We start from the raw sequence: 186,214 nt of genomic DNA on the forward strand, positions 1-186,214 counted from the left end.
GTCTTTAAGAATGCTTTGTGGGTGGCTGGTTTCTCTTTGGTCTTGTTGCAATGCACTTCTTGATAAAGTGTGACGGGCCGACCTTTTAAAGATATTGCCGCGCGTAAAAGAAAATGCGCTTTACGGTCGTCTAAATCTGACCAGTCGATTGAGATAACAGGGCGTGTTGTGTTGCCGCAAAATAGTTGGCATATAGATGCATAGATGAGCGGTGTTTCACTTACTAAATGCGGGTTTGAGAGCAAGCGGTCAGCACGTTTAATCCGATGTTTTTCAAAGGCTTTAGTCTTAATTCCTCGACCTATGCTGGTTACGGTCGCAGCGCTTCCATTAAGCAGACTTTTGACGCACGCCGTGACCGCACTTAGACGAGTTTTATGCATATTGTAGCTGACAAGCGATACGACATTGTTCACAATAGATAGAGCATTCATGGCTGTTTGGCCTCGGTGATTTTTGGCGATTGATCTGATCACCAAACGTCATGAATGTTCCTATCTTTTTTATCTCGCTGATATCGTTATATTATTTGTGGGGATACCTCAGACTCTGACCCCATTATTCAAGTTGGCTACCGATGGGTTTATTACCCTATTAATGTACTCTGACCCCATTATTTGGGTACAAAAAAGCCCCAACCGAGGTTGGGGCGTTTGAAAGCGTTAAGTACTTATACGCGCTTAACGGCTACATTTGCTTCGAACTTAGGCTTAACTGCCAAGTCTTCAGAAGGTGGAGCAAACTTAGTTAGGTCAATACCTGCAACTGCTTGCTTGTACTCTTCTGTCGTTGGGAAACGACCAAGAACCGTTGAAAGTACTACTAGCGGCGTAGAGCCTAGTAGTGATTCACCTTTCTTCTCAGCAGAGTCAGCTACAACACGACCTTGGAAAAGACGTGTAGATGTCGCGATAACTGTATCGCCTGGCTCAGCCTTTTCTTGGTTACCCATACATAGGTTACATCCAGGACGCTCTAGGTAAAGAATGTTGTCGTACTTAGTACGCGCCGCTTCTTTAGGCTTAGCATCATCGAACTGGAAGCCTGCATATTTCGCTAGAACGTCCCAATCGCCTTCCGCTTTTAGCTCGTCAACGATGTTATATGTAGGTGGAGCTACAACTAGTGGCGCTTTGAATTCAACAGAACCGTTAAGCTTTTCTAGGTTACGCAGCATTTGTGCGATGATTTGCATGTCGCCTTTGTGCACCATACAAGAACCAACGAAACCTAGGTCTACTGGCTTACCATCGTAGTAAGAAACTGGACGGATAACGTCGTGGGTATAACGCTTAGATACGTCTTCGTTGTTTACGTCTGGGTCAGCAATCATTGGCTCGTCGATTTGATCTAGATCGATAACCACTTCTGCGTAGTACTTCGCGTTGTCATCTGGCGCAAGCGCTGGCTCTTCACCAGACTTGATTTCAGCAATACGCTTATCAGCTAGGTCAATTAGGCCTTGAAGCATGTTCGCTTCGTTGTCCATACCCTTGTCGATCATGATTTGGATACGGCTCTTAGCAAGTTCAAGCGACGCAATCATTGTCTCGTCATTTGAGATACAGATTGATGCTTTCGCCTTCATTTCTGCAGACCAGTCAGTGAATGTGAATGCTTGGTCAGCCAATAGAGTACCGATTTGAACTTCAATTACACGACCTTGGAACACGTTCTCGCCAGAGAATTGCTTAAGCATTTGCGCTTGAGTCGCGTGAACCACGTCACGGAAGTCCATGTGCTCTTTCATGCTACCTTTAAAAGTAACTTTCACAGACTCAGGGATTGGCATTGCCGCTTCACCCGTTGCAAGTGCTAGTGCTACCGTACCTGAGTCGGCACCGAATGCTACACCTTTAGACATACGCGTGTGCGAGTCACCACCGATGATAATGGCACGATCGTCTACTGTAATGTCGTTAAGCACTTTGTGAATAACGTCAGTCATTGCATGGTAAACGCCTTTAGGATCACGTGCAGTGATTACACCAAAGTTGTTCATGAACGACATAAGCTTAGGAATGTTAGCTTGTGCTTTTTTGTCCCATACTGATGCCGTGTGACAACCAGACTGGTAAGCACCATCTACAACAGGAGAAATCGTTGAAGCGGCCATTGACTCAAGCTCTTGGCACGTCATTGGGCCAGTCGTATCCTGCGAACCTACAATGTTTACTTTAACGCGTACGTCAGAACCAGCATGAAGCGGAGCATCTGAATTTACGCCAACTGCATTACGGTTAAAGATTTTTTCAACCGCTGTTAGGCCTTGGCCTTCGTGAGACACTTCTTTCGACGCTGCATATACGGCTGGCGCTTTTGTACCTAGAGTACGTGCTGCGAAAGACTGTAGCTGCTTACCGAATACAACTGCGTAAGAACCACCGGCTTTCATGAACTCCATTTTTTGAGGAGTAAATGATGCAGATACGTCAGCAAGTTCTTCTGAACCGTTGTAAAGCTTCTTCGCCTTAGTATCGATAGTTAGTACAGTACCAGTTGCTACTGAGTAAGCTTCTTCAAGTACTGGGTCACCGTTTGCATCGCGAACGATTTCACCGTTTTCATCAGTTTTCTTAACCCAATTCTTAAGGTCAAGACCAATACCACCGGTTACGTCAACGGTAGTAAGGAAGATTGGCGCAATACCGTTAGTACCAGCAACAATTGGCGCTTTGTTTACAAATGGAATGTAAGGGCTTGTTGGCTCACCTGCCCATAGTGCAACGTTGTTAACACCAGACATACGAGATGAACCTACACCCATTGTGCCTTTTTCAGCGATAAGCATCACTTTAGCATTCGGGTGCTTCTTACCAAGTTCAACAATTTCTTGCTGCGCTTCAGGAGAGATCATGCACTGGCCGTGAAGTTCACGGTCGGCACGTGAGTGCGCTTGGTTACCTGGAGAAAGAAGGTCAGTTGAGATATCACCTTCAGCGGCGATGTAAGTCACAACTTCAATTTTCTCTGGAACATCAGGAAGCTTGGTAAAGAATTCAGCTTTTGCGTAGCTTTCTAGTACGTCTTTAGCAATAGCATTGCCAGCTTTGAATGCATTTTCAAGACGCTCAGTGTCAGCTTCGTATAGATAAACTTGAGTCTTCAATACTTCTGCCGCAGGCTTAGCAACCGCTTCGTCATCAGAAAGTGCTAGGTCTAGTAGTACTTCTACAGACGGACCACCTTTCATGTGTGAAAGTAGTTCAAGCGCAAACTCAGGGGTAATTTCTTCTACTTTTTCTTCGCCAAGTACAATTTCTTTTAGGAATTGTGCTTTAACACCCGCCGCAGGTGTAGTACCTGGAAGCGTGTTATAGATAAAGAATTTTAGAGAGTCTTCGCGATGCTCGTTTGTTGTATCTTTAATTTGAGCAATAATTTCAGACAGCAGATCTGCACTGTCGATTGGCTTAGGGTTAAGACCTAGTTCCGTTTTACGGGTTTCGATCTCTGCCAGATATTCTGAATACAAACTCATATAGTTCTCTCGGTCTTAGTTTTACTTGGGCGTAGTGTTAAGTCGGTCTTAGCTATACGCATATAAAAATGAGGGATATTTTAACCGATTTTTAGCGGTTACGTAATGACTGAAAGTAAACAGTTAGGTATTCACCCGCCTAAACTGTCGTTGTGTTAAAGCAATTACATTTTTACTAGAAAAACGAATTTTAATTAAAAGCAAAATTAAACTAACCATTTCAGACAGTTAGAAGCAAACCATTTGAAATCAATGACAATATTTAGCTTGAATGGTTTGACCAATAAAGATAAATAATAGTGTTGCACTTATGACAGACATTCATTTTATTTATGGTGCTACCAGTACAAATTACCATCAATTTTGAAACAAAATTTCATTTATTAATGTTTTCTGTGCCTAATTTCCTCTTGGCGATACTTCGATCACTCTTCCATTTTCACCATCGGTCAAAAGAAGCAGGTTACCTTGATGATCAAGCGCAATATCCCGCAGCCGTTCCCCAGGTCCCTCAAACATTTTTGTAGAGATATATTCGTTCGATACGGCTCTAACCGCATACAAAGCTTTGGCTTTCAAACTGGTAACAAGTAACGTATTAGCTAGCATCGGGAAACGCCCATGGGAATAGTAGATCATGGAAGATGGCGCTATAGAAGGTGTCCAGTCTACAATGGGGCCAGTCATACCCGGATAGGTCGAAAAAGGCGAAATTCTAGCGCCGGAATAGTCTTTGCCTAGTGTAACAACTGGCCAACCATAATTTGCGCCTTGTTGTAAAAGGTTTACTTCATCACCGCCATCTGGGCCGTGCTCATGCAAAAACAGGTTGCCGTCACTCCCCTTTACAAGCCCTTGGGGATTGCGGTGTCCAATACTAAAAATAAAGGGGTTATCAGGAAAAGGAGAGTTGGCCAACGGCTTGCCGTCTATTGTAAACCCTAGCACTTTTCCTAGTTGTGAACTGATAACTTGTGCTTGCTCGCGATAATCAAAGCCATCTCCTGTCGTAACCAAAAAGCCCTGTTTTGTGTTTAAAGCACTGCCCTCTAGTTGAAGCAGTTTCCCACCGTAGTGCACAGGCGTGTCTTTGGCTTGTGCCAGTGCTAACACTGGCTGAATGTTAGTAATGCCAGAAGTAAGGGAAAGCTGTCCTTTTACTATGGCAAGACGGTTTGCACTATCGCTCCCCTTGGAATAACTCAGCAACACGGTTCTGTCTTCAGGGAATTGCGAGGGTATAAGAAGATCGAGTACGCCTCCTTGCCCTTTAGTGTACAAGTCATCGAGCATTAAAGAAAACCGCGCACTTTCCCCCTTATTGTCAATAATTACCAGCTCACCATCTCGCGTTACTATCAATATATGGGTGCTTGCCTGAGCCTTATCAATAACCGTCGTTAAGGCCTTGGGAAACGCCAGTGAGGTAGCGATATCTTCTGTCATGACATGCTGGTCGAAATTTTCATAGGCCGTTAGATTTGAGCTACCTGCTTCACGTTGCTCAGTATTAGATGCGTGCTTTTGAGTGAGTTCAGAGGCCGTAGTTACGGCAAAAGCAGGAGCCAAAGCAGCTCCCAGTAAAGAAAAAGCCAGTAAACTGATCATCGTACGCCATGACCTCATTGTGATTGTCCTCTTTTACTTAACATACTATGGTATACCCTATTGCCACGCTCAAACCATTTGAGGCCTGTTGAGTTTTGTTCTAATGCACTGTGCGACAAATCTTGGACTACAAAAATGAACAACCTAATACGACGCACTATTTTCCATTTTTTACCATCATGGGCCGTCGGCTTTCTACTAGCAAGTACGTTTCACTCGTGTGCCGTTTTAATCGGACTCATTCGAATTGATGTTGATATGAATCCAAGCGATTGGTTTTTCATGATATGGCAAGATGCACTAGGCCTTTTGCCTACTTACGGCGTGATTATTGCTGTTACCTTATTGTTGGCGTTCTTGGCGACACATTTCATTGTTAGGCGTCTTAATCAAAATGCTAGTGGCTCTTCCAACCGTACCCGATTTATTCTTTTCACAATAGCGGGAGGCCTGTCGTTCTTATTAATGCTCATTGCCATGCAGCCCATATTGAATGTGACCCTAATTGCAGGCGCTCGCACTACCTTAGGACTTTCCGCACAATGCATGGCAGGCATCTGTGCTGGTGGGCTATATAGTTACTTAAGTAATAGTTCTACAAAAAATTAATAACTAAAAATTATAATACTAAATAACCCAACCCTAATGTAAATGAAAAGTTAAGTTTGCTACTGTAAGGCATAAACACCCTTTTTACTTTGCCCTACTAGGAACAAGCAACATGATAACTTATCCTGATAACGTGACCTGCTTAGCCGATTATATTGAAAGCGTTTTGCAAAAATTTGCCGACAGGCCAGCGTATACGGCGCTTGGACAAACACTTACATTTGCCGAGATAGACCGTAAGTCATCAGCGTTAGCCCGCTACTTTGTTCACGAAGCTAAATTGTCTCCTGGTACCAAAGTCGCCATACAACTTCCTAATTTAATTCAAAACCCTATTGTTGTTTATGCTGCCTTACGCGCAGGCCTTGTTGTAGTAAATACAAACCCGCTTTATACCGAACGCGAGATGAAGCACCAGTTCACTGATAGTGGCGCGAAAGCTCTGGTTATTCTGGGTGATTTGCTCCCCAAATTCACTAGCATAAAAGATGATACTAGTATCGAAACCGTTATCACCACGTCGGCAACAGAGCTTTTAGACCCTAACACTGCACCAAACCTTGAAGGTACGGTTTCATTCACACAAGCAGTGGAGCTAGGCAATACACTGCCTGCATTTGCACGTCCTTCTATTGCTCTAGATGAACTCGCCATGTTGCAATACACCGGTGGTACTACAGGGGTATCGAAGGGCGCAGCCTTAAGTAATAAAAACGTTTTAGCTAACTGCATCCAAATGCTCGACCGTATTGGTGAGGGCTTCAAAGATGGTGAAGAAGTATTGGTATGCCCATTACCGCTTTATCATATTTATGCATTTACGGTTGGAATGATGGCGCTCTTTGCCAAAGGTACTCAGATAATTCTTATACCCAATCCGCGGGATATCGACGGTTTCATTCAAACACTCAAGCCCCATAAAATTTCAGCATTCATGGGGATCAACACCTTGTTTGTTGGTCTTGGAAGACACCCTGAATTTGCAAAGTTAGACTTTTCTAAATTACACCTCACGATGTCTGGCGGCACCGCACTTACTCAAGCCGCAGTATCCATTTGGCAAGACGTAACCGGGAACACCATCACCGAAGGCTATGGGCTATCAGAAACTGCGCCAGTTGTATCTTTTAACATTCCAGGTAAAGAAGAGATTGGCACGGTGGGGCACGAACTAGAAGGCACTGAAGTTGCGTTACTGGATAGCCATGATAAGCCGGTGGCCGAAGGCGAGTCAGGGCAAATTGCAGTTCGCGGACCTCAGGTTATGCTGGGTTATTGGAACCGAGACGACGAAACTGCCAAAGTCATGACCCAAGATGGCTTCTTTAAAACCGGGGACATTGGCATTCGCACCGAGTCTGGGGCAATTAAAATTGTAGACCGTTTAAAGGATATGATTATTGTCTCTGGGTTTAATGTCTATCCAAACGAGGTTGAAGATGTTCTTACAACGCACCCTAGCGTGATGGAAGCCGCAGTTGTGGGTAAACCCGATGAAAAGACCGGTGAGCGAGTGTGTGCATTTATTACTGTTTCAAGCGATGTATCAACACAAGACGTCATTGATTTTTGTAAACAGCACCTCACAAATTACAAGATCCCTAAGTCGATCACGATACTTGACGAGCTACCAAAATCTACCGTCGGAAAAATTCTACGTAGAGAGCTTCGTTCGGCTTAATGACTCCCCCACTTGCGCCGCACATTCAGCGCGGCGCTTAATACCCAGTTTTACGCGTTTTCCATCGAAAAATCAGATATTTTTGTTTCACTATCTCAAGGCAAACCTGGCAAGGCGAAGTACATAGTCTGACTAAGTTGGGCGAGCCTTGGTACGTATTCACCACTCTGGTTCCCGTCATCAAGTCGTCGCCGCGGGTAGACCACCTAATTGCTATTGCCACCGATATATCAGAACAAAAGCTCCAAAAAGCGTACGACGAAGCCCAAAGTGCTTTTCCCTAGCGCATAAAAAAGGGTCGAATATTATTCGACCCTTTTAAATGATGTATTAACGAAAGTACGATTTTTAACTTGTACCTAGCTCAGCTGCAATGGCGTCTGCCTGACGCTTTTCGCCCTGCACAAACTGCTTCCACTGCTGTGCCATAGCACGACTTTTTTGGTGCTTTTCTGCTTCAGCTAGCTGATTAAGCGCAAGGGCATATTGCTTCTTGTTGTAAAGTGCCATGCCTTTAATCAGGTAAACCAAACCAGGGTTTCTCAAATCGCCCTTTTCAACCGCTCGGTCTGCCGCAGCAATTGCATCGTCGAAACGCTCTTCATTAAGAAGAATTTGCGCTAACTGTGCATCTAACTCACCGTCTTCAGACAGTTCAGCAGCTTGCATCATAACGGGTATGGCTTTGTCTTGCTCTTTGGCTAGCGACCAGCTTTGACCTAAGAACTTAAGGTTGCGCAAGTTTTTCTCCAGCACACCGTCGTTCATCGCCTGCTCCATCAACTTGGCACCTTTGTATGGCACGCGATGATAGTAATAAAGCTGCGCCATATTGAACACATCAGCAGATGTATTAACGAACCCGCGCTGATAGGCGGTTTCCATGATAGCCAACTGCTTGCGCTCTTCGCCTAGCTCACCGTACATACCAGCTAGCTGGATCCAATACTTAGGCTCGTCAAACAACTTCACCATTTTAATAAGAACGTCTTTAACCTTTTGAGGCTGCTTGAGTTCGTAAAAAATAGCACGTTGAAGAATTAACCACCCTTCATCAGGGATCATGCCTTCTGCTTCGTGATCGGCAACGGCTTCAGAAATCCACATTGCAGCTTCGTCGTACTGTTTATTTTGGTAGTACGCCTGGGCCTTTATCACTTTATTTTTAACCGGTACAGGGCCTGTATTTAGGCTTTCCCAACGTTCCAAATAAGTGATGGTGTCGTCGTAATTACCTTGCATAAGGTTAAGCTGAGCCAAACTGAAAAGCGTGGTCATTTCAAACTTTTCAGGAATAGGCTGTTGCTCTACGACTTTCGCGAACGATTCTAACGCCTTTGTATAGTCTTCGTTGTTGTAATAAATGAAGCCGAAAAAGTTGTACATCATGGCTTTTTCGTAGGCGTTCATAGAATCAGACTTATCTTCTACTTCTTTCAAAATAGAGATAGCTTCTTCAACATTACCCGCTTCATCTGCCGCTGTTTGTGCACGAGCCAGCTGCTCGTAAACCTTGCCGCGCAATGTAGGCACACGACGAGTTTTCTTTTCGCTCGCTTTTTGCTCTTGCGCAACAGCGTCACTAGCAACCAACATAGAAGGTACAGATACCGTGGCCGATGCAAATGCAAACGCCAGTGCACTAAGCAATGTATTCGTCTGTTTTCTCATCATGTTCTGTTACCCGTCAATTTGGAACGAAATGCGGTTTTGCACACCAGACACTTCTGTTGCTTCGCCGTTAACCACGCGAGGCTTATATTTAAACTTCATCGCCGCATCAATGGCCGCTTGTTCAAATATGCCTTCTGGGTTAGCTTCAACAACAATTGGGTCGCGCACAGCGCCTTGCTTGGTTACTGTAAATTCAACAATAACGAAACCTTCAATACCCCGTTGAAGAGCACGCCTTGGATAAACTGGCGCAACCTTAACGATAGGAAGATATTCACCGTCACCGGATTCGAGGGCCAACCCGCCTTCTAACGAGATGTCGTCTCCTACTTCAGCACCAAAGTCCATCGACGTACCTTCTGCATCCGGAGAAGGCGAGTCCATTTGAGGCTGCTCCATTTGCGGTGGCGGCTCTTCAGGCTTAGGTGGCTTCTTCGGCTTACGATCTTTTTTCTCAACCTGTTCATCCTGCTTAACCCTTACGAAGTCAAGCACGCTTCCCTTAGGCGGCTCAGTTAGTGCGCTGCCACCCATCTTGATAAGCGATTGCATCAAGAAGAACAGGCCTAACGTGATCGCAAGGGAAATAACAAATGCGATTAAATATCGTGGCATGATTTATTGCTCTTGGGCTGCAATCGAAACATCGTAAACGCCAGCGGCTCGCGACGCGTCCATAACCTTAATCAGTGTTTCTGTTGTGGCTTTTTTGTCAGCCTGAATTACAACAGAACCCTGTGGGTTTTCTGCGCGAAGACGCTCAATGTTCGCTTGTACTGCGCGAACGTCGATACGGCGTTTGTTAATCCAAATTTCGCCTTTATCTGAAATAGCGATAAGGATATTAGCGCGGTCCTTTTTCACAGCAGTGGCTGCTTCAGGACGGTTAACATCGATACCCGCTTCTTTCACAAATGACGCAGTCACGATAAAGAAGATCAACATGATAAATACGACGTCCAGCATGGGCGTCATGTCGATGGCTGCTTCTTCTTCATCGACTAAGTTTTGAAAGTGCTGCTTCATAATAAATACCTTACCTTAACGCTTAGCTAGCATTAACGTTGAATAATCAATGCATCCTCAAGATGCGTGCGTTCTGATTTCACCATACGAGTTAACCAGGTAGCGGCGAATACGCCTGAAAGTGCGCCAACCATGCCCGCCATTGTGGGGATAGTGGCTTTCGATACACCTGACGCCATTGAACGAGCATTACCTGAGCCCGCAATCGCCATTACATCGAACACTTCAATCATACCGGTAACCGTCCCCATCAAGCCTAGCAGCGGACAAAGCGCAACCAGTGACTGGATAATTGGGATGCTGCCGTTTAGGCGCATGGTTAACTGTGAAATTGTTTTCTGACGAACCTGCTCTGCGAACCAAGAAGAGCGATCGGTACGTGCTGTCCACATTGCTATCGCTTCTTTCTTGGCTTGCTTGTGCCAAACCATCAGATACATCGCACGCTCGAGGATCAAAAGCCACATAACGAATATCAGCAGACCGATGACCAGGAGAACCTGGCCACCCGTTTCTGTGAAATCGCGAATTGCTTCTAGAAACTCGATCATGATTAGCCTCGCTCAGCGCGCTCTGCAATTACGCCAGACGCCTGTTCTTGTAGGATGTACACAATGTTCTTAGAACGTGTGTTAAGCATTGCATAAAGCAGTGTCATTGGAATCGCTACAACTAGACCTAGTACCGTTGTTACAAGTGCAGTTGAAATACCACCTGCCATCAGTTTCGGGTCACCTGTACCAAACAGGGTAATAGCCTGGAAGGTGTTAATCATACCGGTTACCGTACCTAGTAGACCCATAAGCGGTGCTACAACAGAAATAATCTTAATGATAGTCAGGTTACGACCTAACTTAGGCACTTCGCCTAAAATCGCTTCTGTAAGGTGAAGTTCAAGCGCTTCAACGTCAGCGTCTGGGTGCTCGTCACGTACTTTAAGTACACGGCCAAGCGGGTTGTTAGTGTTAACTTCTTTGCTCTTAAGTTGCTTGTTCACTTTCATGCGAATAAGCGACAGCGTTACAAGACGCTCAAGGGCAAGTAGAAGACCGAACGCACCAACGATAAGAATGATGTAACCTACTACGCCGCCCTGCTCTACACGCTCTTGAAGGTTAGGCGCTTGAACAAGAAGACCTAGGATTGAACCACCCGTTGGGTCGATACCGAACTGTACTAATTCACCGCTTGATGCTTGTAGTTCAGCAGCAGAGTCCATGTAACGGTCAGCAGGCTGACGTACAAGTTCAGACACCGTACCTGTTACACCGTTGTATTCTAGGTATTTACCATCAGCAACAAGTGCAAAAGGACCTACGCGAACAACAGACTTATTCACTTTTTCACCGCCAGCTTCAACAACGTCTGTCTTGAACGTAGTGACTTTGCCGGCTTCAGTCATTTCACGCTGCATTTCAAACCAAACGCGCTCAATTTCTTCAATTGATGCAAGTTTTGAGCTTGAACCCATATCTTGTGCCATTTTATCAAGGAAGTCAGCACGGCCAGGGATTTGTGCAGAAACCACTGAGTTATAGAATTTGTTTTTGGTGTCGCCAGCGATTTGCTGAAGTACACCGAATAGCTCTTTAAGTGAACCAAGACGTGTGTCTAGTGCACCGTTAAGATCTGCTAGTTTGAATTCGTTTTCTTCGAACTGAGTTTCAAGCTTTTCAGATTGCGCAAGCATCTGGTCGCGCTTCTCACGAGTTTCGCGAAGAATGCGATCTTGCTCTGCACGTTGCGCTTGGAAATCACGCTCACGCTGTTTGTTTTGCAGAGACTGTGCGAACTGACCTTCTTCTAGTTGCTTAAGAAGTGCGTCTAAGTCCATGGCACGGTCGCTTTGTGCGAAAGCACCAACGCTGATGCTAAGGGCTGCTAGACCAACAGCGATACGTTTTACTGTGTTAAACATTCTCATCAACCTCTTAGTCTGTAATTGCCACTGGCAGCATTAGCAAGTCTGGTGCAAGTTGCTTCTTCGCCATGCGCAGACCTTTTGTAATTTGTGTACGGTAGCTGCTATCAAGCTCTTCCCACTGACGAGTTTGCTTGTTCCAAACACCCTGCATGCTTGCATCACGTGTTTGATAAATTAGCGCTGTGCGACCAAGGCGTAGGAATTCAACGTCACGCTCTTGACCGTTAATTGAATGAATACCGCTGTACGCTTCCATAGTGCGGCCGTAGTCCATTTCTACTTGATACGCTTCCATTACGCGGCGGAATTTCTCAGACGCAGCAACGTCGGCACGGTCCATCATAGCGCGAAGGTCAGCAACGCGATTTGCGCGCTCTTCTGGAAGGAATGGTACGTCTAGCGCAACAAACTGCTCTAGGCCGTCAATCATGCGCATCATTAGTGGCGTGATTTGACGCTCAACAACAGACACTTCATCGATAGCAGCATTTAGATCTGCCATTTCTTGTTCTTGGTTATTGATTTGCTTACGAAGCTGAGTGTTATAAACCTCAAGGCCTTCGATTTCTTTCATCAAAGTTTTGAACTGTTGAAGTTTGCTGTCGATTTGATCGGTAATACCGTTAATCTTTTCTTGCGATTTCGCCGCTGACTCGTTTATTTTCGCTGCCTCATCGACAACGGGTTTTAAGACTTCATCGTCTTGTGCAAGCACGGGTGTCGCTGCTAGCGCACCTGCCACAAGCAAGGCATTGATAAGCTTCATACATTCAAACCTTTAAAGTTAAAAGAAATCGGTTGTATCCGACTATAAATTTCTGCGCGTAGGATAGGAGTTTTCTGTGACAGTTTTATTACGAAACTGTCATAAATAGACCAAAAGTGTCATCTATTGCACATAAAAAAGGCCGCTGGTTAGCGGCCTCTGTAATAAGTTAAGGTTTAGAAGTCATATTTATATGACAACCTAATACCTGTACCCCTTGTCTCCGACCTAAGCAACGTATCATTGAATTCAATTTCACGATCTTCACCTAGGATATTTTGAACGCGTAATGTGACAGTGCTATTAAAGTCTGGGTAATACTTGTACACCATATCAAGTGAATGGAATGGTTGTTCGAAGTTATCGTCGAAACCGTCGATACCGGGAATTAGAATACGCTCACCAAATACGTTGTAGACGAGTGAGGCAGAGTGTTCACCGTTATCTGAGTCATAACCCAACTGCATGTTAAGTACATACTGAGAGTGACCCGTCATACGACGCTCAACATTAGTAATCGCCGCAGAAACACCGGTTTGCTCAACAATATTCTGACGATCTAACACGATTTCAGAATCACTGACAGTGATGTTACCTGTAGTAAACAAGTTGTCCCAGATACCGTCGCCAATAAAGGCCAAGTCTTGAAGGAATTCAACTTCGACACCATAGACCTCACCAGATTCTGCATTAGCGATACGAATTAGCGGTGGACCATCCTGAGCTGGAGATTGTACCGATTCAATTGGCGCTTCCATATCTTTGTAGAATAAGCCTACCGATACGTTGTTGCCTGCTTCACGGTACCATTCCCAACGTAAATCATAGTTAATGATATCTGTTGTGCTTACACCAGGTGTACCCGCAATCGGGAAGTTAGTTAATGGGTCTAGGTAAGTTGCTGATGACACTTCACGAAGATCCGGACGCACAACTGTTTGACCTATGCTCGCTCTTAACTGCATATCGTCTTCTAAGAAGTAAGTTACAGCAAGCGCTGGATAGAACCCGTCTTCTTGAAACGCTAACTGTGAACGATCCGCTTCGTCACTCAAGTCAAATTGGTTTGTACGCGGATCTAATGGCGCCACTACCTGACGGAAGTCTTCATAACGAGCACCACCAGTGAAGCGCCATTTGTTGTCATAGAAGAAATCAGCTTCTAGATAGTACGCATCAATTTTCTGACCCGCTACATAGTCATCACCAGCAATAGTCGTATCACGAATGATAGGTCGGCTAGACAAAGACAAGGTGTCTAAAACGCTGTCGCTGAAGATTTCGCTAAAGTCGTTACCATCTAATATTGAACGGTCTTCAACACCTAACGTATTGATATCGAAACGGCGGTTTTCTGCAGTACGAGTTTTGGTTACAAAGCTTGCACCCACTTTGTACTCAGTTTCCCACTTACCCATTGTCATTGGGTAAGTCACGTTATAGCCAAAGTTCTCCAAGCGGTCGTGAAGATTTTGGAAAGTATAACGAGCAGCAGTTTGTGCATCAGATAAGAAGATTTCGTTTTCATCGTCAAAAATACCATCTTCATTCACATCTTCCATAACGAAGCGTGCATTGAAGTTACCTGGCGCATAGCGTACCGAGCGGCCTAATGAGTATGTCCAGTCAATACCCATGAAGTTTAGCTCTGGGATGGTATGCTGGCCTTTAAGCTGATTGGTATATAGCGAGCGTTCTTCGTACTGAACATCAATATCTCTAATACGCAAGCCTTCTGCTTGGTTTAGGTTTTCAGTATTACCGAACATCTCGCGGATTTCGTCGCGCGTATCGTTTAGCACGATAAGGCTGTAATCAATACGATGTTGACGGTTATAGTCTACACCTAGTGTTAATAGTGAAGACCAAGTCACCGTTTGCTCTGTACCTTGGATATCGTCAAAGAAGCGTACATTGATAATGTCATCGCCGACTAAGTCAGGGTCTTGTAGCTCGTATTCTTCAGAAGAGCGGGTTTGGGCTGAATAACGTGAAGTTACCAAAAAGCCAAAGCGCCAGTCTTCATCGTAATCATAGCTGTCACCATAAGTGACATTCACGCGCATGTCAGGATCGGCAGACTCTCTTTCTAGCCCGTATTCTCTATTAACACCTTTGAACAGTTCCAATGCTTCTTCTGGCTCAAGATCGTCTAAGAAATTTTTTGAATCCCAACGTTCTTGAATAGCCGCTGAAACGCCACGAGTACCGTCGTCTTCACCTGTCCAATCGCGACCACCACCAGCATAATCTAACACATCACCAGAGTTTTCCGTATCGATACCAACCGCAGCTGATACGTTGAAAACACGCTGTGTAGGTATAGATTTCAATCGGATATTTACGTTACCACCACCGAATGCCGCGGGCATAGATGGTGAATACGATTTCTGAACCGCAAGGCTTTCGATAATGCTCGACGGGAACAAGTCGAGAGGTATTACGTTACGCGTTGGATCTGGGCTTGGCACGATTGCGCCGTTTAATTGTGTTGATGAGTAACGCTCACCAAGACCACGAACGTAGATGAAACGACCATCTACCAGTGTTAGACCAGTTACACGGCGAAGTGCACCCGCAGCATCACTGTCACCAGTACGAGCGATCTGCTCAGCACCCATGATGTCAGCTACGAAAGCTTGATTTTTTCGTTCTTCCATTACTGCCGTTGCCGTGCCCTTAAGGCGCGTACCGGTAGCGACAACTTCCTCAATCACTTCTTCTTCATTTGATTGAGCGAAAGCCATAGACGTTGGAAGCACAATGCTCGCTGCAACGGCTAGGCTGATGGGTTTTAGAAGAAACCTGTTAGCAGGTCTGTTCATGATGAACCTCTTTAGAAAGGAATACATTCACGAAAATAATTCGTGTCTTACAAACTTAAAAGCAAGTGCGCCACTGTTGCAACGCACTTGCTTGTTTTTAGCTATGCGAACTGTGTCTTATTCAAGACCAACAGTCCATCCCGCAGTCCAGTCATTATCAGCGTCTTTAACTGCGCCGATAAAGTCTACTGAAGAGAAGAAGCTGTCTAGCGTAGATACGTCAGTCGCTACTGTTGCATCTACTGTGTAAATACCGTTAAGTACTGTTGCAGTGTTATCAAGTAGGCTGTTACCTGCCTGCGCAGTGAACCAATCTTCTTGACTAAAGTCGCCAGAGTCTTTGATGTTTTCAGCACACGCTAGTACAGATGTTTCAAAAGTAAGCTGAGGCGTGTTGGTACCATCCATGTTAGCAAGTAGCGTAGTATCGCCATCGCTTAAGTCGGCTTCAAAACACTCACCCATACCCGCTGGACCAGTTACAACAAAGTTGTAAAGTTGTGCATTAGTTTGGTCGCGAAGTAGAACACCTTCAGAGTCTGCATCAGCAGTGTCGAACTCGTTACCAATGATAGTCATGTTAGCAACCATTGGGTTAGAGAACGCTGTGCCGTCGCCGCCGTCACCGTCGCCTTCAATTGCGCGGTTAGCATCAGAGTTATCTTCAGCGTGCTTAACAAGTACAAACTGAAGCTTACCTACGTAGCCGTTATCCCAGTCTACTGAGTCATCTTGAATGCCTGTTAGCGTAAGATACTTAACGTTTACTGCACCACCGAAGAACTCAACACCGTCATCTGCGTTTTTGTGAACTTGTACATACTCAACAGTAGTACCAGAACCCACACCGCCAAACGTAATACCGTTTAGTTCGTTATCTGGTGCAATTTCAAAACCGCCGTGCATTACGCGAACGTAGCGAAGAGTACCAGAGCTATCTGTGTTGTCAGTTCCGCCGAATACTGCACCTTCTTGTGCACCTTCAACTTGAAGTGAACAATCGGTACCGTCTTGAGGACACTTAGTAGATTCGCCGTTACCTAGAACGATCATGCCGCCCCATTGTCCCGCTTCACCCGCCTCAAGACCGCCAACAACGTGGTCACGTGATGTGAAAGTAATTGGGTTTTCAGCAGTACCGTTTGCATTGATTTCTGAATCACGGCTAATTACTAGGTAGTCATTACCAGATGCGCCATAAACAGTTACGCCTGGCTCAACAGTAAGGGTTGCGCTGTTTTCTTTATCACCACCTACGAATACTGCACCTGAAAGCGCGTAGAAATTACCTTCTGTAAGCGTTAGGTCAGACGTGATAGTACCAGACACTTCACACGTAGTAGTTGAACCGTCTACTGGCGTAATTGACGTTGTACCTGATGGACAGCCAGAAGCAGATTGTGCTAGTTCGATGTTACCGCCACCAAAACCAAAAGCCCAACCTTGACGCCAGTCATCTTCACCAATCGCACCGATGAATGTGTTTGCTTCAAAGAAAGTATCAAGCAATGTAGATGCGTCGCCACCAGCAGTAAGAAGCGCACTTTCTGCTGTAAGTGTACCGTCTGGGTTAAGACCAAGATTTGCACGGTCTTCAAATGCGATTAGCTGATTACCTTCTTGGCCTGTGAACCATGTTTCAAGGTCTACTGCACCCTCTGGCGTGTTGAACGGCTCAGAACAAGCAATCGCTGAGTAAGTCATGGTTAGATCACCGTCAGAAAGGTTAGCTTGAACCGTTTCGTCTGTGTCCATTTCTAAACACTCGCCCATTGCTTCTGGACCAGTGATTAGGAAGTTCATTAGGTTTGCGCCAGTTTGGTCGCGAAGTAGAAGACCTTCAGAGTCAGCGTCAGCAGTGTCGAAAGTGTTACCGATAACTGTCATGTTAGCGAGCATTGGCTTAGAGAATTCTAGACCGTCACCACCGTCGCCGTCACCTTCAATACCGCGGTTTGCGTCAGAGTTGTCAGCGGCATGCTGAACATAAACATACTGAAGCTTACCTTTATAACCGTTGTCCCAGTCTACTGAGTCATCTTGGTTAGCTGTTAAAACTAAGTGTTTCGCGTTTACCGCGCCACCGAAGAATTCTACACCGTCATCAGCGTTGCTGTGTACTTGTACATAATCAACTTCTGTACCTGAGCCAACACCACCAAACGTAATACCGTTAAGTTCGTTGTCTGGCGCAATTTCAAAACCAGCGTATTTCACTACTACGTATTTAAGGATACCAGAGCTGTCTGTATCGTCTGTACCACCAAATACTGCACCCTCTTCTGCACCTTCAACCTGAAGCGCACAATCAGAACCGTCTTGCGGGCATTTAGTCGATGTACCGTTACCAAGAATAACCACACCACCCCATTGACCAGCACCAACTTCGTCGCCTACAACATCATTGAATGAAGTCATGATGATTGGAGAAGATGCTGTACCTTCTGCTTCAATTTTAGAGTCACGGCTAACTACAAGGTAATCTGCACCAGTGCGACCAAAGATGACTGTACCTTCTTCGATTGCTAGCGTTACGCTGTCTGCTTTGTCGTTACCAATAAATACTGGACCTTCAAGTGCCCACACTGTGTCATTAGTTAGCGTGATAACGCCTTGATCGTCAGCATCATCAGCTGTTAAACGACCAGAAAGAACGCGTACTTCAACCGACTGGCCGAACGCATCAGAAACTTCACCACTTAGGAAAGAGCTTACTTCACCTGGAGCTGTATCATCTGAACCAGTATCGCCACCAGTATCGCCACCAGTGTTTCCACCGTTATTATTAGTTACGCTGTTATCAATATCACCTTCACTGATATTAATATCGCCGCCACAGCCTGCTAGAACAAGTGCAGTAGCAATAGCTGAAGCCTTGAAAAGTTGCTTAAGTTCCATGTGTTTCTCCAGGTACGGTATAGTTATGGATTTTGAAAACGCGGAAACTTTAACTGAGGTAGATGACACATTTGTTACATTAAGTCGCTGTAACAAAAGTTTCATAGAAAAAGTTCAATTTTGGGCTTAAAAAACGTTTAGAAGACTTACTTTGGCAACTGGGGATTTGTTTTTTGTATATTTTTCCAAAACTTAATTGGTAAAAACCTGAATTTATTGACCGAACGTAGACTCTATTTTTTGTCAACCGCCCCCTTCTTTCAATCCCAATTAGTCAGTTTTCGTCAATATACTCTTTTGATTTGTGACGCAATTATGACATAGCAGGTAGAGTGAAGTAGACTTTAAAAAGGCTTCCACCTAAAAAACTTGTTGATTTGTTCAGCGGCATTAGAGTGGTTAGCGTTATTCTGAATGGCACTTTTTATTCGTCAAGCAGTCGACGTTGGCGTACCAGTACGTCTTCACGAATGGGGAAATATCCGTCTCTTAACACCTGCTGCTGCCCTTCCTTTGACAAGATATAGCGCAAAAACTCCCTTTCCAGAGTAGGTAAAGGCTCACCGGGCTTTTTATTTATCACTAAATAAAGAAACCGGGCAAACGGATACGTTTCGTTGCGCACCGTATCAATAGAAAGAGGGATTAGGCTATCTAGCGACTCACCTAAAGGCAGAGCGCGAACTCCTGCGGTTTTATAGCCGTAAGCGGCATAGCCAATCGCGCCTGTACCGCTGGCCACGGACAATACTACAGATGCAGAGCCTGGTTGTTCGTTTACCGTATTCTTAAAGTCACCATCGCACAGCGCCATCACTTTAAACAAGCCGTAAGTACCCGATACTGAATTTCGACCGTACAGCCTGATAGGAGAACGATAGCCTATATCGTCAACGCCGAGCTGAGACCAATTGGTAATGGCTGTATTGCTGCCACAAAACTGGGTTTCAGAAAACACCGCGTCAACTTGCTCAAGGGTCATACCCGGCAGCGGATTGCGTCTATCCACAAAAATGGCGATGGCATCCATTGCCACTTTTAATACCGTAGGCGGGTAACCATGGGTTCGCGTAAAATCCCGTATTTCACTAGGCTTTAATTCTCGGCTCATAGGGCCTATGGTGGCAGTACCTTCAATAAGTGCCGGCGGAGCGGTAGATGAACCGGACGCCTGTATTTGAAAGCCGACCTGAGGATAAAGGGTTTTAAATTCCTGTGACCAAAAGGTCATTAAGTTTGCCAGCGTGTCTGAGCCAACAGAGGATATTTTTCCTGCCACCCCAGGCTTACGTTCATAGGCAGGTACTTGATAGCTACCAGAAGCAGATGACGAGCTTTGAGTATTTTGAGAATCAGCCAGGGTTCCAAATGGTAACAATAAGCCTATTACTAAAAGTAACGTTGAAAGGCGATAGCGTTGCTCTTTCATCTTGTCATGCTTTTTGCTCACCAACACTTCTCGCCTCTTAGGGTTACAGTTGCTCTGCAATCAACTCGTTATCCAGTACAAACGAGAAATTGCTGCCCTCACCCAATGTACTGGTTATATCTAAACGAGAATTATGATGACTTAGTACATGTTTTACAATGGAAAGGCCTAAGCCAGAGCCACCGGTTTTGCGAGAGCGCGCTTTATCCACGCGATAAAAGCGCTCGGTAAGGCGGTTTAGATGATTTGGCTCAATACCATCACCGTTATCTACCACAGAAAATTGCGCGCCATTGGGTTTACGTCGCCAGTACACATTAATTTCGCCACCAGCAGGTGTGTAGTGCACCGCATTAAACACTAGGTTTGAGCAAGCACTTCGAAGCTCGGTCTCTACACCGAAAACATAGAGTTCTTTGTCGATGTGGAAGTTTATTGTGTGGTTTTTCTCTTTATTAAGCGCCTGCGCTTCTCTTTCCACTTGCGCAAGGACCACAGGAATATTCACAACATTTTCGTAGATGCGTTCCGAGCTTGCTTCAATGCGCGACAACACCAGCAAGTCTTCTATCAAGTTTTGCATACGGTGGGTTTGCGATGTCATTTCTTTCATCGCTTTTTGCATGAATGGATCGGAGTCTTCATCAATAGGAAGAATTTCAAGGTATCCGTTAATGACCGTTAGCGGTGTACGCAATTCATGAGACACATTTGCCACAAAGTCCTTACGCATCTCTTCAAGCTGAGACACTCGCGTTATGTCACGGGCAATTAGCAGCAAGTGCTCATCGCCATAAGGCATAATCCGGTATTCGAAGGTTTTGTTGGGGTTAGTAGGCGACGGTACTTCTATAGGGTATTTATAATTCCCCGCGTGAAAGTACTGAATAAATTCAGGGTGGCGCAACAAGTTGTCGATTCTACGCCCAGAGTCTTGTGGCCATTTTAGCCCTAAATCCAAGCGAGCAAGGCGGTTACACCAAATAATGCAGGCCTTAGCATCAACCACCACCGCCGCATCAGGCAAGGCTTCAGAACCCTCTCTAAAGCGTTTTACTAATTCGCCAAGCTCTTTACGCTTATTGCGATTACGACGCTGCAGGTAATAAATCCCCTCATAAATATGTTCCCACACGCCACGCACGGTAGGTGGAGACATTTTACGACTGTGCCATAACCAGCGATTTAGCTTGTAAAGATGCCAATAGTTAAACAGCAAAAGCAGTGTTGCACCAATAGCAACAGCGAATAGCATGTCATCCAAATACCACCCGACCAGCGCAAAAACCACAAGGAATAGCACTAAGCGCAATGTACTTCTCAACCAAGAGAACGGGTAATACATGAAATAGCTCGCGTTGTTAAAGGTGGAATTGGGCGCATGCCCAGATGGCGCAGCGGCATCAAGGGAATAACACTATGTTACTCCCTAAACACTACATTTATTACAGCTTAGTAGAAAAACGGTAACCCGCGCCGCGTACTGTTTGGATCATAGCATCATGTCCGTGGCGAGAGATAGCTTTGCGTAGACGTCGAATATGTACATCTACCGTTCTGTCTTCTACATAAACATTGGTTCCCCAAACATTATCCAGCAATAGCTCTCGGCTATAGACACGTTCTGGGTGCGTCATAAAGAAGTGCAACAACTTAAATTCAGTCGGCCCCATGTCTAACGGTTCTTCATTCGCCATTACGCGATGTGATACCGGTTCAAGTTTAAGCCCATTAAATTCAATGGGCTCCTCGCTTGATGTAGGCGTAACTCTTCGCATCACTGCTTTTATTCTTGCCACAAGCTCTTTCGGCGAGAATGGTTTAGTAACGTAGTCATCAGCACCAGCATCCAGGCCGCGAATTTTGTCTTCTTCCTCGCCACGGGCTGTAAGCATGATGACGGGAATGTCACGAGTAAACTCGTGCTGCTTTAAACTTTTAGCTAGCTGTACACCGCTTCCTCCCGGCAACATCCAATCTAATAAGATTAAATCTGGGTAAGGTTCGCAAATTTTTTCTTGCGCGATGTCGAAATCTTCGGCTTCAATAATGTTAAAACCAGATTGCTCAAGCACAAACTTAAGCATTTCACGGATAGGCGCTTCGTCCTCAACCACCAACACTGTACGAGACATCGTAATATTCCTGCTCATTTTTAAACGCCGTTATTATTAATGTGGTCTGTGACAGTTTTATTAAAACGATTACATTTATGTGTCAAGTTTAATACAAGCTTGTTCCAAAGTTTAAATACATAATCTTGTTTATTCATACGATTACGCATATTCTTGAAATTACATAAAACCGACTGTTATTGTTGCAAAGGTGAGCAACTACCAAGCGTTGTCGGTGATTTAAAAGGTCTGATGTAACAGGGGTGTGTTTATCGATGGCTGCGGTCAAGACAGGGTTATCAAGGAAACTCTTAGCCAGAGTGTTGTCAGTGTACTTTTCTCTCACGCTGCTAGTGACGGTAGGACAGATCTTTACAGAATACCTCAGCACGAAAAATCACGTTGAAGGCGAGCTTCAAACGCTAAAAAACACCTTTTCTTCTAGCCTGACCCGCGCTTTGTGGGAACTTAACCACGACCAAGTGCGTGCCATCGCCGAAGGCCTTATGTCATTGCCTATTGTTGAAGGGCTTCAAGTTCGTGGTGAAAACGGTAACTACATTGCCGAGTACGGCATCCGTGCTCAGCGCTCTCCTGCTCCGGTTGACCGTGAAATAATTGAAGATCATCCCGGCGGCGTATTTAGCTACAGCTTCCCACTAGTATTTAAATTCTCAGGTCGCGAATCTACGGTTGGCGACGTTACCTTGTATTCTAGCTTTGATACTATTTTTAGCCGTATTGAAGTAGGCGTATTTTTTCTTATCGGTAATGCGTTAGTAAAAACCACCTTTCTGGTCTTCTTGTTCATGACCGCATTTCGCACCATGCTTTCTGAACCGCTGCAAACCATTACCGAGCAAATGGGTAATTTCGATCCTCAGCACCCAGAAGAGAGCAAACTCAGTATAAAGCTCGATGATGACAACGAGCTATTACAGCTTAAGGAATCTTACAACCACGTTATTGACGACCTGATTATTTCAAACAATAAGCTGAAAGACGCGCAGAATGAACTCACTCTTGCCAACAAGAAGCTAGACGACCAAAACCTGATTTTAGAACAAGAAGTGGCAAAGAAAACAGCGTCGTTGTCTCAGATCATGCTCGACTTAGAGCAGCAAAAAGACGAGCTTATTGCCCACCAGCGAGAGCTTCGCCAGGAAAACGAAAACCGTCAGTATATAGAAGCCGAACTGCGCAAACGTAACCAAGAGCTAGCCAGTTCGATGGATACACTTCATCAAGCGCAAGAGCAATTAGTCGAGTCGGAGCGCATGGCGTCGCTTGGCGGTCTTGTGGCCGGCATCGCGCATGACGTAAACACGCCATTGGGCGTGAGTGTGACCGCTGCCAGCTTTCTACAAGAGAGACTTAACAATTTAAAGACCGACTTCGAAGATAAAAGCCTGACCAGTAAGAACATGGCAAGCTTCATCGATGAAGCCGAACAAACTGCGCTATTACTTTTAAGTAACCTAGAACGCGCATCTGATCTTATCGCCAGCTTTAAACAGGTGGCCGTTGACCAGACCAGTGAAACCGAGCGCGAATTTGTGTTGGGCGACTATATTAACGAAATTATTCAGTCACTTAAGCCAAGTTTTAAGCATACAGAACATCAAATTAACGTATCCTGCCCCGACAATTTAGTTGTGACCTGTGCACCCGGCGCCATCGCTCAAATCGTTACCAATATGGTGGTTAACTCAATTACGCACGGCTTTGAAGGCAAAGCGGCCGGCTCTGTAACACTAGATGTAAAAGAAGATGGTAATAATGTTGTGATCCACTACCAAGATGACGGAAAAGGTTTAAGCGAAGAAGAGCTCAGTAAGTTGTTTGATGCCTTCTTTACTACCAAACGCGGAGAAGGTGGTAGCGGTCTAGGCACACATATTATGTACAACCTAGTTACACAGTCACTGCATGGACATATAGAGGCCGACAGTACGCTTGGCAACGGCTTACAGTACACCATTCGTTTTCCGAAAAAGAGTGCTTAACCTTTCTTGCCACTATCAATCTAAGGTGCCCGCTTTCTAGGGCCTTTTATTCAATTGCACCGCGAGTCTTACGTTGGTAGGCTTGCGCCCTATTTTTATCAAGAGAATGCTTACACTATGTGGTTTAAAAATGTAAAAGCCTATCAAATTACTCAGCCGTTATCGCTAGACGAGGGCGATTTAGAACGTGCCCTTAACGAACACGCTTTTCGCCCGTGCGGTAGCCAGGACTTAGCAACCATGGGGTTCGCCTCTCCGTTTTCTCAGGCGGGTAAGCAAGGCACCATGTTCCATGTTGTTCAACAGCGTTTTTGGATAACCCTAAAGAAACAAGAAAAGATCTTGCCCGGCGCAGTGGTAAATGCCGAGCTTGACGAAATGGTGGCCAAAATTGAAATGGAAACCGGTTCGCCGGTTGGTAAAAAAGCCAAGGCAGATCTTAAACAAGAAATTCAAACCCGCTTGCTGCCCCAGGCATTTACGAAAAACACCTACACTCACGGCTTTATTTCGCTCGCTGACAACTTAGTCGTAGTTGACGCATCATCTGATGGCAAAGCCGAAGCCTTTTTGGCCATGGTAAGAAAAGCCATAGGCTCACTTCCAGTAGTGCCATTTACGCGCAGAAGCCTTCAAAGCGAGCTTACGCACTGGGTTACTGAGTCAACACCAGAAGGTGTAGGTCTACTTGAAGAAGCTGAGCTTAAATCTACCGATGACACTGGCAGCGTTATTCGTTGTAAGAACCAGCCGCTAGACAGCGAAGAAATTAGTATTCATTTGGATGCCGGTAAGCTGGTTCAAAAGGTTGCATTCGAATATGCAGAGACGTTGACGGCTATTATGTGTGAGGATGGCGCCATTAAACGTGTTAAGTTTACCGATCGCATTAAAGAAGAAACTGACGATGTGCCAAAAGATCAGGTTGAAGCGCGCCTTGATGCAGAGTTCGCGCTTATGTCAGCCGAAATTTGTACACTGCTTAACTTCCTTCGTGGTGCGCTTAATCTTAACGACGATAGTTTATAAACTTATGGCAAATAAATATTAAGCCGATGAAAAAGATAGCCTAGCGCTATCGAAAAGCCTAATTACCTTGGGGTAGTTAGGCTTTTTATTAGGTCCTGTTAATTAACTTGCTTGTTTGAACTGGCAACCGTCATTTAGCGCAAATACTTCTTAGCTTTTTTCCTAGCCTTTTTCCTAGCCTTTCTCCTAGCTTTTGCAAGAAAGTTGCCCAACCGCTTTAAGTGGGATAGTGAATGACCACAATAAAGCGCGTTTCTCCTACTTCATCTCGATAACCGTGGTGCTGGTCTGCGCGTAATATACACTGCTCTTGCGCTTGATAGGTTTGCCATTGACCATCTTGCAAAACCCCTAACTTTCCTTGTAGTACGTGAATATGTTCGGTGACGCCTATTTGATGCGCCGAAGAGTGCTGCTCATGAAAGTCCGTTAAGCATAGTTCAAACATTTCAAACTGGGTGGCTGAGTTAAACGGAAATAGCGTTTTTATGGTTACGTTTGGGTCGTTAGCGAACTTGTTGTCGGCATGTTGGGACGTAGGTGCGGTTTCATCACCTGACAAGAAAGAAGAAAAAGAACACGCAAGACCAGTTGCTATCTTCCACAAGGTAGCGATTGTGGGGCTAGACTCGCCTCGTTCTATTTGCCCCAACATGGCTTTAGACACTCCCGTCAACTGCGCGGTTTTATCAAGGGAAAGCCCCCGAGCTTTACGAACAGACTGCAGGTGGTGTGCAATACTTCTTGAAATAGCAGAAGGCTGCGCATTTGCTTTTGTCATGTAATGAAGGCCTTTTATTTTGACGCTGAGTTTAATAAACCAGTTGTGCGCTATAACGCACAGATGTTAAGTTAACTATTGTACGTTATAGCGCACAAAAAGGTAGAGTAGCACATTCGATAGACACTAAAAGCGTGTTTCATCGCTCGGTCGATTCCAAATCGAAATTCCATCACGAGGGTTTTCATGAGCAAGTGGAAGTTAAGTCATATCAGCGCAGGGCTAACCGCGGTTACAGTAGGTTACAGTAGCTCTGTTGTCATTATCATTGATGTAGCGCGTAAAGCCGGCGCCAGCGACGACATGGTAGTGAGTTGGTTGTTGGCGCTTGGGCTCGGTATGGGCATTACCTGCATTCTGTTTTCGTGGCTATCCAAACTGCCCGTTGTTACCGCTTGGTCTACCCCTGGCGCGGCTTTTTTGTTAACCAGTATCGGTGACTACCGTTTAAGTGAAGCCATTGGTGCATTTATACTATGTGCCTTGCTTTCTCTTGTAACTGCGCAAAGCCGTAGCCTGCTCAAACAAATAAGTCGGATTCCCCCTGCAATCTCATCGGCGCTTTTGGCCGGCATTCTCTTACCTATATGCCTTGCGATATTCAGTGATGTTAATGACGCACCGTACTTAGTTGCGTTATTTATCGCGGCTTATTTAGTAGGAAGTCGACTATTTCCCCGCTATCTTATGCTGTTGTTGCTGATCATGTCGGTGACCATTAGCTTGTTTATGAGTAGTGCAGATGGTGTGGTTGCTCTATCAAGCGACTCACCAGGGCTGCCATCAATATTCACCCTGCCCGAGCCTATTTGGGTAACGCCCACTTTCTCACTGAGTGCTGCCATTGGATTAGCATTTCCCCTTTTTCTTATCACCACGCTTTCTCAAAACTTGCCAGGCATAGCTATTCATCACGCCCATGGATATACGCCCGACCACAAACCCATTTTGTCAGGCATTGCCATTGTTCAAGCCTTATTAGCACCTTTCGGTGGTTTTACCTTTAACTTAGCGGCGATAACAGCAGCGCTATGCATGGGCGAGCAAGCGGATGATGAAAAGTCGCAGCGCTATAAAGCCGCTATAGCAGCGGGGGTGGCGTATTTGTTCATGGGGTTATTAGCGTCTGTGGTCGTTGCGCTATTTGTGAGTATGCCCAGTATCATTATTCATCTGCTTGCTGGACTAGCCCTATTAGCTACGCTGCAAGGAGCGGTGGTTCGCGCCATGGAAGTAGAGCACCACAGGGCTCCTGCGTTGCTTACCATGCTGTGTACGGCGTCAGGATTTAGTTTATATTCCATGACTTCAGCGGTGTGGGGATTGGGGTTAGGTTTATTACTGCTTTACGTTCAAAAGAAGCCTGTTAGCGCGTAGCGGCATTTGTTTGCTTTGTGCTGTTTCATTGTCAGCTTTCCATAACGAAAAGGCCGGTACTGAAGTTATGCTTCAGTACCGGCCTTTGCAGTATTTTGTCGCTTAAAACACTTACAAGAAGATCTGCTTCGCTGCGCTTGCAAGCTCTTCAAACTCATCAGAGTGAAGCTCGCCCATATCTTCAACCACACCGCGCTGAATAGCTAAGTTTAAGATCGCATCTTTTTGACTGTCTACCGCACCTGAAACTGCAGCGCCAACACGAACGAAATCAATGTAGGTTAACTCTTCTGGCATGTAGCTTAGGTCTTTCCAATTTTTTGAAACATTAACGAAGGTTTCTCCGAAGCCCCACTCTGTCATAATGCTTGCACCAATACGGCCAGCTAATTTATCGATTGCCACTTCAAGGAATGAAGGGTTCGCAAAGACTTCAGGGTGACGCTCAGCCTCGGTCAAAATAGGCAGTACACCAATGTTGTGAACCAGTGCCGCTAGTGTCATGGTATCCATGCTCATTTCACGCTTTTTGGTACGCGCTATGTAAAGCTGAAGCACCGCCATAGAGTTAGCCACGATATTAACTGTATTTGCCCACTCTTGTTGTAAATAGCGTGCAACTACATCGTTTTTAGAGACGAATAATTGCTCCATAGCGAGTGCAGTAGAGATGTTTTTAATTTGGCGTAAACCAATTCGTGTAACCGCTTGGCTGATAGAAGTAACTTTTACGCTACGTCCCATATAAGCACTGTTCGCAATTTTGATCATTCTTGCGCTAAGTGATGGATCTTGACCAATAACATCACCCATCGCGTTTAAGTTAATATCGGGATCGTCTGCCGCTTTGCGGACTTTCAATGCAATAGCAGGAAGCGTGGGAAGGACGAGTGTGTCATTGTTAATTTTTTCAACCAAAATGGTTGAAAGCGCGTTCTGTGTAGACATATTTCTACCCTTAGAAAGTTCCAAATAGCCTCGTGAAGGCGATAGGTTGCTTTGCCAGTTAATCATCTCGACCACCAGCAAAACTGATGACTAAAATAGATTCGATGTTTGTGCGTTGCATTCCGTGCGTTAACTTACATAGGCCTCTATGCTTCACGCTAAAATACAAACCGTTTATTGTTTTATTATGGTATTTCTATCACCATACTATAGTAGCTCTTTAGTTTCGACCAACTAAAAAAATACAGTGTCGATGCGAATTATTAGCAACGGTAGAACCACCAGAGCTTTTTTTAAAGTATAGTCAACTGGTAGCAAACCACTATTGATATTAAGCAAATATTTTTCATACTTTTGTATTAAATCAAAAGCATAGCTATAGTGAGCTATCTATTCACCGCCCCGCATACTGTAAATCAATGCGGTTAAACCACACGGTAAGAGTCATTATGAAAAAAACAATTACAACTTATTCTCCTATTGCAGCTGCAGTAGCGGGTTTATTTATGCTGACCGCGTGCAGCAAAAGCGCCGATACAACACCAACTCAAACAGCAAAGCCTGAAACCGCTTCCGAGCAAACCTTACTTGTTGATGAGTCTCGCTTGTCTATTTATCACGGCGTAGATCTCACCAGCGATTTGTCACACCTGAGTGACAATCAACACAAAATGCTTTCACTGTTAATTGATGCATCGAAAATCATGGACGACTTGTTCTGGAAACAAGCGTTCTTTGAAGATAAAGATGCATTTCTTTCGTCAATTAGTGACGAAAAAGTTCGCCACTTTGCAGCGATCAACTATGGACCTTGGGATCGCTTAAATGGCGATACACCTTTTTTAAGTGGCTATGAAGACAAAGCGCTGGGCGCTGAGTTCTACCCCCATGATATGGAAAAAGAGGAATTTGCCACGGCAGATTTTGGCGACAAACAAGGCCTTTATTCCATGGTGAAGCGCGATGAAGCGGGCAACCTTTATTCGGTTCCTTATTCTGAAGCCTTTAAAAGCGAATTAATGAAGGCGTCTGACTTACTTAAAAAAGCGTCAGAGCTTGCTGAAGATGAAAGCTTTAAACAATATTTGCAGCTGCGTTCTGAAGCCCTACTATCAAACGACTACCTGGCTTCTGACATGGCGTGGATGGATATGAAAACCAACCCTGTTGAGCTGGTTATCGGTCCTATTGAAAGCTACGAAGATCAATTGTTTGGCTATCGCGCAGCATTTGAAGCCTACGTGCTTATTAAAGACTTAGCATGGAGTGAAAAGCTAGCTAAATACGCGGCCTTCTTACCTGAATTACAGCAAGGCCTTCCGGTTGCTGAAGCATATAAAGCGGAAATGCCAGGTTCTGATGCAGACCTTAACGCTTACGACGTTATTTATTATGCAGGCCACTCTAATGCTGGCAGTAAGACCATTGCAATTAACTTGCCCAATGATGAGCGAGTACAGCTAGAAAAAGGTACCCGCCGTCTGCAGCTTAAAAACGCAATGCGTGCAAAGTTCGATACTATTTTGGTGCCTATTGCGGATACGTTAATTGTACCAGAGCAACGTGAACACATTACGTTTGACGCCTTTTTCGCGAACACCATGTTTCATGAAGTGGCACACGGTTTAGGGATTAAGAATACTCTAGATGGTTCAGGGACTGTGCGCGGAGCACTTAAAGAGCATGCGTCGGCTCTTGAAGAAGGCAAAGCGGATATTCTAGGTTTGTACATGGTACAAAGTCTTCTTGAAAAAGGTGAAATCACTGAAGGAACACTAGAAGATTATTACGTTACCTTTATGGCTGGCATTTTCCGTTCTGTGCGTTTCGGCGCAAGCTCTGCACACGGAAAAGCGAACATGATCCGCTTCAACTTCTTTGCCCAGCAAGGCGCCTTCGAGAAAACAGAAGACGGCATGTATCGCGTAAATATGGAGAAGATGGGCGCCGCAGTAGAAGCACTATCTGAACTAATCCTTACGTTACAAGGTGACGGCGATTACGATGGCGTAGCGAAGCTAGTAGAAACTATGGGTGTAATTAAACCCGATCTTGCTTCAGATTTAGCGCGCCTAGAGGCAGCGAGCATTCCAGTTGATATTCACTTCAACCAAGGTAAGAAAGTACTGGGGCTTGCTAACTAAGTAAGTACTGTACTCATAAAATAAAAATGCCGCCCTGAGATAACTATCAAGGGCGGCATTTTTGTATTCCTATCTTTCCACGCTACTCTACGTGTTGCTTCATATTTTCAGTATACGGAGGCCAGCCTAGCGGTTTGCCTGCCAACACGTGAAGGTGAATGTGATATACCGTTTGACCACCGTATTCATTACAGTTCATTACCGTACGAAAGCCTTGGTCAGCAAACCCTTGCTCCTTTGCAATTTTTGCTGCAACAAATGACAAGTGCCCCACCACTTCGCGATCTTCTTCGGCTATATCATTTACCGTTGCAATTTGCTTTTTCGGAATAACCAGAAAGTGAGTCGGTGCCTGAGGGTTTATATCTTTAAACGCCAGCGCCAATTCATCTTCGTACAATATGTCCGCTGGAATTTCCTTGCTGATGATTTTGTCAAATATTGTTTCTGCCATAACTCACTTCCCTTACCAATTAGGTGATTACCAATTATGTTAGCGGTGTTAAAACATTTGCCTGCGAACATAATTAAAAATTAAGTGCTATTGTGCGGCGCAGGGGCATCTCATGCGAATAGCACCCTCATACGAAGCCCCCTCATACGAAGCCCCCTCATACGAAGGACAACGCCCTTTTTCTTTACTTAAGCGAAAACAAACCACAGTAGTATTACGCCCAACGCCAAGCGATAGATAACAAAAGGCAGCATGCCGATACGCGATATCCAGCTTAGGAACAAATAGATACAAAGGTAGGCGCTTACGAATGAAAACGCCGCGCCATAAAGCAACGCATACCAGTCTACCGCTTCGTTGGCACTAAGCAGGTCGAGAGTGGCCAAAAGCCCCGCGCCTAAAATAACTGGAATAGACAGCAAAAAGGAAAAGCGTGCACACGCTTCGCGCTTAAGGCCTAACATCAAACCTGCGGTCATCGTAATACCTGAGCGAGATGTACCAGGAATGAGTGCCAATACTTGGGCTAACCCGATATAGATGGCTTGCTTAAGTGTCAGTCCTTCTAACTCTTGTTCGCGTTTTGCAGTGGCATCGGCGTACCATAGCAGCAAACCAAAAATAATAGTGGTACCCGCTATTACTAGCGCCGTACGTGCGTTTTCTTCTATCCAGCCTTTCATTAAAAAGCCAATAATAACCGCTGGAATAGTTGCCACAATAACGTACCAAGCAAGCTTACTGTCGGTAGATTGTTGCTTGCTAAACCCTTGTGTTACCCAAGCTACGGTCATCTGAGCGATTTCTTGACGAAAATAGATCATAACCGCAAGCAGGCTTCCCACATGAACGGCGACATCAAACGCTAAGCCCTGACTTACCCAACCAAAAAGTTCAGCGGGCAACAACAAGTGTCCAGAGCTACTGATAGGAAGAAATTCAGTAACGCCCTGAATAATTGCTAAAATAATAATTTCAAAAAGTGTCATTCCTTTGCTTAACTCCAAGTAAAGTCAATCGGCCATAATTGCTGTTTCTGTTTATCAAAGTTTTGCCACATTTTGGCATAGGTTTCTTGCGTTTCAGGGTGAATGTCGTTGGGAACAAGTTCAGCTAACGGCCAAAGCACAAACGCGTTGTAGCAAATCTCTTCGCGAGGTAAAACCACAGGGGTTGTGGTCACCTTACTATCATAGGTAAGCAAGTCGAGATCAAGGGTTCTGGCACAGAATTTTTTGTCTGTATGCACCCTGCCATTGTCTTTTTCAATGGCTTTAAGAATTGCGCACACTTCCTCAATACTTTTTGACGTCGTCGCACGGGCAGCAGCGTTATAAAAAGGGCTTCCATTGAAGCCCACCGCTTCGCTCTCGTAGACCGAAGACACTGCAACATCTGAGAAGTGCTGTTTCAGGGCAACTAAAGATTGCTTGGTGTAATGCTCACGTTCAATATTAGAGCCAATGCTGATTAAGATGGTGTGTTGTGACATTAATTGCGCTCTTTACGCATTTCAACAGCAACCGTTTGCGCATTGGGAAGGATATTAGGCTTAACAATTTTAAGCGTTATTGACGCAACGGTGAAATTATCAAGAACGGCGTCCATCACTTTATTACCTAGAGCTTCAAGTAGCTCAAATGTGCTTTCTTTGCCTACTTCTACAATACACTCTGCCACTTTTGCATAGTCTACAGTGTCTGCAACATCGTCGCTTTGCATCGCAGCGCTTAAATCAACATCAAGTGTTACATCAAGAAGTAGCTGGGTGGTTCTTACTCGCTCCCAATCATAAACACCAATCAGGGTGTCTACTTCAAGCCCTGTTATATAAATTTTTCCCATGGAATTTTTCATCTTGTACTGTTATCAAACCAGTTTATCGCCGTTTTTATTAGCCCTACTACTGGTCTTACTACTGCGCTTTCACCCACATATTGCTGGTAAACGGTGGTATATCGCGTTTGGATGGAGTAGCTTTACGCTTGTGTGGCACAACTATACCGCTGTATGACAACTGGGAGCAACCAAGGTTTCACAATTTAATGCGACTAAAGCCCATTGAACTTGCACACACCAAATTTAACGTAATAAAAGGCAATATTTTTAATAATTAGAATGACAAAATGATTTCGCTAACTCTTTTGATGATCGCTGTTGCCTATCTTTTCGGTTCACTTTCAAGTGCTGTGGTTATAAGCCAGCTGTTTGGTTTACCAGACCCACGAACCGCCGGCTCTAAAAACCCAGGTGCTACCAATGTGTATCGACTGGGCGGTCGTGTTCCAGCACTCCTCGTGCTTGTCATGGATATACTAAAAGGCACTATTCCCGTTTACGGCAGTTACTTTCTGGGCATAGAGCCAATCATGTTAGGCGTCATTGCTATTTTCGCGTGCTTGGGGCATATCTTTCCGCTCTATTTTGGTTTCAAAGGTGGAAAAGCCGTCGCCACTGCGTTTGGCGCTATGCTCCCTATAGGCCTCGATTTAGCAGGTTTGCTTATTTTGAGTTGGGTAGTAGTGGTGTTTCTTACGGGCTATTCTTCATTAGGCGCGCTTATCGCAGTATCTCTTGCGCCGTTATTTACATTTTTGATTAAGCCTTTATATACCGTGCCCGTGGCAATGCTTTCGCTGCTTATCATTCTACGCCACAAAGACAACATTGCCCGTCTTTTAGCGGGCAATGAAAGTAAAGTATGGGATAAGGGAAAAGTTAAAGAGTAAGCGCCTCTTCCAGCACATCTAACTTACCATCTATCGGCGTAACCGGCGCAATGCCAAGTATTTTGGCCAACGCAGGATAAACCTCCAGGTTGCTAAACACAGGTAGGGTGGTATTCGTTTTAAACGCAGGTCCTACTGCTACAAACGTCGCCCCCATATCAGGCAGCGTGTTCATGTAGCCATGCCCACCTTTACTAATATGCATGCTGTTGGCGTTTTTAAAGCGTGCTGGCGGGGCTATCTCAATAATAATATCGCCGGCTCTATTTCCCACTTCCATATGTCGCTCAGCGCGCTGGGTATCGTTAAGCACAATGTAACGGTTTTCGGCTATATGGGTAAGACGTTCTGTTTCTTCGGTGATTTGTTTATCGTTCACGCCCGCTTTGGCGTAAAGATGAACTTGCGCTCCCTCATTTTCAATAATGAAGCTATCAGGTATAGATAAAGACTCAACTTCTATAAGCTGACTTTCATCAATGGGTGTCATGCCGTGATCCGACACCACTACCAAGTTTACCGGCAAATCTAATGCGTTAATGCGTTCATAAAGTTGACCAATAAGCGCATCCACTTCCTGCACCGCATCATTGGTTTTGTCGGCAAAAGGTCCTTCATCATGTCCAACCGAATCGGTAAGCGAGAAATAACCCGCAATAAAGCGAGGGCGCGACACCTCAGGCAGTTTCAACCAAGTTATAATTTGATCTACCCGCTGCTGGTAATCGGCGTATTTAGAGTAGTGATAGAAGTAGCTAGGCAAGGTACCTGATATGCGTGAATCAGACTCTGGCCAGAAGAAGGTAGCTGCCTTCATGCCATGATATTCCACTAAGTTCCATAGCGGCGTTGCCGTAATCCACGTGCTGTCCATGCCGCCGTAACCCAGCTTGTACTGCGCGTAGCCTTCTTTCGTTGGGCGAGACTTATCAAAAAATCGATTGTTCACGATGCCGTGGTGTTTCGGTAATAACCCAGTGATAAGTGAAATATGGTTGGGAAAGGTATTTGAAGGATAAACAGGGGTCATAGACGACGCTCTTACCCCTTTCTTTGCAATAGCACCAAGGTGTTGCGCGTTGTGTAATTCGATATAGTCGTGGCGAAATCCATCAAGAGAAATGAGCACGACATACTGATCTTGCTGCTCTTGCTTCAGGCCTTTTACAAGGTCATTCAAGGGTGCTTTGCTTGATGCAAATGCATTGGACGCAGTGAGCGCTGCAAAGGTAAGCGAAATAAATAACGACAATGCTAAATAGAATAGCAGTGCATTTTGTTTTGTTCCGTCTGTTGCTAAGCGCATGGTGTTTAACGTCCTTACTCAATGTTCATTTTAGTAAAACAAAAGGCAATGGAATGCGCTCCCATTGCCTTTTATTTATGCTTTTTTGTTTTACCTGCTTGCTATGCTCAATATTTCCCCAGTGAACTTAGGGAAGACATAGTAGCGTTTACAACGAGGTGTGGCGCCTAATTACCGGTTTTTTATGAATACCTAAATCGCCGATAAAGTATCAAGGGGCCAGCGCGGCTTGGCTTGTGAAGACAAGGCCAAGGTTTCCCCTGCTTTCAAACGCTGCATGCCCGCATAGGCAATCATGGCACCATTGTCTGTACAATACGCTAAGCTAGGATAAAACACCTCACCTTTTAGCTCTTGCATCAGGGCTTTCATCTCACTGCGCAACATCGTATTTGCACTTACGCCGCCAGCAATAACCAAACGCTTCATGCCAGTCTGCTTTAATGCTCGCTTACATTTTATAATAAGCGTATCAACTACTGCTTCTTGAAACGCGTAGGCAATATTCGCTTTTATTTGCTCAGCATCACCACCGGTTAGGTCAGCATCGCGAATGGTGTTCGCCGCAAAGGTCTTTAAACCACTGAAACTGAAATCTAGTCCTGGTCTGTCGGTCATCGGGCGAGGAAACTTATAGTGTCCCGCTTCTCCCTTTTCAGCCAATCTTGCTAAAAGAGGGCCGCCTGGGTAATCAAGGCCAAGTAACTTGGCGGTTTTATCAAAGGCTTCACCAGCGGCATCATCAATAGACTCACCAAGTACTTCATATTGACCAATGCCTTCGACTTTAACTAGCATTGAGTGGCCACCTGAAACCAATAAAGCAACGAAAGGAAATTCAGGTGCGTCGTCTTCAAGCATAGGCGCTAATAAATGCCCTTCCATATGATGAACGCCCACTGCTGGCACATTCCACGCGTAGGCCAATGAACGCCCGACAGACGAACCCACTAACAATGCGCCCACTAAACCGGGGCCTTGGGTAAAAGCAACGCCGTCGATCTCTGATGGTTGGGTGTTAGCGTCTTCCATAGCCTTTTCAATTAAAGGAATGATCTTTCTCACGTGGTCCCGTGACGCAAGTTCAGGCACAACACCACCGTAGTCTGCGTGCAGCTTTACTTGGCTATATAGTTCGTGCGACAGCAACCCTTTTTCATCGTCGTAAACGGCGATGCCAGTTTCGTCACAAGATGTTTCTATTCCTAAAATACGCATGGGGAGTAACCCTTTTACTACTAACTTCAATGCTTCGTTTTTGGATTTGCTGTCGTCTTTTTATCACAACACGTGTTCACACAATTGTTGAGAGCCATAATGACTAAGCAAATATCAAAAACTGAGAAAATAATTCTGGCGATCTGATGCGATCATCTTTATGATCCCGCCGCGATCATAACACTACCCTAGTCAGGATCATCTGATTCCACACTTTTGATCACCATTTTTCAAAAGGGAATTAAGCAAGAGAACATTCTGAAAAGGGCGCTTATACAAGCCGAGTTAAACAACACGGTGCTTAACGAGCGCAGAGTTTACCTTTAATCCTGCATTCATGGAATGCCAGTGAACAGGTAAATGAACGGTAAATGCACAATATTGGCTATTTTTTGGCAATTCATCCTTTACTTTCTCTGTAGATATGATTAGAATTTCGCACCATTTTTAACCCGGGTGGCCTTTTTAGCGCACAATTTTACCCGGATTTACACAGTAAAAGTTTTGAGGTGAGTGTTTAATGCCTATCGTTAAAGTTAGAGAAAACGAGCCGTTTGATGTGGCGCTGCGTCGTTTTAAGCGTTCTTGTGAAAAAGCAGGTGTTCTTTCTGAAGTTCGTCGTCGTGAATTCTTCGAAAAGCCAACTTGGGAACGCAAGCGCAAGAAAGCTGCCGCTAAGAAGCGTCATCTTAAGAAGCTAGCTCGTGAAAACGCACGTCGCGTAAAACTCTACTAATATAGGGTTAAGTAACGAGTCTGAAAGGTGTTGCAATTGCAGCACCTTTCGCGTTTCTGGGCCTCTATTTTTTGGCCTTATTCTTATCGACTCCATTTTTTCCTTTTCAAATGGTTGCATTTGATTTTCAACCTGGGGCTTAATAATACCAGTCCGCATAGATGATTATCCACTCAGCGAGATTTAAAATGTTCGTAATCGCGGCGTGTTACCGCAGGTATAGTGGTTCTACATCAAGGTGACACAACAAAGAGTACGGACATTTTAAACTCGCCCTTCGGGAAGGTCTGGCAAGCTTCCTAGCTTCATTCTGGGAATTTGAAAGGGAACAACCATTCCTGCATTCCCACGCTTCGCTAGGAAACTTGCCAGCGCCTTCTGAGTGGGCAATGATCTATGCGGATTGGTATAAACTCTACTAATAAAAAATCAGGAAACATCATGGCACTAATTGATGATTTAAAAGCAGCGCAAAAAGATGCGATGCGTGCAAAAGAAAAAGTACGTCTTGGTACTATTCGCATGGCAATGGCTGCCATTAAACAAAAAGAAATCGATGAACAAATTACGCTAGACGACAGCGCAATCTTAGCGGTACTGACCAAAATGGTTAAGCAGCGCCAAGACGCCGCCGCGCAATACGACGCAGCCAATCGCGACGACCTAGCTAGCAAAGAGCGTGAAGAAATCACTTACATTGAAGATTTCTTACCTCAGCCTTTGACTGACGATGAGCTAAATGCACTTATCGACGAAACCATGGCTGCGACCGGAGCATCGGGTATGCAGGATATGGGTAAAGTCATGGGCGCCTTGAAACCTAAGGTTCAAGGCCGCACCGACATGGGTGCTTTGAGTGCAAAAATTAAGGCGCGTTTGAACGCTTAAACTCTGCCCTTTCGTAAAAGAGAAGCGTGTAGAAGGTGTGCATTGTCACACCTTCATTGTTCTCATTTTTACACTTCCCTGTTAAAGTAGATTACTGTTTTCATAATGTTGTAGCCTGTCGCTTGAAGCGCAGTTACGACTTGTGCTTTTCTCATTCTTTTTGAACTGAATCTTTTTTAACTAACCCTTTTTGAAAGTACCCTCATGGCTGGAAAGATACCTCGCGATTTTATAGACGACCTGCTGTCACGTACCGATGTGGTAGAAGTAGTAGATAGCCGAGTTAAACTTAAAAAAGCAGGTAAAAACTACCAAGCGTGCTGCCCTTTTCATAACGAAAAGTCGCCATCTTTCACTGTTAGTCAAGACAAACAGTTTTACCACTGTTTCGGCTGTGGCGCTCACGGTAACGCTATCTCGTTTATTATGGAGTTCGACCGCTTAGAATTTGTCGAGGCCATTGAAGAGCTAGCGCGCTATCACGGGCTTGAAGTCCCCCGTGAAAAGGGCAGTCGCCCTGCCATGAGCGAAGAGAAAAAGCAGCAACAGCAAGACGATTATGCAGTCATGGAGCAAGTTGCGCGGTTCTTCCAGCACCAGTTACGTCAAAATGGTAATAGCAAAAAAGCCATCGACTACTTGAAAAACCGTGGATTAAGCGGCGATATCGTTAAGCAATGGGAAATTGGCTACGCACCAGACAGTTGGGACGCGTTGCTAAATACCTTTGGCAAAGATCCACAGCGCATCAAGCAACTGGTCGACTTAAAACTGGTCAATAAAAACGACCAAGGGCGTACCTACGACTTCTTCCGCGACCGCATTATGTTTCCTATCAGGGACAAACGGGGTCGTGTGGTGGGTTTCGGCGGCCGAGTATTAGATGACGGCGGCCCTAAATACTTAAACTCACCAGAAACCCGCATTTTCCACAAAGGCAGTGAGCTCTTTGGCTTTTATTCTGCCAGACAAAAAAATCGTAGCCTGGATACCGTCGTTATTGTAGAAGGCTATATGGACGTGGTGGCGCTAAGTCAATTCGACATTAATATTGCTACTGCTGCGCTAGGTACAGCTACCACACCTGAACATATTCAAATGCTGGTTCGCGCTACGTCTCACATTGTATGCTGTTATGACGGTGACCGCGCAGGGCGTGAAGCTGCATGGCGCGCGTTAGAAAACGCCCTACCCGCATTAAAAGACGGCGTGCGTATTTCGTTTTTATTCCTACCCGATGGCGAAGACCCTGACACTATGGTGCGTCAGGTGGGGAAAGAAGCGTTTATGGAGATGCTAAATGACGCTATGCCGTTATCCCGCTTCTTCTTTGAGAACTTATTAAAAACTCACAACGTGGGTACGCCTGAAGGCAAGATTGCCCTTAAAAAAGCGGCAATGCCACTTATCGAAAGTACGCTTGGTGATGATCAAAAACAAATGTTGCTGGAAGAGCTGGCCAAGCACACCGGTGAGTTTGACCGATTTAAGCTTCAGCAGGATATCACCAAAGCCAATCAAGGTACGAAGCAGGCTTACTCGCCGAATCGCAACCAAGTGAATAAGCCTAAGCTATCGCCACTTCGCATGTTAATTCGTTTACTGTTAGATAAACCTGAACTAGCTACCCTCTGTGAAGATGTCCAAATTGATATATTCGTAGGTAGCAACGCTGCTGGCATGGATTTATTACGCGATGTGCATCGCTATTGCGTAAGTCACCCTCAAGCAAAAACCGCGCAGCTTGTTGAAAATTTCCGCGACCATCCCCATTCTTCTACTATCGCGAAATTATTGTTACAAGAACACTTGGTTAAAGACGAGGATGCTGAACGGGTTTATAACGACAGCTTCGCTCGCTTACTGGACGGGCATTTCGATAGCCGCATTGAAACCTTAATTTCACGCTCGCGGGTTCAGCCGCTAACTCAAGCGGAAAAACAGGAACTGAATCTGCTTATGAGGGAAAGACAGAAGAGTTAACCTTGGGCAAACTGACCTAGAGGTTAGCCTGTTCTTCTGTAGGCTTTTGCACAAGGCTTTTTTAAACACTTATGTTGGTGAGATTAAGTTTACAAGATTAGTTTAGCTAGAATACGCGCTGTCTGGAATACGCGCTGTAAGTATGCGCTGTTTTATAGCTTAAAAACACTGGCTAAAAAATCGGCCATCAATCTGGTAAAACCACCGTTTATTCTGCTATACTGGCTAATTCGCTGTGGGCACAGATAAACGTGTCTCATTCACTATAAAGTGAACAAAAATACAGCAGCACGAGTAGCAAAGATATAGCCGAACATAACGGGCAGATCCGAACCCGAGCAGATGTGCATCGCAACATAATGGTTTAGACCAGCGTGGCATCGAGCATTAACGGCCTTGATACAAAAGCAGTACTACAGCAGAACGGGGAACATACCTAGACGTATGTTGTCTTTTCTATTGCAAACTAATTGAATGTGAGAAGTGTAGGTTATATGGCGCAAAGCAAGCAGTCTCAGATTAAACTCCTGATTGCAAAAGGTAAAGAGCAAGGTTACTTAACCTTTGCAGAAGTAAACGACCACCTGCCGCAAGATATTGTCGATTCTGATCAAATCGAAGACATAATCCGCATGATTAACGACATGGGAATTCAAGTTTCTGAATCAGCTCCTGATGCAGACGAACTTCTCATGCAAGAAGCGAATGCTGATGAAGATGCTGCAGAAGCGGCAGCTCAGGCACTAGCTACTGTAGAAAGTGAAATTGGCCGTACGACCGACCCAGTTCGCATGTACATGCGTGAAATGGGTACGGTTGAACTTCTTACTCGTGAAGGCGAAATTGAAATCGCTAAACGAATTGAAGATGGTATCAACCAGGTACAATGTTCAGTTGCTGAATACCCAGAAGCTATCACTTATCTATTAGACCAGTGGGATCTTTACGAAGCAGAAGAAATTCGCTTGAGCGACATCATCTCTGGCTTTGTTGATCCTAACGATGAGCAAGACCTTGCTCCAACGGCTACTCACGTTGGTTCTGAATTATCTGAAGAAGAGTTAGATGATGAAGACGACGATGAAGATGATGACGATAGCGACGAAGACGATAGCGGTGTTGACCCAGAGTTAGCCCGTGAGCGTTTCACTGAGCTTCGTGAGCAATACCTTAAAACTCGTGAAGTTATCGAGAAGAAAGGCCGTGCTCATGCTGACTCTCGCACGCAGATCAATGCATTAAGCGATGTTTTCAAAGAATTCCGCTTAGTTCCAAAACAGTTCGATCGCATGGTTAAGAACATGCGTGAGATGATGGACAAAGTGCGTATTCAAGAGCGTCTAGTAATGAAGTTCTGCGTGGTTAACGCGAAAATGCCGAAGAAAGACTTCATCAAAGCATTTGCGGGCAACGAAACGTCTAATGCATGGTTACATGAAGCAGTTAAATCAGGTGCACCATACGCCGCTGATCTTGCTGTAAATCAGGAAGAAATTGAGCGCTGTATTAGCAAGATGAACCAAGTTGAACAGGAAACTGGCTTGGTGATCGCAGATATCAAAGACATCAACCGTCGCATGTCAATCGGTGAAGCGAAAGCACGCCGCGCGAAGAAAGAAATGGTTGAAGCTAACTTACGTCTTGTTATCTCAATTGCTAAGAAGTACACCAACCGTGGTCTTCAATTCCTAGACCTTATTCAAGAAGGTAACATTGGTCTAATGAAGGCGGTGGATAAGTTCGAATACCGTCGTGGTTATAAGTTCTCAACTTATGCAACGTGGTGGATTCGTCAGGCGATTACTCGCTCTATTGCTGACCAGGCGCGTACTATCCGTATCCCTGTTCACATGATTGAGACGATCAACAAGCTTAACCGTATCTCTCGCCAAATGCTTCAGGAAATGGGTCGTGAGCCTACTCCTGAAGAGTTGTCAGAGCGCATGTTAATGCCTGAAGACAAAATTCGTAAGGTACTTAAAATTGCTAAAGAGCCAATCTCGATGGAAACCCCTATCGGTGATGATGAAGATTCACATCTTGGCGACTTTATCGAGGACAGCACGATTATTCAGCCCCTCGACTCAGCAACTGGCGGTAGCTTGAAAGATGCAACGCAGGAAGTACTAGCAGGCCTAACAGCCCGTGAAGCAAAAGTACTTCGTATGCGCTTCGGTATCGACATGAATACTGACCACACCCTTGAAGAAGTAGGCAAGCAGTTTGACGTAACCCGTGAGCGTATTCGTCAAATTGAAGCGAAAGCACTTCGCAAACTTCGCCACCCTAGCCGTTCTGAGCAGCTACGCAGCTTCTTAGACGAATAGAAAAAGCATTGCTTAGACTAAAAATCCCCAGCCTTGGCTGGGGATTTTTTTATGCCTTCGTTTTATTCTATACCCCGTTAACTTGCGCGGCACGACTTGTTGTTTATGTTTATTGCGCCCACAAAAAAGCCTCCTTTCGGAGGCTCTTAATAGCTTTTGACAAACTAGTGCGTGTTACACTCTGAATTGCTTCGCAATTGACTCAAGGTGCTGCGCCAGGTCAGCAAGCTCATTACACATGCTGCCTAATTCACCTGAACGGCTCGCCGTTTGCTCGGTACGCTCATGAATTTCATCAACGTGACGAACTATGTCAACCGCTACAGTGCGCTGGTCTTCGGTATTGTGCGCAATTTGCTCGTTCATTTGATTGATGCGCCCAATAGTACTGGTAATGGTTTCTAGACTGCTTCCCGCTTTATTAGCCGTCTCTACACTGCTAGTTGCTTGTTCAGTACCACGAGACATTACCTCTACCGCTGAGTGAGCAGCATTTTGAAGCTGTTCAATAGTACTTTGAATTTCTTCCGTAGACTGCTGTGTGCGCGATGCTAGCGTTCTTACTTCATCAGCTACCACTGCAAAGCCTCGACCTTGTTCACCCGCCCTAGCTGCCTCGATAGCGGCGTTAAGCGCTAATAAGTTAGTTTGCTCTGCAATGCCTTTAATCACATCCAGCACCGAGCCAACTTTATTAGAATCAGACTCTAAACGAGCTATAACGTCAGCGGTTTCGCGTACGTTCTCAGCAAGCTGCTGAATACTGGTAACGGTTTGCTGTACGATTTGACGTCCTTCACTGGCCGCTGTTGTCGCTTCGTTAGCGTCGCTTGCCGCCTGCGCTGCGCTATGTGCAACACCGTCAACAGAGCCACTCATCGTATCTACCGCACGCTTAGCATTGGTTGCAGACTTTTGCTGTACATCAATGGTGCGCTGGGTTTCTTCCGTTACACCGCGTAAGTTCTGCGCTAGGTTTGATAGCGGTAAACTCGCTTCTACCACATCACGCACTACGCCTTGCAGCTTGTCCATGAATTGGTTGAACCAATACACCAACTCGCCAATTTCATCTTCGCTTTTGGTTTCTATGCGAACCGTCAGGTCACCGTTTTCTTGAGCAATATCTTTAAGGGAACGAACCACGTCATCAATACTTTGCTTTATGCCGCGAACAATAGGTACCGCTGTTCCAAACAGCAATATAGTCACAACCACGGCTAAAATGACGCCTGTGCTAATTAACGAGGTATTGGCACTGTCTGTGTTTTTAAATGCTTCTTCAAATGCCGCCTGTTGAGCATCACGAAATTGAGACATCGCAGCGATGGCACCATCGTATGACTGATTCATTTGGGCTGAGAGTTCGCCTAGACGACTGAAGTCGGCAGTGCCGTTGACCATAGACTGTGATACGTCGTAGGCAACATCGAAATAATTATCAAAGCCTGAGGAGATGCGAGAAATTTCACTACGAAACTCAGGGCTAATAGAAGCAATTTGGTTTAAGCCGCTTTTTGCTTCTTCGGCGAGCTCTTGCGCCATAGTAAGGGTGTCTTGATCACCAGTGGTCACTGCGCTCGCAAGGGTATCGCGAACCTTTTGCATATCAACTAAGGTCGATGCTGATAGTTGAAGGGCAGGAAATTGAACTTTCTGAACTTTTTCTAGCGTTGCACCATTATTGAGTGCGGTATAGACAGTGATAAGCAAGTAAATAATAAAACTTAGCGCTGCGATCCCCGGTATGAGGAAAATCTTTGTCGCAATTGGCATTTTTTTTAGAAAGTTCATCAGCTATCCCACTGTTTTTTATAATTGCTTAACTACGTTTCAGTTTTACCTGAAAAAACATCATAACTAATTTATCTACCCAATAGCTAAAATCTTTAATGAAATTATGGCCTCGCACCAAAATACAAGGCCATAACGAGTAGTTAGAACGTATAGTTTACGCCTACTTTGAGCAGTGTTGCATCATTTAGATCGTTTAGATCATCTGAATACCAAGTTACGTCAGTTTTAAGTGCAAAACCTGGCTCAACGTCGTAACGAAGACCAACAGTAACTGCAGATACATCTAGCTCCTGTTGAGCAGCAATACCTGCCGCAGTTTGGTAAATACCCGGCGAGCCATTTGCGCCGTTCCACGTAGCATCAACCACGGCATCACCTGTCGCAATCGTAGCAGGCAATGCAGCAATTAAACCTAGCTGAGTACCATTATCCGCTTCTTCAACTTCGTAAGTAATATGTGGTGTAAACTTGCCAAAGCGCATACCCGCCGTAACGTACCATGCTTTATTATCGGCAATAACAGAGCCATCAACTTCTGTTTGGGTAAATTCTGCACCCACAAACCAATCGTACTTATCGATATCAACAGCAACTTCAAAGAAGGTACCTGTATCTTCGTTAACACTCAGGCCTTCAGCGGCTAAAGACGCCGCAGGAATAAAGGCACCATATTGATTTAAACCACCAACAAATGTGTCAAAGTCAGCATTCGCAGCACTTGTTTTACCACGTGCTAGCAAAGTACGCGCACTGAACCAATCACGTGTTGCTTCAAATGAAACAGCGACCACGTTTTCCAACTCTAACGCAGCAGGCGTTCCTGAAATGGTGGTATCAGCCTCAACACGACCAACGGTAAACTGTGCACCATATTCCCAGTCACCTGAGTAGTTCATGTAGTCAACACGAACACCGTCAATGTTGTTGAAGTCAATGCCGTATACAGCATCTGGTGGTGTTAGCCAGTGATACGAGTAACCGATATCTAATGAAGCAGAGTACTTAAATAAAGGCATGCGCAGACGGCCTGCACTGATGTTGAAGTTGTTGTTCAACATATAGGTCATGTACGCCCATTCAAAATCGGCGTCGTAATCTTCACTACCACGGCCAACTAGCTGGGCGGTCGCAGAGAGCTTATCGCTAACATCACCACGAACCTGAAGGCCAAATACACTTGCAGGGTCGAAGTTAAAGTCGCTGTCGTAATCGTACACTGACTCGTCATCGTCTAGTGTCATACCACCAATAAGGTTTGCAAAGCCGTTGATTTGAATATCAGCCAGTGCCGGAGTAGCTAACAGGCCAGCCATAGATAAGATAGCAAGTTTGGTTTTCATGCGTGTTCCTTAAATTCTTTGTATAAACGGTCAGTTAAAAGGTAGCGACTACTCGTACGCTGTCGTTAACAGCGCCAGCGTCGACGTAACCAATTGCGCCAGGGTTTCCTGCTACTGCAGATACAACTTCTGCATCGCTACCCAGAGCTTTTGGTGGTTGACCTTTACCGGTAAATACTAGTTTTGACCAAAACGCAGTTAATTGTGCTGCGGTTTTGTTCAATACCTTGCCGTTAAATTCATCAGTGGCAGATTGGCCTTCAGCTAACGCAAGTGGCTCGGCTTGCGTACCGCTTGGAAACGCCTTTGCTTTATTTAGAAATAAACGGCTAATACTATCTTTATCGAGGGTGTCAGCGTTACTTGGATGAACAATAACTGCTACATCGGCAAAAGCTACGTTACAGCACAATCCTGCTGCAAGTATCCATTTCTTCATGATATGTCCTCTAGAGTCTGTTGAATGCTTGCTCTTCGCTTTTAACTTTCTTGCTAACCCGTTTGCACGGAAAGTGGAGCTTTTAAACGGCTTGAGACAAACATGTGCGTGTGTGCTCATACTCATACAACGGGGTAAGTATTGGTCACAATTGCCATATTCGCCAATTTGAGCGTGAAAATTTTAGCGTCTAAAAATTAATGACTTATACAAGCGTTTGATTTTGGCGCGAAGTGTAGATGAAGTTGTAAGTTAAGCAACTATACAAATGTCTAATACATACCTTTATGCATTATGGCTACAAATAAGAATTAATGATGAGAACAATAAAAAGCAAATTATTTTATCTTATTCAGTAGGTTAAGGGATTTCACCACAAAACGTTTAGTGATAAGCGATGATATTTACGTATATAAAAACATACGCAAAAGATAATCCTTACAGCCCCTTCCTGTATATTTTTGAATCAGCCCTTGTTGAGCATGTATTGAAGAAAATAAAGGATAAGCGGGGCTTGTACCCCGCTAATGGTTACGATTCGCCTTTTTTATAAGGAATCGACTGCTCCAGCTTCTCTATCTCCATTGTTCGTTGAAGTGGAGAACCGGTGTTTCTTGCCAGCCAACTATAAGCGGTGGGAACAACATAAAGTGTCATGAAGGCAGAAACGAGAACACCAGAGAAAATGACCATGCCTATAACCATTCTGCTTTCTGCTCCTGGTCCAGACGCGAGTACAAGTGGTAAGGAGCTAAATACCGTAGTGAAGCCCGTCATTACGATAGGACGTAGGCGCTGCGCGGCTGCGCGTTTAAGCGCATATTCAAACTCCATACCGGCATCCCGTAGTTGGTTTGCAAACTCGACAATAAGAATACCGTTTTTTGCGGCAAGTCCAATTAGCATAACCAAACCGATTTGACTGTATATATTGATTGTCATATCGCTAAAGAATAGCCCGATATAGGCTCCAACAAGCGCCAACGGCACGGTCAGCATGATGACTAACGGGTGCACCCAGCTTTCAAATTGCGCAGCCAATATTAAATAAGTGACAGCGAGTGCCAGCATAAATACATATACAAATGAATTACCCGCTTCCTGATACAGCTGTGACTCGCCTTTGTAATCTATTGATACATTGTCAGGCAGTTCTGTACTTACAATGTTTTCTAAATATTCAAGTGCCTGCCCTAGCGTATAACCGTCCGCCAAGTTGGCAGAAATAGTGACAGCACGCATTCTGTTGTAGCGGTTTAACTGTGCTGACGTGGCTTGCTCTTCAAACGTGAGTAAATTGTCCATAGGAATGAGCTCGCCAGTACGGGATGAACGCACGTACAAATTTTCTATGCTGTTAGGGCTTCGAAAATCTTCCTCTATACCTTCCATGATGACATCGTATTCTTCGCCCCTATCAAGGAATGTTGACACCCTACGCTGACCCAGCATCACTTCCAGTGTGCCGCCAATATCACTAATTGATACCCCAAGATCAGCGGCCCTGTCGCGGTTAATATTCACCAATAGCTGTGGTGAGGTTTCTTTATAATCGGAGTCTAGTCTAATGAGTCTTGGGTTCTGCGCTGCCTTTTGTAGAACAATGTCTCGCCATTCAACCAGATTTTCGTAGGTATCGCCTTGTAAGACGAACTGAACAGGACGGCCGAGGCCTCCTCCAGAAATCCCGCTGCGCATGATGGCAAAAGCACGAACGTCAGGCACGCTGTTGAGTTTGGTGCTGATTTCATCCATGAGCGAAAATGTACTGAAATCTCGCTCATCCCAGTCTGCAGACCCCACAATTGCGATACCCGCATTACCGCCGAAACCAGGTGTTCTAACCAAAAGGCGATTGATTTTCCCACTCTCGCGGTAAGGCATTAAGATACTTTCAATCTTTTCGAGATTCTTTGCGTTACTTTCGAAACTAGCCCCTTCCTGCGCGTTCATCAAAATGAAGAAATTGCCTCTGTCTTCTTTGGGAACGAACTCGCTAGGCACTTTTTCAGAAAGCTGTACCAATGCAACGATAGCAATAGCAAGCATAAGCAGCATCAAAATAGGCTGATGCAACGTTTTACCTAGCGTATTGAAGTAGCCGTTCTCTAGTTTAGAGAACTGCTTGTCCATCCAACTTCCAAAGCCAGACGACCGCGTTCTTTTTTTAAGGATTTTCGACGCCATCATGGGCGACAACGTAAGTGCGGTAAAGCTTGAAAACGCTACCGCAGCAGCTATGGCCAATGCGAACTCCGTAAATAGCCTTCCAATGTTGCCCTCAAGGAAAACCAACGGTACAAACACAGAAATAAGCACCAGCGTTGTTGCAATAACCGCAAACCCAACTTCTTTAGCGCCGCGGTAGGCGGCCAAAATAGGTGGTTCGCCCATTTCTATGCGTCGGTAGATGTTCTCAAGCACAACTATGGCGTCATCCACCACCAAACCGATGGCTAGCACCATAGCAAGCAGGGTAAGAAGGTTGATCGAAAACCCCAGTGCATACATCACGATAAAAGCGGCAATAATAGAAACGGGTACGGTAACTGCCGGAATCAACGTGGCGCGAATATTACCTAGGAAAAGGTAAATAACGATCACCACCATAAGCATCGCTATACCTAAAGTCTCATATACTTCATCAATCGACGCCTCAATAAATACCGACGAATCATAGCTGGGTACAATAAAAATATTATCAGGAAGGGTGGCTTCAATTCTTTCAATTTGCGCTTTCGCTGCACGGGCAACGTCTAAGGTGTTGGCTTTGGACTGCTTAATAATACCGAGTCCAATCATATTGACGCCATCACCACGAAACTCGGTTTCGTCATCTTCTGCGGTTAATTCAACATGGGCTATTTCGCCAAGCCGCACAAGATAGCCGTTGTCGCCTATCGCAACCGTCAGCGCGGCAAAGTCGTCAGGTGTAAGAAAGGTTCGCGCAACCCGTACTTCAAAGTTACGGTCAGTACTTTCCACTTCCCCCGCCGGCAATTCCACATTCTCGGCGCGAATGACTTGCTCTACATCGTTTACCGTAATACCTCTTGCCGCCATTGCATTGCGGTCTAGGAACACTTTCATGGCATAGCGCCTGCCTCCCCCAATTTGAACTCGGGCGACACCATCGACAATTGAAAGCCTATCCACTAATACGCGCTCGGCGTAGTCAGTTAGCTCCATGGTATTTAGGTTTGTGCTTCGCAGGTTGTACCATACCACGGCGCTTTCATCGGAATTTGCTTTAGACACCTCTGGAGGATCAGCTTGGTCAGGCAAGTTATTGAGTGCGCGACTTACTCGCTCGCGCACGTCATTCGCGGCAGCATCAATGTCGCGAGAGAGCTTAAATTCAATGGTAATGTCTGAACGACCATTACGAGAGGTCGAGGTAACGTTTTTTATCCCCTCAATACCCGATATTCTATCTTCCAATAGCTGGGTGATCCGAGTCTCAACAATATTAGCCGATGCCCCTGTATAGGTCGTACTCACCGATACAATCGGTGGGTCGATATCAGGGTATTCACGCAAACTCAACATGGTAAAAGCGACAATACCGAAAATGATCAGCAGTAAATTGATAACCGTTGCGAAAACAGGGCGCTTTACGGAAACGTCTGACAATAACATGACGATATGCTCCCTTAGCGGTTTAACACATTAACCGGAGATTGGTCGCGTACCCGAAGCGTGCCTTCGGTAATGACCTCATCGCCTTCGTTTAACCCACTAACAATTTGTACCAGCCCGGGACGACGCTCACCAATTACCACTTCGGTTTGATGTGCAACGTTATCTTTAACGACATACACATACTGCTTGTCTTGAACGGGAACCAGCGCCTTTTCCGGCAATACCAAAGTATTCAGCACGCGCTTTTCAACAATTACGGTAAGCAGCATACCTGGGCGTAGACGATTATCTTGGTTGTCTATCGTTGCACGTACCCGAATGGAGCGGCTAATCGGGTCAAGGCGCGTATCAATGTTAGAGATTTTCCCTGTAAACTCTTCTCCGGGGTAAGCCACCGAGGATGCACTTAATGCCTGCCCTTTAGCCACGCTTGCAAGATGGTTTTCAGCGATACTGAAATCGACCTTAATTAGACTGATGTCATCTAAAGTCGTGATAGTGTCACCAGGTTGCACCAAAGAGCCGATACTGATTTCGCGATTACCAAGTAGTCCGCTAAATGGCGCGCGTATCTGCAAGTCGTTTAGCTGAGCTAGCGCAATATCTAGCTGAGCTTGTAAGGCTTTAACCCGTGCTTGCTGCTCGTCAAGAAGTTGTTCAGAGGTAGCGTTTGACTGACGCAAGTCAGAAATTCGCGTGAACTGGCGTTTGGCCTCATCAATATTCGCCTTAAGTTCCTCTACCCTGGCGCGTTCTTCCGTATTGTTTAGCTGAACCAGTAACTCGCCTTCGGTGGCTTTATCGCCGTCTTCAAAATTAATCGTTTTTACGGTATCGGTGACTTGTGCGGTAATATTCACCGACTCGTTGGCGGTAGCAGTACCTAATGACTCAATCGTAATGGGGAATGCCTGTGATGATACCAAGGCTGTTTTTACCGGCGTCGCCCGCACGCTACTATTACTCGCGCTCTCTTCTTCGGGCATATTCAAATACACTACAACACCTGCAAGTAGTACTACGCCAAGCAACAAAGGCGATAAAGATAATCGTGAAGACATAACCTTTCCTATAGGTAAAAAAGTATCCCATCACGTATTTTTCAAAACGTTTAGGATACTCAAGTACACAAAATCGGCTTACGATTCTTCGCAAGCGCCGCTATACGTTAAGATTGTGTACTGCGTTATTATTGTTAGTTGTGTTATTTTTGCGTAGAGTCTGTCATTTAATATTGATTATTTTTAAAACAATCACAAACAGCTTCTAGAGTATTTTACCCAAATCGATGGTCATCTTATTTCGCTTATCAGCTATATTCGCTGTTTTAACGCTTTTCGCATGTTCACAGTCTTCACCCAACGCGCCGGTTTGTCGCGTTTCCGATAGGCTTTTATCTCAACAAAACCAAGCTGGAGAAAACAGTCCAGCCCCTTTGATTGCTGCCGCGTGCCTAGTCAAAACAAATAATAAGGTACTGTTAGTAGAACACCGTCTTTCAGGTAAATTGGATTTTCCTGGTGGAGGGGTGCTTGAAAATGAATCGGTCGCCTGTACTGCACACAGAGAAACGTGGGAAGAAACTGGGTTCAATGTTGAAGTTACCCAATATTTATCCACCACATCTAATGGACTGGCTATATTTGGTTGTGATTTAGATGCTGGTATTGAGACCCTTCCAGACGCCTTCGATGCGCCTCCTTGGGCCAAATTAGAGATAAAAAAGCTCGTAAAAGCCGACCCCTTTACCCTTGACCACGACGCAATGCGTTTCGCTGACGATCTTATTCCCTTGCGCGATGGCTACACCCAATTCGATATAACGCAGCACTGACAAAGCATTGTTCATTGTTGCGGGTATTGGTAAATTGTCACCATGAAAAGAATAGGAGAAGTGGCTTGTTTTCACTGCCAACCTTAAGCCTTAAAGGCAAAGTATCTGAACAAGAATGGCAAACTCGTGTCGATTTAGCAGCATGCTATCGGTTAGTGGCAGATATGCGATGGGGCGACCTTATTTACACGCATATCTCAGCTAAGGTACCGGGCACTGATCATTACTTGGTTAACGCCTTTGGCCTGACGTTTGACGAGGTTACCGCCTCTAACCTGGTTAAGGTCGATTTAGAGGGTAACATCCTTGACGATACACCTTACGGCATCAACCCCGCTGGCTTCACCATTCACAGTGCTATCCACGAAGTGCGCCACGATGCCCAATGCGTTATTCACCTGCATACACTAGCCACAATCTCAGTCGCATCTGTTAAAGGCGGGCTTAAGCCCTGGAGCCAGTATTCAATGTTTTCGCTACCATCACTTTCTTATCACAGCTACGAAGGTTTAGCCGTTGATGATAGTGAAAAGAAACGTTTGCAGGACGATCTTGGCGACACTAATCACATGCTTTTGCCTAATCACGGCGGTCTAACCCTTGGCCCCACCGTTGGTGACGCCTTTATGCGCTTTTATGATTTGCAGCGTGCGTGCGAAATTCAACTTGCCCTGATGCAGTCTAATGAAGAGGTTATCGAGATACCGCAAAGCATTATTGATGGCATATACGCACAGGCTAATGTGGTTCACAGCGGCGAAACAGGCGGCCAAAAAGCATGGCCTGCCATGCTTCGCAAAGCTTACAAACTAGACCCGGGCTTCTGCGAATAATTTAGCTTAGCCAGCTAAACGCCAACTTATTTCAAACAGGAATTGTTTATACATTATGAAAGTCACCAAAGTAGAAATTTTTGATATCGAATGCCCTAAGCGCCCTCAGTGGAACCCGGTTTTCGTTCGCGTGTACACCGACGAAGGTATTACCGGTGTGGGCGAAGCAGGACTGGCTTATGATTGGGGTCACAGCGCCGCTGCACACATGATTAAAGAAATTGCCGAAGCCATGCTGATTGGCTTTAATCCTTTTCACACTGAACTGCTGTGGTCGAGAATGCTGCGCGAAGGCTTTTGGGGATTAGGCGGCGGCCCGGTTATTTATGCTGCGATGAGCGCTATTGATACTGCACTTTGGGACATTAAAGGCAAAGCGCTTGGCTTACCGGTTTACGAATTACTGGGTGGCAAAACTAATGGCAAGCTCCGTAGCTACGCTAGCCAGCTACAGTTTGATTGGGACAAAGAAGTGACCAAGCTTAACGACCCCGCTGACTATGCTCGCGCCACTGAAAAAGCACTTAAAGATGGTTACGATGCGGTTAAAGTTGACCCCATCGTTTACGATAAAGATGGCAACACCCATTTCGACAGAACCAAACTATTCACTAAGCCCGAGCTTAAACTTTTCAAAGCCCGTCTTCAGGCGATTAGAGACACAATGGGCGAAGATGGCGACATCATCTTTGAATGTCACAGCTTATTAGGTGCATCAACGGCTATCCAGCTGGGTGACATCGTTGAAGAAATTGACTGTCTATATTACGAAGAGCCAGTGAATTACCTTAACTCGAAGCTTCACGACAAAGTAGCGAAGAACGTGAATGTGCCTATTGCGGGCGGTGAGCGCTTGTACCACCGCTGGGATGTACGCCCTTACCTTGAAGACCAATCTATTGATGTACTTCAGCCTGACGTTGGCCTTTGTGGTGGTTTCACCGAAGCGAAAAAGGTGTGTGATTATGCCGACATTTACGATGTACGTATTCAGGCTCACGTTTGCGGAGGCCCTGTAGCGACAGCGGCAAGCCTGCATCTAGAAACGGCCATTCCAAACTTCTTAATTCACGAGCACCATACCTACGCTATTAAAGACTGGAACCGTGAACTTTGCATTCAAGATCCTCAGCCAGTAAACGGCTTCATTGAAGCGCCTGACACACCGGGAATTGGTATCGATCTAAACGATGAGGTGGTTTATCGCTCGCCGCACATGACGGTAACTGCGCTTAAATAAAGCTGAAACCCAACGGGTTTATTGAAGGCAATAAACCCTAGGCTAGTTCAGCAGCTCAACTAAGCTAGCTTTATGCGATGTCGTACCATCGCTTCGCATTTTCGTACAGCAGCGCCGCTTTTTGAGTTACAGAAAGCGGCGTTGTCATATCAATGAATCCATGCCAAAGCGCGGCATACGGCATTCGCCACTGACACAGCGGAAAGTTGCTGGCAAACATCATGTGATCTGTGCCAACGGTGTCCAGCAAGGTTTCAAAAATATAAGACGCACGCTGCCACAGCCAACGGCGATCTTGCATTTCTAATCCTGAGAACTTAAACACAACTTGCTGCGTTTCATTCAAGTCGCGAATACTCTGCCGCCATGTTTTAAACGCAAAGCTATTTACATCAATCGGCGCTATTGCGGCATGGTTTATAGCCACTTTTAGCGAGGGTGTTTGTTCTAGTACCGTTAGCAACGCATACACAGCATTGCTATCTGTAAGATTTAACTGCGCTTCAAAAGACAAGCCTTGCGACGCCATATGATGAAGCCCCCATTTAACTTTAGGGGTGCGTAAAAGTACTTTAGCATCGTCATCTAAAATGTGACGAAGCCCACGTATTGAGTGGTACTGCTTTAGCTTATCGATATGACTGCCAACATTATTTCCTGTTAAATCGATACACCCAACTGAACGGAATGGCAGCGTACAATGACGCTCCAAGAACGCAATTTCACGCCAGGGTCTTTCGTTATCGTAACCCGCTTCAATGTGAACAAAACCGCCTAACTGCCCTAACGACGCGCGATAGAGCATGTGCTCTGTAGTATGTTTTGCAATCGCTTTTTTATCTGGCCAAAAAGGGGCATTGGCTGGTTTCAGCCAATTATAGTGCCCTTCGTTTAAGGCAAAGAAGTGAATATGAGGGTCTATCCAAGTGATTGAAGGCTTGCTCATCTTTGTTTATAAAACCTTGGTTTATACTATTGCCGATAAGGCATTTCGCGTTGCTTTTCTGTTCAGCTCTTTCTATTGTGCTGTGTAGCCCCCATCCACCGCATACAAGCTACCCGTGATGAACGACGCTTTGTTGCTGCATAGGAAATAAGTCAATTCAGCTACGTCTTCTGGCTGACCAAGGCGTCCGATAGGTTGTGCAGCGGCTTCTTCGGCAACCACTTCACTTTTGTCTGCCCCAGAGCGAGCCACATAATTATCAATGGCGTTATGAAATAGAGGGGTTTCGATGGTACCCGGGCAGACCGCGTTAACGCGGATATTATAGGGTGCGTAGTCAAGCGCGGTGGTTTTCGCCATAGACGCCAACGCACCTTTGCTGACCCCGTAGGCGAACGAATTGCGCTTTCCAATAAAGGACTGATCTGAGCCCATCACCACAATCGCGCCGCTGCCCTGCTCTTTCATGGTCGGCAGGCAAGACTTAATCGCGCCATACGCCCCTTTTACGTTCAAGTTTAGTACCTTATCAAGCAGCGCTTCATCAGTGTCTTCAATGGTTGCTGAAACATGTATACCGGCATTACACACCAATGCGTCTATGCGTTGATAAGAACTAATAACCTCATTCACCGCGGCTTCAATATTACGCACAACACTTACATCACACGGCTTCCAGATAGCATTAGGTAACGCTTGCTCAAAGTCTCTGATATCTAAATTAATGACTTGATAACCGTTTTGACTAAACAGCTTGCATACCGCAAAACCGATACCCAAGCTTCCCCCCGTTACAATGCAAACCGGGATCTGCGCATCATCACTGCTATGTTTAAGGTTTTTCTTCGCGCTTTCTGGATTCATGTTTTTATGTACCGTGTTGCTTGTGCGTATGTGAACGGGTTATTTCAATGTAGGCTAAGCATGCCAGTGAGAATTTGAATTGCAAGCGAGCTTACCACTTGAGTTCACTTTTCTATATTAACATCAATGCGTCAGTCATCATCATCAGAGCCTGTGTGACCTTTACTGCACATTTAAAGTCCACGAGTCTTGGTAAACCTATGTGTTTCTCTCATATCAGTCCGCATAGATCATTACCCACATCATCCAAATTTATTATTAACTTTCCTTTAACGGACTATTCGGACTACGCTTTTTGTGACTATAATAGACAAAATTAAAACACTTGTTTGAAAAAGGAGTCATCCATGCCTCTGTACCACGCCCCTACGACTGATTTTCAGTTCTTGTTAAAAGACTGGCTTGGACTTGATGCTCACTACGAAAAGCTCGGTATCAGCGACTTTGATAGCGAACTTGCCAACGAAATTATTGCACAGGGTGCAAAGTTTGCTTTGGATGTGGTTGCCCCTCTTAACCGTGAAGGCGATGAAGAAGGCTGTACGCTAAAAGACGGCAAAATTACCACGCCTAAAGGCTTCGCTGATGCCTATCAGGAATATGTTGCTAACGGCTGGAATGCAATGCTAGGTACTGCCGAGTACGACGGGCAAGACTTGCCGTACACCATGGCTGTGCCTGTTCACGAAATGCTAAACGCGGCGAACTTAAGCTGGCGTTTAACCACCATGCTTACTGAAAGCGCAACACTTGCGGTTACTAAGCACGCCAGTAAAGAATTAAAAGATATCTACCTTGCTAAGCTAATCAGCGGTGAGTGGACAGGTACCATGAACCTGACCGAACCTCACGCAGGAACAGATTTGAGCTTGCTTAGTACCAAAGCTGAGCCACAAGGCGACGGCAGCTATAAAGTCACCGGTAATAAGATTTTTATTACCGCAGGCGATCATGATTGGAGCTCGAACGTTATTCACCTTGTTCTAGCTCGTCTGCCTGATGCTCCCAAAGGCGTTAAAGGCATCAGCTTATTCTTAGTGCCCAAGTTCCTTCCAGATGCCAGCAATCAGCCTGGCGAGGCGAACAGCTTGTCAGTGGGAAGCATCGAACACAAAATGGGGATCAAAGCGAGCCCGACTTGCGTGATGAATTTTGACGGTGCAACGGGGTACCTTGTAGGTGAAGAAAACCAAGGCCTAGCATGTATGTTCACCATGATGAACGATGCACGCTTCCAAGTAGGTCTGCAAGGTTTAGGGGCGGCAGAAGCCTCTTACCAAGGCGCGCTGACCTATGCCCGCGAACGCGTTCAGTCTCGCGCACCTCAGGGAATTCAAAATCCAGAAGGCAAAGCAGACCCGATCGTCTTTCAACCTGACGTAGCGCGTATGTTACTTACGCAGAAATCACTGATTGAAGGCTGTCGTGCACTTTCACTTTTCTATGCCAAGTTTATGGACGTTGAGAAGCTTGGTGAAGGTCAAGAAAAAGAAGATGCCGACAAGATACTTCAGTTTTTAACGCCAATCTGCAAAGCTTTTATGACGGATATGGGCCTTGAGACCACCAGCCTAGGTGTACAAGTATTTGGTGGTCACGGCTTTATTCGTGAATGGGGTATGGAACAACTTATGCGCGACGTGCGCATTGCTATGTTATATGAAGGCACCAACGGTATTCAGGCGCTAGACCTTATTGGTCGTAAGCTTACCCGAGATGGCGGTCAAATGATGGAAGCGACCTATAATGCGTTTAACGCTTTGGTCAGCGACATTCAAGACAGTGAGGCGAAGGGTCTGGCTCAAGGAATTCTTGATGACTGGCGTGCATCTTCAGCCGATTGCTTAGGTATGGATGCCACCACCGCTGCAGCTGCTGCTTGTGATTACTTGGCATACAGCGCCTATTCATTGATTGGTGTACTGTGGTACAGCATGGCCGACAAAGCGCAGGCATCAGGTAATGCAGTACTTGCAGCGTCTAAGATGAAGACACGTGACTTCTACATGGAACGTATATTAGTACGTCGCGATGCGCACAAAGCCGCTTATAAAGCTGGCCCTGGAAGCACCCTTGCAATATCAGGTAATGAGTTTGATTATCTGTAGGCAGCTTATTCTGCTATAGCCCGTGAAATATGGGCTATGAACGCAAAAAAGGTCACTATATGTGACCTTTTTTATTATGATTTGAACGAAACTATTAGTCGTTTGCTGCTACTTGGGTTGAAAAGGTATCTGAAAACCAATCGTTAAGCATCGCTTTTTCATAAGAAAGCGATTCCGTGCGATTGCGACGAATATTCGACTCCATAAAATCCATATCTTTAAGTTTCACATCTTCACCACTTAAAATGACCTGACCGTCGGCATTAGCCAACGAGTAGCTGAATGTCATTCTAGGAATATCAACGCGCTTAATGATACGGACGTCGCTACCGGCACCGTTACCGAAGCCGACAAACTGGCTTGGCCAAACTTGGCCAGCTAAATCAACATTTGTTACTGTCATTGACAGCACTTGCGACTCAGGTAAATCACTGGCCAAATCTACAATGTGTTCTTCAAGCTCTTGTAGCGTTCGTTCGCGGAACCGTTTACGAGATTCATTGGTTGGTCTTACATCGCTATAAGACTCAGGTTCTTCCCACGTTATCTTCACCTCAGCGGCTTGAGTGGGAGCAAAAACGGTAAGGAGTCCCACCGCTGTGGCGCAGCTTAAACAAGAAAAAGTACGTAATTTATTCACTTTTATGCTCCTAAATTCAGTCGTTTAAACTATGAGTTAGCAAGACATTTAGAGAAAGCTTAGCATGCAGCAATTGTCGGCTTTTATATCAGCTTTATATTTAACCAACCTGGTTAAAATTGGCTAGTCTCGCTTTGCTACTTGCATAACTGACGACTGTTTAATGATTAGGCATAGTTGAACGCGTTTAGTTCCCGTAAAGTTGGGGTTTATATCGTCCTTTTCACAATAGGTGTGATAAAAACGTTTAACGCTTGCGCTATCAGCGGTGATTTGCTGAACATATGTTTTCTGGTAAGGCTTTAAGGGACTCAGCTGGACATTAATTTTATCTTGTAAACTACGCAGTTCTTCTCGCTCCGGTAAGGTTGCGATTGAAACTAGCCATTCAGAAAGCGAGTTCTGGATATCTTCAAAGAGATACTGAACAAAAGGAGACCGCAGCACAATTACCAAAACAATAATTTCAGCAGCGATGATAAAGAACCTTAACATGACTTCTCAGCTAACTTTGACAGACGTTTACTACAGATAGCGCCAATTTTTTTAGCACCTTTCTTACTATGTGCTCAACTACACTTTGCCAAATTACATTTTCACAATGCTCACTGTACACGATTCAAACAGTAATTGACCACATTATTATCGACGATAATAGGGTCATATCGGTTTACCTGTAAATACAGTAAACTATACTCATGTATAGTAGGTAACGCCTAATCGTCAATGTTGGGTATCAAATGGCATCTGGCCGTTATATTAATCCTCATTATTCACGTAGCTGTATTTAACTATTTATAAAGTTACATAGACTGAGGAAATCAAGATAAAAAACGACTTATGTTCTGAAGTTTCAGTATTGACTGAAACTTTAAAAAGATACACCATACGCTGCATTATTGATCTACATTAAATATGACGTTTTGAACGCAGTTTTACTGCACAGGCAGTTCGTTACGTCACATAAGGTTAAGCTATGAATGAACAAATACCGGTAAAGACCGTTACACCGGTAAAAGTACATAAACCCAAAGGTAGACCTGAGGGTAAACGCCACGACTCTCGTAGCCGTATCTATGTGCGGGCTGTACAAGGCCCTTTAGAGACGTTTAGACGCATGTTTGGCCTTTTCTTTTTGGGCCTCTTTGCCATCATTCCATGGATTCAGTATAACGGGCATCAAGCCGTGCTACTCGATATTGGTGAGCAGCGATTTACTATATTCTCACTAACCTTGTGGCCTCAAGATCTCACTTTACTGGCCTACATATTTATTGTTTCCGCCTTTGCTCTGTTCTTCGTCACCACTTTCGCTGGTCGAGTGTGGTGTGGATTTATGTGTCCTCAAACAACGTGGGTATATATTTATACGTGGTTCGAAGAGAAATTCGAAGGCCCGCGCAACAAGCGTATAGCGCTGGATGCACGCAAAATGGATGCAGATAAATTTTTGCGTAAAACAGCTAAGCACACCGCTTGGGTATTGGTAGCGCTGTTAACGTCTTTAACCTTCGTTGGCTATTTTACGCCAGTTGATGAACTGTTTATCGATTTTGTGACATTTAACACCAGCTTCTGGGCAGGTTTATCGGTTATTTTCTTTGCCGTATGTACCTACGGAAACGCTGGCTACATGCGCGAAATCATGTGCACGCACATATGCCCGTATGCGCGTTTTCAGTCTGCCATGTTCGACAAAGACACGTTTACTGTATCGTACGATGCAAAGCGTGGAGAGCAACGCGGCCCGCGACCACGCAAACTTAGTCACGAGCAAGTAAAGGAAAAAGGGTTAGGCGACTGTATAGACTGCAACCTGTGTGTTCAGGTATGCCCAACCGGTATCGATATTCGAAATGGCTTACAATACGAATGCATCAACTGCGGTGCCTGTGTTGATGCCTGTAACGGTGTTATGGATAAAATGGGTTATCCTAAAGGCCTGATAAGCTTTACCTCTGAAGAAGAACTAGCTGGCGGTAAGACTCACATTTTACGTCCGAAGTTAATTGGTTATTTTGTGGTTTTAGTGGTGATGACAGGCTTGTTGTTTGCCAATATTTGGATGCGCAGCCCCACCGAAGTTGACATTATCCGCGACAGAAACTCGCTATACCGCGAAACGAATGAGGGACTAATTGAGAACGTTTATACAATAAAAGTACTTAACAAAACACAGCAAACCCAAACCTACTCTATTGCTGTAAAAGGTTTGCCTGACTATAAGTACATTGGTGAGCAAACTGTAACAGTTGAAGGCGGTGCGGTGTATAGCACGCCAATTTCAGTTGCAACTGACGCCTATAATCTGGAAGATACGGTTACCGATATTTTTATCAGTGTAACCACCACTATTGATGGGGAATCGGTTACTGTTGATGAGCCAACAAAGTTCCTTTATCGATGACAGATTTTTCATTCTCTGGCCTTAGCCCAGACACCATATTAGATGCCCTGGAAAGTCAGGGCATTTTTCTTCAAAGCGGTTTGCTAGCACTAAATAGTTATGAAAACCGCGTCTATCAGTTTTTGGCTGAAGACGGTCAGCGCTATGTAGCAAAATTCTATCGCCCAGGTCGATGGACCGACGCTCAAATTCTTGAAGAACACGCGTTTGCTGCAGAGCTAATCGAAAACGAAATTCCATTGGCTGCGCCCATTTCTCTCAATGGCAGCACGCTGCATCATCACACCGTGGCCGAAACTGACTATCGATTTGCGTTATTTCCTTCGGTAGGCGGCAGGCAATTCGAAAATGACAACCTTGATCAACTCGAATGGATGGGGCGTTTCATTGGCCGTATTCACCGCGTGGCCCATGCTAAAGGGTTTGCACATCGTCCCTCGGTTGATATTGAAAGTTACCTCGATGAGCCGAAGCAGGTGCTTATGCAAAGCACACTGCTGCCAGAGCATCTAAAGACAGCATTTTTTGCCATACTTAACCCCGTTATTGATGCCACGAAAAAAGCGTATAAGCCAACATCAAGTATTCGGCTTCACGGTGACTGCCACCCAGGCAATATACTGTGGCGCGATGGCCCTACCTTCGTTGATTTAGATGATTGCCGCATGGGCCCTGCTATCCAAGATTTGTGGATGATGCTAAGCGGCGACCGCCAACAACAACTATTGCAGCTCGATACTTTGGTTGAAGCATACGAGGAGTTTCACCCGTTTGATACTGCACAACTGCCACTTATTGAGCCCCTCCGCGCTATGCGAATGGTGCATTACATGGCATGGCTTTCACGACGCTGGGAAGACCCTGCTTTTCCGCGGGCATTTCCTTGGTTTGCTGAAGACAAATACTGGGAAGGCCAAATACTTGCTCTGAAAGAACAGCTATCGGCCCTTCAAGAGCCCCCACTGAAATTAGGATATTGAGCCAGCCCCTTTACTGCTGAAAAAACGCTTTTTCCATGACCGTTGTCGATAATCTTATGGCGGTTACGAAAAAGCGTAAGGTATAAGAAACCATATTCGCTATCACTTTTTAACTTAGATATAATCGACAGTGTGTAGGTGCTCTTGTCTAGCTCCGTATTATACCAGTCCGCATAGATAATTACCCACTCAGCGAGAGTTAAAATGTTCGTAATCGCGGCGTGTTACCGTAGGTATAGTGGTTCTACATCAAGGTAACACAACAAAGAGTACGAACATTTTAAACTCGCCCTTCGGGAAGGTCTGGCAAGCTTCCTAGCTGCATTCTGGGAATTTGAAAGGGAACAGCCATTCCTGCATTCCCACGCTTTGCTATGAAGCTTGCCAGCGCCTTCTGAGTGGGCAATGATCTATGCGGATTGGTATTAACTACGGCGACAAGGGTTAAACGGGAAATCAGTGAAAAACTGATGCTGCCCCCGCAACGGTAAACTCAACGCGTTGTCGTTTTCTTTTCATACGCCACTGTCTTTTATGCGTTAGGTATTTAACGCCATTAGATGGGAAGGCAAAAGAGCTATTACATTTTTAGTAATGGTGAGTAAGCCCGGATACCGGCCTGTACTTCATGGTGTCGTTTGCTTGCTCACATCCATAATTAAGCAAAAACGCGCACTTTCCCTAATCATGTGCTCGGGTGGAGCGCATCAAAGACAACATAAAAACCATGCGTACACATTTTACTAAAGCAGCCCTTAGCGCTGCAGTTATTTCGTGCTTAAGCACACCTGCCTTTGCTCAAACTTATGACCAAGATATTGAAACCTTAACAGTAACAGGCACGCGTTTGCCTATTTCGTTAACCAAACTTCCTGGTTCAGTTTCGGTGCTAACTGAAAGCGACATTAAAGCTTCGGGCGCACTTCAACTTACCGATCTAATTCGCGGCCTACCTGGCGTTAGCTTGTCTCAGTCAGGCAGTCCTGGTGGCTTAACAGAGCTGCGCGTGCGCGGCGGTGAAACCAACCATCTACTTGTTTTAATTGATGGCGTTGTTGCCAACGACGTAGGCCAAGGAAGCCTGGTTGACCTTGCTCACTTAACTAGTACAAACGTGGTGCGCATAGAACTTCTTCGAGGCCCGCAAAGCGCAAGATGGGGCAGCGGGGCTATCGGTGGTGTATTGAGCATTACTACGAAGTCAGGCCAGTTTGCCGATAATGCGTCACACGTAGACTTCTCTGCTGGCGTTGGCACACAAGGTACATTGCAGGGCAGCATGAACGCGCGCTCGCAAAGCGATAACGTGGGTGTTTCAGCATACGCCAGCTACATTCGCACCGACGGCGACAACGTATCTCGTGTTGGTAACGAAGATGATGGCTACGATAACATGACCGCTGGTATTAATATTAATTATGCCGCAACGTCGGAGCATACGTTAATAGCTAACCTTCGCACGGTTCAGTACGAGAATGATTACGACGGCACTGATTTTGTGACGACAGGCCTTCCTGCTGACTCAGATAACGTGACGGATGGTTCACAAATTAGTGCGAAATTAAGATGGGAATTTGCTCCGGAAAATACAGGTTATCGCTCAGCGCTAAGTGCGCATTATCGCAAAGACGATAACGATAACACCGAGTCAGGTGCAGACACTGGCGGCACCACTGGTGAGCGCATAGAGTTAAACTGGACAGGTTTCTATACCATGGATAACTGGGATTTTGCTGGTGGTGTTGAATACCTACAGCGCCTTTTTACCCAGCGCGGCCCAATTGCATTTGGCGATCCGAACCAGAAGCAGCACGACAATACTTATAGCGTATTTGCCGAGACAAATGGCCAGCTAACCGAGTCGCTAACCGCAACACTAAGCGCACGATTCGACAACAACAGTGAGTTCGACAATGCCGTAAGTTATCGCGGTGGCCTTACGTGGCAGCTTAACGATTACTACGCTGTTTTTACCAGCTATGGTAAAGCTGTTAAAACCCCCACCTTCACCGAGCGCTTTGGCTACTTCCCTGCAAGCTTCATCGGCAACTCAAACTTAGAACCTGAAACCAGTGAAGAATGGGAAATAGGCGTTAAGGCAAACTGGAAATCACTGTCTGCACAAATCAGCGCATACACTACCGACCTTGAAGATGAAATCAATGGCTTCGTATTTGTGTCAGATTTGGGTGCATATAGTGCCGATAATATCGACGGTGAAAGCTCACGAGAAGGTATTGACCTAGAACTTAACTGGGACAGTGGCTATGGTGATTTTACCGCAGCGTATAGTTATCTAGATGCGGAACAAACCGACAATGGTATAACCACCACTGAACTGCGTCGTGCCCGTCACCAAGGCTCATTAACCTACAACACTGACTTTGGAACCCAGAAGTTCAGCTTCTATACCAAGCTAGCTTACACAGGAAGCCATTACGACACCTTCTTCCCTCCTTACCCTGAACCGTCTCAGACATTGGCGCTATCAGCCTATACGCTTGCAACCGTTAATTTGGGCTATCAGATAGATAAGCAGTGGCAGGTTTCGTTGAAAGTCGACAATGTGTTTGATACCGATTACGAAGACATCGTGGGTTATGCTGGTCAAGAGCGCCGTGCTCTGCTTCTTGTTAACTACAGCATGTAAGTGATGTAACGTTAATGAACCTTCTGTTGAGCGTTGCTTAAAGGCAAAACTCAACGTGCAATTAACAAACAATGAAGGGCTATACATGGTTATAGCCCTTTTTCTTTGAGTTTCTGTTAGGGCCTGATGATTCAGACTCTGTTCATCATGCGTATATAAAATACTGCATTTACCTAAACCTTGAATCGCGTTTTTTAGTGAGCTTATCGCGTAGTAAGGCATTGAAGTAGAACAGGTCCTAGTTAAGCGAACAAGCCTGTGATAATCTCGGTATCGATAATAGTTTTTTGAACATAGGATTATATTCCATGAAAAAGTTTGCAGTAATGTTTGTCATGGCAATGCTTTTGCCACTAACAGCCTGCGCTCAAGAGCCGGCGTCTAAATGGAAAGAAGGTACTCACTATACTGTGCTTGATAAAGAAGCTACAGATAAGCCAGTAATTACAGAGTATTTCTCATTTTGGTGCCCTCACTGCTTCCAGTTCGAGCCAATCGTTGCACAGATTAAAGAAAAGAAAAGCGACGGTACTAAATTCAATAAAGTACACGTTAACTTTATGCGCTTCACTGGGCCTGAAGTTCAGGACGATGCGACTAAAGCCATGCTAATTGCCCGCGCGATGAAGCAAGAAGACGCAATGAATAAAGCAATCTTTAACTATATCCACAAGCAACGTGCATCTATCACAGGTTTGAAAGACCTTCGTAATATCTTCGTTGTGAACGGTGTAGATGGTGAAGAGTTTGATAAAATGGCTAAAAGCTTTGGCGTAAATAGCATGGTACGTAAGAATCAACAGCAAATTGATGAGTATCGTGAGCACTTAACTGGTGTGCCAAGCTTCATCATCAACGGTAAATATCAACCTACATTTACCGCTGACATGACCTTTGACGATATCGCAGATCTAATCGTGTGGTTATCTGAACAGAAATAATTTGGTTAATAATTTAGCCACTCATTATATTTTGAATAATTAAATGGGCGCTCAGGCGCCCATTTTTACGCCTTGGAGCATCCCAATGTATGCAGTAAGTGACTTTGCTGACTTTATCTGTGAACTTGACCAGCTAAAAGCAGTTAAGCGCCAGATCACCCTTCCCTGTGATAACTATCGACAGGAAAACTCCGCAGAGCACAGCTGGCATGTTGCATTAATGGCAAATATGCTAAGCGAATATGCGGCTAAACCCATAGATGTGACCCGCGTTATTCGCATGATCCTTATTCACGATATTGTGGAAATTGATGCTGGCGACATGTTTGCTTTCAATCATCAAACAGATCACGACGCACAAGCCGAGAAAGAAGTAGCTGCCGCTAAGCGCATTTTTGGTTTATTGCCGAGTCCACTTAGTAGTGAAATGCTCGATTTATGGCTTGAGTTTGAAGCAGCGGAAACCGCCGATGCAGAATTTGCAAAATCAATGGACCGCGTACTTCCCGTATTTCAAAATATGAAAGACAACGGAGGAAGCTGGAAGCGTCACGGTATTGCAAGGGAGAAAATTGAGAAGCGTAATGCTCACCTTAAATCTTGCGCACCGGCTTTATGGGACTACGTTATGCAGCAGCTTGATGTGGCCGTTGAAAAAGGCTGGCTAAGTCAGTAACGACTCAGCCAGACCTGTAGTATTAATTACAACATAACGTTGTAATAGTGTATTGCAATTAGAAGCGTGTACCAATCCACATCCAGAAGCGATTGGTATCCGCCTTTATATCTCCCGCATCGTAAGTACCGTACTTAATGCCAAAATTGTACTTACCTGCAAACTTCTTCGTATACTGTACATTAATTTCGCTGCCTAAGTCGTCAGCACCGTTACTGCTGTCGTCAGCGCTGAAATCGTGGTAAGCCAAAAGCCATTTACCACCGGCTAGCCCACCTGATAGAGATAACTTAAGATCTTTTAAGCCCTGTGCTGGCGTGCCCAAGAACTGATCAGTCCAACCGTTGAATTTGTGCAGCGTAGCTAGCGGCGTTGCAAACCCGTACAACCCATCGTCAGAACCTAGTATTTCGTAATCGACCTTAGCCGTCACGCCAGAAAACGTGGCTGCGACATACGCATTTAAATAAGAGGCGTCAAAGTCGGTGGCCGTTTCGCCCGCGCCAGCTTCGCTTGATTGCGTGGCAAACTCACCACCGTAAGCCCAACTCACGCTCTCACCTTTCATCTTTCCGTCGTAGCTCACGCCATACGTGTCCAACGCGTTATCCGTGTCGTTGTCCACTTCTAAAAGGTAAGCGTAAGCCACAAACTTGCCAATTTTGGATGTATAAGTAGCATGAAGAATATGATCTTTAGAATCTAAATCTGCCGCCTCAGCAAAAATGCGGTTGCGTTTGTAAAGATAGCTATAGAATAGTTCTAGATTGTCTGTTGCCGCATATTTAGCGCTTACGGCATCAAAGGTCTGGCGGTCTTGTCGCCAGCCAACGTGGCCAACAAATCGATGGTCATCCAACGTAATTACTTGTCGCCCTACTCTGGCGGTAAAGTTATCTTCCTTAAACTGAATAAAAGCTTGATCAACTTCGGTAGTTTCAGGGTCGGCAATGACCGAATACTCACCTACGTTAAAGCCAGTAGGCCCCACAGTAAACTCATCTTGCCCAAGTACAATACGACTGTCTTCAACCTCAGCGGTAAATGAGAAACCATTAACGCTACCCGAACTAAACCCTAGACGCGTACGCAAAGTCAGTGCACTTGCGTCTTCTAACGCATTGTCTTGATCAACAGCTTCGTAGCGTAAATTCAGATCCGCCCATGCCTTTGAATCGCTTAATGCGCTGTGAATGTCAGCGGCCATTACGCTTCCACCCAATACTGTCAAAACAGATGCTGTTAGCATCTTAATGCCAAAGTTTTTTAACGTGTTCATGTGTATTCCCTATCGGTATTGATGAGGGCCTGCTGGCTTTTGCTGTACATTTTTTGCAGCGGTCTGTGTGCCATCTAGGCAAGGCGGATGTTTGACGGTTTAGTGGTTCTAAATCGAAAACATTCAACGCAGTATAGATGGCACACAGGCGCTGCCCGAAGGGGTCGTTATGGAAGCCTTTTACTCTTTGTCACAGTCCTTTAACTTAGCCCACTAGGCTTGCAGGACTGTTTCGCGATTAAAAGGCTTCCATTTAGACCAAAACTTGTACAACAAAGGCCAACAGGCCCAGAAGTCAACACTTACCCAGCCAGCAGTAGAATGCTGGTTAAAAGTGATGGTTTTGGTTAGTTGGCGGAAAAGGCTTCCGCCCTAGTCAGGTGCCGATAAAGCTAGGCGGCATCTGACTTCTTAGCGTCTTTTTTTTCAGATGACACCCCGCTGGGTTTTGCTAGCTGTTGTGAATGTTTGTTAGTTGTAGGCGATTGGTTGGCGCGTGACGAAACGGTTTCAACCTTCTTTTGTTTGTCGTAAAGGAAAGTTAAGACTTCATGTCTGTAGTGGTTGTACTGCTTGTTATCTGCAAGTGCTAATCTATCTCGCGGACGCGGCAACTCAATATCTAGAATTTCGCCAATGGTGGCTGCCGGGCCGTTATTCATCATAACAATGCGGTCTGATAGCAATACCGCTTCATCCACATCGTGAGTAATCATAATAACCGTGTTACCCAAATCAGCATGAATTTCCATTAGCGAGTCTTGAAGGTGAGCGCGAGTTAGGGCGTCTAGCGCACCGAACGGTTCATCCATTAGCAGCACTTTTGGCTCCATTGCCAACGCTCGTGCAATGCCCACTCGCTGTTTCATACCACCTGATATTTCACTGGGTAATTTATCAAGGGCGTGGGTCATGTGCACAAGCTCTAGGTTGTGCATGATCCAGTCACGCATCTCGTTTTTACTCTTGCCTCGCATGGTCGATTTTACGGCCAGCTCAACATTCTTGTATACCGTAAGCCAAGGTAATAAAGAATGGTTTTGAAAGACTACTGCGCGTTCAGGTCCAGGCTGCTTCACTTCTGCGCCATCTAAAATTACGCCGCCGGTAGTAGCTTGGTGCAAACCTGCGACGATATTCAGCACCGTTGATTTACCGCAGCCCGAATGACCAATTAACGACACAAATTCACCTTTGCTGATTTTAAGATTTACATCTTGAAGCGCAGTAAATGGCCCCTTCGGTGTGGGGAAGTCGATACCCACCTGCTCTAACTCTAAGTGTTTAGTGTGCATAAAATTCTCCTCAAAATTAGCGTAGTACGCTCGACTTGTCCCAGCTTACAGCGCGCTGAATCGATAACATTAGGCGGTCTAGCACAAAGCCAATAGCGCCAATGGTGAGCACTGCGACCATGATTCTCGCTAGCGACTCTGAACTTCCGTTTTGGAATTCATCCCACACAAACTTTCCTAGGCCCGGGTTTTGGGCAAGCATTTCTGCCGCAATCAGTACCATCCAGCCAATACCAAGCGACAATCTAAGTCCTGTAAAAATCATGGGGATAGAAGATGGAAGTACTATTTTGGTGAGATGAGCAAACGGCGTAAGGCGCAATACCTTACTTACGTTGATTAGGTCCTTATCAATATTTGATACGCCTACTGCGGTGTTAATAAGGGTTGGCCATAAACAACAAAGCGAAACCGTAAAAGCAGAGGTCACGAATGATTTAGAAAAGGCCGGCTCATCGCTGACATAAAGGGCACTTACCACCATAGTCACCAGCGGCAGCCATGCCAATGGAGACACAGGCTTAAACAACTGGATAAGTGGATTTATTGCGGTGTAAGCAGATTTACTTAGACCACATAGTATACCCACGGGAACCGCCACGACTGATGCAATTAAGAATCCAACCATGACGGTGTAAAGGCTTGTCCATATCTGATCAAAAAACGTTGGCGCACCGGTGAATTCTCTAATTTTTGGCTGATAAGTAGGGTCCTGCGCTACACGCGCTGCATTTCTTGCTTCTTGACGTTGATAGAAAGCGTCTGCTTTTTCGCGCTGTGCAATATGCTCGTCAATTAACGCACCGGCTTGCTCAAAAACTTGTGCGGGCCCTGGGAACTGCCCCAGCGACGTGTCGATACTTTTTGCTACACCATTCCAAATGGCCAAAAACATCAGCAAGCCAATAACAGGCAGCAGCAACGCAGGCGTGGATTGATATAAACGGCTCAACAAAGAGTTGGCGTTTGACGGCGACGATGGAAGGCGAAGAATGGTTGTCATCTTGCTCATTGCTTGCTCCTGACACATGATGTGCGCTATTGCGCGGTTTATGCCCCGCCCTAGTTAGAACTGAAGTCGGGGCCATTGAACCTGACACTTACAGTACAGTGTCGCCCTTAAGTCCTATCTTAAATTGCTCTAAATAAGCGTTAGGCTTGCTTCCATCAAACGTCACGCCATCAATGAATTCGCTCTGAGGCGGCTTGTAGCCTGTTTCCGTTGCAAACTCAGGGAAATCAGACGCTTTAGCTTTACCTTCGGCAATGAGTGCTTTAGCTGCCTGAGCATAAACCTCAGGTTTATAGACTTTTTTAGCTGTTTCTTTATACCAGTCGTCAGACTTTGCTTCTGAAATCTGGCCCCAACGGCGCATTTGTGTGAGATACCAGATAGCGTCGCTGTAATAGGGGTAGGTAGCGTTGTAGCGGAAGAACACATTAAAGTCGGGCACGTCGCGCTTGTCACCCTTCTCGTATTCGAAAGTACCTGTCATGCTGTTAGCCAGTACGTTTTCATCCGCACCTACGTAGTTACTCTTGGCAAGAATCTTTACTGCTTCAGGGCGGTTAGCATTGTCATTCTCATCCAGCCACATTGCCGCACGAATTAGTGCTTTAACCACACGAATGTGCGTATTAGGGTATTTTTCTGCCCAGCCTTGGCTTACGCCGAACACTTTTTCAGGGTTATTTTTCCAAATTTCGTAATCGGTGATCACAGGTACACCAATACCTTTGAATACTGCCTGTTGGTTCCAAGGTTCGCCCACGCAGTAGCCATAGATAGTGCCGGCTTCCATCGTCGCTGGCATTTGCGGTGGAGGTGTTACAGACAACAGTGCCTGAGCGTCTATTTGACCTGCTGTGTCACCTTTATGCGGCGCATAATATCCAGGGTGAATTCCACCTGCCGCTAGCCAATAGCGTAGCTCGTAGTTGTGCGTAGAAACCGGAAAGACCATTCCCATGTTGAACGGCTTTCCTGCGTTGCGGTATTCATCAACCACTGGCTTTAAATAATCGGCCTTAATGGGATGTACTGGCTTGCCATTTTCCTGTGGAATATGCGCCTTCATTTTGTCCCAAATTTCATTAGAAACGGTAATACCATTTCCGTTGAGATCCATGCTGAACGCTGTTACCACATGCGATTCCGTACCGAAACCAATGGTCGCGCCAAGGGGCTGACCAGCCAACATGTGGGCGCCATCTAATTGGCCGTCAATTACGCGGTCAAGCAGTACTTTCCAGTTAGCCTGTGCTTCCAACGTAACGTAGAGGCCCTCATCTTCAAAAAAGCCTTTTTCGTACGCCACAGCAAGCGGTGCCATATCAGTGAGCTTGATAAAACCAAACTTAAGTTCTTCCTTCTCAGGCCAGCCTACCGCTGGCGCTTGTGCTGCCACACTCGCAGAAAAACTTGCTACAGAGACGGCAAGTGCTGCACATACTCCAGCACTCGCCGTTCGAAAGCGTTTTAGCAGTGATGTTGTCTTTAACCCAGTCATACGTGTTCCTCGTAGCCAAAAAAAAACCCACCAGCGTACGACGTTTAACCGTCGAGCATGGTGGGCTTCGTTGCCGTGTTTGTAATATCGGAGTTCTTACAAACGCATCAAGTTGTTAATGGTAAGTCAGGAATTCCCGCTCACACACCTCATCTTTAAGGGAGGTTTATTAAAAGCTTTAGCTTATAAAACCATCTTTATTTTTTATTATTATGCACTTGCCATAAATGCCGGAGATGATGATGCTTCCTTACCGTTCTCCGCTGAATCCTATTTGTTTACCCTATGGTAAGTGTTGTGCACTCCACTCTGCCATCGCATTTGTGTTTGCACCCGTTGCTTTGTACAGCAACGTTGCTGTTGCACGGATTAATTAGCACCCATCGTGCCAGAAATGTAAGCCATTAAAATTTATGAACATTTACACTATTGAGGTAAGAGAAAAGTGAGAATGAATTCGTTTTGGTGCACCAAAACAGGGGGGGGGTTCAACCTTGGTGCGCGAAAGCAGATACCAAGGTTGAACAAATATGGCCAATGACTAAAGCCGTCTGATTGTGTCGCTAATTTTCTAGAGGCGTTTAGTAAATTGCCCGATAGCGTTTACCACTTCATTGGCACCGCTTTGGATTTCGCTCATTGCTTTGCCTGACTGCGTTGAATACTCTAAGGCTTCGCGCGCTTTTTCCTGACCCGCTTCAATTAACTGAACTGCATTTTCTGTTAACTTTCTGTTTTCTACGACGACGTTTACGATTTCTTCAGTTGCGCTACTGGTTCGCGACGCTAGCTGCCTGACTTCATCGGCAACCACCGCGAAACCACGCCCTTGATCGCCTGCACGTGCAGCTTCAATAGCAGCGTTAAGCGCCAATAAATTAGTTTGATCGGCAATTCCGCTAATACTTTTAACCAAGTCCGCAACTTTTTGGGATTGCTCATCTAGGTCCTTAATACCTTCACTCGCATTGCCCATCTGTTTCGTTAATTCGTTCATCGCCTTAACCGTAGAATCGAGCACTTGATTTCCCTTACGAGCTTGCTCTCCAGTTTCTTGCGAAATGTTGAATGCAACGTTGGCGGCTTCAGAAATGGCGAACTCCCGCTTCATTTGCTCTGTAATTACCGTTGCGAATTTCACTACTTTATAAAGCTGACCATCTTCGTTTCTGATGGGGTTATATGACGCTTCTAGCCACACGTCATTCCCTCGGCTATCAATGCGTTTGTAGCGTCCAGATTCTAACTGTCCTTGCGCTAGCCCACGCCAAAAATGTTTATATTCTTCCGAGTTCGCCTCTTGCTCTGTGCAAAAGATCCTGTGATGCTTCCCAACTAGTTGCTCCAGCTTGTACCCCAAACCTTTCAAAAAGTTTTCGTTGGCTTTTATGATGGTGCCATCAAGGTTAAATTCAATAACAGCAGAAGAGCGATGAAGCGCGGCAATCATATCTCTAAGCTCATTACTGTAAGAAATATTGCGCGTTTGCTCTGCCATATAGAAAGAAATACACTTCACATTTCCATAGGCGTCGTCTATGGGCTGTATGATTCCTCTTACCCAAATCTCATGACCTTTTGCATTGTTGAATCTAACTGCGCCATGCCAATGACGATGATTTTTAATAGCGCCTAGCATATCTTGAACGTCCGATTTTTTGAGCGATTTCGGATCCATCAAGCTTTCAAGAGACTTCCCTTCTAGCTCTGAAATCTTAAATCCTGTTGCTTGAGTATATAGATCATTAATTGCACTTATACGTCCGTCTGCATTCAACTCAATGTACAACATTTCTTCACGAAGCTCTTCCTTAACCGTTTCATGTGCCGCCATTTCCTTTTCCAAACGTTGGTTTTCGGCTATCAACTCTTTATTTTTGAAAAACATCCTGCGCTCCTAATGAACTTCGTTTCACGCATTATTTATCAGCCGACTTAGCTCATAACGAAGCCACCCTGACAAAATAGGCACTGGCGTATCACACTGAAATACGGTTAGTTGTCTGAAACGATAAGCTAGTATTTATTGGTTTTGATTAAAGATAGCAGAGGAAGTGAAGTTTATTGATGTTTCACACAAATAAAACTAAATTTTTTTGTTCAATAAAGATTAAAGATAGCCCAGTTTGGGCATTGACATAAACGCGCTACTTTTTGCTATACAAAAATACTCATGGCAGCGATGAAAGCACGCAACGATTCCGGCCGCCCGTTTTGGCGTCGTACAAAGCTCTGTCAGCGGTATTAAGGATCGAAGTTAACGTCCAGTTGTGGTGATTAACGAAATTGACCGTTGCAACGCCCAAACTTGCGGTAATTACGGGTGAAACTGTGCTCTTGCTGTGCTCTATCCCTAATGATTCTATCGCATCTCGAATCTCTTCAGCTTTCACCTTCGCGCCTTTCTCATCGATATTAGGCAAAATCGCTACGAACTCCTCACCACCGTATCGAGCACAAAAATCAGTATTACGGGTAATAACTTCATTAAGCCCAATAGCGACGGCTTTCAGGCATTCATCCCCTTTAGGGTGACCATAATTGTCATTGTAAAGTTTGAAACTATCGACATCCAAGATAATCACCGTCAACGGCCATTCATACCGTTTTGACATTGCTATTACCTTTTCCATTTCCATTTCAAACGCCCGTCGGTTTGGGATGTTAGTGAGCGGATCGCTAAGTGACAAACGAATCAATTCGGTTTCTTGGCTCTTCACTCTCTCAAAATACAGTGCAAAGGTTTTAGCCAGGCGAGATATCTCGTCACTGCCTTCGAAGCTTGCTACCTCGTCACTATTTTTTTCAACCAAATTGGTTAAAGCAATTAAACGCAGAATAATACGTTTGTAGATGAAGAAGATGATGGCGCAACAAATAATCATCACAATTAATGAGAGTGCCAATGACAGGGTTATTTGTTTGGACACGGCCTGGTTGGCAGACAATGCGTAAGAAGAGGTGTCTTTTGTGATTGAAGATGCCCTAAACTCAATATTTGACGCGACTTCTTCAGCCAAGTGCTCAACAAAACTGCCTCGCCCTCTTGAACGTCCACGAATACGCATAACATTAGCTTGTTTATCAATCATGCCCCATTTACCTAATACCCCCTCCTCTAGCGCTCTTACCAGTTCGCTGCTGCGCTTGTCTAGCGATGTCGCCTCACGCAAGGAAGCGATGCTTTCTTCAATACTGTCCTCTAACTTGCGTAACTCATGCAGTTGGAACTGCTGATTTATTTGGGCAATTTGTAATATCAGAGGAACCAGCGTTTGAGAAGATTGAATACCCACATACTGCGATTTATTGTCTTCGAAAATATTGTTCAAGTAAGTAAAGAGTACTTCCCTTTCCACCCGCACTTCTTTTTCAACATCAATTCGCTGACGCACTAATGCGTTTAGTTCTTCTATTTCTAATGTAAGTACATTCAGTTGCGTCGCTAAGTACTTGTCTCCCTTCTCAAGTTTCAAATTGGAGGAATCCAGGCGCTCTATCGTTTCATCTAACTGAGTTTTGACAATACGCCGAGACGATTGGCTCTCAGACGATGTTAATCGCGCAGTAAGTGAAATTAAGTGCTGAACTTCACGCGTAATTTCAGTAGCTTGGCTAAGAGTGGGGATAGAAGACGAGGTGATATCGTCAAGCACTTTTCGCACGTCATTTAAACGCAGCAGCGACAACACCAGTATCAAAAGAAAAAATCCCATCACACTGCATTGTGCAATGATAAACAGATACAAGGTCTTTTTCTTATGCTGCATCTGATCAACCGCCTTTTGCCATATTTATTATGCGGTTATCAGTTTTAGGCTTTATATCGTATTGGTTGACGATGGCCTGCATAACAAGGTCTGATATTTGAGGGGGACGTGTGCTTAAGGGCGGACGCTTTTCGGCATTCTTTAATGCATAGAAACCGTCTCCGCCATTGGCCAGAAAGTTACTTGTAGCCAGTGAATAGGTTTTCGATTTATCGATTCGCTTTCCATTAATGGTGACATTTTTTACTCGTTGAAAAACTTTCGCTGAAGGGTCGAAACTATAAGACATACCCGATACATGAGGAAAACCACCTTTTAAATTTTGATATTGCGAAAGCCCCTCTTCCAGAGCTTGAATCAACTGAGCGCCAGTTATATCTAAAGCTACTACATGCGCGCGAAACGGCATTTCGGTGACAATATCTTGCCGAGTAATTGGTGCACCTGCCGTATATTGTTTGTTGCCTCGGATACTGCCTCCGTTTATCAAGGCAATTTCAGTATTGGCATAGCGTTTAATGGTATCCGCGACAAAGTTTACAAAAGGATTCTCTTCACTTCTCACTTCTTTGCGCGCGGTCGAAACGGCAATCTTCCATTCGCCAATTTGGATATTTAACAACCGCTTTAGGCGCGCTTCATACTCAATGAGTTGCTCGTTTAACTCAGCATCAGCCTCTATATCTTCTAACGGCTGTTCGGTATACGACGTTGCTTGCCACCCAGCACTTTTAACGAAACTAGCAACGACAGCGGTTCCCTGCTGTGTCAGTACCATACTATTAGGATGACGCGTAGTTTCGAGCATATTTTTCTCGTCCAAGCGACTGTCTGTTATAAAAGCGACATCAATAATGCGTTTGTTCAGCATGGTATTAATAAAAGGGAACGGGTAGGAATAGTGAAGCAAAATAATATCTGCGCCTTGCTGTCGCAATCTTTTAGACTCCTCCATGATGGCTTTTTGAGGAGGCGTTATAGTAATATCAGATAATTGGTACTCTTCTATCACTCTCTCATGTAAAACTGATATAACACCAAGAGTTAATTCTTCTTTTTCTACAATCACAGAAGTGTGCAGGCCATCAGGGGAACGCCCCACTCGGTTGTCTATTACGTTGCTGGCTACCAATGGAAAGGCTGCTTCATAAGAACGAAGAGATAATTCATCCTCATAGAAACTAAATTCTCTCTTTGTGACCCCCATCACATCTGGCTCAAGGGAATTGAGAATATCAATAATGTGGGAGCCACGGTCAAACGAGGATAGCGCGCTCGGCCCAATCGAGCCACCGCCGAAAATGAAGAAGACGGTTTCACTAATTTGCCGCTGTTGTTTTACGAGGGTTTGAAGATTAGCGTAACGCCCTGTGCGTGCGTCGCTAATATTAGGCATATCTGCGGTTAGTACGAAAGTTACGCTAGAGGTTGTGACCTGTTCTCGATTTTCAGATACAGCATAACCTGCTCGAAATATGAGCGACAGGCTAGCTAAAAATACGAGCCATTGCGTGATTCGCATAACACCACTTAAGGAAAACTTGTTATTACTATTAACAAGTATAGCAACGATTAAGTCAATGCGACGATTGGCTATTTTTCCTTAAAAAGAAGGGCTTTATATCAAGCAATATAGATAATTGCCCGCTCGGAAAACGCAGGTGACCTTAAAATGGCGTTGCGCTTTTATCGCGCTGTGCCCAAAGCTGCCTTGCCTGCGATAGGGCATCTGCGACATCACACTTTTGTAGCAGCACTAAATAGCTGGCAAGTGTACTCAAAACGGCTTGTTCACCGTAAAGGCTACTCGCGTTACCCGCCCACACATCAAGCATGTCGTTAACGTTCATGTCTTTATCTTTAAGCGCCCATTTGTCAGCAACCACCGGCATTATTACTTCTTCGGTCTCACCATTTCTGGTAATAAATAGCTCAGTTTCCCGTTCACCATTAACTTCAGGATCTCCGCCATCACCACGAAAACAAAGCGCATCTATAGATGGATAATTTTCATTAACGCGGCAGTGTTTGTGGTCAAGATGCATATGGTAAACGCCCTGTACGCAAAATTGTGCAGCGGTGGGATTCAACAACCTTGCGAGGGTGTTAGCGCATGAACGCAGGCCAAATACCTCACGAAGCTTAATAATTGTGTCGAGCGCAGGCAGCAAATAAGACAAATCAAGGTAAGTCACCCCTTTATCCGTTAACTGCTGTTTGGCATCTTCAATACTGCTAACTTCAGACAGGCCCAATTGGGGTAACGCTATACTTGCATAAAGGCGTCCCGAACCCGGTTCATGCGCACCGTGAAGCATAACCGAGTAACCATTGTTGGCTAGAACCGCTACGGCCAATAAGTACCACGGTAACTGGCGACGCTTTCCCGCGTAGCAGCCAATATCTAACGTGGGGGTGAGGTTTTTAACTTCTGGCTCTATCAGCTCTCTGCATGCATCGACAAAGCCAATAACTTCTTCTGGTGTTTCTTCACGGGTACGCAGCAACATAAGAAATGCGCCGCGTTGATCGCCTGTCACTTCATTGGCCAATACCATTTTCATGGCATGATAAGCCTCATCACGGGTAAGGCTACGCCCCCCTTTTTGACCTTTTCCAATAATTTTTATGTATTCACTAAATGGTTGCTGCATGCTTGGATGAATGTAATAGAAGAGTATTTACCTGTTGACGAGACTCTACCACCTTTCCAAATATAAGTAACGTAGGCCCCGTTAAATTTGCTGCTTCTACCTTGCTATGAATATCGGCAAGCACGCCAGTAATCACGCGCTGTTCAGGCGAAGTGGCATTTTCAATTGCCGCTACTGGCCATGTGGTTGGCACGTTGTGATGAATCAAGCCTTTGTATAGCCCTTCAAGTCGGCTTAGCCCCATATAAACCACCATGGTTTGCTTCAATACATTTTGCGCCATGGGTGCCATCTCTGGCCATTGATCCACGTCCTTAAAATGTGCGGTCATAAAACTCACCGACTGAGCACAACGCCTGTCGGTTAAAGGGATCCCCGTATAGGCTGACACACCCGATGCTGCCGTAATACCAGGAACAATAGCAAAAGGAATGTTGGCTTTTGTGAGTGCATCGGTTTCTTCGCAGGTTCTTGCAAATAGGGCTGGGTCACCGCCTTTTAACCGTACGACAGTGTGACCGTTGCTTGCCAATTCAACCACTCGCTTGCATATAGCGTCTTGGGTAAAGCTATGCTTTTTGCAGCGTTTCCCTACATATTCTTTCACCACTTTAGAGGGAATTAGCGCGAGAATATCTTCGCTGACTAAAGCATCGAACAGCACGACATCGGCTTGTTGCAGAAGACGAAACGCTTTTAACGTAAGTAACTCGGCATCACCAGGGCCAGCACCGACGATGAACACCTGCCCTTGTTTATGACCTTCAGTTTGCCTGTTTGCTAACTTCAACCACTTGCCAAAGTATGAATGCTTAGCTGGAGCTTTTGGATTATCGGAGCGCTGGCGCGTCGTCACGGTCGTGACCGAGGTAGAAATAGCATCGCGATAAAAGAGGTTTAACAAAGGTTTCTGCGGTTTAAATAAGGTGCGCAAAAACGGTAACGACCAACTAGATGCAATTGACATGATTTAACGCTCCTAAACAGATTGAATTTCAATGACTAAATGCTTGTCTATCAGCTGAGACAAGGCGGGCTTGCACGAGCCACAATTCGTACCACACTTTAATGCTTCACCAAGCTCTGCCACCGAACTACAGCCTTCTTCGATGGCATGTGTAATGGTTTTTTCGCGCACTTCAAAGCAGCTACAAACTACATCACCATTTAAAAATGCGTCGTCTACTTGGCCACGTATTAAATTGCGCTGTATGTCTGTAGAAATAGATGTGTTGAGAAGACTGGCAAGCCATTCGTTAGGTACTGACCATGTGCTTTTTGAATGTGGCGCTGCCTGCGCTGTTGTATGTGCAGTTGCTGGTGCCCTTTCACCCTTTTCTGGCTCATCGCCCAAAAACGCCGCGAAACAAAGAGTATCATCGACAAGCGCAAGGCATACTGAGTATGTATGATGATGAAACTGCAATAGCACCGCGTTTTGCGGCAGCAGAGGTATCAACCCTTGGGTAAAATCCCGACGACCTTTGTTCGAAGCAACATTCAATACTGATAATGCTGCATCCGAGTTATTTAAAGGTGAAGACGCCTCTGTGCTTTCAAGCGGTGTCGTATTCCAGTAATCACACGCATGCTTTAGTGCGTCTTCACTAAACGGATTAAGTTTTGAATTATGTGCTGATTGGTTTACTGATGAAACAAAGAGCTTGCCGTAGGTAGCGAAATGAGCAGGCGCGATAGCTACCGCCGCGTGTTTTAACTCTGGCTGCCCTGAAATAGGGTCTACCGCGCTGGCGTAAAGTGCGCCTAGTTTACTGTGCGAACCCCATTGCGCCGACCAGTGAATGGGAATGAATACTTCCCCTTTGCGCATATCCGTATCCGCTTTAACCGGATAAATAACAGGGGCGTCTTTACACACTGCACTTGAAAGAGAAACGAGGCTTCCATCTTCAACGCCCAATTCAGCAGCGTCTTTAGGGTTGATATGCACGCAAGCACTTGGCATATGAGCCAGTAACTTTGCCGCTTTACCCGTGCGTGTCATAGTATGCCACTGATCTCGCGCTCGGCCGCTGTTCACAACAAAAGGATAAGCGTCTGATGTTACCTGCAGTGGCGCTCTGTAAGTTACGGGAATAAGTTTCGCTTTGCCACTAGGGGTTGAAAACCGTTTATCTTCAAAAGGACGTTTACTGGTAAGGCGAGGGTTAGGGTTAGATTTAGAATTAGAACTGGCCGTATTCTCAGCTTTTATAACTGTGTGAAAAGGCCACTGCAAAGGCGATAGCCCATTGTACTGAGCTTCACTTAACGCTTGTAAAGGTGACAGGTCTAATTGTCGCTTACCGTTATTTTGATAGCCGGTTAGCCCAGCGTATTCGCAGAATATTTGTGACGGATGGGTAAAATTAAATGCCTCGCCAAAGCCCATTTTACCCGCCACTTCGCATAGTATTTGCCAATCGTGTTTTGCACTACCTGGTGGGGGCAATATACCGCGCTGACGTGAAATACGGCGCTCTGAGTTTGTTACCGTGCCGTCTTTTTCCGACCACCCCGTGGCAGGAAGAGCAATGTGCGCGTAGTTAAGCGTATCGTTAGACTCAACAATATCAGACACCACCACCATGTCACATTTAGAAAGTGCGCGTTCAACTTGACCGCGATTTGGCATACTGACAACGGGGTTCGTCCCCATTATCCAAACGAATTTTACCTTTCCACTCTCAATTGCATTAAACAAATCAACAGCTTTAAGCCCCTGCCCTTTGGGCATAACAGGGGCATTCCAATAGGTTTTAACAGCGCTGATATGCTCAGGGTTTTCAAGGTCCATATGTGCAGCTAGCATATTGGCTAACCCACCGACCTCACGACCACCCATGGCATTTGGCTGGCCAGTGATCGAAAACGGGCCACAACCGTCTTTAGCAATTAAATCCATTGCTAAATGACAGTTGATAATGGCTTGGGCTTTATCCACACCAGCAGAAGACTGGTTTACGCCCATAGAATAAAAAGTAATTGCGCTAGAGGCTTTGCAGAAGGCATCAAAGAAGGCCTTAATACTGTTAACGTCCAGGTCGCATACTTCAGCAACGTCATCTAACGTTAAGGCATTTGCACTTTTGAGCGTTTCATCAAGCCCCTCGGCATAGCTCTCAACAATGGATTTGTTTATACGACCTTGTGCGTTTGCATAGCTGAGTAAACCGTTAAATAGGGCTACGTCGCTACCCGGTTTTATAGGAAGGTGTAAATCGGCAATGGTACAGGTTTCGGTTTTGCGTGGGTCAACAACAATGACCTTCATATTCGGATTTTTCAGCTTTGCTCGCTGAATGCGTTGAAAAAGCACTGGGTGCGCCCACGCCGTATTACTCCCGGTGATCACCAGTAAATCTGTACATTCTAAGTCGGTGTAATCGCAAGGCACTACATCTTCACCGAACGCACGCTTGTACGCGGCAACGGCTGATGACATACATAGGCGTGAATTCGTATCGATATTGGCACTGCCTATGTAACCTTTCATAAGCTTATTGGCAATGTAATAGTCTTCGGTGAGAAGCTGACCTGATACATAAAAAGCAACGGCATCCGCGCCATACTGCGCAATGGTAGAGGTGATCTTATCCGCAATCACATCGGTGACCGTGTCCCAATCCACCGATTGACCTGCCATGGTTGGGTGAAGCAAACGTCCGTTTACGTCGTTTGTTTCAAGCAGGTTTGTTCCTTTAACACACAATCTTCCATAATTGGCGGGATGCTCTGGCGTGCCTTTAACAGTGTCCAGGGTTATGGCACGCGGGCTTACGTTGCAACTGATATCTACACCACACCCTACGCCGCAGTATGGGCATGTTGTTTGTCTTAATTGTTCAGACATCATGTCGGGTTGTCGTGTAGGCATATTCATTTCATTACCTTTTTCGATTTCACAGCTTTTGAATGCATTTTGCTAGAAGGCTTTTTTCATGTGGGCGTTCAAATAAAGGCAGTTTGCTTAAACGCCGACAAAAACCTTTTCACCCTCTACCTTCACAGCGTAAGCCGTGACGGAAACATCGTCGTATTCTTTACACAGCCCGGTTTCTAAAAAGTAATGCTCTTTGTATAGAGGCGAAGCAACAACAGGCGCACCGCCTATCGAACCCAGAAGTCCGCGATAGAGTACGTTTGCTTTACCAATAGGGTCGTAGTTACTAATGGCGAAAACCTGGGTTTCGCCGTTTATCTTCAAACTGAAAATTGCCACTTGCTGTGAGTCGACAAGGGCGCAAACCCCACTGTTTGTCACTAAGTCGTTCGTCTCACAAACATAGTGCCATTGCACTTGCTGTGGTTCTGACGCCATTACATTTTGCGCTGCTGACATAATTTGATTCTCCTAACAGGGTTGATAAGCCAGTGGCTATACCATAGAGACAGGAATGAACTGATCTTTACCTGCTACTTTTTCAGCTTCAGTAGCTGGGCGAACCTGGCCTCGCTCTGAAACAAACTGAATATTGGTGTCGCTAGCATTGCTGTTTACGAATTGACGGAAACGCTTGCGCGACTCAGGGTTTTCAATGGTGGTTTTCCATTCGCACTGATAAGCATCAACCACAGCATCCATCTGTGCTTCAAGCTCACCATTAATGCCAAGAGCATCGTTTATCACAACGTCTTGCAAGTAAGCTAACCCACCTTCTAAGTTGTCCATCCACACCGATGTGCGCTGTAGGCGATCAGCCGTTTTCACGTAAAACATCAGCACGCGGTCGATGTACTTAATTAGGGTTTCGGTATCTAGGTCGGTGGCAAACAGGTCTGCATGTCGAGGCTTCATGCCGCCATTCCCGCAAACATACAGGTTCCAGCCTTGCTCGGTAGCAATAACACCAATGTCTTTGCTTTGGGCTTCTGCGCACTCACGGGTACACCCCGAGACGGCAAATTTAATTTTGTGTGGCGCACGTAAGCCTTTATAACGATTCTCTAAGTCAATGGCAGTGCCAACAGAATCCTGTACACCGTAGCGGCACCATGTGCTTCCCACACACGATTTCACGGTACGCAGTGCCTTCGCGTAAGCATGGCCGGTTTCAAAACCGCCAGCGACGAGTTTTTCCCAGATATCCGGTAAGTGCTCTACGCGCGCTCCAAATAAATCAATGCGCTGACCACCTGTGATCTTGGTGTACAAGTTGTATTCTTTTGCCACTTCACCTAGCAGAATCAACTTCTCTGGCGTTATTTCGCCACCAGGTACACGCGGTACAACGGAATACGTGCCATCTTTTTGCATGTTGCCAAGGTAGATATCGTTGGTGTCTTGTAGAGGAAGATGTGAAGCCTTAAGAATGTAGTCGTTATACACCGAGGCTAAAATTGAGCCGACAGCGGGCTTACAAATTTCACACCCTAGACCTTCACCATGCTGCTCTAGTAGCTCGTCAAAGGTGCGAATGCCGTTTACCTTAACAATGTGAAATAGCTCTTGTCGGGTATGGTTGAAGTGCTCACAAATGGCTTTTGATACTTCCACACCGCGCTTTTCAAGTTCGCTATCCACAACATTTTTAAGTAAGGCAGCACAACCTCCACACCCTGTGCTGGCTTTGGTTTCGCCTTTTACATCGCCAACGCTACAACAGCCGCCTTCAATGGCTGAAACAATATCGCCCTTTGTCACATTTAGGCATGAACAAATAGACGCGGTGTCTGGCAGTGCATCGGCACCTAGTGCTGGTGCCGCATCAGATGATGGTAGGATCAGACTTTCTGGGTGTTCAGGTAATTCGATATTATTAAGCGCATACTGTAGGAGCGTGTCGTAGTCGCTGGTATCGCCAACGAGTACAGCACCAAGCACGTACTTTTGCTCGCTATCTACCACCAGCTTTTTGTACACGCCTTCTGGCTGATTTAAATAGGTGTAGCTAAGCGCACCGGCTGTGCGTTCATGAGCTTCGCCAATTGAGCCCACTTCCACACCCATTAGCTTGAGTTTGGTACTCATATCTGCGCCAGCGAATTCGGCATCGCCGCCGGTTATATGACTTACAGCCGTGCGCGCCATGGTATAGCCAGGTGCTACCAGGCCAAAGATTTTGTTATCCCACAGCGCACATTCACCCACAGCGTAAATGTTTGGGTCAGACGTCACGCAGTGGTTATCAATGACAATACCGCCGCGCTCACCCAGTGTTAGCGCTGACTTTCTGCCGAGCTGGTCGGAAGGTCGAATACCGGCAGAGAATAAAATCATGTCAGTTTCTAGTGCAGTGCCGTCAGCAAACACCATTTTATAGCGGCAGGTATCACCGGCCTCAATAGTTTGCGTTGCCTTTTGGGTGTGAACCGTAACGCCCAATGCTTCAATTTTGTCCTTAAGAACGTTACCACCTGCTTGGTCTAACTGTACCGCCATAAGCTGCGGGGCAAACTCAACCACGTGGGTGTCGAGACCGGCTTGCTTTAATGCGTTAGCGGCTTCTAAACCCAACAGCCCACCACCAACAACAACCCCTACTTTGCTCACCGCTGCTGAAGCTTCAATAGCGAGTAGATCGTCTATAGTACGGTACACCAAGCAATGCTCTTGATCGTTGCCAGGGATGGGTGGCACAAATGGGTATGAGCCCGTAGCTAACACAAGCTTATCGTAGCTAAACACCTGCCCTTCAGAAGTCGTCACTTTATTATTGTCACGGTCTATATCGGTAACCAAGGCATTGGTAACTACGTTTACGCCCCACTCGGCGTACTGAGCGGGTGTAGTGAGCGCTAAGTCATCAGCACTCGCGCCGCTAAAAAAAGACGACAGATAAACGCGGTCGTACGCAAGGCGTGACTCGCCGCATAAAACGGTTATTTCTACATTGGCATCGCTTTGGTGAAGCTGCTCAACAAAATGATGCCCCACCATGCCGTTGCCTACGACGACAATTTGCGGTTTTGAGTCCAATGAAGTCATGGTATTCCCCTTTTTTCGGGACAAAAAAAAGCCCGCTTCAACTTTCGTTGATGCGGGCTTCGTTGCCTATTTTGCCAACGGTTTAGGTCGGCTAACACATTTTACGGAGTGTTATAAATCACACAATTTTCAGCGATTGACACAAATCACCAAAACACACTTTACGTTTATAGCTATCCAAGTTCAGTGCCAAAACCGTAAATAATTGTTTTTATTTGATTTACTACAAAATAAGCATTATTCAGACTTCACAACTGCACCAAACAAACGCAAAACTGTGTTTACTTGGTGCATTAAGGCTATCAAATAACTTAGGCCAGCTTATCCGTCGCTACGCGGTAGCGAGGGTCTTCAACCACGTTAATTTCAACAAACTTATCGGCCTTGCGAAGCAGTGAGCGACATTCATCACTGATATGGCGAATGTGTAGCTTTTTACCCTGCTCTTCGTATTTGTCAGCAAGGGTATCTAGCGCATCGATACCTGATGAATCCCAAATGCGAGAGTCTTTAAAGTCAATAACTACATCATTAGGGTCGTTGGCGATATCAAACAGGTCTTTGAAATGCGATACCGAGCCAAAGAACAGCGGGCCGTCTAGCTCATAGACTTTCCAACCGTCGTTATCGATATGGGATCTCGCTTCAATATGACGAGCGTGTTTCCATGCAAACACCAGTGCTGAAACGATAACACCCACCACAACCGCAATAGCCAGATCAGCGATAACGGTAACGCCTGTTACTAGGAAAAGTACGAACGCATCTTCTTTGTTTACGCCGCGAATAATTCTGAATGACGCCCACTCAAATGTAGCGATAACCACCACGAACATAACGCCAACAAGGGCAGCGAGAGGAATCATTTCAATTAGCGGAGCAGCAAATAGAATAAAGCCTAATAATACAACCGCCGCGGTGATACCAGACAAGCGGCCACGGCCACCAGAGTTAATATTAATCATACTTTGACCAATCATGGCGCAACCGCCCATACCGCCAAAGAAACCGTTTACGGTATTTGCAACGCCTTGGCCAACGCACTCTTTGTTGCCGCGCCCGCGGGTATCTGTCATTTCGTCAATTAATGAAAGAGTAAGAAGCGACTCAATTAGACCAACCAAGCAAAGAATGACTGAGGTAGGCAAAATGATCATGAAGGTTTCCCAGGTGAACGGCACCATAGGAATAGCAAAGCTAGGAAGTTCACCCGCTAGCGTCGCGGTGTCGCGCTGGTCAGCTGGTAGCAAATCGCGAACAAAGTCGATTACAGTGCGCGCTTCAAGGTCAAGACCGTGTACTAACAAGGTTACCGTAACAATCGCTACAAGCGACGCCGGTACAGCTTTGGTTAGCTTTGGCAATAAATAGATAATGGCCATGGTTAGCGCCACAAGCCCTAACATCCAATATAACAGCGTACCTTCCATCCACTGTAATTCACCGGCTGCGTTGGTCACTTTGAACTGGCCTAATTGCGCCAAGAAAATAACAATTGCCAAACCATTTACGAAGCCTAGCATTACCGGATATGGGACCAGACGTATAAACTTTCCGAGCTTGAAAATACCGCACATTATTTGCAGTAAACCAGCCAAAATAACCGCGGCAAATAAATACTGCACGCCGTGTTGGGCAACCAGTGCCACCATTACAACGGCCATGGCGCCGGTAGCACCAGAAATCATTCCTGGTCGGCCACCAATAGCGGAAGTGATTAAGCCCATCATGAAAGCCGCATAAAGACCAATCATTGGTTCTACGCCGGCCACAAATGCGAATGCAACGGCTTCAGGGACCAAGGCAAGCGCCACGGTAATACCTGATAGCACGTCGTTTTTAACGTTGCTGTCTTTACTGGTAATTAAATCGAACATGTTCTCTCAGAAGCTAAGATGTTAAACACAACAACCCACCATGGCGTACACCGCGTTAAAGCAGAACACCAAGTAGGTAGGAGATTTTTTCGGCGATTCTATCACCATTGTAGCGCAAAATCTTTTAATAGATTGTTACTAGGGCCTGTTGAACGTTGATGTGCAGCAAAGATCAACAGGCTCCAGTCCGAACTACTTGGCGCTTACGTGATAAGCGCAGGGCTCTTTGCCCCTTTCCTAATGCTGTGAGCTTGTCAATTTTTCATGTACGGTCTCAGGGCTTAATTTAATAGCGAATGCTGACAAATTGCATCGTACATGGCATCGTATAATGGTTTTTATTAACCGCGTCGTTCAATGCGCTTCGATTTCTAATACGGGGCTACGGTAAGACGTCGCAATAAGGCACAAGTCTTATTCAACGAGGAGTTAAAGTGGTACCTTATATTCTGACTATTTTGTGCGTGCTAGTAGCAGGCGCTATTCATTGGATGTCGCCGAAGGCTTATTGGAAAGCCACTATCATGTCGACCGCCGTTATTTTACTATTTTCTGTAGCGGCATTGTTTATATTTAAAGCATCAGGAATGCTGGTTAGCGAGCACACTGGCGAGAATGCTGACTTTTCTGGGCAAATGTTAACTATCACCACAATGATTGCCTTCTTCGGTTTCTTAATTTCACTGTTTGTAGGTTGGTTTCTTCGCGTAGTCAGAAACTAATCCGGAAAGCAAAACCACATAGTTTGCGAGGCTGCACCATTTTGGCGCAGCTTCTTCCCTCTCAACTTCCCTCTTAATGCCGCTAACCTTCCCGTCCCCCTTATAAAGTCACCTTAAGTTAAAATTCCAGCCGAACCACATGCCGCTAAATGTCAGCACTCCGGGCGTTTTTGTTCACTCTAACGCTTATCTTCATTAATTCTAATAAACAGGGCATAAGTGTTGCTTGGTACACGTATTGCTCTGCTGAGTGCAGGGGACTAAGAGCAAAGAGTTTCAAAAAACGTTTCGCCAATAGATGCACTCATCAATAGAAAATTCGAAACGTGTGTACCGAAGATTAGCAGGCCTTTACATGCTTCATGAACCAGAACAGACCATTGCGCTTTGTAGCGACGCCACTAAGCGCTTTTTGCTAGCGGCCAAGCACGCCGAAATAACCGTGCTTGAGCAACTATCTAGTAATTGTCGAATTGTAATTGCCGTTCGAGAACTTATTCATGAACTGCAAAAAGAGCGTGGGGCCAGCAATATCTTTCTTGCTTCAAAAGGCGAGCGTTATGCCGCTGAGCGAATGCAGTATGTCAGTGCGAGTGAGCAAGCCGAATCTACACTAAAGAGCCATTTAAAGTCTCTCTACCTCACTGATGAAATCACCTCGGGCAACCCGCGCTTGTTGAGCAGTATTACGCTTGCCATGCAGGCAACAGATTACTTGCCGCGACTACGTGAGCAAGTCAGCAAGCAAATGCTGACGCCTCTGGAATCGACCCGAGCCTATAGTCGACTAGTCGCTAGTTTACTTACGGTAATTTTTGAAGCGGCGGATATTGCAAGCGACCCAACAATTACCCGGTTACTGGTTGCCCTGTTCAACTTTATACAAGCTAAAGAATACGCTGGGCAGGAACGTGCATGGGGAGCTATTGGCTTCGCCGAAACCCACTTTGATGTGCGGCTTTGCGAAAAGCTTACCGCCTTGCAGCAAGCTCAGGAACATCACTTCGGGATATTCTGTGAGTTTAGCTGCAAAGCACAAAGAGACGCACTGGAATCTTTAAATAAAAGTCCGGCGGCAATCGATATCACACAGCTCAGAAATATGATTGCACAACTCAGTGACGGCAGTCCTATTGCCAGTGAAATTTCTGAAGTATGGTTTGACGTGGCTACACGGCGTATCGACGCAATGCAGGATATTGAAGTTGCGCTAACAGAAACTCTAACGCAACAAACCAATACAAAAGTGGCCAACGCCAAAAATGAAATGGCCAATCACCAACAGTTACTTACGCGCTTTAACGATGAACATACAACTGATGGCTCGCCGCTTACCTTGCTGTTTGACCCAAGCATGCCCGGCTTAGCGGAGGACACTAAAGAAGACGAGATCAAAACGCTGTCACTCAACGAGCAGACAAAGACCCTATCTGCCCACCGCTCTTTTTATGATTTACTGCGTTCACAGGCTCAACACATAGAAGATATGGGTCGGGAGCTCGAAGAGGCCAAGCGTGCAATACAGGAACAAAAACTAATTGGGCGAGCAAAACTAGTAGTAATGGAGCAATTCGGATTAAGCGAGAACAACGCGTATCGCCGACTGCAAAAACAAGCTATGAGCGAAAATACGACCATAGCGGCTATTGCCGCTAAGATCGTAAATATTACAACAAAGACTACTGCTCAAAGGTAGCTACTCTCAATTGAGTCACTTCTAGTTTAATTAAGCGCGTCCTAGCTCTTAAGGAGAAACTGAAGTCAACAAAGGCCAAACAGTAAGCCAATTCTTAGAAGCAAGTCGCTGTTTAAAAACTTCGGGCCTTGGATATTTTGGGTTAATACTTATGGTGCCGGCGAAGTTTGCTTCCAAACCAAATGGCGCGAGTATGTCTAAATCATCGTTGGCTAAAAGACGAATCGCAACACAGGTTTCTCGTTCTATCCAATAAGAAATAGCGTCGTGGCAATTTGGATAGGGAGCGTGCGCGTGAGCTACGTGCATACGCGCTTGGTTTTTAACTTGCCAATTAGCTTGAGGAACCATACGCGCTAGCTCGCGTTCTATGGCTTGTTCTTGTGCTTTTAGCCCCGGTTTGACGGCTGCAGAATTTGGTGAGTAAGCTTGCGGTTGAGGTACTGATTCCAATGTATTATCGGCACTCGCAACACTTTGCGGCGGATTAATTCCACCACTAAAGTAAATCACATCAATATCGTTGAGCGGAGTTGGTGTCGCTCTTGCGTGTAACTCATCCCATATGGCATTTCGAACAAATCCAGCACCAATGTACCCTTGCGGTAAATCGAGCGCTCTCAAAGCGCGCAGGCAACGCATACGAAAAGGATCCTGCTTAATAATGTCGCCTAGCCGTTTGAGATCTTGCACGTTTAACCTTCGTCTTTTATACGCAGTTTGCGTTTCCACTTGATGATGTAAAAGCAAAAGGCAGCCATACTGCCACCAGCAAACCACCCTGCAATAATGTCGCTAGGCCAATGCACGCCCAATAAAATGCGGCTTAAGCCAATACAAAATACAAGAAAGGTGGCTGCCATGTAGATCCACACTTTTACTGAAGCGTTTTGCGTGAAGTACGTTAACAAATAGGCGATATAGAAATAAACAAGCGTAGATAAGGTAGCATGTGCAGAAGGGAAGCTTTGTGTATACACACTTACATCCTGCATGGGCAGCGGAGGACGAGGCCTGTCGATGCCAGCTTTGAGTAAGAAGGTCGTTGCGATCCCCACGGCAACAGCAATCAAAAAAGTCAGTGCCTTTTTCTTTTCACCGGCCATCGCCAAGGCTCCGGCAACTGAAATCGTGACAAAGATAAGTGCCGTATTACTGCCTAACGCGGTGATATCGCGAAGCGCCTCTTCTTTCCAACCCGATACATTGCCTGCTTCGCTGATTACATTGAATAACGCATTGTCAAACGTAGTCAGCACGCCCATGTAGACAAACAACATCATAAGCAAAAAACCGGTGCCAAGTAGTAACACCTGAATAGAGGGTGTTTTAATGATGTCTAAGTAAGAAGCTAGCGCGCCGCTGTTTTTTGTTTCACTGCTTGTCATAAATCTACTTCCATTTAGTACAAAAAGAGCGTTATTGGTCGTGCTTGCTACCACCTAGGCAGTTTGGCGATACCATAGATTGCCCACCTCGAGCTTCCCACTCTGTAGGCGTATACGTGTGAAGTGCCAACGCATGAACAGGCCCCTGCAGCGCTTCAGCCGCAAGACCGTTAATTTCTCTGTGTCTCGCTATTAAGCGCTTGCCCTCGAAGGCATCACTCACTACCGTTACTTTGAAATGACTTTGAGCCCCTTCTGGAACATTGTGCATAAAACTCTCATCTACAACCTCGAGAAAACTCGGATTAAGTGCAGCTTCAATCGTAGTTTCCAGAAACGCTTTTACTTGCATTTGGCTTACCTTGTTCTGTGAATAAGATGTCGGAATGTAAGATTAATTCTACCACCGATAGGCTTAGCCGTCTTCGCTATACCGTGCACGTAGTGACTTTGGGTAGAACCAGCCATTATCAATACGCTACCATGCTCAAGTACTTGCGTATGCTTCTCTTTCGTTTCTTTATGCTTGAAAACAAAGGGTCTTGCTTCGCCCAAAGTAACAGATGCTATAACCGGGTTTATCCCCAATTCAGGTTCATCATCAGAGTGGAAGCTCATGCTGTCTTGCCCATTGCGATACCAGTTCGCTAAAACACTATTGAATTTTGTATTGTGCTCTGTCCCGCATAGTACCTCACAACATTTTTTAATGTCCAAAAGGCTTTCGGTCCACGGGTTCGGAGACATGGTTAGATTTGAATAGGTATAGGTACACTCTTCGTCGCCGTGCCAGCTCTGAAGGCGCGGTATTTTTACGTGTTTTCCGAACAATCGAATAGTATCCTGACGCCAGGGTAGTTCGGCCTGAAGCTGATCAAAAAAGGTATCTGATGCTTTTTTGGATAGTGCATTTGGAAAATAAGTAACATCGCCCTCTGACAGCGGAAGCTTATAGGGAGCGTGGTTGTCGTTCGGGGACTCAAATAGAGAAAATTGCATGCGTAAGTATAGTGCTTCAGTTAGTTCTCAAATCTGGCTGCGGGTACTTAGCCTCGAAAGCGTTAAGATACACTGAGACGAAAACCCAATTACACCTTAATTACGTACATTTTGCCAAGGTGGATTGTTATACCCCTTGGTTAATACTCACGCTTAAAGCGGGAGTATTATAACGAACAATAGCGAGTTATTAGGTAGAGCCACCCGCTTGATATGGTAAGATAAAGGCAGAAGATGTAACCAATTACACATTCGCCAACGGTGAATGTCTTGAGCTTTTCCCTGAAAACAGACCCCAATGAATACAGAATTTATTTTTGCCGACCGACAATTTTCGCTGATTCGCTATCCTGAAAAGCACCAGCACGTAAGCCTTCAAGCATGGGATAGCGCCGACGAGCTTATTATTGAGCACGTTGAGACGTTACTAAGTGATGAAGCACTTTCAATTGACGGCGGTGAAAATGATGGCCCGATGATGATCTTTAATGACGATTTCGGTGTGTTGGGTTGCTGGTTCTCGCATTTAGCGCCGTACTGGATATCCGACTCTTACATCTCGCTGCGCTCATTGCATGAAAATTTGAAAGCCAACCAGTTGCTGAACACATCAGAAGTTGCTGCCACAGATGAGCTTCAAACCGCGCCCGTACAAACGCTAACGAGTGTGCAGAGCTTAACGTTTAAGCCGGAAAAAGCACCGCGCCTTGTTGTACTTAAGGTGCCCCGCGCCCTTGCCCTACTTGAACAGCAGCTTATCGACTTACAAAAGTATGTGACGCCCGACACCCGTATAGTGGCAACGGGTAAAGTTAAAGCCATTACTAAATCTGTGCTTAATCTTTTTGAGCGTTATATCGGCCCCACTACCACGTCCCTTGCCCAAAAGAAGTCCCGGCTTGTGTTCGCCACGCCTCGCGAGTCGCTCAAACTATCAGACTCGCCCTATCCAACGCGCTGGCAGTGCAAGAGCACCATGGGAGCACCACTAACCATAGACAATCTAGCAAATGCGTTTTCTCGACAGTCTCTGGATATCGGCGCACGTATCATGTTGGAGCACATGACAGTAAGCGCTAACGACTTCGTAGTTGATTTAGGTTGCGGCAACGGCGTACTAGGAGTAAACGCGTTGACACTCGCTCCTGACGCCAAAGTGATCTTTGTCGACGAATCGTATATGGCGCTGGAAAGTGCCAGACTAAACGTACTTAACAACCATCCAGATAAAATTGCGCAGTGCGAGTTTGTAGCAAGCAATTGCCTAGAAACATTACTTAACCGAGAGCACAAACCGGCTGTTACTAAAATTCTTTGTAACCCACCGTTTCACCAACAAAACGCGATTACCGATCATATCGCATGGCAAATGTTTACCGATTCTCGGGATTTGCTGATTAAAAGCGGTCACTTAGTGGTGGTTGGTAACCGACACCTCGACTATCACATTAAGCTTAAGAAGTTATTTGGTGGCGCCAAGGTACTTGCGAGTGACAAAAAGTTCGTTATCTTAGGCACTGCGAAACGCTAAGCGTGCTCAATAGGCTATCCGCGAAATCTGAAATACATTCAAAGGCATTTTTATGAGAAAAATACTTTTACCACTTTTCACTGCCGTTTTGCTGCTAGGTAGCAGTTCTGCGGTTATGGCCAAGAAAGACGATGGGTCTCAGGTTCAGCCAGATAACTATTACCCTCGGGTGAAAATAGAAACCACCATGGGCGATATTGTGGTTGAACTGGACAGAAGACGTGCGCCAATTACCGTAAATAACTTTCTTCGTTATGTTGATAAGCGCGCCTACGAAGACACCATTTTTCACCGCATCGTGCCTGGTTTTGTTGTGCAAGGTGGTGGTTATACGGCAGACTTCAACGGCAAGTCGAACTTTCCAGATATCTTCAATGAGTCTGGTAACGGTTTGACTAACGACCTGCACACTATTGCAATGGCAAGACAAGGTGACCCGCATACCGCAAACCGACAATTTTTCTTCAACGTGAATGACAACAGCAGCTTAAACCCCGGAAGAGACTGGGGCTACGCGGTTTTTGGCGTAATTGTTGAAGGCGAAGATATTGTTGATGCCATGTCGGAAGTAGAAACTGAATATTCGATTCGCCTTAACGCGAATAACGTACCCATTGAGCCGATCATTATTAAAAAGATGACCGTGTTACCGCCCTTATAGCGATTAACAGATACAAACAGCCATAAAGAGCAATGCTTTATGGCTGTAATTCCAACCTGAACAAATGCTGTTTTGGGAACGTTTTGTCGAAGTAAAAGCCCTGCTTGTTAAATCCTAAGCGCTGTAAAAGCTTCTGCGACGCCATATTTTCTGGGTGCGTCATGGCTGTTAAAAAACGATAGCCCTTAGAGGCAGACCACGCTATAACACACTGACATGCCTCATAACATATACCCTTGCCTCTTGCTTCAGGCAGCATTGCAAAGCCTAAATCTGGACATTCAAATGCAAAGCGATTGAAGAGACCACAAACCCCTAAAGGTTGTTTGGTTTCGGTTAATTCGACAGCCAGCAGGCCATACCCCCACTCTTCGCGCTGCGCATTAGTTTTACCAATATAGTCACAGGCGTCGTCTACGTTATTAACGTTTTTATTTCCAATGTATTTAAGCCATAGTGCGTCTTGCTGAAGTGCTAGTATCCAATGCTTGTCATCATAGGTCAGCGGACGCAATGTAATTCTATCGTTCGTAAAAAAAGAGGTGTTCGTATTCACACTAATCCTTTTGCCAGTATGGTTAAACTAACGGGATATTATTCTTATCGTAAATAATTGTGAGCGTGTATTACCTTAATGGGCAAGGTATTCATTCACTGACGCTCACACTACCTGTTTGATAGAAGCGTGTCTATGTGTTCAATTTGCTTGCTGTCCACAAGTGCAGCTCGAGGGTATTGAGGCGCAACTCTGTCGTTTACTCTCGGATGTTCCCAAAGCGAGGTTTGCGCTATAAACCGCTTAGCCTCTTCTTGACCACCGTGCTCCAAACAACCAGCCAAACAGGTATCAATGTAAGTTTGATGGACGGGGTATGCCTCACTTGCAGGTTCACAGGCAAGGGTTTCACAAATCCAAAAAGAAAATTGTGAAAGGGTATCTTCTAACCACGTTGCATTATCAGGGTGATGTAAATGAAAATTGAGGTTTTGAGGGCTGACTTCAACAAAGCGATAGTCTTTTTCTCTTTCTTGAAGCGCGGGATTAATTTTAGTGGGGACCAGCTGGGCGTTTAGCTTACTCGTTGCATTTGCTACTGCTCCTACGTAGGTTTGCTTTTCTTCAACGCTGCGCGTTACCCAAGCCCTTTCGAAACCTGAAACGGTAACGGGGATCCCCTGAATAAAAATGTTCGAGTAACGCTCTCGGCTATCTTTACTTAGTAAGCTTCCGTAACCTAAAACCATGTGTTTTTCGGTTTGTGATTGTAGCCACTTGGCTAGCTCTTTCATTGTCACCTCTATGTCACAGCAGTGTAGCTTGCTAGTGTAAAAATGAAAAAGACGGTGTGCAATACACCGCCTTTCGTCCAATTTTATTTAGGTCACTTGTTTAAAACAACGCTCTCACACCCAGCGTGAAGTTTCTACCTGGAAGCGGTGCTTGGTCTTTTAAGAAAGAAGTATGAACACGCGCCTCTTCGTCGGTTAGGTTATCACCACGTGCAAACAATACCCAGTCTACGCCCTGTGTAGCGAACTCGTATTGAACACTCGCATTAACCAGCGTATAGCCATCGGTTGCGGTTTCAAATGATGCCACATCATTTTGATCGTCATACCAGGTGAAGCCCACATCAGCACTTAAGCCGTCGCTTACGTAGCTCAGTTCACTACCAAATCGCATAGGGGGTGTGCGCGGAAGGTTATCATCTTCAATCTCGGCGCGGATGTAGTCGCCGAAAACGGTTAAGCGTAGCGTATTGGTCAAGTCTACGTACGTTTCTGCTTCAAAACCCCAAATGTCTGCGTTGGCCTGTTGGAAGTAGTACACAGGCAAGCCTTCTTCATCGCTATGCGCTTCTTCACCGTCTAGAACATCTTCCTCATGCTCATCGTGTTCTTCATGCTCGCTCAGCGCAATTAAGCCAGTGCTCGTTTGGAAGATATAATCATCTGCCTTGTTATAGAAGAACGACGCACTGTAGCCCCAATTTCCGGTGAATTTGCGGAAAGTAATGTCTAAGTTTGTACTTACTTCCTCTTTAACACCTTTAAGCGTTTCCTCAATATGACCTTCCTCGTCCATGTCGAAAACTAGACCCACTTCATAGCTTTGAGTTGCTAAATGCTGCCCCGCCGAGAAAAGCTCTTGCTGGCTAGGAGCACGTTCGCTACGAGACAAGGTAACGGCAACCGAATGGCCTTCTGAGTATTCCCAGTTAGCGCCAGCAGAAAGTGATAAGCTGGTAAAGTCGTAGTCAGGGAAGTCAAAAGCTAAAGCGTGTGCTTCATGCTCTTCGCCCTCATGCTCATCTTCGTGCTCTTCCCCTTCATGTTCCTCACCTTCATGCATCACCTCTAGCTCCACTTCGCTAGCATCTGCATCTAAGGTTGTGTGCTCAAGGCGGCCGCCAAGTTCAAATGTGACGCTGCCTACCCTCTTTTGCTCAATAAGATAGAGCGCGTAACCCGACGTAGTATTTGCAGGCGTGAAAGCTTCCTCACCCACAGCATCGTAGTCGCTATGATTAAATTGAATACCGAACACGCCATGCCACCCATTCACTTCTTCGTGGTAGGCAGATAATCGAATATCGCTCGACTCGTTCGTAAATACAGTACCAGGCTCACCATCTTCTATTTCGGCGTGTTGGTAATCTGTGAAAGCTGCCGCGAACTTCACGTTCGTTAGGCCACGAATGGGAGAGTGCCATTCACCCGCAGCCTGGTAGCGCGTCATATCGACATCGAGTAATACACCTTCTGCGCTATGGACTTCATGCTCTTCGCCATCAAGCTCTTCTTCATGGTCTTCATGTTCCTCTTCCCCATGGCCGTGGCTATGACCAGGTACGCCATATTTGTTGTCGAGTTGTTCAACAGCGAAACCGAAGTAGCCTTCTTCGGCCACGTAAGATAAACCTGCAACGACGTTACGCGTCTCCATTGCGCTGCTTTCTAGCACACCGTTTGGTTCATCTTCATCGGGGTCGATAGACGCAAAGCCCGGAATATCCGCGTTATCTGTATCGCGATAAAACCCGTCGACATGCCATGCAATATTGCCACTGCCACCCGTTACATCTGCACGGGTATACGAGCCGTTATTCACTGTGCTATAGCTAGTTTCAGCTTCGCCTTCTACGCCGTCTATCTGATACTGAGGAATACGTTTGTCAACCACGTTAACCACACCACCAATAGCGCCACTGCCGTATTGAAGCGTTGCAGGACCGCGAAGTACTTCCACCTGCGTTGCACTTGAAAGTGTGGTGGCAACATTGTGATCTGGACCTACTCGAGATACATCAGATACATCCAAACCGTTTTGAACAATCTTTACCCGGGGACCATCACTTCCTCGAATGACCGGGCTACTTGAAACGGGGCCAAAGTAGGTACTATGTACACCCGGTGCATTTTTCAGCGTTTCACCTAAAGTTGGCGCTTCAATTTTACGTAGCTTCTCAGCGCCAATTACTGTCACTGGTGTTACCGACTCTAACACTGACGATTGAAGCGCGTTTGCGGTAACAACAATGTTCTCAACAGAAGAGGGTTCTAATACAAAATCAACGTTCTGATCGCTATTAACGTCACCTAAATCGTTATCTCCATGAATATAGTTTGAAGAATAGACATGCAGGTGAATGTGAGGCTGCTCAACATCATCAAATCGATAAATACCGTTTTCATCGGTGTAAGCTACGCGACGGGTGCCTTCTATTTTAACTTCGGCACCTGCAACAGGTTGGCCTGCGGTATCCGTGATTTTTCCCGTTACTGTGGTGGCATGCACAGGCGCACTTAACAGCCCTGCTATGGATAAACTTAGCAGCGAACGCATTTTCATGGGTATTCCTCTGTGGATGTTATAACATTATTTAGTGATGTTATAACATTTTATCCGTTACCCATTGCTTGTCAACCGCTGCTTTACTCACTTAATCTTATGTTTTTGCAATTTAATCGGACGCGCATACTGAATCCCAAGGTTTAAGCAATTCATAGCTAATTGGGCACGAAGGTACTAAGCCCTACTCACTGTGAAATCGATCACTTCTTGAATATGCTTCGCGTTGATTTTAAGCATTAACAGCCTGTCGATGCCCAGCGCCACGCCGGCACAGGCAGGCAAACCTGCATCAAGTGCACTTAAGAAGTTCTCATCAATAGGCTTAGTGGGAAGGCCATGTTCTTCGCGCTTTCTGTTATCCGTTTCAAAACGCAGTTGCTGCTCGTGTGCTGCACTGAGCTCATTAAACCCATTGGCAAGTTCAGCGCCTTGGTAATACACCTCAAAGCGTTCGGCAACCCGTTCATCAGCGGAGCTTAGCTTTGCAAGTGCTGCTTGAGAAGCTGGAAAGTCGTAAATAAAACACGGCTTTTCGATGCCAATTTTAGGCTCGATAGCATAGCTGAATAATAGCTGTAGTTTGCTGTCATAACTGAGGCTTTGCGGCGTGTGAATATCTATGTTCTGCTCTTTCATTGCCTTTAGTAACATGTCGTCATCAGCAGTTAATGGGTCAATGTTCAAATAGGATTGAAAAGCTTGCTGATAAGTCATCTTGTCGGCTGGAGCTGTCGCCAGTGTTTCTTGCAATAAAGCGTCAACCTCGTCCATTAGTGCAAAATGATCAAAACCTAAGCGGTACCACTCTAGCATGGTAAACTCAGGGTTGTGCCAGCGGCCTTCCCCTTCATGGCGAAACGCTTTACACACTTGATAAATACTACCGCTGTCAGCGCACAGTAACCGCTTCATAGCATATTCAGGGGAAGTTTGAAGATACAGCGTAGTTGGCTTACCGGATGAGGCAAAATTGAATTGTGTATCAAACGCGTCTAAATGCTCATCGGTAACCGTACCGTTTGAAAGTAAAGGCGTATCTACCTCTAGAACGTTTCGTGCGTAAAAAAACTCACGTATTGTTCTGAGTAATTCTGCTCGCGCAACACGCGCTTCATGAGTGGTAGTAGGCTGCCAAGATTGCATGTGTCCAAACCTAAAAAGAATAGCTAAAACAAAAAACCGGTACACAAAGGCACCGGCTTTACACGTAAACAGAATGTCTCAGATACTATTTTTGTGCGCGAGACACGTATTCGCCAGAGCGCGTATCTACACGGATAACTTCGCCGGTTTGAACGAATAGAGGTACGCGAACAACTGCACCAGTGCTCAGTGTTGCTGGCTTACCGCCTGTACCCGCTGTATCACCTTTAAGACCAGGATCAGTTTCAGTGATCTCTAGCTCAACAAAGTTTGGTGGCGTAACCGTGATAGGTGAACCGTTCCACAATGTAATGGTACAAACGTCGTTTTCTACCAACCACTTTTTATTCTCACCCACTGCTTTTTCGTCTGCAGCGATTTGTTCGAATGTATCGTTGTTCATAAAGTGGTAGAATTCGCCGTCGGTGTACAAGTAGGCAAGCTCCGTATCCATTACGTCAGCGCCTTCTACTGATTCACCTGAGCGGAAAGTTTTCTCTAAAACTTTACCTGAAATAAGCTTGCGGATTTTTACGCGGTTAAACGCTTGGCCCTTACCCGGCTTTACGTATTCGTTTTCTAGAATGTTGCAAGGTTCGCCGTCCAGCATGATTTTCAGGCCGCCTTTGAACTCGTTAGTGCTGTAATTAGCCATAATTCCTCTGTCTAAACATAAGGTACAAAAAGTTTCGTGGAACAAATAATACCTAAAAAACCGATTTCTGTAGAGCATAACTGGCAAAAAGAATTAGCAAGTAGCTTTACCGATCCTGCAAAGCTGTTGCAACACTTAGGTTTAGACCAAGAAAAATACGCCCAACACATTAAAGCCCGTCGACTTTTTCCTATGCGTGTTCCACGACATTTTGTGGAACTGATGGAGAAAGGCAATCCACACGATCCGCTTTTTCTACAAGTTATGCCGCTCAGCGACGAATTTCTAACATCACCAGGCTATAGCGAAGATCCGTTAGATGAGCACGATACAGCAGGCAAAGGCATATTGCACAAATACGATTCTCGCGTGTTGCTGATGGTTCGCACCGGCTGTGCAGTAAACTGCCGTTACTGTTTTCGCCGCCATTTTCCTTACGCCGATAATGCGGTAAGCAAACACCAATGGCTTCATGTGCTTGATTACCTTCGCAATAACAGCCAAATAAATGAGGTGATTTTCTCAGGCGGCGACCCACTGATGGCAAAAGACGATCATTTGTCGTGGCTAGCCAACGAAATTGCCGCTATTACTCACATAAAGCGCCTGCGTATTCACAGCCGTCTGCCGGTAGTGCTACCAGAACGAATTAGCCGTGAATTTGTTGAATGGTTTACCGCGTTACCCCTGCAAAAGGTGCTGGTGCTGCATGCAAACCACGCGAATGAGATGTCAGAAACGTTGAAAGCGCGTTTAAATACATTGCGAGAAAAAGGCGTCACCTTGCTCAATCAATCGGTATTGCTAAAAGGAATAAATGACTCTGCCGATGCAATTAGTGATTTAAGCGAAACGCTGTTTGAAGCCGGGGTGTTACCCTATTATTTGCACGTTTTAGATAAAGTACAGGGTGCGAGCCACTTTTATGTGAGTGACGATAAAGGCCGAGCAATTATGGAAGAAGCGATAAAGCGCCTGCCGGGCTTTTTGGTGCCAAAACTGGTGAGAGAAATTGGCGGTCAACCCGGCAAAACGCCTATCGACTTAAAGTTGCATCCCTAACTTACGCGAAGGTATCGACGTTGGCGCCTAACGCGGGGTTTGAAGATGACGATTTTGGTACGTCAGAAGCTGATTCCAGCAACTGAAGCGACGCTTGTCCCTCTTGCTCTTGTTGGCTTTTAGCCAACTTAAGAGAGGCCAACTCAAGTGACGCACCGGACGTTCCAGAGGCACTAGTACCTTGTAGATCCATACCATTTTCCTTTGTTGCTTGTAGCAAAGTAAAAAAATGGGCAGAATTGCCCACCTTTACGGCGTGTTGTGCATTACGTAACCAACAAGCTTCGTAATTTACAACAGTCTTTAGGTTATCGGCCTTGAAAGACGAAACTTTAATCATTATTTACCGAGTGGCATTTATTGTGGCAACAATGATAGCCACGGGATTTATACGTAAACATAAAGTGTGCGGGTAATGCGTACACTTAACACTCAGAAACAAAAGGCGCGATCATGCAACAAAGCCAAGAGATGCAAGCTGTTCATCAACAACTTCAGGAAACCATTCAAACGTTACACCGCAAAGCTGTTGATGCTGACCAGATATTAGATAATTTACAGCGCGATCAAAAAGGTAAGTTTGCAGCAGTGTTTGCTGATGACAGCGGGTTTACCACATCAGCCAAACGATTCGGCCCCTATGTACAAGAAATTGCCAGCGACTGGCAAGCGCTAAAAGAACTGGATGACGATGCGGCTAAACAAGCTCTGGCGCCACTGGTTAAAAAGATAGAATTAGCGTTGGTGACCATTGCGCAATTTCAGCAATCTCTATCTAAAAGCTAGCTCGTACTAAATTTAATAACGAAAAGCCCGCTTTATTTGCGGGCTTTTTTGAACTAGCTTCTTACTTACGGCGCACTCTCACGCCTTACCGCTTATTTTTGATAAAGCGGCAGTAAGCGAATTCTGCGTTTAATTTCCTCGACTTCTTTTAAGTACGCTTCACTGTCTACCCGTTGATATTGTTCGGTAAACGCTTGCTTACTTAAGCCTTCAGGCAGCCCATCGATAGGCGGGATGATTTCAAGCTCACTTTGAATGCGCGCAATCGCGTTTTGCACTTCCATTGCGGTCTTTGGATGGGTCGCAACTTTTGCAAACTCAGTACCCGACATATCAGCTGCCAGGTCGACAAAGCTATAGCCAGAGCCACCATTACCGCGGTCCATGAGTTCTTTAAACTCGCCAATTGCTAGGGACATGCCTTGTTCCGCCAACAATTCCAATGCAGCAGAAATAATAAAATGACGAGCCAAATCGTTGCGCTTGTGCAGCACGGCGCCTCTACGTGGTTTTAACGCCTTATCGGCATCTGGCTGGATGTCGCCCACCAAAGTACCAACTCTATGGTGCCCGACATAAACCGCCAACGCGAGAATTACCGCATTGTTATGAAGCACGGCATCTTGCGGTGTTTGACTTTGCTCTCGCGCTCGTGCCATTCCCTCACGTAAGTACTCAATAAGGGATACCGGTTTGTTCGAAAGGGCTATTTCTCTTCCAGACAAATAACGTAAGTAGTACGCAGATAATTGCTGAAGCTCGGTTTGTTCGCTTACCGACATATTCGACGCCACCACGTTTAACTCGCTTAGCAGCTCATCTAAACGCCCGACATCTAAAGTAAGCTCACCGCTTCGCATCGTCACACGCTCAACCCGCGACAACGCAATGGTGGCTATCTCTGATTGGGTATATGAGTTAACTGTGCGCTCGATAAAGCGAAGTAAAAAACGCCCCGGAATGGTTAAATCGCCAACTTGGACTTGCTCAATGCGTAAGCTATTGCCAGGCAGCACCAAGGCCGATGCGTTAACATAATAGCCCGTGTTACCAATAGCGTACGTGACGTTAATCGTCCCCGCTAATGGGGTAATATTTACCACGCCTTTAAAGTCAGGTAATGCACGCTGCAACACACCCACTAAGCTTTCGACTTGGGTTTCGGTGAGCGTAACTTGGTGGCCCTCTTCCCGCCGGGAAAACGCCTGTTGAAGCTGAGCTAGTAGCTCGTTCACACTATCAGCACCATCAAGCTGTGTGGGCGCTGTCGATGCGACTAATGGCGCTTTTTGCACAGCCATAATCGTAACCGTAGCAACGCTTACTACAAGCAGAACAACAATGATGGCAAAAGTAATCAAGAGCCATTTTACGCTACGCAATATCATGAGAAATCAGCTGTACCTGTCATAATAATTAATAAAAAATAAGTTAGCGCCTCTGGCATTCTTCGCTGTAAAACAAAGAAAGTTACGCCCTAAAGTGCTGGTTATACTACGTTATCTATTTTCGCGCCACCAGTGACAAGTGGCACGACAAGTCGGTAGTTAATCTCCACTGCATTCGCTAAGAAACGAGTTCGCCATTCACCCAGTCCTTCAAGCTTGTATACCGCACTGTAGCGCCAGACAAGTCATGGTGTTTTGACAAATCCGTGGGTATCACAACGCAGGCTAGGTTTGCCGCAAGTGCCGCTGTCATGCCGGTTTGCGTGTCTTCAATTGCTACACATTCATCTGGAATTTTTCCTAGCTTGTCCATTGCAAGCGCGTAACAGTCAGGTGCTGGTTTGCTGTTTTCAACGTCTTCAACGGCAACCACGCAAGATATATAAGCACTCAAATCATACTGAGATAAGGTTTTTTCCACCGACTTTTTACTTCCCCCAGTCACAATGCCAATGGTATAGCCTTTGTTTGCCCATTGTTTAATAGCTTCCTTAGCAAACGGCATTAAGGGGAAAGCTTGCTTGTCTAAGTAGTCGCTAATGCTTTTGTGTTTTTGCTCTGCTAGCACCTGCGGCGCTACATCAATATTAAAATGTTCGACGAGATCGACAGCATTTTGTTTTACTGGAATACCCGCCATCACTTCACAATAAAAATCCTCGCTTAGTTCAACATCGTACTTCAGCAAAATGTCTTTCCACAGGTCAAAATGTACGGATTCTGAGTCAATAAGGGTACCGTCGTGATCAAATAGTAGCGTTGTGGTTTTATCGCTTACCGCTAACTGGCGTGTTGATGAAGAAACTGAATGCAATGCCAAAATAAACCTCCTTGCTAATTTAAAGTTAAAGTTGAGAAAATATATTGGGTGACATCGATACCGCAAAAACGATAACACCTCTAGACCCTGCTGCAGTGCTTTGTTGAAGGTGATTGTTTTCATGCCATATGTCAGAACATATGCAAGAACAGTATGCCAGAACGGTGCCAGTCCTGTGGTACACTGAGTCTTTCACGAATTAGAACATTTCCAACGTGGAGCAAATTGGGTGCTTTACCACATACTAGGTTTTGCCAGTGCTGCGTTATTTTTACTGACGTGGTTAGGATTATGGTCACAAATTAAGGCCATGACGCGCTATCAACTGCACGTTGCAAGCGACAATGATGATGCCAACCACAGTCTGTCACTTAACCAGTTTGGCTCCAGCTATTTTGCTTTCTTCTCTATTTTCCTGTTCGGTATTTCAGTCGAGCCATTCAACCATTACTTGGTGTGGACACGATTTGGCGCGCTCATACTTACGCTCATTATCATTTGGAAAATATGGCAGCACAGGCGCACTAAAATTTCAGGTTACGTTGCCGCTGTTGCCCTGCTAGCTCTCATTGGCGGCACACTTTCCATTGCATTTCGCCCCTTCCCAATGCTTGCTCAGCTTGGCGCAAACACCTTAATGCTGGTCGTAACCGTCATCTTGTTTCAAGGGTCTCTGCATCAATGGCTTGTACTGCAGCGCAGACAAAAAGTAGGCTCTCTGTCATTTTCGTTGTTTCGCAATATCTTGATAAAAGACGTTAGCACTTTACTGTTTGGGCTAACAATGCCATTAAGCCAAAGCTGGCCGCTGCTTATCTTAAATGGTACGAGCGTAATTATGCGCGGAAGTATTTTGTTGCAGATGCACAAACTAAAACGCCGAGAACTTCCCGTGTCAGGGTAGTTTCTCGGCGTTTCAACATTAAACTATTAAGCAGAGTGTTCGGTACACGCTTCTGTGAACAAACATTAAAGTGGCGCGTTACAGTACCACTTCAGCCATATTACCTTTGCTTTCGAGCCATATTTTACGGTCGCCAGAACGCTTCTTAGCAAGCAGCATGTCCATCAGCTCCATCATTTCTTCAGCGTCTTCAATGGTCAGCTGAACAAGTCGACGGGTATTCGGATCCATGGTTGTTTCGCGAAGCTGTAGCGGGTTCATTTCACCCAAGCCTTTAAAGCGCTGTACGTTGACTTTACCGCGTTTCTTTTCCGCTTCAATTCGGTCAAGAATGCCCTGCTTCTCGCCTTCATCTAGCGCGTAGTACACCTCTTTGCCCACATCTATTCTAAATAGCGGCGGCATAGCAACATACACATGGCCTTGCTCTACCAAGGTTCTGAAGTGACGAACAAAGAGCGCACATAATAAGGTAGCAATGTGTAGCCCATCAGAGTCAGCATCAGCAAGAATACAAATTTTACCGTAGCGCAAACCAGACAAGTCCGTCGAGTCTGGGTCGATACCCAGCGCAACTGAAATATCGTGAATCTCCTGCGATGCCAGTACCTGAGAAGAGTCAACTTCCCAGCTATTTAAGATTTTACCGCGCAGCGGCATAATTGCCTGAAACTCTCGGTCTCGCGCTTGCTTGGCCGAGCCACCCGCCGAGTCACCCTCTACTAAAAACAGTTCAGAGTACGAAATATCTTGTGATGAGCAGTCGGTCAGTTTGCCTGGTAGTGCAGGCCCTTGAGTGACCTTTTTACGGGCAACCTTTTTGGTTTGACGAAGGCGGCGCTGTGCATTGTTGATACACATTTCAGCAAGGGCTTCAGCAATTTCAGTGTGTTGGTTTAACCAAAGGCTGAATGCATCTTTCACTACACCTGATACAAACGCGCTGGCCTGACGTGAAGACAGGCGTTCTTTAGTCTGCCCGGCAAACTGTGGGTCCTGCATTTTAGTCGACAGGATATAGGCACAGCGGTCCCAAATATCATCAGGCGATAACTTAACGCCACGGGGCATTAAGTTTCTAAATTCGCAGAATTCGCGCATTGACTCCAGTAAGCCTTGGCGCAACCCGTTAACGTGTGTACCGCCTTGCGCTGTAGGAATAAGGTTAACGTAGCTTTCCGTTACCAAATCTCCACCTTCAGGCAACCACATTACAGCCCAATCGGCGGCTTCTGTATTGCCGCTGAAAGTACCTACAAATGGCGTGTCAGACGGCAAGGTTTCAAACTCTTCTACCGCTTGGTAGAGGTAGTCTTTAAGACCGTCTTCGTAATACCACTCTTGGCTTTCTTTGGTGATCTTGTTGTCGAAACGAATGCGCAGACCCGGGCTTAATACCGCTTTAGCGCGCAAGTTGTGCACAAGTCGGCTGGCTGAGAATTTTGCCGAGTCGAAATATTGCGGGTCAGGCCAGAAGTGAACACGGGTTCCTGTATTGCGTTTACCGCAGGTATCAATAACTTGTAAGTCTTCGACTTTGTCGCCGTTTTCAAAGGCAATTTGGTATACGTTACTGTCTCGTCGAATGGTCACTTCTACGCGGGTTGAAAGCGCGTTAACTACCGAGATCCCTACCCCGTGAAGACCACCAGAGAAGGCATAGTTTTTGTTTGAAAACTTACCACCTGCGTGAAGTTTACATAGAATTAGCTCTACGCCTGATATTCCCTCTTCAGGGTGAATATCTACCGGCATACCACGACCATCGTCGATAACTTCTAACGATTGGTCTTCATGCAAAATTACTTTGATGTTAGAGGCGTGCCCAGCAAGCGCTTCATCCACACTGTTATCGATGACTTCCTGACCCAAGTGATTTGGGCGGGTAGTGTCGGTATACATACCAGGGCGGCGTTTTACGGGGTCAAGGCCGTTTAAAACCTCGATAGCATCTGAATTGTATTGATTTGACATAGTTATGGTTGTTATTTAAGCCAGCGACAAAGAAAGAGGTACGCGGCGCTTAAGCAAAGCGCCGCACAGCATAGGTTTGATGTTAGCAGGGCGAGTACAGACTGGCAATGCGCTTATTTCAGCAAAAACTCGGCAATAGCAGGCAAGTGATTTTCGTAACCTACAAAGCTGTGATCGCCGCCTTCTTCAATAACCAGATGACTTTGTGCGTACTTTTCTTCAGCCAAACGGTAATCCAGTGTTTCATCTTCTGTCTGAAGCAACACCTTGTAACTGTTTGGTTCTTTGATTGACGTTGCCTCTAACGCTTGAATTACCCCTATATCGCTTTCAACTATTTCAAACTTTTCCTTGCTGTAAGGATTTTCATGAGTGCCGATAAACCCTTGCAACAGCTCGTAGGGGCGAACTGCAGGGTTAATTAACACCGCTTTGCCTCCAAATTTTTCAAGCAAAAACGTAGAGAGATAGCCCCCCATTGAACTACCAATAAGCTTCAGCCCGTTTTCAAGCAGAGCCGGTGTGTTTTCAATAAGTGAAGTTAGCTGGTCTTCTACTTTACTGGGAAAATTAGACAGCTCTGGAATATGTAGGGTAACGTTTGCGTGATGCTGCTCAAAATACGCTTTTGTGGCTTGCGCCTTAATGGATTTCGGCGAACTTAAAAAGCCGTGAAGATATAAAATGTGCTGCATGTTTTTCTCTATTCTGTGTTCTCTTTTTCTATATTTAATATGAACTCGATGAGAGTTCAAAACTGTTCTTAACGCCAAATACTTCCAAAACAGCCACGCTTAAGCAAAGAGCGCGAAAGCTAAACCCGAACAACCTTAACGCCCACCGTGCCACCATCCATTAAGCTCATCACCTGATACCCTGGCGCTTCATTGCTAACACCGAATTCGGGACGCATTTCCCATTGCCAACAGGTAGATGGGCTGCCGTAAGAAGGCGTATTGTGCTTTCCTATCTGCTGGCGCAACGGCGAATGTACGTGTCCGTGTAGGAAGGCTTTTAACTGCGGATATTCATCTGTAAGCGATACTAACCGCTGAGCATCAACCAAAGAGTGCTTATCCATCCAACTGTTTGAAGGCAAAATGTGGTGATGAAGTGCAACGAGATGATTGGCCTGTGGTGACCTAATTAGCGCTTGTTCTAGCGCCTGAATATCGCTTTCTTTTACTTCCCCGGCTGCCGTTTGCTTATTGGTTATAGCGCGGGTATCCAGGCCGTGTATTTGCCAATTGGGAAAGCTTATCGGGTCATTGCTCTTTAAATGACGGCTGCCAAGATATTTTTCAAAGTACGGATTATTATCGTGATTACCCGCCAGCACAAACCATTCTATATTTGCTGGCTCAATATATTGCTCCATCAATGCAATAAAATGCTCGTAGCTCTCAGATGAATTATCGCCGCTAATATCCCCAGTCACCAACACAATTACTTGATGCTTTGCCCTCTGTTCTGACTCGCTGGCAGCTTTTTGAGCAACGTAATTTTTAATATCAGCGCTATCAACAACATATTCTTGAATGCTACTGAGCACGCGTGCTAGCGATTTATAGGGCGCTATACCCGCATATCCCGTTTTATTTTTATCTTTCAGTAAGTGGCAATCACTGAGTTGTATAAGTGTAATCACGCTTCAGAGGTAACATTTGAGGAGTGTTGCAAACAGAAGTTTAGCCACTCAGCTAAAAAGATGTTCACCATATGCTTTTCGTTGCGCTGGCGCATCTTTAAGTTCGGATACTCGTAAGAGGGTTCGAGCGCTCCCGTATTTTGGCTATTGATAACCTCCGCCATGCGAGCGTCGTGATATAGGCGCACCGTCATACTAGGCGTTAAGTAAGACGGCATGTCTTTAGTGGTTTGCTTAATACTTAATGTACTGGTGTAGCGAGCAGACTCCACAATGCGTATTTCATAAGACAGGCCCACTCCTACCGAAAATTCATAGCTCAAATCTTCCGCATCGCAATCAGGCAAAATTCTTAGAACATGGGAGTAGTTCAGTTCGCAAAGCGCCTGCATGGAAGGAAGATGAGGTACATATTTTCGTTGGTTGCGTTGAGTCACGATGTCTGCCACTGCTCCAGAAGTTGTGTTTTGTGCATAAAGAACCATTGTAGCGCAATTACCGCTGCGGCGTTGTCAATATGGCCATTTTCCAACCATTCAAGGGCGGTGTTTTCTTTTATTCGGTGTACTTTAATGTCTTCAGACTCGCTTTCTAAGCCGTGAATGCCTTGCGCTTGGCTAGCATCAGTCTTTGCTATAAAAATGTGTAATCTTTCGGTCGTGCCGCCCGGGCTCGATAAATAACTCAGCGCTTTGGTTAATTTATCTAGGGTAATACCTGCCTCTTCCATAGACTCTCTATGGCATACCGCTTCAGGTGTTTCACCTTCATCAATCATGCCAGCAATAATTTCTATCAACCAAGGGCTTGAAGATGTGGCTAATGCCCCAATTCTTACTTGCTCGATTAGCACAAACTCTTGAAGAACTGGATCGTAAGGCAAAACGCCTACTGCATGACCGCGTTCAAATATTTCTCGCGTGACGGTATCACTCCACTCTCCATTAAAACACTTGTGCTTAAATTGATACTGATTCATGGTAAAGAAACCACGATACACTGGCTTAATGTCAGTGATTTCGACGTCATTTGAGGTAAATGAAAGGAATTCCTTGCTCATTTGCTGACACTTATGGTTCAAATAGATTTATCATACATAGTACATTTACACACCAACCATGTATATGCGTTAAAAATGCATAACGGGGTGTGAGCGAATAACAGAAAATCATATTACAAGTCGTCTATTACTATAATAATCGCGTGGGTAGATCACATATTCTGTTACAGTTAATCAAATACTGTTACGAGTTTGGACTTTCGGTTTGTGGTTGAATTTTCATACACTTGGTTTTATTAAGTCGTCCCTTAGAGCGAATGACGACGCAACTTGAACACAACAGGAAGACGTAAGCATGAAACGAACACTTCTGTCGCTGGTTATCGGAGTTTCGATGACAACGGGTGCGCTGGCCGATGACCTTATGCAGGTATATCAACAAGCACTGGCGAACGACCCATTGGTAAACCAAGCGAAAGCGCAACGTGATGCAGCGTTTGAAGGGATTAGTATTAGCCGCGCAAACCTTCTACCACAGATATCTGGCTCGGTAGGCTATACAACTTCTACAGCTGAACGTGCACAAACGTTAGGTGCTAATGCTGATGACCTTCAAATTGTGGTATTTGAAACAGACGTAGACACTATCGATTATGGTTTGCAGGTACAAATGTCACTTTACGACCACGCAAACTGGCTAGGGCTGGATCGCGCTGAAAAAGTGGCCGAGCAAAGCGACGCCCAGCTTGCCGCTAGCATGCAAGACGTTATTGTGCGTACGGTTACTGCTTATTTTGACGTACTACGTGCACGTGACAATGTTGAATTTGTGGGCGCTGAAAAACGTGCCATTGAGCGCCAGTTAGAACAAACTCGCCAGCGTTTTGAAGTGGGTTTAACGGCTATTACTGACGTACACGAAGCTCAGGCCAATTACGACAGCACGGTGGCGCAGGAAATCCAAGCAAAGAACCAGCTTGAATTTGCTCTTGAAGCGCTTCGCGTAATTACAGGTAAATATCACGATCGTTTGTTTGGGCTAAACACAGAGAATTTTGCCGCAACTATGCCTGTGCCAGCGGCTGTCGATGAGTGGCTAGAAACTGCGCAGGATAAAAACTTAGCACTTCTGGTTGACAGACTTGCTATGGATATCGCGAAAGAAGATATTTCAATTGCGCGCTCGGGTCACTTACCTACCCTTGGTTTAACAGCTAACGCATCGCGAAGCAAAGACGATATTTCAAACCCGTTCTTACAGTTTGAAACACCTTATCTTGATAGTCAGTCAGTTGCGGTTCAATTGAATGTGCCTATCTATCAAGGCTCTCGCGTTTCATCGCAAACCGACCAAGCTAAGTTTAACTATGTTGCAGCAAGCCAAGCAGCTGAACAGACTTATCGTCAAACTGTGCAGTCTATTCGCAGCTCGTTTAACAATGTAAAAGCGTCAATCTCAACGATTCGTGCTTTAGAGCAGTCAGTGGTCTCAGCAGACAGCGCCCTTAAAGCAACAGAAGCAGGTTTTGATGTAGGTACACGTACCATTGTTGACGTGCTAGACAGCACACGTAACCTGTTCGATGCACGTCGTAACCTTGCGGGCGCACGCTATGACTTTATTCAGTCAGTGGTTACGCTTAAGCAAGCGGCAGGTACATTGACAGGTGAAGATGTGGCTATGATCAACCGTGGTCTTAAGCCAGCAGAAACCAACACCAATGATTAGCATTGGATAGTTGAGCGTTTAGTACATGCTCAATAGTGAAAGAAAGGGTAGCCAGTGCTGCCCTTTTTTATGCCTGAGATAATATGACACCTGAAGAAATGCGATGCTGAGTCGCGAAAAAGGGCTATGTTAATGATGATTAAGTTGGCGATGTAGGTGTATATTTCTTAAGTGCGCTTAGCAGTTGGCGATATTCCATACGCAAGGCTTCTGCATTTTGCTTTGTGGGCGCGAAGTTAGACAAGCGTTCCGCTACACGATGCAATTTCTCTTGCAACAACCGTAATTCATCATCCATGATTATGCCCTTTATTTTTAAGCCTGTGTATTCGGCTTGATAAACGTTTAGGTAACGTGCGACGAGACAGGTTTAAAACGCCCGTTGTGCCCCTACATTTGTATGCAATAAGTGCGCGTACGCTGCACTTCTGATTATTTAGTATACAGCCAATGGCGCTTACCACAAGCCCTTTGGCTATTCGGTTTTTCTTTGAGTGATAAATAGAAATGCAAGCCTCTGAACTTCAAAATAAATTTGAGCGCATTCGAGCCAATAAATGGTTCGAAGCCTTTGTAATAAGCGTTATTGTTATTTCAGCGCTACTCGTAGGTGCCAAGACCTATGAACTGCCAGCTGGCATGTCGTCAGTAACACTATTTTTAGATTGGTTTATCAGTGCCTTCTTTCTAACAGAAATCACCATTCGTTTTTTGGCTGAAAAACGTAAACGCTACTTTTTCAAGAGCTTTTGGAACTGGTTTGACACACTGATTGTGGTTATTAGTCTCATTCCGGCAGACGATACCGAACTGGCACTTATCGCCCGTTTGGTGCGTGTGTTCCGCGTATTGCGTATGATTTCGATCATTCCCGAGCTCAGGATCTTATTAGTTTCTTTGGTTAAAGCACTGCCCCAATTAGCATATGTCATGCTGTTGATGTTTATCATTTTCTACATTTACGCAGCTATAGGCAGTACTTTATTCGAAACCATCAATCCCGTGCTGTGGGGCGATATCACTATCTCGATGCTAACGCTCTTTAGAATTATGACATTCGAAGATTGGACCGATGTAATGTACGAGACTCAGGAGGTTTACTCGCTAAGCTGGATTTTCTATCTTACCTTTATTTTCTTCACCGCCTTCGCGTTTTTAAACATGGTGATTGGTATCGTGGTGAATGTGATGGAAAGAGAAAACGAAAAAGCACGAGCAGAAAAAGAAGCCGCCTTACTTGAAGAGCAAATTGCCCAAGGGAACATAGAGCCAACCCTTCAAGATGTGATGCAAGAATTGCGAGAGCTGAAGGCACAGCTTGCCGCTAATAATCAAAATAGCACGGTAAACAAAACCAGCTAAGTGCGTTCTATCCGAATAGCGCAATTGAAAAAGGCCACAGTGATGTGGCCTTTTTAGTTTCTCAAAAATGGTGATGCCTAGATTTAGGCTAAAGCAAGATACGCCCGGGCGAGCCTAAAGCCCGTATTGCTGCTTAAGTGATTCCGCTCTTTGCTTGGCTGCCTCTGACTTAAACTCTCGGCTTGCCAGCTTGCGCGAGGCGAGCGCCTTTTTATCGAGTTCAAGTAATACACTCACATAATTTAAATATACGTCGTCGTTCGCAATAGGACGTGCAGCGACTTCCTCGTACAGTTTAAGCGCTGCGGCTTTATCACCTTTAGCAATGTAAATTTGCGCTAGCGTGTCCGCGGCGTCTGCGTTCTCACGCTGCAGTGATACGGCCTTTTTAGCGAGCTCTTCTGCTCGGGTAAGTTTTTTATCTTCCAGCGCCAAAAACGCCAGGTTATTTAATACGACAAAATTATCTGGCGTTTTAGCTAGCACCTGTTCATAAGTTTTAATGGCTGCTGCTCTGTCTTTGCCAATTTGACGCTCGGCTAACAGCATTGCACTTGGGATGTCGTTGCTGTGCATCTGAACGTGTTTTTCAAGAAACGTAAATGCCTGAGCTTTTTTACCCGACATCTCAAGCGCCGCTATCAACAACAAAGCGTTATCTGAGTTAGGCGTAGTGTCATAGGCGGCTTTGGCATGCTCTACAGCTTGCTCAGGCGCTTTATCGATAAGATGTAAGCGCGCTATTACGCCTCTAACGAAAGGCAGAGCCTTAACATCATCGGCCGTGCTATTAATAATTTCCCATGCAGGTTTAGCCTGCCCAAGTCGACTGTGAAAGTAAGCTTTCAATAAGGTTAACTGTGCATCTGGACGTTTAGCCAACACCTTATTGGTTAACGTCAGCCCCTGATCAAATTGCTTTTGAGAGTCGACAATCAACAACTTACCCAAGACCGCATTTTTATCTTGCGGGTAAAACGATAGCCAACGATCAAAAAACGCTGTCGCGTCTTCTACATTGTTGGTGGCAATAAGCGCTTGACCCTTTAAGTTCCAAAACGCTTGTGGCGACGCTTCATTACCTTCGACATCTGACAAAAGCGAAACCGTTTTATCAAGCTGACTGTTCAACGAGTACATTCTTGCAAGAAGAAGTCTTAAATTCAGATTTGTTTTATTGGCGTTGAACTGTGTTTGAGTATGCTTGATAACGTCCTTTGCGTTCCCGTTTTCCATTGCGAGGGCAAACCATAGCGCTAGCGCCTGTACATCGGCGGGGTTCTTATCAATAAAGGCGCGAACAAAGGAAATCGCGTTATCTTTTTTACCTTCAGCTACCAGTAATTTAGCGCGAGAGTAAAACACCTCATTCTTTGCACCTTCTAGCTCGCTGGCTTTATCTAGATATTGGGCGGCCTCTTGGTAGGCTCCCTCTGCCGTCGCAATATTCCCTAGGTAAATAAGCGGAGCTGCGGTTTCAGGTGACTTTTCATGCCACTCTTTCGCCGCGCTTTTTGCTTTTTCAAGCTGACTAGTAGCAATGTAGGCGCGAAGTAATGTGGCTTGTGACGTCACAGACTCTGGCGACTGCTCTACGGCTTGTTCAAGATTAACTAAGCCATCAATATCATTTAGTGATAACTGCAAAACACCTAAACGAGATAAATCTTCTGCTGTGGTACTCACCGCTTCAGACTTTGCCACCATTTGCTGAGCACCGACTACGTTACCGTCTTTTAAAAGCTGATAACTTGCCTTAGAGAATAGTGCGGCATCAATACCTTGCTCGCCTTCTACCCTCGCTAATACTTCAAGCGCTTCATCATTTTCACCGAGCTGCAGCATGCTGTCTGCCAGCATACGAAGACCAGGGTGATTATCAGGAAGACTAGAAGCCACCATTGTCAGGTGACGCTGTGCCGCTTCAAAGTCTTGAATTTGATATGCACTGAAGCCCGCAACCAAACGCACGACCTGATCACTTCTTCCATTTTGAACGGCAATTTCCAAGTGTTCGAGGGCCTTAGCATAATTTTCGTTGGCCGACTCAATGATGCCTTTAAAGGTATTAAGCAGCGGATGGTTTTCATTTAAGGTCAACAAGTCATCTACAATAGGTTCTGCTTTGTCGAGCTCTCTTATTTCAATCAGTAGCGCTGCATAGGCAAATTTGCTGGTTACGTCGTCAGGATACTGACTCACATACACGCCGTAGACTTCGGCAGCTTTACTCGGCTCACCTTTTTGAAGATAAATTTTTGCTAGCTGTTGTAGCACGTCTTTATTGGTGGGGGCTTGTTCTCGCAGCTTCTCGGTGGCGGCTAGCGCTCCATCCATGTCGTTCTCTAAAACAAAGGCATAACTGTCAATAAGGCCTTTATAAACTGAGCTCGTATCTAGGGTTGATAAATCAGCCAGTAGCGTTTCAGCTTCTTCGTTTTTACCTAGCTGCATTAAAGCCTGTAGCTTATAAAAACCCACTTCGGCTGATTCAACTGCTGACATCCCTTCTGCGCGATAATCTACTTCGGCCAACGCATTTTCTGCGCCTGACTGTTGGTAAGCGACCGACAATAGAGGAATAACTTGGCTAACAGGATGCCCGAGTTCCATTGCCTTGTTGAGTTCTTTTTCAGCAGCTGAAAAATTACTTTCCTGCAAGTACAGCTTGCCAAGTTCGAAGCGCGGTGCTGCGGCATCGGGCGCTTTTTGAATGGCGTTTTTATATTCGACAATAGCAGCGTCGATTTGTTGAGAAGAGGCGTAGTTCCTTGCATCGGCCAGATGGCTCTCCATCGACTTTTCGCTACACCCTGACAAAAGAGCACTGGTTAACATTACTGCTAACGTCGTGCGTTTAATTAATGTATTAGTTCTATGCTTTGTCATTGTAATTCCTTGCCCTTCCTCAAATTTTTATTGTCACTTTTTTGCACATTGTAAAAAGCACCCACCATACTGCTTATTATTTCATCGAATTTGTGCAATTTCGTGGCAACCTTGCCATTATTCGAATATAATATTGTTTTTTGCAACACTGCTGGCAAGCATATCGCGAAATACGCTACGAATACGCTTCATAAACTCGCCCGAAAGGCCAGTTCATCGCTGTATAGCGTCTTGCGATAATAAACCGAAAAAGTACGGTTTAATCGTATGCCGCACCCTCCTTACTTAATGCACCAGGATCCTTAATGACCACAACTGTCGACATGACATTTAAAGACCTCAATTTACCAGAACCTATCTTACAAGCCCTTGAAAAAGTTGGCTACGAGAAACCGTCTCCTATTCAAGCTGAGAGTATCCCTCTTTTACTTGAAGGGCACGATTTACTCGGTCAGGCACAGACAGGGACAGGAAAAACCGCTGCGTTTGCCCTGCCCATGTTGGCAAATATCGATCCTGAAGAACGTAAGCCGCAATTACTGGTATTGGCCCCAACCCGTGAACTAGCTATTCAGGTTGCAGAGGCGTTTCAGGTTTATGCGAGCTTTAGTCAAAAAATTAAAGTACTTCCAGTATACGGCGGTCAGTCGTACGACAACCAAATTCGCCAGCTTAAGCGCGGCGTTCAGGTTGTTGTAGGTACACCAGGCCGTATCATCGACCACATTAAGCGCAAAACGCTAGACTTAAGCGAACTTAAGTTCTTAGTGCTAGACGAAGCTGACGAAATGCTTCGTATGGGCTTTATCGATGACGTTGAACTTATTCTTAGCCACGCACCAGAAGAGCGCCAAACCGCACTGTTCTCGGCAACTATGCCTGGCCCAATTAAGAAGATTACTCAGCGATACTTGAAAGACCCTAAGCACGTTAAAATTGCGTCTAAGGTAAGTACAGCTAGCACCATTCGCCAGCGCTATTGCCAAATTGCACCACACCACAAGCTTGAAGCGCTAACGCGTATCATGGAAGTGGAAGTGTTCGACGGTATGATCATATTCGTACGTACGAAAACCGCTACGGTTGAACTAGCAGATAAACTCTCTGCTCGTGGTTACGACGTAGAACCACTAAACGGTGATATTCCTCAGGCAGCTCGTGAGCGCACTGTTGAAAAACTTAAACAGGGTAAAATTGATATCCTTGTCGCTACCGACGTTGTAGCCCGTGGTCTTGACGTTGAGCGTGTAAGCCACGTTATCAACTACGATATTCCGTACGACAGCGAATCTTACGTACACCGTATCGGCCGTACTGGTCGTGCTGGTCGTCAAGGTGATGCGATCCTATTTATCTCTCACCGTGAAAAGCGCTTGTTATTCTCTATCGAGAAAACCACTAAACAGCCTATTGAAGCAATGCCAATTCCTTCAATTAGCGAAATTAACGAAACCCGTTTAAGCCGCTTCAAACAATCGGTTGCCGAAGCAACCCAAGACGATAGCATTGAATCATTAATGCCTATTGTTGAGATGATTAAAGAAGAAAACGAAGCGTCTCCTGAAGTATTGATGGCAGCACTGCTTAAAATTGCGCAAGGCGACGAACCGTTAATTCTTAAAGAATCAGATCGTCCAGATATTAACAGCAAGCCTCAGCGCGATAGCCGTGAGAGAAACTCTCGTGACCGTGATGGTCGTGAGAGAAAGCCGAGAGTACCTCGTGGAAACCGCAAGCCTGAAGAAGGCATGCAGCGCTTCCGCATAGAAGTGGGTCACGTACACGGTGCGAAGCCTGGCAACATCGTTGGCGCTATTGCTAATGAAGCAAACATAAATTCGAAGCACATTGGCGCTATCGAAATTTATGACAACTTCAGCACGGTAGACCTTCCTGAAGGCATGCCTAAGGAAACGCGCGACACGCTACAGGGCACCCGTGTTGCTGGTCAGCGTTTGAATATTCGCGAATGGTCAGATACACCGCCGGCTAAAGGTCGTGGCGATCGTGGTAACCGTGGTGACAGAGCGCCTCGCGGCAATCGTGAAGACCGCCCTAATCGCGGAGATCGCGAAAACCGTAAGCGTAAGAACTAAATAGCAATACATTCAGCCTTTATATAACTAATAGCAATATAAAGGCTGTTTTCGTTGTTTTCTAATTAAAAAGAATTGGCGCAAAATAGTGTCAGTTCTTTTTTTGTATTTGAAGCTAAGAAAACCTTTATGGATTACTTTCCGTTATTCCTAGACGCCAGAAAACTCAATGTTCTAATTGTTGGGGCTGGTGAAGTAGCAGCCCGTAAGCTAGAGCTTATTATGAAGACACCTGCGACCATCACCGTGGTGGCGCCTTGGGTTTGCGATACGGTGAAGCAATTGGCGCAAAATGAGAAAGTGACACTTATTGAACGCGAGTTTGAAAATAGTGATCTCACCCATAAAGATATGGTCTTCATTGCCACCGACAAAGGCGATGTTAATCAACATATTCACGACTTAGCGCGCGCTAACAAAGTGTTGGTAAACGTGGTGGACAATACGCCGCTTTGCCAATTCATCACCCCCTCTATTGTTGACCGCTCTCCTATCGTTATTGCTATGAGTAGTGGTGGTGTAGCGCCTGTTTTGCTTCGTTATTTACGTCAAAAGTTAGAGACTGTACTGCCTGCTAACTTAAGTCGACTTGGCGCATTTTCTGAAAAATTCCGCGAAAAAGTAAAACAAACGCTTAATGGCGTTACCGCTCGTCGATACTTTTGGGAAGACGTGCTCGATGGTGACATTGCTGAAATGGTAGAAAAGGGCCAAGACAACAAAGCCGATGATGCATTCGAATTAGCACTGCAAGCCGCGGCTCAGGACAAAAAAGTAGAAGGGCAAGTGTATTTGGTGGGAGCAGGTCCTGGCGATCCCGATCTTCTTACATTTCGCGCCTTGCGCTTAATGCAAAAGGCCGACGTGGTAGTCTATGATCGCTTAGTATCGCCGCAAATTCTTGAGCTTGTACGCCGTGACGCTGAGAAAATCTACGTGGGTAAGGCCAAAAGCAATCACACGCTTCCTCAAGACGACATTAACCAACTAATGGTTGATGAAGCTAAAAAAGGCAATCGTGTGGTGCGTTTAAAAGGCGGCGACCCATTCATATTTGGACGTGGTGGAGAAGAAATTCAAACACTTATTCAGCACGGCATCGACTTTCAGGTAGTTCCCGGCATTACCGCCGCAAGCGGGGCGTCTAGCTATGCGGGTATTCCCCTTACTCACCGCGATCACGCACAATCCGTGGTGTTTGCAACAGGTCACCTTAAAAACGGTACTATCGATCTTAACTGGCCAGCCCTTGCACAGAAAAATCAAACCGCTGTGTTTTATATGGGTTTGACAGGCTTGCCGATTATCTGCGAAAAGCTCATTGAACACGGTCTTGATGCCAATACGCCTATCGCTTTAGTTCAATCGGCGACTACCGAAAAGCAGGCGGTACTAACAGGCACGCTGAGCAATATTGTGGCTAAGCAAGAAGAGGCGCAATTACAGCCTCCTACACTTATTATCGTCGGTTCAGTTGTTAGTTTACGTGACGAACTAAACTGGTACCAATAATCCCTTCCTACCCCTTTGTGTAAATAAAGGGGCTCTGTACCAGCTTTCCGCTTAATAACAGCGGCAGGCCTACGCAAAACATGTACAAAGTATTCAGCAACAACTCAGTGGTTTACCCATTAATCGACAGTTTTTGAATCAAGTAGCACAATCCCAAGGTCTCTCAATGCACTATTGACGCCCTCTGCCCTCTGCCCTCTGCCCTCTGCCAGGGTAATGGGCTGGCACGACCCAAGGCAAAGGCTTCAAAATAGCCTTTGCCTTGTTTTTTTCATTTTCACGCGCATACTCACAAAATGAGTGATCAATTATTGAATTAACCTAACGATAACAATGAAGCTTCACACTAACTCGAAAAAAAAGAACATTTGGCGCATTATTAGTCAGTTAACAAGATATATTGGTCTTGCTACGATCCTTGTGGTTTTCCATGTACAGCATGCGCTCTCTGAACAACTCGAGTTCAAAAGAAAGAAGACTGATACCGGCATGCAGTTCTATTACGAATGGATTGACGGTGCGAAGCAGCGACATAACCTCAGGTTTGAAATTCCCTTTGAGTCAATTGAAGACTTGCCGCTAAGGCAAACTAATTACAAGCCAAAAATAGCACAGCGACACGTGACTGTTGCGTTGACCAAAGCAGCAAAGGCTATCGACCCCAAGGACGCAAAAGTAACAATCAAGCCCTTGAGAGAAGCCATTAATATTAAAGTGTCGGGGACTGACGAAGAGAAAATAGAAGACGTTCAAGCGCATTTACGTGACGTACAGCAAAACGCTTACGATAGCTACTTGCATGAACATTACTTCACGCGCTTTACGACTTTATTTAACCAAAGTGCCATAAAGCCAGACCACCTGCGTTACATCTCTGAGTCAGTAAAACCTTTGGTGTCCGTTTCTCAAGCGTTTTACGAGAAAGTCGCGTCTGAGTCAGATTCAAGAGCCTATTTTTCTTTAATTCTCAGTTGGCTGCAAAGCATCCCTTACGACACGTTAGAAGATAGAGTAGTGAGTAATGGCTCTGGGTATGCGCCGCCCATTAGTGTGCTTATGCAGAACCTAGGGGACTGTGACAGTAAAGCAGTGTTAGCGTCTTCAATGGTAAGAGCTTTTTTACCTACTACAAAGATGATTGTGCTTTACCTGCCCAACCACGCTTTGCTTGGAATTGCATTAACCCCCATGGCAGATGACCGAACCATAGAGCACGATGGCGACGTTTACGTGCTCTATGATCCTACGGGTCCGGCACTCATTCCCTTCGGACAAGTATCAGAAGATACAGAGCGCTACATTGTGACCGGGCGCTACCAGGTAGAAGTAGTAGAGTAAGTTTCATCTACATTTGCCTGTTATTCCCTGAATAGAACATCACTTCATTGCCAATCACACTGTTGGTAGATTTATCGATAATAACAAAGCTAACAGATTGCATGGTATTAGCCATTGGCGACAATGCTTCAACTGAAAACGGCACATTTCGCTTTTCGCCTGGTGCTACGTTTATAGTCGGTACGTTAATAAGCTGCATATCTGATGGCGTTTCTATAGCAATTTCATAGGTTTTGGCCACGCGGGATTTATTTAAAACGGTTAACGTATAAGTGTTTTCAATGTGTCCCGCGTTGTTCTCTCTGTAAAGCGCGTTGCGGTCACGGCTAATTGAAGCTACGAAGTCCTGCCTGTCGATAGCCCACTCGCCCATTGCGAGCAGTATGGCAATGATTGCGGCGCCGTAAAGATAGTTAGTGAATTTACGCCCAGAATTCCTGCCGGCTCGCGAAAAATTGATAAGTTTGAGCGGATAGCCAAATTTGGCCATGACCTTGTCGCATGCGTCAATACACAGGCCACAGTTAATGCACTCGTACTGAATTCCTTCACGAATATCTATGCCTGCTGGGCAGACTTGAACGCACAAATTACAATCCACACAATCGCCCAAGTCTTTGTGCTGTGAAAAACGCTTCCTTGGTCCGCGACTTTCTCCTCTCGTTTCGTTGTAAGTAACCAATGACGTACTGTTATCAAACATCGCAGCTTGAAAGCGAGAATAGGGGCACATGTGCGTGCACATTTTCTCTCGAAGCCAACCGGCATTGGCATAAGTGCAAACGGCAAAGAACATTGTCCAGCCTGAAATTAACGCAGGCGCAGAGAAAGTGAAAAACTCCGTATATAGACGAGATGCCGGATAGAAGTAGGACATAAAAACCAGCGCAGTAATAAGGCTTAATGCCAACCATGCACTGTGTTTTGCCCCCTTCACGACTACTTTTGTTAGTGAGCTAGGCTGCTTATCTAAAGCCTTGCTTTGATTGTGCGTACCTTCAATACGGCGCTCTACCCAATTGAAAGCGAGAGTCCATACGGTTTGAGGGCAAGTAAAGCCACACCATACTCGCCCGTAATGACGGGTGACTAAAAACAAAACAAAAGCCGCAAGAATAAACAGAAAGGCAAAAATCATGAGGTCTTGTGGATACAAGACCCATGCAAAAAGCGTGAGGGTTTGACGCCCCACATCAAACAAAATCGCCTGCTGTCCTTGGTATTGAATAAAGGGGAGCGCAACAAACAGCGTCACTAATACTACATTCAAGTATCGACGTATTTTTTGAAAGTGCCCAGTTTCCTCACGGATATAGATTTTTTTGCTTTCTACGGGTGTACAAGCAATGATGTCTTCTTGCCGAATTTTAACTGCCGTCATTAGCTTTCTCCGAAAATTTTGCGCTAATGGTAGGGATTTAAGGCCGTTAAAATAGAAACAGATTAGGGCTTTCTTTATAGATCAGTTGCAATAGTTTTTAAGGCGTAGATATTTAAGGCGTAGGCTTTGAAGTCGCAGATTTTTAAGGTGGATGTTTTTCTTATTTCAAACCTGCACCCTATACATAATGTGCAAAAACTACGGTTTGCGTTACACAGAGTGATAACGCGTTATTTATGAAAGACTTTTTATAAATAGCGAAAGCTTAAGCAGTTGATTGCGCTTCGCTTCATTCAGAGCAAACGATGCATTTAAACGAAAACAATGGTTAAACTCATTGGTTAAGCTAAACAGTTTTCCTGGCGCAATGGTGATGTGTAAACGCAACGCTTCTTTATAAATAGCCATTGCATCAACATGCCCCCGGCATTCCACCCACAAAAAATAGCCGCCGCTATGTGTATGAATAGTCGCAACGTCTGATAGAAGGTCGGTAAGCAGCGCCGTTATCGTCTTCTTACGAGCGATGAGTTTTTTTCGCAGCTGCTTTAAATGAGACTCGTAATTTTTTGTGGATAAATAGTCTACAAGCGCAAGCTGTATCGGCGCACTGGTTGCCAATGTACTCATAAGCTGCTGTTTTTGTATTTCAAGGGCACGCTTACCTGCGGCGACCCACCCTATTCTGTACCCTGCCACTAAAGACTTGGAGAACGATGAACACAACATGCTATCTCCCTCTTTCATAAAATACTTAATTGGCAGAGGTGGACGCTTATCAGCATAAAGCTCGGCATACACATCATCTTCAATAAGGGCAACATTATACTTATCGAGTAACGCGGCCACCTGCTGTTTTTGACCGTCACTCAATGAGTATCCAACAGGATTTTGAAAGTTGCTCATAAGCCAGCAGGCTTTCACATTATGATTTTTAAATGCGCGCTCAAGTGCAGCTACATCCAGGCCAGTGTTGGGTGATACCGTTACAGTAATCGCTTTTAGACCTAAACGTTGAAGCGCCTGCAGCGTTCCGTAAAACACCGGCGACTCGACCACCACCCAGTCTCCTGGTGTGGTGCATGCCTGCAAACTCAAGTTCAGCGCCTCTAGCGCACCAGCGGTAATAATGATTTCATCAGGCGATATATTCACGCCTTTGGCGGCATAGCGCTTAGCGATGATTTTTCTAAGGTCCATGTTACCTGGAGGCAAATTATCCATGGCGCTGGTCAAGGAAATTTGCTGGGCGGCAGCTGCAATAGACTTATTTAAATGTTGCCTTGGATAAAGGCTTGGGTCGGGGTAAGCAAATCCTAAACTGAACATGTGGGGGTCGCGAGAGGCCTGCAGCACTTCATATACAAAGTCGTTAATGCTGACGGCTTCTGTGGCCTGTACACGTTCTTTTGAGGCATTGCTCGCTTTAGCTGTTACCAGAAAGCCCGAACGTTCTTGGGAGCTGACTATGCCTTGGCTTTCTAACATCTGATAGGCGTGCAGTACTGTCATTAGGCTGAAGCCTGTTTGTGCTGCCTGTTTGCGAAGCGATGGGAGCTTTTCATTTTCTACCCACACGCCACGCTCAATCTGCTCTTTAAGTTGGTGAGCTAAAACTTCGTATTTAGCCACGTTATACTCCGATAGTTCCCACCAGCGGAGTATAACAGTGAGAACAGTATTCTGTTATAAAAACAATACTACCAATTTACGCGTTATCTTAGGTTAAAGATTTTCTTCAGCAAAACTCGCAAGACGACTTCTTACCACGCCGTCTAGGTTTATAGTGGCACTGCCCGAGAAGTCTTTAAATTTCTCAACCAAGTAAGTAAGCCCCGATGTCACTGCGCTCAGATAGTTACTGTCAATCTGCGCCAAGTTACCGCCCACTATCAGCTTTGTTCCTTCACCGCAGCGTGTGATGATGGTTTTAAGCTGTGACGCGGTTAAGTTCTGCGACTCATCCAAAATCACAATCGCATTTTGAATACTTCGGCCTCGCATAAAGTTTACCGACTTGTACTGAATGTTGGCTTTTTCCATGATGTAATTCATAGAACCTTTGGTATTTTCGTCGTGCTTGTGGAGTACTTCCAAAGAATCGGTAATTGCTGCCAACCAAGGCAACATTTTTTCTTCTTCCGTCCCCGGTAAAAAACCAATCGACTCAGCAATTTCCGGCGTGCTTCGCGTGACAATGATTTTGTCATACATGTTACGCTCTACCACCATTTCAAGGGCCGCCGCTAACGCAAGGAGCGTTTTACCACTACCGGCAGGGCCTGTGAGAATAACCATATCAATGTGTGGGTCTAGCAGCGCATGAAGCGCCATGGCCTGCCCTATATTTTTGGGTGTGATGCCCCAGGCATGACGACCCATCAAGCGTTCATAGCCTAAATCCAGCACCTCTAAATGATCGTCGGTGATCTCTTCTACTAAACCTGCAAACTGTTTAGTTTCGTCGAGCAAAAACTCGTTTACATACGCTTCTGGCAACATAGACTTGGGGATAGTGTGAATGGTGTCGCGCCCTTCGCTGCGGCTATCCACGCTTTTTACGCTGTCCCAAAAATTACCTTCAAAGGTATGAAACCCGCGAGATAGATATTTGATGTCAGTAATTAGCTGGTCGGTGCGGTAGTCTTCAACATGAGCGAGGCCTGCCCCTTTCGCTTTAAGGCGCATGTTTAAGTCTTTGGTAACCAACACCACTTTTTGCGGCGCGAACGTCTTTTGCAAGTGCAGCGCTACGTTAATAATGCGGTTGTCATTCTCGTTGCTGGTAAACACTTGCTGAGCCTCAACCATGTTGAGGTCGGCGAATATAGATAGACTCCCTGTAGGTGCCGTTTGACCCGCGCCCAACCCTTCCATCGATACACCCGCTAGCATATCTTCTGGCGTTGCGTCGTGGAGTAAATCCTCCATTGCCCGAATGGATACCCGTGCATCACGCGCCACGTCTTTTTTGCTGTCTTTGATGTAGTCGAGCTCTTCCAATACGGTCATTGGAATAACAACGTCATGTTCTTTAAAGGAGAGAAAAGCGTGAGGTTCGTGCAGCAGAATATTGGTATCGAGGACGTAAATCTTAGTATCGGTAGAATTTTTTCTTGGCATCCTTCACTCCGGTAAATAAAGCCAAGTTAGACGTATTGTTCATTTATGAACGCACGCGCTAACAAGCTACAGTTACGGTTGTAGGAGAATGCCGCTCGAAACAGGACTTCTTCCCCTACTCGCGTCGACTGAGAAGCAGTACTACTCTTTCTGCCTCAAAGGTTCGTTTATTAAATTAGCGAACCCTTAATTCCACCATAATCCAGTTTTTGAGATTTAGCACTGTTTTTTCTTTTTTATTTTTCGTTAGAGCAAGTGATAAGCGAAGAGCAGTCCCTTCACGTAATATGAGATAGCACAGCGCTCCCATTCTGCATTAACAAGAAACTGGCATACTTGGTTCGTAACAAATGCTCACACTTTAACTACAGTTAGCGCAGCTTTAGTTGCGTTTTTAATACCCAAATAGGCTAAGGTGTATTTGTTGAAGCGGTGAATTAAACACGGGTGCTAACCCAATGCCACAACACCTCAATAAAGTGGATGCGTTTAAATTAATAACACTCAGGGAAAGATCAGCTATGAATTGGCTTAACATCACAAAAATAAAAACGGCCATAAGCGTGACGTTAGCGCTACTGGCGTGCTTTAACGTTGAAATTGCATGGGCGAATAGCCAAGCGCTCAATGATTCTTCCCCTTCTACTATTCTAATCAAGGTTGAGAAAAGCACGGCTGATACGTCTGAAAAATGGGTAGTCACTTACACATTAACTACGCCAGCCAAAACGCTGGCTTTTGTTAGAAACCCAGATACATCAAGAACAACACGTTGGTTCGCGCAAGACAACGACATAGAAATCGTCTTTGATGACACCAAACACCAAGAACTTGTGCGCTCGAAGTCAGGCAAGTCCCTCTCTACCGTGTCATTTTTACTGACGCCCACCTATAAACATTTGGGTAAAGATTACGCACCATTTTCTCCTTTTTCTGATGGTGGAAATGCCTTTCACTCTGGGCGACTGTTTGCTTGTGCTAATGCCTGTACTGAAGAAGATAATAAATGGCACCTGACACTCAATGTTCCCAGTGATGAACACATATTGTTGAATGGCAAAGTAATGAAAAGCAGCGTGTCGTGGACAGATAACAATGATGGAAGAGTCGTGTATGTGGGTAAGCAACAGCCAATTATTACCGATGATGTGGTTGCCCTAATTGATCCCGGGCTTCCTGAAAGCATTAAAGCTTCGCTAGAAGAAGATATACCCAACATAATGGCATTTTTCTCCCATTCTCTTAATCCGCTTAAGGGCGAAAAGCCCATGTTATTTGCCTCTTATGCAAACGTAGATGATCACTCTACACAAGGCGGCACACTACCTAACCAGATATTTATGCATTGGAACAGACAAGACTTAAATGAGCAGGCCGATAACAGCAGCTTTGTTAACCAAACACTTTGGTTCTTTGCTCACGAAGTCGCCCATTTATATCAGCCCGGCAGTACCGAAGGTGTATCAGAAAACGAGGAGCAGTCTTGGCTGCACGAGGGCAACGCCGACTACTTTGCGGCAATCGCCATGAACTTCCTCTACGAAGACGCCAATAGCTACGTTGAAAGCCGAATGACCCGCGCTTTCGAGAGCTGTACTGAAGGTCTGGCGCAGACAACGCTGGCTCGTGCTTATAAAAACGGGCACTTCAATCTTTATTATTCATGCGGGATGATAATGCACCGCGCCATCGATAGCGTGGTGCAACAAAAAACGTTAGGTGAGGAGTCGCTGTTCACCGTATGGAAGCGACTTCAAAAAGCAGTGAATAGTGGCATGCCGCCTGGCACAGCGACGTTCTTAACCTTGTTAGAACCCTACAATGCACCTGAACTTATCAAAGCCATCAACAATGCAACGAGCGATGATGCTTTCAAAGCCATTCAAGGAATTGAAACTTTGTACCAGTTACCTGAGTAGGCTACTTAATGAAGTAGCCTATTGCTTTATATTCGCCATCAACTTCCACCATAGAAAGGGTCTCTACTTTCATTGTGGTCTGGGAATCAAAGTCAGTGGTGAACGACAAAATCAGGTAGTTTTCTTTAGGCAATCCAGGCAGTGAAGTTGGCGCTTGTGCTAACGCGATTTCCCTCGACTTGGCCGCCCCCAATGGCTCCCTGACTAGCTGCATCGCCTCGGTCCATTTAGCGATTGAAATACCGCTTCTAAAAATAGCCCCACTCTCTTTCCAGCTTTGTTCATATTCACCGCTGTCGATAAGTTCCAGCCAGCTTGTTGCACCTTCAAGGACTTCGCTACTGACATTAACTGGCTTGCCAGCTTCAATTACTTGGTTGCTACCATTGTTCGCATTGACCGTTTGCGCATAATAAATAGCAGCAAACAAACTGATGGCGAGCGCTAGCGTGATCCAAAGAACATGTTGGGGATTCAACGACGTTCGCCGGTCACCCTGCAGCTTAATTGAATGATGAGCTGCGGCATTCTCGCCCGCAGTAGAAGTTTGCGAGGTTGGCTGCCCTTGAGCATGACTTGTAGTGGCATGGGTTTCACCCATTAAAAGCGCATCGGGCGTCGTTTCGAAAACTGAAGCAAGTGCGCCTATTGAATCGTGTGAAGCAGATTGTGTTTTCTCAATTCGCTGAATAGTACGCAAACTCAATCCAGACACATCTGCCAGATGCTGCTGACTCCATGCCCTAGCATTGCGAAGTTGTATAAGCTTTTGACTGTCTACTTTCATATCCATCTCGCGCTTCCTCCTGTTAGCTGCGCTTCACATACGTTAAAAACGTAACGCGGTTAACAGTAAGAAATATCCATGGTCAGTGATACGACAGTTTTACGCCAACCCTGTGACAAAGCAAGCCTGATGGGCACGTTAACGTTCTTATTCTTTTGCTACCAGCATTCTCGTTGTGAAGCAAAGAAGGCCTACTAGTGCTAATCGTCTTGTTAACGCAGGGCATAGGTACTCAATCCCCCCACCTGCAACCGCAAATCAAATGAGCTAGTATTAATGACTTATCACAACGCAATGCGTACAATACCGCCCCCCGAAAAATAGGTTGGTGATTTATGAGTTCAGATAGTCAATTTTCAGTTGGTCAGCGTTGGTTAAGCAACACAGAAATAGAGCTGGGGTTAGGTGTCGTTATTGGTAGCGACTTCCGTTCTGTCGAAGTGTTGTATCCAGCAACAGGCGAAGCGCGAAAGTATACTAAGCAAGATGCGCCGCTTACGCGACTAATTTTTGAAATTGGCGAAACGGTCAAAAGCCAAGACGGCTGGGAAATGACCATTACTGAAAAAGAAGAAAGCCAAGATCTTTTCATCTATCACGGGCTTCGCGAAGACACCAAAGCGCAAGCGCGATTACCTGAAACCATGCTAGACAGCCATATTCGCTTGAACCAACCTGAAAAGCGCCTGTTCAGTCAGCAATTAGACAACCCTAAATGGTTCGATTTGCGCGAGCGTGCTTTAGATCATCAATACGATTACTTACGTTCAAACACCATTGGTCTTGCAGGTGCGCGCATATCGCTTATTCCGCACCAACTCCACATTGCGTCAGAGGTAGGCGGCAGACACGCACCTCGCGTATTACTTGCCGATGAAGTAGGTCTTGGTAAAACCATTGAAGCCGCGTTGATTATTCACCAGCAGCTTAAAACAGGCCGCGCAGAGCGCGTGCTTATTTTGGTTCCAGACTCGCTCATGCACCAATGGTTAGTTGAAATGCTTCGTCGCGTTAACCTTCCTTTTGCCATTTACGATGAAAGTCGTTGCGAGGCTATAGAGAAGAGCGAAGGCTTACAAGATGACGAAACATCTGACGCGAGCGCTGTGAATCCATTTGAAAACGACCAGCTAGTACTTTGTAGTATCGACTTCCTAAGCAAGAGCGAAAAACGCCAGCAGCAAATTCAAGCTGCAGGATGGGATTTAATGGTTGTCGATGAAGCCCATCACCTTGCGTGGTCAAGTGAGGCTCCCTCTGCCGAATACTTGTGTGTGGAAGCGCTGGCAAACCAAACGCCAGGCGTATTACTGCTTACCGCAACGCCTGATCAACTTGGTCACGAAAGCCACTTTGCCCGCTTGCGCCTGCTCGACCCGGCTCGCTTCCATAGCTACGATGCATTCTTAGATGAAGAATCGAAATACAGCCAACTGGCCGATGCGGTAGCGCCATTACTTTCAGACGCCGAGCCTAACGACAAGCAACGCAGCAAACTCGCAGAATTCGCGCCTGACGTAATGGAACATGTGGGTGATTTAAGCTCGCCGGAAAATCGCCATGCGCTGCTGCACCAACTTATCGATTGTCACGGCACAGGCCGTATGCTGTTTAGAAACCGCCGCGCCAATATCGAAGGCTTTCCGATGCGTAAATTAAGCGCTTACGAACTGGCTTTGCCTGAGGTTTATTCAGATGCCGTGAGCGGCGGCGACTTAACCTATTCACTGTATCCTGAACGTATGGCAAGCGTGGTTAACAGCTGGACCAAGCAAGACCCGCGCGTTGAATGGCTGCTTGATTTCATGCAAAGCGTTAAGCCAGAAAAGATTCTGCTTATTTGCGCAAGCGCCCGTACTGCACAAGAGTTAGGTGAGGTTATTCGCACGCAAACCGGTATTCGCCACAGTGTATTCCACGAAGGCATGAGCATTGTTGAGCGCGACAAGGCGGCCCATTATTTTGCTGATGAGGAAGACGGCGCACAAATTCTACTGTGTAGTGAAATTGGTAGCGAAGGTCGTAACTTCCAGTTCGCCCACCATTTGGTGCTATTCGATTTGCCTATCACGCCAGATCTGCTTGAACAACGTATTGGTCGTCTTGACCGTATTGGCCAAACCCAAACCGTACAAATTCACGTGCCGTATTTAGCGAAAACCGCGCAGCACGTATTACTAGATTGGTATCACGAAGGGCTGAATGCCTTCGAAAAGACCTGCCCCACGGGCTCTGGTGTATTCGACGACGTTAAGCCTCTGCTTATTGGTGCATGCTTACACCCTGACGATATGAGCGCGCGTGACGAGCTAGTGAACATGAGTGTTACGCTTAATAGCCAGCTCGTAGCGCAGCTTGAAGCCGGTCGCGATCGTCTTCTAGAGCTTAATGCTTCGGGAGAGGGCCGCGTAGAACAACTGCTTGAAGACATTATTACCCTTGATAGCGAACAAGATTTGTCGCGCTTTATGGGTCGCGTTTTCGATGCTATTGGTGTTCAGCAGGACGAAAAAGGCAATGACTGCTTTATTCTTATGCCAACTGAATCGATGGTGAGCCAGCTTCCAGGTCTTGACCCAGAAGGCATGACGGTTACTTACAAGCGCCGTGTTGCCACCACGCTAGAAAACGTGCAGTTTTTAAGTTGGGATCATCCACTTGTGCATACCGCCATGGACGTAGTACTCACCGACGTACACGGAAAGAGCAGCATGGGCTTCATTGCCGAGCCATCTTTGCCAAAAGGCGCTTATTGGGTTGAAGCGCTGTTTGTGCTGCAGGCGCAAGCGCCTAAAGCGCTTCAGTTGGGCCGCTTCTTACCTCAAACGCCCGTGCGAGTGTGTTTAGATGCGCAAGGAAACCCGTCTGAATTGAGCTTCGACGTTAAACGTAAAATTGGACGTAAGATCTCGGCTCAGCTTCTAAAAGCCTTGCAACAGCCGCTTGAGCTTGCCATTGAAAAGGCGCGTAAGCTTGCCCATCAGCAAGCTAACCAAAAGCAGCACGACGCACTTAACAGCATGCACAGCACGCTTAACGAAGAAATACAGCGCTTGCGCGATCTTCAAAAGCGTAACCCAGCAGTACGTGACAGCGAAATTGAGTTTATTGAAACACAAATGAACGCCCTTGATAAAGTTATTCAGGATGCAGATGTTCAGCTGGACGCCATTCGTATTGTGGTAAATAACCCGTAACCTCGAAAGGTTAAACATTCAAAAGCGACTGTGAAGTAACGAGTACATAATGGCGAACCCAAGTTTTGTTTATAACCCACCGATGACACCTTATCTTGATATTTTGTATCAAGATGAGGACATAGTGGTTGCGCATAAACCTAGCGGGCTATTGAGCGTTCCGGGCAAAGCATTAGAGCACCGCGACTCGTTGATTAGCCGAGTGAAACGTGTGTATCCCACCGCCACAGTAGTGCATCGCTTAGACATGGCGACTTCGGGTATTTTGGTGCTGGCGCTTAATAAAGATAGCCATCGCCATATCTCGAAACAGTTTGAGTTACGTCAAACTAAAAAGCGCTACTTCGCACGTGTTCATGGGCATGTAGAACAAGACAGCGGAGAGGTTAACCTTCCCCTTATTTGCGACTGGCCAAACAGGCCAAAGCAAATGGTAGACTTCGAGCGCGGTAAAAAAGCCGTAACGCACTTTGACGTCATTGAGCGCACACTGGATGAAAAAGAGCGACCCTATTCTCTCGTTGCCCTTTATCCTATTACCGGTCGCTCTCACCAACTGCGAGTACATATGCTTGCTTTGGGTCACCCTATTTTGGGAGATAGACTCTATGCCCATGAAGAAGCGTTATCCATGGCGCCTCGTTTACAGCTTCATGCTGAAAGCTTGAGTCTTTCGCACCCGACACTTGGGCATTGGCTGCACTTTAATGTCGCCATCCCTTTTAGTCCGTTTTGCCCAAAGCCGCTCTCAGAAAGTATTGAGTAGCGTTCTAACGCTACTCAACTTTATCAATAGACTCCATTTTAGTTTTAACGCACCCTGCCGATAACCTTCGTATACGCTTGATGTACGAATTAATTTGATGCTGTCAAAGCTGAATAGATCCAGATTAAGGTAAAGGCAAACCACATTTTATGAAAAGGCACGCTCTCCTTTTAACATTTGCTGTTATTGTTTCGCTATTGCCTATGACAGCTCACTGTGACTTTTTCACAGATGTTAGTCACGCCTATCTGCCTGGAGAAGTGAAACCTTTGATGATTGGAGAAGTTGAATCCCCAATTATTGAAATTGAAGCGCAAACACCATTACCTTTGGGTGTGGCTATCATACTCACCGAGCCTTTTCCCTCTAGCCTTACGCTCGCGCAGGGAAATAGCCTTGCCAACATGCTTGCAGAAAAAGGCTGGAATGTAGTGATAAGTCCGTTTAATTTGCCGGTCAATGTCACTTCCCAGCAGAACCTACCTGCTGAATCTACAAACACCGACAAATCAGACTCTGAAAATACGTCTATGTCAGCCCAAAATATCCACCCCAGAAGTAATCAACTTACGCAGTATCTCAATTTCGAATCAGCAACTTCAGCACTGAGTTTACAACTCAATGCATTGAATAATTATTTACAAGACAATTCAGGCTACCGTATGGTCATTGCACAAGGCATGCTGGCCACAACTTACTTGTCCGTCGTAGAGCAACAGCCTCAACTTCATCCAGACACTTTCGTAGCCATTTCACCTTTTTGGCCAGAAGAATCAACGAATACATTAGTTATAGATAATATAGCGCAGTCCAGCTTTCCAATATTGGATCTGTCACTAAGTGGATTTAACGATTGGGCGAACAGTACCACGCAAAAACGAAAGATTAGCGCAAAAAACGCACTAAAAATGCACTATCGGCAAATAATTATCCCCAGCAATTTATTAGCCTTTAGTATAAAGGAGTTTCAGAAACCCCCTCATATTCAGATAGTTGCAAATAGTACTATTGGTTGGACTCGCCACCTAGGCTGGTAATTCGATAATTTACCGATTACGCTAAATTAGTATCCAAAACAATTACCTAAATTTAATGGTGTAAATAGCAAGCCTCTGTCCTAAGCAGTAAGATTGTTATGAACTATAATACTTTTAGCAAACATAAACGGTTGAGTTACTTGTGAGTGTTCAAGATTTCGTAGATAACAAAGCAAAGCAGCTGTGTTTCTATTTGAGAGCATTTTGGCAAGGAGAGCTTCCTATCGAGGAGATCGAGCTATTCTTTTGGGATAGTATGGAAGAATGGGGGCAAATTGATTACACCTTAACGCAGCCCTACACACAAAAAGAACGAGTTTTTTGGCATTTACTTCACCAAGTGCATTATTGGAATGAAGATAAGCTAATTAACGACCAGTTTCTTGTAGATGAACTAAATAACTGCGTGAATTTCCTTGAAGGTTTGGGTCATTGCCCACTCGACTGCGTAGGCATTCGTCCATAGTAAAACTTTCACTTCAACGCGTTATTGCTTCTCACTGTGGTTCATGGCTCAATATGCTTTTGTATTCTTGCCTAAGGCCGCAGTTTTGCTCAACGCTTTAAAAACGTTTAACGACAAACGATACCTCAGTATATTTCTTTTCGGCATTTCCAGTGGCTTCCCTTGGATCATGATTGGTTCAGTGCTATCTGCTTGGCTCAAAGATGAAGGTTTGTCTCGCTCGGCCATCGGCTTATTCGGCATTATTTTCGCGACATACTCTTTTAATTTCCTCTGGTCTCCGCTTGTCGACAAAATCAAGCCCCCACTATTAGGTCAACGACGAGGTTGGATTTTCGCTATGCAAGGCTGTGTAGTTTTGCTGTGTTTAGTGATGTCTCAACTCACTGCAGACCAAGATTTGTTTTATGTTGCATTAGTCGGTTTGCTTATTGCTATTGCCTCAGCCACGCAAGATATCGCCATCGATGGTTTTCGCATTGACTGTATTGCCCAAGACGACAAAGACGGCATGTCAGCTGCGTCTTCAGTAGCCACCGCTGGCTGGTGGACAGGTTATGGCGGGCTTGGTGCTATCCCGTTCTTCTTGGCTGACATGACATCTTGGACTTGGCCAAACATTTATCTTTTACTCGGTGCTCTCATGGCTTTATTAATGTGCGCCACGTATTTAGCGAACGAGCCACAAATTGACCGCGAAGCCTTGCTTGAAAAGATAACAGCCAAAGATACAAAGCAGTCTCCCGTTTTTCACTGGATACAAACTACTCTGGTCACGCCATTCGCCGAATTTTTCAATCGAAACGGCGTTAAATTAGCGGCGTCGTTTTTACTGTTTATCTTTCTATTTAAAATCGGTGAAGCCTTTCTAGGCCGCATGAGTATCGTGTTTTATAAAGAAATTGGCTTTTCTAATAGCGATATCGCTACTTACTCAAAATTGCTCAACTGGTGGGTAACCATCGTATTTTCACTGTTAGGTGGATTGGTTAACATTCGCTACGGTATTTACCGCGGATTGATGATTGCGGGTGTGGCCATGGCCGCGTCTAACTTACTATTTGCACTGATCGCGCAAACAGGCCCTTCCACATCTCTTTTAGCCATAACCGTTATTGTCGATGGCTTTACAGGGGCTTGGAGCACCGTTGCTATGGTCGCGTTTATCTCACTCTTATGCAATCGAGCGTTTAGTGCAACCCAATACGCACTCATGGCCTCCCTAAGTGTTGCGGGCAGAACCTTGGTCGCTTCTAGCAGCGGCTTTGTTGTAGATAGTCTTGAAGGCAATTGGAGCCTGTTTTTTATTCTTACAGCAGTCATGGTAATTCCCAGCCTTTGCTTTTTGTATTCAATTAGGCACCACATAAAGCGCGTTGAGTCACCGTAATTTTTTTCTACTTCCTTGCAAGTTAGCGTTAGTTGCCTACATTTAAGATGGGTATTTTTACCGCATATTACTAGTAAGGATGAACGTGAGCTCAAACCACACTGGCCAGTCGCAGCGCAAATCATCATCAATTTCGCGGACATTCACTTTTTCAAAAGTGGGTGTTACAGCACTGTTGATCGCTATGGTTGTCATTGCGGTTTTAATCGCGCTGATGAGCAAACAACAAGCTCTCATAGCAGCCTTAAAGCAGCAGAGTTATTTAGAGGACAATATTCTTGCCACTGAGTCTAGTATCAATCAGTTTACGTTTCAGGTGGAGAGCAGCGCGTTTTCTGGCCCCGCGAATTATACTATTTTAAAGCGCGAGCTACAGGTCACCCTTCAAGGTATATCTGAATACCTCCGCAGTAGTGCAGGTCAAACTATCTCGCCCACCGTTTTATCCGAAAGAGACTTTGCAATAGCAAAAGAAGGATTGAATAGCGCGTCTGCACGGCAGGTCGCGCAAACCACACTAGATTTACTTCATACTCTTATTGAGTTGCCGACAGACGATGCAACTCAACGTATTCAGCAGCAATTTACCCTGCTGCCTATGGTCAATGCCATGCAGGCGGAAGAAAACGCGTTGTTACTGCGTATTAAGGCGTTGCGCAATAAGATGCTTCTCACTACTATTTTGGGCGCAGTCGTCATTGTACTTTGGTATTTTATTGCATGTTTTTTTTACAAAAGTAACGCAAACAAGTCGCCTAAAAAGTTTGGTAAATCGAAGTTGAGAGTTGCCATGGTAGATGACGATAGAGATTTGCAAAACAAAGAGTTTTTGCAGCTAATTAGCCATGAATTCAGAGCGCCAATAAGTGCAATTATCAGTGCTCTTGAACTTATTCCTAACATGGAAGAAGAGCGTACCAGACTAATTCAGCAGGCTGAACAATCCAGCTATCGACTTCTTAATCTTACCAACAACCTTACCGATGTATTAACCAATAACACTGAAGACGACCTGCACTTTTCAGACGTCGACCTAATCAGCTTGCTCGACGAATGTATCTCGCCGTTTTCTGTACGCGTAAAAGACAAAAAAATCGAATTTAATATGCACTGTAGTCACAGTGTGCCCCATTACGCAGAAACGGATCCTGTCGCCCTTTCTAAAGTGGTAGTTAACATTCTTGATAATGCCGTTAAATTTACAGCTAATGGACTTATCGACGTCACCGTTACAACCTTGGTGAAAAACCAAGAGATTTTTCTCGTTATTGTGATTAGTGATACTGGAATAGGAATTGATGAGGCGACGCAAAAGCGCATGTTTGAACGCTTCTATCGCGGCGAACACTCAACTGCCCAACGCTTCCCGGGGGCAGGGATTGGCTTGTCTGTAGCTAAACGCAGCGTTGATAAGCTGGGTGGTGCACTACAGGTAACCAGTACAGTTGGAGTTGGTACGGAGTTTAAAATTTTACTGCCTCTGAAGCCTATTGAGGACCTTCCCACTACAAACTCAGCGCCGTCTAATGCGACCTTCGCCGTGGTTGACGATTTAGAGATATCTAGGCTGCATTTACAATCAATTATTACCAAAGAAGGCTTTAGCGCACGCACGTTTTCATCTGGTGCGAACTTGCTCAATCTGCACGAAGAAATACTCCAGTTTTCAGGCATTATTGCAGATTTGTACATGCCGGGCATGAATGGTCTTGAGCTAGTGAGGACGCTCAAGGCGATTTTTGGTGAACGGGTACCGCCCGTTATTGTGCTGTCAGCAACCCCAGATATTGCCAACATTATTGCAAACAGTGAACTGCCCATCTATCAAAGCTTTGTAAAACCCATAGATAGAAACCGGTTTGTAGATGCGCTCCATCACCTCACAGAAAGTAACGCAAGAGTTGTTGAAACAACGAAAAAGGCCAACGTGTTACTGGTAGAAGACGAGCCCATTAATGCAGAAATGGTGGGGTATATGCTGCAATGTATGGGTCACGAAGTTACCGTGAGTTACACCGGTGACGACGCTATTATTAGAGTGAGTGAAAATGCCTTTGACTGTGTACTGCTGGATATCAACTTACCAGATATCAATGGCTTGGAAGTCGCTAAAATAATGAAAGAAGGTCACCCTGACCTTCCAATCATCGCCCTTACGGCGAATGCTCACAGAAGCGATAAAGAAGCGTCGCTGCAGGCAGGTATTCGATACCACTTAGTGAAGCCTGTCACCTTTCAAGAGCTCAAAAACACCCTACGCCTAGCGCTATAATGCGCTAGGCGCTGCATAAATGCGATATTGATTTCGGCCGTCTTCTTTTGCTTCATAAAGCGCTTGATCAGCACACTCAAGCCATGCCATCGCTCCTTTAAAGTCAGGAGAGAATTGTGCAAGACCTAAACTAACAGTGAAACTTATTGACTCACCTTCGTGTTCTACCACTAAACGCTTTGCTAATTGTCTGATGCGTTCGGCAACTATCTTGGCATCTTCAACCGAAGAGTCATTCAGAATAATGGCAAATTCCTCTCCGCCGTAGCGCCCTGCAAGGTCGGTTTCTCGCACACAGCGCTTAATTAGCGCTGCTAACATCTTAATCACCTTATCCCCAGCCTGATGACCATAAGTATCGTTAATACGTTTAAAATGGTCGATATCGAGCATAAGCGCAGTACTTGGCTTTTCTCGGCGCACACAAAGTTTGTGCATCTCATCAAAGCGTTCCTGCCAGTAGCGACGATTATATAGCCCAGTTAAACCGTCCACGCGGCTCGCTGTTTTCAACTCTTCGTTGAGATGCTCCATTCCACGCTTACCAAGCGCCTGCTCAGTGACATCGTAAACAAGCATACAAAACCGCTCTACGTTGCCGCGCTTATCAACAATAGGGAACATGGTCACATTTTGGTACATGAACTCTGCAGCACTGGTTACAGGGCGATTACAACCAAACTTAAACAAGTAAGGGCGCTGTTCCCAAATAATAAACACCGGGCTCTTCAAATTGAACACAGGGTCGACTTTGGTTCTCAACCACTTTTCCTCTATTTCCGGGAAATGAGAAAAAAGACTGTCTCCAATGATTGCTTCCGCTTTCTTTGCACCGTGGTTTTCAAGAAACTTGTTCCACACTTGAACCTTGAAGTTGCGGTCTAGCACTGCAATGCCTACTTCAATGGAATCGAGAAGCTCTGCGGGTACTTGAGAAGAATTAGCTAAAGCACCGGTGGAAAGTGCGTCTGTTGATGCATTCATATACTTTCCTTGTCTTGTGTGACAGCGTCATCATCGAGCAGCCGAGAATAGATATGGTTCATGGCGTCACCAGGAAATAGCAACAGCAGGTCAAAGGAAATATCTCTGGCCTTAATGGCATAACCTATTTCGATAGCCATGAGCTTGCCCCATCGCTGCACGTTATCACTTAAAAGCGTTGATAGTCCTTGGTGCTGCCCCAGTAGCACCGGATGCGTGTGGCTAAAGGCGACATTTAACTGCTCTGACAAACCGTTTAAACAGGCCCCGATAAGAATATTGGAAACATCCATTAGTGCTTCTAGCGCTAGTTGGTCTGAGGAAGCTGACGGCGGATACTTTAATAGTTCAACGATGTTTTGAGAATTTGTGTCGGTAAAAATGACCAGCGCTTCGCCGCTTATACCTTCACTAATAAAGCCTTTTGAAACTGCCGACACACTGTCGTTACGATTAATTTCCGCAACCGCCATGGACAGTTCGTTGCTTTCAATTAAGTTGACGTTTGGTATAGGCAAATCAATAAATTCACCTAGCAGTTGAGCAAGATTCTCACCCGCGCGCCCCATGGCAATATTGACCATTTCACGACATGCGTCTAATTGATCTTCTTTACTCATCTGGCGCTTGGCTAAAACGGCATTTGAGTCGCTATCGTCTTGCGCTTTTTGTAAGCTCGCACCAGAAGAATGTGTCTCGCCACTGTAAATCCCGTAAGAGGCTAGGATGTGGCTGAGTTTTTCGTTATCAATTGGCTTTCTTATGAAATCCACGGCACCAAGAGCGAGCATTTTTTCTCGCGCTTGCGCTTGTACATCACCGGAAACGACAACCACCAAACAAGGTAGATCCTGCTGACGAATGGCTTCCATGGTTTGATAGCCATCCATTACTGGCATGTTTAAATCGAGAAACACAACATCTCCCTTACCTTCGCGAATAAGCTCAAGGGCTTGCTCGCCATTTTCGGCAAAAGAGATGTCTACATCCCACCCATCAGGTAAACTGCGCGCCATCTGGCGCCTTGCGAAACCTGAGTCGTCGCATATTAATATTGGAGTACTCATGTTAACTCCTTAAATGGCGACAGGGGCTTTAATGTGTGGGTGTGACTGATAGTTTTTAAGCGTAAAGTCGTCGAAGGAAAACCCGAAAATATCCTTAACTTCTGGGTTAATTTCCATGGTTGGGCGCGCAAACGGTTCGCGACTAAGCTGTAGCTCTACCTGTTCAAGATGGTTTGAATACAAATGCGCATCGCCTAGCGTATGAATAAAATCGCCGGGCTCTAAATCACACACTTGCGCCATCATCATGGTCAGTAAAGCATAACTTGCGATATTGAACGGAACGCCCAAGAAAATATCGCCGCTTCGCTGGTAAAGCTGGCAGCTAAGCTTACCGTCTAATACATAAAACTGGAAAAGCGTATGGCAAGGCGGCAACGCCTGTTTACCCATAGCCGCATTTTCTTTTGGAGAATAATTCGTATCTGGTAATACTGCAGGATTCCAGCCGCTAACAATAAGACGACGGGAGTCTGGGTTGTTTTTGATTTGCTCAACTACCTCGGCAATCTGGTCCACCGATGTGCCATCACCGCGATCCCAACTGCGCCACTGGTGTCCATAAACCGGACCAAGCTCGCCTTCTTCGGTAGCCCACTCGTCCCAAATACTCACACCGTGCTCTTTCAAATAAGCGATGTTTGTCTCGCCTTTAAGAAACCAAAGTAGCTCGTGAATAATGGATTTAAGGTGACACTTCTTTGTTGTCACCAAGGGGAAACCTTCCTGTAGATTAAAACGCATCTGATAGCCGAATACACTTAACGTACCTGTACCAGTTCGATCTTCCTTTTTCACACCCGTATCACGTACATGGCGCATTAGAGCGAGATATTCTTTCATCGTTATTCTTATATTTTTTGCTGTTCAACATGGTCTTTTCCGCGCATGTAAGCACGGACTATTAATCCTATTCCTAAAGCTATCATAGGTAAACAAAGAAGTTGCCCTTGGCTTAGTCCCATTTGATATAAGCCAATATGTGCGTCGGGTTCTCTGAAGTATTCAACGATAAATCGGAAGGTGCCGTAACCAAGTAAGAACAAGCCGCTGACCGCCCCTACTGGACGCTTTTTGGCAGAGTAAAGCCACAGAATTATGAAGAGCAGTACCCCTTCAAGCGCAAACTCGTAAAGCTGTGATGGGTGACGGGGGATATTACCCGCGTTGGGGAAAATGACCGCCCAAGGCACATCGGTGCTACGCCCCCAAAGTTCAGCGTTTAAGAAGTTACCTATGCGTCCAGCACCCAAGCCGATGGGTACTAACGGGGCAACAAAGTCCCCTAGTCGAAGGAAGGTCGTGTTCATACACTTGGCGCGCCAGAATAAGGCTGTTAGCACCCCTAAAAGCCCGCCGTGGAAGGACATTCCACCAGCCCAAATTTTGAATAAGTACAAGGGATCGTCGAGAAACATACCAAACTGGTAGAAAAGCACATAGCCTATTCGACCGCCTAATATTACGCCAACGAAGCTCCAGAAAAGCAGGTCGCTTAACTGCTCACGGCTCCAGTTGGTTTGTGAAAGACGCTTTTGTGCCAATAGGTACGCGGCGATAAAGCCCACCAAATACATAAGGCCGTACCAGCGGACACTTAACGGACCGACACTGAAGATAACGGGGTCGATACTGGGAAATACCAGATAACTGCTCTGTTCCATTACTTTATTCAATTCCTAAAATCATTCTAATGCTCACCAACACGAGTAAGCACGCCAACATCGCTTTTAACACACGAACATTTACTCGCTGCCCAAGCTTTGCACCTATGTTTGCGGTAAACATAGAGGTGGCAACAATACCAGCTGTTGCAGGTAAATACACATAACCTAAACTATGTTCTGGTACATCTATCGCATTGTAACCGGCCACAATAAAACTCGTGGTACCAAAAACGGCAATAATAAGTCCGCAAAAGGCAGCACAGCCAATTGCCGCCCGTACATTAACACGAAACCATACCAGCGCAGGTACCAATAATGCACCGCCACCAATCCCCATAAGTGCACTTAGTAAGCCAGCTCCACCACCAACAGTCGCAAGCGTACCTTTTGATGCGTCATTTTCTGAGGCTTTTTGCTTACCAAATATCATCTGCATCGCAATCAAAATAACCAGCACCGCAAACACATCTTTAAGCAGTTCACCCGAAATATGGCTTGCTACCTGTGCTCCGGCAAATGCGCCAAAAGCAATACCTAAGCCTGTGTAAAGCACAACATGCCTTTGAATATTACCCAGTTTGTAATGTGCGAAGGCCGACGACATTCCTGTGAAGATGATGGTAGATAATGAGGTAGCGATAGCGACTGGCATTACGGTTTCAGTGGTCATTCCCATGAAATGTATAAGCAAATACGACAATACAGGAACGATGATAAGCCCACCGCCAATGCCCAGCATACCCGCCAAAACACCTACCACAGAACCTAAAATAAGGCAGCTAAGAATTATTACAACTAATGGATCCATTCCTTAAGCACCTGCTCGGATAAGGCCTCCCAGGCCCTTGGTTTCAAGATATTGATTCAAGTGCACAAAGACTTCTTCTTGGCTAACAGAGGTGAGCGCCAATGACAGTAGTTGCTTACACTCATCCAGCGTGACTTTTCTAATAAGCCAGTTTATTTTTCTTAAGTTAAAGCCGTTCATACTTAGGCGGCGATAACCCATTCCCATCAGCAGTAATGCTCCAGCTGGCTCACCTGCAATTTCACCACAGATAGTTACGGGCACCTGGTTTTGATTGGCTTTTTGAACCACGTCGTAAAGCGCCCCTAATACTGCAGGATGATAGCTGTTGTAGAGCCCTGCCACCCGCGTATTGTTTCTATCCACCGCGAGCAGATATTGGGTCAGGTCGTTACTGCCTACCGAAAAGAAATCCACGTGCTTTGCTAATTGAGGAAGCTGATAAAGTACCGACGGGACTTCTAGCATAATACCTAACTTAGGCTTGGTTAACGTTTGTCCTGACTCTGCAATCTCATCACAAATTTCATAATATGCCTGATTAATTAGCCGCTTAGACTCCTGCACTTCAGATACGGTGGAGATCATAGGCAGCATAATTTGCAAATTGCTTAGGCCTACACTTGCACGGAGCATGGCGCGAACCTGAACCAAGAAAATTTCTGGATGATCAAGGGTAAGGCGGATGCCTCGCCACCCCAAAAATGGGTTTTCTTCATTAATGGGGAAGTACGGTAGTGGCTTATCGCCTCCTACGTCGAGAGTACGCATAGTGATAGGCAATGAAGGCGCGGCCTCAAGCACTTGGCGGTACAGCTTTACTTGCTCTTGTTCTGAAGGAAAACGCTCGCGTAACATAAAGGGGATCTCGGTGCGATAAAGCCCTACACCCGCGCCAATTTGTTCAGCGTTTAGCTCGACTTCAGCTGAAAGGCCAGCATTGATATAAAGAGACATTCTACAGCCATCAACACTTTCGCAAGGTTTATCAGCCTCGGCGTCAATTTTCTCTGCGATGGCCGACTCTTCTTCAATGAGCTGTATAAATTCAGACTTGATGTTACGTTCAGGCGATACAATGACCTCGCCTGAATACCCATCAAGCAAAATCTCTTTGTCTTCGAGTAGTGCTGGCGTGACGTTTTGACAGCCCATCACTGCAGGCACGCCCATGGCTCTAGCCAATATTGCCGCGTGAGAGTTATTTGAACCGCGAATAGAAATAATGCCTTTTAGCTTACCTCTTGGAAATTCGGCAAGCATAGGCGCTGAGACTTCATCAGCTACGAGAATACTGGCTTCGGTTATCGTTTTTTCAGTAACCTTTTTGCCATTCGCTTCATACAAAATGTTGGCAAGAATACGGTCGGATAAATCGACAATATCAATGGCACGCTCTTGCATGTAAGGGTCGTCCATTGCTTGAAAGCGTGCGGCATAGCTTTCTACAACCATTTTTAATGAAGACGCCGCATCCCAACCTTGGCGAATTTTTTCTTCTACTTCCCGCCCAAGGCTGTTGGCATCTAGCAGATGATGATATAGCTGAAAAATGGATTTAACATCGTCGGGAATGCCGTCATCTAACCGCTTCGATAACGCATCGACATGACCTCGCGTAACTTCAACCCCTTTGCGATAGAGTTGAATTTGATCTTGAGGAGATTGCGTGCGCTTTACGACCCAGTTTTTAAGGTTAATAGATTTGTCTGGAGACACTCCCTTGCCAATAGCAAGGCCTGGAGAACCCGCAATACCACGCACATTTTTTTGCCGCGCAGTATTGTCGTTCGAATTTGACAGCGTCAAAGCCCCGCGAATATCAGCATTGGTTATTTCTAACGCGAGCTGCGCAGCAAGGGTGACTAAGAATGCTTCTTCGTCTTCACTGAAGCGTCGCATTTGTGATTGCTGAAGGGTAATAACACCAAGCACACGCCGTTGGTTGATAATAGGCGTACCTAAAAAGGCGTTATAATTTTCTTCCTGAACTTCGGGGTAATGTTTGAATCGAGGGTGGCTATGAGCATTAACGATATTAAGGGGCTCCTCCCGCTGACCTACCAGCCCGATAAGCCCTTCTGAGAAGCCAATGCGTACCTGCTCGACTGCATCGGGATGTAGTCCGTCAGTGGCTTTAAGGATAAATTCTTGGGTGTCGTAATCGGCAAGGTAAATGGAGCATGAATCGACATCTAGGGTCTGTTTAACCCGTGAGGCTAGCCTAAACAACGCCGTATCGAGAGCAGGAATTTGATTCATTTCCTGCACGATACGCTTTAACGTGGTTAACATTGTTCCTTGCTGGCTCTGAGGGCTCACCGGTTTTTCCTTTTTTACTCGCAGTTTACTCGCTGCTTACTCCGCACACCGCAATATTGCACACCTCTTTCTTGCGTACCTGAACTTCGCATACGCTTATCCACGCCTGCGTTTCTTGCCACGTTTGTGTGGCGCTGTGTTTTGGCGCTGTTGAGGCCGATGCTGCGCAGACATAACTACAGGCGAGAACTCTTTCATTACTCGTCTGTATACATCGCGCTTAAACGATACAACGTTTCTTATTGGATACCAGTAACTTACCCACCTCCAGTCATCGAATTCAGGATGACCTGTTTTAAGTACATTAACGTCTCGCTCATTACAATCGAGCTGCAACAAGAACCATTTTTGTTTTTGTCCTATACAAACAGGGTTGCTGCCTTGTCGAATTAATCGCTTAGGCAGCTTATATCTAAGCCAGTTACGGGTAACACTTAAAATAGTGACATCTTTCGGTGTCAGCCCTACTTCTTCGTGAAGCTCGCGGTACATAGCTTGTTCAGCAGATTCCCCTTCATCAATTCCGCCTTGAGGGAACTGCCATGAATGTTGACCATAACGTCTTGCCCAAAATACTTGACCCATTTTGTTGCAAATCACTATGCCCACATTCGCACGGAATCCATCGGCATCTATCACATAGACTCCCGGGCACACTATACTGTTATATGTTTTCATTCTTCCACAAACTATGCTCCAATCATAGTCTTAATATTCGTACCCGCTTTTCAAACAGGAAATTAACCATATTTATGCAGCCACCAGCGTCTCCCCCGTCATCTCCAGATAGCCTTTTAGCTCGTTGTCATGCGATAGCAGGCTTGACGCTTGGAGAGCTTGCGGACATGGCAAATGTAGCCATTCCGGCCAATTTACAACGTCATAAGGGGTGGTCAGGCATGCTGATAGAGAAGTGGCTGGGCGCGAGTGCAGGTTCGAAGCCTCAACAGGACTTTCCTGAACTTGGTATCGAACTTAAAACCATTCCCATCGACGCCCATTTTTCCCCCTTAGAAACCACCTACGTTTGTTTTGCCCCGCTTTTGATGACGCCCGGCATTACATGGGAAACGTCTAACGTGCGAAACAAACTACAGCAGGTATTGTGGCTACCTATTGAAGGTGACAGAGCTATTCCGCTGGCCCATAGGCGGGTAGCAACAGGCTTCTACTGGCGACCGAATGAACACGAAGATGCGGTATTGAGACACGATTGGGAGGAACTGGTCGAGCAAATTGCAACTGGACAGGTCGAGTCGATCACCTCTCGTCAAGGCGAGGCCTTACACATTCGTCCTAAGGCAGCAAACGGGAAAGTGCTCACCGACGCGTTGGGGCCAGAAGGTCAGCGTATCAAAACCCGTCCTCGCGGCTTTTATTTACGTAAAACCTTCACCCATCAAATATTGATAAATGCATTTGGTGGCTAACGCGAACTCAACGTCTAGCACAACACTCTTGTTTATCTTAGCGGCGTGGAGTTTAGGTGTTTAACCAAATACTCACTCAAAAACTTTTCTGAATTTATCCCCATGCGTTTTGCCACGGCTTCAAGTTTAGCGTCGCTGCGCAGCAGTACATTCTTGGCGTACTCTAAGCGGTAGTGGAAAATGAAACGTCTAAAGTTTTTCTTTTCGGTAAGTTGCAAGGCCAATGCGAGCGAGGTGGGGTCGATATCTGCCCCTTTACAAAACTCACTGAGGGTAAGGAAGCGAACCTTGTACGCCTTTGACTCTATGGTGTAGCGTTCTGCTTTAGAAATAATACTGCTAATTTCATAAGGCGTTGCTTTGCCTTCATCTAAGCGTTCGTAATCGAGTGGCGACGGGGACGTCCGTCGTATAAAGGTTAGTGAAAACAGTACAACTAGAATTGCCGTTCCAATCATCAGATGATGAAACCCTTCCCAAAAAGGAACAGGGAAGAAGCCGAATGTTGCGGCCGTCACAAGTAAAATACTCATAAACGCAACGCCAACCAAGCTCCCCATTACTCCGGCAAGCCTAGGCATTTTCAGGTTTTTTATATCCACCGCCTGCTCTGGTAAGTGCCTATGGTACATTTGAATATGCTCGGTAATAAGAATACCTATGAGCAACACGCTAAACCCCGTTAACAGTGATGCTATGTAGGCAGGCCACAATAGCAGAGGCTGACCATGAGGAGACGATGAGAGCCATTGCTGCTTATCGTCTACGGGTATTAGGAGAATGGCGCACTGAAAAACGCCGGTCATCACGACAGGCCACCACAGCCGCTTTCGTGCCGTAGGATAAGCTAACAGCATGGGCTTTATTGCGCGGTAACAACACGTAATCGCGATAACAGCAAATACTTCTGATAGCCCGTAGATATTAGCCAGCCCTGTGGCATTTGCCATACGAAGCCACTCATCCAGCATAAATACAGGCCAGCACAAAAACGCTGCCGTTAGCCAGCGTCCACTGCGTAAATTGACTTTTTGAACGAACAGACGCACAAAGCCAATGGCATAAATGCCAAGCAGTGCGTAAAGGAAATAGTCATTTATGGCTGAGGTCATCAGCGCCCTCCATCCTTGAGATTCGAGTTGCCTTTACCGTGCATGTTTACAGTAACCACATATGCATAGAAAACAATTACCAGTAAACGTCACGTTGCATAGCCACTGTGCGAGTTCGTTCCATAATTCGAATAAGCGTGCTGAGTTTCTCTGCTGTCCATTTACGCACTTCGTCATGGGAGTCTACTTCGGCGTCGTCTATCGACTGCTTTAACATAAGCAGCGCATTCAGCTCATCAATACCAGTGAGCAAATCTAACCACGGTGCGCGAAAATTACCCCGCTCTTCTACAAACAAGTCACCCAGCAGAAATCCACTCCATAATGTCTGCCTAAGCATTACTTCTACAGCGCTGTAATTGGCAGGCCCCATGGTTTTATTTAGCGGCATACTTTGCTGTACAGTTTGCCAACCTTGCGACAGCCAGCCTTTTGCATGATCAAGCACGGGATGATCAAAACCCGTTGCGACTTTTTGCCACGGCTTATTCTGAATAAGACTTATGGCGTGTAGCTTAATGTCTGTGGCATCGTTGTCGAAAAACAGCTTTTCGGGCTCATGAGCCTGCATTAAACCTGTTTGTCGTCCTTGCAAATAGCTTACTACTGCAGGATGTTTGCTGAGAGTTTTGTTAAACATGCTCTTTTTAGAGAGCAAGTAACGCAAACTTTGTAAGTCGTCTTGCCAGCCCCACTTTTGCGCATGGGTGACCAGCTTTTTATGCAGGGCTAGTAGCTCAGGGCACTGCAGAACCGGCAAGTAAAGCGATACACTTTGCAGTAACAAACGTACGCTTTTAGCAACTTCAGCCAGCATTTTTATTGAGCCACTTTCGCAAAACACATGCTCGTGGTGCTGCCAATGCGCCAATGCAGTTTGAACCGCGTGGCTAAATGCTTCTTCCGTGGTGGTTGTGTCTTCAAGCGCAAGGAAATCTGGCAGGTGTCGAACTTTAGCGTTAAACCCGTGAAGTAATTGATATCCCTGCGCCGCTTTTGATACATCACTAAGGCGTACCGGCATGTTGTCGTTTATTAGCACCGCCAACGTAAACAAACTGTTGATATCACCTGACATCAATTCAAGCTCTATTTCGTTGATTGGGGAACTGGCTTTTTCTGTACTTGCTTCGCCACAGTCCAGCACAATCTCAACCACACTTTCACCCACACTAACCACATAGGCATTGCGAGTAAAGTGAGTGCTAAACTGTTTAGATAGACGCGTGTTTTTTGCCGCCACGTCCCAATCCTGGGGCCAAGCGCTGGCTTCAAATAGCGTGAGGTCGGGCCTTGAATTATCAAGGCTCACATTGTATTCCATGCGTTTGTGCAGACCACCGCTGACCACGCCGTTAGTCTTTAGCGTCTGTTCGTATTCACCATTGTTACCTCGAACACGAAAGCCCATTTTATTGTTTTGAAAATCGAGCTTATCGGTATCGTAATAGTCGTTCTCAAGGCGCATTTCACGATGAGAGTTAACCTGAATACTGTTTTTTTCGAAAAGAGGAAGTACACGTTGACTAAACGCATGGTGGGCGTTGTCACCCGTTACAAATTTTAATTCTATTTCTGACATGGTTGCGCTAGGCACAGCTTATGATGCTGACACCTTACCTTTGTCGCTTACTTTTCGCAATGCTGGCGCCATGAAACAAGATGCTTTAATTAGACAAAAGTGGAACAAACTTGCCTTTATCGCGGTCAACCAATACCATCTTCACGTTTTAAATTCTAAAATTGGACTTCATATGATTCGAAAGTGGTTAGCAGCAGCCCTTATTGCATGCTCTTTTCAAGCATTTTCGCTACAAGATACCGCTGATTTAGAAGCGTCTTCTTCGCATTACATAAGAGATGACTTGTTTATCTTTATGCATACTGGACCTGGTCGTAACTACCGTATTCTAGGTTCAATTGAAGCAGGCACACCTATTACTGTGCTCTCCCGCGACAATGATGCTGAATTTACCCAAATTACCGACAACGAAGGACGTAAAGGCTGGGTTGAAAGTAAGTTTGTGTCTAATACCATGTCGCAAGCCGAGCAATTGCCAATCATAAGTGAGAAGCTAGCTGAGAGCCAAAGTGGACTTCAAGCTGCACAATCAGAAAATGCCAAACTTCGTCAGCAGCTTAACGATGCTCGCCAAAAGGTGTCTAAACTTACCACCACAAACGACGAGCAAGCGTCTCAAATTATTCGTTTAACGGCTAAGGTTGAAAGCGCTAATAAAGACGAGCTTGTTACCTGGTTTACTCGCGGTGGCATAGTGGCAGGCGTGGGGATATTGCTTGGTGTAATGCTCACTTACCTTCCTAAACGCAAGCGTAGAAACAGCGAATGGATGTAGTGTAGGTTTTAAAGCTGGACGCTAAAAAACGAAAACGCCGATGTTAGCATCGGCGTTTTCTATTGGGCTCGTTTCGGTAAATGGATTAGGAGTGACAACGTGCAAACACTTTGATGAGTTATATGCGCCTATTATCGTACTGTAAGCACCACTCTATACCCTATTGTCATACGAGAAACATCACCTTGGTCATCATGTGAACCTCGGGCTGTTATCCTCTCATGTGCATAACCCCATTTAAGCTTCGCACAAAGCTTATCAATGAGTTTTAACCCTATTCCAAATCCGCCATCTAACTCACTGATAGTCGGCGCAGATAAAGTCGCTTGGCCTTTTTCGTTAAGCGCCTCTTCTTCAAGGCCGTCCTCTTCGTTGAGCACGGTGAGCGTTGCATCTGAAAGACTTATTGTGACTCTTCCTTGCTGCGTGTGCTGATAAGCGTTTCGAATCACATTTCCGATCACAATTTCGCTCGCCGTTTTCGCCAGCGTTAACTCACAATCGCTCAATTTCAGCTGCACACTCACGTCTTTTCCCGACAACAAATACATTAAATCTTGGCTTAGAGCCTCAACCATTGCTTTAAGGTTAACCTTTTCTTTGGGTAAAGCTGCTTCTTCATTTCTTCCTAACCAAAGTAGAGTTTCGGTCAAATCTGCCATGGTTTTTGAGGCATGATCCACCCGCGCAAGCGCGTTATTGCCTTTAGTATTTTCACTATCGATCACTCTGTGCAGTAATGCCGCGCTACTTCTAATGACGGCAATCGGCGTTCTAAGCTCGTGACTCGCATGGTTAACAAATTCCCGTTCTCGATTTAGGGTGTTGCGCACGTTTTGCAAGCTGCCATGTATCATCCCTGCTAGCGCGTTAAGTTCCTTATAACGAAACTCTGGGATAGGCTTATCGAGCTCTTGTTCATCCAAAGACGCCGCCCACCTCTGCAATGACTCTATGGGGCGAGACACGCTGCGCATAAGAAAAAGCAAGGCGACAAAAAACGAAACCAGTGCAACTACGCCCACAATGGCGCTGTAAATAACATGGTTTATTCTAAAGTGTTTTTTGCCATCAGAAGGTGGCGCGACAAACACTTGGGTAACATAGCGCGATTCTCCATTTTCCAACGGAACTAACACAGCAAAGCGAGCCGAAATAGGACGGGAAAACCAATCAGGTTTGTTGATATCTTTCATAAGTGAAAACGGTATAAAGCTCTCTTTAGAAAAGCTCTGCTTCACTTCGTCAGGCAAACTCTCGTAGTTCGCAAAAACATGTAAATCGAGAATTTGAGCATGCTTGTTGTCATCAAGCTCTGCGCTTTCTGCCGCCCGTATCATGGTATTTCTCAGCATGCCGTCCATACCATCGAAAAAGCTATCGCTGCTTTGTATTGAAAAGAGCACAATAACTACGGCGGCCAAACTTAATAGCGACCACAAGACGTAGCGTCTTAAGCTGATGCGAAGGCCATTTACCACTGATCGTTTCCTTTATTTGTACTTTTTGGTTCCGCGCTTGTACTTTGCTCTGAACTGGACTGTTCTGGTTTAAACGTCACACAAAACCCTGTGCCGGCTACTGCTTTTACCTCTATATTGGCATTTGCTTGTACCAGTGATTTGCGCAGATTGTGAAGATGTACCTTAAGCGCATTACTCTCTGGCGCATCTTCTCCCCAAACCGCATCAAGAAGGCGCTCTCGTGGCATAACTTTTCCTTGTTGCTGTAACAACAATGCCTTTAGCAGCGTAAATGCTGTGGGGCTTAACTTAATAGGCACGTTCTCAACACTTACTACGTCGCTTCCCATTGCTAAACTTACGTTGCCAAAGCGCAGCTTTTTCACTTGTGATGAACGCCTGTGTGCCAGTGCGAAAACCCGGGCAACCAGTTCGGGCATGTCAAACGGCTTCACTAAATAATCATCGGCGCCTTTTTGAAACCCTTCTAGCTTGTTTTCCAACTGGTCACGGGCGGTCAGCATAATAATAGGCGTATCGTTGCCATCTTCCCGCACCCTCTCACATACGCTTAAGCCATCAAGTCGCGGTAAATTAATGTCCAGCACCACAACATCAAACGGATGCTTTTGGATAAGAGACAGCGCGGCTACACCGTTTGCAGCGTGGTCACATACCATGTTTTCAAGCTCTAAATAGTCGATAATATTGCCCGCCAGGCCCATATCATCTTCCACTAGTAACACGCGAATCATTAGCCGTACTCTCCGTTAAAGGTTTAACCAAATGCTTTGCCATTAAACGGCTTACATCGTCATAAATTAACAGTAATGCGGGTATTAATAAAAGTGTGATGACGGTGGCAAACAATATACCGTAACCCAGCGACGCGGCTGCCGGAATTAAGAATTGCGCTTGTACCGACGTTTCGCCCAATATGGGGTATAAGCCTACAAAGGTGGTAATTGAGGTCAACAACACAGCCCGTAGGCGACTGGTACAAGCTTCAATAACTGCCGTTTCCACCGGCACACCTTCTTCTCGCAAAGCGTTGAATCGTGAAACCAACAACAAGCTGTCGTTAACCACCACACCGCTAAGCGCCAATATGCCGTTCAGCGAGAGCAGACTTATCATTAATCCATTCGACCAGTGGCCGATAATGGCTCCGACTATACCAAAGGGGATGGCGGTCATAATAATAAGCGGCTGTACGTAGGATTTAAGCGGAATCGCCAACAACGCAAAAATAGACAACAAGGCTAATATAAACACGCTCTGCATAGAGCTTTGCGTTTCAGCTTGCTGCTCAGCCTCACCGGCAAAATAAAGCGATAAGTCCTGATACTGACGCGATAGCTGAGGAACAAACTCGTTGTTTAAGTAATTCACCAGTTCGGTAGAGGTGATAACATCGCTATCCACCGACGCGCTAACCGTTAAGGCGCGTAGGCCGTCTATACGTACCACCTGTTTTTCTTGTACATCTTGAATAACGTTAGCCACTACAGAAAGCGGTACTACGGTGCCATCGTCCAGACGCACTTGCGTGTTCATTACATCAGACGGATTCATTCTGTCTTGTTCGGGATAACGCACCCGCACTTTTACTTCGTTTTTATCGCGCAAATAGCGCTGAACAATTTCGCCACCAAATGCTTTTAACAGCTGTTGCGATAGGCTTTGCGTATTCAACCCCAACGCTCGTCCTTCGGGGGTAAGTTCAAAGCGCATCATGGCTTCGCCGGGTGTCAGCGAGCTCTCAACTGCATATACACCATCGATATTGTTAAGTACTTCAATAAAGGCATCGTTAGCCGCCGTCAGGGTATCGTCGTTAATGCTTTTAATTTCAACGTTAAACCCGTCGACCATCTCTCGGCGTGAGCGTATTTTTAGACTTTTTACGCCTTCTAAATTGCCAGTTAACGCATTCCAGCGTGACGACAATTCATCAAGAGAATAAGAGGAGTCTTCATCAAGTGAAATGGTGATTGTGCCGCTTTGATCGCCACTCGCCGTTACTTGTAAACTGCTAATGCCACTTTTATCTGCGCCGTTTTCTTGGGTTAATTGGCGGTCTGCCTCTAGCGCATTTTTCTCTAGCAGCATTAAGTTGCGTTCGTTCTGTCCATAGCTGGCATCGCTGTAAAGCGACATATTGGCCGAAACCGTATCGTCCTGCATACTGGGGAAGAAGCTTACTCTTACCGCACCTGTGAGCGGTAGGCTAACCACCATGACAAATAAGGCAATAAACAACAATACAGCGGCATAACGGTACGCTACGGTGACTTTCAACAGGCGCTGATACACGCGGTAATTAAACCACTGAAGTCCACCATCCGCTTTTTGCTGCACTTTGTTCCATACGCCACCTAATCCCCCCCGCGCTTTTTGCTTGGTTGGCAGATGGGCTAAATGAGAAGGTAAGATCAGCTTCGATTCCACCACCGACAGCAACAAACACAAGGTAACGATAGTGCCGAACTGAGAATAAAGCGTACCTAAGCCGCCCGATACGTTCGATAATGCGAAAAAAGTGGCCACTGTGGTTAGTACACCAAACAGTGTGGGAACCGCCACTTTATGGGTACCTAAGATGGTATTTTGAAGCGTATCGCCATGCTGTTTACGCGTGGCGTACACGCTTTCCCCCACCACCACGGCATCGTCCACCACAATGCCAAGGGCCATGATAAAACCGAATGTGGTCATTTCGTTTAGCGTCATTCCCGTATAGCTGTCGGTCATGAAGTACAAGGTGCCGAAGAAGATAAAGGGCAACCCAGCCGCCACCAAAATGCCACGCGTAAATTAAGAAACACGGCGAGAGTAACAAATACCAACACAATGCCCATAAGCGCATTACTGGTAAGTAACGTCAATCGCTCGGTAATTAGCGTGCTTTTGTCATACCAGGTTTCAAGCTCTACGCCTTCAGGTAGCAAGCCTTTCTCGTGCCATGCGTCCACTACTTCGTGAGCCTGCTGTACCATTTTTGTTACGTCACCATATTCATCCATAAGCACCTGGATACCATACCCATTGGTACCGTTGTAACGTGACAAGTGATAGCTGTCATCGGCAAACATATCGCGCACTGTAGCAACATCGCCAACGGTGAGTATGACGCCATTGGTATCGGTAATGAGCGGAATGTTGGCAAAATCTTTCGCCCAGTAAGACTGTTCAGACGCTTTTAAACGAATCACTTTTTCTTTGTTGCGCAAGCTGGTTGTAAGCGCGGTATTCGACTCCTGGTTAACGGCATCAGCCACGTCTGACAGCGTTAATCCGTAGGCTTGAAGCTTACCTTCGTCTATTTCAATAGACATCATAGGGTCGACAAAGCTACCTGCACTGACTTCGCGAATGTCGTCTGTTGCCAGTAAATCTCGCTCTAATTGCTCACCCAAGTATTGAAGCGAAGCGTGATCGACGTCACCATAGAGCTGCACCCAAATAGCGTGCTCTTGTCGGCGTGCTTTGCTTATAACTGGATTTTCAGCATCAGATGGGAAGTTAGAAATACTATCTACTTCGGTTTTGATGTCGTTGAAAAGCGTGTCTAAATCGTATTCGGTTTCCTTTTCTACCTGCACACTGGCGCCGCTAGCGTTCGAGGTAGACGTAATTCGCTTAATCCCAGGGATTGCCTCCAGCGCGGTTTCAATTTTGATAGCTATCCCTTCTTCTGCTTGTTTAGGATCACCACTATCGTATGTCATTGAAATGGTAACAAAGCGTGGCTCCATACTTGGAAATGCCTCTTTGCGGATATCGTTCATGGAAACCAAGCCAAGCACGATAAGGCTGACCATGAGCAAATTGGCTGCTACTGAGTTCTGCGCAAACCAAGCGATAATTCCCCGGGAGTTATTCCCGCTATTCCTATTGCCTTTCGGACTCTCGCCCCCGTCAAACGGCGCGCGGTTTCGATTATTTGTCATCGGCTTGCCCTCCTGTTTGTCCTTCCACCACAGGCAATACTTTGGTATTCACCAGATAGCTGTTTAAAGGGCGTGCAACCACCAGCGCTTGGCGTATTTCGCCAACCTGTTCTGACATGCTGTTGCCGCTAGCGTTACCCGAGGTTTTACCCGCAACATTACTCACAATATCGCCCGTAATTTCACTGTTTTTTGGCGGGGTAATGTAGGCATAACCTTCGCTTTCAAACAAAACCGAAGGCGTGAACTTTGCCAACTGCCCGGTAGATGGCATTACTAACCATACTTCTTGCTTTTGCGAGATAGCAGAAGCCGGCAGTTTCCACACATTGTCGAGAGCTCTTCCTTCAATATCTGCCTGCACAAAGCTGCCGAATAAAAGAGGCGTTGAGTATGCTAACGGCTTTTCAATAACCGCTATGGCGTTTCGCTGACGCGTTGTATCGCTTTGATGCCATTCAGCGCGAACGATATTAGCAACCCAGGTATTTCCTGTAGTGGTATCGGTAAGCGTTACCGGCCAGTTAAGGGAGGCATCACCAGACAACTGCGTTTCATCACCAGAAGGTAGTTGAGCCCATTGGCTAGGTGAAAGACCAATAGCCACTTCGGCAATATCTGCAGAATAAAGTGTGGCGACCGCACTGCCAGCTTGAACATAGCTCCCTAGCGCAATGTCACGGCTGACCACCAATGCATTAAAAGGTGCACGTAACGAGGTAAACGCCAAATCTCGCTTGGCTGAATTTACACTTTGCTCGGCTTCATCCAAAGTGGCCTGAGCCGCCTTTAGCTGTGGCTCACGCAGTACTAATGCCGATAAAGGTTCACCATCAAGCCCTGAACGTGTCCATTCATCTTTCGCTTGAATACCCTGTAATCGCTCTTCTTCTAGACTTACCACAGCCGCTTGATAGGTAGCATTTGCACTTGCTAACGCCTGTTGATAGTTGGTGTCATCAATACGTGCCAATACCGTGTTATTTGCCACTAGGGCACCAGTTTTAAAAGACGAAGATATATCAGTAACTTGACCACTAACCTGTGCGACTAAGCTCAAGCTATCTTGCGGAACAACCTGACCATACCCCTTCACCTTAGCGTTATAGCTGTCGGCGGTTACATCAATAACGCCTACTTGAGCCAGCTGAGTATTGCCGCTTTGTTCTCCCTTTGGGCTGCGATTAGTGGTATTCACTGATGACGTGTCGCTTGCCTTGTTAAGCCTGTTCACACCGCTATCGGCAGTAGGTAATGCTGCTGGCCTTTCACCACCTGCAGTTTTCTTTGCCTGAGCGGCATTTTGTGATTGTTCTGCATTCGCGGAAATAGCGGGAGACGTTGGCTTTGATTCGGCCTGCGGTTTTGCGCCGGGATGTTGGGCGCCCATATTCGTCATGGTATACATAACCGCTAGCGCAATACTTGCAGCGGCGAGTAAGGTTACAATAATTCGTTTGTTTCTCATTGTGACACTCCAAGGCCAAGGGCTAGGCCTAAGTCAATTCGGTTTTGTAATTTCTGGGCGTGCAGCTCAACTGCCTGAGCTTGTAGGTTAAAGCGCGTTTCATATACTGAAAGTAAGTCCAAGATGTCAGCAAGGCCCTGTCGATATTGACCTTCAATGGTAGAGACGCTGCGCTCTGCATTCGCTAACGCCACGTTGGTGTGGCTAATTCGAGCACTCAACGCGGTTTCGCTATCCAGCGCATTTTGGGTTTCCTGTACCGCCGTTAATAACGTTTCGCGATACTGCCACCAGGCATTGGCTGAGGTTAGCTTTGCATCTTCAATTTGCGCCCTTAAAGCGCCCCCCTGAAACAGTGGCGCGGTCATCTGCCCAAGCAAACTCCATAAAGGGTTAGTAAACAAAGCTTGTGAAGGTGTAGAGGCATTATCAGAAAGTGATGCAGACAAGCTAATGCTTGGCAACAAGGCTTTGTAGGCCACATCGACTTCAAACTCTGTTGCTTTTAATGCATAAAAGGCCGCCTGAAGATCGGGTCTACGTGCCAGATCCTGTTTCGGCAAAGTTGTTAGCGGCAATAACACGTCGGGAAAATTAACTTGAGTGTTGAGCTCGTTTAGCGATTGGTTTTGCCTGCCTAAGAGTACGGCCAAGGTGCGCTTTGCTGTTAAAAGTGCATTTTCATATTGGGCAATAGTAGCGCGGGTATTTGCGCTGCTAGTACGCGCGGTATCTAGGTCGTCTAAACTTCCAAGACCGGTGCTATAGCGCTTTAAAATAACGGCTTCGTTATTTTCTAGTACTGTTAACCGAGACTGCTCAATATTCAGTAATTGCTGCTGAGTGAGTACGTCGATATAGCTTCTTACTACGTTAGCGACCAGAGAATCTCTGGCAGACTGATAGCTGGCTCTGGCACTTGCTGCATCTAAGTTTGCTGCACTTATTCCATCGCTGATTTTTTGCCATAGATCCAGCTCCCAACTGACGTTCATGCTCGCGTTATAGCTCTGACTGCTCGAATTAAAGCTCGTACTGGAGTTGGTATTTGAGCTGGTAGATGCACTGCTATTGGTGGTTTCACTTTTTGACGCAGAGAAGCTCGCGTCAACATTAAGGTTCCTATCCGCTTTTGCACTATCAATGGCTACTTGTGCTTTTCTAAGCGTTATTAACGACTGCTGCAGATTAGCATTAGAAGACAGGGCTTCATCAATGTAACCGGCTAAGTGGGGTAACTCTTTGATATCAATGACATCGGTTAACGTCGTGTCCGAATTCAGCAGCAAGGTTTGTGTTGATTCTTGTTGCCGTGCTTGAGACTGCCACACAACGTTGTTACCCGTTGACGACGATGCCGATTCGCTCAACGCTCTGTCATCAGTACTTGTGCATGCAGACAGCAAAATGCAAAGGGTAATGCTATTTACCGTCAGTTTTATCTTGCCCATGACTTGTGCCTATTATTTGGCGCACAGCTTACTTTCGAAGGTCTATGCGCAGCTTTTTTAAATTAACTGACACGAGTATTTCAAACGCAGGGTTAAGGTCCGGTTAAGGAAAGGGCAAGGAATTAGAAATAAATGAGAAAGGTAAGAATAAGGTATTAAAAAGGCCAGCTTAGCGCTGGCCTTTGAATGACATGTTGTAAAGATAGCTCTCAATTAAATCGCTATCTTGCAAAGTCGGTATTTACCGCAAGTATTACCGCTTATTCATCATCTTCAACTAGGGTCATCAACGATGTGTTACCACCTGATGCTGTAGTATCGATACTGATGGTTTTTTCGGTCATCAAACGCTGAATAAGGTTATCGTTATATTCTGCTGTGATAACCGGCAAAATAGCGCCTTCGCGAGATGACAGCATTGCTGTAATACGCGCAGTACGCTCAGTACCAGAGTCGACCACCACGCCAGATAAATCTTCATCCATTAGCAAGGTATCTAGATGCGCAAGACGCGCTACTTGGAATAAGCCTTTTGGTGCGCCAGTTGATTCAAACTTGTTTTGAATTTCTACTGCTTCTTCATAGAAGATTTCAGACACAACTGATACTACCGGGTTACCCGTTGATAGCGCGGTCACAACAGACAGTAACCAGTATTCGAAGGTTACTTCTTTATCGGCGAAACACACCAAGATTCCGCGAGGCTCTAGGTAAAGCTTGTTCGATTCACCTGTTGGGCCCGGCAGGGTTTGTGGCTTGGCAAGCTTGCGTTCAACACTGGTTAACTGTTGACGCGCCGTCGCAAGCGTACGGTTCAAGTCATCAGCAAGCTCGTCAACAATGTCTACTTTCGCAATTTTTGCCAGAAGCTGACGAACCATAGAAATACGGTCATTCAACGGCGTATGACGCCACTGCACTTCCACCGCTTTCGCTTTATCCATCATTACGTGCGCACGCTCGGCAATCTTTTCATCACCGACAAGCGCTGCATCGGTACCGTCTACATCATCAATGCGCGATGGCTTAGGTGTAGCACGCTCCATCATTAAGCGAGGCAGATAGTTGGGGCCACCCGCTTTTGGACTTGTACCAGACAATCCACGTCCACCGAACGGCTGAACGCCAACAATAGCGCCAATCATGTTGCGGTTAATGTACACGTTACCCGCGCGGCTCTTCGCTGCTAGCTCGTTAGCACGCTCTTCAATACGCGAGTGAATGCCCATAGTTAGGCCGTAACCTGTGCCATTGATTTGCTCTAGCACACTATCAAGGTCTTTCGACTTAAAGCGAACAATATGCACCACAGGGCCAAACACTTCTTTTTCAAGCACATCGATGTTTTTGATTTCATACAAGGTCGGCGCAAAGAAAGTACCGTTTTCGAAGCCTGCTGGCATTTCATTGCGATAAAGCAGCTTAGCTTTATCTTCCATGTACTCTTGGTGATCGGTCAGGCTCTTAAGCGCCTTCTCGTCAATCACAGGGCCAACATCGGTAGCAAGCTGCGTTGGATCACCAACGGTAAGCTCTTTCATGGCGCCGGTTAGCATTTCGATAAGGTCATCAGCAATTTCATCTTGTACGAACAATACGCGAAGCGCTGAACAGCGCTGACCGGCACTTTGGAAACCAGAGTGGATCACGTCATCAACTACCTGCTCTGGCAGTGCAGTTGAATCAACAATCATACAGTTTTGACCGCCCGTCTCTGCAATCAATGGCACCTGTTCGCCACCACGTTCTGCAAGCACTTGGGAAATTAACGTACCGGTTTGCGTTGAACCTGTGAACATTACCGCTTTAATGCGCTCGTCTGGTAGGAGGGTTTCGCCCACTTCTTTACCAGGCGATACGATAAGTTTCAATGCGTCTTCTGGCAGGCCTACCGAGTGCATAATATCTACCGCACGCTGCGCAATAATGCTGGTTTGTTCAGCAGGCTTAGCAATAACCGTGTTACCTGTTACAAGTGCCGCTGCCACTTGGCCTAAGAAGATAGCTAGTGGGAAGTTCCACGGGCTAATACAAAGCACAACACCACGAGGAAGTAAGCGTTGATCTTCAGCAAGCTCTTCTGCACGCGCCGCGTAGTAGCGACAGAAATCAACGGCTTCACGCACTTCATCAATACTGTCTTGCGCTACTTTACCGGCTTCACGCATACAGATAGCGATAAGCTCAGCCATGTGGCGCTCAAGCGCATCTGCTGTTCGATTAAGTATTTCAGCGCGCTCGCTTACATCGCGTTTAGACCATGCTTCAAACCCAGCTTCGGCTTCATCTAATGCTTTGCGCATATCATCAGGCGTAGCGTAATGGTGATAACCTACCACGTCGTTGTGGTTAGTTGGGCTAAGTACCGCTGTCGCACCTTCTGGCACTTCACCGGTCACTTTGTAGTAATCCTGCCAGCGTTCAAGTTCGTGTTTAAGCGCCGTTACCGCATTGGTGTCGGTAAGGTCTAGACCACGCGAGTTATCGCGCTCTGGCGCATACAGCCCACGTGGGGTTTTGATTAACTTGTTATAGCGTACTTTCAGGCGTTGTGTTTTCTCTACCGGATCTTCAAGCAAAGACTCAACCGGTTTTTCATCGTCAACGATAGCGTTTACAAACGACGAGTTCGCGCCGTTTTCAAGAAGACGACGTACAAGGTAGGCCAATAAGTCTTCGTGTTCACCTACCGGTGCATAAACACGGCACTGAATTTTATCCTGTGTTACCACCTGATCGTAAAGGGTATCGCCCATACCGTGCAGACACTGGAACTCAAAACCTTCTTTGTCGTCACCAGCAAGCTCAACAATAACAGACGCAGTGTAGGCATTGTGAGTCGCAAACTGCGGGTAAATGGTGTCGCGATACTCAAGTAGACGGTTCGCACAGGCATGGTATGACACATCTGTTGACGACTTACGGGTAAATACAGGGAACTCTTCAAGGCCCGCTTGTTGAGTAAGCTTAATCTCAGTATCCCAATAGGCACCTTTAACCAAACGCACCATTAGCGGACGACCTACCTCTAGGGTAAGTTCACGTAAGTGCTCTATAACGTGGATTGCGCGTTTTTGGTAGGCCTGTACGGCCAAGCCAAAGCCTGTCCAACCGTTCAAGTCTTCATTGCGAAATACAGCTTCAATAATGTCTAGAGAAAGCTCTAGACGGTCAGCTTCTTCCGCATCTACGGTTAAACCGATATCGTATTCTTTCGCCATCATACACAGCGCTTTCAAGCGCGGCGGAATGTCTGCCATGGCGCGTTCGCGGTGAGAAAATTCAAAGCGTGGGTGAATAGCAGAAAGCTTTACCGAGATCCCCGGTGAACGCTTAGGACCGCGTCCGTTAGCCGCTTTACCGATTACTTTTATTGCTTTTACGTATGCATCGTAGTAACGCTCAGCGTCGCGCATAGTACGTGCGCCTTCGCCTAGCATGTCGTAAGAATATACGTACCCTTTGGTTTCTTTCTCTTTGGCGCGATCTACCGCATCTTCAATGGTTTCGCCCATAACGAACTGACGACCCATAACGCGCATCGCAATGTTCATAGCGCGGCGAATAACAGGTTCACCTAAGCGGCCAAGGGTTTGTTTTAACAAGCCGAACTGTTCTTTCTTGCGCTTGTCGGCATAGTTCACCATGTTGCCCGTAAATAACAAGCCCCACGCCGATGCGTTAACAAATAACGACTCTGAATTCCCCAAGTGAGGTGTCCACTGTCCCTGAGACAGTTTGTCACGAATAAGCTCATCTTGAGTGGCTTTGTCTGGAACACGCAGCAAGGCTTCAGCCAAGCACATCAATACCACACCTTCTGCTGTAGATAGCGAGTATTCATTTAATAATGCGTCAACACCACCGTGCCCTTCTTGCTCTCGGCGAATTTGAAGCACCATCTTTCGTGCGCGTTCCCATGCACGGCTTCGTGCACGTGGGTTTACCTCGGCAATGGGAAGGATTTGATCCACAGCCACCGACTCACTAATGCGATAGTAGTCTCTTATACGCTGGCGTAGGGGTGAAGTTGTATGAAGTGTGTCGTTAATGAGCATTGCAACCCTTTCATAGAAATAGCTGTAACAAAAAGCGTTCCCGCCGTGTAAGACTGCTCACGGTTACATGGAAGCGGCTAAAAAACAAGCAAAGTCGAAACCCTGCGTTGACCTGTCGTTCTTCTTTTAACTTTATACTTTTGGATGAAGATCACGACAGTGCCAAATTTGCGCGGATGGTAGCACACAAAATCGCCCTGCCAAGCCCCTACCAGCAAAGTTTTTTTGATTCTCTGTCAAGCTACGTATTCAGTGCGTTAGATGACATTTTTTAGCCTGTTGATACCGCATTATTTTTTAGTACAAAAGCGGTGAGCGATTTGCTTCTAAAGTCGTAGTAAAGCTCGTCTATATATGGTGTATTTTTAATCGTAATAAAAAGCGGTTAATAAAAAACCGTCTACACTTTAAAAAAACAAAAATACAAATAGATAGGTATTTGCCGATGTGGTTAAGAAAATTCAGTTTAATTCAACGTTTGGGCATTATCGTTGCCCTAATTACGCTGTTATTTGTACTTCTTACTGCCGTTGTTTTAAACAGGCACTACGAAGCATTAAAGCAAAAGTCTTATGATGAAAATCAGCACCTGGTCGAGGTGGTTCATACCATGCTCAGTAGCTTCGCGGCGCGTACCGACGTAGACGAGGCAACCGCTAAGCAACAGGCGTTAGAGGCCGTCAAAGCGCTACGATACGACGGCAGCAACTACTTTTGGATCCAAGACCAAACGCCATCTATGGTTATGCACCCCATCAAGCCCGCCCTTGACGGTCAAGATTTACGAACCTTTAAAGACGGGAACGGCAAAGCCTTCTTTATAGAGTTGGCGCAAAAAGTGAAATCGAAAGGTGAAGGGTTTGTCGATTATGTCTGGCCGCTTCCCGGTGAAGAGTCACCTACTGACAAAATTTCCTACGTTAAAGAGTTCAAGCCGTGGGGGTGGACAGTGGGCTCTGGTATCTACCTTACCAATCTTGAAAAAGAATTTGCTCATCTTCGCAATGTGATTACGGTGTTTTGTCTGGTTAGCATAGTGCTAGTTGTGGTGCTTGTTTATGTTATTGGCGGCAGCATAGTGAAACCGGTTCAAGAAGTAAGTGAGCGAATGAAGGATATCTCACAAGGAGAAGGTGATCTCACCCGCTCGTTGCCTGAAACTGGCCAAGATGAAGTAACGCGTTTAGCACGCTACTTTAATGAATATACCAAAAAAATGCGCCATTCGCTGTTGGGGATCCGTGAGAATATTAATTCACTGACCCAGCAAGCAGAACTTGTAGAAACATCAAGTAAAAATAGTAACGCTCAGGCACAGACGCAAAATGAAAATATGCTTCAAGTTGCCGCTGCCATGGAAGAGATGACAACGCAGATAAATGAGGTTAGCAATAACGCAGATTCTGCAGAAAAAAGTACCAGCAGCGCGCGGGGTAACGTGCAAAACGGCGCCTCGGTTGTGGATAGTACCGTAAACGATATACGCTCTCTTACCTCTGATATTGAAAGCGTAAGTAGCGCTGTTACCGAACTTGCTGCGCAGACTGAAAGCATTGGTGCTGTACTTGATGTGATTCGCGGCATTGCCGAACAAACTAACTTACTGGCGCTTAACGCTGCTATAGAAGCAGCGCGAGCTGGCGAGCAAGGACGAGGTTTCGCCGTCGTAGCTGATGAAGTGCGTACACTGGCAAGTCGAACCGGACAAAGTACCGATGAAATCCAAGCGATGATAGAAGAGCTGCAAAGTAATGCCAAAAGCGCAGTAGATGCAGTAAAAGTAAGCCAGTCAGCGTCAACCAAAACGGTAGACAACGCTATACAGGCGAATCAAAATCTGCAAGAAGCTGATCGCTTAATGACTGAAATTGCAGATATGAGTAGTGAAATAGCGCGGGCTACCGAGCAGCAAGCGGAAGCCGCTACCGAAGCGAATATGCGCATCAATGCACTGTCAGGTGCTGCTGATAGTAGCTTGAGAACGGCAGATGAATTAGCAGCTGCGAGCCAAGCGTTACGCGCAAGCTGTTTAGCAATAATGGACATTGCGAACCGCTTTAAGCTTTAAAGCATTTTACATTTCAACGAGCCTGCTGCGCTTTGCTGCAAAGCATTGAGAAGCAGGCTCCCTTTACTACTACTCCAAAGCTCCCGATAATTTTCTTTTAAAAAAGTATACTTTGCCACATTTTGCTTCTCTTACGTCAAGTTGTTTAAAAGCTCACATAGTTTAATCAATACACCTACCTTCTGCGTATGGAAGAAAAGACCTGAGTGCATTACACTCAGAGACACCATAAGTGGCGGTTGGTCGATTACTTTTTATTGAGCGATATACTAGCCACCGAAGTAGTGACTTATGCGCAATAAAAGCCAGACGCGCAAAAAATCAAGGAGTTGAATATGAGCAGTGGTTCAAAGGGTAAGCCTATTTTATTATGGGTTGTCGGTTTTTTCGTGTTGCTATTTTTGGTGTATTTCCTGTTCGCCAATACCATCATTAAATCTATTCTTGAGTCGAAGCTGGGCGAATCCTATGGAGCAGAAGTGAATATCGACGAGTTCGACCACTCTCTTTTTCCAACAACCGTCACGCTGAAAGGTATTGCACTCACCAACCCCACAAAACCTACTCACAACCAAGTTTTTGTAGGCGAAGCTCACGCAGACGTTGAGCTAAAGCCACTGTTAGATGATCAAGTTATCGTAAACAACCTTGATTTACTGAAAGTGCAGTTCGATACACAGCGCGAGTCTGAAGGTGAAGTGTATCGCGTTCCAGAACGTTCACTGTCATTTGACGAAATTAAAGCAAAAGCCAAAGAAGCCGTGCCTACGGTTGACGAACTTCTCGCCCGCAATCCACTAAAAACCACTGCTGCCATTGAAAATGCAAAGTCTGCCTACGAAACCTATGGAAAAGGTTTGAAAGACGACTATGAATCTTTACCTGATAAGTCGCGCATTGAGTACTACAAAACGCAGGTAGCCCAGCTTAAAGAAACGAACTACAAAGACCCTCAAGCCTTGGTACAGGCAAAGTCTTCTTTTGATAAGTTGAAAGAAGAAATGCAGGCAGACCGCGCGCTTATTAGCAATTTCACGGAAAAAGCGAGCGATGCCAAACAAGCCCTTAGTGAAAGTGTTGAAGCACTTAAGAAAGCGCCACAAGAAGATTACGCGTTGCTGAAAGGGGTAATTGCAGGTGACCAAGCGGCACTTTCTCAAGTCACTTACTTTGTGTTTGGCGACAAAGCGGCGGAATACACTGAGTACCTTATGTCAGCAATGCAAATTGTTATGCCGCTCATTCAAGGTGAAGAAAAAAGTGAAGCACCGACTGAAGTGCCGTCGATTTTGGTGAAAGAAGCCAATGTATCAGTGCTTTGGCAAAATGAATCTATCACCAGCAAATGGAACAACATTACAAATGTTCACGAAGTATTCGGTAACCCCACCACCTTTACTATTGAAGCAGCGGGCGAGTTACTAAAGTCGTTTACTTCCAGCGGTGAATTCTGGATTGACGGCGACGGTGTTGATGCCAGCCAAGTCTGGCAGCTAGCCGGCGTAAATATGTCTAACATTTCATTTAGCGGTAATGAAACACTAAATGCGGTGCTTAAATCAGCGCTGATGAAAACCAATGGATCGATGAAAGTCACTGATAACATGCTTACCGGTACGGGCGAAGTTGACCTTCAGCAGCTCGTTATGGAAGCAACTGGCACCAGTGATATCACCAGTGCTATTGCGCAGGCACTGCAAACGTTAACCAGCCTAAACATGACGATGCTGCTAGACGGCACGCTTTCAGACCCTGGCTTTAACATTAAGTCTGATCTGGATAATAAGCTGGCTAAAGCGGCGCTTTCACAGCTTACTGCCAGCCAAAAAGACAAGCTGGATGAATTAAACAACAAACTCAACAGCATGATAAGTAACGAACAATCATTGCTATCAGGCGAGCTTGTTGACGTAAACAGTATGCTTAGTGCAGCCCAAGGCGACAGTGCCGCCCTTCAGGAGCTGCTTCAAGCTCAACTTAACAACGTTGTTGAGCAGCAAAAAAGTAAGCTGTTTGATAAATTGAAAGGAAAATTGGGCCAAGGTGAATAATGCGCCTTTGACTCGACGCTGCTTCGCGGCATAATAAGACACAGCAGAGGCGAAGAGCCTCTGCTTTTTTTCCGCTTAACCACATTGTCAGGTGAATCTGTGTTGCAAGGTAAATGGCTTCCCATTGTATTGATAGTACTGCTTGGTCTATTGCAATACAGGCTATGGTTTGGAAAAAATAGTATTCCCGATTACTTCAACCGAAAACAAGAAGTTCACTCTCAAGCCCTTCAAAATGCCAACCTCGCTCAGCGCAATGCCCTACTTAAAGCTGATATTAGCGATTTAAAAATTGGTCTAGAAGCCATTGAAGAAAGAGCCCGAAATGAACTCGGTCTGATTAAAAAGGGAGAAACCTTCTACCGTATTTTGCCCGCAGATTCTAAGTGAAGAAAATGACATCGCCCCGCGTTGTTGCGGTTATCCCCGCAGCCGGAGTTGGCAGCCGAATGCAGGCTGACCGCCCAAAGCAATACCTCACCTTAAATGGTAAAACCATTCTTGAACACACGATTGACGCGCTGCTACAGCACCCGTTAATCGACGACGTGATCGTAGCGATAAGCCCAGGTGACGCGTATTTTGATCAATATCGGTTACGTGAAAAACCCATTCGCGTTGTAGATGGCGGAAAGGAACGCGCTGATAGTGTATTGAACGGGCTTATGTCACTTGGCGAGAACGATTGGGCACTGGTTCACGATGCCGCGAGGCCTTGTATAGAAGAGAGCGATATTTCCGCGCTGCTCGAATTAATGAGCAGTGATGACGTTTCTGGCGGTATTCTAGCTACCCCTGTTCGTGACACCATGAAGCGGGTCAGACCTTCGACAAATGTTATTTCTCACACTGAAGACCGAGACGGTCTTTGGCACGCTTTAACACCTCAACTTTTTCCAGCAACATTGCTAAGACGCGCGCTTCAAAATGGTTTATCACAAGACGCGAATATCACAGACGAAGCCTCTGCCATGGAGCTTGAAGGCTACAAAGTTGCCATGGTAAGCGGAAGTCCGGCAAATATAAAAATAACGCATCCGGCCGATCTTCCTTTGGCAGAATTTTATCTTAAGCAAAAATTAAGCGCGCAAGGCCAGAACGCTAAAAACTACAGAGTTCAAAGCCACAGCGCAAAAAATCAAAAGGCACAATCATAATGCGAATTGGACACGGATTTGATGTACACAAGTTTGGCGGTGAAGGCCCCATCACAATAGGTGGCGTCAGTATCGACTATGAGCAAGGACTGTTAGCTCACTCAGATGGCGATGTATTACTACACGCACTGTGTGATGCAATGCTAGGTGCAGCAGCACTCGGTGATATTGGCAAGCACTTCCCTGACACAGACGACGCATACGCGGGTGCAGACAGCCGCGTGCTACTGCGTCACGTTGTCAATGTAGTAAGGGAGAAAGGTTACCGCTTAAGTAATGCAGATATGACCATTGTGGCGCAAGCACCTAAAATGGCGCCGCACATTACTGCTATGCGTGAGATTATTGCCCAAGACTGCAACGTATCGCTTGACGACATCAACGTAAAAGCAACGACCACTGAAAAGCTAGGCTATACAGGCCGTAAAGAAGGTATTGCCTCTCACGCCGTTGTTCTACTGGAAAAATTATGAAGCCTTTACACACTGACCACTGGCAGTACTATTTCGCAAAACCTGTATCCACCGGTATTTTTAAATTCCAAGCCGACGATTTTCAAGTTGTCGAGGATTTGGGTTATACCCCTTGTGGTGAAGGCGAGCACCAGTTTGTATTTATTGAAAAAACCAACACCAATACCGCGTTTGTCGCTGAGCAGCTAGCCCGTTTCGTTAACCTTCCATTACGCCAAATTACCTATGCTGGTCGCAAAGACAAATACGCGGTAACGCAACAGTGGTTTGGTATTCACGCGCCGGGTAAGCCTGACTTCGACTTCAGCAACTTTGAACTGGAAGGCGTTAAAGTGCTTAAGCAAATGCGTCACAATAAAAAGTTGCGAACGGGTCAGCTTAAAGGCAATCACTTTACGATTACCTTGCGCCAGGTACTGCATCCTGAGGCCATTGAAGAGCGTCTTCAAGAAATTGAAAAGCACGGTGTGCCGAACTATTACGGCGAACAACGCTTTGGCGTAATGCGCTTAAATGACATGGGTGAAGTGCAACGCGGTGGAAACCTGGTAATGGCCGAGCGAATGGTAAACGGTGAAACCATCAGACACCGCAACAAACGTTCCATGGCGCTTTCTGCACTGCGCAGCTGGCTATTTAATGAAATGCTTTCTGCACGCTTAGAAAAAGACATGTTCGACAAGGTCACTCACGGCGATGCGCTGGTGCTTTCAGGTTCTAACAGCTTTTTCATCAACGAAGGTTCCGACGGCTCTGAGCAGCAGCAAGACGCACAACGTCGTTTTAATGCCAAAGACGTATGCCCTTCAGCACCGCTGTGGGGTAAAGGTGAACTTGTTACGCAAGCTGACACACTAGCACTTGAGCAATCTGTTGCAGAGCAAAATAGTGAAGTTATCGACTTTTTAAGCCAGTGCGGGTTCGAACAAGAGCGTCGTGCGATAAAAATTTGGCCTTCACAGCTTGAATGGCAGAGTAAGGGTGATACATTTACTATCTCGTTTGCGCTTCCAAGTGGCTGCTTTGCAACCTCAGTCCTTAGAGAGTGCGTGGAAACCTTGTCCCCAATTAACAGGGTGTAAAGAGTATTGAGAAAGCGTGGCGCGCAACAGACTAAACCTCGCGTGGCTGTGGATAAGAATAAAGGAAAGTACGCAACATCATGAGAGCTTCTAGAAAAGGAGACGCGTTAGCACAACTGCTTTATAACGAGGGAATACGTTCGCAAGCAGTATTGAACGCCATTGCTGGTACGCCGCGGGAAAGCTTTTTACCCGACGCGCTGAAACATAAGGCCTATCAAAATACGGCATTGCCAATAGGTCAAGGCCAAACCATTTCGCAGCCTTATATTGTTGCGAAAATGACAGAGTTGCTGCTAGATAGCCCTAATAAACCCGAGAAAGTGTTAGAAATAGGCACGGGTTCAGGTTATCAGACCGCTATTCTTGCGCAGCTTTTTGCCAAAGTATTCAGTGTTGAACGTATTAAATCATTACAGTTCCAAGCGAAACGTCGAATGAATCAGCTCGACCTTCACAATATTGCAATGAAACACGGCGATGGTTGGAAAGGTTGGGCGTCCAAGGGCCCTTACGATGCCATTATTGTCACCGCCGCCGCTGCAAGTCTTCCACAGGATTTGTGCGATCAGCTTAAAGAAGGCGGGCGGTTGATTATTCCCGTAGGTAACGAGCAACAATCGTTACTGTGTATTGATAGGATTGAAGGTGAACTAAAAACATCGACCATTGAATCGGTCCGATTTGTTCCCCTTGTAGCAGGAGAGCTAATGTGAAGCTTTTTGAGCCATGTTATGACATGGCGTTACGCTGGGCGAGACATCGTCACGCTACCAAATATTTGGGCGGGTTAAGCTTCTCAGAGTCGGTTTTCTTCCCTATTCCACCTGATGTTATGCTTGCGCCAATGGCACTGTCCCAGCCTGCTAGAGCATGGCAGTTCGCTTTTATTACGACCATCGCGTCGATTTTGGGCGGTATTGCTGGCTATTGGCTTGGTTACTTTGCTTTCGATGCTTGGCTGGCTCCGCTTATCGAGAGCTGGGGGTATACCCACAAAATAGACACGGCAATGCAGTGGTTTAAAGACTACGGCGTATGGGTAGTTTTTCTTGCTGGTTTCTCACCTATCCCTTATAAAATTTTCACTGTGAGTGCTGGCTTCTTACAAATGGCCTTCTTGCCATTTGTACTGGCATCAGCTGTTGGTCGAGGCGCACGCTTCTTTTTGGTCGCAGCACTTATGCGCTGGGGGGGCGCAGCCATGGAGCAAAAGCTAAGGCAGTATGTAGAAGTGCTTGGATGGGGAGTAGTCATCCTCGCAATATTCGCTTATTTACTATTGCGATGACATGCGTAGGCCCCACCTTCACATAGGAATTTTGTTATATATTTGTGTACTCATCGGGGGCTGTGCAGGAAGAAGTGCACCCGCTCCCGTCGTTTTATTAAATAGCCAAGTTTCAGATGGAAGAGAAGAATACACAAAAAAAACCTATAAAGTTCAACGTGGAGACACCCTCTATGCGGTGGCATGGTACACGGGAAATGACTATCGCGACTTAGCAAAATACAACCAATTATCAGCCCCTTACACCATTTTCCCTGGTCAAGTTTTAAAGGTCACACCACCTTCGAATGTGGCAACAGCCCCCGTTATACCTAAGTCCAAGACCAATCAGTCAACAGCTCCGACCACATCAAATGTAGACAAAAGTTTGGTTGACCGGCCAAAACCACAGGCGTATCGTAAAAGTGAAAAAGTTGTTAAGCCACAAAATGTTACAACTGTCAAGAAGCCGTCACGAAGCGTCAAAAAACAAACACCGACGAGTTTCCCAGACAAAGTACAAGAGTGGGTGTGGCCTGCAGAAGGTAAAATAGTTGGAACCTTCAGTAAGTCAGAGTCAGGCAACAAAGGTATTGATATCGCTGGTGCTAAAGGCAGTAAAGTCGTAGCGGCAGCAGATGGAAAAGTTGTTTACTCAGGTAGCGCACTAAGAGGTTACGGTAATCTGGTTATCATTAAGCATACAGATACCTTTCTTAGTGCCTATGCCTACAACGATGCCATTTTAGTCAAAGAACGAGAATGGGTGTCGGCAGGGCAGCAAATTGCAACCATGGGTGACAGCGGAACAAATTCGGTAAAACTTCACTTTGAAGTTAGGTATAGAGGGAAATCATTAGACCCTATGAAATACCTGCCAGCATTAAAATAATAAAAATAAATAACAATAAAAAAAGACAAAGGAGAAACGTCATAAGGTAAACCTTGTAGCAGGAGATTCATGATGGGTAAGTCAAATAAAGCCTTAGAATCAAAACCGCAAGATGACTTAGAAGTCATCGATATGCCAGCTGATATGAAAGCTGACGAAACCTTAGTTAACGACGCTGAACTAGAAAATGGCGACACCATTTTCAGTCAGGATGACCAACCTAAAACCTTGGATGCCACACAGCTTTATCTAGGAGAGATTGGTTTTTCACCACTGCTAACCGCAGAAGAAGAAGTTTATTTTGCGCGCCGCTCACTGAAAGGCTGCGAAGCCTCTCGTAAACGTATGATTGTAAGCAACCTTCGCCTTGTTGTTAAGATTGCTCGCCGTTATAACAACCGTGGGTTGGCACTTCTAGATTTAATCGAAGAAGGCAATTTAGGACTAATTCGTGCCGTAGAGAAGTTTGATCCTGAACGTGGATTCCGCTTTTCAACATACGCCACATGGTGGATTCGCCAAACCATCGAACGCGCTATCATGAACCAAACGCGCACCATTCGTTTGCCTATTCATGTGGTGAAAGAATTAAACGTTTATTTACGTGCTTCTCGTGAACTTTCACAAAAGCTTGATCATGAGCCGACTGCAGAAGAAATTGCACTAGCGCTTGATAAGCCTGTGGAAGATGTCACTAAGATGTTGCGTTTAAACGAACGCATTACCTCTGTCGATACACCTATTGGTGGAGAAAATGATAAAGCACTCCTCGACATTATTGCTGACGAGAAAGAGTTTAGCCCTGAAGAGAGCTTACAAGACTCAGATATCAAAAGTAATATTGTAACCTGGCTTGAAGAACTAAACCCTAAGCAACGCGAAGTACTCGCTCGTCGTTTCGGTCTTATGGGACATGAACCTTCAACACTTGAGGATGTGGGTGCTGAAATTGGCTTAACACGTGAACGTGTTCGTCAAATTCAAGTAGAAGCACTTCGCCGTCTTCGCGATATGTTGGGTCATCAGGGTCTTTCATTAGAGAACCTGTTCGACCAAATGAAGTAGCATCTGCGCGCAACGCAAAAATAAAAATGCCAGTGTTGTGAAGCTCTCAATTTTTGAGTTTCACAACACTGGCATTTTTTTATTTTAAATTGGACCTAGTTCCAATCTCTCCGTTAGTTTCGAACGAGAGTAACGAATGTGTAAGGGTGAGGATTTTTCTCATCGGCGTCATGTTCATCACGTGATACTTCCGTCCAACTTGCTGGCGCCTCATAGTCTGGGAACTGTGTATCTCCGTCAACAGTCAAATCAATATGTGTGAGATACAAAGTGTCAGCGCTATCTAAGAACGTTTGGTAAATAGTACCGCCACCGATAATCATTATTTCATCATTGTCGCTGTTCTCTGCGCTTAGCGCTTTGGCTACCTCAATCGCTGACTCTGGCGAATCTACTACCGTCGCGTCAGATAAGCTGTAGTCAGCATTACTCGTTATAACAATGTTTGGCCTGCCAGGTAATGCCCTTCCGATTGACTCATAGGTTTTGCGGCCCATTATGACGGCTTTGCCTAAGGTGATCGCTTTAAAGTGTTTTAAATCAGCCGGTAAGTGCCACGGCATATCATTATCTGCGCCTATAATTCTGTTTTTCGCCATAGCAGCAATCATCGCTATCTTCATTTCATTACCTATAAAGCCGTTTTTGTTGTTGAACCGCGGCAGTATATCAATATCAGCGACCAAATGTGTATTGGCTCAAAGGGTATAGCTTTAACACCCAACAAATAGAAACAGTTATCATTTGCATTATTATTTTAACTGTTCTAGTGTGTATACAGGAGGTCGCGACAATGCAAATAAACTATCTATGCCCTAAACACGCAGATTGGGTTTACAACAACCCAGAACAGGCCCTACACGTAATGGCGCGCGATGAAATGCAAGGCACAATGCTTATGCAAAGCGGTCAGTTCAGTGAAGCAATTCCATACCTTGGCTGTGCGTTTGATATCGCCGTTATTCTGCTTGAGGTAGACGGTGGGGAAAACAGCGCAATGACAGCTAAGATTATGGGCTTAACAAGCTTGCTTGAAGAGACATACTTTCATCTGAAACTGCCTCACCACCGAAACGCCATTGTCGACAGAGCTCATACTGTCATCAGCGCCTCGAACAACATCGTGAACAGCAATGTACCACTGCGCTTCGCCGTGTAGTTGCACCGATACTTATGCGCCTAACTACTTCACCTTACTTTTACTAACGCTTTAGGAGAATATATGAAAGTTAATCTTAAACGCTCGGCTTTTACCATTTGTACAGCTGTATTTAGTTCAGGCGCATTCGCTCATGCAGGACACGATCATGAACACTGGACTAGCGGTGTTATGCATGCTCTGTTTTACGCGTCGCTTGTAGGCTGTGCAGCTGCGTGTGGCTTTGCGGCTTACAAATACTTCAACGCTAAAAAGCGCTCAGCAAAGTAAGGGGGTACGAATTATGATTCATCAATTACTCTCAAAAATCCATGCCGTTAGCCCCTTCTCTGCGGCTAGCGCACATTGCGACATTCCTTGCAAAATTTACGATCCGTTTTCGGCGCAGTTGGCTGCGTTGAGTGTTATTCGCTTCGTAGACCTACTTAACGAACTGGCCGAAAAAGAGACACTTACGTTTGCAGATCAAGCGCAAATGAGCCGCTTAGTAGCAGAAAAGGAAACCCATGCAGAGAAAGCAAAGCAAGAAGTCAGGGTAATATGGGGCGATTACTTTAAAGCCCCTCAGTTTGAGAAGTTTCCAGACACTAACGAGCTTGTACATAAAATCATGCTGGCCGGTTCCGGGTGTAAGCAACACGTCAGCAGAGAAAAAGCTGAAGAGCTGCTTTCGTTAGTGAATGAATTTGCCGAGCGTTTCTGGGCAACCAAGGATGTCGCAACCAAAAAAGCGACGTGCCCCTATCCACCTTCTGAAGAAGTGGTTTATCCCGACCTCTAAATGTTCAAAATTCTGCGGGTTACGGGGAGCAGCATGTTGCCTTCCCTAAACGACGGTGATTTTGTCTGTGCAATGAGATGGCCTTTTAGGTGGCTGCGTAGTGGGCAAATCGTGGTTGTAAAAAGCAGCACTTACGGCGTAATTATCAAAAGGGTAGACCAAGTTAACACCGACGGAACGTTTACCTTAATGGGCGATAACAAGGCCCACTCTGTAAGCCAAGAGGCCATGGGTAAGTTTACTCGCGCTCAATTGCTGGGAAAGGTTATCTATCATACCAGTGAGTAAGCCAGCACCATGAGGGTGCATTAGCCTAACCGCGTTACTTACAAAAAAGCTCGCACGTTGTCTTTGCAACGATGCGAGCTTTTTGGTGTTCTAATTTGCTTTATAGCACTGGTTATCAGTAATTTTTTCGAAATTGACTGTCACTCAGCGACTGTTTCTCAACGACTGTTTCTCAACGACTGTTTCTCAGCGACGATACTCAACTTCCACGTCGTAATCGTCTTCGTCCCAGTCGTCGTCATCTAGGTCATCTTCAAACTCATCATGAGCTTCAAGTGTATTCTTGTGGTAAGTGTCCCACTTGAATTCTACTTCTTTCTTCTCTTCTTCCTCTTCCAGTTCAGCTGGAAGAGTTTCAATGAAGTCCATAATGTCGTTACACAAAGGATCTAGGTTCATCTTTTGGAACGCAGAGATTTGATAAACTGGGCCTTCCCAACCCAACGCATCGATCACGTGCTGACAGCGTTCTTCAGCTTCTTCTTCAAGTAGTAAATCAACTTTATTAAATACTAACCAACGGGGCTTTTCTGCCAATTTAGGGCTGTATTTTTCAAGCTCTTCAATGATCGCTTTTGCGTGCTCGGCAGGATCCGTTTCATCAACAGGGAAAATATCTACCACGTGAAGCAAGATACGACAGCGCTCTAAGTGTTTTAAGAAGCGTATACCTAGGCCAGCACCATCGGCAGCACCTTCTATCAAACCAGGAATATCCGCAACAACGAAGCTTCGCTGTGAATCTTGACGAACCACCCCTAAGTTAGGCACAAGGGTTGTAAACGGATAATCAGCCACTTTAGGCTTAGCTGCTGATACAGAGCGGATAAAGGTTGATTTACCTGCGTTAGGCATACCAAGTAAGCCAACATCGGCTAGAAGCATAAGCTCTAGCTTAAGGTTGCGAATTTCACCTGGTGTACCATTGGTTTTTTGACGTGGGGCACGGTTTGTACTGCTTTTAAAACGGGCATTACCTAAGCCGTGAAAACCACCTTGTGCCACTTTAAGCTTTTGACCATGACGGGTTAAGTCGCCTAACACTTCGCCAGTATCGCTATCAGTAGCACGCGTGCCCACAGGCACCATTACGGTGAGGTCTTTACCTTTCTTACCGATACAGTTGCCGCCTTGACCATTTTGGCCACGCTCAGCACGGTGAAAGCGCTCAAAGCGATAATCGATCAATGTATTTAGGTTTTCATCGGCCTGTAAAAATACACTGCCGCCGTCACCACCGTCGCCACCGTCTGGGCCACCTTTAGGTACGTATTTTTCCCTTCTAAAGCCAATTGTACCGTTGCCGCCGTCACCGGCTTCAACGCGAATTTCAGCTTCATCTACAAATTTCATTTATCACTCCGGGCTGTAATGCCGTGGGTTATTAACTTATTTAATGCGAATACTAAGTTTACACCAAATTGCGCATCGGCGCTTTTGAGTCTACTCAGCATCCTAAAAAATTGAGAAGTAAAACCTTGCTCAGCGCTAATTCATTTTCAGAATATAATCGCTATTAATTAAGAACAGAAAAAGGAAGAAAGGTTTCACAAAACAAAAAACCCCGCAAGCGCGGGGTTTTTCTAAGCCTGTTCGGCGAGAAGCTTACGCGCTTACTCAGCTACGATGCTTACAAATTTACGGTTCTTCGGTCCTTTAACGTCGAACTGAACTTTACCGTCTTTTAGTGCAAACAACGTGTGGTCTTTACCGATACCCATGTTGTCACCAGCGTGGAAACGAGTACCACGTTGACGAACAATGATGTTACCAGCAAGAACAGATTCACCACCAAAGCGCTTAACACCTAGGCGTTTACTTTCTGAATCACGACCGTTTTTGGTACTACCACCAGCTTTTTTGTGTGCCATGTGTTCGTGCTCCTATTATGCGTTGATACCAGTGATTTTCACTTCTGTGAACCACTGACGGTGACCCGCTTGCTTACGAGAGTGCTTACGACGACGGAACTTAACGATTTTTACTTTATCGCCACGACCGTGTGTAACAACCTCAGCAGTCACCTTACCACCAGCAACGATTGGTGTGCCGATTTTTACGTCGTCACCGTTGCTTACCATTAAAACTTTGTCAAATTCAACCGTTTCGCCTGGGGCTACTTCGATTTTTTCAAGACGAACGGTTTGGCCTTCGGCCACACGGTGTTGTTTACCGCCACTTTGGAAAACCGCGTACATAGTTAACTCCGCTCTGCGTCCACTGACGCTTCAATTCAAAAAACAGGGCGCGAATTGTACGTGAAACATCCGTAAATCACAACCCCGATTCGCAGAAAAATAGATTATTTTTCCAACATGGGGCGAATTATGCCCCAATTGCGTATTTGATGCAGCTTCAAATGCCCAAAAACCGTTAAAAATTCACAAATTTTTTTGAAAAAACAGTAAAAATTTTTAGGTCGTATTAAATCAAAATGGAAATATTGATAGGTCAAATTACATAGAAATGCGATCCAAACAGCGCAAGATCACGTGAGCGAGATCGGCAAACGGTCCTCAAATATGCATTGCGATCAGACTGCGATCGAGCTGTTGGATCCCACGAATAGGATCGTTTTTACGATTACTACTTCGCCACTTTGTATCTGTGACTTGGGGCAATGCTACTCCCCTAAATCACAAAAAAAGTTGCTCTTAAACACTTCGTTTTCTTCATACAAACGTCAAAAAATAGCGACTTAACAGGAAAAATTATCGAGAGCACCTATAATTGCATGTGATCGCATGATTAAGGGGGCGTACATGCGGCAAACCGCTAAACACGGAACAGAATTTATATGAAGAATGCAGCCCCACCTTTTTCACATCTGGTTTAACCGTATCTGAGGAATTACACGTAAATGCGTTAAGCCGTCATTTTTTAAGACAATTTGGTGGATAGTACAGATGATTAAGGTACAATCGCCACCTATAATTGCCCAAGACGTAAGAGTAAGTATTTATTGCCATGCCTATGGATATAGATCAAATCCGCGCCCTGTCTAATGATGATATGCAGGCGGTCAACCAGCTGATTCAACAACAAGTCGACTCTGATGTTGCCCTAATTAATCAGCTTGGTTTTTACATTGTAAACAGTGGCGGCAAGCGATTACGCCCACTTCTTACCGTGTTAAGTGCGCGGGCTATGGGAATAGACAACAACGATCACCATACCCTTGCGGCGATTGTTGAATTTATTCATACCGCTACCCTATTGCACGACGATGTGGTTGACGAATCGACCATGCGCAGAGGGCGGGAAACGGCCAATGCCATTTTTGGCAATCAGGCATCAGTATTAGTGGGTGACTTTCTTTACACCCGTTCTTTCCAAATGATGGTGAGCCTTAAACGCATGCGTGTTATGGAGATACTGTCTGAAGCCACAAACCAAATTGCTGAAGGTGAAGTGTTACAGCTGATGAACTGTAACGATCCCAGCACCACAGAAGCACGTTACTTTGATGTTATTTACGGTAAAACGGCGCGTTTGTTTGAAGCTGCTACGCAGTTAGCGGCTGTACTGACCGACCAAAATGAGCACATTGAACACGCTATGCAAGAATACGGTAAGCACCTAGGCACAGCCTTTCAGCTAGCTGACGATATACTTGACTACATGGCTGACAGCGAAGAAATGGGCAAGAATGCGGGCGACGATTTAGCTGAAGGTAAGCCTACTCTGCCATTACTTTACGCTATGTGGCACGCAAAAAATGACGACGACAAAGCGCTTATTCAAGAAGCTATTGAACAAAGCAATGGCCTACCACACTTGACGCGGATTCAAGGCATTATGGAAGAAACCGGCGCTTTGGACTACACACGTGAATGTGCACAAAAAGAAGCACACATGGCTATTAACAGCTTAAACGCTATTGAAGATTCTGAATATAAAGAGGCGTTAATCGCGCTGGCACATATTTCAATTGAGCGTACGAGCTAACTAGCAATAGATAACTAATTGTCGATAAGTGATATGAAAAGGCGTGTTGTAAGCAACACGCCTTTTTTATTGGCAATTACCAATTACGAAAACTAGCTAATTATTAAAAAGCTAGCCTTCGAGCATGAAACCTATCATCCCCACTAAAAAACCAAGAATACCGCCAAGCGGAGGAAGCCAATGGTTTTCCATACGAATTTGCGGTGCAATATCCTGAAACACCGAATAAAGTATTCCACCTGCGGCAAACAGCATTATACCGCTCATTACAACGGGGAACTGCGCTAGATAATAAAAGCCTAACAAGCTAAACAAGGGGCCAAGTAGCGCCATTAATACAAAGATAATAATGAGTTTGGTGCTGCGCTGCTTGTTCTTTGGCAACATTTCCCTATATGCATTAAACCCTTCTGGTAAGTTTTGAACTGCAATCAGTAGGCCTAATAACATGGTACCTCCGCCTAACGCTGCCGTAGTACCAAGTGCGATAGACTCGGGCACAAAATCACTGAGCATGGCGGCTAACTGGCTGCCTGCGGTTTTCTTTTTCGCCAAGTAAATATCAAGGGCCATAAAAGCTAAAGCACCGCCTACGAAGCACATTATGGCCGCAAATACCGATACGTCTTTTATGCCTTCAGGTACAAGTACAAGACCCACCGCCGAAATTAGCGCTCCTGCTCCTAACGCTAAAATACCATGGCGTAATTCTTTTTCTAGCCACTTAGGCTGAATGCCTTGGTAAGTCGCTAAAATAGCGCCTGCGGGCATAGCAAGACCCGCCACCGTTGCCATTATTAATAAACCTACTATATCGCCTTGTGCCATAAAGACTCCTTTCTAGCTGTTGTCTGTGCTTGTCTATTTATTGATTACTGCACACAGCACCATTAGTTTACAAATAAATCCTTTTCTACACGCGTAACGAAAAAGAGCAGCTTAAGGCTGCTCTTTGCATTTATAACGATGGGTTGTGTTGGCTATACACAAAAAGTCGATTAATTTAAGTCCAAATCTCGGGTCATGTTCTCGTTCTTATCGCGATGCACAATAATGTTGTCTTCAATGCGAATGCCACCAAAAGGTTTGTATGCATCAATGGTATCCCAGTTAATGTACTTAGACGCAGGCGTCGCTTTAAGGTCGCGCAGTAGACTATCGATGAAGTACAGGCCCGGCTCAATAGTGAACACTTGACGCGCTTCTACCATACGCGTGCAGCGTAAGAACGGGTGATCATCAGGAGCAGGCTTAGGCGTGCCTCTGTCATCATTAACCAATCCGCCCACATCGTGTACCTGCAGCCCCAAGAAATGGCCAATGCCATGTGGGAAGAACGTGCGTGTAATACCCATTTCCACGATTTCTGGCGGCGTTAGGTTCACCATGCCGGTATCGTGAAGAATTTGCGCAATACCATCGTGGGCTAACAAGTGAATGTCTGTGTAGGCTACACCCGGCTTTAACGAATCGACTAAGGTCAGCGTTACCTTATCTACCGCTTGAATGAGGTCGCGGAACATCGCTGAATTATGAACATCTTCTTGAGCGTAAGTACGTGTAATATCTGCCGCATAGCCATGATAATTCGCACCCGCATCAATCAGAAAAGAACGTGATTCTTTTGGCGCTACGGTATCACACTGCATGTAATGCAGAATTGAAGCATGCTCGTTAAGTGCCACAATACTGGTATATGGTACGTCGTTGTCACCTTGTCGGCTTGCTGCAGCATAAGCAAGATTGATATCAAACTCGCTTTTGCCTTCACGGAAGGCTTGCTCAGCGGCCTTATGACCTGCCACCGCCAGCTTGTTAGCTTCACGCATGCAGTCAAGTTCATAGTCGGTTTTATAAGCACGTTGATAGTGCAAATAATGCAACACGCGGTCTGGATTTACATTGTCAAAACCCAACGCTTTTGCCACTTCAATATATTCGCCTACATAGGCAAAACGGCTTTTATCGTAAGGCAGAAATTTCTCTACTGCATCGGCCTGTTGAAGTAGTTTAATGTCGAAGCTGTCAGTCCAAAAGTCATTTGGCTCTGGTGGCACTTTGTGCCAGAAATCTTCAGGGCGATAGAAAATAAGCGTAGGCTTGTCTACACCGTTTACCACCAGCCAACAGTTAGGGTTATCAATAACAGGCACCCATGCTTTGAACTGCGGGTTTACCTTAAATGGGTAGTGATTATCGTCCAGGAAAAGACGTTTGCCCTGCCCTGAGTGAATAACTAGTCCGTCTAGCCCTTCTCGCTGTAATGCTTCGCGAGTTCTAGCTTGAAGCTCTTCGATATGCTGTTGGTAGGTTGCTTTATGTTGCGACATAGCCCCTCTTATCTTTTTAGTCGTTAGTTAGCTACTAGTGTATCACGAGGCCAGCATGACATGCATACTGGCTCAGACCGCTGTGCTGTTGTATACGTTAAGTTTCCCATACTGGTAAAATAATAACGTAATGAAAGGCGTACCCGTATACGCCTAACCTTTGATAGCTATCGCGGTGCTAGTTGAAGTGTACCTGTTACCGGATGTGTACTTACTGCATCTGCCGATGGGATCATATCGCGGGTAAGTTGAGGGAAGATATTCTCGTTTCCACCTAACTGCTGGTCGTAAATATGCTGATACGCCATCACCGCCTTCACGTAAGCACGGGTTTCTTTGTAGGGAATATTCTCAATCCAAATATCCACGGGCAGCGCTTCATTAACAGGTAACCATTCCAACACTTTGCGCCAACCAGCGTTATAAGATGCGGACACCAGCACAGGGTTATTGTTTAACTTGTCCATTAAATAACGCAGGTACTGCACGCCGTATTCAACGTTATCGTCTACCTGAAAAAGTGTGTTACGACTTACTTTCTCTTTTGCTACATAACGCGCTGTTCCCGGCATAAGCTGCATGAGTCCTGCCGCTCCCACCGAAGAGATAGCATCGCTTCTAAACGAACTTTCGCGGCGTGCAATAGCCATAGCCAGCGACTTTGAAATGCTGTATGCCTGCGACTTTTCGCTGAATACATCGTTAAAGGCCAGTGGGAATCGGCGCTCGACATCATCCCAATAGCCACTTCGCGCAAAACTGGTAATAGCTTGATCGTACAAGCCCCACTCATACGCCAAAATGCCCGCATCGGTCACTTTCGATTCGGGTAAATGTGACAGTAAATAAAACCACTCACGGCGCGCTTCTGTGGTTCTGTCTAACCTGAAAAATTCAACAGAGCGCATGGTGGCAGGGGTTTTCGCCACACTGGCAATAGCTGCCGTGTCTCTTGGCGCTGGCGTGTGTGCGAGCGACGGAATTTCGCCTATGTGCGCACTTGCCATAAAGCCATAATAATGGCGTTCTTGAGAAAGCTCTTTATAAAGCACCGTAGCCTGCATAGTTTGACCAAGCGCTTCTAAAGCACGGGCTTTCCAATAGCGATAGTTTTCTTCTTGCTGCAAACTGGCAGGAGCGCTATCAATAACATTAACCACTTCCTGCCACTTTTTCGTGCGAAGCAAATGGGAAATATGCCAAAGCTTTACATCTTCACTGGCACCCTGCACATCAGCAAGTTCAAGCCAATGATGCGCTTGAGGAAGGCGGTCTAGCGTGTAGCTAAGCGCTATTGCTCTTCGCATAACGTGCTGCTGCGCTGTCGAGAACACGTTTTTGTCGTTGTAGCGGTTAAATACCGTGCCGGCTAAGTCAGGGTTTCGCCAAGCAAGTTTCTCGACCGCCCATACGATTACCTCAGCTTCATGCGATGCATTTTTTAGTGGAAAGAGCGCCGTTCTATTTACTCGGCTGGTGTCTCGGGTTACCGATAGCCACGCGTCAGCCAGGTATTGCTTATCACCGGGAAGTTGGCGCTTAAGATAAGAGATAATGCTTCGGTTATCTTCTTTCGCGGCAATCTCTATGCGCTTGATCACCATTTCGGGTGTCATCATGCCAGCTTTTTTCCACTTAGCAAAAAGCGGATCGCATTCATCCGGTTGCGACTGACCGTGAAGCCATAAAGCGTCGACTTCGGACAAAATAGCTTGTTCGCTTTCACCTTCTTTTAAACGGTAAGTAAGCGCGATACAGGTTAGCCTTGCGCCCATGCCTGGGCGATAATTGTCTAAAAAAGTGCTGCGATAATCGTTCTTAGCAAGGTAATTAAGCCATTTATAACGCACACCGTAGCTTACCGGCTGACCATTGAAATCTTCTAGAAACTGCTTAACCTCGCGCTTTGTTCTTATTGACATCGTGCGCTCTAGCTTGAGCCTAAGCAGATAAGGATAAAGTGGATAATGCGCCAGTTCATAAATGTCGTTATCGAGGCGCTGAACGCTTCGCTTCGAATACGTTAACAGCTTTTTTTCAATTTCCAGATAACGAGCGCGATCCTTTTCGAAAATATCTTCGGGTAGTGTTAAAGGCTGTGTAGCCCATGCGCCGATAGAGAAAAATGAAGAGAGCGAGCAAACAAATGCCCCCACAACGGTGGCGAACAATTTATTGTTTTTTGTCAGCGAGCGCTGACCTAACCACGAACTAAAATAAAAACCAGACACAATAGAACTCCTACCCTGCTCTACACTCGAACGCTTATGAGCGCTGGCAAATTTGCCGAATCGAGCTGATTGTAAAATGTTGCTGAAAAAGCAGCATTGCGACTGATCCACTACGTTCGTTTGATAAACGAAGGGAAGATTTCAGCTTGGCTCCTTGCCAAAGAAGATGTTGTGCCAGCTGTCGTTAGCTATGCTTTACACACATAGTTGACATGATTGTAGATTATTCTTTTGCTGGATTGGCGCTTTGCGTCAATAACGCTCATTATACAACCACCAATGGCGAAATGAAGCTTGAATTCGATATTTACACTTGAATTTAAGTCATCCGACCACTACCTTAGACAAATTGAAACGCTTGTTTGATTTTTTGTTGAAATTTTGTGTGGCTTTGTAAAGAATCTAGCCACCCTAACGCGTTAGTGAATGCATACGACCCTACAAATTAGTTGGATTACTTCACTAACATCCTGGCCAATGCCGAAGGAGATGATAATGATATACACAGGCAAAAGTCTTTCCGTCAGCCTGTTAGAAGACGGCTTTGCTGAGCTGGTATTCGACGCCCAAGGTTCAGTAAACAAGTTCGACCGCCAAACGGTGAGTGAACTTGACGAAGCAACTCAAGCCCTACTTGCTAAAGGCGATGTTAAAGGCTTAGTGGTACGCAGTGCAAAACCTGCATTTATCGTGGGTGCTGATATCACCGAGTTCACTGGTTTATTCGCCATGGACGATGCAGAAGTACTACAGTGGGTTGCCAATACATCACAAGTATTCGACCGCTTCGAAGACCTACCTTTCCCTACCATCGCTGCAGTTAACGGCTTCGCTCTAGGTGGCGGCTGTGAGATGGCATTGGCGTGTGACATGCGTATTGCAGACACTACTGCTTCAATTGGTTTACCAGAAGTTAAACTAGGCCTAATGCCTGGTTTTGGTGGTACGGTTCGTCTACCTCGCCTTATTGGTTCAGACAACGCCCTTGAGTGGATGACCACTGGCCGCGACAGAAAAGGCGCGAAAGCCCTTGCTGAAGGCGCAGTTGATGCCGTTGTTGCACCAGAAGCACTTGTTGAAGGTGCGCTTTCAATGGTGAAAGACGCCGCTGACGGTAAATTTGACTGGCAAGCGCGTCGTGCGGTTAAGAAAGCCCCACTACAGCTAAACAAAAACGAAGCCATGATGAGCTTCAGTACTGCTCAAGCTATGGTATTTGCGCAAGCTGGCAAACACTACCCAGCACCGCACAAAATGGTTGAGACTGTTCAAAAAGCAGCGGGCCTAGACCGTGAAGGTGCACTTAAGCTTGAAAATGAAGGCTTTGTAGCGTTAGCGAAAACAGACGCTGCGAAAGCGCAAATTGGTATTTTCCTAGCCGACCAGCTAGTTAAAAGCAAAGGTAAAAAGCAAGCGAAAGCAGCGACTAAGCAATCTAAGCTTAACGCTGTGCTAGGCGCAGGCATCATGGGCGGCGGTATCGCATACCAGAGCGCTGTGAAAGGCACGCCAGTTATCATGAAAGACATTAACCAAGGTGCACTAGACCTTGGCCTTTCAGAAGCAGCGAAGATCCTTGGTAAAGGCATGCAGCGCGGTAAAGTAGACGCGGCCAAAATGGCGCAAACACTTAACGCTATCACGCCTACCCTTGAGTACAGCACGCTTAAAGATGCAGACCTTGTTATTGAAGCGGTTGTAGAAAACCCGAAAGTAAAAGGTATTGTGCTTAAAGAAGTAGAGGACAACGTAGCGGACGACGCTATCATCTGTTCAAACACTTCTACTATCTCTATCAATCAGCTCGCTGAAAGCCTAGACAAGCCAGAGCGCTTCTGTGGTATGCACTTCTTTAACCCAGTGCACCGCATGCCGCTTGTTGAAATTATTCGTGGCGAAAAAACCTCTGAAGAAACCATCAATGCGGTAGTAGCCGCTACCCTTAAAATGGGCAAAACCCCAATTGTGGTTAACGACTGCCCAGGGTTCTTGGTAAACCGCGTATTGTTCCCATACTTTGCGGGCTTCAGTAAGCTACTTATCGACGGCGCTGACTTTGTAGCGGTTGATAAAGTAATGGAAAAAATCTTCGGCTGGCCTATGGGCCCTGCTTACCTAATGGACGTTGTAGGTATCGACACGGGCGATCATGCAGCAGACGTAATGGCAGCGGGCATTCCAGAGCGTATGGCTCGTCTGGACAACGACCCGGTAACACTGTTCTACAAAGAAGAGCGTTTAGGTCAGAAGAACGGTAAAGGTTTCTACAACTACGGTGTTGATAAGCGCGGCAAGCCGTCTAAAACACCTGCTGAAGAAGCATATGCCCTAATGACGCCACACGTAGCTGAGAAGACAGACTTTGAAGCTGACGACATTATTGCACGCCTTATGATCCCTATGGCAAACGAAGCAATTCGCTGCCTAGAAGAAGGCATTGTAGATAGCGCAGCTGAAGCAGATATGGCGCTACTTTACGGCTTAGGTTTCCCTCCATTCCGCGGTGGTATTTTCCGTTGGATTGAAACCATTGGCTTGGCGAACTTTGTTGCTATGGCAGACAAGTACGCTGAACTTGGTCCTATTTATCAGATCTCAGACGGCGTTCGTGAAATGGCCGCTTCTGGTAAATCCTATTTCGCATAAGACCCGGAGGAAAAACTAATGAAAGAAGTGGTCGTAATCGATTGCGTACGTACCCCTATGGGTCGTTCAAAAAACGGTGTTTTCAGAAATGTGCGTGCAGAAGACCTATCTGCTGCACTAATGACTGCGCTACTAGAGCGTAACCCTGGCGTAAACCCAGCGGAAATTGAAGACATCATTTGGGGCTGTGTTCAGCAAACTAAAGAACAAGGCTTCAACGTTGCACGTAATGCGCAACTACTTACACAAATTCCACGCACAACTGGCGCGGTAACGGTAAACCGTTTATGTGGTTCATCAATGCAAGCCCTTCACGATGCAACAAGCGGCATCATGAGCGGCCGTGGTGACATCTACATGATTGGTGGTGTTGAGCACATGGGTCACGTACCGATGAACTACAACATCGACTTCCACCCTGGACTTGCTAAGTACACGGCAAAAGCGTCGGGCATGATGGGTATGACAGCCGAGCTACTTGGCCGTCAAAACGGTATTACTCGTGAGCAACAAGACGCCTTCGGTGCGCGTTCGCACCAGCTAGCGCACAAAGCACACCTTGAAGGCCGCTGGGCTAACGAGATTGTGCCTGTTGAAGGTCACGACGCAAACGGCGTATTAAAGTTAATTGACTACGATGAAGTAGTACGCCCAGAAAGCACTGCTGAGAGCATGGCGGCACTTCGCCCAGTGTTCGACCCAGTAAACGGTACTGTTACTGCGGGTACATCTTCTGCGCTGTCTGACGGTGCATCAGGAATGCTACTTATGTCAGCAGACCGTGCGAAAGAGCTTGGCCTAACGCCTCGTGCGAAAATTCGCTCGATGGCAGTGGCTGGTTGTGATGCGGCAATTATGGGTTACGGCCCAGTGCCAGCAACACAAAAAGCGCTTAAGCGCGCTGGCCTTACTATGGACGATATTGAACTTGCTGAGTTTAACGAAGCGTTCGCAGCACAGGCGCTATCTTGTATTAAGCAGCTTGGTTGGATGGACCACCTAGATACTAAGATTAACCTTAACGGTGGTGCGATTGCACTTGGTCACCCACTAGGTTGTTCTGGTTCGCGTATCTCGGGTACGCTTATCAACCTAATGGAATCACAAGACGTAAGCCTAGGCTTAGCGACTATGTGTATTGGTTTAGGCCAAGGTATTGCTACTGTATTTGAGCGTGTATAAGCGTTTAAATAAGCGCTTTTAAAGCTAAATATTGAAAAGGGCCTTCGGGCCCTTTTTTGTTGATTCTAATTACTTTTCAGATTACTTCAAAATACGAGATAAAGGACTTGTCACCCCCTGCGCACCTTGCTGAAGCACGTGAGTATAAATTTGCGTGGTCTTTACGTCTGAATGACCTAACTGTGTTTGCACCGTTCTAATATCAGCGCCCGATTGCAGCAAATGCGTTGCAAAAGAGTGGCGCAGCGTATGAGGCGTAACTTTCTTTTTAATGTCACAAGTTTTTGCCATGTTCCGTATTGCTTTTTGTATACTCGATTCATCAATATGATGTCGTCGCACTCTTTTGCTTTCAGGATCGACAGATAATCGAGAAGAAGGAAATAAATAATGCCAGCCTAACTCTCTGGGCGCGTTTTTGTATTTCAAACGTAATCGGTGAGGTAGATAAACGCCTGCGTATTTTGGATTTTCTAAATCAGCCGCCAAGAAGTTTTCTACCATAGCGATTTGCCGTGTAAGACCGGGCTTTAGTTCCGCGGCCAAAGTGACAATGCGATGCTTACCGCCTTTCCCATCCCAAATGCGAATAGCGTTGTAGTCAAAATCAATGTCTTTAACTCGTAGCCTAACCGCTTCCATTAGCCGCAAACCACTTCCGTACAATAAAGATATTGGTAACTTTAGGTTGGCAGGAATTTGCTCAAAAAGAGAAACGACCTCTTCCTGCGTTAATACAACTGGAAGCTTGGCTTGCCTACGACTTGAAACAAAGTTGAGTTCGCATGAAAGTGGGCGCTCTAATATATCGCGATATAAGAACGCCAATGCATTTAACGCACTCGCCTGAGTGGCCGGAGCCACATTTTTAGCGTTAACTAGGTGAGACAGAAACACTTCAACTTCTTTGTCTCCCATTTCAGATGGGTGCTTATTATTATTGAAGCGAATAAAGCTAATTATCCATTTACTATAGAGTTCAATCGAACGCTTCGCATAGCGACGGTTTTGCATGTGCTCTATCACCATTTGCATGAACATTGATTTCATTTTTTTGATTTTAATTACTGTAAATAAATACAGAATTGCGGTTTTTGACTCGTCCGTAAAATAAAAAGGAAAGATTCCGTACTTAAGTACAGTATTTTCAGATACTAAGTGTAGGTTATTGATGGAAGTGTATTTACGTGCGAAAGTGATAAAATTATAAATGTGATATATGGAAATTATCCACATTGCATAAAGGATTTTTTCCGCACACTAAATTGTTAGGCACTTCAAGGAAGGAAAATGAATTTAGCGGATTTAAATCACTTAAAAAATCTAAGCTGGTATACGACTGTGCCTTTGCTTGTTTGCGCGTGGCTTCTTCACGATTTTACGGCTTCGAGTGTCACAGCAATATCGTTCTTTCAACTTTTAGAAACAGTTCTACTCTATTTTGGTAAAGTTATCGGCGGGCTCATAATTCTCTACATAGTTTGGTTGTACGCAAGTATCTACATAGATTTGACAGGTTTCCCGTTAACGCTCTTGTTAGCAACATTCCTCTTAACACTTTCTGCTGTGGGTTTGGGCATTCATTTTTTCAAGTCAGAGGAAATTGATTTACCTATCAATGTGGTTTGGTTCTTGAGCTTTGCATCAATCGCTTTCAATCTTTATCAATTAAACCATAATATTACAGAGGACTTGGAAAAACGTGCCTAACAAAACGCTGTTGGCACTCCCTTCGGTCGCTGGGACGCATACATGCGGGGCGGCTTCGCCATTATGCCCCACATGCCTGCGCCCCTTATTTAAAAGTTAGGTGCTATAAGGAAATGCCGGTATTACTATGGAAAGTATAGTTAAGCTACTAATTGTTACATTCTCTTTCGCTTTAACTGCATGCACAGAGTCAAATCGCTCTGATAGTTCGAACAGCTACACCCAATGTATACGTTACAATTCTATTTGGGATAAAAACGAACCTATAATTCGTGAACTACTTAAAGCCCATGAAGTTACTAGTCTTAGTACTGAACAGCGGCAAAAATTAAGTAATGCATTAAATGAAATAAGGGCAATTAAGTACGATTACCAAACCGATCACTGTACTAAATATGACGCTCAAAAAGGATATTTTGAGCTTCATAAAAGCGTAAATGATGCTTTAGTGGACGACCCTAACAACGATGGTTCATAGGATGTTTTTAATCGCACCTAATCGGGTAGCCGGAGGTATCTAGCCTCCAGCCCCCACAACACCCTGCATGCGGCTCCGCACAGGGCGTTTCATTT

148 protein-coding genes, 2 pseudogenes and 1 riboswitch are annotated in these 186,214 nt (G+C 45.6%); of the genes and pseudogenes, 60 read left to right on the forward strand and 90 right to left on the reverse strand.

The window, feature by feature from the left end:
* The 3 genes and pseudogenes from QME20_RS03765 to QME20_RS03775 all read right to left on the reverse strand — a co-directional run.
* Nucleotides 1–434 (reverse strand): annotated as a pseudogene (locus QME20_RS03765) (transposase); the annotation flags it as partial.
* A 236-nt stretch (nt 435–670) separates the two neighbouring features.
* Complete coding sequence (locus QME20_RS03770) at nt 671–3,481, reverse strand: bifunctional aconitate hydratase 2/2-methylisocitrate dehydratase (RefSeq protein WP_239241691.1); 2,811 nt, start codon at nt 3,479–3,481, stop codon at nt 671–673.
* Nucleotides 3,482–3,880: 399 nt separating this feature from the next.
* Nucleotides 3,881–5,107 (reverse strand): PQQ-dependent sugar dehydrogenase, encoded by a 1,227-nt coding sequence (locus QME20_RS03775; RefSeq protein ID WP_049587063.1) that lies wholly within the window; start codon nt 5,105–5,107, stop codon nt 3,881–3,883.
* Nucleotides 5,108–5,224: 117 nt separating this feature from the next.
* On the opposite strand from QME20_RS03775, the gene QME20_RS03780 reads away from it, so the two are divergent.
* Both QME20_RS03780 and QME20_RS03785 read left to right on the forward strand, forming a co-directional pair.
* A complete protein-coding gene (locus tag QME20_RS03780; RefSeq protein ID WP_231514250.1) occupies nt 5,225–5,698 on the forward strand; it encodes a hypothetical protein in 474 nt (157 codons plus the stop codon).
* A gap of 112 nt (nt 5,699–5,810) precedes the next feature.
* Entirely contained in the window at nt 5,811–7,379 is a 1,569-nt protein-coding gene (locus tag QME20_RS03785; protein WP_049587062.1) for an AMP-binding protein, read from the forward strand.
* Nucleotides 7,380–7,727: 348 nt separating this feature from the next.
* Here the strand turns inward: QME20_RS03785 and QME20_RS03790 are convergent, their stop codons facing one another.
* The 11 genes from QME20_RS03790 to phoB form a co-directional block, all read right to left on the reverse strand.
* A complete protein-coding gene (locus QME20_RS03790; protein WP_061439561.1) occupies nt 7,728–9,053 on the reverse strand; it encodes a tetratricopeptide repeat protein in 1,326 nt (441 codons plus the stop codon).
* Nucleotides 9,054–9,059: 6 nt separating this feature from the next.
* Nucleotides 9,060–9,668: an energy transducer TonB gene (locus QME20_RS03795; RefSeq protein WP_061439560.1), complete on the reverse strand. Its 609-nt coding sequence runs from the start codon at nt 9,666–9,668 to the stop codon at nt 9,060–9,062.
* A gap of 3 nt (nt 9,669–9,671) precedes the next feature.
* Nucleotides 9,672–10,079: a biopolymer transporter ExbD gene (locus QME20_RS03800; protein ID WP_014948289.1), complete on the reverse strand. Its 408-nt coding sequence runs from the start codon at nt 10,077–10,079 to the stop codon at nt 9,672–9,674.
* Between the two features lie 32 nt (nt 10,080–10,111).
* A complete protein-coding gene (locus QME20_RS03805; RefSeq protein WP_071958574.1) occupies nt 10,112–10,630 on the reverse strand; it encodes a MotA/TolQ/ExbB proton channel family protein in 519 nt (172 codons plus the stop codon).
* A gap of 2 nt (nt 10,631–10,632) precedes the next feature.
* Nucleotides 10,633–11,997, reverse strand: a complete 1,365-nt coding sequence (locus tag QME20_RS03810) for a MotA/TolQ/ExbB proton channel family protein (protein ID WP_239218744.1) — start codon at nt 11,995–11,997, stop codon at nt 10,633–10,635.
* A 13-nt stretch (nt 11,998–12,010) separates the two neighbouring features.
* Nucleotides 12,011–12,769 carry a DUF3450 domain-containing protein gene (locus tag QME20_RS03815; protein WP_014948287.1) on the reverse strand — a complete coding sequence of 253 codons (759 nt, stop codon included), beginning with the start codon at nt 12,767–12,769 and terminating at the stop codon, nt 12,011–12,013.
* Between the two features lie 176 nt (nt 12,770–12,945).
* On the reverse strand, nt 12,946–15,594 hold the full coding sequence (locus QME20_RS03820) for a TonB-dependent receptor (RefSeq protein WP_012517276.1): 2,649 nt from the start codon (nt 15,592–15,594) through the stop codon (nt 12,946–12,948).
* Between the two features lie 117 nt (nt 15,595–15,711).
* Complete coding sequence (locus tag QME20_RS03825) at nt 15,712–18,492, reverse strand: hypothetical protein (protein WP_020742896.1); 2,781 nt, start codon at nt 18,490–18,492, stop codon at nt 15,712–15,714.
* Nucleotides 18,493–18,916: 424 nt separating this feature from the next.
* Nucleotides 18,917–19,948: a phosphate ABC transporter substrate-binding protein gene (locus QME20_RS03830; RefSeq protein WP_281715480.1), complete on the reverse strand. Its 1,032-nt coding sequence runs from the start codon at nt 19,946–19,948 to the stop codon at nt 18,917–18,919.
* 16 nt (nt 19,949–19,964) lie between these two features.
* The gene (gene phoR / locus QME20_RS03835; protein WP_014948282.1) at nt 19,965–21,266 is read right to left on the reverse strand and encodes a phosphate regulon sensor histidine kinase PhoR; all 1,302 of its coding nucleotides are present in this window, start codon (nt 21,264–21,266) and stop codon (nt 19,965–19,967) included.
* Between the two features lie 100 nt (nt 21,267–21,366).
* The gene (gene phoB, locus QME20_RS03840; RefSeq protein WP_014948281.1) at nt 21,367–22,056 is read right to left on the reverse strand and encodes a phosphate regulon transcriptional regulator PhoB; all 690 of its coding nucleotides are present in this window, start codon (nt 22,054–22,056) and stop codon (nt 21,367–21,369) included.
* Between the two features lie 254 nt (nt 22,057–22,310).
* Here phoB and QME20_RS03845 point away from each other — a divergent pair, with 254 nt between their 5' ends.
* Together QME20_RS03845 and rdgC are read left to right on the forward strand one after the other, a co-directional pair.
* Nucleotides 22,311–24,041, forward strand: coding sequence for a HAMP domain-containing sensor histidine kinase (locus tag QME20_RS03845; protein ID WP_041449809.1), 1,731 nt, complete (start codon nt 22,311–22,313; stop codon nt 24,039–24,041).
* Between the two features lie 117 nt (nt 24,042–24,158).
* Complete coding sequence (rdgC, locus tag QME20_RS03850) at nt 24,159–25,070, forward strand: recombination-associated protein RdgC (RefSeq protein ID WP_014948279.1); 912 nt, start codon at nt 24,159–24,161, stop codon at nt 25,068–25,070.
* 217 nt (nt 25,071–25,287) lie between these two features.
* Here rdgC and QME20_RS03855 read toward each other — a convergent pair whose 3' ends face one another.
* Nucleotides 25,288–25,851 carry an XRE family transcriptional regulator gene (locus QME20_RS03855; protein WP_281715481.1) on the reverse strand — a complete coding sequence of 188 codons (564 nt, stop codon included), beginning with the start codon at nt 25,849–25,851 and terminating at the stop codon, nt 25,288–25,290.
* Nucleotides 25,852–26,037: 186 nt separating this feature from the next.
* Between QME20_RS03855 and QME20_RS03860 the strand changes: the two genes are divergently transcribed.
* Complete coding sequence (locus QME20_RS03860; RefSeq protein WP_014975686.1) at nt 26,038–27,228, forward strand: benzoate/H(+) symporter BenE family transporter; 1,191 nt, start codon at nt 26,038–26,040, stop codon at nt 27,226–27,228.
* A 111-nt stretch (nt 27,229–27,339) separates the two neighbouring features.
* Here QME20_RS03860 and QME20_RS03865 read toward each other — a convergent pair whose 3' ends face one another.
* Nucleotides 27,340–28,176: an HDOD domain-containing protein gene (locus QME20_RS03865; protein ID WP_014948276.1), complete on the reverse strand. Its 837-nt coding sequence runs from the start codon at nt 28,174–28,176 to the stop codon at nt 27,340–27,342.
* A gap of 449 nt (nt 28,177–28,625) precedes the next feature.
* On the opposite strand from QME20_RS03865, the gene QME20_RS03870 reads away from it, so the two are divergent.
* The gene (locus QME20_RS03870; protein WP_014948275.1) at nt 28,626–30,320 is read left to right on the forward strand and encodes a hypothetical protein; all 1,695 of its coding nucleotides are present in this window, start codon (nt 28,626–28,628) and stop codon (nt 30,318–30,320) included.
* An 82-nt stretch (nt 30,321–30,402) separates the two neighbouring features.
* Here QME20_RS03870 and QME20_RS03875 read toward each other — a convergent pair whose 3' ends face one another.
* The 4 genes from QME20_RS03875 to folB form a co-directional block, all read right to left on the reverse strand.
* Entirely contained in the window at nt 30,403–30,774 is a 372-nt protein-coding gene (locus tag QME20_RS03875; protein WP_014948274.1) for a histidine triad nucleotide-binding protein, read from the reverse strand.
* A 188-nt stretch (nt 30,775–30,962) separates the two neighbouring features.
* Nucleotides 30,963–31,763: an undecaprenyl-diphosphate phosphatase gene (locus tag QME20_RS03880; protein ID WP_281715482.1), complete on the reverse strand. Its 801-nt coding sequence runs from the start codon at nt 31,761–31,763 to the stop codon at nt 30,963–30,965.
* An 8-nt stretch (nt 31,764–31,771) separates the two neighbouring features.
* Nucleotides 31,772–32,266, reverse strand: coding sequence for a 2-amino-4-hydroxy-6-hydroxymethyldihydropteridine diphosphokinase (folK, locus tag QME20_RS03885; RefSeq protein ID WP_014948272.1), 495 nt, complete (start codon nt 32,264–32,266; stop codon nt 31,772–31,774).
* Complete coding sequence (gene folB, locus QME20_RS03890) at nt 32,266–32,619, reverse strand: dihydroneopterin aldolase (RefSeq protein WP_014948271.1); 354 nt, start codon at nt 32,617–32,619, stop codon at nt 32,266–32,268. The genes folK and folB overlap by 1 nt, the downstream gene beginning before the upstream one ends.
* Before the next feature lie 281 nt (nt 32,620–32,900).
* Here folB and plsY point away from each other — a divergent pair, with 281 nt between their 5' ends.
* Nucleotides 32,901–33,503 (forward strand): glycerol-3-phosphate 1-O-acyltransferase PlsY, encoded by a 603-nt coding sequence (gene plsY / locus QME20_RS03895; protein ID WP_014948270.1) that lies wholly within the window; start codon nt 32,901–32,903, stop codon nt 33,501–33,503.
* Here the strand turns inward: plsY and QME20_RS03900 are convergent.
* Together QME20_RS03900 and tsaD are read right to left on the reverse strand one after the other, a co-directional pair.
* Nucleotides 33,493–34,809 carry an ectonucleotide pyrophosphatase/phosphodiesterase gene (locus QME20_RS03900; protein ID WP_281715483.1) on the reverse strand — a complete coding sequence of 439 codons (1,317 nt, stop codon included), beginning with the start codon at nt 34,807–34,809 and terminating at the stop codon, nt 33,493–33,495. The two genes, plsY and QME20_RS03900, sit on opposite strands and share 11 nt — an antisense overlap.
* Before the next feature lie 192 nt (nt 34,810–35,001).
* Complete coding sequence (gene tsaD / locus QME20_RS03905; RefSeq protein ID WP_039224515.1) at nt 35,002–36,027, reverse strand: tRNA (adenosine(37)-N6)-threonylcarbamoyltransferase complex transferase subunit TsaD; 1,026 nt, start codon at nt 36,025–36,027, stop codon at nt 35,002–35,004.
* A gap of 520 nt (nt 36,028–36,547) precedes the next feature.
* On the opposite strand from tsaD, the gene rpsU reads away from it, so the two are divergent.
* From rpsU to rpoD, 4 genes are all read left to right on the forward strand, one after another.
* Nucleotides 36,548–36,763, forward strand: coding sequence for a 30S ribosomal protein S21 (gene rpsU / locus QME20_RS03910; RefSeq protein ID WP_012517258.1), 216 nt, complete (start codon nt 36,548–36,550; stop codon nt 36,761–36,763).
* A 441-nt stretch (nt 36,764–37,204) separates the two neighbouring features.
* Complete coding sequence (locus QME20_RS03915; RefSeq protein ID WP_012517256.1) at nt 37,205–37,651, forward strand: GatB/YqeY domain-containing protein; 447 nt, start codon at nt 37,205–37,207, stop codon at nt 37,649–37,651.
* Nucleotides 37,652–37,855: 204 nt separating this feature from the next.
* On the forward strand, nt 37,856–39,634 hold the full coding sequence (gene dnaG, locus QME20_RS03920; RefSeq protein ID WP_281715484.1) for a DNA primase: 1,779 nt from the start codon (nt 37,856–37,858) through the stop codon (nt 39,632–39,634).
* Nucleotides 39,635–40,128: 494 nt separating this feature from the next.
* Nucleotides 40,129–41,961 (forward strand): RNA polymerase sigma factor RpoD, encoded by a 1,833-nt coding sequence (rpoD, locus tag QME20_RS03925; protein WP_014948265.1) that lies wholly within the window; start codon nt 40,129–40,131, stop codon nt 41,959–41,961.
* A 174-nt stretch (nt 41,962–42,135) separates the two neighbouring features.
* Here the strand turns inward: rpoD and QME20_RS03930 are convergent, their stop codons facing one another.
* The 5 genes from QME20_RS03930 to QME20_RS03950 form a co-directional block, all read right to left on the reverse strand.
* Nucleotides 42,136–43,755, reverse strand: a complete 1,620-nt coding sequence (locus QME20_RS03930) for a methyl-accepting chemotaxis protein (RefSeq protein WP_039224512.1) — start codon at nt 43,753–43,755, stop codon at nt 42,136–42,138.
* Between the two features lie 143 nt (nt 43,756–43,898).
* Nucleotides 43,899–45,098 (reverse strand): hypothetical protein, encoded by a 1,200-nt coding sequence (locus tag QME20_RS03935; RefSeq protein WP_014948263.1) that lies wholly within the window; start codon nt 45,096–45,098, stop codon nt 43,899–43,901.
* Between the two features lie 34 nt (nt 45,099–45,132).
* Nucleotides 45,133–45,537 carry a phosphate ABC transporter substrate-binding protein gene (locus tag QME20_RS03940; protein WP_281715485.1) on the reverse strand — a complete coding sequence of 135 codons (405 nt, stop codon included), beginning with the start codon at nt 45,535–45,537 and terminating at the stop codon, nt 45,133–45,135.
* A 531-nt stretch (nt 45,538–46,068) separates the two neighbouring features.
* The gene (locus QME20_RS03945) at nt 46,069–49,176 is read right to left on the reverse strand and encodes an efflux RND transporter permease subunit (protein ID WP_281715486.1); all 3,108 of its coding nucleotides are present in this window, start codon (nt 49,174–49,176) and stop codon (nt 46,069–46,071) included.
* 14 nt (nt 49,177–49,190) lie between these two features.
* Nucleotides 49,191–50,240, reverse strand: coding sequence for an efflux RND transporter periplasmic adaptor subunit (locus tag QME20_RS03950; RefSeq protein WP_014975679.1), 1,050 nt, complete (start codon nt 50,238–50,240; stop codon nt 49,191–49,193).
* A gap of 227 nt (nt 50,241–50,467) precedes the next feature.
* Here QME20_RS03950 and QME20_RS03955 point away from each other — a divergent pair, with 227 nt between their 5' ends.
* The 3 genes from QME20_RS03955 (at nt 50,468) to QME20_RS03965 (ending at nt 53,086) form a co-directional block, all read left to right on the forward strand.
* Nucleotides 50,468–51,013: an NUDIX domain-containing protein gene (locus tag QME20_RS03955; protein ID WP_281715487.1), complete on the forward strand. Its 546-nt coding sequence runs from the start codon at nt 50,468–50,470 to the stop codon at nt 51,011–51,013.
* Between the two features lie 65 nt (nt 51,014–51,078).
* A complete protein-coding gene (locus QME20_RS03960) occupies nt 51,079–51,846 on the forward strand; it encodes a class II aldolase/adducin family protein (protein WP_014948258.1) in 768 nt (255 codons plus the stop codon).
* A 55-nt stretch (nt 51,847–51,901) separates the two neighbouring features.
* Nucleotides 51,902–53,086, forward strand: a complete 1,185-nt coding sequence (locus QME20_RS03965; RefSeq protein WP_281715488.1) for a mandelate racemase/muconate lactonizing enzyme family protein — start codon at nt 51,902–51,904, stop codon at nt 53,084–53,086.
* 70 nt (nt 53,087–53,156) lie between these two features.
* On the opposite strand, the gene QME20_RS03970 is transcribed toward QME20_RS03965, so the two are convergent.
* The gene (locus tag QME20_RS03970) at nt 53,157–54,032 is read right to left on the reverse strand and encodes an amidohydrolase family protein (protein WP_281715489.1); all 876 of its coding nucleotides are present in this window, start codon (nt 54,030–54,032) and stop codon (nt 53,157–53,159) included.
* A 72-nt stretch (nt 54,033–54,104) separates the two neighbouring features.
* Nucleotides 54,105–54,896 (reverse strand): SDR family oxidoreductase, encoded by a 792-nt coding sequence (locus QME20_RS03975; RefSeq protein WP_281715490.1) that lies wholly within the window; start codon nt 54,894–54,896, stop codon nt 54,105–54,107.
* Nucleotides 54,897–55,243: 347 nt separating this feature from the next.
* On the opposite strand from QME20_RS03975, the gene QME20_RS03980 reads away from it, so the two are divergent.
* Complete coding sequence (locus QME20_RS03980; protein WP_281715491.1) at nt 55,244–57,004, forward strand: acyl-CoA dehydrogenase family protein; 1,761 nt, start codon at nt 55,244–55,246, stop codon at nt 57,002–57,004.
* Between the two features lie 94 nt (nt 57,005–57,098).
* On the opposite strand, the gene QME20_RS03985 is transcribed toward QME20_RS03980, so the two are convergent.
* Nucleotides 57,099–57,644: a DUF3016 domain-containing protein gene (locus QME20_RS03985; RefSeq protein ID WP_014948252.1), complete on the reverse strand. Its 546-nt coding sequence runs from the start codon at nt 57,642–57,644 to the stop codon at nt 57,099–57,101.
* A gap of 123 nt (nt 57,645–57,767) precedes the next feature.
* Nucleotides 57,768–58,139: a hypothetical protein gene (locus QME20_RS03990; protein WP_239218754.1), complete on the reverse strand. Its 372-nt coding sequence runs from the start codon at nt 58,137–58,139 to the stop codon at nt 57,768–57,770.
* 481 nt (nt 58,140–58,620) lie between these two features.
* Here QME20_RS03990 and ccoG (QME20_RS03995) point away from each other — a divergent pair, with 481 nt between their 5' ends.
* The 5 genes from ccoG (QME20_RS03995) to QME20_RS04015 all read left to right on the forward strand — a co-directional run bounded on the left by ccoG (QME20_RS03995) (nt 58,621) and on the right by QME20_RS04015 (nt 65,298).
* Complete coding sequence (ccoG, locus tag QME20_RS03995) at nt 58,621–60,051, forward strand: cytochrome c oxidase accessory protein CcoG (protein WP_281715492.1); 1,431 nt, start codon at nt 58,621–58,623, stop codon at nt 60,049–60,051.
* On the forward strand, nt 60,048–61,031 hold the full coding sequence (locus QME20_RS04000) for a serine/threonine protein kinase (protein ID WP_239218758.1): 984 nt from the start codon (nt 60,048–60,050) through the stop codon (nt 61,029–61,031). The genes ccoG (QME20_RS03995) and QME20_RS04000 overlap by 4 nt, the downstream gene beginning before the upstream one ends.
* A gap of 403 nt (nt 61,032–61,434) precedes the next feature.
* Nucleotides 61,435–61,669, forward strand: a riboswitch (cobalamin riboswitch).
* An 89-nt stretch (nt 61,670–61,758) separates the two neighbouring features.
* Nucleotides 61,759–63,681, forward strand: a complete 1,923-nt coding sequence (locus QME20_RS04005) for a TonB-dependent receptor (protein WP_239218760.1) — start codon at nt 61,759–61,761, stop codon at nt 63,679–63,681.
* Between the two features lie 308 nt (nt 63,682–63,989).
* The gene (locus tag QME20_RS04010) at nt 63,990–64,622 is read left to right on the forward strand and encodes a thiol:disulfide interchange protein DsbA/DsbL (protein ID WP_168534372.1); all 633 of its coding nucleotides are present in this window, start codon (nt 63,990–63,992) and stop codon (nt 64,620–64,622) included.
* An 85-nt stretch (nt 64,623–64,707) separates the two neighbouring features.
* A complete protein-coding gene (locus QME20_RS04015; protein WP_014948247.1) occupies nt 64,708–65,298 on the forward strand; it encodes an HD domain-containing protein in 591 nt (196 codons plus the stop codon).
* A gap of 58 nt (nt 65,299–65,356) precedes the next feature.
* Here QME20_RS04015 and QME20_RS04020 read toward each other — a convergent pair whose 3' ends face one another.
* From QME20_RS04020 to QME20_RS04080, 13 genes are all read right to left on the reverse strand, one after another.
* Entirely contained in the window at nt 65,357–66,577 is a 1,221-nt protein-coding gene (locus tag QME20_RS04020; protein WP_239218762.1) for an alginate export family protein, read from the reverse strand.
* Nucleotides 66,578–66,969: 392 nt separating this feature from the next.
* The gene (locus QME20_RS04025; protein ID WP_039224488.1) at nt 66,970–67,872 is read right to left on the reverse strand and encodes an ABC transporter ATP-binding protein; all 903 of its coding nucleotides are present in this window, start codon (nt 67,870–67,872) and stop codon (nt 66,970–66,972) included.
* A gap of 16 nt (nt 67,873–67,888) precedes the next feature.
* Complete coding sequence (locus QME20_RS04030) at nt 67,889–68,884, reverse strand: ABC transporter permease (protein ID WP_039224486.1); 996 nt, start codon at nt 68,882–68,884, stop codon at nt 67,889–67,891.
* Between the two features lie 88 nt (nt 68,885–68,972).
* Complete coding sequence (locus tag QME20_RS04035; protein WP_239218764.1) at nt 68,973–70,382, reverse strand: CmpA/NrtA family ABC transporter substrate-binding protein; 1,410 nt, start codon at nt 70,380–70,382, stop codon at nt 68,973–68,975.
* Nucleotides 70,383–70,953: 571 nt separating this feature from the next.
* The gene (locus QME20_RS04040; RefSeq protein WP_239218766.1) at nt 70,954–72,270 is read right to left on the reverse strand and encodes a methyl-accepting chemotaxis protein; all 1,317 of its coding nucleotides are present in this window, start codon (nt 72,268–72,270) and stop codon (nt 70,954–70,956) included.
* A gap of 283 nt (nt 72,271–72,553) precedes the next feature.
* Nucleotides 72,554–74,152, reverse strand: coding sequence for a GGDEF domain-containing protein (locus QME20_RS04045; protein ID WP_239218768.1), 1,599 nt, complete (start codon nt 74,150–74,152; stop codon nt 72,554–72,556).
* A 4-nt stretch (nt 74,153–74,156) separates the two neighbouring features.
* On the reverse strand, nt 74,157–75,548 hold the full coding sequence (locus QME20_RS04050) for a 5'-nucleotidase C-terminal domain-containing protein (protein ID WP_281715493.1): 1,392 nt from the start codon (nt 75,546–75,548) through the stop codon (nt 74,157–74,159).
* A 271-nt stretch (nt 75,549–75,819) separates the two neighbouring features.
* On the reverse strand, nt 75,820–76,806 hold the full coding sequence (locus QME20_RS04055) for a glycosyl transferase family protein (RefSeq protein WP_202941193.1): 987 nt from the start codon (nt 76,804–76,806) through the stop codon (nt 75,820–75,822).
* Nucleotides 76,790–77,773 carry a uroporphyrinogen-III C-methyltransferase gene (gene cobA, locus QME20_RS04060; RefSeq protein WP_187446209.1) on the reverse strand — a complete coding sequence of 328 codons (984 nt, stop codon included), beginning with the start codon at nt 77,771–77,773 and terminating at the stop codon, nt 76,790–76,792. The genes QME20_RS04055 and cobA overlap by 17 nt, the downstream gene beginning before the upstream one ends.
* A gap of 12 nt (nt 77,774–77,785) precedes the next feature.
* The gene (locus QME20_RS04065; protein WP_281715494.1) at nt 77,786–80,689 is read right to left on the reverse strand and encodes a nitrate reductase; all 2,904 of its coding nucleotides are present in this window, start codon (nt 80,687–80,689) and stop codon (nt 77,786–77,788) included.
* A gap of 87 nt (nt 80,690–80,776) precedes the next feature.
* Entirely contained in the window at nt 80,777–81,148 is a 372-nt protein-coding gene (gene nirD, locus QME20_RS04070) for a nitrite reductase small subunit NirD (protein WP_014978295.1), read from the reverse strand.
* A 36-nt stretch (nt 81,149–81,184) separates the two neighbouring features.
* On the reverse strand, nt 81,185–83,734 hold the full coding sequence (gene nirB, locus QME20_RS04075) for a nitrite reductase large subunit NirB (protein WP_281715495.1): 2,550 nt from the start codon (nt 83,732–83,734) through the stop codon (nt 81,185–81,187).
* Between the two features lie 311 nt (nt 83,735–84,045).
* The gene (locus QME20_RS04080) at nt 84,046–85,611 is read right to left on the reverse strand and encodes a SulP family inorganic anion transporter (RefSeq protein ID WP_014978293.1); all 1,566 of its coding nucleotides are present in this window, start codon (nt 85,609–85,611) and stop codon (nt 84,046–84,048) included.
* A gap of 434 nt (nt 85,612–86,045) precedes the next feature.
* Here QME20_RS04080 and QME20_RS04085 point away from each other — a divergent pair, with 434 nt between their 5' ends.
* Nucleotides 86,046–86,333: a hypothetical protein gene (locus QME20_RS04085; RefSeq protein WP_014948232.1), complete on the forward strand. Its 288-nt coding sequence runs from the start codon at nt 86,046–86,048 to the stop codon at nt 86,331–86,333.
* Between the two features lie 355 nt (nt 86,334–86,688).
* Complete coding sequence (locus QME20_RS04090) at nt 86,689–88,029, forward strand: nitrate regulatory protein (protein ID WP_281715496.1); 1,341 nt, start codon at nt 86,689–86,691, stop codon at nt 88,027–88,029.
* 48 nt (nt 88,030–88,077) lie between these two features.
* Here the strand turns inward: QME20_RS04090 and QME20_RS04095 are convergent, their stop codons facing one another.
* The 4 genes from QME20_RS04095 to QME20_RS04110 are packed head-to-tail and all read right to left on the reverse strand — an operon-like array spanning nt 88,078 to nt 90,416.
* A complete protein-coding gene (locus tag QME20_RS04095) occupies nt 88,078–88,722 on the reverse strand; it encodes a nucleotidyltransferase family protein (RefSeq protein WP_281715497.1) in 645 nt (214 codons plus the stop codon).
* A 2-nt stretch (nt 88,723–88,724) separates the two neighbouring features.
* Nucleotides 88,725–89,417, reverse strand: a complete 693-nt coding sequence (locus QME20_RS04100) for a phosphatase PAP2 family protein (protein WP_281715498.1) — start codon at nt 89,415–89,417, stop codon at nt 88,725–88,727.
* A gap of 31 nt (nt 89,418–89,448) precedes the next feature.
* A complete protein-coding gene (locus tag QME20_RS04105) occupies nt 89,449–89,769 on the reverse strand; it encodes a BolA/IbaG family iron-sulfur metabolism protein (RefSeq protein WP_014948226.1) in 321 nt (106 codons plus the stop codon).
* Between the two features lie 5 nt (nt 89,770–89,774).
* Nucleotides 89,775–90,416 (reverse strand): alpha-ketoglutarate-dependent dioxygenase AlkB, encoded by a 642-nt coding sequence (locus tag QME20_RS04110; RefSeq protein ID WP_281715499.1) that lies wholly within the window; start codon nt 90,414–90,416, stop codon nt 89,775–89,777.
* Between the two features lie 298 nt (nt 90,417–90,714).
* Between QME20_RS04110 and QME20_RS04115 the strand changes: the two genes are divergently transcribed.
* Both QME20_RS04115 and QME20_RS04120 read left to right on the forward strand, forming a co-directional pair.
* Nucleotides 90,715–91,947, forward strand: a complete 1,233-nt coding sequence (locus QME20_RS04115) for a methyltransferase (protein ID WP_281715500.1) — start codon at nt 90,715–90,717, stop codon at nt 91,945–91,947.
* A gap of 52 nt (nt 91,948–91,999) precedes the next feature.
* Nucleotides 92,000–92,608 (forward strand): peptidylprolyl isomerase, encoded by a 609-nt coding sequence (locus QME20_RS04120; RefSeq protein ID WP_281715501.1) that lies wholly within the window; start codon nt 92,000–92,002, stop codon nt 92,606–92,608.
* A 37-nt stretch (nt 92,609–92,645) separates the two neighbouring features.
* Here the strand turns inward: QME20_RS04120 and QME20_RS04125 are convergent, their stop codons facing one another.
* From QME20_RS04125 to efp, 5 genes are all read right to left on the reverse strand, one after another.
* Complete coding sequence (locus QME20_RS04125; RefSeq protein WP_281715502.1) at nt 92,646–93,164, reverse strand: GNAT family N-acetyltransferase; 519 nt, start codon at nt 93,162–93,164, stop codon at nt 92,646–92,648.
* Nucleotides 93,165–93,274: 110 nt separating this feature from the next.
* Nucleotides 93,275–93,898, reverse strand: coding sequence for a gamma-glutamylcyclotransferase (locus tag QME20_RS04130; RefSeq protein ID WP_273071572.1), 624 nt, complete (start codon nt 93,896–93,898; stop codon nt 93,275–93,277).
* Between the two features lie 100 nt (nt 93,899–93,998).
* The gene (locus QME20_RS04135) at nt 93,999–96,461 is read right to left on the reverse strand and encodes a TonB-dependent receptor (RefSeq protein ID WP_281715503.1); all 2,463 of its coding nucleotides are present in this window, start codon (nt 96,459–96,461) and stop codon (nt 93,999–94,001) included.
* A gap of 177 nt (nt 96,462–96,638) precedes the next feature.
* Nucleotides 96,639–97,607: an elongation factor P--(R)-beta-lysine ligase gene (epmA, locus tag QME20_RS04140; protein WP_348648734.1), complete on the reverse strand. Its 969-nt coding sequence runs from the start codon at nt 97,605–97,607 to the stop codon at nt 96,639–96,641.
* 85 nt (nt 97,608–97,692) lie between these two features.
* On the reverse strand, nt 97,693–98,262 hold the full coding sequence (gene efp / locus QME20_RS04145; protein ID WP_014975647.1) for an elongation factor P: 570 nt from the start codon (nt 98,260–98,262) through the stop codon (nt 97,693–97,695).
* A gap of 36 nt (nt 98,263–98,298) precedes the next feature.
* Here efp and epmB point away from each other — a divergent pair, with 36 nt between their 5' ends.
* Nucleotides 98,299–99,324 carry an EF-P beta-lysylation protein EpmB gene (gene epmB / locus QME20_RS04150; RefSeq protein WP_281715504.1) on the forward strand — a complete coding sequence of 342 codons (1,026 nt, stop codon included), beginning with the start codon at nt 98,299–98,301 and terminating at the stop codon, nt 99,322–99,324.
* Between the two features lies 1 nt (nt 99,325).
* Here epmB and QME20_RS04155 read toward each other — a convergent pair whose 3' ends face one another.
* Nucleotides 99,326–99,517, reverse strand: a complete 192-nt coding sequence (locus tag QME20_RS04155; protein WP_044556911.1) for a hypothetical protein — start codon at nt 99,515–99,517, stop codon at nt 99,326–99,328.
* 260 nt (nt 99,518–99,777) lie between these two features.
* Between QME20_RS04155 and QME20_RS04160 the strand changes: the two genes are divergently transcribed.
* Nucleotides 99,778–100,110, forward strand: coding sequence for a hypothetical protein (locus QME20_RS04160; RefSeq protein ID WP_083648647.1), 333 nt, complete (start codon nt 99,778–99,780; stop codon nt 100,108–100,110).
* A gap of 92 nt (nt 100,111–100,202) precedes the next feature.
* Here QME20_RS04160 and QME20_RS04165 read toward each other — a convergent pair whose 3' ends face one another.
* Nucleotides 100,203–101,498, reverse strand: coding sequence for a hypothetical protein (locus QME20_RS04165; RefSeq protein WP_281715505.1), 1,296 nt, complete (start codon nt 101,496–101,498; stop codon nt 100,203–100,205).
* A gap of 178 nt (nt 101,499–101,676) precedes the next feature.
* Nucleotides 101,677–102,378 carry an HAD family phosphatase gene (locus QME20_RS04170; RefSeq protein WP_281715506.1) on the reverse strand — a complete coding sequence of 234 codons (702 nt, stop codon included), beginning with the start codon at nt 102,376–102,378 and terminating at the stop codon, nt 101,677–101,679.
* A 229-nt stretch (nt 102,379–102,607) separates the two neighbouring features.
* Here QME20_RS04170 and QME20_RS04175 point away from each other — a divergent pair, with 229 nt between their 5' ends.
* The gene (locus tag QME20_RS04175; protein WP_281715507.1) at nt 102,608–103,282 is read left to right on the forward strand and encodes a hypothetical protein; all 675 of its coding nucleotides are present in this window, start codon (nt 102,608–102,610) and stop codon (nt 103,280–103,282) included.
* Nucleotides 103,283–103,360: 78 nt separating this feature from the next.
* Here the strand turns inward: QME20_RS04175 and parE are convergent, their stop codons facing one another.
* The 5 genes from parE to nudF all read right to left on the reverse strand — a co-directional run bounded on the left by parE (nt 103,361) and on the right by nudF (nt 107,964).
* A complete protein-coding gene (gene parE / locus QME20_RS04180) occupies nt 103,361–105,256 on the reverse strand; it encodes a DNA topoisomerase IV subunit B (RefSeq protein WP_014997265.1) in 1,896 nt (631 codons plus the stop codon).
* Nucleotides 105,257–105,369: 113 nt separating this feature from the next.
* A complete protein-coding gene (locus QME20_RS04185; protein WP_171337534.1) occupies nt 105,370–105,951 on the reverse strand; it encodes a YqiA/YcfP family alpha/beta fold hydrolase in 582 nt (193 codons plus the stop codon).
* A 119-nt stretch (nt 105,952–106,070) separates the two neighbouring features.
* Nucleotides 106,071–106,904 carry a metallophosphoesterase gene (locus QME20_RS04190; protein ID WP_171337535.1) on the reverse strand — a complete coding sequence of 278 codons (834 nt, stop codon included), beginning with the start codon at nt 106,902–106,904 and terminating at the stop codon, nt 106,071–106,073.
* Nucleotides 106,901–107,296, reverse strand: a complete 396-nt coding sequence (locus QME20_RS04195; RefSeq protein ID WP_281715524.1) for a DUF1249 domain-containing protein — start codon at nt 107,294–107,296, stop codon at nt 106,901–106,903. Before QME20_RS04195 ends, QME20_RS04190 begins: the two co-directional genes overlap by 4 nt.
* 41 nt (nt 107,297–107,337) lie before the next feature.
* On the reverse strand, nt 107,338–107,964 hold the full coding sequence (nudF, locus tag QME20_RS04200; RefSeq protein WP_281715508.1) for an ADP-ribose diphosphatase: 627 nt from the start codon (nt 107,962–107,964) through the stop codon (nt 107,338–107,340).
* Between the two features lie 295 nt (nt 107,965–108,259).
* Here nudF and tolC point away from each other — a divergent pair, with 295 nt between their 5' ends.
* Nucleotides 108,260–109,633, forward strand: coding sequence for an outer membrane channel protein TolC (gene tolC / locus QME20_RS04205; protein ID WP_049587315.1), 1,374 nt, complete (start codon nt 108,260–108,262; stop codon nt 109,631–109,633).
* A 139-nt stretch (nt 109,634–109,772) separates the two neighbouring features.
* Here the strand turns inward: tolC and QME20_RS04210 are convergent, their stop codons facing one another.
* Complete coding sequence (locus QME20_RS04210) at nt 109,773–109,931, reverse strand: hypothetical protein (protein ID WP_014997260.1); 159 nt, start codon at nt 109,929–109,931, stop codon at nt 109,773–109,775.
* Nucleotides 109,932–110,140: 209 nt separating this feature from the next.
* Here QME20_RS04210 and QME20_RS04215 point away from each other — a divergent pair, with 209 nt between their 5' ends.
* Nucleotides 110,141–110,995 carry an ion transporter gene (locus tag QME20_RS04215; protein WP_281715509.1) on the forward strand — a complete coding sequence of 285 codons (855 nt, stop codon included), beginning with the start codon at nt 110,141–110,143 and terminating at the stop codon, nt 110,993–110,995.
* Nucleotides 110,996–111,109: 114 nt separating this feature from the next.
* Here QME20_RS04215 and prsT read toward each other — a convergent pair whose 3' ends face one another.
* Nucleotides 111,110–113,884, reverse strand: a complete 2,775-nt coding sequence (gene prsT, locus QME20_RS04220; protein ID WP_281715510.1) for an XrtA/PEP-CTERM system TPR-repeat protein PrsT — start codon at nt 113,882–113,884, stop codon at nt 111,110–111,112.
* Nucleotides 113,885–114,189: 305 nt separating this feature from the next.
* On the opposite strand from prsT, the gene QME20_RS04225 reads away from it, so the two are divergent.
* The 3 genes from QME20_RS04225 to QME20_RS04235 all read left to right on the forward strand — a co-directional run bounded on the left by QME20_RS04225 (nt 114,190) and on the right by QME20_RS04235 (nt 118,830).
* The gene (locus QME20_RS04225; protein ID WP_014948201.1) at nt 114,190–115,980 is read left to right on the forward strand and encodes a DEAD/DEAH box helicase; all 1,791 of its coding nucleotides are present in this window, start codon (nt 114,190–114,192) and stop codon (nt 115,978–115,980) included.
* A 129-nt stretch (nt 115,981–116,109) separates the two neighbouring features.
* Nucleotides 116,110–117,492 (forward strand): siroheme synthase CysG, encoded by a 1,383-nt coding sequence (gene cysG, locus QME20_RS04230; protein WP_101563455.1) that lies wholly within the window; start codon nt 116,110–116,112, stop codon nt 117,490–117,492.
* A gap of 333 nt (nt 117,493–117,825) precedes the next feature.
* Nucleotides 117,826–118,830 carry a hypothetical protein gene (locus QME20_RS04235; RefSeq protein ID WP_281715511.1) on the forward strand — a complete coding sequence of 335 codons (1,005 nt, stop codon included), beginning with the start codon at nt 117,826–117,828 and terminating at the stop codon, nt 118,828–118,830.
* 7 nt (nt 118,831–118,837) lie between these two features.
* Here QME20_RS04235 and ccoG (QME20_RS04240) read toward each other — a convergent pair whose 3' ends face one another.
* From ccoG (QME20_RS04240) to QME20_RS04250, 3 genes are all read right to left on the reverse strand, one after another.
* Nucleotides 118,838–120,211, reverse strand: a complete 1,374-nt coding sequence (gene ccoG, locus QME20_RS04240; RefSeq protein WP_281715512.1) for a cytochrome c oxidase accessory protein CcoG — start codon at nt 120,209–120,211, stop codon at nt 118,838–118,840.
* A gap of 234 nt (nt 120,212–120,445) precedes the next feature.
* Complete coding sequence (locus QME20_RS04245) at nt 120,446–121,843, reverse strand: PLP-dependent aminotransferase family protein (RefSeq protein WP_168462864.1); 1,398 nt, start codon at nt 121,841–121,843, stop codon at nt 120,446–120,448.
* A gap of 93 nt (nt 121,844–121,936) precedes the next feature.
* Complete coding sequence (locus QME20_RS04250) at nt 121,937–123,334, reverse strand: PhoH family protein (RefSeq protein WP_014978266.1); 1,398 nt, start codon at nt 123,332–123,334, stop codon at nt 121,937–121,939.
* A 521-nt stretch (nt 123,335–123,855) separates the two neighbouring features.
* Here QME20_RS04250 and QME20_RS04255 point away from each other — a divergent pair.
* Nucleotides 123,856–125,253 (forward strand): hypothetical protein, encoded by a 1,398-nt coding sequence (locus QME20_RS04255; protein ID WP_168462865.1) that lies wholly within the window; start codon nt 123,856–123,858, stop codon nt 125,251–125,253.
* Between the two features lies 1 nt (nt 125,254).
* On the opposite strand, the gene QME20_RS04260 is transcribed toward QME20_RS04255, so the two are convergent.
* Nucleotides 125,255–126,046, reverse strand: a complete 792-nt coding sequence (locus tag QME20_RS04260; RefSeq protein WP_168462866.1) for a DUF4019 domain-containing protein — start codon at nt 126,044–126,046, stop codon at nt 125,255–125,257.
* A 329-nt stretch (nt 126,047–126,375) separates the two neighbouring features.
* Here QME20_RS04260 and rapA point away from each other — a divergent pair, with 329 nt between their 5' ends.
* From rapA to QME20_RS04290, 6 genes are all read left to right on the forward strand, one after another.
* Nucleotides 126,376–129,237, forward strand: a complete 2,862-nt coding sequence (rapA, locus tag QME20_RS04265; protein ID WP_168462867.1) for an RNA polymerase-associated protein RapA — start codon at nt 126,376–126,378, stop codon at nt 129,235–129,237.
* A 49-nt stretch (nt 129,238–129,286) separates the two neighbouring features.
* Nucleotides 129,287–130,003, forward strand: a complete 717-nt coding sequence (gene rluA, locus QME20_RS04270) for a bifunctional tRNA pseudouridine(32) synthase/23S rRNA pseudouridine(746) synthase RluA (protein ID WP_168462868.1) — start codon at nt 129,287–129,289, stop codon at nt 130,001–130,003.
* 149 nt (nt 130,004–130,152) lie between these two features.
* Complete coding sequence (locus QME20_RS04275) at nt 130,153–131,040, forward strand: DUF3530 family protein (protein ID WP_168462869.1); 888 nt, start codon at nt 130,153–130,155, stop codon at nt 131,038–131,040.
* A 142-nt stretch (nt 131,041–131,182) separates the two neighbouring features.
* The gene (locus tag QME20_RS04280) at nt 131,183–131,506 is read left to right on the forward strand and encodes a hypothetical protein (protein ID WP_014948188.1); all 324 of its coding nucleotides are present in this window, start codon (nt 131,183–131,185) and stop codon (nt 131,504–131,506) included.
* Between the two features lie 43 nt (nt 131,507–131,549).
* Nucleotides 131,550–132,896 (forward strand): MFS transporter, encoded by a 1,347-nt coding sequence (locus QME20_RS04285; protein ID WP_171337546.1) that lies wholly within the window; start codon nt 131,550–131,552, stop codon nt 132,894–132,896.
* Nucleotides 132,897–132,975: 79 nt separating this feature from the next.
* Nucleotides 132,976–135,168, forward strand: a complete 2,193-nt coding sequence (locus tag QME20_RS04290) for a response regulator (protein WP_281715513.1) — start codon at nt 132,976–132,978, stop codon at nt 135,166–135,168.
* Here the strand turns inward: QME20_RS04290 and QME20_RS04295 are convergent.
* The 7 genes from QME20_RS04295 to rppH form a co-directional block, all read right to left on the reverse strand.
* Entirely contained in the window at nt 135,163–136,152 is a 990-nt protein-coding gene (locus QME20_RS04295; protein WP_281715514.1) for a sensor domain-containing diguanylate cyclase, read from the reverse strand. The two genes, QME20_RS04290 and QME20_RS04295, sit on opposite strands and share 6 nt — an antisense overlap.
* Nucleotides 136,149–137,219 carry a response regulator gene (locus tag QME20_RS04300; RefSeq protein WP_281715515.1) on the reverse strand — a complete coding sequence of 357 codons (1,071 nt, stop codon included), beginning with the start codon at nt 137,217–137,219 and terminating at the stop codon, nt 136,149–136,151. Before QME20_RS04300 ends, QME20_RS04295 begins: the two co-directional genes overlap by 4 nt.
* A 9-nt stretch (nt 137,220–137,228) precedes the next feature.
* Complete coding sequence (locus QME20_RS04305) at nt 137,229–138,062, reverse strand: thymidylate synthase (RefSeq protein WP_110288540.1); 834 nt, start codon at nt 138,060–138,062, stop codon at nt 137,229–137,231.
* A gap of 8 nt (nt 138,063–138,070) precedes the next feature.
* The gene (gene lgt, locus QME20_RS04310) at nt 138,071–138,883 is read right to left on the reverse strand and encodes a prolipoprotein diacylglyceryl transferase (RefSeq protein ID WP_014978255.1); all 813 of its coding nucleotides are present in this window, start codon (nt 138,881–138,883) and stop codon (nt 138,071–138,073) included.
* A gap of 4 nt (nt 138,884–138,887) precedes the next feature.
* Nucleotides 138,888–139,694, reverse strand: coding sequence for a sulfite exporter TauE/SafE family protein (locus QME20_RS04315; protein ID WP_168462872.1), 807 nt, complete (start codon nt 139,692–139,694; stop codon nt 138,888–138,890).
* Nucleotides 139,695–139,697: 3 nt separating this feature from the next.
* Entirely contained in the window at nt 139,698–141,989 is a 2,292-nt protein-coding gene (gene ptsP, locus QME20_RS04320; protein ID WP_039224899.1) for a phosphoenolpyruvate--protein phosphotransferase, read from the reverse strand.
* 123 nt (nt 141,990–142,112) lie between these two features.
* Nucleotides 142,113–142,655 (reverse strand): RNA pyrophosphohydrolase, encoded by a 543-nt coding sequence (gene rppH, locus QME20_RS04325; protein ID WP_049587332.1) that lies wholly within the window; start codon nt 142,653–142,655, stop codon nt 142,113–142,115.
* A 113-nt stretch (nt 142,656–142,768) separates the two neighbouring features.
* On the opposite strand from rppH, the gene mutH reads away from it, so the two are divergent.
* Entirely contained in the window at nt 142,769–143,446 is a 678-nt protein-coding gene (gene mutH / locus QME20_RS04330; RefSeq protein WP_281715516.1) for a DNA mismatch repair endonuclease MutH, read from the forward strand.
* A 32-nt stretch (nt 143,447–143,478) separates the two neighbouring features.
* On the opposite strand, the gene QME20_RS04335 is transcribed toward mutH, so the two are convergent.
* Complete coding sequence (locus QME20_RS04335) at nt 143,479–144,558, reverse strand: DNA mismatch repair protein (RefSeq protein ID WP_069943707.1); 1,080 nt, start codon at nt 144,556–144,558, stop codon at nt 143,479–143,481.
* Nucleotides 144,559–144,634: 76 nt separating this feature from the next.
* Nucleotides 144,635–146,140, reverse strand: a complete 1,506-nt coding sequence (locus QME20_RS04340; RefSeq protein ID WP_014948176.1) for a CYTH domain-containing protein — start codon at nt 146,138–146,140, stop codon at nt 144,635–144,637.
* Here QME20_RS04340 and QME20_RS04345 point away from each other — a divergent pair.
* Nucleotides 146,103–146,915 carry a TIGR04211 family SH3 domain-containing protein gene (locus QME20_RS04345; protein WP_069943706.1) on the forward strand — a complete coding sequence of 271 codons (813 nt, stop codon included), beginning with the start codon at nt 146,103–146,105 and terminating at the stop codon, nt 146,913–146,915. The two genes, QME20_RS04340 and QME20_RS04345, sit on opposite strands and share 38 nt — an antisense overlap.
* Before the next feature lie 131 nt (nt 146,916–147,046).
* On the opposite strand, the gene QME20_RS04350 is transcribed toward QME20_RS04345, so the two are convergent.
* The 6 genes and pseudogenes from QME20_RS04350 to putA all read right to left on the reverse strand — a co-directional run bounded on the left by QME20_RS04350 (nt 147,047) and on the right by putA (nt 159,308).
* Nucleotides 147,047–148,396, reverse strand: a complete 1,350-nt coding sequence (locus QME20_RS04350; protein WP_168462874.1) for a HAMP domain-containing sensor histidine kinase — start codon at nt 148,394–148,396, stop codon at nt 147,047–147,049.
* Nucleotides 148,390–149,133, reverse strand: a complete 744-nt coding sequence (locus tag QME20_RS04355; RefSeq protein WP_168462875.1) for a response regulator transcription factor — start codon at nt 149,131–149,133, stop codon at nt 148,390–148,392. The genes QME20_RS04350 and QME20_RS04355 overlap by 7 nt, the downstream gene beginning before the upstream one ends.
* Nucleotides 149,105–152,331: pseudogene (locus QME20_RS04360) on the reverse strand (efflux RND transporter permease subunit). The gene QME20_RS04355 and the pseudogene QME20_RS04360 overlap by 29 nt, the downstream one beginning before the upstream one ends.
* Nucleotides 152,321–153,799, reverse strand: coding sequence for an efflux RND transporter periplasmic adaptor subunit (locus tag QME20_RS04365; RefSeq protein WP_168462876.1), 1,479 nt, complete (start codon nt 153,797–153,799; stop codon nt 152,321–152,323). Before QME20_RS04365 ends, QME20_RS04360 begins: the two are co-directional and overlap by 11 nt.
* Nucleotides 153,796–155,250, reverse strand: coding sequence for an efflux transporter outer membrane subunit (locus QME20_RS04370; RefSeq protein WP_168462877.1), 1,455 nt, complete (start codon nt 155,248–155,250; stop codon nt 153,796–153,798). The genes QME20_RS04365 and QME20_RS04370 overlap by 4 nt, the downstream gene beginning before the upstream one ends.
* A 260-nt stretch (nt 155,251–155,510) precedes the next feature.
* Nucleotides 155,511–159,308 (reverse strand): bifunctional proline dehydrogenase/L-glutamate gamma-semialdehyde dehydrogenase PutA, encoded by a 3,798-nt coding sequence (gene putA / locus QME20_RS04375; protein ID WP_281715517.1) that lies wholly within the window; start codon nt 159,306–159,308, stop codon nt 155,511–155,513.
* A gap of 445 nt (nt 159,309–159,753) precedes the next feature.
* On the opposite strand from putA, the gene QME20_RS04380 reads away from it, so the two are divergent.
* From QME20_RS04380 to rpoS, 10 genes are all read left to right on the forward strand, one after another.
* A complete protein-coding gene (locus QME20_RS04380; protein ID WP_168462879.1) occupies nt 159,754–161,376 on the forward strand; it encodes a methyl-accepting chemotaxis protein in 1,623 nt (540 codons plus the stop codon).
* A 335-nt stretch (nt 161,377–161,711) separates the two neighbouring features.
* Entirely contained in the window at nt 161,712–163,427 is a 1,716-nt protein-coding gene (locus tag QME20_RS04385) for a TIGR03545 family protein (RefSeq protein WP_014975600.1), read from the forward strand.
* 99 nt (nt 163,428–163,526) lie between these two features.
* Nucleotides 163,527–163,817: a cell division protein FtsB gene (ftsB, locus tag QME20_RS04390; protein ID WP_014948164.1), complete on the forward strand. Its 291-nt coding sequence runs from the start codon at nt 163,527–163,529 to the stop codon at nt 163,815–163,817.
* Nucleotides 163,818–163,822: 5 nt separating this feature from the next.
* Complete coding sequence (ispD, locus tag QME20_RS04395; protein ID WP_168533028.1) at nt 163,823–164,584, forward strand: 2-C-methyl-D-erythritol 4-phosphate cytidylyltransferase; 762 nt, start codon at nt 163,823–163,825, stop codon at nt 164,582–164,584.
* Nucleotides 164,584–165,057, forward strand: a complete 474-nt coding sequence (gene ispF, locus QME20_RS04400; RefSeq protein ID WP_014948162.1) for a 2-C-methyl-D-erythritol 2,4-cyclodiphosphate synthase — start codon at nt 164,584–164,586, stop codon at nt 165,055–165,057. The genes ispD and ispF overlap by 1 nt, the downstream gene beginning before the upstream one ends.
* Complete coding sequence (truD, locus tag QME20_RS04405; protein WP_014975597.1) at nt 165,054–166,139, forward strand: tRNA pseudouridine(13) synthase TruD; 1,086 nt, start codon at nt 165,054–165,056, stop codon at nt 166,137–166,139. The genes ispF and truD overlap by 4 nt, the downstream gene beginning before the upstream one ends.
* A gap of 80 nt (nt 166,140–166,219) precedes the next feature.
* Nucleotides 166,220–166,855 (forward strand): protein-L-isoaspartate(D-aspartate) O-methyltransferase, encoded by a 636-nt coding sequence (locus QME20_RS04410; protein WP_014948160.1) that lies wholly within the window; start codon nt 166,220–166,222, stop codon nt 166,853–166,855.
* Entirely contained in the window at nt 166,852–167,430 is a 579-nt protein-coding gene (locus tag QME20_RS04415; protein ID WP_014948159.1) for a YqaA family protein, read from the forward strand. Before QME20_RS04410 ends, QME20_RS04415 begins: the two co-directional genes overlap by 4 nt.
* A gap of 31 nt (nt 167,431–167,461) precedes the next feature.
* Nucleotides 167,462–168,301 (forward strand): peptidoglycan DD-metalloendopeptidase family protein, encoded by an 840-nt coding sequence (locus tag QME20_RS04420; RefSeq protein ID WP_239218017.1) that lies wholly within the window; start codon nt 167,462–167,464, stop codon nt 168,299–168,301.
* Between the two features lie 72 nt (nt 168,302–168,373).
* On the forward strand, nt 168,374–169,366 hold the full coding sequence (rpoS, locus tag QME20_RS04425) for an RNA polymerase sigma factor RpoS (protein ID WP_239218093.1): 993 nt from the start codon (nt 168,374–168,376) through the stop codon (nt 169,364–169,366).
* Between the two features lie 113 nt (nt 169,367–169,479).
* Here rpoS and folA read toward each other — a convergent pair whose 3' ends face one another.
* A complete protein-coding gene (gene folA / locus QME20_RS04430; protein WP_281715525.1) occupies nt 169,480–169,977 on the reverse strand; it encodes a type 3 dihydrofolate reductase in 498 nt (165 codons plus the stop codon).
* A 182-nt stretch (nt 169,978–170,159) separates the two neighbouring features.
* On the opposite strand from folA, the gene QME20_RS04435 reads away from it, so the two are divergent.
* The 4 genes from QME20_RS04435 to QME20_RS04450 all read left to right on the forward strand — a co-directional run bounded on the left by QME20_RS04435 (nt 170,160) and on the right by QME20_RS04450 (nt 171,594).
* Entirely contained in the window at nt 170,160–170,525 is a 366-nt protein-coding gene (locus tag QME20_RS04435) for a hypothetical protein (protein ID WP_039224426.1), read from the forward strand.
* 63 nt (nt 170,526–170,588) lie between these two features.
* Entirely contained in the window at nt 170,589–170,795 is a 207-nt protein-coding gene (locus tag QME20_RS04440; protein ID WP_061094144.1) for a hypothetical protein, read from the forward strand.
* A 13-nt stretch (nt 170,796–170,808) separates the two neighbouring features.
* Nucleotides 170,809–171,306, forward strand: coding sequence for a superoxide dismutase, Ni (sodN, locus tag QME20_RS04445; protein ID WP_239218019.1), 498 nt, complete (start codon nt 170,809–170,811; stop codon nt 171,304–171,306).
* Nucleotides 171,307–171,594, forward strand: a complete 288-nt coding sequence (locus tag QME20_RS04450) for a S24/S26 family peptidase (protein ID WP_275445321.1) — start codon at nt 171,307–171,309, stop codon at nt 171,592–171,594.
* A gap of 186 nt (nt 171,595–171,780) precedes the next feature.
* Here QME20_RS04450 and cgtA read toward each other — a convergent pair whose 3' ends face one another.
* From cgtA to rplU, 3 genes are all read right to left on the reverse strand, one after another.
* The gene (cgtA, locus tag QME20_RS04455; protein ID WP_014948151.1) at nt 171,781–172,947 is read right to left on the reverse strand and encodes an Obg family GTPase CgtA; all 1,167 of its coding nucleotides are present in this window, start codon (nt 172,945–172,947) and stop codon (nt 171,781–171,783) included.
* A 260-nt stretch (nt 172,948–173,207) separates the two neighbouring features.
* Nucleotides 173,208–173,465 (reverse strand): 50S ribosomal protein L27, encoded by a 258-nt coding sequence (gene rpmA / locus QME20_RS04460; protein ID WP_012517170.1) that lies wholly within the window; start codon nt 173,463–173,465, stop codon nt 173,208–173,210.
* Nucleotides 173,466–173,480: 15 nt separating this feature from the next.
* Nucleotides 173,481–173,792 (reverse strand): 50S ribosomal protein L21, encoded by a 312-nt coding sequence (gene rplU / locus QME20_RS04465; protein WP_012517169.1) that lies wholly within the window; start codon nt 173,790–173,792, stop codon nt 173,481–173,483.
* A 775-nt stretch (nt 173,793–174,567) separates the two neighbouring features.
* On the opposite strand from rplU, the gene ispB reads away from it, so the two are divergent.
* The gene (gene ispB, locus QME20_RS04470; protein WP_239218022.1) at nt 174,568–175,542 is read left to right on the forward strand and encodes an octaprenyl diphosphate synthase; all 975 of its coding nucleotides are present in this window, start codon (nt 174,568–174,570) and stop codon (nt 175,540–175,542) included.
* A gap of 111 nt (nt 175,543–175,653) precedes the next feature.
* On the opposite strand, the gene QME20_RS04475 is transcribed toward ispB, so the two are convergent.
* The 3 genes from QME20_RS04475 to QME20_RS04485 form a co-directional block, all read right to left on the reverse strand.
* Entirely contained in the window at nt 175,654–176,370 is a 717-nt protein-coding gene (locus QME20_RS04475; RefSeq protein ID WP_061439380.1) for a divalent cation transporter, read from the reverse strand.
* A gap of 170 nt (nt 176,371–176,540) precedes the next feature.
* Nucleotides 176,541–177,872, reverse strand: a complete 1,332-nt coding sequence (gene pepQ, locus QME20_RS04480) for a Xaa-Pro dipeptidase (protein ID WP_168463084.1) — start codon at nt 177,870–177,872, stop codon at nt 176,541–176,543.
* Nucleotides 177,873–178,039: 167 nt separating this feature from the next.
* A complete protein-coding gene (locus QME20_RS04485) occupies nt 178,040–180,103 on the reverse strand; it encodes a transglycosylase SLT domain-containing protein (protein WP_281715518.1) in 2,064 nt (687 codons plus the stop codon).
* Between the two features lie 495 nt (nt 180,104–180,598).
* Between QME20_RS04485 and fadB the strand changes: the two genes are divergently transcribed.
* Together fadB and fadA are read left to right on the forward strand one after the other, a co-directional pair.
* On the forward strand, nt 180,599–182,749 hold the full coding sequence (fadB, locus tag QME20_RS04490) for a fatty acid oxidation complex subunit alpha FadB (protein ID WP_281715519.1): 2,151 nt from the start codon (nt 180,599–180,601) through the stop codon (nt 182,747–182,749).
* Between the two features lie 18 nt (nt 182,750–182,767).
* The gene (gene fadA, locus QME20_RS04495) at nt 182,768–183,931 is read left to right on the forward strand and encodes an acetyl-CoA C-acyltransferase FadA (RefSeq protein ID WP_014948145.1); all 1,164 of its coding nucleotides are present in this window, start codon (nt 182,768–182,770) and stop codon (nt 183,929–183,931) included.
* Nucleotides 183,932–184,012: 81 nt separating this feature from the next.
* Here fadA and QME20_RS04500 read toward each other — a convergent pair whose 3' ends face one another.
* On the reverse strand, nt 184,013–184,981 hold the full coding sequence (locus QME20_RS04500; protein WP_281715520.1) for an integron integrase: 969 nt from the start codon (nt 184,979–184,981) through the stop codon (nt 184,013–184,015).
* A 240-nt stretch (nt 184,982–185,221) separates the two neighbouring features.
* On the opposite strand from QME20_RS04500, the gene QME20_RS04505 reads away from it, so the two are divergent.
* Entirely contained in the window at nt 185,222–185,641 is a 420-nt protein-coding gene (locus QME20_RS04505) for a hypothetical protein (protein ID WP_281715521.1), read from the forward strand.
* Between the two features lie 127 nt (nt 185,642–185,768).
* Nucleotides 185,769–186,119: a hypothetical protein gene (locus QME20_RS04510; protein WP_281715522.1), complete on the forward strand. Its 351-nt coding sequence runs from the start codon at nt 185,769–185,771 to the stop codon at nt 186,117–186,119.
* Nucleotides 186,120–186,214 lie beyond the last annotated feature (95 nt).

It is taken from the genome of Alteromonas sp. CyTr2, from assembly GCF_947311905.1.
GTDB lineage: Bacteria > Pseudomonadota > Gammaproteobacteria > Enterobacterales > Alteromonadaceae > Alteromonas > Alteromonas macleodii.

Excerpts from the sequence above, each read along its gene's own strand:
- QME20_RS03770 (WP_239241691.1), bottom strand. The coding sequence starts at position 3,481 with ATGAGTTTGTATTCAGAATATCTGGCAGAGATCGAAACCCGTAAAACG.
- QME20_RS03775 (WP_049587063.1), bottom strand. The coding sequence starts at position 5,107 with ATGAGGTCATGGCGTACGATGATCAGTTTACTGGCTTTTTCTTTACTG.
- QME20_RS03780 (WP_231514250.1), top strand. The coding sequence starts at position 5,225 with ATGAACAACCTAATACGACGCACTATTTTCCATTTTTTACCATCATGG.
- QME20_RS03785 (WP_049587062.1), top strand. The coding sequence starts at position 5,811 with ATGATAACTTATCCTGATAACGTGACCTGCTTAGCCGATTATATTGAA.
- QME20_RS03790 (WP_061439561.1), bottom strand. The coding sequence starts at position 9,053 with ATGATGAGAAAACAGACGAATACATTGCTTAGTGCACTGGCGTTTGCA.
- QME20_RS03795 (WP_061439560.1), bottom strand. The coding sequence starts at position 9,668 with ATGCCACGATATTTAATCGCATTTGTTATTTCCCTTGCGATCACGTTA.
- QME20_RS03800 (WP_014948289.1), bottom strand. The coding sequence starts at position 10,079 with ATGAAGCAGCACTTTCAAAACTTAGTCGATGAAGAAGAAGCAGCCATC.
- QME20_RS03805 (WP_071958574.1), bottom strand. The coding sequence starts at position 10,630 with ATGATCGAGTTTCTAGAAGCAATTCGCGATTTCACAGAAACGGGTGGC.
- QME20_RS03810 (WP_239218744.1), bottom strand. The coding sequence starts at position 11,997 with ATGTTTAACACAGTAAAACGTATCGCTGTTGGTCTAGCAGCCCTTAGC.
- QME20_RS03815 (WP_014948287.1), bottom strand. The coding sequence starts at position 12,769 with ATGAAGCTTATCAATGCCTTGCTTGTGGCAGGTGCGCTAGCAGCGACA.
- QME20_RS03820 (WP_012517276.1), bottom strand. The coding sequence starts at position 15,594 with ATGAACAGACCTGCTAACAGGTTTCTTCTAAAACCCATCAGCCTAGCC.
- QME20_RS03825 (WP_020742896.1), bottom strand. The coding sequence starts at position 18,492 with ATGGAACTTAAGCAACTTTTCAAGGCTTCAGCTATTGCTACTGCACTT.
- phoR (WP_014948282.1), bottom strand. The coding sequence starts at position 21,266 with ATGTATTACCCGTTCTCTTGGTTGAGAAGTACATTGCGCTTAGTGCTA.
- phoB (WP_014948281.1), bottom strand. The coding sequence starts at position 22,056 with ATGTCTCGTACAGTGTTGGTGGTTGAGGACGAAGCGCCTATCCGTGAA.
- QME20_RS03845 (WP_041449809.1), top strand. The coding sequence starts at position 22,311 with ATGGCTGCGGTCAAGACAGGGTTATCAAGGAAACTCTTAGCCAGAGTG.
- rdgC (WP_014948279.1), top strand. The coding sequence starts at position 24,159 with ATGTGGTTTAAAAATGTAAAAGCCTATCAAATTACTCAGCCGTTATCG.
- QME20_RS03855 (WP_281715481.1), bottom strand. The coding sequence starts at position 25,851 with ATGACAAAAGCAAATGCGCAGCCTTCTGCTATTTCAAGAAGTATTGCA.
- QME20_RS03860 (WP_014975686.1), top strand. The coding sequence starts at position 26,038 with ATGAGCAAGTGGAAGTTAAGTCATATCAGCGCAGGGCTAACCGCGGTT.
- QME20_RS03865 (WP_014948276.1), bottom strand. The coding sequence starts at position 28,176 with ATGTCTACACAGAACGCGCTTTCAACCATTTTGGTTGAAAAAATTAAC.
- QME20_RS03870 (WP_014948275.1), top strand. The coding sequence starts at position 28,626 with ATGAAAAAAACAATTACAACTTATTCTCCTATTGCAGCTGCAGTAGCG.
- QME20_RS03875 (WP_014948274.1), bottom strand. The coding sequence starts at position 30,774 with ATGGCAGAAACAATATTTGACAAAATCATCAGCAAGGAAATTCCAGCG.
- QME20_RS03880 (WP_281715482.1), bottom strand. The coding sequence starts at position 31,763 with ATGACACTTTTTGAAATTATTATTTTAGCAATTATTCAGGGCGTTACT.
- folK (WP_014948272.1), bottom strand. The coding sequence starts at position 32,266 with ATGTCACAACACACCATCTTAATCAGCATTGGCTCTAATATTGAACGT.
- folB (WP_014948271.1), bottom strand. The coding sequence starts at position 32,619 with ATGGGAAAAATTTATATAACAGGGCTTGAAGTAGACACCCTGATTGGT.
- plsY (WP_014948270.1), top strand. The coding sequence starts at position 32,901 with ATGATTTCGCTAACTCTTTTGATGATCGCTGTTGCCTATCTTTTCGGT.
- QME20_RS03900 (WP_281715483.1), bottom strand. The coding sequence starts at position 34,809 with ATGCGCTTAGCAACAGACGGAACAAAACAAAATGCACTGCTATTCTAT.
- tsaD (WP_039224515.1), bottom strand. The coding sequence starts at position 36,027 with ATGCGTATTTTAGGAATAGAAACATCTTGTGACGAAACTGGCATCGCC.
- rpsU (WP_012517258.1), top strand. The coding sequence starts at position 36,548 with ATGCCTATCGTTAAAGTTAGAGAAAACGAGCCGTTTGATGTGGCGCTG.
- QME20_RS03915 (WP_012517256.1), top strand. The coding sequence starts at position 37,205 with ATGGCACTAATTGATGATTTAAAAGCAGCGCAAAAAGATGCGATGCGT.
- dnaG (WP_281715484.1), top strand. The coding sequence starts at position 37,856 with ATGGCTGGAAAGATACCTCGCGATTTTATAGACGACCTGCTGTCACGT.
- rpoD (WP_014948265.1), top strand. The coding sequence starts at position 40,129 with ATGGCGCAAAGCAAGCAGTCTCAGATTAAACTCCTGATTGCAAAAGGT.
- QME20_RS03930 (WP_039224512.1), bottom strand. The coding sequence starts at position 43,755 with ATGAACTTTCTAAAAAAAATGCCAATTGCGACAAAGATTTTCCTCATA.
- QME20_RS03935 (WP_014948263.1), bottom strand. The coding sequence starts at position 45,098 with ATGAAAACCAAACTTGCTATCTTATCTATGGCTGGCCTGTTAGCTACT.
- QME20_RS03940 (WP_281715485.1), bottom strand. The coding sequence starts at position 45,537 with ATGAAGAAATGGATACTTGCAGCAGGATTGTGCTGTAACGTAGCTTTT.
- QME20_RS03945 (WP_281715486.1), bottom strand. The coding sequence starts at position 49,176 with ATGTTATTGTCAGACGTTTCCGTAAAGCGCCCTGTTTTCGCAACGGTT.
- QME20_RS03950 (WP_014975679.1), bottom strand. The coding sequence starts at position 50,240 with ATGTCTTCACGATTATCTTTATCGCCTTTGTTGCTTGGCGTAGTACTA.
- QME20_RS03955 (WP_281715487.1), top strand. The coding sequence starts at position 50,468 with ATGGTCATCTTATTTCGCTTATCAGCTATATTCGCTGTTTTAACGCTT.
- QME20_RS03965 (WP_281715488.1), top strand. The coding sequence starts at position 51,902 with ATGAAAGTCACCAAAGTAGAAATTTTTGATATCGAATGCCCTAAGCGC.
- QME20_RS03970 (WP_281715489.1), bottom strand. The coding sequence starts at position 54,032 with ATGAGCAAGCCTTCAATCACTTGGATAGACCCTCATATTCACTTCTTT.
- QME20_RS03975 (WP_281715490.1), bottom strand. The coding sequence starts at position 54,896 with ATGAATCCAGAAAGCGCGAAGAAAAACCTTAAACATAGCAGTGATGAT.
- QME20_RS03980 (WP_281715491.1), top strand. The coding sequence starts at position 55,244 with ATGCCTCTGTACCACGCCCCTACGACTGATTTTCAGTTCTTGTTAAAA.
- QME20_RS03990 (WP_239218754.1), bottom strand. The coding sequence starts at position 58,139 with ATGTTAAGGTTCTTTATCATCGCTGCTGAAATTATTGTTTTGGTAATT.
- ccoG (WP_281715492.1), top strand. The coding sequence starts at position 58,621 with ATGAATGAACAAATACCGGTAAAGACCGTTACACCGGTAAAAGTACAT.
- QME20_RS04000 (WP_239218758.1), top strand. The coding sequence starts at position 60,048 with ATGACAGATTTTTCATTCTCTGGCCTTAGCCCAGACACCATATTAGAT.
- QME20_RS04005 (WP_239218760.1), top strand. The coding sequence starts at position 61,759 with ATGCGTACACATTTTACTAAAGCAGCCCTTAGCGCTGCAGTTATTTCG.
- QME20_RS04010 (WP_168534372.1), top strand. The coding sequence starts at position 63,990 with ATGAAAAAGTTTGCAGTAATGTTTGTCATGGCAATGCTTTTGCCACTA.
- QME20_RS04015 (WP_014948247.1), top strand. The coding sequence starts at position 64,708 with ATGTATGCAGTAAGTGACTTTGCTGACTTTATCTGTGAACTTGACCAG.
- QME20_RS04020 (WP_239218762.1), bottom strand. The coding sequence starts at position 66,577 with ATGAACACGTTAAAAAACTTTGGCATTAAGATGCTAACAGCATCTGTT.
- QME20_RS04025 (WP_039224488.1), bottom strand. The coding sequence starts at position 67,872 with ATGCACACTAAACACTTAGAGTTAGAGCAGGTGGGTATCGACTTCCCC.
- QME20_RS04030 (WP_039224486.1), bottom strand. The coding sequence starts at position 68,884 with ATGAGCAAGATGACAACCATTCTTCGCCTTCCATCGTCGCCGTCAAAC.
- QME20_RS04035 (WP_239218764.1), bottom strand. The coding sequence starts at position 70,382 with ATGACTGGGTTAAAGACAACATCACTGCTAAAACGCTTTCGAACGGCG.
- QME20_RS04040 (WP_239218766.1), bottom strand. The coding sequence starts at position 72,270 with ATGTTTTTCAAAAATAAAGAGTTGATAGCCGAAAACCAACGTTTGGAA.
- QME20_RS04045 (WP_239218768.1), bottom strand. The coding sequence starts at position 74,152 with ATGCAGCATAAGAAAAAGACCTTGTATCTGTTTATCATTGCACAATGC.
- QME20_RS04050 (WP_281715493.1), bottom strand. The coding sequence starts at position 75,548 with ATGCCTAATATTAGCGACGCACGCACAGGGCGTTACGCTAATCTTCAA.
- QME20_RS04055 (WP_202941193.1), bottom strand. The coding sequence starts at position 76,806 with ATGCAGCAACCATTTAGTGAATACATAAAAATTATTGGAAAAGGTCAA.
- cobA (WP_187446209.1), bottom strand. The coding sequence starts at position 77,773 with ATGTCAATTGCATCTAGTTGGTCGTTACCGTTTTTGCGCACCTTATTT.
- QME20_RS04065 (WP_281715494.1), bottom strand. The coding sequence starts at position 80,689 with ATGAATATGCCTACACGACAACCCGACATGATGTCTGAACAATTAAGA.
- nirD (WP_014978295.1), bottom strand. The coding sequence starts at position 81,148 with ATGTCAGCAGCGCAAAATGTAATGGCGTCAGAACCACAGCAAGTGCAA.
- nirB (WP_281715495.1), bottom strand. The coding sequence starts at position 83,734 with ATGACTTCATTGGACTCAAAACCGCAAATTGTCGTCGTAGGCAACGGC.
- QME20_RS04080 (WP_014978293.1), bottom strand. The coding sequence starts at position 85,611 with ATGTTCGATTTAATTACCAGTAAAGACAGCAACGTTAAAAACGACGTG.
- QME20_RS04090 (WP_281715496.1), top strand. The coding sequence starts at position 86,689 with ATGCTTCATGAACCAGAACAGACCATTGCGCTTTGTAGCGACGCCACT.
- QME20_RS04100 (WP_281715498.1), bottom strand. The coding sequence starts at position 89,417 with ATGACAAGCAGTGAAACAAAAAACAGCGGCGCGCTAGCTTCTTACTTA.
- QME20_RS04105 (WP_014948226.1), bottom strand. The coding sequence starts at position 89,769 with ATGCAAGTAAAAGCGTTTCTGGAAACTACGATTGAAGCTGCACTTAAT.
- QME20_RS04110 (WP_281715499.1), bottom strand. The coding sequence starts at position 90,416 with ATGCAATTTTCTCTATTTGAGTCCCCGAACGACAACCACGCTCCCTAT.
- QME20_RS04115 (WP_281715500.1), top strand. The coding sequence starts at position 90,715 with ATGAATACAGAATTTATTTTTGCCGACCGACAATTTTCGCTGATTCGC.
- QME20_RS04120 (WP_281715501.1), top strand. The coding sequence starts at position 92,000 with ATGAGAAAAATACTTTTACCACTTTTCACTGCCGTTTTGCTGCTAGGT.
- QME20_RS04130 (WP_273071572.1), bottom strand. The coding sequence starts at position 93,898 with ATGAAAGAGCTAGCCAAGTGGCTACAATCACAAACCGAAAAACACATG.
- QME20_RS04135 (WP_281715503.1), bottom strand. The coding sequence starts at position 96,461 with ATGAAAATGCGTTCGCTGCTAAGTTTATCCATAGCAGGGCTGTTAAGT.
- epmA (WP_348648734.1), bottom strand. The coding sequence starts at position 97,607 with ATGCAATCTTGGCAGCCTACTACCACTCATGAAGCGCGTGTTGCGCGA.
- efp (WP_014975647.1), bottom strand. The coding sequence starts at position 98,262 with ATGGCTAATTACAGCACTAACGAGTTCAAAGGCGGCCTGAAAATCATG.
- QME20_RS04155 (WP_044556911.1), bottom strand. The coding sequence starts at position 99,517 with ATGGATCTACAAGGTACTAGTGCCTCTGGAACGTCCGGTGCGTCACTT.
- QME20_RS04160 (WP_083648647.1), top strand. The coding sequence starts at position 99,778 with ATGCAACAAAGCCAAGAGATGCAAGCTGTTCATCAACAACTTCAGGAA.
- QME20_RS04165 (WP_281715505.1), bottom strand. The coding sequence starts at position 101,498 with ATGATATTGCGTAGCGTAAAATGGCTCTTGATTACTTTTGCCATCATT.
- parE (WP_014997265.1), bottom strand. The coding sequence starts at position 105,256 with ATGTCAAATCAATACAATTCAGATGCTATCGAGGTTTTAAACGGCCTT.
- QME20_RS04185 (WP_171337534.1), bottom strand. The coding sequence starts at position 105,951 with ATGCAGCACATTTTATATCTTCACGGCTTTTTAAGTTCGCCGAAATCC.
- QME20_RS04195 (WP_281715524.1), bottom strand. The coding sequence starts at position 107,296 with ATGCAGGCGCTTTGCGAACTGAACTACTCCCATGTTCTAAGAATTTTG.
- nudF (WP_281715508.1), bottom strand. The coding sequence starts at position 107,964 with ATGAGCAAGGAATTCCTTTCATTTACCTCAAATGACGTCGAAATCACT.
- tolC (WP_049587315.1), top strand. The coding sequence starts at position 108,260 with ATGAAACGAACACTTCTGTCGCTGGTTATCGGAGTTTCGATGACAACG.
- QME20_RS04210 (WP_014997260.1), bottom strand. The coding sequence starts at position 109,931 with ATGGATGATGAATTACGGTTGTTGCAAGAGAAATTGCATCGTGTAGCG.
- QME20_RS04215 (WP_281715509.1), top strand. The coding sequence starts at position 110,141 with ATGCAAGCCTCTGAACTTCAAAATAAATTTGAGCGCATTCGAGCCAAT.
- prsT (WP_281715510.1), bottom strand. The coding sequence starts at position 113,884 with ATGACAAAGCATAGAACTAATACATTAATTAAACGCACGACGTTAGCA.
- QME20_RS04225 (WP_014948201.1), top strand. The coding sequence starts at position 114,190 with ATGACCACAACTGTCGACATGACATTTAAAGACCTCAATTTACCAGAA.
- cysG (WP_101563455.1), top strand. The coding sequence starts at position 116,110 with ATGGATTACTTTCCGTTATTCCTAGACGCCAGAAAACTCAATGTTCTA.
- QME20_RS04235 (WP_281715511.1), top strand. The coding sequence starts at position 117,826 with ATGAAGCTTCACACTAACTCGAAAAAAAAGAACATTTGGCGCATTATT.
- ccoG (WP_281715512.1), bottom strand. The coding sequence starts at position 120,211 with ATGACGGCAGTTAAAATTCGGCAAGAAGACATCATTGCTTGTACACCC.
- QME20_RS04250 (WP_014978266.1), bottom strand. The coding sequence starts at position 123,334 with ATGCCAAGAAAAAATTCTACCGATACTAAGATTTACGTCCTCGATACC.
- QME20_RS04255 (WP_168462865.1), top strand. The coding sequence starts at position 123,856 with ATGAATTGGCTTAACATCACAAAAATAAAAACGGCCATAAGCGTGACG.
- QME20_RS04260 (WP_168462866.1), bottom strand. The coding sequence starts at position 126,046 with ATGGATATGAAAGTAGACAGTCAAAAGCTTATACAACTTCGCAATGCT.
- rapA (WP_168462867.1), top strand. The coding sequence starts at position 126,376 with ATGAGTTCAGATAGTCAATTTTCAGTTGGTCAGCGTTGGTTAAGCAAC.
- rluA (WP_168462868.1), top strand. The coding sequence starts at position 129,287 with ATGGCGAACCCAAGTTTTGTTTATAACCCACCGATGACACCTTATCTT.
- QME20_RS04275 (WP_168462869.1), top strand. The coding sequence starts at position 130,153 with ATGAAAAGGCACGCTCTCCTTTTAACATTTGCTGTTATTGTTTCGCTA.
- QME20_RS04285 (WP_171337546.1), top strand. The coding sequence starts at position 131,550 with ATGGCTCAATATGCTTTTGTATTCTTGCCTAAGGCCGCAGTTTTGCTC.
- QME20_RS04290 (WP_281715513.1), top strand. The coding sequence starts at position 132,976 with ATGAACGTGAGCTCAAACCACACTGGCCAGTCGCAGCGCAAATCATCA.
- QME20_RS04295 (WP_281715514.1), bottom strand. The coding sequence starts at position 136,152 with ATGAATGCATCAACAGACGCACTTTCCACCGGTGCTTTAGCTAATTCT.
- QME20_RS04300 (WP_281715515.1), bottom strand. The coding sequence starts at position 137,219 with ATGAGTACTCCAATATTAATATGCGACGACTCAGGTTTCGCAAGGCGC.
- QME20_RS04305 (WP_110288540.1), bottom strand. The coding sequence starts at position 138,062 with ATGAAAGAATATCTCGCTCTAATGCGCCATGTACGTGATACGGGTGTG.
- lgt (WP_014978255.1), bottom strand. The coding sequence starts at position 138,883 with ATGGAACAGAGCAGTTATCTGGTATTTCCCAGTATCGACCCCGTTATC.
- QME20_RS04315 (WP_168462872.1), bottom strand. The coding sequence starts at position 139,694 with ATGGATCCATTAGTTGTAATAATTCTTAGCTGCCTTATTTTAGGTTCT.
- ptsP (WP_039224899.1), bottom strand. The coding sequence starts at position 141,989 with ATGTTAACCACGTTAAAGCGTATCGTGCAGGAAATGAATCAAATTCCT.
- mutH (WP_281715516.1), top strand. The coding sequence starts at position 142,769 with ATGCAGCCACCAGCGTCTCCCCCGTCATCTCCAGATAGCCTTTTAGCT.
- QME20_RS04335 (WP_069943707.1), bottom strand. The coding sequence starts at position 144,558 with ATGACCTCAGCCATAAATGACTATTTCCTTTACGCACTGCTTGGCATT.
- QME20_RS04340 (WP_014948176.1), bottom strand. The coding sequence starts at position 146,140 with ATGTCAGAAATAGAATTAAAATTTGTAACGGGTGACAACGCCCACCAT.
- QME20_RS04355 (WP_168462875.1), bottom strand. The coding sequence starts at position 149,133 with ATGATTCGCGTGTTACTAGTGGAAGATGATATGGGCCTGGCGGGCAAT.
- QME20_RS04365 (WP_168462876.1), bottom strand. The coding sequence starts at position 153,799 with ATGAGAAACAAACGAATTATTGTAACCTTACTCGCCGCTGCAAGTATT.
- QME20_RS04370 (WP_168462877.1), bottom strand. The coding sequence starts at position 155,250 with ATGGGCAAGATAAAACTGACGGTAAATAGCATTACCCTTTGCATTTTG.
- putA (WP_281715517.1), bottom strand. The coding sequence starts at position 159,308 with ATGCTCATTAACGACACACTTCATACAACTTCACCCCTACGCCAGCGT.
- QME20_RS04380 (WP_168462879.1), top strand. The coding sequence starts at position 159,754 with ATGTGGTTAAGAAAATTCAGTTTAATTCAACGTTTGGGCATTATCGTT.
- QME20_RS04385 (WP_014975600.1), top strand. The coding sequence starts at position 161,712 with ATGAGCAGTGGTTCAAAGGGTAAGCCTATTTTATTATGGGTTGTCGGT.
- ispD (WP_168533028.1), top strand. The coding sequence starts at position 163,823 with ATGACATCGCCCCGCGTTGTTGCGGTTATCCCCGCAGCCGGAGTTGGC.
- ispF (WP_014948162.1), top strand. The coding sequence starts at position 164,584 with ATGCGAATTGGACACGGATTTGATGTACACAAGTTTGGCGGTGAAGGC.
- truD (WP_014975597.1), top strand. The coding sequence starts at position 165,054 with ATGAAGCCTTTACACACTGACCACTGGCAGTACTATTTCGCAAAACCT.
- QME20_RS04410 (WP_014948160.1), top strand. The coding sequence starts at position 166,220 with ATGAGAGCTTCTAGAAAAGGAGACGCGTTAGCACAACTGCTTTATAAC.
- rpoS (WP_239218093.1), top strand. The coding sequence starts at position 168,374 with ATGGGTAAGTCAAATAAAGCCTTAGAATCAAAACCGCAAGATGACTTA.
- folA (WP_281715525.1), bottom strand. The coding sequence starts at position 169,977 with ATGATTGCTGCTATGGCGAAAAACAGAATTATAGGCGCAGATAATGAT.
- QME20_RS04435 (WP_039224426.1), top strand. The coding sequence starts at position 170,160 with ATGCAAATAAACTATCTATGCCCTAAACACGCAGATTGGGTTTACAAC.
- QME20_RS04440 (WP_061094144.1), top strand. The coding sequence starts at position 170,589 with ATGAAAGTTAATCTTAAACGCTCGGCTTTTACCATTTGTACAGCTGTA.
- sodN (WP_239218019.1), top strand. The coding sequence starts at position 170,809 with ATGATTCATCAATTACTCTCAAAAATCCATGCCGTTAGCCCCTTCTCT.
- QME20_RS04450 (WP_275445321.1), top strand. The coding sequence starts at position 171,307 with ATGTTCAAAATTCTGCGGGTTACGGGGAGCAGCATGTTGCCTTCCCTA.
- cgtA (WP_014948151.1), bottom strand. The coding sequence starts at position 172,947 with ATGAAATTTGTAGATGAAGCTGAAATTCGCGTTGAAGCCGGTGACGGC.
- rpmA (WP_012517170.1), bottom strand. The coding sequence starts at position 173,465 with ATGGCACACAAAAAAGCTGGTGGTAGTACCAAAAACGGTCGTGATTCA.
- rplU (WP_012517169.1), bottom strand. The coding sequence starts at position 173,792 with ATGTACGCGGTTTTCCAAAGTGGCGGTAAACAACACCGTGTGGCCGAA.
- ispB (WP_239218022.1), top strand. The coding sequence starts at position 174,568 with ATGGATATAGATCAAATCCGCGCCCTGTCTAATGATGATATGCAGGCG.
- QME20_RS04475 (WP_061439380.1), bottom strand. The coding sequence starts at position 176,370 with ATGGCACAAGGCGATATAGTAGGTTTATTAATAATGGCAACGGTGGCG.
- pepQ (WP_168463084.1), bottom strand. The coding sequence starts at position 177,872 with ATGTCGCAACATAAAGCAACCTACCAACAGCATATCGAAGAGCTTCAA.
- fadB (WP_281715519.1), top strand. The coding sequence starts at position 180,599 with ATGATATACACAGGCAAAAGTCTTTCCGTCAGCCTGTTAGAAGACGGC.
- fadA (WP_014948145.1), top strand. The coding sequence starts at position 182,768 with ATGAAAGAAGTGGTCGTAATCGATTGCGTACGTACCCCTATGGGTCGT.
- QME20_RS04500 (WP_281715520.1), bottom strand. The coding sequence starts at position 184,981 with ATGAAATCAATGTTCATGCAAATGGTGATAGAGCACATGCAAAACCGT.
- QME20_RS04505 (WP_281715521.1), top strand. The coding sequence starts at position 185,222 with ATGAATTTAGCGGATTTAAATCACTTAAAAAATCTAAGCTGGTATACG.
- QME20_RS04510 (WP_281715522.1), top strand. The coding sequence starts at position 185,769 with ATGGAAAGTATAGTTAAGCTACTAATTGTTACATTCTCTTTCGCTTTA.